229 protein-coding genes, 4 tRNA genes and 1 riboswitch (2 of these 234 cut by a window edge) are annotated in these 227,762 nt (G+C 66.0%); of the genes, 140 read left to right on the top strand and 93 right to left on the bottom strand.

What is annotated here, in order from left to right:
- Positions 1–127 carry the end of an adenylate/guanylate cyclase domain-containing protein gene (locus JQT59_RS30595; RefSeq protein WP_213573200.1) on the top strand. It extends 725 nt beyond the left edge of the window, so the window shows 127 of its 852 coding nt (coding positions 726–852); the start codon falls outside the window, past its left edge; it ends in the stop codon at positions 125–127.
- Between the two features lie 32 nt (positions 128–159).
- On the opposite strand, the gene thiD is transcribed toward JQT59_RS30595, so the two are convergent.
- A complete protein-coding gene (thiD, locus tag JQT59_RS30590; protein WP_213573199.1) occupies positions 160–1,005 on the bottom strand; it encodes a bifunctional hydroxymethylpyrimidine kinase/phosphomethylpyrimidine kinase in 846 nt (281 codons plus the stop codon).
- A gap of 10 nt (positions 1,006–1,015) precedes the next feature.
- The gene (gene thiC, locus JQT59_RS30585; protein WP_213573198.1) at positions 1,016–2,662 is read right to left on the bottom strand and encodes a phosphomethylpyrimidine synthase ThiC; all 1,647 of its coding nucleotides are present in this window, start codon (positions 2,660–2,662) and stop codon (positions 1,016–1,018) included.
- Positions 2,654–2,761: riboswitch (TPP riboswitch) on the bottom strand. Its footprint overlaps the gene before it by 9 nt.
- Before the next feature lie 132 nt (positions 2,762–2,893).
- Between thiC and JQT59_RS30580 the strand changes: the two genes are divergently transcribed.
- A complete protein-coding gene (locus tag JQT59_RS30580) occupies positions 2,894–3,268 on the top strand; it encodes a GNAT family N-acetyltransferase (RefSeq protein WP_213573197.1) in 375 nt (124 codons plus the stop codon).
- An 89-nt stretch (positions 3,269–3,357) separates the two neighbouring features.
- Positions 3,358–3,735, top strand: coding sequence for a GNAT family N-acetyltransferase (locus JQT59_RS30575; RefSeq protein WP_213573196.1), 378 nt, complete (start codon positions 3,358–3,360; stop codon positions 3,733–3,735).
- Positions 3,736–3,768: 33 nt separating this feature from the next.
- Here JQT59_RS30575 and JQT59_RS30570 read toward each other — a convergent pair whose 3' ends face one another.
- The 3 genes from JQT59_RS30570 to JQT59_RS30560 are packed head-to-tail and all read right to left on the bottom strand — an operon-like array spanning position 3,769 to position 6,136.
- Positions 3,769–4,572, bottom strand: a complete 804-nt coding sequence (locus tag JQT59_RS30570) for an exodeoxyribonuclease III (RefSeq protein WP_213573195.1) — start codon at positions 4,570–4,572, stop codon at positions 3,769–3,771.
- A 9-nt stretch (positions 4,573–4,581) separates the two neighbouring features.
- Positions 4,582–5,556: an N-acetylglutamate synthase, CG3035 family gene (locus JQT59_RS30565; protein ID WP_213573194.1), complete on the bottom strand. Its 975-nt coding sequence runs from the start codon at positions 5,554–5,556 to the stop codon at positions 4,582–4,584.
- Entirely contained in the window at positions 5,546–6,136 is a 591-nt protein-coding gene (locus tag JQT59_RS30560) for a peptide deformylase (RefSeq protein WP_109327654.1), read from the bottom strand. Before JQT59_RS30560 ends, JQT59_RS30565 begins: the two co-directional genes overlap by 11 nt.
- A gap of 179 nt (positions 6,137–6,315) precedes the next feature.
- Between JQT59_RS30560 and napA the strand changes: the two genes are divergently transcribed.
- The 5 genes from napA (at position 6,316) to JQT59_RS30535 (ending at position 10,654) form a co-directional block, all read left to right on the top strand.
- Positions 6,316–6,654: a nucleoid-associated protein NapA gene (napA, locus tag JQT59_RS30555; protein WP_109327656.1), complete on the top strand. Its 339-nt coding sequence runs from the start codon at positions 6,316–6,318 to the stop codon at positions 6,652–6,654.
- A 76-nt stretch (positions 6,655–6,730) separates the two neighbouring features.
- The gene (locus JQT59_RS30550; RefSeq protein WP_397517673.1) at positions 6,731–7,240 is read left to right on the top strand and encodes a LytR C-terminal domain-containing protein; all 510 of its coding nucleotides are present in this window, start codon (positions 6,731–6,733) and stop codon (positions 7,238–7,240) included.
- Positions 7,241–7,336: 96 nt separating this feature from the next.
- Complete coding sequence (gene sodC, locus JQT59_RS30545; protein WP_213573192.1) at positions 7,337–8,047, top strand: superoxide dismutase[Cu-Zn]; 711 nt, start codon at positions 7,337–7,339, stop codon at positions 8,045–8,047.
- A 75-nt stretch (positions 8,048–8,122) separates the two neighbouring features.
- A complete protein-coding gene (locus JQT59_RS30540; RefSeq protein ID WP_213573191.1) occupies positions 8,123–9,247 on the top strand; it encodes a glutamate--cysteine ligase in 1,125 nt (374 codons plus the stop codon).
- Positions 9,248–9,316: 69 nt separating this feature from the next.
- Positions 9,317–10,654, top strand: coding sequence for a phosphatase PAP2 family protein (locus JQT59_RS30535; protein ID WP_249354684.1), 1,338 nt, complete (start codon positions 9,317–9,319; stop codon positions 10,652–10,654).
- On the opposite strand, the gene mnhG is transcribed toward JQT59_RS30535, so the two are convergent.
- The 6 genes from mnhG to JQT59_RS30505 are packed head-to-tail and all read right to left on the bottom strand — an operon-like array spanning position 10,623 to position 16,800.
- Complete coding sequence (mnhG, locus tag JQT59_RS30530) at positions 10,623–10,961, bottom strand: monovalent cation/H(+) antiporter subunit G (protein ID WP_109327665.1); 339 nt, start codon at positions 10,959–10,961, stop codon at positions 10,623–10,625. The two genes, JQT59_RS30535 and mnhG, sit on opposite strands and share 32 nt — an antisense overlap.
- Positions 10,961–11,218 (bottom strand): monovalent cation/H+ antiporter complex subunit F, encoded by a 258-nt coding sequence (locus JQT59_RS30525; protein WP_109327667.1) that lies wholly within the window; start codon positions 11,216–11,218, stop codon positions 10,961–10,963. The genes mnhG and JQT59_RS30525 overlap by 1 nt, the downstream gene beginning before the upstream one ends.
- Positions 11,215–11,787, bottom strand: coding sequence for a Na+/H+ antiporter subunit E (locus JQT59_RS30520; RefSeq protein WP_213573189.1), 573 nt, complete (start codon positions 11,785–11,787; stop codon positions 11,215–11,217). Before JQT59_RS30520 ends, JQT59_RS30525 begins: the two co-directional genes overlap by 4 nt.
- Positions 11,784–13,406, bottom strand: coding sequence for a Na+/H+ antiporter subunit D (locus tag JQT59_RS30515; RefSeq protein ID WP_213573188.1), 1,623 nt, complete (start codon positions 13,404–13,406; stop codon positions 11,784–11,786). The genes JQT59_RS30520 and JQT59_RS30515 overlap by 4 nt, the downstream gene beginning before the upstream one ends.
- Positions 13,403–13,969, bottom strand: coding sequence for a Na(+)/H(+) antiporter subunit C (locus JQT59_RS30510; RefSeq protein WP_109327673.1), 567 nt, complete (start codon positions 13,967–13,969; stop codon positions 13,403–13,405). The genes JQT59_RS30515 and JQT59_RS30510 overlap by 4 nt, the downstream gene beginning before the upstream one ends.
- Entirely contained in the window at positions 13,966–16,800 is a 2,835-nt protein-coding gene (locus JQT59_RS30505; RefSeq protein WP_213573187.1) for a Na+/H+ antiporter subunit A, read from the bottom strand. The genes JQT59_RS30510 and JQT59_RS30505 overlap by 4 nt, the downstream gene beginning before the upstream one ends.
- A 214-nt stretch (positions 16,801–17,014) precedes the next feature.
- On the opposite strand from JQT59_RS30505, the gene JQT59_RS30500 reads away from it, so the two are divergent.
- Positions 17,015–17,425, top strand: a complete 411-nt coding sequence (locus JQT59_RS30500) for an NUDIX hydrolase (RefSeq protein WP_208962406.1) — start codon at positions 17,015–17,017, stop codon at positions 17,423–17,425.
- On the opposite strand, the gene JQT59_RS30495 is transcribed toward JQT59_RS30500, so the two are convergent.
- Positions 17,422–18,798, bottom strand: coding sequence for a hypothetical protein (locus JQT59_RS30495; RefSeq protein ID WP_213573186.1), 1,377 nt, complete (start codon positions 18,796–18,798; stop codon positions 17,422–17,424). The genes JQT59_RS30500 and JQT59_RS30495 overlap by 4 nt on opposite strands.
- 111 nt (positions 18,799–18,909) lie before the next feature.
- Here JQT59_RS30495 and JQT59_RS30490 point away from each other — a divergent pair, with 111 nt between their 5' ends.
- Positions 18,910–19,662 (top strand): isocitrate lyase/PEP mutase family protein, encoded by a 753-nt coding sequence (locus JQT59_RS30490; protein ID WP_213573185.1) that lies wholly within the window; start codon positions 18,910–18,912, stop codon positions 19,660–19,662.
- A gap of 39 nt (positions 19,663–19,701) precedes the next feature.
- Here the strand turns inward: JQT59_RS30490 and JQT59_RS30485 are convergent, their stop codons facing one another.
- The 5 genes from JQT59_RS30485 to JQT59_RS30465 form a co-directional block, all read right to left on the bottom strand.
- Complete coding sequence (locus JQT59_RS30485) at positions 19,702–21,882, bottom strand: AAA family ATPase (protein WP_213573184.1); 2,181 nt, start codon at positions 21,880–21,882, stop codon at positions 19,702–19,704.
- A 26-nt stretch (positions 21,883–21,908) separates the two neighbouring features.
- Entirely contained in the window at positions 21,909–22,769 is an 861-nt protein-coding gene (gene pssA, locus JQT59_RS30480; RefSeq protein WP_109327683.1) for a CDP-diacylglycerol--serine O-phosphatidyltransferase, read from the bottom strand.
- Positions 22,766–23,479 carry a phosphatidylserine decarboxylase gene (locus tag JQT59_RS30475; protein ID WP_213573183.1) on the bottom strand — a complete coding sequence of 238 codons (714 nt, stop codon included), beginning with the start codon at positions 23,477–23,479 and terminating at the stop codon, positions 22,766–22,768. The genes pssA and JQT59_RS30475 overlap by 4 nt, the downstream gene beginning before the upstream one ends.
- Positions 23,480–23,730: 251 nt before the next feature.
- The gene (locus JQT59_RS30470) at positions 23,731–23,973 is read right to left on the bottom strand and encodes a hypothetical protein (RefSeq protein WP_213573182.1); all 243 of its coding nucleotides are present in this window, start codon (positions 23,971–23,973) and stop codon (positions 23,731–23,733) included.
- A 43-nt stretch (positions 23,974–24,016) separates the two neighbouring features.
- On the bottom strand, positions 24,017–24,472 hold the full coding sequence (locus tag JQT59_RS30465; RefSeq protein ID WP_213573181.1) for an SRPBCC family protein: 456 nt from the start codon (positions 24,470–24,472) through the stop codon (positions 24,017–24,019).
- A gap of 488 nt (positions 24,473–24,960) precedes the next feature.
- Here JQT59_RS30465 and hutH point away from each other — a divergent pair, with 488 nt between their 5' ends.
- The gene (gene hutH / locus JQT59_RS30460; RefSeq protein WP_213573180.1) at positions 24,961–26,508 is read left to right on the top strand and encodes a histidine ammonia-lyase; all 1,548 of its coding nucleotides are present in this window, start codon (positions 24,961–24,963) and stop codon (positions 26,506–26,508) included.
- A 14-nt stretch (positions 26,509–26,522) separates the two neighbouring features.
- Here hutH and JQT59_RS30455 read toward each other — a convergent pair whose 3' ends face one another.
- Both JQT59_RS30455 and JQT59_RS30450 read right to left on the bottom strand, forming a co-directional pair.
- Positions 26,523–27,779 carry an NAD(P)/FAD-dependent oxidoreductase gene (locus JQT59_RS30455; protein WP_213573179.1) on the bottom strand — a complete coding sequence of 419 codons (1,257 nt, stop codon included), beginning with the start codon at positions 27,777–27,779 and terminating at the stop codon, positions 26,523–26,525.
- Positions 27,780–27,875: 96 nt separating this feature from the next.
- Positions 27,876–29,039: a PucR family transcriptional regulator gene (locus JQT59_RS30450; RefSeq protein WP_213573178.1), complete on the bottom strand. Its 1,164-nt coding sequence runs from the start codon at positions 29,037–29,039 to the stop codon at positions 27,876–27,878.
- A 182-nt stretch (positions 29,040–29,221) separates the two neighbouring features.
- On the opposite strand from JQT59_RS30450, the gene JQT59_RS30445 reads away from it, so the two are divergent.
- The 6 genes from JQT59_RS30445 to groL all read left to right on the top strand — a co-directional run bounded on the left by JQT59_RS30445 (position 29,222) and on the right by groL (position 34,947).
- Positions 29,222–29,620, top strand: coding sequence for a YtxH domain-containing protein (locus tag JQT59_RS30445; protein ID WP_213573177.1), 399 nt, complete (start codon positions 29,222–29,224; stop codon positions 29,618–29,620).
- 131 nt (positions 29,621–29,751) lie between these two features.
- Positions 29,752–30,753, top strand: coding sequence for a zinc-binding alcohol dehydrogenase family protein (locus JQT59_RS30440; protein ID WP_213578234.1), 1,002 nt, complete (start codon positions 29,752–29,754; stop codon positions 30,751–30,753).
- A gap of 12 nt (positions 30,754–30,765) precedes the next feature.
- On the top strand, positions 30,766–31,668 hold the full coding sequence (locus JQT59_RS30435; RefSeq protein ID WP_213573176.1) for a universal stress protein: 903 nt from the start codon (positions 30,766–30,768) through the stop codon (positions 31,666–31,668).
- 10 nt (positions 31,669–31,678) lie between these two features.
- Positions 31,679–32,458 carry an HAD-IIA family hydrolase gene (locus tag JQT59_RS30430; RefSeq protein WP_213573175.1) on the top strand — a complete coding sequence of 260 codons (780 nt, stop codon included), beginning with the start codon at positions 31,679–31,681 and terminating at the stop codon, positions 32,456–32,458.
- An 80-nt stretch (positions 32,459–32,538) separates the two neighbouring features.
- Positions 32,539–33,093, top strand: coding sequence for a DUF6764 family protein (locus JQT59_RS30425; protein WP_213573174.1), 555 nt, complete (start codon positions 32,539–32,541; stop codon positions 33,091–33,093).
- A gap of 228 nt (positions 33,094–33,321) precedes the next feature.
- A complete protein-coding gene (gene groL, locus JQT59_RS30420; protein WP_109327707.1) occupies positions 33,322–34,947 on the top strand; it encodes a chaperonin GroEL in 1,626 nt (541 codons plus the stop codon).
- A gap of 88 nt (positions 34,948–35,035) precedes the next feature.
- On the opposite strand, the gene JQT59_RS30415 is transcribed toward groL, so the two are convergent.
- Positions 35,036–35,239, bottom strand: a complete 204-nt coding sequence (locus JQT59_RS30415) for a PspC domain-containing protein (protein WP_213573173.1) — start codon at positions 35,237–35,239, stop codon at positions 35,036–35,038.
- A gap of 150 nt (positions 35,240–35,389) precedes the next feature.
- On the opposite strand from JQT59_RS30415, the gene ppk2 reads away from it, so the two are divergent.
- From ppk2 to JQT59_RS30400, 3 genes are all read left to right on the top strand, one after another.
- Positions 35,390–36,319, top strand: a complete 930-nt coding sequence (gene ppk2 / locus JQT59_RS30410) for a polyphosphate kinase 2 (RefSeq protein WP_213573172.1) — start codon at positions 35,390–35,392, stop codon at positions 36,317–36,319.
- Positions 36,320–36,659: 340 nt separating this feature from the next.
- A complete protein-coding gene (locus tag JQT59_RS30405) occupies positions 36,660–37,700 on the top strand; it encodes an alpha/beta hydrolase (protein ID WP_213573171.1) in 1,041 nt (346 codons plus the stop codon).
- A gap of 96 nt (positions 37,701–37,796) precedes the next feature.
- Entirely contained in the window at positions 37,797–38,630 is an 834-nt protein-coding gene (locus JQT59_RS30400; RefSeq protein WP_249353955.1) for an alpha/beta hydrolase family protein, read from the top strand.
- Between the two features lie 38 nt (positions 38,631–38,668).
- Here the strand turns inward: JQT59_RS30400 and JQT59_RS30395 are convergent, their stop codons facing one another.
- Positions 38,669–40,687: a prolyl oligopeptidase family serine peptidase gene (locus JQT59_RS30395; RefSeq protein ID WP_213573170.1), complete on the bottom strand. Its 2,019-nt coding sequence runs from the start codon at positions 40,685–40,687 to the stop codon at positions 38,669–38,671.
- Positions 40,688–40,729: 42 nt separating this feature from the next.
- Between JQT59_RS30395 and JQT59_RS30390 the strand changes: the two genes are divergently transcribed.
- Both JQT59_RS30390 and lpdA read left to right on the top strand, forming a co-directional pair.
- Positions 40,730–41,713 carry a dipeptidase gene (locus JQT59_RS30390; RefSeq protein WP_213573169.1) on the top strand — a complete coding sequence of 328 codons (984 nt, stop codon included), beginning with the start codon at positions 40,730–40,732 and terminating at the stop codon, positions 41,711–41,713.
- A gap of 49 nt (positions 41,714–41,762) precedes the next feature.
- On the top strand, positions 41,763–43,166 hold the full coding sequence (lpdA, locus tag JQT59_RS30385; RefSeq protein ID WP_213573168.1) for a dihydrolipoyl dehydrogenase: 1,404 nt from the start codon (positions 41,763–41,765) through the stop codon (positions 43,164–43,166).
- Positions 43,167–43,227: 61 nt separating this feature from the next.
- Here the strand turns inward: lpdA and JQT59_RS30380 are convergent, their stop codons facing one another.
- On the bottom strand, positions 43,228–43,641 hold the full coding sequence (locus JQT59_RS30380) for a winged helix-turn-helix transcriptional regulator (protein ID WP_213573167.1): 414 nt from the start codon (positions 43,639–43,641) through the stop codon (positions 43,228–43,230).
- 117 nt (positions 43,642–43,758) lie between these two features.
- On the opposite strand from JQT59_RS30380, the gene JQT59_RS30375 reads away from it, so the two are divergent.
- Positions 43,759–44,616, top strand: coding sequence for an SDR family oxidoreductase (locus tag JQT59_RS30375; protein WP_213573166.1), 858 nt, complete (start codon positions 43,759–43,761; stop codon positions 44,614–44,616).
- On the opposite strand, the gene JQT59_RS30370 is transcribed toward JQT59_RS30375, so the two are convergent.
- The 5 genes from JQT59_RS30370 to JQT59_RS30350 all read right to left on the bottom strand — a co-directional run bounded on the left by JQT59_RS30370 (position 44,611) and on the right by JQT59_RS30350 (position 54,223).
- Positions 44,611–45,675 (bottom strand): IS110 family RNA-guided transposase, encoded by a 1,065-nt coding sequence (locus JQT59_RS30370; RefSeq protein WP_213573165.1) that lies wholly within the window; start codon positions 45,673–45,675, stop codon positions 44,611–44,613. The genes JQT59_RS30375 and JQT59_RS30370 overlap by 6 nt on opposite strands.
- A gap of 326 nt (positions 45,676–46,001) precedes the next feature.
- The gene (locus JQT59_RS30365; protein ID WP_249353954.1) at positions 46,002–47,201 is read right to left on the bottom strand and encodes a DDE-type integrase/transposase/recombinase; all 1,200 of its coding nucleotides are present in this window, start codon (positions 47,199–47,201) and stop codon (positions 46,002–46,004) included.
- 115 nt (positions 47,202–47,316) lie between these two features.
- Positions 47,317–49,074, bottom strand: coding sequence for an allophanate hydrolase (gene atzF / locus JQT59_RS30360; protein ID WP_213573164.1), 1,758 nt, complete (start codon positions 49,072–49,074; stop codon positions 47,317–47,319).
- Positions 49,074–52,706: an urea carboxylase gene (gene uca, locus JQT59_RS30355; protein ID WP_213573163.1), complete on the bottom strand. Its 3,633-nt coding sequence runs from the start codon at positions 52,704–52,706 to the stop codon at positions 49,074–49,076. Before uca ends, atzF begins: the two co-directional genes overlap by 1 nt.
- A gap of 80 nt (positions 52,707–52,786) precedes the next feature.
- Positions 52,787–54,223 (bottom strand): short-chain fatty acid transporter, encoded by a 1,437-nt coding sequence (locus JQT59_RS30350; RefSeq protein WP_213573162.1) that lies wholly within the window; start codon positions 54,221–54,223, stop codon positions 52,787–52,789.
- A 155-nt stretch (positions 54,224–54,378) separates the two neighbouring features.
- On the opposite strand from JQT59_RS30350, the gene JQT59_RS30345 reads away from it, so the two are divergent.
- Positions 54,379–54,996: a GyrI-like domain-containing protein gene (locus tag JQT59_RS30345; RefSeq protein WP_213578228.1), complete on the top strand. Its 618-nt coding sequence runs from the start codon at positions 54,379–54,381 to the stop codon at positions 54,994–54,996.
- Positions 54,997–55,024: 28 nt separating this feature from the next.
- Here the strand turns inward: JQT59_RS30345 and JQT59_RS30340 are convergent, their stop codons facing one another.
- The 8 genes from JQT59_RS30340 to ramB form a co-directional block, all read right to left on the bottom strand.
- Complete coding sequence (locus JQT59_RS30340; protein WP_213573161.1) at positions 55,025–55,558, bottom strand: carboxymuconolactone decarboxylase family protein; 534 nt, start codon at positions 55,556–55,558, stop codon at positions 55,025–55,027.
- A gap of 104 nt (positions 55,559–55,662) precedes the next feature.
- Positions 55,663–56,361: a GntR family transcriptional regulator gene (locus JQT59_RS30335; RefSeq protein WP_213573160.1), complete on the bottom strand. Its 699-nt coding sequence runs from the start codon at positions 56,359–56,361 to the stop codon at positions 55,663–55,665.
- The gene (gene urtE / locus JQT59_RS30330; protein ID WP_208962389.1) at positions 56,361–57,074 is read right to left on the bottom strand and encodes an urea ABC transporter ATP-binding subunit UrtE; all 714 of its coding nucleotides are present in this window, start codon (positions 57,072–57,074) and stop codon (positions 56,361–56,363) included. Before urtE ends, JQT59_RS30335 begins: the two co-directional genes overlap by 1 nt.
- Positions 57,061–57,906 (bottom strand): urea ABC transporter ATP-binding protein UrtD, encoded by an 846-nt coding sequence (gene urtD / locus JQT59_RS30325; protein WP_213573159.1) that lies wholly within the window; start codon positions 57,904–57,906, stop codon positions 57,061–57,063. Before urtD ends, urtE begins: the two co-directional genes overlap by 14 nt.
- Positions 57,903–59,021 carry an urea ABC transporter permease subunit UrtC gene (gene urtC, locus JQT59_RS30320; protein ID WP_213573158.1) on the bottom strand — a complete coding sequence of 373 codons (1,119 nt, stop codon included), beginning with the start codon at positions 59,019–59,021 and terminating at the stop codon, positions 57,903–57,905. Before urtC ends, urtD begins: the two co-directional genes overlap by 4 nt.
- Positions 59,018–59,902 (bottom strand): urea ABC transporter permease subunit UrtB, encoded by an 885-nt coding sequence (gene urtB, locus JQT59_RS30315; protein WP_109327729.1) that lies wholly within the window; start codon positions 59,900–59,902, stop codon positions 59,018–59,020. Before urtB ends, urtC begins: the two co-directional genes overlap by 4 nt.
- Positions 59,903–59,942: 40 nt before the next feature.
- Positions 59,943–61,196, bottom strand: coding sequence for an urea ABC transporter substrate-binding protein (gene urtA / locus JQT59_RS30310; protein ID WP_109327731.1), 1,254 nt, complete (start codon positions 61,194–61,196; stop codon positions 59,943–59,945).
- Between the two features lie 209 nt (positions 61,197–61,405).
- The gene (gene ramB, locus JQT59_RS30305) at positions 61,406–62,818 is read right to left on the bottom strand and encodes an acetate metabolism transcriptional regulator RamB (protein ID WP_109327734.1); all 1,413 of its coding nucleotides are present in this window, start codon (positions 62,816–62,818) and stop codon (positions 61,406–61,408) included.
- 538 nt (positions 62,819–63,356) lie between these two features.
- Here ramB and aceA point away from each other — a divergent pair.
- From aceA to JQT59_RS30285, 4 genes are all read left to right on the top strand, one after another.
- Positions 63,357–64,646 (top strand): isocitrate lyase, encoded by a 1,290-nt coding sequence (aceA, locus tag JQT59_RS30300; protein ID WP_109327738.1) that lies wholly within the window; start codon positions 63,357–63,359, stop codon positions 64,644–64,646.
- 126 nt (positions 64,647–64,772) lie between these two features.
- Positions 64,773–65,669: a 3-hydroxybutyryl-CoA dehydrogenase gene (locus tag JQT59_RS30295; protein WP_213573157.1), complete on the top strand. Its 897-nt coding sequence runs from the start codon at positions 64,773–64,775 to the stop codon at positions 65,667–65,669.
- A gap of 117 nt (positions 65,670–65,786) precedes the next feature.
- Positions 65,787–68,081, top strand: a complete 2,295-nt coding sequence (gene metE, locus JQT59_RS30290) for a 5-methyltetrahydropteroyltriglutamate--homocysteine S-methyltransferase (protein ID WP_213573156.1) — start codon at positions 65,787–65,789, stop codon at positions 68,079–68,081.
- An 81-nt stretch (positions 68,082–68,162) separates the two neighbouring features.
- The gene (locus tag JQT59_RS30285) at positions 68,163–69,203 is read left to right on the top strand and encodes an NAD(P)-dependent alcohol dehydrogenase (RefSeq protein ID WP_213573155.1); all 1,041 of its coding nucleotides are present in this window, start codon (positions 68,163–68,165) and stop codon (positions 69,201–69,203) included.
- Position 69,204: 1 nt separating this feature from the next.
- On the opposite strand, the gene JQT59_RS30280 is transcribed toward JQT59_RS30285, so the two are convergent.
- Both JQT59_RS30280 and JQT59_RS30275 read right to left on the bottom strand, forming a co-directional pair.
- A complete protein-coding gene (locus JQT59_RS30280) occupies positions 69,205–70,002 on the bottom strand; it encodes a SigB/SigF/SigG family RNA polymerase sigma factor (protein WP_213573154.1) in 798 nt (265 codons plus the stop codon).
- Positions 69,999–70,433: an ATP-binding protein gene (locus JQT59_RS30275; protein ID WP_213573153.1), complete on the bottom strand. Its 435-nt coding sequence runs from the start codon at positions 70,431–70,433 to the stop codon at positions 69,999–70,001. The genes JQT59_RS30280 and JQT59_RS30275 overlap by 4 nt, the downstream gene beginning before the upstream one ends.
- A gap of 222 nt (positions 70,434–70,655) precedes the next feature.
- On the opposite strand from JQT59_RS30275, the gene JQT59_RS30270 reads away from it, so the two are divergent.
- Complete coding sequence (locus JQT59_RS30270) at positions 70,656–71,345, top strand: ANTAR domain-containing protein (protein WP_213573152.1); 690 nt, start codon at positions 70,656–70,658, stop codon at positions 71,343–71,345.
- Positions 71,346–71,703: 358 nt separating this feature from the next.
- Positions 71,704–72,012, top strand: a complete 309-nt coding sequence (locus JQT59_RS30265; RefSeq protein ID WP_249353953.1) for an STAS domain-containing protein — start codon at positions 71,704–71,706, stop codon at positions 72,010–72,012.
- Between the two features lie 32 nt (positions 72,013–72,044).
- On the opposite strand, the gene JQT59_RS30260 is transcribed toward JQT59_RS30265, so the two are convergent.
- The 3 genes from JQT59_RS30260 to JQT59_RS30250 form a co-directional block, all read right to left on the bottom strand.
- Complete coding sequence (locus JQT59_RS30260) at positions 72,045–73,241, bottom strand: glycosyltransferase (protein ID WP_213578224.1); 1,197 nt, start codon at positions 73,239–73,241, stop codon at positions 72,045–72,047.
- A 186-nt stretch (positions 73,242–73,427) separates the two neighbouring features.
- Entirely contained in the window at positions 73,428–73,583 is a 156-nt protein-coding gene (locus tag JQT59_RS30255; RefSeq protein WP_201453523.1) for a DUF6131 family protein, read from the bottom strand.
- Positions 73,584–73,602: 19 nt separating this feature from the next.
- Entirely contained in the window at positions 73,603–74,160 is a 558-nt protein-coding gene (locus JQT59_RS30250; protein WP_213573151.1) for a DUF2231 domain-containing protein, read from the bottom strand.
- Positions 74,161–74,281: 121 nt separating this feature from the next.
- On the opposite strand from JQT59_RS30250, the gene JQT59_RS30245 reads away from it, so the two are divergent.
- Entirely contained in the window at positions 74,282–74,503 is a 222-nt protein-coding gene (locus JQT59_RS30245) for a hypothetical protein (protein WP_109327758.1), read from the top strand.
- A gap of 15 nt (positions 74,504–74,518) precedes the next feature.
- Here JQT59_RS30245 and JQT59_RS30240 read toward each other — a convergent pair whose 3' ends face one another.
- The 3 genes from JQT59_RS30240 to JQT59_RS30230 are packed head-to-tail and all read right to left on the bottom strand — an operon-like array spanning position 74,519 to position 76,471.
- Positions 74,519–75,379, bottom strand: a complete 861-nt coding sequence (locus JQT59_RS30240) for a polyphosphate kinase 2 family protein (protein WP_213573150.1) — start codon at positions 75,377–75,379, stop codon at positions 74,519–74,521.
- A 47-nt stretch (positions 75,380–75,426) separates the two neighbouring features.
- Positions 75,427–75,732: a DUF4873 domain-containing protein gene (locus tag JQT59_RS30235; protein ID WP_159920200.1), complete on the bottom strand. Its 306-nt coding sequence runs from the start codon at positions 75,730–75,732 to the stop codon at positions 75,427–75,429.
- Positions 75,733–75,781: 49 nt separating this feature from the next.
- Complete coding sequence (locus JQT59_RS30230) at positions 75,782–76,471, bottom strand: TetR/AcrR family transcriptional regulator (RefSeq protein ID WP_249354681.1); 690 nt, start codon at positions 76,469–76,471, stop codon at positions 75,782–75,784.
- Positions 76,472–76,662: 191 nt separating this feature from the next.
- Between JQT59_RS30230 and JQT59_RS30225 the strand changes: the two genes are divergently transcribed.
- From JQT59_RS30225 to JQT59_RS30205, 5 genes are all read left to right on the top strand, one after another.
- Positions 76,663–77,934: a DUF445 domain-containing protein gene (locus tag JQT59_RS30225; RefSeq protein WP_213578222.1), complete on the top strand. Its 1,272-nt coding sequence runs from the start codon at positions 76,663–76,665 to the stop codon at positions 77,932–77,934.
- Positions 77,935–78,065: 131 nt separating this feature from the next.
- Positions 78,066–78,572: a helix-turn-helix domain-containing protein gene (locus JQT59_RS30220; RefSeq protein WP_213573148.1), complete on the top strand. Its 507-nt coding sequence runs from the start codon at positions 78,066–78,068 to the stop codon at positions 78,570–78,572.
- The gene (gene tadA / locus JQT59_RS30215; RefSeq protein WP_213573147.1) at positions 78,565–79,422 is read left to right on the top strand and encodes a major lipid droplet protein TadA; all 858 of its coding nucleotides are present in this window, start codon (positions 78,565–78,567) and stop codon (positions 79,420–79,422) included. The genes JQT59_RS30220 and tadA overlap by 8 nt, the downstream gene beginning before the upstream one ends.
- A gap of 73 nt (positions 79,423–79,495) precedes the next feature.
- Complete coding sequence (locus tag JQT59_RS30210) at positions 79,496–79,789, top strand: DUF2516 family protein (protein ID WP_213573146.1); 294 nt, start codon at positions 79,496–79,498, stop codon at positions 79,787–79,789.
- 34 nt (positions 79,790–79,823) lie between these two features.
- Positions 79,824–80,321: an SRPBCC family protein gene (locus JQT59_RS30205; protein WP_213573145.1), complete on the top strand. Its 498-nt coding sequence runs from the start codon at positions 79,824–79,826 to the stop codon at positions 80,319–80,321.
- Positions 80,322–80,442: 121 nt separating this feature from the next.
- Here the strand turns inward: JQT59_RS30205 and JQT59_RS30200 are convergent, their stop codons facing one another.
- From JQT59_RS30200 to JQT59_RS30180, 5 genes are all read right to left on the bottom strand, one after another.
- Entirely contained in the window at positions 80,443–81,915 is a 1,473-nt protein-coding gene (locus JQT59_RS30200) for an FAD-dependent oxidoreductase (protein ID WP_213573144.1), read from the bottom strand.
- A 69-nt stretch (positions 81,916–81,984) separates the two neighbouring features.
- Positions 81,985–82,857: a hypothetical protein gene (locus JQT59_RS30195; protein ID WP_213573143.1), complete on the bottom strand. Its 873-nt coding sequence runs from the start codon at positions 82,855–82,857 to the stop codon at positions 81,985–81,987.
- 161 nt (positions 82,858–83,018) lie between these two features.
- A complete protein-coding gene (locus JQT59_RS30190; protein WP_213573142.1) occupies positions 83,019–85,028 on the bottom strand; it encodes a fatty acid desaturase in 2,010 nt (669 codons plus the stop codon).
- 125 nt (positions 85,029–85,153) lie between these two features.
- Positions 85,154–86,404, bottom strand: a complete 1,251-nt coding sequence (locus JQT59_RS30185; RefSeq protein WP_213573141.1) for a PucR family transcriptional regulator — start codon at positions 86,402–86,404, stop codon at positions 85,154–85,156.
- A 48-nt stretch (positions 86,405–86,452) separates the two neighbouring features.
- Positions 86,453–86,893: a VOC family protein gene (locus JQT59_RS30180; RefSeq protein ID WP_213573140.1), complete on the bottom strand. Its 441-nt coding sequence runs from the start codon at positions 86,891–86,893 to the stop codon at positions 86,453–86,455.
- 234 nt (positions 86,894–87,127) lie between these two features.
- Between JQT59_RS30180 and JQT59_RS30175 the strand changes: the two genes are divergently transcribed.
- From JQT59_RS30175 to JQT59_RS30165, 3 genes are read left to right on the top strand one after another with little or no spacing between them, the layout of a single operon-like run.
- Complete coding sequence (locus JQT59_RS30175) at positions 87,128–88,012, top strand: AurF N-oxygenase family protein (RefSeq protein ID WP_249354680.1); 885 nt, start codon at positions 87,128–87,130, stop codon at positions 88,010–88,012.
- Positions 88,012–88,782, top strand: a complete 771-nt coding sequence (locus JQT59_RS30170) for a MerR family transcriptional regulator (RefSeq protein WP_213573138.1) — start codon at positions 88,012–88,014, stop codon at positions 88,780–88,782. The genes JQT59_RS30175 and JQT59_RS30170 overlap by 1 nt, the downstream gene beginning before the upstream one ends.
- Before the next feature lie 52 nt (positions 88,783–88,834).
- A complete protein-coding gene (locus JQT59_RS30165) occupies positions 88,835–89,866 on the top strand; it encodes an alpha/beta fold hydrolase (protein ID WP_213573137.1) in 1,032 nt (343 codons plus the stop codon).
- 13 nt (positions 89,867–89,879) lie between these two features.
- Here JQT59_RS30165 and purU read toward each other — a convergent pair whose 3' ends face one another.
- Entirely contained in the window at positions 89,880–90,764 is an 885-nt protein-coding gene (gene purU / locus JQT59_RS30160) for a formyltetrahydrofolate deformylase (RefSeq protein WP_213573136.1), read from the bottom strand.
- Positions 90,765–90,777: 13 nt separating this feature from the next.
- Positions 90,778–91,611: a class I SAM-dependent methyltransferase gene (locus tag JQT59_RS30155; protein ID WP_213573135.1), complete on the bottom strand. Its 834-nt coding sequence runs from the start codon at positions 91,609–91,611 to the stop codon at positions 90,778–90,780.
- 57 nt (positions 91,612–91,668) lie between these two features.
- Here JQT59_RS30155 and deoC point away from each other — a divergent pair, with 57 nt between their 5' ends.
- Positions 91,669–92,334 (top strand): deoxyribose-phosphate aldolase, encoded by a 666-nt coding sequence (gene deoC / locus JQT59_RS30150; protein ID WP_213573134.1) that lies wholly within the window; start codon positions 91,669–91,671, stop codon positions 92,332–92,334.
- Positions 92,335–92,347: 13 nt separating this feature from the next.
- Here deoC and JQT59_RS30145 read toward each other — a convergent pair whose 3' ends face one another.
- The gene (locus JQT59_RS30145) at positions 92,348–93,115 is read right to left on the bottom strand and encodes an LmeA family phospholipid-binding protein (RefSeq protein ID WP_213573133.1); all 768 of its coding nucleotides are present in this window, start codon (positions 93,113–93,115) and stop codon (positions 92,348–92,350) included.
- A 113-nt stretch (positions 93,116–93,228) separates the two neighbouring features.
- Between JQT59_RS30145 and JQT59_RS30140 the strand changes: the two genes are divergently transcribed.
- Positions 93,229–93,846, top strand: a complete 618-nt coding sequence (locus JQT59_RS30140; RefSeq protein ID WP_213573132.1) for a type IV toxin-antitoxin system AbiEi family antitoxin domain-containing protein — start codon at positions 93,229–93,231, stop codon at positions 93,844–93,846.
- 82 nt (positions 93,847–93,928) lie between these two features.
- Here JQT59_RS30140 and JQT59_RS30135 read toward each other — a convergent pair whose 3' ends face one another.
- The 3 genes from JQT59_RS30135 to JQT59_RS30125 all read right to left on the bottom strand — a co-directional run bounded on the left by JQT59_RS30135 (position 93,929) and on the right by JQT59_RS30125 (position 95,857).
- Entirely contained in the window at positions 93,929–94,753 is an 825-nt protein-coding gene (locus JQT59_RS30135) for a class I SAM-dependent methyltransferase (RefSeq protein WP_213573131.1), read from the bottom strand.
- A gap of 21 nt (positions 94,754–94,774) precedes the next feature.
- The gene (locus JQT59_RS30130; protein ID WP_213573130.1) at positions 94,775–95,275 is read right to left on the bottom strand and encodes a DUF2505 domain-containing protein; all 501 of its coding nucleotides are present in this window, start codon (positions 95,273–95,275) and stop codon (positions 94,775–94,777) included.
- 84 nt (positions 95,276–95,359) lie between these two features.
- Positions 95,360–95,857, bottom strand: coding sequence for a DUF2505 domain-containing protein (locus JQT59_RS30125; RefSeq protein WP_204164888.1), 498 nt, complete (start codon positions 95,855–95,857; stop codon positions 95,360–95,362).
- A gap of 25 nt (positions 95,858–95,882) precedes the next feature.
- On the opposite strand from JQT59_RS30125, the gene JQT59_RS30120 reads away from it, so the two are divergent.
- Both JQT59_RS30120 and JQT59_RS30115 read left to right on the top strand, forming a co-directional pair.
- Positions 95,883–96,974, top strand: coding sequence for a UDP-N-acetylmuramate dehydrogenase (locus JQT59_RS30120; protein WP_249354679.1), 1,092 nt, complete (start codon positions 95,883–95,885; stop codon positions 96,972–96,974).
- Between the two features lie 34 nt (positions 96,975–97,008).
- Complete coding sequence (locus JQT59_RS30115; protein ID WP_213573128.1) at positions 97,009–98,193, top strand: L,D-transpeptidase; 1,185 nt, start codon at positions 97,009–97,011, stop codon at positions 98,191–98,193.
- Between the two features lie 212 nt (positions 98,194–98,405).
- Here the strand turns inward: JQT59_RS30115 and JQT59_RS30110 are convergent, their stop codons facing one another.
- Complete coding sequence (locus JQT59_RS30110) at positions 98,406–99,167, bottom strand: SDR family NAD(P)-dependent oxidoreductase (protein WP_213573127.1); 762 nt, start codon at positions 99,165–99,167, stop codon at positions 98,406–98,408.
- Positions 99,168–99,190: 23 nt separating this feature from the next.
- Positions 99,191–100,153 carry a TauD/TfdA dioxygenase family protein gene (locus JQT59_RS30105; RefSeq protein ID WP_213573126.1) on the bottom strand — a complete coding sequence of 321 codons (963 nt, stop codon included), beginning with the start codon at positions 100,151–100,153 and terminating at the stop codon, positions 99,191–99,193.
- Positions 100,154–100,526: 373 nt separating this feature from the next.
- On the opposite strand from JQT59_RS30105, the gene JQT59_RS30100 reads away from it, so the two are divergent.
- On the top strand, positions 100,527–101,801 hold the full coding sequence (locus tag JQT59_RS30100; RefSeq protein WP_213573125.1) for an ROK family transcriptional regulator: 1,275 nt from the start codon (positions 100,527–100,529) through the stop codon (positions 101,799–101,801).
- 80 nt (positions 101,802–101,881) lie between these two features.
- Here the strand turns inward: JQT59_RS30100 and JQT59_RS30095 are convergent, their stop codons facing one another.
- Both JQT59_RS30095 and JQT59_RS30090 read right to left on the bottom strand, forming a co-directional pair.
- Complete coding sequence (locus JQT59_RS30095) at positions 101,882–102,913, bottom strand: tocopherol cyclase family protein (RefSeq protein ID WP_213573124.1); 1,032 nt, start codon at positions 102,911–102,913, stop codon at positions 101,882–101,884.
- Positions 102,914–103,031: 118 nt separating this feature from the next.
- Positions 103,032–103,805 (bottom strand): PIG-L family deacetylase, encoded by a 774-nt coding sequence (locus JQT59_RS30090; protein WP_213573123.1) that lies wholly within the window; start codon positions 103,803–103,805, stop codon positions 103,032–103,034.
- A 54-nt stretch (positions 103,806–103,859) separates the two neighbouring features.
- Between JQT59_RS30090 and JQT59_RS30085 the strand changes: the two genes are divergently transcribed.
- The 7 genes from JQT59_RS30085 (at position 103,860) to JQT59_RS30055 (ending at position 111,182) form a co-directional block, all read left to right on the top strand.
- Complete coding sequence (locus JQT59_RS30085; protein WP_213573122.1) at positions 103,860–104,687, top strand: alpha/beta fold hydrolase; 828 nt, start codon at positions 103,860–103,862, stop codon at positions 104,685–104,687.
- A 25-nt stretch (positions 104,688–104,712) separates the two neighbouring features.
- Positions 104,713–106,083: a D-inositol-3-phosphate glycosyltransferase gene (gene mshA, locus JQT59_RS30080; protein ID WP_397517667.1), complete on the top strand. Its 1,371-nt coding sequence runs from the start codon at positions 104,713–104,715 to the stop codon at positions 106,081–106,083.
- Entirely contained in the window at positions 106,080–106,571 is a 492-nt protein-coding gene (locus tag JQT59_RS30075) for a type III secretion system chaperone family protein (RefSeq protein WP_109327811.1), read from the top strand. Before mshA ends, JQT59_RS30075 begins: the two co-directional genes overlap by 4 nt.
- Before the next feature lie 149 nt (positions 106,572–106,720).
- The gene (locus JQT59_RS30070) at positions 106,721–108,310 is read left to right on the top strand and encodes an AMP-binding protein (protein WP_213573121.1); all 1,590 of its coding nucleotides are present in this window, start codon (positions 106,721–106,723) and stop codon (positions 108,308–108,310) included.
- Between the two features lie 71 nt (positions 108,311–108,381).
- Entirely contained in the window at positions 108,382–109,137 is a 756-nt protein-coding gene (locus tag JQT59_RS30065; RefSeq protein WP_213573120.1) for a phosphoglyceromutase, read from the top strand.
- Positions 109,138–109,287: 150 nt separating this feature from the next.
- Complete coding sequence (locus JQT59_RS30060) at positions 109,288–110,496, top strand: sensor histidine kinase (protein ID WP_213573119.1); 1,209 nt, start codon at positions 109,288–109,290, stop codon at positions 110,494–110,496.
- On the top strand, positions 110,493–111,182 hold the full coding sequence (locus tag JQT59_RS30055; protein WP_109327819.1) for a winged helix-turn-helix domain-containing protein: 690 nt from the start codon (positions 110,493–110,495) through the stop codon (positions 111,180–111,182). The genes JQT59_RS30060 and JQT59_RS30055 overlap by 4 nt, the downstream gene beginning before the upstream one ends.
- A gap of 7 nt (positions 111,183–111,189) precedes the next feature.
- Here the strand turns inward: JQT59_RS30055 and JQT59_RS30050 are convergent, their stop codons facing one another.
- Positions 111,190–111,534 (bottom strand): hypothetical protein, encoded by a 345-nt coding sequence (locus tag JQT59_RS30050; RefSeq protein ID WP_213573118.1) that lies wholly within the window; start codon positions 111,532–111,534, stop codon positions 111,190–111,192.
- A gap of 97 nt (positions 111,535–111,631) precedes the next feature.
- Positions 111,632–112,417, bottom strand: a complete 786-nt coding sequence (locus JQT59_RS30045; protein WP_109327823.1) for a DUF3109 family protein — start codon at positions 112,415–112,417, stop codon at positions 111,632–111,634.
- Between the two features lie 66 nt (positions 112,418–112,483).
- On the opposite strand from JQT59_RS30045, the gene JQT59_RS30040 reads away from it, so the two are divergent.
- From JQT59_RS30040 to JQT59_RS29995, 10 genes are all read left to right on the top strand, one after another.
- Complete coding sequence (locus tag JQT59_RS30040) at positions 112,484–113,437, top strand: Ppx/GppA family phosphatase (RefSeq protein WP_213573117.1); 954 nt, start codon at positions 112,484–112,486, stop codon at positions 113,435–113,437.
- Complete coding sequence (locus JQT59_RS30035; protein ID WP_213573116.1) at positions 113,434–114,759, top strand: Rv0497 family membrane protein; 1,326 nt, start codon at positions 113,434–113,436, stop codon at positions 114,757–114,759. Before JQT59_RS30040 ends, JQT59_RS30035 begins: the two co-directional genes overlap by 4 nt.
- A 7-nt stretch (positions 114,760–114,766) precedes the next feature.
- The gene (locus JQT59_RS30030; protein ID WP_213573115.1) at positions 114,767–115,708 is read left to right on the top strand and encodes a sugar phosphate isomerase/epimerase family protein; all 942 of its coding nucleotides are present in this window, start codon (positions 114,767–114,769) and stop codon (positions 115,706–115,708) included.
- A gap of 111 nt (positions 115,709–115,819) precedes the next feature.
- Positions 115,820–116,452 carry a MerR family transcriptional regulator gene (locus JQT59_RS30025; protein WP_213573114.1) on the top strand — a complete coding sequence of 211 codons (633 nt, stop codon included), beginning with the start codon at positions 115,820–115,822 and terminating at the stop codon, positions 116,450–116,452.
- Positions 116,449–117,291, top strand: a complete 843-nt coding sequence (locus JQT59_RS30020; RefSeq protein ID WP_213573113.1) for a thioesterase family protein — start codon at positions 116,449–116,451, stop codon at positions 117,289–117,291. The genes JQT59_RS30025 and JQT59_RS30020 overlap by 4 nt, the downstream gene beginning before the upstream one ends.
- 36 nt (positions 117,292–117,327) lie before the next feature.
- Complete coding sequence (proC, locus tag JQT59_RS30015; RefSeq protein WP_213573112.1) at positions 117,328–118,143, top strand: pyrroline-5-carboxylate reductase; 816 nt, start codon at positions 117,328–117,330, stop codon at positions 118,141–118,143.
- A 124-nt stretch (positions 118,144–118,267) separates the two neighbouring features.
- Positions 118,268–118,504, top strand: a complete 237-nt coding sequence (locus tag JQT59_RS30010) for a helix-turn-helix domain-containing protein (RefSeq protein ID WP_109327837.1) — start codon at positions 118,268–118,270, stop codon at positions 118,502–118,504.
- A 194-nt stretch (positions 118,505–118,698) separates the two neighbouring features.
- A complete protein-coding gene (locus JQT59_RS30005; RefSeq protein ID WP_003402602.1) occupies positions 118,699–118,800 on the top strand; it encodes a 30S ribosomal protein bS22 in 102 nt (33 codons plus the stop codon).
- A 162-nt stretch (positions 118,801–118,962) separates the two neighbouring features.
- Positions 118,963–120,039 carry an NAD-dependent epimerase/dehydratase family protein gene (locus JQT59_RS30000; protein ID WP_201453527.1) on the top strand — a complete coding sequence of 359 codons (1,077 nt, stop codon included), beginning with the start codon at positions 118,963–118,965 and terminating at the stop codon, positions 120,037–120,039.
- Positions 120,036–121,061: a lysophospholipid acyltransferase family protein gene (locus JQT59_RS29995; RefSeq protein ID WP_213573111.1), complete on the top strand. Its 1,026-nt coding sequence runs from the start codon at positions 120,036–120,038 to the stop codon at positions 121,059–121,061. The genes JQT59_RS30000 and JQT59_RS29995 overlap by 4 nt, the downstream gene beginning before the upstream one ends.
- Positions 121,062–121,105: 44 nt before the next feature.
- On the opposite strand, the gene JQT59_RS29990 is transcribed toward JQT59_RS29995, so the two are convergent.
- Positions 121,106–122,083 carry an HAD family hydrolase gene (locus JQT59_RS29990; RefSeq protein ID WP_213573110.1) on the bottom strand — a complete coding sequence of 326 codons (978 nt, stop codon included), beginning with the start codon at positions 122,081–122,083 and terminating at the stop codon, positions 121,106–121,108.
- A gap of 179 nt (positions 122,084–122,262) precedes the next feature.
- Between JQT59_RS29990 and JQT59_RS29985 the strand changes: the two genes are divergently transcribed.
- From JQT59_RS29985 to JQT59_RS29945, 9 genes are all read left to right on the top strand, one after another.
- The gene (locus JQT59_RS29985) at positions 122,263–122,523 is read left to right on the top strand and encodes a glutaredoxin family protein (protein ID WP_159920287.1); all 261 of its coding nucleotides are present in this window, start codon (positions 122,263–122,265) and stop codon (positions 122,521–122,523) included.
- Between the two features lie 140 nt (positions 122,524–122,663).
- Complete coding sequence (locus JQT59_RS29980; RefSeq protein WP_213573109.1) at positions 122,664–123,533, top strand: redox-sensing transcriptional repressor Rex; 870 nt, start codon at positions 122,664–122,666, stop codon at positions 123,531–123,533.
- On the top strand, positions 123,530–124,951 hold the full coding sequence (locus JQT59_RS29975; RefSeq protein WP_213573108.1) for a glutamyl-tRNA reductase: 1,422 nt from the start codon (positions 123,530–123,532) through the stop codon (positions 124,949–124,951). Before JQT59_RS29980 ends, JQT59_RS29975 begins: the two co-directional genes overlap by 4 nt.
- Positions 124,948–125,913, top strand: a complete 966-nt coding sequence (hemC, locus tag JQT59_RS29970) for a hydroxymethylbilane synthase (protein WP_109327851.1) — start codon at positions 124,948–124,950, stop codon at positions 125,911–125,913. Before JQT59_RS29975 ends, hemC begins: the two co-directional genes overlap by 4 nt.
- A 75-nt stretch (positions 125,914–125,988) precedes the next feature.
- Positions 125,989–127,554, top strand: coding sequence for a bifunctional uroporphyrinogen-III C-methyltransferase/uroporphyrinogen-III synthase (locus tag JQT59_RS29965; RefSeq protein ID WP_109327853.1), 1,566 nt, complete (start codon positions 125,989–125,991; stop codon positions 127,552–127,554).
- Positions 127,555–127,632: 78 nt separating this feature from the next.
- On the top strand, positions 127,633–128,610 hold the full coding sequence (gene hemB, locus JQT59_RS29960; protein WP_213573107.1) for a porphobilinogen synthase: 978 nt from the start codon (positions 127,633–127,635) through the stop codon (positions 128,608–128,610).
- Positions 128,611–128,647: 37 nt separating this feature from the next.
- Positions 128,648–129,286, top strand: a complete 639-nt coding sequence (locus tag JQT59_RS29955; protein ID WP_213573106.1) for a hypothetical protein — start codon at positions 128,648–128,650, stop codon at positions 129,284–129,286.
- A gap of 259 nt (positions 129,287–129,545) precedes the next feature.
- On the top strand, positions 129,546–130,025 hold the full coding sequence (gene mce1N, locus JQT59_RS29950; protein ID WP_213573105.1) for a transport-regulating membrane protein Mce1N: 480 nt from the start codon (positions 129,546–129,548) through the stop codon (positions 130,023–130,025).
- Positions 130,022–130,357: a hypothetical protein gene (locus tag JQT59_RS29945; RefSeq protein WP_213573104.1), complete on the top strand. Its 336-nt coding sequence runs from the start codon at positions 130,022–130,024 to the stop codon at positions 130,355–130,357. The genes mce1N and JQT59_RS29945 overlap by 4 nt, the downstream gene beginning before the upstream one ends.
- Here JQT59_RS29945 and JQT59_RS29940 read toward each other — a convergent pair.
- Positions 130,289–132,235, bottom strand: a complete 1,947-nt coding sequence (locus JQT59_RS29940) for an acyl-CoA dehydrogenase family protein (protein ID WP_213573103.1) — start codon at positions 132,233–132,235, stop codon at positions 130,289–130,291. The two genes, JQT59_RS29945 and JQT59_RS29940, sit on opposite strands and share 69 nt — an antisense overlap.
- A gap of 35 nt (positions 132,236–132,270) precedes the next feature.
- Between JQT59_RS29940 and JQT59_RS29935 the strand changes: the two genes are divergently transcribed.
- Positions 132,271–132,492 carry a hypothetical protein gene (locus JQT59_RS29935; protein ID WP_213578372.1) on the top strand — a complete coding sequence of 74 codons (222 nt, stop codon included), beginning with the start codon at positions 132,271–132,273 and terminating at the stop codon, positions 132,490–132,492.
- Here the strand turns inward: JQT59_RS29935 and JQT59_RS29930 are convergent.
- Entirely contained in the window at positions 132,447–132,929 is a 483-nt protein-coding gene (locus JQT59_RS29930; RefSeq protein WP_213578218.1) for an Lrp/AsnC family transcriptional regulator, read from the bottom strand. The genes JQT59_RS29935 and JQT59_RS29930 overlap by 46 nt on opposite strands.
- 118 nt (positions 132,930–133,047) lie before the next feature.
- Here JQT59_RS29930 and hppD point away from each other — a divergent pair, with 118 nt between their 5' ends.
- The 9 genes from hppD to JQT59_RS29885 all read left to right on the top strand — a co-directional run bounded on the left by hppD (position 133,048) and on the right by JQT59_RS29885 (position 142,449).
- The gene (gene hppD / locus JQT59_RS29925; RefSeq protein WP_213573102.1) at positions 133,048–134,256 is read left to right on the top strand and encodes a 4-hydroxyphenylpyruvate dioxygenase; all 1,209 of its coding nucleotides are present in this window, start codon (positions 133,048–133,050) and stop codon (positions 134,254–134,256) included.
- Between the two features lie 81 nt (positions 134,257–134,337).
- Positions 134,338–134,823, top strand: coding sequence for a VOC family protein (locus JQT59_RS29920; RefSeq protein ID WP_213573101.1), 486 nt, complete (start codon positions 134,338–134,340; stop codon positions 134,821–134,823).
- Positions 134,824–134,898: 75 nt separating this feature from the next.
- Entirely contained in the window at positions 134,899–136,224 is a 1,326-nt protein-coding gene (gene hemL, locus JQT59_RS29915; RefSeq protein ID WP_213573100.1) for a glutamate-1-semialdehyde 2,1-aminomutase, read from the top strand.
- Positions 136,225–136,297: 73 nt separating this feature from the next.
- Positions 136,298–136,957, top strand: coding sequence for a histidine phosphatase family protein (locus JQT59_RS29910; RefSeq protein ID WP_109327872.1), 660 nt, complete (start codon positions 136,298–136,300; stop codon positions 136,955–136,957).
- Positions 136,954–137,553 carry a TlpA disulfide reductase family protein gene (locus JQT59_RS29905; protein ID WP_213573099.1) on the top strand — a complete coding sequence of 200 codons (600 nt, stop codon included), beginning with the start codon at positions 136,954–136,956 and terminating at the stop codon, positions 137,551–137,553. The genes JQT59_RS29910 and JQT59_RS29905 overlap by 4 nt, the downstream gene beginning before the upstream one ends.
- Positions 137,550–138,380 (top strand): cytochrome c biogenesis CcdA family protein, encoded by an 831-nt coding sequence (locus tag JQT59_RS29900; protein ID WP_213573098.1) that lies wholly within the window; start codon positions 137,550–137,552, stop codon positions 138,378–138,380. Before JQT59_RS29905 ends, JQT59_RS29900 begins: the two co-directional genes overlap by 4 nt.
- Positions 138,377–140,041, top strand: a complete 1,665-nt coding sequence (gene resB, locus JQT59_RS29895; RefSeq protein ID WP_213573097.1) for a cytochrome c biogenesis protein ResB — start codon at positions 138,377–138,379, stop codon at positions 140,039–140,041. Before JQT59_RS29900 ends, resB begins: the two co-directional genes overlap by 4 nt.
- A complete protein-coding gene (gene ccsB / locus JQT59_RS29890) occupies positions 140,038–141,009 on the top strand; it encodes a c-type cytochrome biogenesis protein CcsB (protein ID WP_213573096.1) in 972 nt (323 codons plus the stop codon). The genes resB and ccsB overlap by 4 nt, the downstream gene beginning before the upstream one ends.
- A 96-nt stretch (positions 141,010–141,105) precedes the next feature.
- Entirely contained in the window at positions 141,106–142,449 is a 1,344-nt protein-coding gene (locus JQT59_RS29885) for a MinD/ParA family ATP-binding protein (RefSeq protein WP_213573095.1), read from the top strand.
- A 25-nt stretch (positions 142,450–142,474) separates the two neighbouring features.
- Here JQT59_RS29885 and JQT59_RS37335 read toward each other — a convergent pair whose 3' ends face one another.
- The gene (locus JQT59_RS37335) at positions 142,475–142,678 is read right to left on the bottom strand and encodes a hypothetical protein (protein ID WP_249353950.1); all 204 of its coding nucleotides are present in this window, start codon (positions 142,676–142,678) and stop codon (positions 142,475–142,477) included.
- A 194-nt stretch (positions 142,679–142,872) separates the two neighbouring features.
- Positions 142,873–143,100, bottom strand: coding sequence for a BldC family transcriptional regulator (locus JQT59_RS29880; protein ID WP_109327888.1), 228 nt, complete (start codon positions 143,098–143,100; stop codon positions 142,873–142,875).
- A 187-nt stretch (positions 143,101–143,287) separates the two neighbouring features.
- Here JQT59_RS29880 and JQT59_RS29875 point away from each other — a divergent pair, with 187 nt between their 5' ends.
- Entirely contained in the window at positions 143,288–143,671 is a 384-nt protein-coding gene (locus JQT59_RS29875) for a DUF4229 domain-containing protein (RefSeq protein ID WP_208962352.1), read from the top strand.
- Complete coding sequence (cds1, locus tag JQT59_RS29870) at positions 143,668–144,777, top strand: L-cysteine desulfhydrase Cds1 (protein WP_213573094.1); 1,110 nt, start codon at positions 143,668–143,670, stop codon at positions 144,775–144,777. The genes JQT59_RS29875 and cds1 overlap by 4 nt, the downstream gene beginning before the upstream one ends.
- A 31-nt stretch (positions 144,778–144,808) precedes the next feature.
- Here the strand turns inward: cds1 and JQT59_RS29865 are convergent, their stop codons facing one another.
- The gene (locus JQT59_RS29865) at positions 144,809–145,354 is read right to left on the bottom strand and encodes a GNAT family N-acetyltransferase (RefSeq protein WP_213573093.1); all 546 of its coding nucleotides are present in this window, start codon (positions 145,352–145,354) and stop codon (positions 144,809–144,811) included.
- A 129-nt stretch (positions 145,355–145,483) separates the two neighbouring features.
- Between JQT59_RS29865 and JQT59_RS29860 the strand changes: the two genes are divergently transcribed.
- The 4 genes from JQT59_RS29860 to JQT59_RS29845 all read left to right on the top strand — a co-directional run bounded on the left by JQT59_RS29860 (position 145,484) and on the right by JQT59_RS29845 (position 147,527).
- Entirely contained in the window at positions 145,484–146,236 is a 753-nt protein-coding gene (locus JQT59_RS29860; protein WP_213573092.1) for a lysophospholipid acyltransferase family protein, read from the top strand.
- Between the two features lie 62 nt (positions 146,237–146,298).
- Positions 146,299–146,514 carry a helix-turn-helix domain-containing protein gene (locus JQT59_RS29855; RefSeq protein ID WP_109327895.1) on the top strand — a complete coding sequence of 72 codons (216 nt, stop codon included), beginning with the start codon at positions 146,299–146,301 and terminating at the stop codon, positions 146,512–146,514.
- 6 nt (positions 146,515–146,520) lie between these two features.
- Positions 146,521–147,084 carry a Clp protease N-terminal domain-containing protein gene (locus JQT59_RS29850; protein WP_213573091.1) on the top strand — a complete coding sequence of 188 codons (564 nt, stop codon included), beginning with the start codon at positions 146,521–146,523 and terminating at the stop codon, positions 147,082–147,084.
- A 62-nt stretch (positions 147,085–147,146) separates the two neighbouring features.
- Positions 147,147–147,527, top strand: coding sequence for a phage holin family protein (locus tag JQT59_RS29845; protein ID WP_213573090.1), 381 nt, complete (start codon positions 147,147–147,149; stop codon positions 147,525–147,527).
- 6 nt (positions 147,528–147,533) lie between these two features.
- Here JQT59_RS29845 and JQT59_RS29840 read toward each other — a convergent pair whose 3' ends face one another.
- The 3 genes from JQT59_RS29840 to JQT59_RS29830 all read right to left on the bottom strand — a co-directional run bounded on the left by JQT59_RS29840 (position 147,534) and on the right by JQT59_RS29830 (position 150,752).
- Positions 147,534–148,403: a 1,4-dihydroxy-2-naphthoate polyprenyltransferase gene (locus tag JQT59_RS29840; RefSeq protein WP_213573089.1), complete on the bottom strand. Its 870-nt coding sequence runs from the start codon at positions 148,401–148,403 to the stop codon at positions 147,534–147,536.
- Between the two features lie 94 nt (positions 148,404–148,497).
- Positions 148,498–149,238, bottom strand: a complete 741-nt coding sequence (locus tag JQT59_RS29835) for an IclR family transcriptional regulator (protein WP_213573088.1) — start codon at positions 149,236–149,238, stop codon at positions 148,498–148,500.
- Entirely contained in the window at positions 149,238–150,752 is a 1,515-nt protein-coding gene (locus tag JQT59_RS29830) for an APC family permease (protein WP_213573087.1), read from the bottom strand. The genes JQT59_RS29835 and JQT59_RS29830 overlap by 1 nt, the downstream gene beginning before the upstream one ends.
- 201 nt (positions 150,753–150,953) lie before the next feature.
- Here JQT59_RS29830 and JQT59_RS29825 point away from each other — a divergent pair, with 201 nt between their 5' ends.
- From JQT59_RS29825 to tatA, 3 genes are read left to right on the top strand one after another with little or no spacing between them, the layout of a single operon-like run.
- Positions 150,954–152,558, top strand: coding sequence for a flavin monoamine oxidase family protein (locus tag JQT59_RS29825; RefSeq protein ID WP_283254096.1), 1,605 nt, complete (start codon positions 150,954–150,956; stop codon positions 152,556–152,558).
- A 29-nt stretch (positions 152,559–152,587) separates the two neighbouring features.
- Positions 152,588–153,262 carry a Rid family hydrolase gene (locus JQT59_RS29820; RefSeq protein ID WP_213573086.1) on the top strand — a complete coding sequence of 225 codons (675 nt, stop codon included), beginning with the start codon at positions 152,588–152,590 and terminating at the stop codon, positions 153,260–153,262.
- A complete protein-coding gene (tatA, locus tag JQT59_RS29815) occupies positions 153,262–153,429 on the top strand; it encodes a Sec-independent protein translocase subunit TatA (RefSeq protein WP_213573085.1) in 168 nt (55 codons plus the stop codon). The genes JQT59_RS29820 and tatA overlap by 1 nt, the downstream gene beginning before the upstream one ends.
- A gap of 262 nt (positions 153,430–153,691) precedes the next feature.
- On the opposite strand, the gene menE is transcribed toward tatA, so the two are convergent.
- The 8 genes from menE to JQT59_RS29775 form a co-directional block, all read right to left on the bottom strand.
- Positions 153,692–154,837 carry an o-succinylbenzoate--CoA ligase gene (gene menE / locus JQT59_RS29810; RefSeq protein WP_213573084.1) on the bottom strand — a complete coding sequence of 382 codons (1,146 nt, stop codon included), beginning with the start codon at positions 154,835–154,837 and terminating at the stop codon, positions 153,692–153,694.
- Entirely contained in the window at positions 154,834–155,133 is a 300-nt protein-coding gene (locus tag JQT59_RS29805; protein WP_208962346.1) for a DUF3349 domain-containing protein, read from the bottom strand. Before JQT59_RS29805 ends, menE begins: the two co-directional genes overlap by 4 nt.
- A 3-nt stretch (positions 155,134–155,136) precedes the next feature.
- Entirely contained in the window at positions 155,137–155,484 is a 348-nt protein-coding gene (locus JQT59_RS29800; protein ID WP_213573083.1) for a DUF3349 domain-containing protein, read from the bottom strand.
- 47 nt (positions 155,485–155,531) lie between these two features.
- The gene (locus tag JQT59_RS29795) at positions 155,532–155,801 is read right to left on the bottom strand and encodes a hypothetical protein (RefSeq protein WP_213573082.1); all 270 of its coding nucleotides are present in this window, start codon (positions 155,799–155,801) and stop codon (positions 155,532–155,534) included.
- A gap of 12 nt (positions 155,802–155,813) precedes the next feature.
- Positions 155,814–157,028 (bottom strand): inorganic phosphate transporter, encoded by a 1,215-nt coding sequence (locus tag JQT59_RS29790; RefSeq protein WP_213573081.1) that lies wholly within the window; start codon positions 157,026–157,028, stop codon positions 155,814–155,816.
- Positions 157,029–157,107: 79 nt separating this feature from the next.
- Positions 157,108–157,503 carry a VOC family protein gene (locus JQT59_RS29785; RefSeq protein WP_208962342.1) on the bottom strand — a complete coding sequence of 132 codons (396 nt, stop codon included), beginning with the start codon at positions 157,501–157,503 and terminating at the stop codon, positions 157,108–157,110.
- 3 nt (positions 157,504–157,506) lie between these two features.
- Positions 157,507–157,956, bottom strand: a complete 450-nt coding sequence (locus tag JQT59_RS29780) for a hypothetical protein (protein ID WP_109327920.1) — start codon at positions 157,954–157,956, stop codon at positions 157,507–157,509.
- A 75-nt stretch (positions 157,957–158,031) separates the two neighbouring features.
- Entirely contained in the window at positions 158,032–158,925 is an 894-nt protein-coding gene (locus JQT59_RS29775) for a 1,4-dihydroxy-2-naphthoyl-CoA synthase (RefSeq protein ID WP_213573080.1), read from the bottom strand.
- A 72-nt stretch (positions 158,926–158,997) separates the two neighbouring features.
- Here JQT59_RS29775 and JQT59_RS29770 point away from each other — a divergent pair, with 72 nt between their 5' ends.
- Genes JQT59_RS29770 through JQT59_RS29760 form a run of 3 tightly spaced genes read left to right on the top strand, consistent with a single transcriptional unit; the run spans position 158,998 to position 161,149 of the window.
- On the top strand, positions 158,998–159,651 hold the full coding sequence (locus tag JQT59_RS29770) for a PaaI family thioesterase (RefSeq protein ID WP_159920355.1): 654 nt from the start codon (positions 158,998–159,000) through the stop codon (positions 159,649–159,651).
- A gap of 4 nt (positions 159,652–159,655) precedes the next feature.
- Positions 159,656–160,657, top strand: a complete 1,002-nt coding sequence (locus JQT59_RS29765; protein WP_213573079.1) for an o-succinylbenzoate synthase — start codon at positions 159,656–159,658, stop codon at positions 160,655–160,657.
- A 45-nt stretch (positions 160,658–160,702) separates the two neighbouring features.
- A complete protein-coding gene (locus JQT59_RS29760) occupies positions 160,703–161,149 on the top strand; it encodes a DUF6918 family protein (protein ID WP_109327928.1) in 447 nt (148 codons plus the stop codon).
- Between the two features lie 56 nt (positions 161,150–161,205).
- Here the strand turns inward: JQT59_RS29760 and JQT59_RS29755 are convergent, their stop codons facing one another.
- A complete protein-coding gene (locus tag JQT59_RS29755) occupies positions 161,206–162,033 on the bottom strand; it encodes a siderophore-interacting protein (RefSeq protein ID WP_213573078.1) in 828 nt (275 codons plus the stop codon).
- Between the two features lie 60 nt (positions 162,034–162,093).
- On the bottom strand, positions 162,094–162,690 hold the full coding sequence (locus tag JQT59_RS29750; RefSeq protein WP_213573077.1) for a flavin reductase family protein: 597 nt from the start codon (positions 162,688–162,690) through the stop codon (positions 162,094–162,096).
- 92 nt (positions 162,691–162,782) lie between these two features.
- Here JQT59_RS29750 and menD point away from each other — a divergent pair, with 92 nt between their 5' ends.
- From menD to JQT59_RS29730, 4 genes are all read left to right on the top strand, one after another.
- Positions 162,783–164,408: a 2-succinyl-5-enolpyruvyl-6-hydroxy-3-cyclohexene-1-carboxylic-acid synthase gene (gene menD, locus JQT59_RS29745; RefSeq protein ID WP_213573076.1), complete on the top strand. Its 1,626-nt coding sequence runs from the start codon at positions 162,783–162,785 to the stop codon at positions 164,406–164,408.
- Entirely contained in the window at positions 164,405–164,842 is a 438-nt protein-coding gene (locus tag JQT59_RS29740) for a DUF3592 domain-containing protein (RefSeq protein WP_213573075.1), read from the top strand. The genes menD and JQT59_RS29740 overlap by 4 nt, the downstream gene beginning before the upstream one ends.
- Before the next feature lie 73 nt (positions 164,843–164,915).
- The gene (locus JQT59_RS29735; protein WP_213573074.1) at positions 164,916–166,061 is read left to right on the top strand and encodes a glycosyltransferase family 4 protein; all 1,146 of its coding nucleotides are present in this window, start codon (positions 164,916–164,918) and stop codon (positions 166,059–166,061) included.
- Between the two features lie 111 nt (positions 166,062–166,172).
- Positions 166,173–166,871 carry a demethylmenaquinone methyltransferase gene (locus JQT59_RS29730; protein WP_109327939.1) on the top strand — a complete coding sequence of 233 codons (699 nt, stop codon included), beginning with the start codon at positions 166,173–166,175 and terminating at the stop codon, positions 166,869–166,871.
- 6 nt (positions 166,872–166,877) lie between these two features.
- Here the strand turns inward: JQT59_RS29730 and JQT59_RS29725 are convergent, their stop codons facing one another.
- The gene (locus tag JQT59_RS29725) at positions 166,878–168,140 is read right to left on the bottom strand and encodes a geranylgeranyl reductase family protein (protein ID WP_213573073.1); all 1,263 of its coding nucleotides are present in this window, start codon (positions 168,138–168,140) and stop codon (positions 166,878–166,880) included.
- 129 nt (positions 168,141–168,269) lie between these two features.
- Here JQT59_RS29725 and JQT59_RS29720 point away from each other — a divergent pair, with 129 nt between their 5' ends.
- On the top strand, positions 168,270–169,325 hold the full coding sequence (locus tag JQT59_RS29720) for a polyprenyl synthetase family protein (RefSeq protein WP_249353948.1): 1,056 nt from the start codon (positions 168,270–168,272) through the stop codon (positions 169,323–169,325).
- 141 nt (positions 169,326–169,466) lie between these two features.
- On the top strand, positions 169,467–170,330 hold the full coding sequence (gene htpX / locus JQT59_RS29715; protein ID WP_159920373.1) for a zinc metalloprotease HtpX: 864 nt from the start codon (positions 169,467–169,469) through the stop codon (positions 170,328–170,330).
- A 68-nt stretch (positions 170,331–170,398) separates the two neighbouring features.
- Here htpX and JQT59_RS29710 read toward each other — a convergent pair whose 3' ends face one another.
- Entirely contained in the window at positions 170,399–170,890 is a 492-nt protein-coding gene (locus tag JQT59_RS29710; protein WP_109327953.1) for a YajQ family cyclic di-GMP-binding protein, read from the bottom strand.
- Positions 170,891–171,088: 198 nt separating this feature from the next.
- Between JQT59_RS29710 and JQT59_RS29705 the strand changes: the two genes are divergently transcribed.
- The 24 genes from JQT59_RS29705 (at position 171,089) to JQT59_RS29590 (ending at position 189,341) form a co-directional block, all read left to right on the top strand.
- Positions 171,089–171,171, top strand: a tRNA-Tyr gene (locus tag JQT59_RS29705).
- Between the two features lie 204 nt (positions 171,172–171,375).
- A tRNA-Thr gene (locus tag JQT59_RS29700) sits at positions 171,376–171,448 on the top strand.
- Between the two features lie 45 nt (positions 171,449–171,493).
- Positions 171,494–171,566: transfer RNA gene (locus JQT59_RS29695), tRNA-Met, on the top strand.
- 61 nt (positions 171,567–171,627) lie between these two features.
- Complete coding sequence (gene rpmG / locus JQT59_RS29690; protein ID WP_005252089.1) at positions 171,628–171,795, top strand: 50S ribosomal protein L33; 168 nt, start codon at positions 171,628–171,630, stop codon at positions 171,793–171,795.
- Between the two features lie 88 nt (positions 171,796–171,883).
- Positions 171,884–172,447, top strand: a complete 564-nt coding sequence (gene hadA / locus JQT59_RS29685; RefSeq protein ID WP_109327955.1) for a (3R)-hydroxyacyl-ACP dehydratase subunit HadA — start codon at positions 171,884–171,886, stop codon at positions 172,445–172,447.
- Entirely contained in the window at positions 172,434–172,859 is a 426-nt protein-coding gene (hadB, locus tag JQT59_RS29680) for a (3R)-hydroxyacyl-ACP dehydratase subunit HadB (protein WP_109327957.1), read from the top strand. The genes hadA and hadB overlap by 14 nt, the downstream gene beginning before the upstream one ends.
- A 185-nt stretch (positions 172,860–173,044) precedes the next feature.
- Positions 173,045–173,117: transfer RNA gene (locus tag JQT59_RS29675), tRNA-Trp, on the top strand.
- Positions 173,118–173,149: 32 nt separating this feature from the next.
- Positions 173,150–173,599: a preprotein translocase subunit SecE gene (gene secE, locus JQT59_RS29670; RefSeq protein ID WP_162603194.1), complete on the top strand. Its 450-nt coding sequence runs from the start codon at positions 173,150–173,152 to the stop codon at positions 173,597–173,599.
- A 58-nt stretch (positions 173,600–173,657) separates the two neighbouring features.
- A complete protein-coding gene (gene nusG / locus JQT59_RS29665) occupies positions 173,658–174,488 on the top strand; it encodes a transcription termination/antitermination protein NusG (protein WP_213573072.1) in 831 nt (276 codons plus the stop codon).
- Positions 174,489–174,549: 61 nt separating this feature from the next.
- A complete protein-coding gene (gene rplK, locus JQT59_RS29660) occupies positions 174,550–174,984 on the top strand; it encodes a 50S ribosomal protein L11 (RefSeq protein ID WP_109327963.1) in 435 nt (144 codons plus the stop codon).
- A 128-nt stretch (positions 174,985–175,112) separates the two neighbouring features.
- Positions 175,113–175,829, top strand: a complete 717-nt coding sequence (rplA, locus tag JQT59_RS29655) for a 50S ribosomal protein L1 (RefSeq protein ID WP_005252097.1) — start codon at positions 175,113–175,115, stop codon at positions 175,827–175,829.
- A 429-nt stretch (positions 175,830–176,258) separates the two neighbouring features.
- A complete protein-coding gene (gene rplJ / locus JQT59_RS29650) occupies positions 176,259–176,816 on the top strand; it encodes a 50S ribosomal protein L10 (protein WP_109327965.1) in 558 nt (185 codons plus the stop codon).
- Positions 176,817–176,894: 78 nt separating this feature from the next.
- Positions 176,895–177,284, top strand: coding sequence for a 50S ribosomal protein L7/L12 (rplL, locus tag JQT59_RS29645; RefSeq protein WP_012688867.1), 390 nt, complete (start codon positions 176,895–176,897; stop codon positions 177,282–177,284).
- Between the two features lie 301 nt (positions 177,285–177,585).
- On the top strand, positions 177,586–178,674 hold the full coding sequence (locus JQT59_RS29640; RefSeq protein WP_109327967.1) for an ABC transporter ATP-binding protein: 1,089 nt from the start codon (positions 177,586–177,588) through the stop codon (positions 178,672–178,674).
- A 9-nt stretch (positions 178,675–178,683) separates the two neighbouring features.
- On the top strand, positions 178,684–179,478 hold the full coding sequence (locus JQT59_RS29635; RefSeq protein ID WP_109327969.1) for an MlaE family ABC transporter permease: 795 nt from the start codon (positions 178,684–178,686) through the stop codon (positions 179,476–179,478).
- A 4-nt stretch (positions 179,479–179,482) separates the two neighbouring features.
- On the top strand, positions 179,483–180,343 hold the full coding sequence (locus JQT59_RS29630; protein WP_159920377.1) for an MlaE family ABC transporter permease: 861 nt from the start codon (positions 179,483–179,485) through the stop codon (positions 180,341–180,343).
- Positions 180,340–181,698, top strand: coding sequence for an MCE family protein (locus JQT59_RS29625; RefSeq protein WP_213573071.1), 1,359 nt, complete (start codon positions 180,340–180,342; stop codon positions 181,696–181,698). Before JQT59_RS29630 ends, JQT59_RS29625 begins: the two co-directional genes overlap by 4 nt.
- The gene (locus tag JQT59_RS29620; protein ID WP_213573070.1) at positions 181,695–182,774 is read left to right on the top strand and encodes an MCE family protein; all 1,080 of its coding nucleotides are present in this window, start codon (positions 181,695–181,697) and stop codon (positions 182,772–182,774) included. Before JQT59_RS29625 ends, JQT59_RS29620 begins: the two co-directional genes overlap by 4 nt.
- Positions 182,771–183,766, top strand: coding sequence for an MCE family protein (locus JQT59_RS29615; protein WP_109327977.1), 996 nt, complete (start codon positions 182,771–182,773; stop codon positions 183,764–183,766). Before JQT59_RS29620 ends, JQT59_RS29615 begins: the two co-directional genes overlap by 4 nt.
- On the top strand, positions 183,766–185,025 hold the full coding sequence (locus JQT59_RS29610) for an MCE family protein (RefSeq protein WP_213573069.1): 1,260 nt from the start codon (positions 183,766–183,768) through the stop codon (positions 185,023–185,025). Before JQT59_RS29615 ends, JQT59_RS29610 begins: the two co-directional genes overlap by 1 nt.
- On the top strand, positions 185,022–186,305 hold the full coding sequence (locus tag JQT59_RS29605) for an MCE family protein (RefSeq protein WP_213573068.1): 1,284 nt from the start codon (positions 185,022–185,024) through the stop codon (positions 186,303–186,305). The genes JQT59_RS29610 and JQT59_RS29605 overlap by 4 nt, the downstream gene beginning before the upstream one ends.
- Positions 186,302–187,549 (top strand): MCE family protein, encoded by a 1,248-nt coding sequence (locus JQT59_RS29600; protein ID WP_213573067.1) that lies wholly within the window; start codon positions 186,302–186,304, stop codon positions 187,547–187,549. The genes JQT59_RS29605 and JQT59_RS29600 overlap by 4 nt, the downstream gene beginning before the upstream one ends.
- Positions 187,550–187,683: 134 nt before the next feature.
- On the top strand, positions 187,684–188,319 hold the full coding sequence (locus tag JQT59_RS29595; protein ID WP_213578212.1) for a hypothetical protein: 636 nt from the start codon (positions 187,684–187,686) through the stop codon (positions 188,317–188,319).
- 80 nt (positions 188,320–188,399) lie between these two features.
- Positions 188,400–189,341: a hypothetical protein gene (locus tag JQT59_RS29590; protein ID WP_213573066.1), complete on the top strand. Its 942-nt coding sequence runs from the start codon at positions 188,400–188,402 to the stop codon at positions 189,339–189,341.
- A 96-nt stretch (positions 189,342–189,437) separates the two neighbouring features.
- On the opposite strand, the gene JQT59_RS29585 is transcribed toward JQT59_RS29590, so the two are convergent.
- Positions 189,438–191,609 carry an MMPL family transporter gene (locus JQT59_RS29585; protein ID WP_213573065.1) on the bottom strand — a complete coding sequence of 724 codons (2,172 nt, stop codon included), beginning with the start codon at positions 191,607–191,609 and terminating at the stop codon, positions 189,438–189,440.
- A gap of 420 nt (positions 191,610–192,029) precedes the next feature.
- Between JQT59_RS29585 and rpoB the strand changes: the two genes are divergently transcribed.
- Complete coding sequence (rpoB, locus tag JQT59_RS29580) at positions 192,030–195,536, top strand: DNA-directed RNA polymerase subunit beta (protein ID WP_213573064.1); 3,507 nt, start codon at positions 192,030–192,032, stop codon at positions 195,534–195,536.
- Between the two features lie 119 nt (positions 195,537–195,655).
- Positions 195,656–199,612, top strand: coding sequence for a DNA-directed RNA polymerase subunit beta' (locus JQT59_RS29575; protein WP_109327993.1), 3,957 nt, complete (start codon positions 195,656–195,658; stop codon positions 199,610–199,612).
- A 111-nt stretch (positions 199,613–199,723) separates the two neighbouring features.
- Here JQT59_RS29575 and JQT59_RS29570 read toward each other — a convergent pair whose 3' ends face one another.
- Entirely contained in the window at positions 199,724–200,236 is a 513-nt protein-coding gene (locus JQT59_RS29570; RefSeq protein WP_213573063.1) for a SixA phosphatase family protein, read from the bottom strand.
- A gap of 68 nt (positions 200,237–200,304) precedes the next feature.
- On the opposite strand from JQT59_RS29570, the gene JQT59_RS29565 reads away from it, so the two are divergent.
- The gene (locus JQT59_RS29565) at positions 200,305–201,174 is read left to right on the top strand and encodes an alpha/beta fold hydrolase (RefSeq protein WP_213573062.1); all 870 of its coding nucleotides are present in this window, start codon (positions 200,305–200,307) and stop codon (positions 201,172–201,174) included.
- Here JQT59_RS29565 and JQT59_RS29560 read toward each other — a convergent pair.
- Positions 201,171–202,187 carry an aldo/keto reductase gene (locus JQT59_RS29560; protein ID WP_213573061.1) on the bottom strand — a complete coding sequence of 339 codons (1,017 nt, stop codon included), beginning with the start codon at positions 202,185–202,187 and terminating at the stop codon, positions 201,171–201,173. The two genes, JQT59_RS29565 and JQT59_RS29560, sit on opposite strands and share 4 nt — an antisense overlap.
- A gap of 134 nt (positions 202,188–202,321) precedes the next feature.
- Here JQT59_RS29560 and JQT59_RS29555 point away from each other — a divergent pair, with 134 nt between their 5' ends.
- Positions 202,322–203,158, top strand: a complete 837-nt coding sequence (locus JQT59_RS29555) for a helix-turn-helix transcriptional regulator (protein ID WP_213573060.1) — start codon at positions 202,322–202,324, stop codon at positions 203,156–203,158.
- Here JQT59_RS29555 and JQT59_RS29550 read toward each other — a convergent pair whose 3' ends face one another.
- A complete protein-coding gene (locus tag JQT59_RS29550; protein WP_213573059.1) occupies positions 203,159–203,938 on the bottom strand; it encodes an acyl-[acyl-carrier-protein] thioesterase in 780 nt (259 codons plus the stop codon). It abuts the gene before it with no gap.
- 152 nt (positions 203,939–204,090) lie between these two features.
- Here JQT59_RS29550 and JQT59_RS29545 point away from each other — a divergent pair, with 152 nt between their 5' ends.
- The 6 genes from JQT59_RS29545 (at position 204,091) to JQT59_RS29520 (ending at position 211,163) form a co-directional block, all read left to right on the top strand.
- A complete protein-coding gene (locus tag JQT59_RS29545; RefSeq protein WP_213573058.1) occupies positions 204,091–205,752 on the top strand; it encodes an FAD-dependent oxidoreductase in 1,662 nt (553 codons plus the stop codon).
- 36 nt (positions 205,753–205,788) lie between these two features.
- Positions 205,789–206,763, top strand: coding sequence for an NADPH:quinone oxidoreductase family protein (locus JQT59_RS29540; protein WP_213573057.1), 975 nt, complete (start codon positions 205,789–205,791; stop codon positions 206,761–206,763).
- A gap of 81 nt (positions 206,764–206,844) precedes the next feature.
- A complete protein-coding gene (locus tag JQT59_RS29535) occupies positions 206,845–207,315 on the top strand; it encodes a MarR family winged helix-turn-helix transcriptional regulator (protein WP_213573056.1) in 471 nt (156 codons plus the stop codon).
- A complete protein-coding gene (locus JQT59_RS29530) occupies positions 207,312–208,841 on the top strand; it encodes a DHA2 family efflux MFS transporter permease subunit (RefSeq protein WP_213573055.1) in 1,530 nt (509 codons plus the stop codon). Before JQT59_RS29535 ends, JQT59_RS29530 begins: the two co-directional genes overlap by 4 nt.
- 159 nt (positions 208,842–209,000) lie before the next feature.
- Entirely contained in the window at positions 209,001–210,098 is a 1,098-nt protein-coding gene (locus JQT59_RS29525; RefSeq protein WP_159920409.1) for an LLM class flavin-dependent oxidoreductase, read from the top strand.
- 87 nt (positions 210,099–210,185) lie between these two features.
- Positions 210,186–211,163 (top strand): pirin family protein, encoded by a 978-nt coding sequence (locus JQT59_RS29520; RefSeq protein ID WP_213573054.1) that lies wholly within the window; start codon positions 210,186–210,188, stop codon positions 211,161–211,163.
- A gap of 11 nt (positions 211,164–211,174) precedes the next feature.
- Here JQT59_RS29520 and JQT59_RS29515 read toward each other — a convergent pair whose 3' ends face one another.
- The 3 genes from JQT59_RS29515 to JQT59_RS29505 are packed head-to-tail and all read right to left on the bottom strand — an operon-like array spanning position 211,175 to position 213,147.
- Positions 211,175–212,119, bottom strand: a complete 945-nt coding sequence (locus tag JQT59_RS29515) for a serine/threonine dehydratase (protein ID WP_213573053.1) — start codon at positions 212,117–212,119, stop codon at positions 211,175–211,177.
- A 32-nt stretch (positions 212,120–212,151) separates the two neighbouring features.
- Positions 212,152–212,580 (bottom strand): PaaI family thioesterase, encoded by a 429-nt coding sequence (locus tag JQT59_RS29510; protein ID WP_213573052.1) that lies wholly within the window; start codon positions 212,578–212,580, stop codon positions 212,152–212,154.
- Between the two features lie 3 nt (positions 212,581–212,583).
- The gene (locus JQT59_RS29505; protein WP_213573051.1) at positions 212,584–213,147 is read right to left on the bottom strand and encodes a TetR/AcrR family transcriptional regulator; all 564 of its coding nucleotides are present in this window, start codon (positions 213,145–213,147) and stop codon (positions 212,584–212,586) included.
- A gap of 164 nt (positions 213,148–213,311) precedes the next feature.
- On the opposite strand from JQT59_RS29505, the gene JQT59_RS29500 reads away from it, so the two are divergent.
- Complete coding sequence (locus tag JQT59_RS29500; protein WP_159926985.1) at positions 213,312–214,463, top strand: adenylate/guanylate cyclase domain-containing protein; 1,152 nt, start codon at positions 213,312–213,314, stop codon at positions 214,461–214,463.
- Positions 214,464–214,475: 12 nt separating this feature from the next.
- On the opposite strand, the gene JQT59_RS29495 is transcribed toward JQT59_RS29500, so the two are convergent.
- Entirely contained in the window at positions 214,476–214,673 is a 198-nt protein-coding gene (locus JQT59_RS29495) for a hypothetical protein (protein ID WP_213573050.1), read from the bottom strand.
- A 73-nt stretch (positions 214,674–214,746) separates the two neighbouring features.
- Positions 214,747–217,266 (bottom strand): aminopeptidase N, encoded by a 2,520-nt coding sequence (pepN, locus tag JQT59_RS29490; protein ID WP_213573049.1) that lies wholly within the window; start codon positions 217,264–217,266, stop codon positions 214,747–214,749.
- Between the two features lie 91 nt (positions 217,267–217,357).
- On the opposite strand from pepN, the gene JQT59_RS29485 reads away from it, so the two are divergent.
- Together JQT59_RS29485 and JQT59_RS29480 are read left to right on the top strand one after the other, a co-directional pair.
- The gene (locus JQT59_RS29485) at positions 217,358–217,909 is read left to right on the top strand and encodes a TetR/AcrR family transcriptional regulator (protein WP_213573048.1); all 552 of its coding nucleotides are present in this window, start codon (positions 217,358–217,360) and stop codon (positions 217,907–217,909) included.
- 219 nt (positions 217,910–218,128) lie between these two features.
- Positions 218,129–219,724 (top strand): GMC oxidoreductase, encoded by a 1,596-nt coding sequence (locus JQT59_RS29480; RefSeq protein WP_213573047.1) that lies wholly within the window; start codon positions 218,129–218,131, stop codon positions 219,722–219,724.
- Between the two features lie 18 nt (positions 219,725–219,742).
- Here the strand turns inward: JQT59_RS29480 and JQT59_RS29475 are convergent, their stop codons facing one another.
- From JQT59_RS29475 to JQT59_RS29465, 3 genes are all read right to left on the bottom strand, one after another.
- On the bottom strand, positions 219,743–220,594 hold the full coding sequence (locus JQT59_RS29475) for an EamA family transporter (protein ID WP_213573046.1): 852 nt from the start codon (positions 220,592–220,594) through the stop codon (positions 219,743–219,745).
- A 61-nt stretch (positions 220,595–220,655) separates the two neighbouring features.
- Entirely contained in the window at positions 220,656–221,456 is an 801-nt protein-coding gene (locus JQT59_RS29470) for a crotonase/enoyl-CoA hydratase family protein (RefSeq protein ID WP_213573045.1), read from the bottom strand.
- 58 nt (positions 221,457–221,514) lie between these two features.
- A complete protein-coding gene (locus JQT59_RS29465; RefSeq protein WP_213578210.1) occupies positions 221,515–222,357 on the bottom strand; it encodes an SDR family oxidoreductase in 843 nt (280 codons plus the stop codon).
- Positions 222,358–222,476: 119 nt separating this feature from the next.
- Between JQT59_RS29465 and JQT59_RS29460 the strand changes: the two genes are divergently transcribed.
- The 5 genes in view from JQT59_RS29460 to JQT59_RS29440 are tightly spaced (at most 8 nt apart) and all read left to right on the top strand, a layout consistent with a single transcriptional unit that may run on beyond the window.
- Complete coding sequence (locus JQT59_RS29460) at positions 222,477–223,268, top strand: TIGR03084 family metal-binding protein (protein ID WP_213573044.1); 792 nt, start codon at positions 222,477–222,479, stop codon at positions 223,266–223,268.
- The gene (locus JQT59_RS29455) at positions 223,265–224,971 is read left to right on the top strand and encodes an acyclic terpene utilization AtuA family protein (RefSeq protein ID WP_213573043.1); all 1,707 of its coding nucleotides are present in this window, start codon (positions 223,265–223,267) and stop codon (positions 224,969–224,971) included. Before JQT59_RS29460 ends, JQT59_RS29455 begins: the two co-directional genes overlap by 4 nt.
- Positions 224,968–226,116 carry an acyl-CoA dehydrogenase family protein gene (locus tag JQT59_RS29450; RefSeq protein ID WP_109328027.1) on the top strand — a complete coding sequence of 383 codons (1,149 nt, stop codon included), beginning with the start codon at positions 224,968–224,970 and terminating at the stop codon, positions 226,114–226,116. The genes JQT59_RS29455 and JQT59_RS29450 overlap by 4 nt, the downstream gene beginning before the upstream one ends.
- Positions 226,113–227,711, top strand: coding sequence for an acyl-CoA carboxylase subunit beta (locus JQT59_RS29445; RefSeq protein ID WP_213573042.1), 1,599 nt, complete (start codon positions 226,113–226,115; stop codon positions 227,709–227,711). Before JQT59_RS29450 ends, JQT59_RS29445 begins: the two co-directional genes overlap by 4 nt.
- An 8-nt stretch (positions 227,712–227,719) precedes the next feature.
- Positions 227,720–227,762 carry the start of an acetyl/propionyl/methylcrotonyl-CoA carboxylase subunit alpha gene (locus JQT59_RS29440; RefSeq protein ID WP_249353946.1) on the top strand. 1,961 nt of this gene lie beyond the right edge of the window, so the window shows 43 of its 2,004 coding nt (coding positions 1–43); it begins with the start codon at positions 227,720–227,722; its stop codon lies beyond the right edge, outside the window.

The raw sequence follows: 227,762 nt of genomic DNA, 5'->3' as shown, positions 1-227,762 counted from the left end.
TCAGCCGGGGACGCTCGAGGAACTCGGTATCAGCGTCAAACCGTGGCGCCGCGCCTTCTTCGCCCCCGCCCCCAGCGGGGTGCCGTCCGACCTCGGCATCTGGCGGCTGCGGCTCCGCCGCCCGTGAGTACTTCTTAACCGCCGCAGGTTAATAAGTGCTCACGGGGGACGAAGTCGCCAGAGGGGGGAGACGGGGCCATGACCGGCTCCCAGGTCGTACGACGCCTCGAGGCACTTGGTGACCCATTCCTTGCCGAACGCGACGGCGTCGGGCACAGACCACCCGTGGGCGAGTGCGCTGGCGATGGCCGCCGCGAGGGTGTCGCCGCCTCCGTGGTCGTTGCCGGTGTCGATCCGGGGGCTGCTGAACTCCCGGAAGGTGTCCCCGTCGAAGAGCAGGTCGGTACTGACCTCCGACGTACGCAGGTGCCCACCCTTGACGATCGACCACTGGGCCCCGAGCGCGTGCAGAGCCTCGGCTGCGCGGCGCGCGGTGGCGTCGTCCACCACCTCGATCCCGGTGATGAGCCGGACCTCGTCGAGGTTCGGTGTCACCACCGTCGCGATCGGGATCAACGTGTTCCGTACGGCGTCGAGCGCTTCGGCGTGGAGCAACGGATCGCCGTGCATCGACGCGCAGACCGGGTCGACGACGAGCGGGACCGGATGCTCGCGCCCGATCCCCACTTCTGTGCAGACACTCGCGACGGCCTCGATGATGGCGGTGGACGCCAGCATGCCCGTTTTCGCCGCTCCCACGCCGATGTCGCCGACGACGGAGCGGACCTGCGCCGCCACCGTCTCGGGTGGAATTTCGTGGAACCCGCTCACACCGACGGAGTTCTGCACGGTCACGGCGGCCACCGCGACGCATGCGTGGACACCGCACAGAGCCATCGTCCGTGAGTCGGCCTGAATTCCGGCGCCACCACCGGAATCGGTGCCGGCGATGGTGAGGACTCGGACGGGGGTCTGGCCGTCGGGGGCCAGGGGCAGCAGCTTCACGGAGGGGACCTTACCGATTCTCTGAGGTGACGGATTCGACGGGCAGATATACGCGGCCACCTGCGCCGACGAACTCGTCCGACTTCTCGGCCATACCCGCTTCGATGGCCTCCACCGAATCGAGGCCGTTCTTCTCGGCGTACTCCCGGACATCGGCGGAGATCCGCATCGAGCAGAACTTCGGGCCACACATCGAGCAGAAGTGGGCCGTCTTCGCGGGCTCCGCAGGCAGGGTCTCGTCGTGGAATTCGCGGGCGGTGTCCGGGTCGAGGGACAGCGCGAACTGGTCGTGCCAGCGGAATTCGAAGCGCGCCTTGGACAAGGCATCGTCTCGTTCCTGCGCCCGAGGGTGCTGCTTGGCGAGGTCGGCCGCGTGCGCGGCGATCTTGTACGTGATCACGCCGGTTTTGACGTCGTCGCGGTTCGGCAGCCCGAGGTGCTCCTTCGGCGTCACGTAGCAGAGCATGGCGGTGCCCGCCTGCGCGATCATCGCCGCACCGATGGCCGACGTGATGTGGTCGTAGGCCGGGGCGATATCGGTGGCCAATGGGCCCAGGGTATAGAACGGCGCCTCTTCGCACAGTTCCTCCTCCAGGCGTACGTTCTCGACGATCTTGTGCATCGGCACGTGTCCGGGGCCTTCGATCATCACCTGCACGCCATGGGATTTCGCGATCTTCGTGAGCTCACCCAGGGTGCGAAGCTCCGCGAACTGCGCCTCGTCGTTGGCATCCGCGATCGAACCCGGCCGGAGTCCGTCGCCGAGCGAGAATGTGACGTCGTAGCGGTGCAGGATCTCGCACAGCTCCTCGAAGTGCGTGTACAGGAACGACTCCCGGTGATGTGCCAGGCACCAGGCCGCCATGATGGAGCCGCCGCGCGAGACGATGCCGGTGACGCGACGCGCCGTCAGCGGAATGTATCGCAGCAGCACCCCGGCATGAACCGTCATGTAGTCGACGCCCTGCTCGCATTGTTCGAGCACGGTGTCCCGGTAGATCTCCCAGGTGAGGGCGGTCGGATCGCCGTTCACCTTCTCGAGTGCCTGATAGATCGGCACGGTGCCCACCGGGACCGGTGAATTACGCAGGATCCACTCGCGTGTCTCGTGGATGTTCTTGCCGGTCGAGAGGTCCATGATGGTGTCGGCGCCCCAACGGGTGGCCCACACCATCTTTTCCACTTCTTCGGCGATCGAGGACGTGACCGCACTGTTGCCGATGTTCGCATTGATCTTCACTGCAAACGCCTTGCCGATGATCATCGGCTCGAGTTCTGCATGCTTGCGGTTGGCCGGGATCACGGCCCGTCCCGCAGCGACCTCGGCGAGCACGGTGTCCGGTGAGACACCCTCGCGCGCAGCGCAGTACCGCATTTCCGGGGTGAGGACGCCCGCCCGGGCGGCGTCCAGTTGGGTCTGCCCGCGATCCCCGGACCACTGCTCGCGGATGCGGGGCAGTCCGGCGGCAACGTCGATCTGGGCGTTGGGATCGGTGTACGGGCCGGAGGTGTCGTACAGGTCGAGATGCTCACCGTTGGTCAGGTGGACGCGCCGGACCGGTACGCGGATGTCGTCGCTCCACTGCACGTATTCCTTGGTGCTGCCTGCGATCGGCCCCGTCGTGACGGACGTGGCCGTAGATACAGTTCTGCTCATCGAGATGCTCCCTACGCCGGCATTACCCGGACAGGTTCGACGGTCGACGGCCCTAGCCGTCCTCTCAGCCCGCTGGTGCGAGCCCCCGTGGATGTGTAGTTGTCGCACAGACTGTAACCGACATGTCTGTGAGAAATCATTCGGGGGAACCTTGGACAGCAGCCCGGTGAGTCGGTATAAATGGTGACGTACATCACGTTTTGATCACGAAGCAAACACCAGGAGGTCGCAGTGCTGACGGACTCGCAGGTTGTGGACGTGATCGACAATGCCGGCCAGAACCGCTTCGAGCTGCGGCTGAGTGGGGATCTGGTCGGAATCCTCGGATACTACGACCTCTCGGGGCCGCCGACCGGGGCCGGCGCCGGGGTGGGGGTGACGGCCGGTCGGCGCCCGACCGGCGTCCCGGCTCCGATCGTCTCGTTCATGCACACGGTGATCGTCGAGGACTTCGGGCATCGCGGACTCGCGTCGATGATGGTGGGGCGCTCCCTCGACCTGGCCAGGGGATACGGCTGGAAGGTGCGACCGGTGTGTACTTACGTCCAGCGCTTCTTGTCGGCCCATCCGGAGTATCGCGATCTGGTGGTACCGATCGAACGCTGACCGCTGGACGCGAAAAACCCGGCAACGAATCGATCCCGGTTACGGCGTTTGTGCTCCCCCAGTCTGCGACTTACTGGTTCCATGGTGGCATGGATCACATTTCGAAGTCTTCCCTGTCGGGCAGTGTCTCGGCGTCGGGCAATGTCTCGGCCGCCGACGTTCGTGTACTCGACAATCCGGCTCACGAACGCTTCGACTTGTGGCTCGGTGACGAACTCGTCGGGATTCTCGGCTATCGCGACGAGGACGACATTCCCGGCTTCACGGCGAAACCGGGGGAGGTTGTGGCGTTCATGCACACGGTGGTGAAAGAGGAATTCGGCGGACGGGGATTGGCGGAAACACTCGTCCGCGCAGCCTTCGACGAGGCACGCGCTCGCGGGTGGAAAGTGCGCCCGATCTGCACCTACGTCCAGCGCTATCTCTCGCGGCACCCGGAGTCCCTCGACATCCTCGTCGAGGACTGAACGTCTCTACGCCTCCACGCTCGTGCACGTGCGTCAGTCTCCGAGGTCGACGATGACCGGCGCGTGATCGCTCGCGCCCTTGCCCTTACGTTCGTTGCGGTCGATCTCCGCCTTGTCGACCCGGCCGGCGAAAGCGGGCGAGCCGAGGATGAAGTCGATCCGCATTCCCTGTTTCTTCGGGAATCGCAGCTGCGTGTAGTCCCAGTAGGTGTACACGCCCGGACCCGGCGTGTGCGGCCGCACCACATCGGTGAAACCTGACTCGAGAAACGACCGGAACGCCTCCCGCTCGGGTGCGGAGGTGTGCGTCTTGCCTTCGAAGAGGGCAGGATCCCACACGTCGTCGTCGGTGGGCGCGATGTTCCAGTCGCCGACCAAGGCGATCTGCTCCTCGGGATTCTTCTCCAGCCACCGGACCGCATCCGAACGCAGCTTCGACAGCCACTCGAGCTTGTAGGTGTAGTGCGGATCCGCCAGCTCGCGTCCGTTCGGAACATACAGGCTCCACACGCGGACACCGTTGCACGTGGCACCGATCGCGCGGGCTTCCTCGACAGGGGCAACCTCTGGATCCTTGTGGAACCCGGGCTGATCGTCGAAACCGATCCGAACGTCCGTCAGCCCCACGCGGGACGCGATGGCCACCCCGTTCCACTGACTGATACCGACGTGCGCCACCTCGTAACCGAGCTCGCGGAAACGCTCGTACGGAAACTGCTCATCCTTGCACTTGGTCTCCTGCATGGCCAACACGTCGGTGTCGGTCCGCTGAAGCCAGTCGAGGATCCGGTCGGTACGGGCACGAACAGAATTCACGTTCCAAGTAGCGATGCGCACGCCGCCAGCCTAGTCCCCGCCGCCGACAGGTTCCGTCGCGTACCGGTACCGATGGTGTGCAACGAAGCCGAGGCCGCGATACATCGCCTGAGCACCCTCGTTCTCCGCGGCCACCTGCAGGCAGGCATGGGTCGCTCCCTGCTCGCGACCCCACGCGATCATCTCGCCGCAGATCAGGCTGCCGATACCGCGCCTACGGTGGGCCTGCGCCACCTCGACCGCGGTGAGTCCCACCCACAGGCGGCCGCCCGGGGCCGAGGTCACCGAACCGCGTGCGACTGCGAGGAGGGTGGAGTCGGCGGCGCCGATCCGGCCGAAGCCGAGCGTGCCGCCGCGGACGGCGTCGAGCACGTCGACCGCGAAGTCGGGGAGCGCGGACCCGCGGTACCGGTAGAGCGCGAGCCAATCGGAGTCGGGACGATCGGTGATCGTGGTCGTGCGAGGGCCCCGGGGAAGAGTGAGATTCGCGATATCTGCGGCCATCACCACTACCTCGTCGCTGAGATTCCATCCTGGTGGCACCCTTCCCAGCCGATCGGGAAGCAGAAGCCGCAACGGGCGCTCGCGCTCGGCGTACCAGTCGCGCAGACGATCGAGCGTGCTGCCGGGGGAGCTGTCTGCCAGGTCGCCGACCGTGCCCGGGTCACCGAGAGGGGCCGCCGAGTTCGCGCGCCCGGTGAATCCGTGACCGTACCGGGCCAGCCACCCGTCGATCCAGGCGTGTTCGACTCCCGGCCAACCGTCGGCGGAAGCCAGTTCGAGCGCTCGGATCTCGCTGGTGCGGACCGGCCGCGCGGGGACGGCCTTGAGTGCGATGACCCGGTCCGGTTCCACCTCGACGACCGAACCGTCCGCCGCACGGACGGTGACGAACGGCGCGACGCCCTCCAGAATCCCGACGACGTCGGTCATCGGATGGCTGTGGCCGGGAGGCAATGCGTAACGCAGCACCACCCGGCTACCGACAGGAATGTCAGTCGTCATGCCCGAAGGGGTCTTCGACCGTTCCCGGCACCCAGCTCAGGCCCGGGACGCCCCAGCCGGCGCGTTTGATCGTTTTCTTCGCTGCCCGCGCGTTGCGGCCGATCAGCATGTCGACGTAGAGAAAACCGTCGAGGTGTCCCACCTCGTGCTGCAGCATCCGGGCGAAGAATCCGCGCCCCTCGATGTCGACGGGATTGCCGTCGGCGTCCGTGCCGGTGACTCTGGCCCAGTCGGCGCGGCCGGTGGGGAACTGCTCGCCCGGCACGGAGAGGCAGCCTTCGACGTCGTCGTCCGGGTCGGGCATGGTCTCGGGAACCTCGGACGTTTCGAGCACCGGATTGACGACGCAGCCGCGACGGCGGAAGGCTTTGCCGCTGTCGTCGACGTCGGGGCAGTCGTAGACGAACACGCGCAGTGACTCGCCGACCTGGTTGGCGGCGAGCCCGACACCGTTGGCGGCGTCCATCGTGTCGTACATGTCCGCGATGAGTTCGGCGAGCTCTGCGGGTGACTGGGACACCGGCTCGGTCGGCTTGTGCAGTACCGGGTCGCCCACGATCCGGATGGGGAGGATGGCCATGGTTGTCAAGGATAGTGCGGCGCGCCCGCGTCGCCGGCACTGCCTGCGGCCTTCCTCATGGTTGAATAGTCGCTGAAGTACAGCTGTGTAATTCGTTGCTCGGTCGACCCACGCGATCGAGGAGCCGGGGGAACGTGGTTTCGCTGAATTCGAGCGAGAGCTAGTAGTCGAGGAGTGACATGGACGGCGCAACAGCGCGTAGTCGGAACCAGTCCGAGCGCACCGACAACGACAACTCCGCAGGGGTCGACGAGGTCGGGACCGACGGACTGAGCCGTCGGGAACACGACATCCTGTCCTTCGAGCGCCAGTGGTGGAAGTATGCCGGGGCCAAGGAAGAGGCAATCAAGGAGCTCTTCGACATGTCGGCAACCCGGTACTACCAGGTGCTCAACGCCCTGGTCGACCGCCAGGAGGCGCTCGCGGCAGATCCGATGCTCGTAAAGCGGCTGCGGCGTCTGCGCGCCAGCAGGCAGAAGGCTCGCGCCGCCCGTCGCCTCGGGTTCGACGTCACCTAGTAGCCCGGTCGCTAAGGTCGACACCGTGAGCAATCAGAATCCGCAATCGTCCGGCCCGCCGTTACGTGCCCTCGCCATGGTGCTGATTTCTCTCGCGATCCTCTTCGCCGGTCTCGGGTTCGCCTCACTCGGCGATTCGGACTCGGGGAACACTGCGGCCACCGTCACGACCGCCTCCGCGGCTCCGCCGGCTTCGCCCGCGGCGCGCACGACGACTGCGACCGCGTCGGCGTCGGGTGCCACCTCGACGTCCGCGTCGGCGAGCACCACGTCCGGCGCCTCGGGCACATCCGCGTCCGCCGACGCGTCGTCGGTGCCCGTGCGGGTGTTCAACAACAGCAACGTCACCGGACTCGCCGGACAGACGGCCACCGAACTCACCGAGGCCGGCTGGACGGTGGCCGAAACGGGGAACTACAGCGACGGAACGATCTCCGAAACCACCGTCTACTACGGCAATTCGCCTGCCGAGAAGGAAGCGGCGACGCAGATCGCCGCCGAACTGGGGGCTACGGCCAAACCCCGATTCGCCGGTATCGCGAACTCTTCCGCAGGCGTCATCGTCATCGTCACCGCCGCCGGGTAGCGCGACCGCAGGGGCAGGCTGGACCGGAAGGCCGGTCCAGGGGCGTCGTGGTTATGATCAGATGCACTTCTTCGCCACCTCAAAGGAGCGGTATTGATGGCCTCGAGTACTACCCGTCGGATGTCCTGGCGCATTGTCACCCCCGTGGTGGCCATCGCTGCGTTGGGGCTGACCGCCTGCAGTAACAACGAGGAGCCGTCCGACGTCTCGGGTACCACGCCCCCCGTGTGGACCGGAGCCGCCGATCCCAGTGCCGCAGACGTTCCCGGCGATGCAGGCCACGGTTCGGCCGGCGGGCACAGCGAGAGCGGAAGCGACACCCTCACTGCGACGTTCAAGAATGCCGAAGGTAACGACGTCGGCACCGCCACCTTCACGCAGTCCGGCGAGCACGTCGAGGTCACCGTGTCCGTCAAGGACCAGACTCCCGGGTTCCACGGCTTCCACGTGCATTCGGTCGGCAAATGCGAGACGAACTCCGTCGCCCCCACCGGCGGTGCACCCGGCAACTTCCTCTCCGCCGGTGGACACTTCCAGGTCGAGGGACACTCCGGCCACCCGGCCAGCGGAGACCTCACCTCGCTGCAGATCCTCGAAGACGGTACCGGCGAATTGGTCACTACCACTGACGCCTTCACTGTGGAGGACTTGAAGAACAGCGATGCCGGGACCGCGGTCATGATCCACTCCGGCGCCGACAACTTCGCGAACATCCCCACCCGGTACGCACCCGCTCCCGATCAGGAAACCCTGAGCACCGGGGACGCAGGCTCACGTGTGGCCTGCGGTGTCCTGGGCGAAAGCTGAGATCTCCGACATCCCGGTTGACGCCGGGATGTCGGTGTACTGCCGCACCGTGCGGCCTGTGGTTGGATCGGAATCGTGGTAGTTCCCTTTCCCGGTTCGCCGCGGCCGACACTGGGTGTCGAGTGGGAGATCGCGCTGGTCGACAGGGTCACGCGGGATCTCTCCAACACGGCCGCCGAGGTGTTCGATGCGGTGGCGAATCTGGCGGGCCCCGAGGATCCGCGCATCACCAAGGAGTTGCTGCGCAACACCGTCGAACTCGTGACCGGCATCCACTCCACCGTCGGCGAGGCAATGAGCGATCTCGACGAGTCGCTCGATCTGCTGCGGCGGGCTGCCAACCCTCTGGGTGTCGACCTGATCTGCGCCGGCACCCACCCGTTCGCCCAGTGGTCCACTCAGTTGGTCACCCGCACACCTGACTACGACGAGCTGATCGAACGCACGCAGTGGTGGGGGCGGCAGATGCTGATCTGGGGTGTGCACGTTCACGTCGGTGTGTCGTCACCGCAGAAGGTGTTCCCGATTCTCAATGCTCTGCTGCAGCGGTATCCGCATCTACTGGCGTTGTCGGCGTCGTCACCGATGTGGGCGGGCGTCAACACCGGGTACGCCAGTAACCGTGCGCTGATGTTCCAGCAGTTGCCCACGGCCGGGTTGCCCTACCAGTTCGCGAATTGGGCGCAGTACGAGGACTTCATCAGTGATCAGATGAAAACCGGGGTGATCACCAAGATCGGCGGCATGCACTGGGACATCCGCCCGGCTCCGCGCTGGGGCACCATCGAGGTGCGGGTTTTCGACGGCATTTCGACCCGCGCCGAACTCGGTGCGCTCGTGGCGCTCGTGCATTGCCTGATCGTCGATCTGGACCGGCGTTTCGAGGCCGGCGAGAACCTGCCGAACCTGCAGCCGTGGCATGTCAAGGAAAACAAGTGGCGGGCGGCGCGGTACGGGCTCGACGCCGAGATCATCCTCGACTCGGACAGCAACGAGAGGCTCGTCACCGACGACCTGAACGATCTGCTCGAGAAGCTCGCACCCACCGCTGCGCGTCTCGGGTGTGCGGACGAACTGGCGGCTGTGGCCGATATCCCGCGCCGCGGGGCCTCCTATCAGCGCCAACGCCAGGTCGCGGAGGCCACCGGGGGCGATCTGGTGGCCGTGGTCGATGCTCTCGTGAAGGAGCTGGGCACCTGACACCGCGGTGCCGGGGTCGGACGCTTGTCCACCTTCCGTTCATGTGTTGTTTACACTTGCCGGGTGTCGATCGACGAAGTAGCCGTTGCACGGCCGGGGAGGTCCGTCGACCGGTCGCCCACGCTCGTTGCCGGTGGCGTGCTGGGGGTCGTGGCTGCGCTGGTGACGGTGCAGTTGCTCGCGTCGGCGCAGGGATTCCAGGGGCCACTCGAAAGCCTTGTTCGTGACTATGTTTTGACACCGAAGTCGGCGTCCGTCCCCTGGGCGGGGCTCGCGCTCGCGATGGTCGGGCTCACGTCACGGCAGCGGATCGTGGCCCTGTCGGCCGCGGCCGGCATCGATGTGTCCGTTGCGGCTGTGCGGTACGCGGCGGGGGGCCCACTCACCGTGGGAAACGGTGCGACGTGGGTCCTCACCGCGGTCGGTGTCTACGCCGCGGTCCGGTGGACCGGCGAGCAGCGGCACAGCGCGCTGAAGGGGGTGGCGCTCGGTGCCCTGCTCATTCTCGCGACCAAGTTCGGCGATGCGTGGTTGCAGATCACGATCATGGCCGGCCCGATGGTTCTCGATGAATACGCGCAGCTGGCCGACCATGCGCTGGGAAATCCGTCGTGGCACATGGGACAGCTGGTCGATGCTCTCGGTTCGGTCGGCTACGGGGTTCTGCACTGGGTCTACATCGAACTACCGGTCGCCGCGATCGCGGTGGCGATCTATCAGCTGCGAAACGGCTGGCCCACGCACTATCTCGTCCGCACGTTCCTGCTGATCGGCCTGATCGGGCCCATCTTCTACCTTCTCTTCCCCGTGGTCGGGCCGATCTTCGCATTCGGCACCGACGGGCAGGGCTTTCAGGCCGGCAACTTCTGGCCGAATTTCGTTCCGACGCCCGACTTCACCCCTGCGCCGATGGCGTTCGATGCGGTGACACCCCGCAACTGCATGCCCAGTCTGCACACCGCCTGGGCGCTCGCGCTGTTCATCCATTCGCGCGGCGGCACCTGGTGGCTTCGGCTCGGCGGCACGTTCTGGCTGGTATGCACTCTCACCGCGACGCTCGGCTTCGGCTATCACTACGGAGTCGACCTGGTGGCGGGAGCCGTGCTCTGCCTGACCATCGAGTCGGCCCTGCGGGACCCCGAACGCGGGTGGGGCTGGTTCCGGATTCGGCTCGTCGGCGGCGGGACGATCGCACTCGTCGTACTGCTGCTCAGTTACCGCTATCTCGCCGTGCCGATGGGCCGCTTCCCCGAGGTCTCGGGACCGATCGTGATCGGTGTCCTCGCCGCTGTGATTCTCGGGTTCTACGCGACCTTCTTCGCCCGGGAGGACAGCGCGCTGCACCGCTGGGGCACCGTCGGTTCCCGGCCTGCGGTCACGGCCGCTCTGGAGGCTCCAGCTCGTTGATCATCATCAGCCCGTCCTGATCGCGTTGCTCCCGGTACGCGACGCGGCCGACGCTGTGCGCGATGACAGGAGCGGTGAAGAGGGTGAAGACGCCGACGAGGATCAACATCCAGATGTCGACGTTGCCCCGCAGTTCGATCACGGCGCCCACCAGCACCATGTTCAGTCCGACCACCTGCGGTTTGGTGGCGGCGTGCATGCGCCGCAGAGTGTCGGGGAAACGCACGATGGCGATGGCCGCGGTGAGCGCGAGAAGAGAGCCCGCCAACATGAGACCGGCGCCGATGTAGTTCAGGACACTGGTCATTACTTGTCACTCACCCGGAAGCGGGCCACCGACACGGAACCGATGAAGCCGACCAGCGACAGGGCGACGATGGCAGGGACGATCGTGGTGTCGCCGGTGTAGGCGGCCCACACCGCGAGACCACACATGGCGAGCGCGATCAGGGTGTCGAGGGCGACGAGGCGGTCCAGCGAGTTGGGCCCGTCGAGAAGCCGAAAGGTGGTCAGCACGCCGGCGATCACCAGAACGATCCCGGAGATGACGGAGACGACTGTCATGTGGTGCCCTTCTGAGTGGGGTCCTCGTACTGCTCGTCGCCGAAGTGCCAGGCACTCGGCTTCCATTCGGAGTCGCGCTCGAAGGCGGCGATGAACAAGCGTTCCAGTTGCGCCACCGTGCGGTAGAACTGGCCGACCGCCTTCGCCGAACCCATGTCGAGTACATGGACGTACACGATCCGTCGAACCTGATCGATCTCGAGCACCATGGTTCCCGGGATGAGATTCACGACGTCGATGAACAGGGTGAGGACCAGATCCGATTTGATTCCGAGCTGGTACCGCAGAACGCCGGTGACCGGTGGCGGACCGGGGCGTACCGCCAGCCAGGCGATTTGCAGGCTCGATTCGAGCGAGTAGTACACGAATTTCCATGCCAGTCGGAGGAGCGACAGGACGTGCACGCGCCCCTGGACAGGCACCCCCGGCAGGGGCATGAGCACCATGATCAGCACACCGACCGCGACTCCGCCGACCACATTGGCGATGCTGAGGTTTCCCCATAGGAGAATCCATACGGCCGTCAACCAGACCAGTGCGCTGAGTTGGAGAAATCTCTCGCGTTTCATCGCGGCGCCTCCTGCGCTTCGGCCCCGCTGCGATCGCCCAGGACGGCGGTGATGTAGATCGAGCGGTCCTGCAGGTCGGTGGCAGCACGGTCGCTGATCGAGATGATCTGCCCGGCGAAGACCGTCATGGCCAGGCCCACCCCGACGAGCGCGACCGTGGGTAGCAACATCATCGCGGGGATGCGCCCCACGTCGGCGCGATCGTCGAACGGGATGTCGGCCTCGGACTCGTCGATCAGAGCCGACGGGCTCACATCGGCGAGGTCACCTTCCGGGGCGTCGGCGCGGGCCCGCCAGAACGCCTTGGTCCAGACGCGGGCCACCACGTACAGGGTGAGCAGGCTGGTGAGGGTGCCGCCACCGACGAGGATCCAGGCCAGTACCCCGGCGTCCGCGGAACCCGCTTGCAGGAGGGCTACTTTGCCGATGAACCCGGAGAACGGCGGGATGCCCCCGAGGTTCAGAGCAGGGACGAGGAAGACGATGGCGAGGACGGGGCTGGCGGCGGCGAGCCCGCCGAGCCGGCGCAGCGACGACGACCCGGCCTGTCGTTCGATGAGACCGACGACGAGGAACAGCGTGGTCTGCACGAGAATGTGGTGCGCCACGTAGTAGATGGCACCCGAGAGTCCCGACTGCGTGGACAGCGCGATACCGAACACCATGTAGCCGATGTGACTGACCAGGGTGAAGGACAGCAGGCGTTTGATGTCGCTCTGCGCGATTGCACCGAAGATGCCGACGAGCATCGTCAGCAGGCCGCACACCATCAGAACGTTGTCGAGTTCGCCCTCCGGAAACAGCAGCGTGTGCGCGCGGATGATCGCGTACACGCCCACCTTGGTGAGCAGACCCGCGAAGACGGCCGTGACCGGTGCCGGCGCGGTCGGGTAGGAGTCGGGGAGCCACGTCGACAGGGGGAAGACCGCGGCCTTGATCCCGAACGCCACGAGCAGGACACCGAAGATGGCGGTGCGCGTGCCCGACGGGATGCCGTCGAGCCGGGTGGCCATGTCGGCGAGGTTGAGGGTGCCGGTGGCCGCGTAGGCGAAGGAAATGCCGGCCAGGAAGATCAGCGACGACACCATCGACACCATCACGTAGGACACGCCGGCGCGGACCCGCTCGGCGCTCGCTCCCAACGTCAGCAGGACGAAGCTGGCCGCGAGCAACACCTCGAAACCGACATACAGGTTGAACAGGTCACCGGCGAGGAAGGCGTTGGATATTCCTGCGGTGAGGGCCAGATACGTGGGCAGGAAGATCGAGACGGGCTGGTCTTCACTTCCGTCGCGGATGCCCTGACCGACCGCGTATGCCATGACGGCCAGCAGCACGATCGAAGAGACGACGAGCATCATCGCGGACAAACGGTCGACGACGAGGGTGATGCCGATGGGGGAGTCCCAGCCGCCCACTTGAATCGCCGTCGTACCGTCGCGGTCCGCGAGGTACAGGAGCAGTGCGGACACGACCAGCACGGCGATCAGTGCGGTGAGGGTGATCACCCGCTGGGCGCGGGGACGCCGGCCGAGTACCAGGGTCGCGGCGGCGGCGAGCATGGGCACGAGAACGGGCAGCGGGGCGAGTGTGGTGACGAGGTGCGGGGACAGGGTCACGGCTTCTTTCCGATCGTGGCCTTGTCGTCTTCGTCGTCGTCGAAATCGCCGGTGTGCAGCTCTTCGTAACCCTCGAGGTCTTCGAGGTTCCGTAGTTCTTCCAAGGGGATGGGATTACCGTTCCGGTCGAAGGCGTCACCGGTGAAACTGGGCTCGCCGGTGACGGGGTCGTCGGAGCGGTCGCGGTCGGGGGCTTCCGAGGGCGAACGCCGCAGCAGGACCCGGGTGTCTTCGGGATCGTTCTCGACGAGGTCGGCGGTGGTGATCTTGAAAGACCGGTACGCGAGAGCCAGGACGAAGGCCGCAATGCCCATGGTGATGACGATCGCGGTGAGCACCATCGCCTGCGCGAGGGGATCGGCCATCGACTCGTGGATGGAGTCGCGGCCCACGATCGGGGGATTTCCGTCCGAGCCACCCGACGTGAGGATCAGAAGATTGATCCCGTTGCCGAACAGCAGCAGTCCCAGGAGCATGCGCGTGATGCTGCGCTCGATGAGCAGGTAGACGCCTGCCGACACCAGGACGCCGATGATGACGAGGAATCCGATGTTTGCGCTCATTTCTGGTTCACCTCGATCTGTGCATCGAGACGTGCGCCGAGGCTGCGGAGCACGTCGAGGACGAGACCGACCACGATGAGGTACACACCCAGGTCGAAGAACAGTGCGGTGACCAGCTTGATGTGTCCCAGCAGCGGGACCGTCACCTCGAACACTGCGGACGACAGCACGGGTGCGCCGAGGAACAACGACACCAGGGCCGTTCCGGCGGCGAGTGTGAGGCCCAGCCCGAGAATTTTGCCGGCGTCGATGGGGACCGTTTCTCCCAGCTCGTACCGGCCGCCCGCGAGATAGCGCAACACAAGGGCGAGCCCCGCGGTCAGACCGCCGGCGAATCCGCCACCGGGTGCGTTGTGCCCGGAGAAGAAGAAGTACACCGACAGCACCATGATCGTCGGGAAGATCAGCCGGGTGGTCACCTCGAGAACCAGCGAACGGTGTCGGGGATCGATGAGATCTCCACCGAGCAGCCACGTCGTCTCCGACTGCGCGGACGCCTGTTCGACGGTGACCGCAGGGGCGTCCGACACGCGGGGCGCACTACCGAAGCGGCGATTGCGGAACACCAGACTCGCGACACCCGTCGCGGCGACGAGCAGAACCGAGATTTCGCCGAGCGTGTCCCAGGCTCGGATGTCGACGAGTAGGACGTTCACGACATTCTTGCCGTTGCCGATGTAGTACGCGGCGTCGGGAAGTAACCCATGAATCGGCACCGTGTTGCGGGCGTTGATCGCGTAGGCACCGATTGTGGTGATGGTGGCGCCGACCGCGACCGCGAGCAGTGCCCGGGGCAGCTTGAAACCGATGGCCCTGCTCTCGTCGACCTCTGCGGGAAGCTTGCGGAACACCAGCACGAAGATCACCAGAGTCAGCGTTTCGACGAGGAACTGGGTCAGTGCCAGGTCCGGGGCGCCGTGCAGCGCGAACAGGACACCGCAGCCGTATCCACTGAGGCCGACGAGGATGACGCTGGCCAGCCGGTTGCGCATCACCGTCGCCGCGAGCGCGGCGGCCACCATCATCAGCCCGATCACGAACTGCACCGGCGAGTCCCACAGTCGGAGGTCGGCGTCGGTGCGGCTGCCGGTGAACAGCAGAACGAGCGGCAGCACGACGAGCGTGGCGAGAATGATCGCCTGGGTCCGGGGGAGCGAACCACGCTGGGTGGCGCCGGTCAACCGCATCGACAGGGCGTCCATGAAGCGGAGTGTCGCGTCGTAGATGCGGTCGGCGTTGCCGAGCGGTGGATGTTCGAACCGCAACCGGATGACCCACCGCTGCGCCACGAACAGGGCGGTGCCGACGGCGAACACGACCACCGTCAACAGCAGGGCGGTGTTGACGCCGTGCCACAGCGCGAGGTGGTAGTCGGAAGCGCCCTCGGCAGGCAGAGTCTGCGAGTACGGAACCAGCAGCTTCTCGAGTTGGGGTGACGCCACACCCGCGGCAAGTCCGAGCACCGAGAGCACCGCGGGCGCGGCCAGGAACATCGGGCCGGGGGCGTGCATTTTCTGCACGGCAACGGTGGGATTCTCGAGCCGCTTGCGCCCGAATGCCCCCCACATGAATCGCACGCTGTAGGCGAAGGTCAGGATCGATCCGACCACCACCACGGCCACGGCCACGAGGCGAGCGGGGTCCGCGAGCGCCGTGGTGCTCAGCAACGAGTCGAAGGCTGCTTCCTTGCCGACGAAACCCAGGAACGGCGGCAGTCCGGCCATGCTGGCCGCGGCAAGGGCCGCGAACACCGTCAGCGCCGGTGCGCGGGCGCCCAGGTGGCCCAGTTTCCGGATGTCCCGGGTGCCGGTGGAGTGGTCGATGATCCCGACCACCATGAACAGCGCCGCCTTGAACATCGCGTGGGCGACCACCATGGTCAGCCCCGCCAGCATGGCGTCCCGCGTACCCAGACCCACGAGCACCATGAGAAATCCGAGCTGACTGACGGTGCCGAACGCGAGGACGAGTTTGAGGTCGAAGGCCCGCAGCGCACGCCACCCGGCCAGCACCATCGTCAGCAGCCCGAGCGTGACGATGGTGAATCGCCACGGGGCGGCGTCGGCGAAGCCGGGGGACAGCCGGGCCACGAGATAGATGCCGGCCTTCACCATGGCCGCGGCATGCAGATAACCGCTGACCGGAGTGGGGGCCGCCATCGCTCCGGGCAGCCAGAAATGCAACGGGACGATCGCGGATTTCGACAGCGCACCGATGAGGACCAACACAACGCCGACACCGGCGAGCCAGCCGCGAGGTGCGACCTCGATCAGTTCCGACAGGTTGTACGTGCCACCGACCTGGCCGAGGATGATGATGCCGACGAGCATGGCCAGCCCACCCGCGGTGGTGACGAGCAGCGCCTGCGTCGCGGCCCGGCGACTGGAGGCGCGCTCGGCATAATGGCCGACCAGCAGGAACGACAGGACCGTCGTCAGCTCCCAGAAGGTGTACAGCAACAACATGTTGTCGCTGGCGACGAGCCCGAACATGGCGCCGGCGAACGCCACCATCTGCGCGGCGAAAATGCCCAGCCGCGGCTCGTCGTCGGTGAAATACCGCGCGCAGTACATCAAGATCAGGGCGCCGATCCCGAGGACGAGCACCGACATGACGGCGGCCAGGGGATCGAACCAGAAGTCGATGTTCATCGACAGGCCGGGGATCCACTCGAGTGAGACGGTCTGCACCGTCCCCCAGTGCGCGATCACCCAGCCGAGTGATACCAGCGGGACGAGCGCGAGCGGATAGAAAGCGTTGCGGCCGAACATGCGCACCACAAGCGGAGCCAGAACGGCGGCGACAGCATGGGCGAGCAGAACAGCGAGCAAAAGGCACTCCGTCGTTGGTCAGCGGGCGGCGGGGTGTCGGAACGCAGCGAACCGAGTCGGTGTAGACCGTTCGCGAAGCTAGCGAGTTGGTCTACGACGTACATCTTACTGGTTCCAGGTTGCGGCCTCGAGTCCCGGCGAACCGGACGAAACGGGCGGGCCTGTCACGCTGCGTCATTTCAGGGCCGCGGCGGGCTGTTCTATCTTGTGAGGCGTGCCCGCCGAGATCCGAACCGCAGCCCTCGCTCACATCCGCCAGAGGCGGCTTCTGCAGACGAGATCGGTCGGAAAGTCGGCGTTCTACATGGCCGGCGGCAAGATTGATCCCGGCGAGAACGCCGAAGAGGCGCTGCACCGGGAAATTCGGGAAGAACTCGACGCCGCGATCGTGGACGGCACCCTCGAGCAACTGGGAGTCTTCGAAGCGCCGGCGTACGGGCATCCCGAAGGCACCGCCCTGCACATGACGTGCTTTCTTGCAGAACTGAGCGCTGAGCCGCGGCCCACGAGCGAGATCGCGGAACTGCGGTACTTCACGGTCGACGAGTACGCGGCGATGCCCGACGTCGCGCCCGGTTCGATGCTGGTGTTTCGCCGGCTGCAGTCGCTGGGTCTGCTCGACTAGGTGAGCGGGGCTGTCTTTTCCAGCGGTGGGCGACGCGACCGTATCGAGTAGGCGCAGTACGCCACGACGGCCAGCATCGCGATCCCCGCGAGATGGTCCGATGCCGCCGAGACGGGCGAGGGGCCGTCGGCCTCGCCGGTGAACGCCGCCACAGCGCCGAGCGGTTCATAGGCTCCGGCGTACACGACCCGGCTGCCCGGGATGGTGGTTGCCGCCACGAAGACGAGCGAGGCGAACGGCAACGCCAGGCCCAGAACTGCGACCGGCGCCGACGCGGGGAGCGCGGCGGCCAGCGCAAACCCCATCCCGGTGCACAGGACGAGGAGCCGGGCGAGAAGGAGGACGCCGTCACTGCCGAAGTCGGGCTGTATGGCGGTGGTCAGGGGAACGAGGGCGGCGAGCCCGAGCCCCCAGTACGGTCGTCGCAACGTCGGAGGAACCCGGACCGCGACCGCGATACCCAATGCCAACGCTGTGACACCGACGATCAGGACGGCGGAGGCGGGGGTTGTCACGCGGGGGGTCCGGAGGTCGTCGAGGACGGGCATGGCCGCGGCGGTGACTGCTGTGGCGGCCAGCAGGAAATGCCCGTCGGCACGGGGGAGCAAGCGTGCGGACACCTCCGTGCACACCAGCACCACCACGAGGCAGAAGCCGATGATGAGCCATACCGTCAGCGGTTCACCGAATTCGTGGTCGTCGATCCACGCACCGAGTAGCCGGTTGAGGAGAGCGAGAGCCAGTGCCGCGGCCAGTGCCGTCTGGAGGATTCGACGTTCGGGACGCTGCACCCGGAACTGCTTCTGGGCGAGGGCGGTGGAAACGAGCGCCAGTACCAGCGTCCCGATCAGCAACCACATCGGTGGTTCCCCGATCGCGGACGTACTCCGGCTTGCCGGTTCGAGATACTCGGTGTCACCGCGCGGTAGTCGCGCGACGCTCGCGAGAACGAACGCTCCCGCCGCGCCGAGCGTCAGCGTCAGCTGCGGACCCCACCGTCCCCACACTGCGGCGACCGCGGCTCCGAGAAGAATCCCCGCGGTTGCGGTCTTCGCGAAGTGCAATGCGATCAGCGTGTCGACACCACCTGCCCCCGCCACCGCCGAGCGGGTTGCGATCAGGACGAGTGCACACGCCGCGGCGACGATCCACGAGGCGCGGCGTGAGCCCGACCGCTGCAGTCCGGCCACAGCGATCACGGCGAGGACGAGGGCAACCACGACACCGGTCGGCTGGCTGCTGAGCCACCGGTCGATCTCACGATCCGACGCATAGATGGCCCACGCGCGATTGCGGGGATTGGTGAGAACGAACCCGGCCAGTGCGCCGGAGGCGAGGGCCGCCGCCGCCGACAGGGGTTCGCGGAAGTCCATCCACTCACGGTACTCGAGCAGCGAGGAATGGACGGCACCCACCTCGCGTTGCCAACGAAGGCGTACCGAGAACGACTCCGTCCAACACTTTCCGAGGCGAGGAGCCCACCCATGACGTCGATCCACGAGAAGGCCACAACGCTGCTGCAGCTGCATCAGCCCGGTAACCCGGTCATCCTGCCGACGGTATGGGACGCGTGGTCCGCGAATTTGGCTGTCTCCGCGGGTTTCCGAGCACTCACGGTCGGTAGCCATCCGGTGTCGGACTCGATCGGCAAGCCCGACAACGAGGGAATCACCTTCGACGAGCTGCTGCATCGGATCGCCCAGATCACCTCCGCCGTGGACCTGCCCATCTCGGTGGACATCGAATCCGGCTACGGGGAGGAACCCGCTCGCCTCATCGACGGCTTGATCGGCGCCGGCGCCGTGGGGCTGAACATCGAGGACACCGTCCACAGTGAAGGCGGCCGGCTGCGTGAGCCGCAGGAGCACGCCGACTTCGTGGGGAAACTACGCCAGGCCGCCGACGCCGCAGGCGTGCACGTCGTGGTCAATGCGCGGACCGACCTGTTCGTCAAGAAGGTCGGCGACGATGCCGATCGCGTCGACCGTGCCATCTCCCGGCTGAAGCTCGCAGCCGACGCCGGCGCCGACGTCCTGTATCCGGTGGGCCGCCACGACGACGCCACCCAGAAACGTCTCACTTCGGAGCTGCCGCTGCCCGTCAACGCGATCGGCCTGCCCGACCAGGACGACCCGGCATCCTTCGGACCGCTCGGCGTCGCACGGGTGAGCTTCGGTCCGTTCTTCCAAGCTGCCCTCGCCGCGCACGCCGCGACGTTGCTCGGCCGCTGGTCCTGACCCGTGAGTACTTGTTAACCGTGGGCGGTTAAGAAGTACTCACGGGCGCGACAGCGCATAGGCCTTGAGGTGCGCCACTTGCTCGGGGTCGAGCGAGGGGCGCACCTTCTCGCGTGCTGCGGCCACGTCGGCGGCGGTGACGTCGGCGGCGTCGATGCTCCGGCGCATCGCGGCGAGCGCAGCTTCACGGAGGAGCGCCGAGCAGTCGGCGGCCGAGTAGCCGTCGAGGTTGTCGGCCAGGTCGTCGAGGGCGACGTCGTCGGCGAGCGGGACCGAACTGCCGGCGGTCCGCAGGATCGCCTTGCGCGCCTCCGCGTCGGGCGGCGGCACGAACACGAGTCGTTCGAGGCGTCCGGGCCGCAGTAACGCGGGGTCGATCAGGTCGGGTCGGTTGGTGGCGCCGAGCACCACGACATCGCGCAGAGGCTCGACGCCGTCGAGTTCGGTCAGCAGCGAGGCCACCACGCGGTCGGAGACACCGGAGTCGGAACTCTGACCGCGGCGCGGGGCCAGCGCGTCGATCTCGTCGAGGAAGATGAGGGACGGCGCAGAGTCGCGGGCCCGCTGGAACAACTCGCGCACCGCCTTCTCGGACGCGCCCACCCACTTGTCCATCAGCTCGGCGCCCTTGACGGCATGCACGCTGAGGTGTCCCGTACTGGCAAGGGCCCGAACAAGATAGGTCTTGCCGCAGCCGGGAGGTCCGTACAGCAGGACTCCGCGCGGAGGGTCGACACCCAGCCGTGCAAACGAATCCGGATGCTGCAACGGCCACAGCACCGCCTCGGTGAGGGCCTGCTTGGTTTCGACCATGTCACCGACGTCGTCCAGAGTGAGGCTGCCGATGGCCAGCTCCTCGCTCCCCGACCTCGACAAGGGGCGGATCACGTCGAGGGCGCCGAGCAGATCCTCCTGGGTCAGAGCTGGGTCGGCCGGTGATCTGGTGGCGCGGGAGGCGGCCCGCAACGCTGCCTCCCGGCACAGTGCTGCGAGATCGGCCACCACGAATCCCGGCGACCTGGCCGCGATGGCATCGAGGGCGATCCCGTCGGTGGGCACCTTCCGCAGCAGCAGTTCGAGCAGGGCGCGTCGGGTGGCGCCGTCGGGCAGTGTCAGGGCGAGTTCGCGGTCGCACAGTTCCTGGCCGCGCAGCCGGGTGTCGGTCGATTCCGGATGCGCGGTGGTCGCGACGAATGCGACACCGGCGGTGTCGACGGCACGGCGGAGTTGGTCGAGGATCAGGGCGGAGACGGGTTCCGGAGTCGCGGGCAGCAGGGTATCGATGTCGGTGACGAGTAGCACCCCGCTGCCGCTGATCGCGTCGACTGCTGCTGTGACCCGTTGCAGTCGTGCACCGGCTTCGAGAGCGCCGACGCTGGGACCGTCGAGTTCGACGACGCGCCGCGACGCCAGCACGGAGCGGGCCAAGGTGGCTTTACCGACGCCACCAGGCCCGGTCACGAGGACTCCCAGGTGAGGCGACGCCCCGAGCTTGCGGAGCAGTTCGGGTTCGTCGAGCGCGAGTCCCAGCCACTCGGTCAGTTTGGCGGCCTGGGTCTGCGCCCCGACGAGGTCCTCGACGGGCAGGGGTGGGACGGCCGCGGATTCGGTCACCGTCGCCGACAGGCGCGCCGGGGCGGACGAGACCGCGGTGCGCGTTCCCGCACCCCACCCGACCGCGGTGTTGGGTTGCACACTCACCGGGCCGCCCGCCGGGTCCACCCCGGTGACGGTGAGAAGTTCCGACGTCCATGCGACGCCGAAGGTCCGGGACAGTGCCTGGGTGGCGGGCGCCGTACTGGTCCCGGGGCCTAGGTCGCGGGGGAGCAGGGACACCGCGTCACCCACGCTGAGGACCTTCCCGAGGAGGGCTTGTCGCAGGGTGACATCCGAGATCGAGGTGACCGCCAGGTTGGAGCCGCTGACCGTGACCGTTCTTCCGCCGTACACGGTCACCGGCGTCACGACGACGGTGGCGTTCTCGGTGAGGCCGGCATTCGACATCGTCACGTCGTCGAGCAGCGCGGTGCCCGTGGGCGTTCCGGTCGGCGCGATACCCGCCACCGCTGCCGTCCGGCGCGCCCCCACCAACGCGATCGCGTCCCACTCGCGGAGACCGAGCGCGGCGAGCGCTTCCGGATGGAGCCGTACGACGCCGCGTCGCGTGTCGGCGGCCGAAGTGTTCAGTCGGACTGTGAGCGCGAGTTCCGGTGAGGTCACGCGTCGAGCCTACGTGCGCGAGTGCACTATCGGGCTCGTGGACGGCGCAACCCGAGCCGCGCCGCGGAGCGCCGTCCGCGGGTGTCGGGCTGTCGCCGGATGGCTCGCCGTTCTGCCGGTTTGATCTCCCAGGTCTCCGGCCGCGCCGCCACCCACCGCTGCGAGCGGACGGCGAACGGAATGTGCGCCAGGTACACGGCGACGAGGGCCATCAGCAGAATGAACGGATAGGTGACCAACGCAGCCGCTGCGAGCGCCACCAGCACCAGCAGACCTGCTGCCATGCGAGGCGGCACGGACACGGTCTTGAGCGCCAGAGTCGGAATGCGACTGACGATCAGGGCCGCGGAGAACACCGTCCACGCCACGACGACCGGATACGACGACCACCAGCCGTCGCCCCACTGCGCTGCCGCCGCCAAGGGCGTGAGCGCTACCAAGGCTCCCGCGGGTGCCGGGACGCCGACGAAGTACTCGCTGGCGTAACCCGGCATATCGTCGTCGTCGAGCAGAGTGTTGAAGCGGGCGAGCCGCAGCACGATGCTCACTGCGTAGATGAGCGCGATGATCCAACCGAAACTCTGCCCGTCCAGCAGGGTGACGTACAGCACGAGGGCCGGGGCGACACCGAACGAGATGGAGTCGGCCAGCGAATCGAGCTCCGCACCCATTTTGCTGGTGGCGTCGAGGAGCCGGGCGATCCGCCCGTCGAGGGAGTCGAGCACCGCGGCGGCACCGATCATCGCCAGCGCGGTCCCGAGATCGCCGTCGAGCGCGAACTTCACCGCGGACAGCCCACCACACAACGCGAGAATTGTGACGACACTCGGCAGCAAGCGCACCGCTTGCCGTGGTCTCCCTCTCCGCTGCTTCGTACTGGCGATCACGGCAGTTGAGCGATGACGGTTTCGGCACCGATCGTCCGCTGGCCACGCTCCACCAGCAAGGTGGTGCCCGCAGGGAAGTAGGTGTCGACGCGGGAGCCGAACCGGATCAGACCGTAGGTGTCACCGATGGGGAGGGTGTCGCCGACCGCGGCGTCACACACGATTCGCCGGGCCAGTAGGCCGGCGATCTGCACCACCGCGACGTCATGGCCGTCCGAGGTGTGCAGCAGCATGCTGTTGCGTTCGTTCACCTCGCTGGCATCGGCAAGGTCGGCGGACAGGAATTGGCCCGACCGGTGCACGACTTTCTGCACCACTCCGCCGACCGGGCTGCGCTGGACGTGGACGTCGAGCACGGACAGGAAGATGCTGACCCGGGGCAGGGGCTCGGAGCCCATGTCGAGTTCGGCCGGCGGCACGGCGGTATCGACGAGTGCGACTTCACCGTCGGCAGGCGCGACCGCTACGCCCACCCGGTTGGGGGGAACACGATGCGGATGCCGGAAGAACGCGGCGCACGCCGCGGCGGAGGTCAGCGCGCCACGCCGGACCCACTTGCGGTTGCGGCCGAGGACCGCCACACCGAGCGGTGCGAGAACGAAGGGCAGTCCGGCCGGATGAAGCGGTGGGACGGCTCCCCGGGCGAGATCGACGAAGTGGCCGATCCCTGAGGTCTGCGCGGTTCCGGGTGGTCTGGGCTTACGGGCCACGGGCTCCTCTAACTGTGTCGGGCGGGACGGCTACCTGCCGTTGCGGCGCCCTCACAGGTTACGTGAGCGCGGCCGGCTGTAACGGCATCAGGAGAGAGTACGCACTCACCGAGGCGGAGGAGGAAACGGACCGCGGACACATGGCGAGCGGTGCGATGGGGCCGCCGAAGCGAAACGTCAGCTGATCGCCGGGGAGGGCGGCGATCGCGTCGAGGAGAAAACCCGCGTTCACCTGTACGTGCGATCATCCGTCAGCGTGTCCGCGGCCTCGGGCGCACGCAGATCCAGCGCAATTCCTCGGTGGGGTCGATCTGAACGTCGGCAATGTAGTGGGCGAGGGTCACGATGTGAAGCGGATCGCGATTGCCCTCAGGAGACGCCTCGAGGGCGCCCCACACCTCGGCGAAGAGATGTCGGGCGCCCTCGGCGTCGCCTGCTATCGCGAGTTCCTGACCTCGACCGATCTGCGCCGTCACGTCATCCGAGTTCTCCATGCGGTTCACGGTGAAGGCTCGACCAGGTCGAGAGTCAAGCGGGTTACCTGGCTTCGGCGGCCGCCTTGATACGGGCCAGGGTGGTGTTCATACCCTCGATCAGTTCGACCTCGAAGTCGTCGTTGCCGCCCAGCACGGTCTTCACCAGGAATTGCGACACCTTGGTCGTTCCGGTCGGCGCCTCCCGGCGTTCGATGACCTTGGTTCCGCCGGCGGTGGGCTGGAGTTCGTACGACCAGATGGTGCGGTTCTCGACGACGCGGAAGGCGATCGACTTGTTCGGCTGGAACTTGACGACCTTCGAGGTGGTCGGCCACACGAGCATGCCCTTGCGGTTGATGTTGATCGTCTTCGTGCCTTCTTCGACCACACCGCCCAGGACGCGCATCGTGCGGCACTGCGGGCTCCACTCACCCATCCGCTTCAGATCAGACACCACCGCCCACACATCCTGCGGGGTGGCGTCGATTTCGATGCTTGCTTCGAGGGTGTTTGCCATCGGCTGTCTCCAGTCAGGGAAGGTGGTACGGGTAGTTACAACTACTTTGCCGTCATCGTAGGCGCTCGGAGAACGAGGATGTGCGGCAGGTCACTTCTTTGTACCCCGATGAGTTCGTTGCGTCCGCTCCGGAACGGGTTTGTCGCTTCGCTCCGCGCGCCTCACCGAAACTGTGTAACTCGCGAGGCACGATGAGCGATAGAAAAATCAGTGCAATGGTTCGGTGCCAGCGCATTGGCACGTCGTCGAGTCGGTGTTCGGAAGTGATCGTCGTGAATGTTCATTCGATCCTGCGGCGGGACCGCAGCCCTCTCCCTCTACTCGAATCTGCCCGATTGCAAGGACGTCCGTCCTCGTGGCCGAGTGAAAAACTCGAACGTCTCATGACGCCACGCGAAATCGAAGAAGTTCTGCGCGGCGACGTGTAATCGCCGTTGGCACCCCGCAATTCCCGACCTACACCCCGCGCCGGGGTGGACACTGAGTCTGTGGGTACCGAAGAGCCTGTCGTCGTCGGTGTCGGCCCGGTGTCTGCCGAAGAAGTGGTTCGGGTGGCCAGGCTCGGCGCCCCGGTGCGGATCTCCGAAGAGGCTCTGTCCACCATGGCGGAAAGTCGTCGGTGGATCGAGGCTCTCGCCGAGGATCCGAAACCGGTGTACGGCGTCTCGACGGGGTTCGGTGCCCTCGCGATCCGTCATATTCCGGTCGACAAGCGTGCGCAGCTGCAGCGCAGCCTGATCCGTTCCCACGCCGCCGGCAACGGGCCGGAGGTAGAACGTGAGGTGGTGCGTGCGCTGATGTTGTTGCGGCTCTCGACTCTCGCCACGGGCCACACCGGCGTTCGGCCGGAGGTCGCGCAGGTGTACGCGAACCTGCTGTCGGCGGGTCTGACTCCGGTGGTGTACGAGTACGGGAGCCTGGGTTGTTCGGGCGATCTGGCGCCGCTGGCACATGTTGCCCTCGCCGTGATCGGTGAGGGCACCGTGCGAAACGCCGAGGGCTGTCCTACCCCCGCCGCCGATGCGCTGCGGGCCGCCGGAATCGCACCGGTGTCGCTGGAGGAGAAGGAGGGCCTTGCCCTCGTCAACGGCACCGACGGCATGCTGGGCATGCTGCTGCTGGCCTGCGAAGACCTGGGTCACCTGCTGCGTCTGGCCGACATCACGGCAGCGATGAGCGTCGAGGGCCTGCTCGGCACGGACCGGGTCTTCGCCGCCGACCTGCAGTCGCTGCGGCCGCATCCCGGGCAGGCCGCAGCGGCCGAGAACATGACTCGGCTGCTGGCCGGCTCCGACATCGTGCGCAGCCACGCGGGGCCCGGGTGCACGGTGGTCCAGGACGCCTACTCGTTGCGCTGCGCGCCTCAGGTCGCCGGCGCCGCGCGCGACACCCTCGCCCACGCCCAGCAGGTCGCGGCGCGCGAACTCGCGAGCGCCGTCGACAACCCCGTGGTGACTGCGGACGGCCGCGTCGAGTCGAACGGCAACTTCCACGGAGCCCCGCTCGGCTACGTCCTGGATTTCCTGGCGATCGTGGTCGCGGACGTGGCGAGCATGAGCGAGCGCCGCACCGACCGATTTCTCGACGTCGCCCGCAACCACGGGCTGCCCCCGTTCCTCGCCGACGACCCCGGCGTCGACAGCGGCCACATGATCGCCCAGTACACGCAGGCCGCGATCGTGTCCGAACTCAAGCGCCTGGCCGCGCCTGCGAGTGTCGACTCGATTCCGTCGTCGGCGATGCAGGAGGACCACGTGTCGATGGGGTGGTCAGCAGCCCGCAAACTTCGCCGCGCCCTCGACGGGCTCACCAGGGTCCTCGCGGTCGAGGCACTGACTGCCGCGCGGGGACTCGACCTCCGTGCGCCGCTCGAGCCTTCGCCTGCAACGGGTGCCGTACGCGACGCGATCCGGGAGCACGTCGCCGGACCCGGAACCGACCGGTACCTGGCCCCCGAGATCGACGCGGTGGTGGCGCTCGCGTCATCGGGCACCCTCCTTGCCTGCGCCGAGGCGGTGGTCGGCGCATTGGCCTGAGACGAAGGACGGGCTCAGCGCAGAGGGTCGAAATGCCGCAACACCGCGGACGGTTCGCCCCCAGTCATCGACTGGGCCACCAGGCGGCCCGTGAGGGCGCCGAGCGCGATACCCCACATTCCGTGGCCGCCGGCAACGTGCACGCGAGGCGAGCGGGTGGCCCCGACGAGGGGCAGCCCGTCCGTGGTGCACGGCCGGGAACCCACCCATTCCTCCTGGCGGGCATTCCAGTCGATACCGGTGAACAGGGGTGTCGCGGCATCGATGATGGCCTGGACCCGTCGGGGATCGAGCGGTGCGTCGGGACTCCGGAATTCCATCATTCCGGCGACACGGAAGCGGTCGTGCAACGGGGTGCACGCCACCCGCTGAGTGGGGAAGTACACGGGATTCTTGGGCATCTGCTGTGGCTGGACGCTGAAACTGTAGCCACGGCCGGCCTGGACCAGTGCCCGGACGCCGAAGGGACGTGCCAGTGTGCCCAGCCGGGCGCCGTTCGCGATCACGACCGCATCGGCCGACACCGAATCTCCGCGGGCAGAGGCGAGCCGAACGTCGGACGCGCCACGGTCCCGGACCGCGGTGACGTCGAATCCGGAGACGATGTTGCCACCCCGTGCGCAGACGGCGTCGGCGAGAGAATGCACAAACCGCGGCGGATCGATGAAGCGCTGGTTCCGCAGGCGGAGACCGCAGTGCACGCCCTCCCCGAGACTCGGTTCCAGGGAGTGGATCTCGTCGGTATCGAGCCGGTCGTACTCGACCTCGCCACCGATCGCCTCCACGTGGCGGAACTCGTCGACGAGCACCTCCCGGTCCGCGTCCGACGTGAACGCAGTGAGGAAGGGGTCGGCGAGATGGGTGTGTTCGGCGACGCCGCCCTCGGCGAGTTGGTCGTATGCGCCCAGGGAAATCCGGTTCACTTCGGCGTAGACCTTCATCGCCTCCGCCCATCGTGCGGGAGTGCAGTGCCGGGCGAAACCGACGAGGAAACGGAGGAGGCGGAGGTCGGTGGTGAACGGAACATACACGGGGGAGGAGGGATTCAGCATCGCGCGGAGGCCGTACTTCAGGACGGCGGGCTCCGGGAGCGGCAGGGTGAGGGCAGGAGCAAGCCACCCCGCATTCCCCCAGGAGGCGTCGGCCGCAACACCTTCCCGGTCGACGACGGTGACGCGGACCCCACGCTCCTGTAGGAACCAGGCAGTGGACAGGCCGACGACACCGGCTCCGACGATTGCGACATGCTCCGGGCGCGCAGTTGTGCTCATGTGTCCATCATCGATCGACGATCACGCGGGGGGAGTAGCCGTTCGGCCAGTGCCGGACCGTCCACGTTGTGCAATCGGCCAGGGTGGGTCCACGGCTCAGTGCTCGCGCAGTCCGCGCAGTTTCAAATGCAGCATCAGGACGAGGCGGGTGTCCGCGTCGGAGAGGTCCACGCCGCACGATTCGACGCAGCGCCGGAGCCGGTTGCGCAGGGTGTTGGGGTGGATGTGCAGGGCTGCGGCGGCGTCGGCCACGTCGCCGCCATGGTCCAGGAACGCGCGTGCCGTGGCCACGAGGTCGGTGCCGTGCTGCTCGTCGTGCGCAAGGAGGGCGGCCAGCGGGGTGAGCGTGCCCAACCCGTCGAAGATGTCGGCCACGCGCAGCGCGAGGACCGACGCCAGCGTGTCCCGCATGGTTCCGACCACACCGCCACGGGAGGCGTGTTGCAGCGCCGCGAGTATCCGGTCGGCGTCACCGCGCGACAGATGCGCCTCTCCTGCCGTGTCGACCCCCCGCCCGACCGCGACGACGAAAGCATGTCCACTGCGCGCACGTCCGAGGAAATTCTCGGAGAGACGGCGAACCTCCTTCTCCCCGGCGGCGATCACCACATAAATGGTGTCGTCGAGTTGGGCTGCGACGGATTCGACGGCCAGCGTGTCCAGGTAGAGACCGAGGGAGGCCAGCAGTCCGGACGGCAGCGACGAGCCGAGCGTGACCGGGGCCGCCGCGGCAACCGTCATCGGACCGCTCCACCGCAGGTCGTCGGCGGCCCGGAAAGCGGGCTCGCCGCCGGTCAGGAGGGCACGGACCCGGTCGACCTGCAATCGCCGTGTGACATCGACCCGTTCGCGTTGCGCGGCGATATGTTCGGCCACGACCGGTACGGCGGACCGGAGGATCGCTTCCTGTTCCGGCGTCGGAAAGGCGGTGACGGCTGCCCAGATGGACCCCACCGGGCGCCCGCCGTCACGCACCGCGATCGCCGCCCGCGGTCGCATGTCGGGAACGTGCAGATCGACATAGATGACGTCGGTGTCGTGGTGAAGGCGTTCGAACACACCGGCCTCGGTGAGCAACTGCCGGTACCGTCCCGGCACCTGCCGGCCAAGGATGGTCCCGATCCGCGCTTCGTCCACCGCCTGCTCACCACTCGAATACGCGAGCACCGTCGAGTTCTCGTCCTCGATCGTGATCGGGGCGCCGATCAGCTCGGCCAGAGACCCCGCAACCGTGAACAGGTCTTCACCGCGCAGGTCCATGCTCGGAGCCTAGTTGGCCGGGACCGACTCGAATGGTTCCGACGAGAGGTGTTTCATCCGGCGCGGCCGAAGGTCGTCCGTCGTGGAGGAAGTTTGGGCTCGGGCGCTGAGGGCATAGCTGTGTAGCAGGGCATTGCGACGGTGATCCGTACACGTTTGTCGCACAACAGTCAGGAGAGGTCATGGAGAGAGCGTTGATTTTTGCAGCGGGGGCAGCCGTGGGTTTCGTCCTGGGCACCCGGTCCGGCAGGCAAACCTACGAGAAGATGAGGGATCAATCCCTCGAAGTCTGGCACAACCCCACCGTGCAGGAGAAGGTGAGCGGCGCGACCGAGGTGGTGAAGGAGAAGGCCCCGCACGTGCAGCACAAGGTAGGTGAGCTGGCGAAGAAGGCCACCCACCGCGACACCGACACCAGCACGGCCACCGCGCCCACCACCGGTGCGCCGCCCGTCGAAGCCACGGCTCCCACTCCCACGCCGGCTCCCACTCCCACGCCGGCTCCCACTCCCACGCCGGCGCCCACGGACTCGCCCGTTTCTCCGCCGGCGGGGGGCAAGCATACGCAGAGCCCGGGCTGACCGGGCCCGATGCGGCAGTAGGTAACCATCCCGGCGCGGCGTGCGGTCGCGACACTGCGGATTTCGTGGCGTCGGCGCCGCGCCGCGGGCATCCTGTGGGTATGGCGGCGACGCGACGCGGAATCCGGACGATGGGTGCGTGGCGCGCCGTCAGCCCCGGACCGATTGCGGGCACTCCGCTGCAGTGGGACATCGAAGCGCTCCCCGAGCCCGAGCCGGGTGAATTGCTGATCAAGGTACTGGCCTGTGGGGTGTGCCGAACCGACCTACATATCGCCGAGGGTGATCTTCCCGCGCACCGACCGCGGGTCGTTCCCGGTCACGAAGTGGTGGGAGAGGTTGTCGCAGTGGGCGACTCCGTCTCCGCGGCCTGTGCCGCCGGAGATCGCGTCGGTGTCGCCTGGCTGCGCCACACCTGTGGTCGGTGCCCGGCGTGCGGTCGCGGCCTCGAGAATCTGTGCCGGCAGTCGCGCTACACGGGGTGGGACGCGGACGGCGGATACGCCGAATTCACGACGGTGCCCGCCGACTACGCGCTGCAACTCCCGGACGGCTATCCGGACGCCGAGCTCGCGCCGCTCCTGTGCGCCGGGATCATCGGTTACCGGGCCCTCATGCGTGCCGAGGTGCCGGACGGCGGCGCCTTGGGTATCTACGGCTTCGGGGGCAGCGCCCATCTCACCGCCCAGGTTGCGCTCGCCCGCGGTGTCCGCGTGCACGTCATGACGCGAGGCGCGCAGGCACGGGCACTTGCCGAGGAACTCGGCGCGGCGTCGGTGCAAGGGGTGCGCGACACCCCACCGGAACCGCTCGACTCGGCGATCCTGTTCGCACCCGCCGGAGACTTGGTGCCCACGGCGTTGGAGGCGCTCGCCGACGGCGGCACGCTCGCCGTCGCGGGCATCCATCTGACAGACATTCCGCGGCTCGACTACCAGAAGCATCTGTTCCGGGAGCGGCAGGTCCGCAGCGTCACCGCCAACACCCGGGCAGATTCCGTCGCGTTCCTCCGATTCGCGGCGGACCATCGATTGAGGGTCGACACCCATCCCTATCCGCTCGACCACGCAGATCGGGCGCTGCGCGATCTGGCCGACGGAAAGTTCAGCGGTGCAGCAGTTCTCGAACCATAGAGGGAGAGGTACATGAGTGAATACGTGGGCCCACCGGTGGTGGTCGGCGTCGACGGATCACGGCCTGCTCTCGACGCGGCACGCTGGGCCGCGGCGACGGCAGTCCGGCTCGGTGCCCCGCTGCTGCTCGCGCATGCCTACCCGGATGGGGCGACGTTCTACAACGGCACCGCAATGATGATCGACGCGCAGTTCATCCAGGAACTTCGGGAAGACGGAAACGCGATGCTGGACACCGCCCGCACGGCCGTGCTGGAAGAGCACCCCGGACTTCCTGTCGAGACAGACCTGCGGACCGGGACCGCAGCCGCCCACCTGATCGAGTTGTCACGCGCCGCCCGGATGGTGGTTCTCGGCGCGCAGGGTGCGGGTGCCATCACGGATTACCTGCTCGGTTCGACGGTACTGCGCACGATCAACTCCGCGCAGTGCCCGGTCGCCGTGTTCCGGGGTGCCCGCGAAGCCCCGTCACCGGACCAGCGCCCGATCGTCGTCGGTGTGGACGGCAGTGACGTCAGCGAACTCGCCGTCCGCCAGGCGTTCGCCCTCGCCTCGGCGTTCGGCGTCGGACTCGAGGTCGTGCACGCCTGGAGCAGCGAGCGGCGGCACGGGCTCGCACACGCGTCGAAATACGTTGACTGGGCGGCGTACGAAGAAGCGGAGCGGGCCGTCGTCTCCGACTGCCTCGCCACCTGGGCCGAGGGCTACCCCGACGTGCAGGTGGCCGGGACAACCACGGAGGGCGCACCTGCCGACGTCCTGATCCGGCACGCCTCTGCCGCGCAATTGCTCGTGGTGGGCAGCCGCGGCCGGGGCAAGGTGCTCGGTGCACTGCTCGGATCGGTCAGCCAGAATCTCGTGCACCACGCTCCCTGCCCCGTTGTGGTCTGTCACGCTCAGCGGTCGCCCGGATAGGCTCGACCCCATGACTGCGGTCGAGGGAATCCTGTTCGATATAGACGGAGTTCTGGTTACTTCTTGGCATCCCATCGACGGCGCGGCCGACGCCGTACGCGAGGTGCGGGATCGGGGACTTGCGTGTGCGTATCTCACGAATACAACGTCGCGGACGTGTGACGAGATAGCGGGTGCGCTGCGGAACGCGGGTATCGACACAGAGCCCGGCGAGATCGTCACCGCCGCTCGCCTCACCGCCGAGTACCTCCGCACCACCTACCCGGGCGCGCGGGCCTGGGTGCTCAACAATGGTGACATCACGCCCGACCTCGCCGGCATCGAACTCGACGAGGACGATCCGCAGGTCGTCGTGCTCGGTGGCGCAGGCCCCGAATTCACCCATCGCGCGCTCAGCCGGGTAGTGGAGTTGATGCTCGACGAGATTCCGGTGGTGGCCATGCATCGGGGGACGACGTGGGCAACCCGCGACGGACTGTGCATCGACACCGGCGCCTACCTTCCGGGCCTGGAAGAAATTGCGGGAACGAACGTCGTCTCGGTCGGCAAGCCCTCGCTGGCCGCCTTCCTCACCGCAACCGAGCTCATGGGCACCGACCCCGAAGCGGCCGTCATGGTCGGTGACGATCTGACGGGTGACGTCCTCGCCGCACAACGGGTAGGCCTGACCGGTGCGCTGGTGCGCACCGGCAAGTTCCGGCAGTCGATTCTCGACCTTGCTGTGCAGCGCCCCGACCACGTCATCGACTCGGTCGCGCAGCTCCCCGAGCTGCTCGACGGACTCGCCTGAACACCCTCTGGGACTAACCGGCCGGGAGCGGGTACTCTCGCGGCGAATCCTCCAAATCGACGTTCCCAGAAGGAGCTTCCATGCTCGCTGTCTCCACGCCCGCCACGTCCACCGCCTCGGCCACTCGTACCCGCATCTCCTCTTTGTTCGGCCGCCGGCTGGCGCGTGCGGGAGCGGCGATGGTCGTCGGGCTGGGTGTCGCGGCGGGACTCTCGGTGGCCGGTGCCGGTGTCGCCGGTGCCGCCCCCGTCACCTGTGTCTCCCCGCCGTCCGTCAACGACATCCAGGTGTCGGACACGGCGAGCTGTGGTGCCAAGGCGACCGAGGCCGGTGTCGCGCGGGCGACGGCCATGGAGAGCGGGACCGCGGTGAGCGTCGCCAACGGGCACGGCTCCACCACCACCTATGCCAACGGGTTTGGAACATCTCTGGGTGCGTCGACGGGTTCGGGTCAGGCGTATGCCGTGTCGCTGGGCGGCGGCATCGCGCGGTCCGGGGCGGCTGACGGCACCACCACCGTGGCGATCGCCGGCTGGGGGTCGGGCGCCAGCTCCGACGCGAACGGCGTCGACTGCGTCGGTGCCCTGTCGCTCGCGTTCAACCTCAACACGGGCCAGGTCTGCGCCATGCGCTGATCCTCTGACCCGGTGGTCTCGTCCCGACCTTGCACTCACCCTGGTCGAGTGCTAGAAATGCACTTGGCACTCGCGACACGTGAGTGCCAGGTCGGGATGGTGAGACCGGGAACCTAGACACCCCTGGTCGTCCGTCGCGGGCACTGACCCCGGCCCAAGGCGTAAATGGGGCGACCCGGCAAGCGGCCGTCCTGTGTGTCACCCCCCAATCCGGAGGATCACTTCGCAATGGCCAAGATCATCGCGTTCGACGAAGAGGCCCGTCGCGGCCTCGAGCGAGGACTCAACGCCCTCGCCGACGCAGTCAAGGTGACGTTGGGCCCCAAGGGTCGCAACGTCGTGCTCGAGAAGAAGTGGGGAGCTCCCACGATCACCAACGACGGTGTTTCCATCGCCAAGGAGATCGAGCTCGAGGACCCCTACGAGAAGATCGGTGCCGAGCTGGTCAAGGAGGTCGCCAAGAAGACGGACGACGTCGCCGGCGACGGAACCACCACCGCAACCGTGCTCGCTCAGGCTCTCGTGCGTGAGGGCCTCCGCAACGTTGCTGCCGGCGCCAACCCGCTCGGCCTCAAGCGCGGCATCGAGAAGGCCGTCGAGGCCGTCACCGCGCGTCTGCTCGAGACCGCCAAGGAGATCGACACCAAGGAGCAGATCGCTGCTACCGCTGGTATCTCCGCCGGCGACCCGTCCATCGGTGAGCTCATCGCCGAGGCCATGGACAAGGTCGGCAAGGAAGGCGTCATCACGGTCGAGGAGTCCAACACCTTCGGCCTGCAGCTCGAGCTCACCGAGGGCATGCGCTTCGACAAGGGCTACATCTCGGCGTACTTCGCCACCGATGCAGAGCGTCAGGAAGCCGTCCTCGAGGACGCGTACATCCTGCTCGTGAGCTCCAAGATCTCCACCGTCAAGGACCTGCTGCCGCTGCTGGAGAAGGTCATCCAGTCGGGCAAGCCGCTGGTCATCATCGCGGAGGACGTCGAGGGCGAAGCCCTGTCCACCCTGGTGGTCAACAAGATTCGTGGCACCTTCAAGTCCGTGGCCGTCAAGGCCCCCGGCTTCGGTGACCGCCGCAAGGCGCAGCTCGCCGACATCGCCATCCTCACCGGTGGCGAGGTCATCAGCGAAGAGGTCGGCCTCTCCCTGGAGACCGCCGGACTCGAGCTGCTCGGCCAGGCTCGCAAGGTCGTCATCACCAAGGACGAGACCACCATCGTCGAGGGTGCCGGCGATTCCGACGCCATCGCCGGTCGCGTGAGCCAGATCCGCGCCGAGATCGAGAACAGCGACAGCGACTACGACCGCGAGAAGCTGCAGGAGCGCCTGGCCAAGCTGGCCGGTGGCGTTGCAGTCATCAAGGCCGGTGCCGCCACCGAGGTCGAGCTCAAGGAGCGCAAGCACCGCATCGAAGATGCCGTGCGTAACGCCAAGGCTGCCGTCGAAGAGGGCATCGTTGCCGGTGGTGGCGTGGCCCTGCTGCAGTCGGCCCCCGCGCTCGACGACCTCAAGCTCGAAGGTGACGAGGCCACCGGTGCGAACATCGTTCGCGTCGCCCTCGAAGCTCCGCTGAAGCAGATCGCCTTCAACGCCGGCCTCGAGCCCGGCGTCGTCGCCGAGAAGGTCCGCAACCTGCCCGCAGGTCACGGCCTCAACGCTGCGAACAACGAGTACGGCGACCTGCTCGAAGCAGGCATCAACGACCCGGTCAAGGTCACCCGCTCCGCGCTGCAGAACGCAGCGTCGATCGCGGCTCTGTTCCTCACTACCGAGGCCGTCGTCGCCGACAAGCCGGAGAAGGCCGGAGCGCCCGCGGGCGACCCGACCGGCGGCATGGGCGGCATGGACTTCTGAGTCCGTACCACCCGCTCCACCCGAACACCCCGAAGGCCCGGGACTCCCGCAAGGGAGTTCCGGGCCTTCGGCCTTTTGCCCCGTGCGCCTACTTGGCGGGCATCAGCATCCACGCTGCCACGTAGACGAGAGCCGCGGTGCCGCCGGTGACGAGCGTGGCGACGACGGCCAGGAGTCGGACGAGGTTGACGTCGGCACCGAAGTATTCGGCGATGCCGCCGCAGACGCCGGCGAGCATTTTCTGGTTGTCGGAGCGGGTGAACTGGCGAGGAGTGTTGCTGTCGAATGTCATGCGTCCAGTCTGCTCAGCCCGCTGGTAGCGCACATCGGGATGTACCCCGATCTCCACCCTGGTCTTTCACCCCGACATCGTGCTGAGAGCGCGTTTCCCGTTCACGCCCGGGTCACTTCGAGGACGCCTCACGCCGCTAGATTCCGCCCCATGACCGACATCGACGAACGCCCCGGCTTCCTCAGCGCGTACGCGGATCTGGCTACTGCCGTCGACCTCCGCGACACCTCCGCGTTCAGGGTCGACGACGAGGACGACGATGATCCCGTGCTCGTCACGCTCACCGACGGTCTGATCGTCGATACCTGGCGGGAGGGCTTTCCGTACGAGGAGCGGATGCCCCGCGACGAATACGAAGTTGCCAAACGGTTGCTCCAGATCGAACTGCTGAAGTTCCAGAACTGGGTGAAGGACACCGGACGCCGTCACGTCATCGTGTTCGAGGGACGCGACGCCGCCGGCAAGGGTGGCACCATCAAACGGTTCATGGAACACCTCAATCCGCGCGGTGCGCGTGTCGTGGCACTCGAGAAGCCGTCGGTGCGCGAGTCGACCCAGTGGTACTTCCAGCGTTACGTGCAGCATCTCCCTGCGGCAGGTGAGATCGTGTTGTTCGACCGGTCGTGGTACAACCGCGCCGGCGTCGAGCGCGTCATGGGATTCTGCAGCGCAGACGAATACGACAGGTTCCTGCATCAGACGCCGCTCTTCGAACGCATGCTCGTCGACGACGGTGTCAGCCTCACCAAGCTGTGGTTCTCTGTCTCACCACTCGAGCAGCGGACCCGTTTTGCCATCCGTCAGGTCGATCCGGTTCGCCAGTGGAAATTGTCCTCGATGGACATTGCCTCACTGGATAAATGGGGCGCCTATACCGCGGCCAAGGAAGATATGTTTCGCTTCACGGACACCGATATTGCTCCGTGGACGGTAGTCAAGAGCAATGACAAGAAAAGAGCGCGCATCAATGCAATGAAGTATGTTCTGTCGCTGTTCGATTACGAGAACAAGGACTTCGAAGTGGTGGGGACGGTAGATCCGCTGGTCGTGGGCCGTGCCAGCCAGGTAATTGGCGAATAACCCGATGATCTTTCTTCCGAACGCCAGGTAACTATTCGAGATATGTCCGCGAAATTTCTTTGGTCTTCGCCTTCGGTCGGGTACAAAGAGTGAAGCGCCGACCCATGGCGCAGATCGAAAACCAACACAGTCGATCGGGAGAGAAAAATATGTCCACTCAAATCCTTGGCCTGCTCGATATACTCACCGGACTTCTCGACTTGCTGACGGGGTCATCAGAGGCGTAGACAGCGCGTCTCCACCAACATCCAGTTGAGAACTGGAGCCCACATGACACACTGTGGGCTCCAGTTCTCGTCTCTTCGGAGTCGGGCAGGCGGCTTCGCAGCAAAGGAGAATAATGGGCAACCGCACGGCAGCGGGTAGGTACGGGGTTCGGCTGGCACTCGCGCTCGCCCTCGCAGCGGCTCTTCCGTGGGCGGGGGCGCAGGCTGTGTCCGCAGACCCGGTGGATGACGCGACCGTCGCCGACGGCAGCTCGCGACTCCTGCGTACCGAGAAGATCGACGATCGGCAGTTGACGATGCACGTCTACTCGGCGTCGATGGACCGCGACATTCCGCTCCGGGTGATCACGCCCGCGGACACCAGTGCCCCAAGGCCCACGCTGTACCTGCTCAACGGCGCGGGTGGCGGCGAGGACTCCGCAACCTGGCAGGCGAAGACCGACGTGGTCGATTTCTTCGCCGACAAGAACGTCAACGTCGTCACACCGATGCAGGGCGCCTTCAGTTACTACACGGACTGGCGGCAGGAAGATCCCGAACTGGGCAACAACAAGTGGACGACGTTCCTCACCCAGGAACTCCCGCCCATCGTCGACGCCGAGCTGGGCACCAACGGTGTCAACTCGATCGCCGGAATCTCCATGGCCGGCAGTTCCGTACTGAGCCTCGCGCAGTCGGCACCCGAGCTGTACGAAAGTGTCGGCGCCTATAGTGGCTGCGCCATGACCAGCACCGACCCTGGTCGCACGTATGTCCGGATGGTCGTCGAATCCCGCGGCGGCGGCGACACCAGCAACATGTGGGGCCCCGTGGACGACCCGGCCTGGACGGCCAACGATCCGTACCTCAATGCGGAGAAGCTGCGCGGCCTCGACATCTACGTCAGCAACGGTTCCGGCATTCCGGGGCCGAACGATCGCCTCGACGGTCCGGGGATCAACGGAAACGTCGAGACGTTCGCCAACCAGATCATCCTCGGCGGGGCCATCGAGGCGGCGACCAACCAGTGCACCCGGGCGCTGGCGGACAAGCTGAACGAGCTGCAGATTCCCGCCACCTTCGACTTCCGTCCCGTCGGCACCCACTCGTGGCCGTACTGGCAGGAGGACCTCCACAAGTCGTGGCCCCTCCTGGCGTCCTCGATCGGCCTGTAGCCACCGGGCCGGACACCACCGTCCTCGTGCACTGACTTGTGTCTCGACCCCTGCGGATCGCGAATCCGCGGGGGTCGAGCCGTCTAGTCTGGCGGAGTGGAGACAGTACCGATCCAGATGCCCGACGGAACGACCACCCCGGTTCGCCTGTTTGCCGGGCGGGACGACGCACCCGTAGTCGTGGTGTTTCCCGGCCTGGGAATTCCTGCCGGCTACTACGAGCCGTTCGCCGAGGAGCTGATGTCCCGCGGATTCAATGCGGCCATCGGCGAACTACGCGGACAGGGTGACAGCCGTCCCCGTCCGAGCAGTGCCAGCAGGTACGGCTACCACGAGCTGGTGTCGGTCGACTTTCCCGCCATCTTCGAGGTGGTGCGCGAACATTTCCCGGCTGCGACGCCGTTCCTGTTGGGGCACAGTATGGGTGGTCAGCTGGGCGTGATGTACGCGGCGCGGATTCGTGGCCGGCTCGGCGGAATCGTGCTCGTCGCGTCGGGGTCGCCATATCACCGGGGATTTCCCGGAATGCACTCGCCGCGAATGCTCGTCGGTGCGGCCGCGATGTCGATGACGGCCAATCTCGCCGGTTTCTGGCCGGGCGGCAGGCTGGACATCGGCGGGTTCGGCAGGCAGTCGAAGGTACTGATTTCCGACTGGTCCCGTTTCGCGCGCACCGGGAAGATCGAACCCGACGGCGCAGACATTGACTACGAGGAACGGATCGGCAGATTGAAGCTGCCCGTCCTGTCGGTGACTATCGAGGGCGACGACCTCGCGCCGGGTCCTTCGGCGAAGAATCTCGTCGCCAAACTCCCACATGCCGACGTCACCATCTGGCACAACCCGCGACCGCAGGGTCACAACGGGTGGATCCGGGAGCCAGTCGACACGGTCGATCGGGTCGTCGACTGGATCCATGACCACACCTAGCCGTGAGTACTTATTAACATGGGGTGGTTAAGAAGTACTCACGGGCGGGTGAGTGTGCGCCACAGGAACATGAACGTCAGCGCCGACTTGAACGCGGCCTGAGCGTTGTCCGCGGCCCCGCCGTGTCCACCTTCGATGTTCTCGTAGTACCAGACTTCGTGGCCCTGCTCCTCGAGGAGCGCGGTCATCTTGCGGGCATGGCCCGGATGGACCCGGTCGTCCCGCGTGGAGGTGGTCACCAGAATCGGTGGGTACTCGGCGGTGGCACTGGTGTTCTGGTACGGCGAGTACTCGCTGATGAACTTCCAGTCCTCGGGATCGTCGGGGTCGCCGTACTCGGCCATCCACGACGCCCCGGCCAGCAGCAGGTGGTACCGCTTCATGTCGAGGAGCGGTACCTGACACACGATCGCCCCGAAGAGTTCGGGGTAGCGGGTCAGCATGACGCCCATCAGGAGACCGCCGTTGCTTCCACCTTGAGCCGCGAGTTGCTTCGTCGTGGTGATGCCGCGCGCGACCAGGTCGCGCGCGACTGCGGCAAAGTCCTCGAACACTTTGTGACGGCCTTCACGGACGGCCTGGGTGTGCCACGACGGGCCGTATTCGCCGCCACCGCGAATGTTGGCGACGACGTACGCACCTCCGCGTTCGAGCCAGGCGAAGCCGACCGACCCGCTGTATCCCGGCACCATCGAGTTCTCGAACCCGCCGTATCCGTACAGGAGTGTGGGGCACGGGCCGTCGGCGTCGTCGCGGCGTACGACGAAGTACGGGATCTCCGTTCCGTCGTCTGATGCGACGAAGTACTGGGACGCCGAGATACCGTCGGCGTCGAAGAAGGAGGGCGCCTGCTTGACAGGTTCCAGCGGTCCGCCGACGGTGCCGTAGAAAAGAGTTGCGGGAGTGGTGAATCCACTGCTGTTGACGAAGAAATTGTCCCCGCTGCGCGCATCCGTGCTGATGACACCACTGGCCGTGAGTTCCGGCACGCCGTCGAGCGGCTTCTCGTCCCAGCCGGTTTCGGTGGGCGTGAGCACCGACAATTTGGTCTGCACGTCCGAGAGGGTGACCAGAAGCAGGTGGTTGCGAGTCCACGTGCCCTGTTCCAGGGACGTGTGCTCGTCGGGTGTGAACAGCGGCGTCAATTCCCGCGAGCCGGCGAGATAGTCGGCGTAGTCGGTGACGAGCAGCGAACCCGCGGGATAGATGGTGCCGTCCACCTCCCAGTCGGTGCGCGGGCGGACCGTCAGCCAGTCGCGGTAGACGGACGTTCCCGCGTCGTCGGGCGTGTCGATGCGCAACAGCGAACCGTCCGGCAACAACTCGTACCGTTCGGAGTTGTAGAAGTCGATCGATCGGCCGACGAAGTGCCGCTCGTATCCTGGAGTGTCGTCATAGGAGGCGCCCACCGACACGTCGGTGCTCTCGCCCTCGAACACGGTGACCGCCTCGGACAACGGGGTACCGCGATGCCAGCGCTTCGCGATCCTCGGATAGCCGGAATCGGTCATCGAGCCTTCACCGAAGTCGGTGCCCACGTAGACGCTGTCCTCGTCGATCCAGCTGATGCTGGTCTTCGCTTCCGGGACGTCGAAAGGATTGTCCGTAACGAATTGCCGTGTGCCCAGGTCGAACTCGCGAACCACGGATGCGTCGGCGCCGCCCCGCGAGAACGACAGCAACGCGCGCGTCTGTGCTGGGCGCAGGACACTCGCCCCTGCCCACACCCAATTCTCACCCTCACGCTCGGCGAGTTCGTCGACGTCGAGCAACACGTCCCACTGCGGATCCTCGGAGCGGTATTCCGCCAGGGATGTGCGCCGCCAGATTCCGCGCTTGTGCTCACCGTCGCGCCAGAAGTTGTACAGATAGTCACCGCGCAGGGAGACGTAGGGAATGCGCGCGTCGGTATCCAGCAACTCCAGGATCCGGCCCTCGAGCTCGGAGAACTCCGAGTTCTCGGTGTACTCGCCGACGGTCCGCGCGTTGCGTTCCCGCACCCAGTCGAGAGACCGGTCAGCGGTGACATCTTCGAGCCAGAGATAAGGGTCCGTCATGACGGCCATTGTTGCAGGAAGCACTCCGATAGCCTCGGCGGCGTGAGTACACCCGGGCAGTACCCGTTGTGGGAGCAGCACTGCTGTCTGCCGCTGACACCGTCGGCAACTATCGACGAGCTCCGCCGTTACCGCCGTCCGGCCGGCAGCTACGTGTCGGTGAACATCGGTTACTCCCCGCAGGACAAGGCGGCGTCGACGGCGATCGCCGAGAGCTTTCGTGCCCAGGCCGGCGGTGACATCGAGTTGGTGACACGACTCGACGACGTCGGCGCAGTACGCGGCGCCGGTGGTATCGCGCTCGCATTCGACCTCGAAGATTCCGCCCCGCTCGACGGCGACCTCGCAAACGTGGCCCATTTTCACCGTCTGGGCACACGATCGCTGCTGCCCACGTACAACCATGCGAATGCAACCGGGTGCGGTTGCCTCGACGCCGACGACACCGGGCTGACCGGCTACGGCCGCGACCTCGTGCGGGAGATGAATCGGGTGGGGATGACCGTGGACGGCTCCCACTGTTCGATACGTACCGGACTCGACCTTGCCGCGGTTACCGAGCGCCCCATGATCTACAGCCACTCCAACCTGCGGCGATTGTGGGATCACCCTCGCAACATCACCGACGATCAGGCTCGCGCCTGCGCGGAGACGGGTGGCGTGATCGGGATCAATGGGGTCGGCATCTTTCTGGGTGTCAATGGGCCGGACGACCATGCCCGCCGGTTGTCGGCGATGGCCGATCACATCGAGGAGGCGGTCGATCTGGTGGGTCCCGCGCACGTCGGCATCGGCTCGGACTACTCGTTCGACGCCGCGGACTTCGTCGCGGAGATCACGAACAATGCGGGCTCGTTCTCGGACGCGTATACGGCGTGGGGTCCGCTGCAGTGGGTACCGCCGGAGGATGTGCTGACTCTCGATCGCGTTCTGCGGAATCGGGGGTTCGACGAGCCGTCCATCGAGGCCGTATACGGGGGAAATTTCGCCCGTGTCGCGGCGGCAGTCTGGGCTACTGGCGGGTAACACGACCGAGGTGAGACACCGAATCCGGACGGGACTACCCTGAACAACCGTGACCTCACACTATGACGTCGTTGTCCTCGGAGCCGGTCCCGGTGGGTACGTCGCTGCTATCCGCGCGGCACAGCTGGGATTGAGTACCGCCATCATCGAGCAGAAGTACTGGGGTGGTGTGTGCCTGAACGTGGGCTGCATCCCCTCGAAGGCTCTTCTCCGTAACGCCGAGCTTGCGCATCTCTTCACGAAAGAGGCCAAGTTGTTCGGCATCACCGGTGAAGCGTCCTTCGACTTCGGCGCAGCCTACGACCGCAGCCGCAAGGTCGCGGAGGGGCGCGTCAAGGGCATTCACTTCTTGATGAAGAAGAACAAGATTCCCGAGTACGACGGCAAGGGCACCTTCACCGACGCCAACACCATCGAGGTCGCACTGACCAAGGGTGGCACCGAGACGGTGACGTTCGACAACGCCATCATCGCGACCGGTTCGACCACCAAGTTGCTGCCGGGTACCTCGCTGAGCGAGAACGTCGTCACCTACGAAGAGCAGATCATGACCCGGGATCTGCCGGGTTCGATCCTCATCGTCGGGGCCGGGGCGATCGGCATGGAGTTCGGGTACGTCCTGAAGAACTACGGCGTGGACGTCACCATCGTCGAGTTCCTCGACCGGGCGCTGCCCAACGAAGACGCGGACATCTCCAAGGAAATCGAGAAGCAGTACAAGAAGCTCGGCGTCAAGGTCAAGACCGGCGCGGCTGTGCAGAGCATCGACGACGACGGCAGCAAGGTCACCGTCTCGATCAAGGACAACAAGAGCGGCGAGATCGAGACCGTCGTGGTCGACAAGGTGATGCAGTCGGTCGGCTTCGCCCCCCGCGTGGAGGGCTTCGGCCTCGAGAAGACCGGTGTCCAGCTCACCGATCGCGGTGCCATCGGGATCACCGAGACGATGCAGACGTCGGTGCCGCACATCTACGCGATCGGTGACGTGACGATGAAGCTGCAGCTCGCCCACGTGGCCGAGGCGCAGGGTGTCGTGGCGGCCGAGACGATCGCCGGCGCCGAGACGCTGCCGATCGACGACTACCGGATGATGCCGCGCGCCACCTTCTGCCAGCCGCAGGTGGCCAGCTTCGGTCTCACCGAGCAGCAGGCGAAGGACGAGGGCTACGACATCAAGGTGGCGAACTTCCCGTTCGCCGCCAACGGCAAGGCACACGGCCTCGGTGACTCCACCGGCTTCGTCAAGCTCATCTCCGACACCAAGTACGGCGAGCTGCTCGGCGGCCACCTCATCGGCCCCGACGTCTCCGAGCTGCTGCCCGAGCTGACCCTCGCGCAGAAGTGGGACCTCACCGTCAACGAGCTGGCCCGCAACGTGCACACCCACCCCACCCTCAGCGAAGCCCTGCAGGAGGCCATCCACGGCCTCGCCGGGCACATGATCAACTTCTGATCCTCGATAGAAAACGAGGCCCGCACAGATACTGTGCGGGCCTCGTTTCGTGTATGCGGGCCTAGTTCTGATCGGTCCGGCGTTCGGCGTACTTCTGCTGCGCCGCCCACACTTCGGGCATTCGCGACTCGACCAGTTCGATCAGGCCGACGAGATGTTCGGCGATCTCGGCACCGAGCGGTGTCAGGCTGTATTCCACCTTCGGGGGTATCGCCTCGAGTACGTCGCGGACCACGAGTCCGTCTCGTTCGAGCGCCTGGAGGGTCTGCGACAGCATGCGTTCGCTGACTCCGTCGACGCGCCGGCGTAGTGCGCTGAAGCGGTAGTTGCCCTCGGCCAACGCCGCGAGCGCGAGCACACCCCATCGGCCGGTGACGGTCTGCAGGGTTTCGCGAGAGGTGCACCCGCGGGCGAAGACGTCGGCTTCCAGGGTGGCGTCTGCGCCCTCGCGCGGTGTCTGTTCGAGCTCGGACATGCTCACCACTCTACCCCTCATCGGAGAAGTGCTTACCGTCAAACTTGAACTTACGAATAGTTAGTGCATAATGGGACGTGCGCGCTTGAAACAACAACCCCCACGCTAGGAGTTCCCATGACCATCGCCGTCACCGGTGCAACAGGACATCTCGGCCGCCTCGCCGTCGAGGCTCTCCTCGACAAGGGCACCCCCGCCGGGGAGATCGTGGCGCTCGTTCGCACACCCGCCAAGGCCACCGACCTGACCGACAAGGGCGTCGACGTCCGGCAAGCCGACTACAGCGACCGTGCCTCGCTGGACAAGGCGCTCGGTGGTGTCGACAAGCTGCTCCTCGTGTCGGGTTCCGACGTCGGGCAACGAGTGATTCAGCACGGCAACGTCATCGACGCGGCGAAGGCAGCCGGTGTCGGGTTCATCGCCTACACCAGCGTCCTCGATGCGCAGAAGAGCCCGCTCGGACTGGCTGCCGAGCACCGCGCCACCGAGGATCTGCTCGACGGGTCCGGAATCGACTTCGCCTTGCTGCGCAACGGCTGGTACTGGGAAAACTACCTGGGCGCTGTGGCGACGGCCCGGGAGACGGGTTCCTTGTTCGGCAGCGCAGGAAACGGCATCATCGCCGGGGCCGCGCGCAAGGACTACGCCGAGGCGGCCGCCGCCGTCCTGGTCGCCGACGGGCAGGCGGGAGCGGTGTACGAGCTCGGTGGTGACGAGCGGCTGACATACGAACAGCTGGCCGAGGTCCTCTCCGCGGTGGTCGGTAGCCAGGTGTCGTACAAGGACCTCCCGCAGGACGAGTACGCCGCCCTGCTCGAAGGCGCCGGCTTGCCGGCACCGGTGGCGCAGATGCTCGCCGATTCCGATGCGGGAGTAGCCACCGGCGCCCTCGACACCAAGAGCGGCGATCTGCAGAAGCTGATCGGCCGCCCGTCGACCCCGGTGGCCGCCGTCCTCGCTGTGATGCTCCTATGAGGAGTCAACTTGGGTGGGGTGTAGGACTCGGTAGATTTCGCGGGCGACGTAGCGTTTGAGGCAGCGGATGATCTCGCGTTTGGTTTTGCCTTCCTCGGTGCGGCGGGCCATGTAGTCGCGGGTGCGGGTGTCGGTTTTGAGGCGGCTGATCACGATGGTGTGCAGGGCCCGGTTCGCCTGCCGGTTCCCGCCACGGTTGAGCCGGTGCCGGCAGATCTTGCCGGAGGAGGCTGGCAGGGGTGCGACACCGCAGCTGGTGGCGAAGGCGGCTTCCGAGCGGAGCCGGTCGGGGTTGTCGCCGACGCAGATCAGCAGTTCGGCGGCGGTGACGATCCCGATGCCGGGCGCGGCGAGCAGTGCGGGTGCCGCGCGTCGGGTCAGCACTGCGAGGTCGGTGTCGAGGGCGTTGATCTCCTCGCTCAACGCGGTGATGCGGCGGGCGGTCGAGCGGAGTGCGGTCTTGGTTGCGGCGAGGATGCCGCCGGCGGCGACCGGGTCGGGACGCAGGCCGGCGCAGGTGCCGATCAGGTCGGTGCGGGTCAGGTGCCGGAGTTGTCCGCGTAGTGGTTCGGGTGCGGCGACGATCATCGAGCGCAGGGCGGTCAACGCCTCGGCACGGGCCTTGACCGCCAATGCGCGGGTCCGGGAGAGGAAGCGCAGGGCCTCGCTGTCGCCGTCACGGGTCTTGGGGATGGTGGTCGCTCGCCCGGACAGGGCTGCGGTGGCGGCGGCGTAGGCGTCGACCGGATCGGACTTGCCGCGGGCGCGTCGGGCGCGGCGGTCGGGTTTGTCGACCTCGACCACCGGCAACCCGGCCTCGGTGAGCACCCGGGTCAGGCCGGCCCCGTAGGTGCCGGTGCCCTCGATCCCGACCGAGGCGATGACTCCGGCATCGGTGATGAAGGACAACAGTTTCCGGTACCCGGCCGGGGTGGCGTCGAACTGGTGATCCGCGACCGGGCGGCCGAGGTGATCGATGATCGCGGCGTGGTGGGTGTCTTTGTGGGTGTCGACCCCGACGAAGATCTCGAGGCTGACAGCGGTGGAAATATCGGTCATGCTGGACACAGGTCATCCCTTCATCGCGGTGGCCACGTGCCGGTCGAGGCTGGGTGGACAACACAGTGATGGGACTTGGTCGCGTCAGGCTCCTATCAGGTCACACCCGCCCGGCCGGCCCGTATCAGGCACGGGGGCTGGTCCGGTCGATACGAGGCCGACACATCACAGCAAAGACAGTCCGCGGTGGACGTCGGAGTACTTGCGAGTCAGATCTCGTACCGGCCGGACTGCTCCAGTATCACTGAGTACTTCTTAACCGCCCGCGGTTTGTGCTGTCTACGTTGATGTGAGACACGGGTGTCTACGTAGATGCGAGACAGATTTTAGACGGGTTGAAGTTGTCCTTGGTAGCGCTTGGTGTGGTCGAGGTGTAGGTGTCCGATCAGGTTGCCGTCGGCGGTGTAGGCGGTGACGTGGTCGTCGTCGCGCAGCAGGGTGATGGTCTGCCCGGCTCTGCGCCGGCCGACGCTCAGGCGGGTGTGGGAGTCGACGCACACGGTGCCGGCGGAGGAGACGATCAGGGCGTGCACGGTGGCGTCGTGTTGGATCGGAAGTGCTTGTGGCCCACCGAGGAGCGGCGCGTTCTGCCAGGCCTGCCGCGGCGGCATCTTGACCGCACTGTGCGGGCGGTCGGTGTTGTAGAACCGCTGGTAGGTGTCGCAGAGCTGCTGCAGTTCGATCAGAGTGGTCGGTTGGGTGGGGTGTGTGGCCAACCATTGCTTGAAGGTGCGGTGGTGGCGTTCGACCTTCCCGCAGGTCTGCGGGTGGTACGGGGTGGAGTGGATCAGCCGGGCCCCGGCCCGCTCCACGACCCGGGTGAAGCCCGAGGTGCCGCCCCTGGTGCGGCGGGAGGTGAACGCGCTGCCGTTGTCGGCGAGCACCAGTGCCGGGACGCCGAAGTCGGTGAACGCGGCGGTGATCGCCGCGATCGCCCCGGCGGCGGTCTCGGCGTCCGCGACCCGGGTGGCGACCAGGGTGCGGGTGCAGTCGTCGAGGACCTCGAAGACGGTGGCCTTGGCCCCGGTCGCCAACCGGAGTTCGGTGGCGTCGATCTGATAGCAGTCGCGGGGTTTGCGGTAGCAGAACCGGCGGTAGGACGATTTCGGGCGTTTCTTCGGCTCGGGGATCACCAGGTGGTAGCGGGAGAGGATCTTGTTGATCGTGGCCCGGGACGGGATGGTCCAGCCCTGCTCGGACCAGTGTTGCTTCTCGGCGACCGCGTTCAGGTGGTAGGCGATGGTGTCGGCGCCGCGCTCGTGATGGGGCAGGTTCAGGCGAAGCCGCACGATCTCGGCCTCCACCTCCCACGCGGTGGCGTGCGGGCAGGAAGAGGGCCGGCGGGACCGGGCGGTCCACCGGCCGTCCTCCTCGATCCGTTTCTTGTGCCGGTAGGCGGTGGCGCGGGAGATCCCGTGGTCGGTGCACCAGCGGGCGAAGTTCCCGTCGAACATGTCGGCGCCGGTGGTCTGGGAGACCACCAGCAAGGCGTGTAGCAGTTCCATGACGGCTTCCGTTCCGGTCATGAACCAAGTCCACGACCAGTCGGGTGCCTCACACCTCAATCGACAGCAGCGTGTCTCACATCTGGGTGGACATCATCTGTCTCACATGTCCCCAGACTCAACAAACCGCCCGCGGTTAAGAAGTACTCACGGGACGCGAAGCGGCAAGGTAGGCCACCCAACTACCGAATTCGGTGATGTCCGTGGCCCCGTCGACCGCGTCGTGGGTGCAGCTGAAGCCCACCACGGCGCGGCCGTCGGACAGTTCGACACTGGTCAGTGCCATCGGCGCCGGAAGTGCCGCCAGGAATCGTCCCAATCCGGCGGGGGAGACTCGGAACAACTCTCCGACGATGGGTGCGCCCGTGTCGGGGCCCCGGCGCACCAGCCCGGGTTTGGGGGGTGTGGTGGCGAGTGCGGTGAGCCGGTACGCGTCGGTGGTGGTGACGGTGTCCACGAAACGGGCACCGAGGTCCTCGAGTTGGAAATGGAGAGGCTGCCCGCGCAGGTGGGCCCCGAATACGGCGAGCTCGACACCGTCCTCGACCAACGCCGGCGCGGGAACACCGGTAAGCCGGGCAGCGAGGTCGACGGCAACCTGATCGGTGAAACCGGGCACCACGAACATCACCCCGAACGGTTCACCCGCCGCCGTGGGCATGCCGGGTACCGCGACGGCCGCCATGTCGAGCAGGTTGCAGAAGTTCGTGTATGTGCCCATTCGCCGGTTGATGTCGATCGGCTCGGCCTGGACCGCGGCGATGGTCGGGTGCTCGGTGGTGGTCGGCAGGAGTAGCCCGTCGAAGCCGGCAAGGAGATCCCGGGTCTGCGCCTTGACACGAACGAGGGTGTCGAGGTCGGCCACCAACTCGTGCCCTGCCGGCCGCCTCGCGGACCCGACGATGGCGGTCACGACCGGATCCGCCCCGGCAGGCGCCGTGTCGAGGAACCGTCCGACGGCGGTGTACCGTTCCGCGACGACCGCTCCGTCGTAGAGTAGCCGGGCAGCGTCGAGCAGCGCGGAGATGTCTACCGTGTCGACGCGAAAGCCTTTGTCGGTCAACGCCTGTACCGTGTCGTCGAATGCCTGCCGGTAGTCGGCGCCGAGCGCGGTGAGGTCCTCGTCGCGCGGGACGGCGACCCGTGGCTGCGCAGGTGCCGCCAACCTCACGTCGGTAGGCCAAGCCCTGCTGCGCGGGTCCCTCGACGCCGGCCCCGCCATGATCCGGGCCGCGGCGGCGGCGGCGTCGAGTTCGGTGGCGAACACCGTGACACAGTCGTAGTCGACACAGGCGGGGACGACGCCGTCCGCGGGGATCACACCCAGCGTGGCCTTGATACCGACGAGACCGTTGAAGGCCGCCGGCACCCGACCCGAACCGGCGGTGTCCGTGCCGATCCCGATGTCGGCGATGCCGAGGGCCACGGCGACGGCCGAGCCGGAGCTCGAACCACCGGACACCCGCTCGGGGTCCCACGAGCAGCGCACCGCCCCATAGGGACTGCGCGTGCCCACCAGGCCGGTGGCGAACTGGTCGAGGTTCGTCTTACCGAGGACGATGGCACCCTGATCTACCAGTCGGCGGACGGCCGTCGCGGTGCGGTCGGGCACGTAGGCGAACTCGGGGCACCCCGCCGTGGTAGTCAGTCCCGCGACATCGATGTTGTCCTTGACTGCCAGGATCTGTCCGGCCAGCGGGAGGTATTCGCCTGCAGCGATTCTCGATTCGATGGCGGCTGCGTCGGCGTAGACGTCCTCGGCGGGCCGAAGTGTGATCCAGATTTCCGGACGGTCCACCGCGGCGATCCGCCGGAAGGCGTCGTCGACGCGTTCGGTGGGCGAGAGGGTAATTCTGGTGGGCTCCAGCTTGCTGGCATCGACACTCACGCTCATCAGTTCTCTGCTCCGATCACGAAGAGGGGGGCGCCGGGCTCGACTATCGATCCCGGTGAAACAAGCACCTGCAGAACCGTTCCGGAGGCGGTTGCAGGCACCGGCATCTCCAGTTTCATGGCCTCGAGCACCACGGCGTTGTCGCCGAGCCGGACACGCTGCCCGACCTCGACCTCGACTCGCCACACGCTGCCCACCAGCGGAGCTTCGACGACGACCGCACCGGGTGGCAGGTCGAGGAGCGGCTGTTCGGGGAGGAGTGGCGGTTCGACACGGTCGTATTCACCGGACGCACGCCACGCAGACTTCTCGGCGTCGAAAGCCGCCGACTGTCTGCTGTTGAACGCTGCGATCGACTCGGCGTTGTCGGTCAGGAACTTCAGATGATCGGCGAGTGCGAAGGTGCCCTCGGAGATCTCGGTATCGAACCGGCCAGCCACGGCTTGCTCGCGGTACTTCTGCAGTTCCTCCGGGGTCGCCGGTTCCCAGACGATGCGGTCGAAGAACCGGAACATCCAGGGTGTGCCCTCGTCGAAGGGGCGGTGCTGCCGGTAACCGGACCAGATGGGTACCGTGCGACCGATCAACTGGTAGCCGCCCGGCGACTCCATGCCGTAGACGCACAGGTACTTTCCGCCGATGCCGACGGCGTCGGACGGCGTCCAGGTGCGTGCCGGGTTGTACTTGGTGGTGACCAGGCGGTGCCGGGGGTCGAGTGGCACGGCCAGCGGGGCACCGAGGTAGACGTCACCGAGCCCGAGTACCAGGTATTCGGCATCGAACACGGTGTCGCGCACGTCGTCCACACTGTCCAACCCATTGATGCGCCGGATGAATTCGGTGTTGGAGGGCAGCCAGGGAGCCTCGTCCCGGACGCCGCTGCGGTAGCGGTCGATCGCCTCCGCGATGGACGGGTCGTCGAAGGACAACGGCAACCGGACAGTTCGGCTCGGCACGACCAGGTCGTGCGTGGCGGGCAGCAGTTCCTCGATGTCCTGCAGGATGTCGAGTAGGCGGCCACCGGGCAGGACGTCCGGGTCGAAATGCAGGTGCAGCGACCGCACCCCGGGCGTGATGTCGATGATGCCGCGCACCCCGCGTCGGATCAACTCTTCCGACAGCGCGTGCACCCGCATCCGGAGTCCGAGGTCGAGTTGTTGTTCACCGTATTCGACGAGGATGTTGTCGTCCCCGCCGCGAAGGTATGCCACCGCGGGGCGGTCCAGTACGGGCCCGGTTCGCCCCAGAACGCCTCCGTCTGCCTGGGCAGGAGTCCGGATTCCTCGCGGAACATCCAGAGCGCGAAAGGAATCGGATCGTCGAAGTTCGTGCGCATCGGATTCGGACACCGCCACGAAGCGCACCCCGTCACCCGGCCGGATCTGCCCCAGTTTCCACCGGTGGGCGCTGACGACCGTGAGCGGGCAGGCGAAGCCACCGAGACTCGGGCCGTCGGGACCGAGGAGGATCGGCGTGTCACCGGAAACATTGAGGGCACCCACGCTGTACGGGTTGTCGTGCAGGTTCGACGGGTGTAGTCCCGCCTCGCCACCATCGGTTCGCGACCAGGTGGGTTTGGGTCCGTCGAGGCGGAGACCGGTGCGATTGGCGTGCGTTTGCACCTTCCAGGTGGTGCCGTAGAACTGCGCCATGTCGGATTCGGTGAAGTACGACGGCGCAGACTGCGGACCCTCGGTGACCGCCAGATGCCACAGGTGAGTGCAGTGGGGACGCGACTCCGTCGGAACGGGGTGTGGAGTGCCCAGGCCGCCGGTGTCGTCGACGATTCCGAGTACGTCCCCGGTGGCAACCGCCTTACCGGTGATGCCGCCGAAACCACCGAGCGGGAAAGTGGCAGCGCTGCCGTGAAAGAGCGGCGCGTCGATGCCGCCGCGGACGGCGAGGTACGTGCGCAGACCGGTGTCGGTGGGACCGCCGATGTCGAGAATGGAACCGGCGGGCACCTCGACCGGCTCCCACAACGGGACGGCATCGCCGTCGATCGTGACCGGTGCATCCGCGCCGCCGACACAGATCAGGGTGGCATCGGAGAACTCGAGTCGCGGACCCTGCAGGGTGCATTCGAGGCCCGGCGCCCCGGCAGGGTTGCCGACGGCGGAGTTCACGAGCTGGAACGAAAGGTCGTCCATCGGTCCGGACGGCGGAATGCCGACGCTCCACAGCCCGGTGCGGCCTGGATAGTCCTGCACGGTGGTCATGGTCCCTGCCCGGAGGACGTCGATACGACGGCCGGTGGAACGGAAGTCGGTGAGAAAGTCGGTGGTATGGACGGCGTCGAGAACGTCTGCGGCAGAACAGATTCGCCGCAGCTGCGGCAGGTTCGTCTGAATTCCGTAGATGTGCGTGTCGGACAGGGCCTCGGCCAACGCGGCGAACGCACCGGTGCGCCGATGCCCTCGAGTGATCACCTTGGCGAGCATCGGGTCGTAGTACGGGCTCACCTCGGTGCCGGTGTCGACCCACGTCTCCACCCGCGTGTGGGCAGGAAACTCGACTCCGGTGAGCCGCCCCGCACTGGGGCGATAGTCGTGGCCCGGGTCCTCGGCGTAGATCCGGGCTTCCACCGCGGTACCGACGATGTCCGGTCCGGTGTCGGGGAGGCTCTCGAGCATCGACGAATCTCCTCGTGCGAGCCGCAGCATCCACTCGACCAGATCGATACCGGTGACTTCCTCGGTGACCGGATGTTCCACCTGCAAGCGGGTATTCATCTCGAGGAACGACGCCTCGCCGCGATCCACGTCGTAGACGAACTCGACCGTCCCTGCGGATCGGTAGTCGACGGACGACGCCAGCATGCGAGACGAACTCAGCAATCGCTCGACGACGTCATCGGGCAGTCCGGGTGCGGGAGCCTCCTCCATCACTTTCTGATGGCGCCGCTGAAGCGAGCAGTCGCGTGTGCCGAGGCTGAGGGTACGTCCGAGGCCGTCACCGAAAACCTGCACTTCGATGTGCCGCGCCCGGGCGACGAAGCGTTCGAGGAACACACCGGAAGACGAAAAGTTCGCCTCGGCCAGCCGCTGGACGCGGTCGTACGCTTCCGTGAGGTCGCCGGCGTCGAAACAGGCCTGCATACCGATTCCGCCGCCGCCACCGACTGCCTTGATGATCACCGGGTATCCGATATCCGAGGCTGCGGACAGCGCCGCATCCACCGAATCGAGGAGGCCGCTGCCCGGAACGAGTGGAACCCCCACGGCCAGAGCCTTTTCCCGGGCGGTGTGCTTGTTCCCGAAAATTCGGAGCTGTTCCGGTGTGGGACCCACGAAGGCAATGCCCGACGACTCGACTGCGGTGGCGAAGGCGTCGTTCTCGGAGAGGAACCCGTACCCGGGATGGATTGCGCCCGCGCCGGTGGCCAGCGCAGCCTCGACGACGGCATCGGCGCGTAGATACGACTCGGCTGCGGGAGCGGGTCCGAGTCGCACTGCCATGTCGGCCATCTCGACGTGCGCAGCCGCCACATCGGCGTCGGAATACACCGCCACCGTCTTGAGTCCCAGAATGTGCGCCGAGCGCATGATGCGACAAGCGATCTCGCCCCGATTCGCTACGAGGAGCGTGTCGAACGAGTACTCGACCGGCGGCGTATTCATCCCTGTGGACATGCTTGTATACGCTAAGGACGGCGTGTTGCGCGGAGATTTCTCGCGGTAAAGGGTGGGTTAGTAGAACCTCTCGCGCGCCGTCATGGCGTGGGTACTACCGGCGGCACGTAGTCGAATGTCATCCCGAGTAGCCACACCAGGAGCAGAACCACCGGCAGGTGGAACATGAACTGCAAGAATGTGAATCCCACCAGGTCGCGCGCGCGCAGCTTCAGCACCGCCAGGAGCGGCAGCATGAAGAACGGATTGACGAGGTTGGGCAGTGCCTCGGCCACGTTGTAGATCTGAACCGTCCAGCCCAGGTTCATCTGGACGTCGGTGGCCGCCTGCATGACATATGGGGCCTCGACCAGCCATTTTCCGCCGCCGGACGGGACGAAGACCCCCAGCACCACGGTGTAGAGGGCGATGACGACCGCGAAACTCCCGCCGCCCCCGATGTTCGTGAAGAACTCCGCAAGGTGTTCCGAGATGGTGAGACCCCCGTTGCCCTCGGCCTCGGTGAGGATCGCGGCCATCGCGGCATAGAGGGGAAACTGGACGAGAATACCGGCCGTGGCCGGTACAGCAAGAGTGACAGCTTGCAGGAACTTGCGGGGTGTCCCGTGCAGCACCAGCCCCAGCATGAGGAATACGAGCAGATATCCATTCAAACTGCTGACAACGGTGAGCACCGGCTTCGTGACGAGCTGAGAGACCAACCATCCCAGCGTCATCAGGGCGGCGAGGACCGGCAGGATACGGCTGTACTCGAGCCACTCTCCCGGCCGTGAGCGCGGCGCCACCTCGGCGGGCTGGTCGTCGACATCGACATCTAATTCTTCGGCAGTCTTGATGGCGGCACCCCTCGGCGCGGAGAAATGCGCAATAGCCACGGTCAGCGCGGTGATAATGGCACACATGAGCAATGACTGCCACGTGAAAATCGTGTCACCGAAGTCGAGGACGCCGGTGATCTTCAGCAGTGCCGGAGGCAGCGAGGTTGCAGTGGCCTGCAGTTGCGCAGCCGAAGAGGACATGCCGAGCGCCCACACGGCCCCCAGTCCCATGAAGGCCGCTGCGCCGAGCGCGCGGTAGTCCACGCGTAGATCGGTCCGGCGGGCGATCGCACGGGCCAGCAGACCACCGAAGACGAGACTCAGTCCCCAGTTCAGGAAGGACACCGACATCGACAGGAATGCAACGACACTCACCGCACTGCTGGCGGTGCGCGGCACGGTGGCCAGCCGGTCGATCAGCCTTGCAACCGGGGGCGAGGTGGCCACGACGTATCCGGTGAGCACCACCATGGCCATCTGCAGGGTGAAAGCCGTGAGATCCCAGAAGCCGTCACCGAAAGCATCGACGACCGCGTGCGGGGACGAGCCGTTGGCCAGAGCGGCGACGGCCACGATGACGACACCGGCCAGCGCGAAAACGTAGGCGTCCGGAAACCACTTCTCGGTCCAGGCGGCGAGTGACTGGGCGACCCGTGCCAGTCCTCTTTCGGAGCTGGTTCTCTGGGCGGTGTCCGTCATTCGTCGATCCCCATCTCTGTGCGATGTCCACTCGGTCGAGCTGTGGCGCGGTGCGTCACGCTCAGTCGGTGAGTATCGATGCAGACTTCAGCGCAGACAAGGCCGACATTCGCAGACACCGACTGCAGAAATGCAGAAACAGGAAAGGCGCCACCGTGGACAAGTACGACTGCAAGAAGGAGCGCAAGGCGCTGTACGCGCCGAGCGCCGGACGGTTCGCTCTTGTCGACGTCCCGGAGCTGACCTATATCGCAGTGGACGGACATGGCGACCCGAACACCTCACCCGAGTACGCCGCCGCCGTCGAGGCGCTGTATGCCACCGCCTACACGATCAAATTCGCCAGCAAGATCACCCACGGTCGCGATTTCGTCGTCGGTCCGCTCGAAGGTCTGTGGCGTGCCGCCGACCCACGCAGCTTCATCACCCGCGACAAGGACAGCTGGGACTGGACCATGATGGTCGTGCAACCCGACTGGATCACCACGACCGACATCGAGGATACACGGTCGGTGGTCGCCGCCAAGAAGGAGCTTCCCGCTCTCGATCTGCTGCGCCCGCTCACGTTCGTCGAAGGCGCAAGCGTGCAGATCCTGCACCTCGGCTCCTACGACGACGAGGCGCCTACCCTCGCCCGACTACACGACGAGTTCATGCCCGAGCACGGACTGGTCTTCAACGGCGATCATCACGAGATCTACCTCAGCGACCCCCGGCGGACGGCACCGGCGAAACTCCGGACGGTTCTCCGGCAGCCCGTCCGCCCGGCGTAGCGAAGGGGAGCGAACCGGACCGGGGCGTCTACGAGTAGTCCCGCTCGATCCGCAATGTGCCGATGGTCGTGGCAAGCGCGTCGTATTGCGTGACCAGAAAACAGAACTCGATCAGCTGGCGGTCGTCGAAGTGGGCGCTGAGCGCCGACCACGCGGCATCGTCGAGATTGTCGGTGGTGACGAGTTGGTCGACGGCCGTGAGGATGGCGCGGCGGCGCACATCCCAGCCCTCGGCGTCCGGACCGTCGAGCACCTGCTGGAGAAGGGCCGGGGTGACGCCGGCGCGGCGTCCGAGACGGACGTGGTGATCCATCTCGTACCCGCACTTCCGCAGATGAGCTACGCGGAGAATGATCAGTTCGGTCTCGTGTCGGGAGATTTTTCCGCCCGGCATCAACTTGCTGGAGTAGCGCAGCCACGCCCGGAACAGGCCCCTCGCGCGGCCGACCGTGCTGAACAGATGCGCGTCGGGAACACCGGCGACAGTCGAAAGGATCCGCAACAACACCCAGTTGACCGGTCCGAGCTCCTTCAGCCGTCCTGGTGGAATGCGTGCGCTCATGCCGCTCCCTTCCGTCGAGACTGTGTTACCGAGCGGTAGCAAGACGCTAGCACTCGCTCGGCTTCTCGGTCGAGAAGAGGGATCCCACGCGAGGGGAACGCGGCTCAATCCCGAACGGCCCACGCCATCCGCGCCAGCGAAAGCGCCTGTTCGGCGCGTTCGATCACCACTTCTCGCGACTCGCTGATGTGCGCCAGCAGCGTGTCGTAGGCGGCATCGAGTTTGCGATCCAGCGTCAGTTCTGCCACCGAGATGTGCTCGTCGATGGTCGCAGTCATGCGGTCGGGGGTGAGGTAGTCGAACATCCGCACCGGTCGTACCTTCGCATTCACGTTGACGAGGGCGTCCGACAATGCTGTGTTGCCCGCAGCCCGCAGCAGAACGGTGTGGAACTGCTCGTCGAGTGCCACGAATCCGGCGTCGGGCTCCGGAGTGTCCTTGCGTAGGGCGTACCACTTGTCGAGTTCGGGTCCCAGGACGTCGGGGTCGTGCTGCCTCGACTCGTCGTCCCTGACCCGTGCGATGCCCTGCAGTTCGAGCGTGATGCGGAGTTCGTAGAGCCCGGCGAGTTCGTCGATGCGCGGACGGTACGGAAAGAGCCCACCCACATCGCGTTGCACGAGCCCGTCCGCCAGCAGACGAGCCAGAGCCTCCCGTACCGGCGTCCGGGACACGCCGTACGTCTCGGCGAGGCGTTCCTCGCCGAGACGCTGTCCGGGCGGAATTCGTCCGCTCATCAGATCCGTCCGCAGCGCAAGGTACACCTGGTCGCTGAGTGGACCGGCTGATTCTCGGCGAGCCATCAGATGGCCATTGCCGCGCGGACGTCGGACACCGCGGTACGCACGTCGGACTCGGGTGCGGCGCCACCGGCACCCGACGACGTGACCCGCCCCGACTCGAGCACGTAGTAGCGCTCCGCCGATTCGAGCGCAAAGCCGATGTGCTGCTCGACGAGCAGGACGCCGAGCCCGCCCCGACGCGTGAGCTCCATGATCGTTCGTTCGATCTCCGCGACCACGGACGGCTGAATGCCCTCGGTCGGTTCGTCGAGAATCAACATCTTCGGCTCGGTGATGAGCGCCCGGGCAATGGCCAGCTGCTGACGCTGACCACCCGAGAGGAGACCGGCACGTCGTTCGAGAAGGCCACGCAATGCGGGAAAGAGATCGAGTGCCTCCCCGATGAGTTCCTTTCCGCGCTTGCGGCCGTCGGCAACCACTTGGAGGTTTTCGGCGGTGGTCAGCTGCCCGAACGACTGCTGGCCCTGCGGGACGTACGCGAGGCCGCGCGCCACGCGGGCGCTCGGGCGCAGCGCCGTCACGTCCTCGCCGTCGAACAGCACCCGCCCGGAATCGACCTTGATCAGTCCGACCGCAGCCCGCAGAAGCGTCGTCTTGCCCGCGCCGTTGTGACCCATCACCGCTGCCACGCCGTCCGACGGCACCGTCAGCGAGACCCCGTGGATTACTTCGGTCCGGCCGTACCCGGCCCGGATGTCGTCAAGCTCGAGCATCGCTGTCCTCCTTCGAAACGTCGGGCTGCAACTCGGGAGCGGCGCCGGCCGCGGCGGTCCCGAGGTACACCTCCTGCACACGTGGGTCGGCCTGCACCTGCTCCACGGTTCCCTCGCTCAGCACCTTCCCGGCGTGCAGCACGGTCACCGACGTCGCGAACGCGCGCATGAAATCCATGTCGTGCTCGACCACGACGACGGTCCGCTCACCGCCGATGCGGCGCAACAGGTTTCCCGTCTCTTCCCGCTCCTCGGAACTCATCCCGGCAACCGGCTCGTCGAGCAGGAGAACCGAGCAATTCTGCACCAGCAGCATGCCGATCTCGAGCCACTGCTTCTGTCCGTGCGCGAGAATCCCGGCAGGGGTGTCGCGGAGGCTGCCGAGACCCGTGACCTCGAAAGCCTCCTCGATGGCGGGGAGCACCGTCTTGCGGCGGCGCAGCAGGGTGAGTGCCGAGCGGCCCGCACCCGCGGCGATGTCCAGATTCTGGAGAACCGTCAACTCCTCGAACACACTCGCAGTCTGGAACGTGCGTCCCACCCCGAGCCGGGCGATGCGGTGCACCTTCTTGCCGATCAGCTCGACACCGGACTTGGTGACCGATCCCGTCGCAGGGACGAGCCCGGTGATGGCGTCGACGAGCGTGGTCTTGCCCGCACCGTTAGGTCCGATGAGAAACCGCAGATCACCCTGCAACAGAGTGAGATCGACGCCGTCGACAGCCTTGAACCCGTCGAAGCTGACGCGTAGATCGCGCACCTCGAGGTACTCGCTGGACATCCCGGCGTTGCCGCCGAGCACAGGTTCCTTGGACGTGGTGGACGTAGTCATCGCGCCATCTCCATTCGTTCCGTCGACTCCGTGTCGTCCTCCGGTCCGGGCGAGGAAGGTTCGTCGGGGGACGCCTTCTGCCTGCGTTTCAGCAGTGCGAACAGGCCGGCCACACCGGCCGGGAAGAATCCGACCACCACGATGAACAGTAGGCCCTGGGCGTAAATCCATCCGGAGGGGAAGGACTCGGAGAAGGCACTCTGCGCCCATGCGACACCGATCGCACCCAGAACCGGGCCGAGCAGGGTGGCGCGGCCACCGATGGCGACCCCGATCAGGAAGGCGATCGAGGGAACGATTCCGACGTCGGCGGGGGAGATGATGCCGACGATCGGCACGAACAGCGCACCCGCGATCCCGGCGAAGAAGGCGGCGGTCACGTAGGCGACGAGCTTGATGTTCGCCGGGTCGTACCCGAGGAAGCGGACACGCTCTTCCTGGTCACGTACGGCGACGAGCAGTTCACCGTAGCGGCTGTTCATCAGTTGCCGCACGATCGCCACCACCGCGAGGAGAACACCGGCGGTGATGAAGAAGAGCATCTGCTTGTTGGCGGGATCGTTCAGGTTGAAACCGAAGAAGGTGCGGAACCGGTTGAGGCCGTTGCTGCCGCCGGTGGTCTGTTGCCCGACGAGCAGGATCGCGAACGCGGCAGCGAGTGCTTGACTGAGGATCGCGAAGTACGCGCCCTTCACCCGGCGTTTGAACACGCCGAGACCCAGCGCGAACGCGACGAGTCCGGGGATCAGCAGAATGCCCAGCACCGTCACGACCGGCGACGTGAACGGCACCCAGTATCCGGGCAGGGCGCGGATGCCGGCAATCTGCATGAAGTCAGGCACGGTGTCGCCGCGGAGTTGGGCGTCGGAAATCTTCAGATGCATGGCCATCATGTAGGCGCCGAGCCCGAAGAACACGCCCTGCCCGAGGGTGAGCATCCCCCCGCGGCCCCACGCGAGGCCGATACCGACCGCGACGATCGCGAAGCACAGGAACTTCCCGAGCAGGCTCAACCGGAAATCACTGAGAACGGCAGGGGCGACAACGAAGAGGAGAAGGGCGGCGATCGCGAAACCCGCCCACGCACGGTAACGGCCACTCGTCAGGATGCTCATACGAGACTCCTCGTCTTGACGGCGAACAGGCCCTGTGGCCGAACCTGGAGGAACACCACGATGACCACGAACACGATGACCTTGGCGATCGACGCCGTGGTCGAGTACTCGATGAACGAGTTCAGCAGGCCGAGCGCGAACGCGGCGATCACCGCACCCTTCATCTGCCCCAGACCGCCGACCACGACCACCAGGAAGGCGTCGATGAGATAGCTCTGACCGATGGTCGGGCTGGTCGAACCGATCAGGGTGAGCGCCACACCCGCGACACCGGCGAGACCGGATCCGATGAAGAACGTCGTCACATCGGTACGGCGACTGGAGATTCCACTCGTTTCGGCCAGATCGCGGTTCTGCACGACCGCCCGAATACGACGACCCATCGACGATCTCTTCAGTGCCAGCGACAGTGCCACCACCGACGCGACGGCGAGCACGAGGATGAACAGACGTGTCTTGGGGACCACAGCTCCCAGAATCTCCACACCGCCCGAGAGCCACCCTGGTGCGACGACGTTGACTGCCGGCGCACCGAAGATGTCCCTCGCGAGCTGCTGCAGGATCAAGCCCACACCGAACGTCACCAGCAGGGTGTCGAGCGGCCGGTGGTACATGCGTTTGACCAGAGTGACCTCGAGGAGGACGCCCATGGCACCACCCACCACGAAGCCGACGAGTAGAGAGACGAACAGGGATCCGGTGGCGCTCGAGATCACCTGCTGCACAACGTAAGCGGTGTACGAGCCCGCCATGATGAACTCGCCGTGGGCCATGTTGATGACGCCCATCTGACCGAACGTCAATGACAGTCCCAGCGCTGCGAGCAACAGGATGGATCCGATACTCAGCCCGGTGAACAACTGCCCGATCACTACATCCATGGATGCATGTCCTCTCTCCCTCTACTCGTCGGACGTGGTGCTAGCTACCGAGCGACTCGGCCCAGGGGTAGGACGTCAGGTACGGGTCCGGCTCGATCGGGGTGCCGGAATCCCACACCGTGTAGATCAGGCCGTCTCCCCGGATCTCACCGATTCGGGCTGTCTTGCTGATGTGGTGGTTGGAACCGTCGATCGTGACCTTCCCCTCGGGGGCGTCGAACGCCACTCCGTCCGCATTTGCCTGAATATCGGCCGTAGCAAACGAATTCGCCTTCTCGACGGTGTTCTTCCACAGATAGACGGAGGTGTAGGCGGCTTCCATCGGGTCCGACGTCGGCTTGGCTGCGCCGTACCGCGCCTTGTAGGCGTCGACGAACGTCTTGTTCTCCGGCGAATCGATGGTCTGGTAGTAGTCCCAGGCCGTGAGCTGACCTTCGATGTTCTGGACCCCGATACCGCCGACTTCCTCCTCCGCGATCGACACCGACACGACGGGCATGTCCTGGGCGGTCAGCCCCACGTTCTTGTACTCCCGGAAGAACGCGACGTTCGAATCTCCGTTGAGCGTGTTGAACACGGCGTCGGCGTCGGCGGAGCGAACCTTGTTGATGATGGTGGAGAAGTCGGTGGAACCGAGCGGCGTGTAGTCCTCGCCCTTGATCTCGATGCCGTTGGCCTCGGCGTAGGCCTTGATGATGCGGTTCGCGGTCTGCGGGAACACGTAGTCGCTACCTACCAGGTACAGCGACGTGACGCCCTTCTCCTTCAAGTAGTCGAGGGCAGGAACGATCTGCTGGTTGGTGGTGGCACCCGTGTAGAAGATGTTCTTCGAATCTTCGAGACCCTCGTACTGGACGGGGTAGTAGAGCAGGGAGTTGTTGTCCTCGAACACCGGAAGCATCGCCTTGCGGCTCGACGAGGTCCAGCCACCGAAAACCGCTGCGACACAGTCGCTGCTGATCAGCTTCTCGGCCTTCTCGGCGAACACGGTGGGTTCCGAGGCGCCGTCCTCGGCCACGATCTGAATCTTCTTGCCGAGCACGCCGCCCGCGCTGTTGATTTCGTCGACCGCGAGCGCGATCGAATCCCGGACGGTCACCTCACTGATGGCCATGGTTCCGGACAGCGAGTTCAACGACCCGACCTTGATCGTGTCCCCGGAGGTGTCCACGCAGGATGCCGCGGTGGACTCCGTGGCCGTGTCGGATGCCTTGCTGCCACAACCGGTCAGCACGAGCCCGATGGCGGCGAGCGCGGTCGGTGCAGCGAGGGCGCGCTTGGAGAAGGTGCGCATGTACGGGCCTTTCCGTCGGAGGAGGTGGGAACCCCGTATTCCGGAACGGATGTATCCGCCCCACGTATACAGAGGTGTATTCGTGGGGCGAACATTAAGCCGCGGTTGTTGCGCCTGAATGTCTGTCGGTGACGTGTTCGTGTCGCGAATTACAGACGTGTGAACAAGCGCTCACAGGGCCGGCGGTGCGCGGCGGAAAGTGCAGTACTTCACCGAATGAGGTAGGGGGACACCGAACTGCGGTGTTCGCTGATGTCGAGTTGCTTGCCCAGGGGCGGGAACGCCCGTTGTGGGCAGTTGACCCGCTCGCACACCCGGCAGCCGGCTCCGATCGGCGTCCCGGGATTCGACTCGTCGAGGTCCAGTCCGTCGCCGTAGACCAGGCGGTGCGCGTGTCTGATCTCGCAGCCGAGCCCGATCGCGAAGATCTTGGCCGGCTGCCCGTAGCGGGCGGCACGACGCTCGACGGTGCGGGCGACCCAGAGGTACCGGCGGCCGTCGGGCATCTGCGCGATCTGGTTCATGATCTTGCCGGGGTATGCGAACGTCTCGTAGACGTTCCACAGCGGGCAGGTGCCGCCGCTCGTGGAGAAGTGGAAGCCGGTGGCGGATTGGCGCTTCGACATGTTCCCGGCGCGGTCGACGCGCACGAACATGAACGGGACCCCGCGCAGCTTCGGCCGCTGCAGGGTGGAGAGGCGGTGGCAGACCGTCTCGTAACTGACCGAGTAGAACGCCGACAGGCGCTCGATGTCGTAACGGAAATCCTCGGCGACGTCGTGGAACTGCCCATAGGGCAGCACCGTCGCGGCGGCGAAGTAGTTGGCGAGTCCGAGCCGGGCCAGCGCCACCGACTCGTCGCTGGTGAAGCCGCCCTCCGCCACCATCTTGTCGAGGAGGTCGCCGTACTCCAGGTAGGCGAGCTCGGTGGCGAACTTGAACACCTGCTGTCCGCCCGAGAGGTGCGGCGAGATCTCCAGCACCCGCGACTCGGGGTCGTACCGGTGCAGCACGTTCTCGCCCAGGTCGATGCGGCGAACGATCTGCACGTCGTGCACCGTTTCCAGTCTGCGGGCGATCTCACCACCCACGTCGCCGCGGTGGAAACGCAGGCGGGCGGTGAGCTCTTCCGCAGCAGTATCGAGCTCGTGCAGGTAGTTCTGACGCTGGTAGAAGTAGTCCCGGACCTCTTCGTGCGGCATCGTGATGGAACCGCTGCCGCTGCCGTCGCTGAACCGGTCCTCCGTGGCCGCCGCCAGCTGCGCGGTGGTGTTGCGGAACCGGCGATGCATGTTGACCATGGCCTTCGCCAGGCCTGGATGCGACGCCACCATGTCCGCGATCTCCTGAGCGTCGGCGTCGATTCCCATCTCCTGATCGAGGGCAACCTCGCGCATCTCGGCGATCAGGCGGGTGTCGTCCTGGGAGGCGAAGAAGGTGGTGTCGACGCCGAACACCTCGCTGATGCGCAGCAGGACCGGCACGGTGAGCGGCCGGACGTCGTGCTCGATCTGGTTGAGGTAACTGGCGGAGATTTCCAGCGTCTTGGCCAGTGCTGCCTGGCTCATGCCTCGTTCGGTGCGGAGCTGACGCAACCGGGTACCGACGAAGGTCTTCGACATTTCCCCAGCCTACGAAGGGTTCGCGGGGTTCGCAAGAGGGGCTTCGCAGCCTTCGCGGGTGCTGTGGTCCGGGGGCGAACGTACCTTCCGGCGCTGTGGACGCGCCGAAAGGTACATTCGCCCCCGACGCCGGGGGCCAGCCATCGGACGCGAGCGCGGTAACGGCCGCGACCGGCGGCATCCGGCCCGATCGGTGATTGCCATCACAACCGGCGCCTCGAGGGGTGTGCCGCGGCGGGGAGGTGCGGGCCGCAGGGGCGTAATTACCTGTGTACGAGGGGTTGCGTGCATTGTGTTCGCGACCTGCACGTTCTTACTACTGGCGGGTATCTTTCCTCGCTGACGGGGCAGGTCGTGACCCATTCCTTCTTCGCAAAGTTTGCAAGGCTCGATGAAAAGCTAGCGAAGATTGGCAGTAGCAACAGGTAGACGGCACTTTTTGTGTGTGTCATTCTCGATGAGTAACTAGGAAGGGCCTGGCAAGGATGTGAAGCAGTACATCCGTACCGGACCAGCAGATCGAAGAGATGGAGTCTTGATGTCGACCACCGGCACCCCGAAGACCGCAGCTGAGATTCAGCAGGATTGGGACACCAACCCGCGCTGGAAGGGAGTAACCCGCAACTACACGGCGGAGCAGGTCACCAAGCTCCAGGGCACCGTTGTCGAAGAGCAGACCCTCGCACGCCGTGGTTCCGAGATCCTCTGGGACCTCGTGAACAACGAGGACTACATCAACTCGCTGGGCGCGCTGACCGGCAACCAGGCCGTTCAGCAGGTTCGTGCAGGCCTCAAGGCCATCTACCTCTCCGGCTGGCAGGTCGCCGGTGACGCGAACCTGTCCGGACACACCTACCCGGACCAGAGCCTCTACCCGGCCAACTCGGTTCCGCAGGTCGTGCGTCGCATCAACAACGCGCTGCTGCGCGCCGACGAGATCGCCAAGGTCGAGGGCGACACGTCCGTCGACAACTGGCTCGCCCCGATCGTCGCCGACGGTGAAGCCGGCTTCGGTGGTGCACTCAACGTCTACGAGCTGCAGAAGGCCATGATCGCGGCCGGTGTCGCCGGTTCGCACTGGGAGGACCAGCTCGCGTCGGAGAAGAAGTGCGGCCACCTCGGTGGCAAGGTGCTCATCCCCACGCAGCAGCACATCCGCACCCTGACCTCGGCTCGCCTCGCGGCCGACGTCGCGGACGTTCCCACCGTGGTCATCGCACGCACCGACGCCGAGGCCGCGACCCTCATCACGTCGGACGTCGACGAGCGCGACCAGCCGTTCCTGGACGGCACCCGCACCGCCGAGGGCTTCTTCGGTGTCAAGAACGGCATCGAGCCCTGCATCGCTCGCGCCAAGGCTTACGCGCCGTACGCCGACCTCATCTGGATGGAGACCGGCGTGCCGGACCTCGAGGTCGCCAAGCGGTTCGCCGAGTCCGTGCGCAGCGAGTTCCCGGACCAGCTCCTCGCCTACAACTGCTCGCCGTCCTTCAACTGGAAGGCGCACCTGGACGACTCGACCATCGCGAAGTTCCAGAAGGAGCTCGGCGCGATGGGCTTCAAGTTCCAGTTCATCACCCTCGCCGGCTTCCACTCGCTCAACTACGGCATGTTCGACCTGGCCCACGGCTACGCCCGCGAGGGCATGACCGCCTTCGTCGACCTGCAGGAGCGCGAGTTCAAGGCCGCCGAGGAGCGTGGCTTCACCGCCATCAAGCACCAGCGTGAGGTGGGTGCCGGCTACTTCGACAGCATCGCCACCACGGTCGACCCCAACACGTCGACGGCTGCTCTGAAGGGTTCCACCGAAGAGGGTCAGTTCCACTGAGCCTTGTCCACAACAAGGATTCGACCGATCACGGTGTGACCTGATCAATCCCGACCCCCGGGAGGGGCCTGTTCCAGGGCCCCTCCCGGGGCGACGACTCCACTAGACGAAAAAGGAGCTGACGACGTGACCAGCGACAAAATTCAGCGCGTCGGCGTTATCGGCGCCGGGATCATGGGCGCCGGAATCGCAGAGGTGTGCGCTCGCGCGCACGTCGATGTTCTGGTGTTCGAGCAGACCCGTGAGCTTGCGGCTGCAGGGCGCTCACGCATCCTGCGTTCGCTCGACCGCGGCGTGAGCAGCGGCAAGATCACCGAACGTGAACGTGAACAGGCGGCCTGGCGGCTGCGGTTCACCTCCGATCTCGGTGATTTCGCGGACCGCCAGCTCGTCGTGGAGGCCGTCGTCGAGGACGAGAAGGTGAAGAGTGACATCTTCGCCGAGCTCGACTCGGTCGTGACGGATCCGAATGCCGTGCTGGCATCCAACACGTCGTCGATCCCGATCATGAAGCTGGGCATCGCCACGAAGTCCCCGGAACGGGTCATCGGGATGCACTTCTTCAACCCTGTTCCGGTGCTTCCCCTCGTCGAGCTCGTGACCACGCTCAAGACGAGCAGGGCGGTGGCCGAGCGGGCCGAGGCCTTCGCGAGCGATGTGCTGGGCAAGCAGGTCGTCCGCTCCGCGGACCGTTCCGGCTTCGTCGTCAACGCCCTGCTGGTGCCGTATCTGCTCTCCGCCATTCGCATGGTGGAGTCGGGGTTCGCCACCAAGGAAGACATCGACAAGGCAACGGTGCTCGGCCTCGCACACCCGATGGGTCCGCTCGCGCTGACCGACCTGGTGGGTCTGGACACGGTCAAGTCCATTGCCGACTCCATGTACGAGGAGTTCAAGGAGCCCCTGTACTCGGCACCGCCGCTGTTGCTTCGCATGGTCGAGGCGGGACTTGTCGGCAAGAAGGCGGGCGCCGGCTTCTACGAGTACGCCGAGAACGGCCGGGCCAGCAAGAAAGCAAGCTAGAAGGTAGGTAGGCGACTACCCTGTGCGCCTTTCACGACCCCGGTTGTGAGAGGCGCACAGGTGCATCGAGTCCGCGGTGCTTTCCGCCCCCGGACTGAGCCCAGAAAGGTCGACCGCATGTCCAGCACCGCAACATACGGATCCAGCATCCTGGGGTATCCCCGCATCGGGCCGCACCGCGAACTCAAGCGCGCCCTCGAGTCCTACTGGCATGGCACCAGCACGAAGGCAGAACTCGTCGCCGTCGGGCGGGACCTGCAGGAAGAGACGTGGAGTGAGCTCGCCGCGACCGGTTTGACCCAGGTCCCGGGCAACACGTTCTCGTACTACGACCACGTACTCGACAACGCGCTGCTGTTCGGTGCGGTGCCCGAGCGGTTCGCCGCGCTCGAAAGCGACCTGGATCCGCTGGACTTCTACTTCACGATGTGTCGCGGCCGGCCCGACTTCCCGCCTCTCGAGCTGGTGCGCTTCTTCGGCACCAACTACCACTACCGCCAGCCCGAACTGGACGAGAACACCACCTTTTCCCTGCGTTCGGACACGCTGATGGACGAGTTCGCACGGGCGAAGGCGCGCGGAATCGAACTGCGTCCCGTCGTGCTCGGCCCGGTGTCGCTGCTGCTCCTGTCGAAGGTGGGGCCGACGTCCCGACGGCACGGCTTCTCGACGCTCGACCTGCTGGACAAAATCCTGCCGGAGTACGAGCTGTTGTTCGAGCAGCTCGCGAAGGCCGGCGCCACGTGCGTCCAGCTCGACGAACCGTCGTTCACCGAAGACCGCACCCCCGAGGAGCTGGCCGCGCTCGCGCGTGCCTACGAAAAGCTGTCGCACGCGCCGCTGCGTCCCCGCATCCTCGTCACCGGGCCGTACGGACACCTGGGTGAAGCACTCGCCCTCCTCGCTGCGACCAAGGTCGAGGCTCTCGGTCTCGACCTGGTCAGCCGCCGGATGAGCGCCGATGACCTCGCGAAGATCCCAGGCATTCGGCGCAAGCGCATCTACGCCGGTGTGGTCGACGGCCGCAACGTGTGGAGGGTCGACCGGTACAACACCCTGACGTACCTGAACACGATCAAGGACGTCGTGCCGGATCTCGTGGTCTCGACGTCCACGTCGTTGCTGCACGTTCCCTACGACGTGCTGTCCGAGTACGACATCCAAGGCGATGTGGCAGACAGGCTGGCGTTCGCCAAGCAGAAGGTCGGTGAGGTCGTGTCGCTCGCGAAGGCTCTCACCGAGGGGCCGTCGGAGAAGTGGCGCAAGCGCCCCACCTCGGTGCACTTCAAGCTCAAGCACGCCGTGCGTGCCCGGGTCAATGCCATCACGCCGTCCGACCGTGTCCGGGTCCCGTACGAGGAGAGGCGCGTCGCGCAGCAGGAGCGGCTGAATCTGCCCCTGGTTCCCGCGACGACTCTCGGCTCGTTCCCTCAGACGACCGAGATCCGTCAGGCTCGCTACGAGCTGGGGGAGGGACGCCTGGAGTGGGACGAGTACTACAAGCGGATCCAGGCCGAAATCGAGAACACCATCCGGTTGCAGGAAGACATCGGTCTGGACGTGCTGGTGCACGGCGAGCACGAGCGCAACGACATGATCCAGTACTTCGCGGAGCTGCTCGAGGGTTACGCGTACACCCACAACGGCTGGGTGCAGGCCTACGGTTCGCGATGCACGCGTCCGCCGATCCTCTACGGGGACGTGTCGCGGCCGAAGCCGATGACGGTCGAGTGGATCTCGTACGCGCAGTCCTTGACGGACAAGCCGGTCAAAGGCATGCTCACCGGTCCGGTCACGATGATCGCGCGGTCGTTCGTCCGCCAAGATCAGCCGTTGTACGAAACGGCGGACCAGCTGGCGTTGGTGATCCGCGACGAGATCGCCGATCTGGAGGCCGCGGGTATCGCGATCATCCAGGTGGACGAGCCGGCCATCCGTGAGCTGCTGCCTCTGCGCGAGGACGGTCGTGAGGCGTATCTCGAGTGGGCTGTCGATGCGTTCCGCCTCGCCACCGGTGGTGCCAAGCCTGAGACGCAGATCCACACTCACCTCACCTACACGAGCCGCGCGTCGGTCGTCGATGCCATCGAGCGCCTCGACGCGGACGTCACTGCCATCGTGGCCACCCGGTCCATTACCTGGGTGCTCGATGCTCTCAAGGAACGGGCGCTGACTCACGGGGTCGGTCCCGGTGTGTACGAGAGCAGGTCGGCCCGGATACCCGATATCGACGAGCTGGACGAACTGCTCACCGAGGCCAGCGAATCCGTCTCTCTCGAGCGGCTGTGGGCCAACCCCGACGGGGGTCTCAAGACCCGTCACTACTGGCAGTTGGAACCCTCGCTGCGCAATCTGGTGGCGGCCGCGCGCAGGCTCCGCCGCCGGGCCGAGAAGGAAGAACTCGAGGACTGAGTCGATTCGTTTGGGCGGGCCGTTGTTCTCGGACACGGCCCGCCTGGACGCCGAGCGACGCGAACAGGTAGGCATGTGTGCATGGTTACCGCCGCCGCATATGCCGTCACGTCCGCTGAGGGCGCCTTCGAAAAGACCACCATCGAACGTCGGGAGCTCGGACCGCTCGACATTCTCATCGAGATCAAGTTCGCGGGCATCTGCCACTCGGACATCCACACCGCCCGCAACGAGTGGGGCGGAACCCACTATCCCGTCGTCCCCGGCCACGAGATCGCCGGTGTGGTGACCGCCGTCGGTTCCGGGGTGACCCGCCACCACGTGGGTGACCGCGTCGGAGTCGGGTGCTTCGTCGACTCCTGCGGTGAGTGCGACGCCTGCCGCGCCGGTGAGGAGCAGTACTGCGCGAATCGCGTCACCGGCACCTACAACGCTCGCGGCCGCGACGGCGAGTGGACGCAGGGCGGATATTCGACGCACATCGTCGTGACGGAACGTTTCGTCGTCTCCATTCCGGACGGGCTGGAACTGGACGTCGCGGCGCCGCTGCTGTGCGCCGGAATCACCTTGTACTCACCACTCGCGCACTGGGGCGCGGGCCCGGGCAAGAAGGTCGCCGTCATCGGCATGGGCGGGCTGGGACACGTCGGGGTGAAGATCGCTCGTGCGATGGGCGCGGAGGTCACGGTTCTGAGCCAGTCCCTCGGCAAGAAGGAGGACGGGCTGAAGTTCGGAGCCGATCACTACTACGCCACCAACGATCCGGAAACGTTCAGATCGTTGCGGAGCCGGTTCGACCTGATCGTCAACACGGTGTCGGTGAACCTGGACATCGACGCGTACCTGTCGATGCTCGCGATCAACGGCACCCTCGTCGAACTCGGCCTGCCGGAAAAGCCGATCGAGGTACGCGCGTTCAGTCTCGCCGCCAATCGGCGCAGTCTCGCCGGTTCGATGGTGGGCGGTATGGCCCAGACTCAGGAAATGTTGGACTTCTGTGCGGAGCACGGCATCGGCGCGGAGATCGAGGTGATTCCGGCGAGCGACATCGATGCCGCCTACGATCGCGTCGTCGCCAGCGATGTGCGGTACCGGTTCGTGATCGACGCGGCAACGATCTGACTCACGCCTCCCCGAGCTGATCCCGCAGCGACGCCAGTGTTTTCGCCAGCAGCCGCGAGACGTGCATCTGCGAGATGCCGACGCGGTCGGCGATCTGGGTCTGCGTCATGTTGCCGAAGAACCGGAGCATCAGGACGGTCCGCTCCCGTTCGGGCAGCGACTCGAGCAGCGGGCGTAGGGTCTCGTGATTCTCGACTTCGTCCATCGCGGCGTCGTAGTCACCGATCGTCTCGACCATGGACAGTTCGCCGGACCGCTCGGACGACGTGTTGTCCACGGACACCGTCTGGTAGGCGTTGCCGGCGAGGAGGCCCTGCGCCACGTCCTCCTGGTCGATGTGGAGATGTTCGGCCAGCTCGCTGACGGTGGGGGCGTGGCCGAGGGTCTGCGACAGCTCGCCCACCGCGAGGCTCAGCGCGAGATGCAGTTCCTTCATGCGGCGCGGTACGCGCACGGCCCACCCGGTATCTCGAAAATGCCGGCGTACCTCGCCCATGATCGTGGGCACCGCGAAGGACACGAAGTCGGAACCACGGGTCACGTCGAACCGATCCACCGAATTGACGAGGCCGAGGCGCGCCACCTGTACCAGGTCGTCGTGCGCCTCGCCTCGCCCGTCGAATCGACGGGCAATGTGCTCCGCGAGGGGGAGGCAACGCGTCACCAGCGCGTCGCGGAGAATTCGTCTTTCGGGATCGTCCTCGTCGAGCGCGGCCTTCCGCTCGAACAGTGCTGCCACATCCTGATACTCGTCCGGCCAGCGTGCCGTCTGCCCCCCACCGCGAGTACCGGACGTCACAGAATCGAGCCGTTCTTCACCCTGGTGAATTCCATGGTGGTGACAAATCCCGACGAGGGCGGGTCCGGCTCGTGGCGCATATCGACCGAATCGGTCAGGGCCTGAAGTACGTGCCAGCCGAACGAGCGCGGCCCGAGCGAATCAATGCTCGTGGTGGTGCTCGACACGGCCACTCGCAGTGTGCCGTCGAGGTACTGCAGCCGGCACACCAGGACAGCATCGGGCGTCGCGCGGACGATCAATTGGGTGCAGATCTCGTCCATGGCCAGTTTGATGTCGGCGATGGAGTCGAGGTCGAAGTCTTCGTGAATGGCAACGGTGGCTGCCAGGGCGCGTAGAACGGACAGCTGATCGGGCGTTGCTCGCACGCGCAGTTCGACGACGGGATGAGTGTGATCCTGGTCGGGTTCGATTGTCTTGGCGATGGCCATGAGACCTCCGGGTCGGGCGTTACCGGGTTGACGGCGGGAGTGTTGCCGGCTCGCGGGTGGTGACAAGTCAGGGTAGCGATCCGGGGACACCGCAGGTGGGATACCGCAGAACAACCCCGATCAAACCAGTCCGCGCGGTACGTATGCGCAGGTAGGGTTGGCGCAAGCGATGAGCGTTCCTCAGGCTCTCGATGGGGCATGTGGTCAGAGGAGACGAGTGGGATGCGGAAGGATCTCCGACGGCAGACTGCGACGAGCGTCGACCCCCCCGCGGACGTCGATCCGGTCACCGTGTCGCTCGAGGCGGTGCTCCGGCTCCTCGAGACCGAAGACAGTGTCATTGCCCTCCTGAACAACTTGTGCAGGCAGGCGGTTCAGGCATTTCCCGGAGCGGAAATGGCCGGAATCACGCTACTGGGCGCAGCCGGACCGGCATTCGTGGCCGCAACATCGGACGAGGTGTTCCACTTGCGCGAGGCCCCGGCGTTCGGTACCGGCGGTAGCTCCCTGTCGGTGCCGTTGACCGACGGGACAGCACGGGCAGACTCCCGGTCAGGGGATATCGAGACGCTGGGTGCCTTGAACCTGTACGGCAGCCGCCCGCACGCCTTCGACGACCTCGATCAGTCGGTGCTCGGGTCGCACGTCGACGCGGCGACGGCCGCACTGCGTCAGGTACGACGATGCGAGGAAGCGAGAAGCCTGCTCGAACAATTGCGGATAGCAAATGATTCGCGGGCTGTCATCGATCAGGCCAAGGGCATCGTCATGGCGTTGCGGGGAGTAGATGCCGGGGCCGCTTTCGGCGTCCTCGTCGCGCGCTCGCAACAGGAGAACGTGAAGCTGCGTGTGGTCGCCGAGCAAGTGGTGCGCGCCGTCGCGAGACGCGCGCCCATAGGTAACGCTTTGTAATAGCTCACCTGCGCAGATGTCGGCAAGGGATCTGTTATTTCCTTGTGACACATCACTGCCGGGAGTAGTCTCGAACCGAGGTTGAACACACAGCCGATGTCGGGAAGCGCTGCCGTAGCAGACGGTGAGAGGTGTCCGAGGTCGGGTTTGTCTGCAGGTGCTCCGCTTCCCCTCTCAAAAGTTCGAGATGGGGTGAGCCATGTCTGTTGTTCCAGGGGTCCCAAAGCCTGAACTGGCCTGTTCGGGCGCGGGTACCGGCGTCGACTACACACCGAAAGTAGTCCTCGCAGCGGTCGATACCGTTCCGACACGCTGTGCGAGTGCGAAATTCTCTTCCGAGCGAATAGGTTCAGGAGTGATGGTTCTCGGAGTGCGCGGTGACATCGATCTGTTCAGTGCGCCCGTGTTCCACGAATACGTCTGCACCCAGATCTCGCCTGAGGGGCAATTCATCCTCGACATGTCCAAGGTCGACTTCATCGGGACGGCAGGACTGTCGGTCCTCGACAGCGTCCACGCATCGAACCTTCGGGACGGGCGGCATTGGGCAATGATCTGCGGGCGCCCGCTCTATCGGCTGTTACGGGCGGCGGGTCAGGAATCGAGTTACCCATGCTTCCCGTCGGTCGACAGCGCGCTCGGGGCGTGGCACGGAAGAACCGCCTGACGGAAGAACCTCGGCCGGAACCGGTGCGGAGATCAGTGCGCACCGGTTCGACTCGTGCGCGGGGGAGCGGAAACGCAACGTCCGTACGCACGAAGTGTGTCGGTGGCGACTCGATCCCAGGAATACCGTGCGCGGGCACGGTCGCAGCCCGCCATGCCGAAACCCGCACGCAGCGCATCATCGTCGAAGATTTGCCGTAGCGCCTCGGCCAGTCGCACCGGATTTCGGGGTGAGATCAGCCGCCCGGTGATTCCGTCGACCACCGTGTCCCGCATGCCGCCGACCGCGGAAGCCACCACCGGGGTGCCGCAGGCCATCGCCTCCAGGGGGACCATGCCGAATGGCTCGTACCACGGGGTACACACCACAGCGTCCGCGGAGCGCAGCAGGGACGGCATGACGTCGTGCCGAACGTGGCCGACGATCCGTACCCTGTTGCTCACCTTGCTCTCACGCGCGAGAGCCTGCAGTCGCATCGCCTCCGGATCGTCGGCGACCCGGTCGGCGGCCGGTCCGCCCGCAATGACCAGTTCGGTATCGGGAAGATGGGTGAGCGCCGCGATGGCGGTGTCGTAACCCTTGCTCGGCGCCAGCCTGCCGACCATCACGATGCGATGACGCATCCCCTTGTCGTCGGCGCGACCGTCCGGAGTGAATTCCGCGACGTCGACACCGGAAGGAACCACCGATGTCCGGGACCGCGGCAGACCGAGATGGGCCAGTTCGAAAACCTCGTCAGTACACGTTGCCACCACCCGGGTGGCTCCGCGGGCGATCAACTGCTCGAGGTGAACTCGGTTGGACTGGCTCGTCATCGGACGTTGGAACCGCTCCTCGACGACGCCCAGGGCGTGGAAGGTCTGCACGGTGGGGATGCCGAGGAGGCGCGCCGCGAGCTGCGTCGCAATACCCGACATCCAATAGTGGGCGTGAACGATGTCGGGCCTTTCGGCCTCCCATTCGTTCTTCAGGAAATTGCCGAAACAACCCATCAGGGGCAGTATTTCGGCTTCCGGCATCGGCCGGGGCGGGCCGAGGGGTACCTGCACGACCGTGTATCCGCCCGGCATGGTGAAGCGGTCCGGGAGGGTCTCGTCGGCGCGGCGCGTGTACACGGTGACGTCGTGGCCCTCGCGGGTGAGGGCAGCGGACAGTTCCGCCAGATGGATGCTCTGCCCACCTCCGTCGCCGTCCGAATCGGTCAGCGGACCCGCGTTGCCGGAGACCATCGATATTCGTAACCGCCGGGCGGTGACGAGAGGCGCGGTTCTGATCGGCTGACCGACGCAGGAGTCGGGTCTCGGCTGGCGATGAGTGGCGGTCATGCCAGGGGATTCCCGAACTGTGGGTTTGTAAACCGACCGGCTCGCACTCTGTCACAGGACAGGGTTCACGGGACCGGTCGGTGTCGCGATCTAGTACCAGTGGCGCCTGCCGCCGACAGCGCGTCCGGTGGAACCGAGAATCCACAGCACCGCGCCGATCACCAGGAGAATGATGCCGAGAACCCAGAGCCAGTTGAGATTGGCCAGCCATCCGATCAGGAGCAAGATCAATCCGAGCACGATCATGACGTTCCTCGTTTCTTCCTCATCCTCTCGACGCGGGAAACGTGTCCGCTGAGGGACTGCGCTCCACGTCGCCGACTCCTGCGCCCATTGCGTAGGTCAGATGTCCGCCCAGCGTTCCGCCGACGCCGACCGCGAGAAACCCGGCGACGCTCAGCGCGACAGCTTGCGCGTCGGTACCGCGGCGGCGGCGCAGGAACGACGCGGTGAAGGCGGCGATTCCCAGTGCGTTCGCACCCGCGTGAATGAGGCCGACACGGCGTTGCGTCGCATCGCGTTCGGCCCAGTCCACCCAGCCGGTCGTGAGGGTGGGCACTGCCGAGAGGAGACCGAATCCGATCAGCCGTCTGGCGGCGACGTGGTCGCGCAGCACGGTGTCCAGGACCAGGGACCCGGACCAGGCGCCGATCGGGACGGTGACGAGCACGGGATGCAGCGGGTGACCCAACCAGGAACCCCGCAGAACTTCACGGGCTCCGGTGCCGCTGAGCGTGCCGGCGATCCTGCGCTGCAACAGTGCGCTGACGTTGTCGAGGAAGTCGGCGGACTCCGTCTTGCGTAACAGACCGGGTACGTTCATTCGGCTCGATTACCCCGGCCGGACGGCGTGAAACCCCCGTTGACGCCACCGAGACATCTTGTCGCCGATTGCAGTGCGGCGTAGCGTCGGGAACAGATTCCACCAGGTGAGGTGAGTACTGATGAAACTCAATCTCTTCGCCGCGTGGACAAGCTTCGCGCTCGTCCTGTTCGCGGTGGTCTGCATCGCCGGGTTCCTCGTCGCTGCCGGATCCGGTGAGGGCGGCTGGGCGGTGATCGCCGGTTCGTTGTGCGTCGTCGCCCTCGCAGCAGCAATGGCGCTGTACGGCGGCACAGTGCGCCACGATCACCGGGTGCATCACGACACGCCGCACCTTTTCTGAAGCGACCGCGTTCGCCTACGACTCCGCGAGTCGGCGCTGCTCCGTGTCGATGTCGAAATCAGGTTTCGGCCATTCGAGGCGGAGGCGTTCGAATGCGTCGATCAGCAGCTCGGTGACCGCAATTCTGCTGTACCACTTCCGGTCACACGGAACCACATACCAGGGCGCGTCCTCGGTGGACGTCTTGTCGAGCATCGCCTGGTAGGCGTCTTGATACGCCGGCCACAACTTGCGCTCGGTCACATCGCCAGGGTTGTACTTCCAGTACTTGTCCGGGCGCTCCAGTCTCTTCTGCAGCCGCGACTTCTGTTCGTCGAGGGAGACGAACATGGCCACCTTCACCAGGGTGGTGCCGGTGCCGAGGAGTTCCTTCTCGAACTGATTGATCTCGTCGTAGCGGCTACGCCACACGGTCTCGGGAACGAAGCCGTGTACGCGCACCACCAGGACGTCCTCGTAATGGGAGCGGTCGAAGACGCCCAGTTGCCCACCCCGGGGCAGCGCCTTCGTGACCCGCCACAGGTAGTGGTGCCGCTTCTCCTCGTCGGTGGGCACCCCGAACGCCACGTGATCGACACCCTGCGGATCGACGTGCCCGATGACGTGACGAACCATTCCGCCCTTGCCCGCGGTGTCCATGCCCTGAAGGACGAGCAGCACCGAGCGGTTGTCGCCGGATCGGCCGTTGGCGTAGAGCTTCTCCTGCAACGAGGAGAGGACCATCCCCCGTTCGTGGAGGGCGCGCTTCCCGTCGGTCTTGCCGCTGACCAATCCGGGTGTGCTCCGACTGTCGAGATCAGCGATCTGCATGCCGGGCCGGAAGCGCAGCACTTCGACGGCCGGTGTCTCCCACAACCCTGCTGCGTTGTCTGCCATCTACGAACAGTGCCACAGTCGGGGGCTTCGGACAGGCGAACTCGGCTTCACACTCGGCTGAAGGGTGGCGGGGTGACCCCGTCGACGAGATGGCTGCCCCACAGATCCACACCCGTGATCCTGGCGGTGGCGGTACCTTGCGGTCCCGTGATCCGTAACTCCGTGCCGGGTGAGAGGTCGGCGTCCTCGCCCAGGGCGTCCGTCAGCGTGCGTACCCGCCCGTGCCAGACGTAGCGACCGCTGATGGGTTCGAAGTTCCCTGCGAGCTGAACCTGGACCGTCACGGCGGGTAGCGCACCCACCACGACCTCGGCCGGCCCGCGGTAACCCTCTTCTTCCTCGGAGTCGTTCATGACCCCGAGTTTACCTGTTACTTCTGGTCACACAATATCGAGTGGGCGTCTACTCGTCGGCTGTGGGAAGCAGCGGATGCGGTGCCGCGTTGAATCGCGCGGGGGAACCGTTGAAGGCAGCGATGCCGGTGATGCCTCCCCAGGTCATCATCGTCAGGTAGTTGATCAGATCCTCCACCGACATCGACCGGTTCGAGATCCACCAGTGGGTAGCCAACTGGACACCGCCGACGATGCCGTACGCCCACGGCACCGCGCCTCCGGAATCCATCTCCATCTGACGCAGTCGCTCGCCGAGCACCGTCGAGAGGACCTCGGCGATCATCCGTTCGGAATCGGCCACCGTGTCCCTGCCCGGCCCTGAACCGTTCGACATGATGTACAGATACACGTCGGGATCGGATGCCACCGTCTCCACGTAGGCGGTGATCGTGGCGCGGGTGAGTTCGAAGTCGTCGAGATCTTCGCCGATGGCCTCGTAGATCCGGGGTGCCAGCGTGGTTTCCACGTAGCGGGCCATGGTGGCATTGGTGAGATCGCTCTTGTCGGCGAAGTACCGGTACAGCACGGTCTTGGAGACGCCGATTTCCGAGGCGATCTCATCCATGCCGATGTCGCGCCCACGCAAGCGGATGGCGGCGATCGTTCCGTCGACGAGCTCCTCCCGGCGCGCGATCTTGTGCTCACGCCAGCGGCGCTTACGCCCGTCGGGCTTGGTCGCCTTCTCCAGCTTCGTCATCGACTCCGTCACCTGCTCGGCATCCTTCAGGTCGTCATTCGCCACTGAGCTTGTTCACATCCGTTTCGTATCGCAATTCTTCTCTCAGCTTAGTGCTCGTGTGTTGTCGGCTCGCACAATGCCGTCTGTGCAGCTCGCTCGTCACTCCTTTGGGAAGCGCCGCGTCATCGACCTTCGGCACAATGGCAACTGTGCATCAATTGAGTCTTTCTGCTTTCGACGACGGGGAGAAGCGGCGCGATCTCCGCAAGATGAAGACCGTGGCGACGGGTTTCCTCGTGTTCGCCACCGTGGTCTACCTCGTCTGCCGGTGGCAGGAATCGCGTGGCGCGGGGGAGTGGGTCGGCTACGTGCGAGCCGCGTCGGAAGCCGGAATGGTGGGCGCGCTCGCCGACTGGTTCGCCGTCACGGCTCTGTTCCGTCATCCCCTCGGCCTGCCCATTCCGCATACGGCGATCATCAAACGGAAGAAGGATCAGCTCGGTGCCAGCCTGAGCAGTTTCGTGGGTCAGAACTTTCTGGCGCCCGAAGTGGTGTCGGCCAAGGTCGAGGCCGCCCAGATCCCGCTACGGCTCGGCACCTGGATGGCGCAGCCGAAACATGCCGCGCGAGTCGCCGCCGAGACAGCGACCGTGCTGCGTGGACTCGTCGAGGTGCTGCGCGACGAGGACGTGCAGCAGATCATCGACAGCACCATCGTGCGCAGGCTGGCCGAGCCGGAGTGGGGGCCGCCGATCGGGCGGGTGCTCGGTGAACTACTCCGTGAGAACCGTCAGCTGCCGATCCTGGACCTGCTTGCCGAGCGCGCCCATCAGTGGGCCCTGGGAAGCCAGGAAACCATCGACCGCATCGTCACCCGCGACTCGCCGTCCTGGTCGCCCAAGTTCGTCGACCTGATGCTCGGCGAGAAGATCCACCGTGAGCTGGTCGAATTCACGTGGAAGGTGCGCTCGAACCCCGAGCACGAGGTCCGTCAGGCGGCCAACCGCTTCCTCGTCGACTTCGCCGACGACCTGCAGAACGACCCCGTCACGATGGAGAAGGCCGAAAAGATCAAGGCCGAGATCATGGGTCGCGAGGAGGTGACCGGGCTCGCCGCCGCCACCTGGAAGGTTGCCAAGCGCCTCATCATGGAGTCCGTGGACGATCCGGGTAGCACGCTGCGGACCAAGGTCGCCGAGAACGTCGTCCGGATCGGCGAACGACTGCGCGACGACGACGAGCTGAGACTCAAGGTCGACGGGTGGGTCATGGCGGGGACGCGATACGTCGTCGACAACTACACCGACGAGGTCACCGGGATCATCTCCGACACCGTCGAACGCTGGGATGCCGAGGAAGCGAGCAAGAAGATCGAACTGCAGGTGGGACGGGACCTTCAGTTCATCAGGATCAACGGTACGGTGGTCGGTTCGATCGCCGGGTTACTGATCTACACGGTCTCCTCATTGATGTTCGGCTGACCGCCGGGTTGATGTTCGGCTGACCGCCCGGCACCCTGTGGCGACGGCCACGTGCCCACTGCTAGCAGAGCGCTTGCAATTGCTAGCACCCTCTCTTACACTCGGAATTGCCCAGCAATTCGGGAGGACTGATGGCCAGCGACGACCGCGAGGCAGCCGGTGCAGGAGATGTGGCCGCTCGCGTAGTCAGTAACGCCGCACACGACATCGGTGGCTTCATTCGTGCACAACGTGAAGCCGCCCAGGTCTCGATGCGACAACTGGCGCAACTCGCAGGCGTCAGTAATCCGTACCTGAGTCAGATCGAGCGCGGGTTGCGCAAGCCTTCGGCCGAAGTGCTGGCGCAGATAGCGAAGGGTCTCCGGGTGTCCTCGGAGGTCCTGTACGTCCAGGCGGGGTACCTCGAGCAACGACCCCACGGTCCTGTTCGCGACGCCCTGCTTGCGGATACGGCCATCACCGAGCGGCAGAAGCAAGTGCTGCTCGAGATCTACGAGTCCTTCTGTCGTGAGAACGACTCGGCAGAGTCCGCCGAATCCAGGATGTCCGAGGTTCGGACCCCCGAACCACATCGGTCCGGACCCGAGACGCCGGAACCCGACCCCCCCAACGTTGAACAGGAGATAGCCGATGACTGACCAGAAAACCATCGACAGCGTCAAGACCTCGCTGTACGCAGCCGTAGGTGCCGGTGACGTCGTGGTGCAGGCCGTGGCCGACGTCGTCGCCCAGGTCCGCTCGCGCGCCGAGACCACCCAGGATGATGTCGAGGAGCGCGTCGGTGGCGCCCGCGAACGCATCGCCGGTCTGCAGGAAGAGGTCACCGAGGGTGTCGAGCACCTCCGCGAGCGCCTCGCGGGCCTGCCGTCCGAGCTGCCCGAGGAGCTCGCCGAGCTCCGCGAGAAGTTCACCGCCGACGAACTGCGCAAGGTCGCCGAGGCTTACCTGAAGGTTGCGTCCGACCTCTACACCTCCCTCGCGGAGCGTGGCGAAGATGCAGTCGAGCGCATCCGCAAGCAGCCGGTCGTCGAGGAGGGTCTCGGCCGCGCCGAGTCGGCCTTCGGTGACGCCGTCGAGCTGACCGAGGAAGCTCTCGGCACCGTGGCACGCCAGACCCGCGCTGTGGGCGAGCAGGCCGCGAAGCTCGCCGGCCGCGCGTCCGTCCGGATCTCCGACACTGCCGAGGGTGTCGGCGAAGCGATTGCCGACGCCGGCGACGAGGCCGCGATTCGCGTTCTCGACCTGGGTGACCAGGCGGAAGAGGTCTCGAAGGAGGCTGCCGATCGGGTGAACGCTACGGCTGCCGACGTCCAGGCCCGCGCCGAGAAGGCAGCGCCGGCCAAGCACGCTGCCCCGGCGAAGAAGGCGACCCCGGCCCCGGCCCCGGCCCCGGCCAAGGCTGCTCCGGCCAAGGCTGCTGCAACTCCGCCCGCGCCCGCCAAGAAGACGGCTCCGGCCAAGAAGACGGCTCCGGCCAAGAAGGTCTGACCTTTTCGCGCTCTCGGCCCCCGCACTTTACGGTGCGGGGGCCGTTTGCGTCTTCAGCTCGTAGTATGAGCGTGTGATTCAAGTTGACGGCATCGTCTCGGTGATCTTGTTGGTGATTCGCATCGTCGCCCTCGGCGGCGCGGCGTTCGCCCTGTTTCACGCTGCTCGCCAGCGCAAAGACGCCTTCACGGCCGTCGACAAGCTGAGCAAACCCATCTGGCTGAGCATTCTCTCAGTGGCCTTCCTTGTGCTGCTGCTGTTCCCCGCCGTGCAGCTGTTCGGCATCGTCGCGGTGGTGGCAGTCTGCGTCTATCTCGTGGATGTCCGGCCGCGAGTGGACGACGTTCAACGCGGACCCCGCTGGTAGTTTGGCAACGGCTCGCCTGCGTTAGGCTCGCGTGATGGCCACGCTCACCACAGTCGAGCAGTCGCGGGCTATCCCGATCACATGCGCGCAAGCATTCGACGGGACCCTGTCGATCCCGCTGGATGCGATCTTCTCCCGCCGCTACGCCCTGCTGCCGCCCATCAAGCAGGTTCGCGGACAGGACGGAATGTGGGGCCGGGTCGGACAGTCCCGCACAGTGGTCACCACGGACGGCGGAACGATGCGCGAGTTGCTGACAAATGTCGATGCCCCACGCTCGTTCAGTTACCGGCTCAGCGACGTCACCGGCCCACTGCGGCCGCTGGTTGACAGCATCGACGGAACCTGGGAGTTCGTCCCATGCGGGACCGGGACCAGAATCACCTGGCGATGGGTCCTGCACCCGAGGGGCCCTGGGACACTCGTCATGCCGCTGATCGCCTCGATGTGGCGTGGCTACGCACGACAGGCACTGGAGGTGCTGTCCGAGCAACTGCTCATGCCGGAGCCCACCGAGCACACGCCGGACTGACACTTCGTTCTGTCATCACCGGCGGGCAGTGTGCGCCTGAACTTCAGCCGGCCCCGGCCGGACGCAACGTCGGTTGCAGAGGTTCGATCGGTGAATTCGCGTGTGGAACTGATGGTTACGACTATCTCAGTGGGCCGCAGCGAACATCGAATCGCTCACGCACAGTGTCCAGGGTGCGGCGGAGGTGATCGCGTCCGCGGCGGTGGGTGAGCAGGAACCGCGTTGTTCCGATCATGCGGCGTGGCCGCGGGTACCAGCGATCGAGATCGAGTCCGCAATCGAGGAACACCTTGTTCGGCACGCTGTCGACGATGAGACTGAGGTTGTGCATGGTGAGCGATCCGAGCGTATAGGGAAATGCCGCCTTCGACTTCTTCCGTAGATCCGGCGCGTCGAGTTCATACAGCGGGAGGTCCTGGATCCTGTCCAAGAACAGTAGGTGGGTCAGGAAGTATCCCACATACGACGTCAGATGTAATGTGGCAGAACGCGGTTGAATCGACAGGACCGCACCGCTGTCGGAAACGTATGGCTCGTAGGGGTTCTCGCCGCGCAGCATGTATCCGGTGCAGTTCACTATCCAGCTGCCCGGTTGAATTGTCTTCGCTGAGCCGCTGCGGAATATCAAGTCGGTGTCGCCGTTGCGGTCGACGGCATCAACGACGTGATCCATGATCACCTCGCTGAGGCCGGCGGCAATCGTCTTGTTCTCCGCCTCGGACAGCAAACCCAGCAGGTAGTTGTCTGCGGTGGGGGTCAGCCAGGTGCCGTAGGTAGTGCGGAACCAGGTCGCGACATCGGTCTCGTTGGTCCCGTCGAAGCGCCGACCCAGTTCCGTGAAGATGCGAGTTACGGGCGTGCCGCCCCACCATCGTCGGCCGCCGGTAGGGAACAACCGGTCGCGGTTCGAAAAGAATGTGCCCGAGCCTGCCACTAGGTTCACTTCCCGACCGGGGTATTCCGTGACCAGCGTGTGAGCGGTGTCCATCGCGGTTTTTCCGCCGCCCACGACCCACACGGGGGCGTTGCTCGCCCGCATGTCGTCCCCTCGCATGTCGCAGAAATCGGGTGATACCGACAGGACGCGCGCGCTGGAGATCTCGAGCGGGTCGTTGGGCACGACTCCAAAACCGCTGGCTTTGATCAGTCGCTTCGCCTCGACGACCATGACGTGGCCGTCCGACGATGTGCAGGTGACGCGCACCATCCCACCTGACTCGTCATGCGACTCGAGCGTCCAGCCGAAGTACTCGTCCACGTGCACTCGTTGCTTGACAACGTCGAGGCAGTGTTCGAAGTGCGTGAGCACCTCGTCCTTTGTTGCCAGGTAGGAGCGATCCCGGCCGAGCGACCACTTGATGTTGCCGGCGGTGAACAGGCCATGCGGCTGGTGCAGTCGCACATACGCATAGGTGTCGACCCACATGCCGCCGGGACGATCGCGGCGGTCGACCAGGATGATCTTCTGCGAGCGAGACAAGTATCGACTGGCGACGAACAGGGCATTGACTCCGGCGATGCCCGCACCGACGATGCAGACGTCGCAGCGCTCTACCCGCACGGACGTCTCAGCCGACGCAGCACTGTATGTCACCGCAACCTCCTGGGGACTCTTCAATGCTAGCGAGCCCGGGCGGTTCCGAGAATTGCTCCGCTGGGTCGTTCACCTCCTGGAAGGTGAACCCAGGTACGTGAACTCTGTTGGCTTCTTGCGTCGTGCGGTGGTCGCAGAGTTCGCGGCGGACACAGTCGTTGATTCGGTCTGGGTCGTCCGCTGCCGGAGCATGTGAGTGAAGGCGACGAAAACCTCGAGTATTTCGGCGGATGTCCATCCGCGGTTGTTCGTGAGGGCTTCGTGCGGGACATCGGTATCCATGCCGGCGGGGGTGAGGCCGTCGATCGTGTGCAGGCTCGGTGGAGTGTCGCTTCTGGGTGAGCTGAGTTCAACTTCCACGGTCGGGATCGGCAGGTAGACGTGGTCGAGGTAGCGGTATGCCGCACCCGGGCGTGCCTCACCGTCGTTGCCGAGGAATTCTGCGATTCCGGACGCCGATACGAGTTGGACGGAGAGAAGCGTGTCGTGCTGGATCGTCCACAGGAGGACGAGTCCGCCTTGGGGTTGGGCGAGGTACGCCACTCCGGACGATGAGGGCAGGTCATCGGGCTCCACGCCCACCTCGGCAGACGTCGCACTGCCCGCGAGGAAGTGGGCTGTCATTTCCTCGGAGGCGTAGTACGCGTGCCGGTCGGCAGTGGCTCCGCTGGTGCACCGATATGCGTCGTACATTCCCAGCATCGTGTGTTCTTCCATGGCGCCGATGGCGGACCCTTCGGGTCCGAAGCAGAAGTAGCGTTCGCTGTGGACCAGCAGTGATTCAGCTGATTGACCGTGGAATTGGGACCACCACGCGAGAGTGGGGCCGATCGTTCGGGTGGCGCGGAACTCTTCGAACTCGGGCACCACCCAGGCGAATGGTTCGAGGTGTTCGACGACGGGTGTGGCGGTGTCGTCGAGTGCATCCAGTAGCAGAGGCATCTGTTCCGGTTTGAAGTCGGCCAAAGCCTGTTGTGCCTGTCGACGGATCGCCAGGCCGTGTCGGAAATGCTCACCCGTCACGAACGGCCCAGCGAAGTCCTGTTCTGTCCTGTTCCGGTGTAATGCGTTACTTATCGTTCGACCCTCGGATTTGTGTTGGCTCAGCTGTCGTAGTCGACTGCGACTGTGGGGGTGGTGGGGTGGGATTGACAGGTCAGGATGAAGCCGGCGTCGGTTTCGGCCTTCTGCATTGCGAAGTTCTGTTCCATCGACACTTTTCCTGTGGTGACTCGGGCTTTGCAGGTGCCGCATGCGCCGCCGAGGCAGGCGTAGGGGGCGTCGATGTTGTTTTTCAGTGCGGATTCGAGGACGGTCTCACCGGGGGCGAGTTTCACGGTGTGCTGTGCGCCGGACAGGGTGATGGTCACTTCGGAGGCGGGAAGGTTGTCGAGGTGGGTGGGTCGGTTCGTGCCGCGGAACAGTTCGAGGTGTATCCGCTCGGTCGGCACTTTTTCGGTTGCGAGGTCATCGCGGATTGTGGTGGTGAGGTCGCTCGGGCCGCACAGGTACCACTGGTCGATCGTGGTGAGGTCGGTGGCGAAAAGGCGTTGAATTGTCGGCAGGTCGATCCGGCCGCGCAGGGCTGCGGGGTGGTGTGCCTGTGCGGAGCGGATGTGGAAGATGCGGAGCCGGTCTGCGTAGCGGGATTCGAGTTCGTCGAGTTCGGCGGCGAACATGGTCGACTCGGCGGTGCGGTTGCCGTAGAAGAGGGTGAAGCGGCTCTCGGTCTCGATTTCGAGGGTGGTGTGCAGGATCGACAGGATGGGGGTGATGCCGCTGCCGGCGGCTACCGCGACATGGTGGTGCCGGGCGAGTGGATCGAGGGGTGCGCCGAAGCTGCCGGTGGGGGTCGTCAGTTCCAGGACGTCGCCGGCTTTGAGGGTGTCGACCGCGAAGCTCGAGAACGTGCCGCCGGGGATGCGGCGGATGCCGATCGCCAGTTCTCCCGAGGTGGCGCTGGTGCAGATCGAGTAGTTGCGTCGCACCTGCTGTCCGTCGATGTGGTGGTGCACGGTCAGATGTTGGCCGGCCTGGAAGGCGAACTGGTCCTGAAGGTGATCGGGAACGTCGAAGGTGACAGTAACGCTGTCGGGGGTGAGGGTTTCGACGCTGGCGACGGGGATCGGGTAGGTGCTGGCGGGGTGTGCCGCGGAGGAACGCTGCATCCGGATTGGGAGCAGGGCGGCGAGGGTGCCGTTGAGGCGTTTCCACTCCTGGTACTGGGTGGCGTCGAGGTGTTGCCCGAAGACGGTGCTGATTTGCGGGTCGCGCTCGAGGTAGGCGGCCTCGTTGCGTCGCCAGGCCGCGACGTAGCGGTAGAAGGGGATGGAGGGGTGTAGGTGGTGGACGAGGTGATAGTTCTGCGCCAGGAGCAGGGGAGTGAGGATCCATTCCGAGCCGACGCGGTTACGGGTCGCGCGGTAGCGGTTCTCGCGTTGGGTGTCTTTAAGGTCGTGGTGCGGTAGCCAGTCGAACCACCAGGCGAGTACGAACATCGCCACCCGTTCGGGAATCAGGTAGATCAGTGCGAGCGTCCACAGATGTCCGGTGACGGCAGCGGAGGCGATGACCGTCACCGACAGGGTCATCAGGGCCGCCGTTTCGGCAATGTCGGTGCGTGGGCGGCGACGCAGGTTGCGCACCAGGAAACTGATGTAGGGCAGGTCCATGGCCGGGAAGCGGATGGGCAGCTGCCACCAGGGTGAGGCGCTGACGAAGTGATCGGGATCGGATTCACCGTCGTTGGTGTTGCGGTGGTGCTCGATATGGATGAACGCGAACGATCGGAAGGAGATCAGCGAGGAGACGAAGAACATGGCCACCCGGCCGAAGGCGACGTTGACCCAGCGATGTGAGCTGATCGAGTAATGCGAGGCGTCGTGCAACACGGTGAACAGGACGAAAATTGCTGTCGAGCTCGCGGCGATGGTAGCGATCGCAGGCAACGTGTCGGTGAGGGCGGCCCAGGTCGATGCGCCGAAGAGCGCGAGGGCGAAGATGCCGATGCTGACGATCGGCCAGGACAGGGTGGGTACCTGCTCGCCGGGATCGGGCAGGGCGTGCTGGGAGGCCGCTGCCGGGGGTTGGGGGTGTCGAGTCGTGGTCGACATCGGACTCCTCTTCACGCATTTGGGATGAGATTGCTCACAACGTACAAACGGCGGGCATCGGTCGACAAGGCCATCCCAGCCCTCTGAGGTGTGCTGTCAACACATCCGGTGCGCTCGGGCTCCGGTCAGCGTGGCTTCGGCTCGGGCAACACCGCGGCCCCCAGCACATTGCAGACGATCAGCGCCGCGTGCAGTTCGGCGATGTTGCTCGTTGCGGGCCTGCCTCTGCGCTCTTCGGCACGACGCATCCTCTGCAGGACCGTGTTCCGATGGATTCCCAAGGTGCTCGCGGCGGTCGCCAGGCTCCCTTGCGCGTCGAGAACAGCCAGGAGCGCGGCGCGCTCGCCGCGCTCTTTCGCGTCGTCCCGTGCGAGCTCGCCGAGCTGAGCGGAGACGAATGCCTTTGCCGCATCCAGGTCACGCGATATGGCGTCTACCAAGGCAACATCGCTGAATTTTGTGATCGATGGCGCCGGACGTCCGGACAGTTCGATGATTCGGCGTGTGCGGAGAGCCTCGAGATGGGAGGTGCGGAAGCCTGCTGCCCCCGGATGGGGTGAGCCGACCGCGATGTGAACGTTCTCGCGTTCGCCGGGAAACTCCGTCGCCATGCCGTTGGGTGAAGTCCGCACGTCCCCCGTGATCGATGCCCATCCCCACACCGCGAGTGGGCCGTCCGCCACGACGAGTGAGTGACCTGCCCCGAGGAACCTACCGACCCGCCTGGCGAATCCCTCGAGGTCGACACCGCGTTCGTCGACCCAGCACACGAAACCGATCTGCCGACCGGTGAGCCGGTGGCTGAGCACACGTTCGGCGCGCGCGATGTCGACCCGTTCTCCAGCGAGCAGTGCCCGCACGACATCGGCGCGTTCGGCGCGTGCCTGGTTCTGGCGTCGGTCGAGCTCGGCGACGTACTCGGCAGCCACCAGACTGGAGATGCGGTCGATGTATCGAAATCCGAAGCGCTCGAGGTCCCCAAACGTCCTCAGTGCAACCGCGGGGTCCTCGATCCAGTCAGTGAGTGAGTCGGAAAGCTTCTCGGTGAAGTACTCATGACCCAACCGATAGAACCGCAGCATCACATCGACGCTGTGCCCTCGTGCTGCCATTGCGCGCGCGTGTTCGAGCGCCGTTACCGGCGCCTCCGCAGCCGCTGCATCGATCCCGTGGCGAACCATAGACAGTACCGCTTCGAGATTCGACGAGCACGACCCCAAAGTCAGGCCGCGAAGCTCGTCATCCCCGCCGACCTCCGGAATTCGCTCGACCAGATACTTCAGCATGTCGTCAGCCAGGCTGGACACATTCGCCAGTAGAGACGCGGCGATGCCGCGTAAGGCGACCGCGCCGTTGTCAGGCTCCAGCGCCTCCATATCTGCACACTAGTGGCCGGCGGCCGCAAATGCGCCAAGCCTGGCGCGTCAGCCGAGCTGCTCGAACAGGGACACGATGATCCCTTCGGGCCCACGCACGTAGGCCATCCGCACGCTGTTCTCGTACTCGCCGATGCCACCGATGAGCCCGTACCCGTCCGCAGCCACCGCGTCGACGGCCGCCTGGAGGTCGCCGACCTCGAACGACACGTTGCGCAGCCCGAGCTCGTTGGCCATCGCTTCGGGCGATCCGGGCACGTGATCGGGCGTGACGAAGGTCGCGAGTTCCAGCCGGGACCCGCCGCCGGGTGGCCGCAGCATCACGATCTCACAGCGCGCGCCGGGGATGCCGCAGACTGTCTCCACGAACTCACCCTCCACGGATCCGGTGCCCTCTACCTCGAGACCCAGTCCGACGAAGAACGCCGTTACCGAGTCGAGGTCCGCGACGGTGATGCCGACGTGGTCGAAACGTTGTACGTGTGCCATGGGATCCATCCTCCAGTGTTGTCTCGCCGATTCGACCGTCTTGCCGATTCCACGCTGGGACGGAGCCGGGTCTGGATTTTCGACATCATGCGTTTCCGCAGGCAATTCCCGCCCGACGATGACAATGGACATTGTGACAATGCTATTGTGGGTGGAGAAGGCGACCGAGGAGTGGTGATGTCCGTCGAGAGTGCACGGGACTTCCTCCGTGATGCCCCTGCGACGACCCGGAAAATGAAAGTAAGTGACCGTCAGGACACGGCTGAGCGGCTACTCGCCTCCGCGGCACGCAAGTCCTACGACCCGCTGATCGAGGTCGACTGGGATGCGCCCATCCCCACGGACCGGTATGGCATGACCCCCGAGTGGTGCAGCCTCTACGGCACCGAACTCTGGGACACCATGACGGAGGAACAACGCGTCACCCTCACCAAGCACGAGGCGGCGAGCATCGCCGGTACCGGAATCTGGTTCGAGCTGATCCTCATGCAGATGCTCGTGCGGGACATCTACTTCGACGACCCGGCCACCCCGCACGTCCAGTTCGCGCTCACCGAGATTGCCGACGAGTGCCGTCACTCCACAATGTTCGCGAGGTCGGCGCAGCGCTTCGGGATTCCGTCGTACCGGCCCAAGTGGTGGATCCGTCAGGCTGCTCGCGCCTTCAAGGCGACCGCCACCGGATCCCTGGCGTACGGCGGGACATTGTTCGCCGAGGAGATCCTCGACATGATGCAGCGCGACTTCATGCGGGACGAGCGAGTTCAGCCGGTGACACGCACGGTCAGCAGAATTCACGTCCTCGAGGAGTCGCGGCACATCAAGTACGCACGCGAGGAAACAATCCGGCGAATCCGATCGGCGTCCTGGTTCGCGAGGGCCCGGGTGCGTTTGGCGCTCGGCGTCATCGCATATTTCATCGTCACCAGTCTGGTGAACCCGCAGGTCTACGCGGCGGCGGGTCTCGACGTGGACGCGGCGAAGAGGGCAGCCAGATCGAATCGCCACTATCACGACAAGATCCGCGAGGGCTGCGCCAAGACCGTCGAATTCCTCGACGAGGTGGGACTCATCGGTGGTCCGTCGAGGCTTCTGCTCGAACGGGCGCACATCGTCTGATGAAGGAATATCGGATCGACGACCTCGCACGCGAGGCGCGGGTGAGCGTGCGCAACGTGCGCGTCTACCAGGACCGCGGACTTCTCCCGCCACCGCGGAAACAGGGGCGGACCGGGTGGTACAACGAGTCGCATCTGGCCCGGCTACACCTCATCGGCCGGATGCTCGACCGCGGATACACTTTCGCCACCATCAGCGAGCTGCTCACGGCCGCCCAATACGGACTGCACGTCACCGATGTGCTCGAGACCGACGATCCCGGCAGCCGGTGGAGGAAACGCAAGCGCGCCGCGCGACTCACCGTGGCGGAACTCCGGCGGATGTTCGGTGCGCAGACCACCGACGAGAATATTGCGCGGGGAACCGAGCTCGGCGTGCTCGTCCCCTCCGGTGACGACTACGCGGTGAACAGTCCTCGACTCGTGGAGGCGGCCCAGGTTCTCGTCGACGCGGGTATCTCACTCGAGGACGTGCTCGAACAGACCGCAGCCGTGCGCAAAGACCTGTCCGACGTCGCAGCTCGATTCGTCGCGGTCGTCGCCGATCGGTACCTCGCACCCGAGGGCGAGCAACTCGAGCTCGACGAGGCGAAGATCTCGGACATCGTGCGGCTCGTCGAGCAGATGCGGCCACTCGCACACGACGCCGTCCAGACACTGTTCACGCAGGCGATGGAAGAGCAGATTTCCCGCGCCCTCGAGAAAGCCGCACAGCAACTCGGAGATCCGCCGAGTTCCGCGCGGACGGCCGACAACGGCCGCGCAAGTTGACAACTCACGGACGTCGCCGCACGGCGGTGTCACCCAGATGACAGGGGTAAGAATGACCAGCAGTTCGCGCACCACCGCCCTGCGGGCACTCGCCGGCGTCGCCGGAGTGGGCGCTGCCTTCGCCGCAGCAGCGGCGATTCGGCACAAGCGCTCCACCCGTGGTCTGACGCTGACGACCGAGGTTGCACCGAACGACCTGCTGCGTACCCCGAGCCTGCGACCCGACGTCAACGAGATCGTCACCGACGACGGCGCCACCCTGTACGTGCGCGCCTATGGTCCGGTGGACGGCGACCCCATCGTGTTCAGCCACGGCTGGGCCTGCTCGACCGAGTACTGGTACCCGCAGGTGAACGCCCTCTCAGGCGAATACCGCGTGATCACCTACGACCAGCGCGGGCACGGTCGGAGCACCGTCGGCTCCCTCGCTCTCGGCCCCGACGTCCTCGCCGACGACCTGTCCGAGGTACTGAGGGCGACTGTCCGCGAGGACAAGAAGGCCGTCCTGGTCGGCCACAGCATGGGCGGCATGAGCATCATGGCCTGGGCCGGCCGTCATCCCGACGAGGTACAGAAGTATGCGTCCGCGGTCCTGCTCGCCAGCACCGCCTGCGACCGGCTCATCGCCGAGACCACGGTGATTCCCCTCCCGAATCGCTTCCCGCGAGTGCCGGTCCCGGTCGGCCGTGCGGTGCTGAGCGCCCCGATGCCGCTGGTGTCTTCACCGGTGATGACCCGGGCGATCCAGTACGTGGCGATGTCGCCGAACGCCAGTCCCGCCGAGGTCAGCTTCTGCGAGAACATCGTGCGCGAGTGCCAGCCCCGCATTCGCGGGGGCTGGGGTGCCGCGCTGAGCGGGCTCGACATCCACGAAGCTCTCGACCACCTCACTGTGCCGACCACCGTGCTCGTCGGGTCCATGGACCGGCTCACACCACCGGTCCACGCACGCAAGCTCGCTCGCGTGCTGGACGAAGCGGGACATCTCGACCGGCTCATCGTGCTCCCCGGTGTCGGGCACATGAGTTCCGTCGAGAACATCGACGAGTTCGACAAGGAGATCGTCCGGCTGCGCAACCTGTAGCCGCAGCGGTTTTTCAGCTGAAGACCACGGTCTTCCGGCCGTGCACGAGGACGCGGTCCTCGAGGTGCCAGCGCAGGCCGCGGGACAGCACGAGCTTTTCGATGTCGCGGCCCTGCCGCACCATGTCCGCGACCTCGTCGGCGTGATCGACGCGAATCACGTCCTGTTCGATGATGGGGCCTGCGTCCAGCTCTGCCGTCACGTAGTGGCAGGTGGCGCCGATCAGTTTCACTCCCCGTGCGAAGGCCTGGTGATACGGGCGGGCGCCGACGAACGACGGCAAGAAGCTGTGGTGGATGTTGAGGGCGCGTCCCGCCCAGTGCTCACACAGTTCCGAGGGCAGCACCTGCATGAACCGGGCGAGGACGACAGCGTGCGGATCGTGCGCGTCGACGAGTTCCCGGACCTGCTCGAAGGCCGGACCACGTTCGGCCGGATCCTTGGGGAAGGGCACATGGTGGAAGTCGATGCCGTGGCGTCGGGTGACGCTCTCGAGGTCGCGGTGATTGCCGATCACCGCGCAAATGTCTGCCGGCAGCTCGCCGCCCGCCGCCCGACCCAACAGGTCGTGCAGACAGTGCGCTTCCTTGCTCACGAGCAGCACCACACGCTTGCGTTCACCCGTGTCGGACACCGTCCATTCCGTGTCCGGGCCCAGCTCGGCCGCGACGGCAGCGAATCGTTCGCGCAGCTCGTCGATCGACATGTGCACCGACGACGCCCGCACGGCCTGCCGGGTGAAGAACCAGCCGGTGTCGGCGTCGGCGTGATACGCGGCCTCGACGATCCACCCGCCCACCTCGGCGAGAAACGTCGAGATCCGGGCGACGATGCCGGTGCGGTCGGGGCAGCCGAGGGACAGAACGTACCGGTGATCGTCGGAAGAAGCAGTGCTCATGGGCAACAGTCTTTCAGGTGGCCCGCCGGCCGGTCACGACTGCGGTACCCACCAGAGTTCCGGCGTCGACGTCATGGATCGCCCGCTCGGTCAGGAGCTGCAGGAAGTCCCGGCGAATCACTTCGACGGTGTTGTCGTCGAAGGGCGAGAGGGCTCCGCGCAGTGCCCCACCCAGCACGAGATCCCAGGCGAACTCCGGTGTCGCGGGGATCAGATTGGACAACTCACGGACCTCCGTGGACTCCGCACCGAGGTCGGCCAGCCACTGACGGAGACCGTCCGGGGTGTCGATGCGATCGAGAACGTCGAACCGAGACGCGCTCTGCTCCGGTGCCGGTTCCTGCTGCCGGGCGACTGCGGCCAGGAACGCGTCGGCGAATTCGCGCAGCGCTCCGCGTCGCCACACGGTGATCCCCACCTTCCCACCGGGTCTGACCAAACCGGCGAGCCGGGTGAAGGCCGCATCCATGTGTGGCAGGAAGAAGACGCCGTACGAGCATGCGAGCGCGTCGTAACCGGCCGAAGGCACCGTGCTCGGCGGCTCCCAGGTGGTGGCGTCCGCACACACGAACTCGATGTTCTTCAAGCCGCGTTCCGCGCTCTTCACCCGGCCCTGTTCGAGCAGTTCGTCTGCGAGGTCGACGGCATGGACCAGCCCGGTGGGCCCTACGGCGGTAGCGGCGGGGATGGCCGAAGCTCCTGCACCACAACACACGTCGAGTACGGCATCGCCGGGGTGCAGTCCGAGCTGGAAGACGAGGGACTGCCCGGCCGGGGACCACACTGCCGTGGTGAGTCGATCGAACTCCTGGCAGGCCTCGTCGAAGATCGCTCCGGGATTGGTCATACCGCGATGCTAGGCCGTGGACGCGGGTCCCCGGCGGCGTTGTGCGAAGCTCGGAGCATGCCGGACGTTGCACTGACCCGTTCCCAGGTGGCCGCCCTCGTCGACCACACACTTCTCAAACCCGAAGCGACCACCGCCGACGTCGACGCGCTCATCACCGAGGCCCGCTCGCTCGGCGTTCTCGCGATCTGCGTGTCACCGTCGATGCTGCCCGTCCGGGCCGCGGGTCTGGTCACGGCGGCAGTGGTCGGGTTCCCGTCGGGAAAACACCACTCACTCGTCAAGGGTGCCGAAGCCCGGCTCGCGGTCGATCAGGGCGCGCAGGAAATCGACATGGTGATCGACATCGGCGCCGCGGTGGCGGGTGATTTCAACGCCGTCCTCGCCGACGTGCTCACCGTGCGCGAGGCCATCGGCGACGGCCCGGTGCTGAAGGTGATCCTCGAAACAGCGGCCCTCACCGACCATGCCATCGTGGAGTCGTGCCGCGCCGCCGAACGCGCAGGTGCCAACTTCGTCAAGACCTCCACCGGATTTCATCCTGCGGGCGGAGCGTCGGTCGACGCCGTACGGCTGATGGCCCAGACCGTCGGAGGACGGATCGGCGTGAAGGCGAGCGGGGGCATCCGCACCGCCCAGGCAGCGATCGACATGATCGACGCCGGAGCGACGCGACTCGGCCTGTCGGGAACCCGCGCCGTCCTCGACGGGCTGCCCGACTGACCCGTCCGCTCGATCAGACGAGGAGCCCGCAGCTGCTCTCCTGCTGTTCCTGCTGCTGCTGGGTACCGGCTGCCGGCATCGTGTACGCGCCGCCCTCGAGGGTGATCTCGATGGCGTCGTCGGTGACCTCCAGCGAGGTCGGCTGCATTCCGAGCGGGTAGGTCTGCAGGCTCGAGGTGAGGGTCTGCACGATTCCGTCGACCAGGTCGGTGGGAAGGCCGAACCCGAGAATCTCGGCGTTCACCGTCTTCACCTGAACGGTTCCGCCGCCGGCCTCGGGCCGGACGGTCAGCTCGGCGAGTCCGGCAGGACCGACCGAGAAGGTCAGGGTCCCGGCGTCCGCATCCGCCTTGACGGCGCTGACGAGGGAGCCGAACGCCTGCTGCTGCAGCGTCGCCAGGATTCCCTCGGTCGACCAGTGAATGTGGGCGTCCGAGCTGCCGATGGTGCCGCTGCTCTCGGGGGTGTCCTCGATGCGGATGTCGTTGATCTGGGCGTTGACCTGCATTCCCACTGCGGGACCGAACTTCGTGTCGTCACTGTCGATGGTGATGTAGGGAACGTTCTTGTCCAGCGATTGCAGCAACACGGGTTTCCAGCTCAGGCCCACGTCCACCTTGGACCCGAGTTGGCTCTCGAACTGATCTGCCATGCAGCTCTTCACGCTGTGGCGGACATAGAGTTCACCGCCGACCAGCACGGCGACGAGCGCGGCGATGACGATCAGCGAGATGACGAGCACACGGTTACTTCGGGATGCGGAGTTCGTTCGGGCTGCCATTGCACGGATTCTTCCCGACAACTCTGAACAATTTCTGTGAATACCGCCGCGGGGCGCACGCGAACTTCGCGAGAAAGTGTGATTCACGACACAAGAGACCGTAATGTGAGGGAATGTCCGGATGGTTGGCTCCACGTCCCGGCGGCCCCGGGCGTGACGGTGTCGGCGAAGAACTGACACGTCTCGCTACGGCGCAAGCCGGATATTTCACCACGGCGCAAGTGCTGCGCCTCGGCTTCACGGCCGATGAGATCGGTGAACACGTCAGCGCAGGGTCTTGGGACAAGATCGAGCGAGACCTGTTCCGACTGAACGGCAGTCCCCACTCCGACCTCGACGAGTTCGCGAAGTGGTGCACGTGGTTCGGTGCCGCCGCGGCCGTCTCGCACCAGAGCGCGGCCGAACTGCACGGTCTCGGGCACTTGTACCCGCGGTTCATCCACCTCTCCACCGTGCTGTCGCCACCCTCGCCCACGCAGCAACTGGCGCTGCACCGCCGTTCGCTTCGCGCGGAGGACTGCGAGCAGGTGGGACCGCTGCGGATCACCACACCGACGTGTACCGCGCTCGACCTCGCCGCCAGCGGCATCTCACAGGAACTGCTCGACGAGGTGGTCTCCGACGGGGTCGCGATCGGTCGCCTGGATGTGCGGACCCTGCACGGCGAGTGTGGGTTGCTGCCCGCGCAGGTAGCTCAGCGCGTCGAGCATGCGCTGGCCACCTGCACCTGACGAAGGCCCCGCCGAACAATCCCGACGCGCAACGTCTTTCGGTGAGGAACGGGACGGGACGGCTCTGTGGGGCAGTAGGGGATTACCTCGGCGACTGCGCCGGCGCCACCAGGTCCCACGGAACGGTGAGCACGTTGTCGCGAATACGCCTGCGCTGCGCTTGCACCGGGACACCCTGCGCACGCAGCAGTTGCAGGGACGCTCGCCACCGCACCCGGGGACCGAACGAGCCGTGCGGTGCGGCGATGGCCCAGGCCCGGTCGACGGCGGCGAGCAGCGCGTGGATCGGTTCGCCGGGAACGTTGCGGTGGATCAGCGCCTTCGGCAGGCGTTCGGCGATGTCCGATGGAGTCTCGACGTCGAAAGGATCCCAGGCCAGCGTCAGCGACAGGGGGCCGGTGGCGTCGAGTAACACCCAGGCGCAGCGTCGGCCGAGTTCGTCACACGTGCCCTCGAGAATCAGCCCGCCCGGCGCAAGGCCGGCCTGCATGAGTGCCCAGGCCGGCCCGACCGACTCCTCCGGATACTGCCGCAGCACATTGAATGCGCGGACGAAGACCGGCCGCAGGCCGGACAATTCGAAACCGCCCCGCGCGAAACTCACTCCGTTGCCGCCCTCGACCACCCGTTCGGGATCGATCTCGAGACCCACCACCCGTCGATCCCGCCGCACCGAGAGGAGTCGGTCGGCGAGTTCGAAGGTGGTGTGCGGGCGATTGCCGTAACCGAGGTCGACGACGAGTGGGTCGGCGCTGTCCCCGAGCGTGCGGCGCACCAACGCGTCGTTCACGAGCCAGCGATCGCTGCGCCGCAGACGGTTGATGCCGGTAGTGCCCCGAGTGATGACACCCCGGGGGGTGAGGCCGGCCTGGGCACCACGGGGCCGCCTCAGCGTCGCTGAAGTCATGGGAGCTGTGTGCTGTGGAAGCTACTGCTGCGACAACCAGTTTTCGGTGATCTCGGCCTCGGCGCGGAAGAGGTCGATGAGGTTGACGAGCATCAGCTGCTCGAGCTTCCCGCCGATGAACGGCAGGTACACCTTCGCCTCGGACGACGTGCGGAACGTGCATCCGGTGTCGGTGGCGAACAGTTTCATGGTGCCCGTCAGGCTGCCGGGTCCGGCGGGGATCGATGCCTCGTACGTTCCGGTGGTCGGGTCACCGAACGGGGTGTACGACTCCTTACGGGTGATGACCATGTCTTTCTTCATCACGGTCTGCGCGATCTCCGGGAGTTCGGAGCGCGGCAGGATGTGGTGAAGGACGATGTCGATTCCGTCGTCGCTGACCTCGAAGTGCTCGATGTGGTTCTCGGAGTACTTCCGCATCTCCTCGATGCGCGCGTCCCAGTAGTCGCGGTTGGTGAACGCGCCGTACACCTCTTTCGGGGTGTGCTTGTAACGGGCTGAGTAGTCGATGCGGCGAGCCATGATCGTCAAGGTTACCGGACTGTGACCGAACACAATCGACGCCCGCCCCAGGTCGGGGACCGTCGAGACGCCGCTCGGCGGGCGTCAGGCGCCGAGCCACCGCTGCGTGAACTCCTGCTCCTTGTCGATCAGGCGCAGCACCTCGTCTCCGATGGCGCCTTCGATCTTGCCGCCGATCAACGGGATTTTGACCTCGGCCTTGCCGGTGACCTGGACTTTCGTGCCGGAGCCCTCGCTGGTGAGGGTTTGCGATCCCGAGATCTCAGCGGGTGCGCCGGTGACCCGAGCAGTGAAGGTGCCGGACGCGCGACCGCCGTCGAGCGCGTTCCAGGTTTCGGTGCGCGCGATCACGAGGTCCCCCGATCGGACCTTCGCGACGATGCTCGGCAGATGCTCGGCGGGAATCGACTGCGACATGGACACCGAGATGGTCCCGGGCCCGGTCGTGACCTCGTCGAGCGTGGCTCCCGGCCCGCCGACCTCGGCGATCCGGTCGCGCCAGTACTGCTCGGTGGTCAGGCCGGCGTGGACCTGTTCGACGGGGAAGGAGTAGGTCGAGGAATGCTCGATGCGGCGGCTCACGGTCCGCAGGCTACCGTTTGCGGATGTGTGGGATGTGAGCATTGTCAGTCAACTCGTCGATTCCGGCGCCTTCGTGTCCGAGAATCTCGACTTCTCGGAAATGACCACCCTGCGGGTGGGCGGGCCGGCGCGCATCGTGGCCGAGTGCCCGACCACCGAGGTGCTGGTCGATGTGATCCGCCTGCTCGACGCGAGTGGCATACCGACGCTGATCCTCGCGGGCGGTTCCAATCTGGTGGTCGGTGACGACGGTTTCGACGGCGTGGTGGTCCGTGTGTCGAACACCACCGTGGAATTCGACGAGGGATTCGTCACTGCCGAGGCCGGTGCCGAGTGGGATCAGGTCGTAGCGCAGACCGTCGCCGCCGAACTCGGCGGGCTCGAATGTCTGTCCGGGATCCCCGGCTCGACGGGTGCCACTCCGGTGCAGAACGTCGGGGCGTACGGCGTCGAGATCGGCACCATGTTGCGGCGCGTGCGGCTCCTCGACCGCCGCACCGGCGAGGTCCGATGGGTGCAGCCCGACGCGCTGGGACTCGGGTACCGCACGAGCGTCCTGAAACACACCGACGCCGCTCTCGTGCTCGCGGTGGAACTGACAGTGCACCGGGACGGTTTGAGCGAGCCGTTGCGCTACCGGGAACTGTTCTCTGCCCTGGACGCGGAGGAAGGGGACCGGCGACCGTCGGTCGAGGTCCGCGACGCCGTCCTCGACCTGCGCAGAAGCAAAGGCATGGTGCTCGACCCCGACGATTACGACACCTGGAGTGCGGGGTCATTCTTCACCAATCCCGTCGTGCCCGACAGCGAACTGGCCGCCGTTCTCGCTGCCGTCGAAGCTCGACTCGGTGACGTCTCGGTGCCGCAGTATCCGGCCGCCACGGGCACCAAGCTCTCCGCCGGATGGCTGATCGAGCGGGCCGGGTTCTCGAAGGGGTATCCCGCCGAAGGCGCTGCAGCCCGCTTGTCCACCAAGCACACCCTGGCACTCACCAATCGCGGCGCGGCGAAGACCGAGGATCTCCTGGCCCTTGCGCGGGACGTGCGGGACGGTGTCCAGTCGGCGTTCGGTGTCCGCCTCGAACCGGAACCCGTCACGGTAGGCTGCGCGGTCTGAAAGGTCGGTCCGTAGCGCAGGTAACGTGTCAGTCGTGCATGAACTGGGTTCTCGGACAAGCCCGAAGCGGGTCGCGTATGTCGCGGCGGCGCTGATCGCTCTCGTCGCCTTGCTCGCCGGTTGCACGGTGGGCCCGCAATCCGGGACGCCCGTCGCCCCTCCCGAACCGGTGGTTCAGGTCACCCAGAATCCGGAGTCGGGTTCGCAGGACGTGAACCCGGTGTCGCCGGTCTCGGCCACCGCCACCGAGGGCACTTTCACCGATATCGCTCTCGTCAATGCGGAGGGCCGTGCCGTACAGGGCGTCCTGTCGCCCGACCGAACCACGTTCACTGTCGGTGAGGCTCTCGGCTACGGAGCCACCTACACGTGGCAGGGCACTGCCGTCGGTACCGACGGCAAGACGGTCACTGTCGACGGCGGCTTCACCACCGTGCAACCCGAGCAGACGATCTCGGCCAACCTGAACATCGGTGACGGTCGAGAGGTCGGTATCGCCGCCCCCATCATCGTGCAGTTTCACGACACCGTCGAAGACAAGGCTGCGGTGGAGAAGGCGATGACGGTGACGACGACGCCGCCCACTCCGGGGTCGTGGGCCTGGCTGCCGGACGACAACGGGTCGCGTGCGCACTGGCGACCGCAGAACTACTGGGCACCGGGCACCACCGTGAATCTGGACGCCAGGCTGTACGGGCTCGACTTCGGTGACGGAGCCTACGGAGCAGAGGACCTGTCGCTCGACTTCACCATCGGTCGCAGTCAGACCGTGATTGCCAACGCGCCCAGCCACCGTATGCAGGTGGTGCGGGACGGCCAGACCATCATGGACATCCCGGTCAGCTACGGCGAGGGCAACGAACCGCGCAACGTCACGCGAAGCGGCATCCACATGGTGACGGAGAAGCACGAGGACTTCCTCATGTCCAACCCGCCGTTCTACGAGAACGTCCGCGAGCGGTGGGCGGTGCGCATCTCGAACAACGGCGAATTCATCCACGCGAATCCCGAGACCCTCGGAGTGCAGGGGTCGTCGAACGTCACCAACGGCTGCATCAATCTGTCGCTGGGCGACGCCCAACAGTATTTCGGCACGGCCATGTACGGCGATCCTGTGGAGGTCACCGGCACCTCCATCGAATTGTCGGCAGCCGACGGCGACATCTACGACTGGGCCGTCGATTGGCCGACCTGGCAGTCGATGTCCGCGCTCGCGTAGGGGAACCGAACCGACTCCCGCTGCGTCTACCTGAACGAGTCTCGATTTTCGGGACAGTTCGAACGGTAGGGGGCTGCGGTGGCGGGATGGATGCTGTTGGGATCGGTGGCGTTGATCGTTGCCGCGGTGTGGACCGTGGTCCTACTGCTCGAATATCAGGATCGCCGCGCCGACGGACGGGACCGGTGACGAGCCGCAGTGAGGCTTGTCGGTCACTGACGTCTCAGGTCACTCGTGCGGTGGAAACGTCCCGAGGAGGCCTGATCTCGGGGCTTGACGACGATCTGATCGATGTTGACGTGCGAGGGGCGCGACGCCACGAACCCGATGATGTCGGCGACGTCGGCGGCCACCAGCGGAGTGATCCCCTCGTACACCTTGTCGGCGCGCTCCTTGTCGCCCTCGAACCGCACCAGCGAGAACTCCGTCTCCACGGCGCCCGGCGCAACCTCGGTGAGGCGAACGGGCTTGCCCAGCAACTCTCCACGCAGCGTCCGATGCAGCACGGCCTGTGCGTGTTTGGCGGAGGTGTAGCCCGCGCCGTTGTCGTAGGCCTCGAGCGCCGCCACCGACGTGATGGTGACGATCAGTCCGTTGCCCGAGTCGACGAGTTTGGGCAGGAGCGCCCTGGTCACCCGCAGGGTTCCCAGGACGTTCGTCTCCCACATCCAGCGCCAGTCGTCGAGGTCGGCGTCGAGGACCGGCGCCAGCCCCTTGGCCCCACCCGCGTTGTTCACCAGCACATCCACCCGGGGCAGGACTGCCGTGAAGGCGTCCACCGAGTCGTCGTCGGTGACGTCGAGCTCGAGCGCCGTACCCCCGATGTCTCCGGCGATCTTTTCCAGTCGATCCACCCGCCTCGCTCCGATGACCACATGAAAACCCTGGTCAGCCAGTGTGCGGGCGGTGGCTTCGCCGATTCCGGAGCTCGCTCCGGTGACAACGGCGACGCGGGTGTCGGGTGAGATGATCATGCGGCCATGGTAGGGCTCGAGCCTTACCCGCGAACGGGCGCGGGCTCGTCGATGACCGAGTAGCTGCTCGCGTCGCCTGCGATGCTGCGGCTGCGTTCGCCGTGGATGTCGACGGGCACGTCCCCGGCCAGGGTGATGCGATTGAGCCGGCGGTACTGATCCCCGTAATCGGCGACGGCGTAGTGCTGCGTTGCGCGGTTGTCCCAGATGGCGACATCGCCCGGCTGCCAGTTCCACCGGGTCGTGTATTCGAGGGAGATGGCGTGATCCTGCAGAATCCGGAACAGCGCCTGCGAGTGCGCAGTGCTCAGGCCGACGAGATTCTTCACGAAATGGCCGAGCAGCAGGGTGCGTTCGCCGGTCTCCGGGTGCACCCGCACCACCGGGTGCACCGTCTCGAAGTAGGTGGACTGGAACTCGGCGCGGTACTCCTGCGTCTTCTCGTTCTGCGCCCGCTCCGCGCTCGTCGCGGCGTAGTCGTAGACGTTGGTGTGGGTGGCCCACAGCTTCTCGGCGAGAATCTTGAGAGGCTCCGGAAGCGCGTTGTAAGCCGCGACCCCGGACGCCCAGGTGGTGGAGCCGCCGTAGGTCGGAAGTTGCACGGCACGCAGAATCGACGCCTTCGGGATGCGGTCGACGAAGGTCACGTCCGTGTGCCAGCTGTTGGCCTTGCCGTAGTCGGAGTCGATGGGCAGCACGGTGGTTCCCCGGGAGGTGACGGTGGGGTGCGCGGTGGTGGGGGAGCCGAGCAGCTGCGCGAACTCGTACTGGGAATCGTCCGTCAGGTGCTGCTGTCCGCGGAAGAAGATCACTTTGTGGGTGAGCAGCGCCCGATGGATCAGCGACACCGTGGCGGGGTCGAGGTCGCCGCCGAGCCGAACACCGTCGATCCGGGCTCCGATGTGTTCGCCCAGTTGTACGACGCCGGCGGCACCCGGAACGGCAGGGGAGTCGGCAACCTGATCGGGCGCGAAATCGATAGACATGATGGGCCTTTCGGGTATCGGAAGCGATGTGCAGTCCTGCAACCGAACCATCGGCGCGCCACCGCCGGAAGGTTTGGCGTCACTCTGATCGCAAGAGTCGCGGGGACCGCCGAATCGGCAGAGATTGGTGAAAGCGACCGAAGGTGCTATTTTTCTTGGCATGTCCTCAGGCCAGCCGACCGCTCCGCGGGTCACCTATGTGACTTCCGCGCTGGGATCGCGGCTGCCGTTGGCGCGGGAACTGTGTTGTCGCTGTTTCAGCGTCTCCAGCTGACCCGCGCAGTCTTCTCCTGATCAGCCGTCCGCGTCCCCGCAGGGACGACGCCGTGTTCGGACGAAGGTGCGCACCGCCTCCGTACGCAAGGACTACTCCGTGTCTACCCCCACTCTTTCCAGTTCGAATCTGAGCGCCTCAACGCGGTTCCAGCGTCCCCTGTCTCGTCCGCGCCTGACCATCGTTCCTCCCGACCTGCGGATCAGCGACGGTCCCGCCGCCGGTGTCCTGCGCGTGGCCCGTGCTCGCGGCCCCCTGTCGCGGGATGTGGCTGCCAAGGCGACCGGCCTCAGTATTGCGACCGTCAATCGTCAGGTGTCGGCGCTTCTCGATCTCGGGTTGCTCCGCGAGCGCGGCGATCTCACGCCCTCCGGTGCGATCGGTCGTCCCCGCGTCCCGTTCGAGGTGAACCACGAGCCGTACCTCACCGTGGGAATCCACATCGGCGCCGTGGTGACCAGCATCCTCGCGAGCGATTTGCGCGGAAAGGTGCTCGGGGCTGTGGAAGTTCCGACGCCGCGCGGTCCGTCCGCCGAGGCCCTGACCGGTATCGCCCGCAGCGCACGGGCTTTCGCATCCCGCTGGCACCGGCGCCGTCCGCTGTGGGCGGGCGTCGCCCTCGGTGGACGCGTCGATGCACAGACGGGTGTGGTCGATCATCCCCGGTTGGGGTGGAAGTCGGCGCAGGTCGGAGCCATCATCGCCGCCGGGCTCGGATTGCCGGTGTCCGTCGCCGCCCACGTCGAAGCGATGGCCGCGTCGGAACTGTTACTGAGCCCGGACAGTGAGGATTTCGTGGCGCAGGGTGAAACGGGGCTGTACTTCTACGCGCGCGAAACCGCGGGAATTGCCATCACCATCGACGGCCGGGTGCACACGCCGTCGAGTGGGCCGGGTTCCATCGCACACCTCCCCACCGGTTCCTCGGCGCAGTGCTCCTGCGGCTCGCGAGGATGCCTCGAAGCGACGATCAGCGATCGTGCAATTCTCGGCGCCGCAGTGTCGGCGGGCATCCTGCCGGAGTCGGCACGGCTGCCGTCGATGAGTGCGCTGTACAAGGTGGCGGCGGCCGGATCGGTTGCTGCGCAGGATCTTCTGGTCGACCGCGCTCAGGTGCTGGGTAGGACGGTGGCCATGCTGCGGGACCTGTTCAATCCGGATCGGGTGATCCTCGGTGGTCAGGCCTTTACCGAGTATCCCGCCGGGATTCCGCACGTGGCCGAGGCGTTCGCTCGAGCGTCGTCGTTGGAGCGCAAGGACATTCGCATCACGGGCTTCGGAAACCGGGTGCAGGAGTATGCGTCGACGGTGGTGTCATTGAGCGCTCTGTACTCGGACCCGGTCGGTGCGATGCGGCGTGTGTCTCTCCAGTAGGTGCGGATGGATTGGTCAGCCGCGCGCGTACAGGCCGCGCAGCTGACCTTTCCGTCGGCAACGGGGCGGTCGGACGGCGGTCAGCTGAGGGGCGGCGCCGAAGTGGCGTCCGGCGCGGCTCCCCGTCGCCGCAGTTCCTCGCGGGCGCGCTCGATGCCCCCGTGTTCGAGCGCTGCCAGAGGAGATTCGTCTGCCCACACGAGACGACCACGGCGACGGACCGTGACGCTCATCGACCCGGCGAGATGTTCGAGGGCGCCCGCGATGTTGCGACGTTCCTCGGGCAGCGGGACCGGCAGCACGTGTGCGGAGCCCAGCGGTGAAGTGCCCTCGATCTCGAGGCTCCAGGTGCGGTTTCGCCCCCGCAGCGACCAGCGATCTTCGGTCACGTGCGCTCGTACCGGGGAGGTGACGGGATTGCCGAGGCGAAACACGGTGCCGTCGGGCAGGGCGACGACCACGGCGGTCACCTCGGTCCGCAGCGGACCTGCGGAGATCTCGCCGCCCGCGAACGCCACGCACGCCTGGCGGTCGGCGAATCCCTGAGCCTGCCCCCACCACCAGGAGTCGGGGAAACCGCCCTTGCCCCAGTTCTTCTCGGCGTACACCTGTGCGCCGCCGAGATCGATTTCGGTGTCGCCGAGCACCGCGGTGCCCTCGGCTCTGCCACCGAGCAACCACGGATGCCAGTACTGGTTGAGCGCCGGAACGCTCTGGAAGACGCTGGATCCGCCGAAGCGGCGATGCGGCCACCCGACCCGATCGGTCACCCGGACGTCGAGTCGCGCATCCGGTCCGAGATCTACCTGGACGCGGTCGGTTGTGCCGCGGAACGCCTTGCCTGCGAACGCTCCCAGCCCAGCGGATTCCGCGTGTCCCTCCGGGTAGGCGTCGGTGCGCAGGAACCGGCTGGGATGGGCGGCCAGGCCGAGCGTCGACCACTGGCCGTCCTCAGCGCGGTTGATGCCGGCCAGCGCGACGACCACTTGGCCCGTGGCCGGCTGGGTGAACCGCCAGAAGTAACCCTCCATTGCGACGCCGTGCGCTGCGAGGAGGTTGCCGAACGGCAGGTCGGCTCCCGTGGCGCGGTAGGCGCGGAGCAACGAAGACATCGGATCAGCGCGCCGGTCGCAGGACCGCCTGAGGCTGGCGAGGAGATCGGCGGGTCCCATACCCGTGGATGCTAGGCGCGGAGTCCGGTCCCCGCAGGCAGTTCACGCGTCGAGTTCCTCAGAGCGGGAGCGACGATTCCGCGAGACCGTCCGGCGCCCCGCGGCGGCGGAACCACTCCTGGCCGAACACCGCACGAAGCTGGTCGTCCGGCATGGCGAGGAAGGGCCCGAAATCGCCGATTTGGGTGGCGTGCGCATGCATCGCCGCCCGCTTGACCTCGAGAACCCCACTGACATCGACGACCGTGGTGATCTCCGACTCGGGTAGGCCGAAGCTGTCGAGGTCCGGCGGCTGCGCGTCCTCGGACCATTGAGGGTTGGCGGCCAGCAGACCCCGGATGTGGTCGCGGCTCACGGCAGCCTCGTACACGTGCGGCACACCGGCCATCTCTGCGGCGCGGACTCCCACGTGGTGCACCTGGACGTGGTCGGGGTGCCCGTACCCGCCGTTGGGGTCGTAGATGGTGACGACGTCGGCGGCTTCCTCGACGAGGACGGCGGCCAGCCGGGCGGCCGCCTCCTCGACGTCGGCGTTGCAGAACGCAGCCGGGTTGTCGTTCTCCGGCGTCCCGGCCATCCCCGAGTCCGCGTAGTGGAGCATCACGACCCGCGCGGCGCCGAGGAGGGCGGTCGAGTGCTCGAGCTCGCGCCTGCGCCGTTCGGCGAGCGATTCGCCTTCGCTCAGGATCCCGTCGGGAACCTCGCCGAGCGCACCGTCCGTGGCGGTGACGACGACCACGCGATGACCGGCATCCGCGGCCTGCCGCATCACACCGCCGGTCGTGAACACTTCGTCGTCGGGATGGGCGTGGAAACACACCAGGACACTCATGAGGGCAATACTTGCACGCGCCCGGCTGAGGCGGCGGCCCCCTAGGGTGGCCGCATGGCTATTCGTGAAACCTTCGGCGTCGACGGAACGCCGCTCGTCTACTCGGTCACCGGCGCCGAGGACGCGCGCCCCCTCGTCCTGCTGCACGGCTGGGCGCAGTCCTCGAAGTGCTGGGGCATCGAGGTGCTGGACGAACTGGCGGCCCGGTACCGGGTGATCGCTCCCGATCTACGCGGGCACGGGTATTCGGGCGTGCCCGCCACCGGATACGACGACTCCGCGGTCTGGGCCGGAGACGTGCGCGCGGTCCTCGCCGCCGAAGACGTCACGTCCGGGGCCGTCCTCCTCGGATGGTCGTACGGTGGGCTCGTCATCTGCGATTATCTCGCCACGCACGGGAGCGCTGCGGTCGACGGGGTGGTGCTCGTCGGTGCGATCACCAGCATCGGTCGGGGCGAGAAGGGCGGCAAAGTCGGCCCCGCGATGCGGGAAGCGGTTCCCGGTGCGATGTCGGAAGAGCCGCGCGTCGCCATTCGCGCGCTCGGCGCGTTCGGGACCGCCCTCACCGGCCCGCCCGAAGGAAAGGGTGCGCAGTCTCAGGCGTTGTTCGGTGCGAGCCTCAGCACCCCGCCGCGGGTACGTGCGGCGCTCTTCGACCGCGCTGCGAGCCACGACGACCTGCTGCGGCGGCTCGACGTCCCTGTTCTGGTGATCCACGGCACAGAGGACTCCGTCGTGGACGTCGCGGCAGGCAGGCACGCCGCCGACCTCGTGCCGAACGCGCAGGCGTCGTTCTGGGACGGTTGCGACCACGGACCGTTCGTCGAGGATCCGGCCCGGTTCGTCAAAGAGATCGGCGAGTTCGTCGGCAACCTCGATTAGAAGCCCCGCCGAGCGAGGGGGCAGTATGGAGTTCGTGACGCCCATGTACAACGACCTCGGCGGGCTCGGCCGGGGTGCGCGCCCCCGCAGGGTGGCCGTGCTTTCGGTCCACACGTCACCGTTGGCGCAGCCGGGTACCGGCGATGCGGGCGGAATGAACGTGTACGTCCTGCAGACCGCCATGCAGATGGCCCGGCGCGGGGTCGAGGTGGAGATCTTCACCAGGGCCACGTCGTCCGCTGATCAGGCGGTGCAGGAGGCGGCACCCGGCGTGCTGGTCCGCAACGTGGTGGCCGGCCCGTTCGAGGGACTGGACAAGCAGGACCTGCCCACGCAGCTCTGCGCGTTCGTTGCGGGTGTGCTCCGCGAGGAGGCGCGCCACGAACCGGGCTACTACGACGTCGTGCACTCGCATTACTGGTTGTCCGGTCAGGTCGGCTGGCTCGCCCGCGACCGGTGGGGCGTGCCGCTCGTCCACACCGCGCACACGCTGGCCGCGGTGAAGAACGCGTCGCTCGCCGAGGGCGACACCCCCGAGCCTGCCGCTCGCCAGATCGGCGAACAGCAGGTCGTTGCCGAGTCGGACCGTCTCGTCGCCAATACCGCCGAAGAGTCCGAGCAACTGGTCCGGCATTACGGCGCCGACCCGAGCCGGATCGATGTCGTTGCCCCCGGCGCCGACCTGACGCGGTACCGGCCCGGCGACAAGGGTGCGGCCCGGCGCGCGCTCGGCATCGACCCCCGCGAGACCGTGGTGACTTTCGTCGGCCGCATCCAGCCACTCAAGGCTCCCGATGTGCTGCTGAGTGCCGCCGCGGAACTCATCGCCCGCGATCCCGAGTCGAGCCTGCGGGTTCTCGTCGTCGGTGGTCCGTCCGGTACCGGGCTGGCCCGACCCCACGCACTGATCGAACTCGCCTCCTCGCTCGGTATCGCGGCCCACGTCACCTTCCTTCCTCCGCAGGCACCCGACCGACTCGCCGACGTCTACCGCGCTTCTGATCTCGTTGCCGTACCCAGTTATTCGGAATCATTCGGTCTGGTCGCCATCGAGGCGCAGGCCTGCGGCACCCCGGTGATCGCCGCGCACGTGGGCGGCCTCGGTGTCGCGGTACGCAACGGCGAGACCGGACTGCTCGTGGACGGGCACCGCACAGGGGACTGGGCGACGGCGTTGCACTCGCTGGTGTCCGATCCGCGGCGGCTGGCTGCCCTGGCCGCCGAGGCGCCGCGACACGCCGAGAATTTCTCGTGGGAGCACACCGCGGAAGGGCTTCTCGAGAGTTACCGGCAAGCGACAGTCAACTACAACTACGGAATCGGGCCGAGCGAGTTCTCCCCGCGCCGCGGACGCGGATTGTGGAAACTGCGCCGGGTCGGGGGAGTGCGCGCATGAGCGATCTTGCCGAAGTCATCGAGTCTGCCCTTACCGAGCGTGAGATGGAGTTCACCAGGAAGGACTCGACGCATTTCATCGTCGAGTTGCCGGGTGAGCGCAAGTTGAAGACCACCACCCTGCTGACCGTCGGCACGCATGGTGTTCGGGTGGAGGCGTTCGTGTGCCGCAAGCCCGACGAGAACTTCGAGGGCGTGTACAAGTTCCTGTTGCGCCGCAATCGGCGGCTGTACTCGGTGGCGTACACGCTGGACAAGATCGGCGACATCTATCTGGTCGGGCAGCTTGCCGGCCACGCCGTGAACGAGGACGAACTGGACCGCGTGCTCGGGCAGGTCCTCGAGGCCGCAGACGGCGATTTCAACACCCTCCTGGAGTTGGGATTCGCCAGCTCCATCAAGCGGGAGTGGGACTGGCGGGTCTCCCGTGGGGAGTCGCTCGCCAACCTCAAACCGTTCGAGCATCTGATCGACGACACGGAGGAATGAGGTCCCGACAACCGCCCGCGGCAAAGAAATACGCGCGGGTAGAGTTGCTGCAGCCTGTGACTGTCATCACAGGATAGGTACATGTTTCTGACTTTCACAGAAACTTGTGTCGACAACTGCTGCTGCAACATTTCGAGGGAGAGGCCCCAGTGAGCTTCAAGAGCCCGTTTCCGGACGTCGAGATTCCGAACCTCAGCGTCTACGACTTCCTCTTCGGCCAGGTCGATGAGGCCGAGGGGGATCGGCCGGCGTTGATCGACGGTGCTTCCGGTGCGGTCACCACCTATCGGTCGTTGATCGGCCAGATCAACGGGGTCGCGGGGGCGCTCGCGGCGCGCGGGCTGGCCGTCGGTGAGGTGGCGGCGTTGCATTCGCCGAACGTGCCGGCGTTCGCGTCGGTGTTCCACGGGATCCTGCGGGCCGGTGGGGTCGCGACCACGATCAACGCGTTGTACACCGCCGAGGACATCGCCAAGCAGCTCACCGACTCGAAGGCGAAGTTCCTGTTCACCGTCTCCCCGCTGCTGCCGCAGGCGAAGGCCGCGGCCGCGCAGGTCGGGATCCCGGCCGCGCATGTGATCGTGTTGGACGGCGCGGACGGGCACCCGTCGCTGAAGGATCTGCTGGCCGAGGGGGCGCCGGCGCCGGAGGTGTCGTTCGACCCGGGCACCCAGTTGGCGGTGCTGCCGTATTCGTCGGGCACCACCGGCCGGCCGAAGGGGGTGATGCTCACTCACCGCAATCTGGTGGCGAATGTGTGTCAGATCGACCGGCCGATCGGGATCCGCGCCGACGACAGAGTCCTCGCGGTGTTGCCGTTCTTCCACATCTACGGGATGACGGTGCTGCTCAACGCCGCCTTGCGTAAGCGGGCCGCGCTGGTGACGATGCCGAAGTTCGACCTGGTCGAGTTCTTGACGATCGTCGCGGAGCAGAGGTGCACGTATGTGTTCATCGCCCCGCCGGTTGCGGTGGCGTTGGCCAAGCATCCGCTGATCGATCAGTACGACCTGTCGAGTGTGCACTCGATCTTCTCCGGGGCCGCCCCGTTGGATCAGGAATTGGGCAAGGCGGTGGCGAACCGGCTCGGGTGCCGGGTGCGGCAGGGGTACGGGATGTCGGAGATGAGCCCGGTCTCGCATGTCATTCCGTTCGACCGGGACGACATTGCGCTGGACTCGGTGGGTCCGACCATCGCGAACATGGAATGCAAGCTGGTCGATCCCGGGACCGGTGCGGAGATCGAGCAGCCGGCCGACGGAGTCAGCGCGGCGGGGGAGTTGTGGTGCAAGGGCCCGAACATCATGGCCGGGTATCTCGGTAACGAGGAGGCGACCGCGGAAACCCTGGATGCGGACGGGTATCTGCATACCGGGGACATCGCGACGGTCGATGCCGAGGGGGTGGTGACGATCGTGGACCGGATGAAGGAGTTGATCAAGTACAAGGGTTATCAGGTGCCGCCCGCCGAGTTGGAGGCGTTGCTGTTGACGCATCCGCAGATCGCCGACGCCGCCGTGATCGGCGTCCTCGACGAGGAGGGTGAGGAAGTGCCCAAGGCGTTCGTGGTCCGCCAGCCCGGTGCCGACCTGGACGAGGACGCGGTGATCGCGTTCGTCGCCGAGAAGGTCTCCCCGCACAAGAAGGTCCGCAAGGTCGAGTTCATCGACCTGGTGCCGAAATCGGCCGCCGGCAAGATCCTCCGCAAGGACCTACGCGCCGCCGAGGCTGCGAAGTAGGCACTCCCGGCCGGCCTGTGGGCGGGCGGTAGAGGGGTTCAGGACGCAAGGGTTCCGGGCCGCATGCCAGGATGAACGGCATGAGTACCGGAACCCTTGTGCTGCTCCGTCACGGCGAGAGCGAATGGAATGCACTCAACTTGTTCACCGGCTGGGTGGACGTTCACCTGACCGATAAGGGCATCGCCGAGGGCAAGCGCGCCGGCGAACTGCTCCGCGAGCACGACCTGCTTCCCGACGTGTCGTACACGTCGCTGCTGCGCCGGGCGATCAGCACGGCCAACATCGCGCTCGACGCAGCCGATCGGCACTGGATTCCGGTGGTCCGCGACTGGCGTCTCAACGAACGCCACTACGGCGCCCTCCAAGGGCGCAACAAGGCTCAGGTGAAGGACAAGTACGGCGACGAGCAGTTCATGCTGTGGCGCCGCAGCTACGACACCCCGCCGCCGCCGATCGACGCGGGTAGCGAATACAGCCAGGACACCGACGCCCGGTACGCGGGACTCGACGAGGTACCCCTCACCGAGTGCCTCCTCGACGTCGTCAAGCGCCTCATCCCGTACTGGGAAGACACGATCTCCGCCGACCTGCTGGCGGGCAAGACCGTCCTCGTCACCGCCCACGGCAACTCGCTCCGAGCCCTGGTCAAGCACCTAGACGGCATCTCCGACGACGCCATCGCCGGGCTCAACATTCCGACAGGGATCCCGCTGCGTTACGACCTGGACGAGAACCTGACACCCCTCAACCCGGGTGGTACCTACCTCGATCCCGAAGCGGCGGCCGCGGGCGCTGCCGCGGTGGCGAATCAGGGCGGTAAGTAGTCCGTGTGGGCCGGCCGGGTGCCCCGTGCGCGGGGCACTCGGCCAACAACGGGTGAACGACGGGCGAAGAGTGCGGTTCCGACGTGTGACGTGCACGGAAATGGCTGAACCCTGCATCACCAGCGGTTCCCGCGAACGTACGATTCAGGCGTGAGCGTTGTTCAAGGCGTACTGCTTGCCGTCATGGGCGGCTTCGTCGGTTACCTGATCGGTGGTGTGCTGATTCCCATGCTGTCGACACGGCACTCGCAGCGGATGGCGGAGCAATCCGGGCTGACCATGTCGCAAGTGCTCGACCTGATCGTTCTGGCGTCGGAAAGCGGGATCGCCGTGGTGGACCAGTTCCACGACGTGGTCCTCTTCAACCCCCGCGCCGAGGAACTCGGCCTGGTCCGAAACCGGCTCGTCGACGACCGCGCCTGGGTGGCGGCTCTGCGCGTCCTCGAGACCGGTGAGCCCGTAGAAGTCGATCTCAGCACGAAGACCCCCCAACGCGGACGTGACCGGATCGCTGTGCGGGGTACCGCACGGCTGCTCAGCAAGGAAGACCACAAATTCGTGGTCCTGTTCGCCGACGACGATTCCGAACAGGTGCGGATGGAGGCGACCCGCCGCGATTTCGTCGCGAACGTCAGCCACGAACTGAAAACCCCGGTCGGGGCAATGGGACTGCTCGCCGAGGCACTTCTCGAGTCGGCGGACGACCCGGAGTCGGTGCGACATTTCGGGGAGCGGGTGCTCCACGAATCGGTCCGCCTCGGCAAAATGGTCACCGAACTGATCGCGCTGTCCCGGCTGCAGGGCGCCGAGAAGCTCCCCGACCTCGAGGCTGTGTCGGTCGACGAGGTGGTGGACGAGGCCCTGCAACGGTGCAAGATCTCTGCGGAGGCGGCCGGCATCTCTGTCACCACCGACCATCCCAGCGGCTTTGAAGTGCTCGGTGACCGCGCACTGCTGGTCACCGCCCTCACCAACCTGGTGCAGAACGCCATCGCCTACTCACCGAAGCGGACACCGGTGTCGGTGAGCCGCTCGATGCGGGGCGCCAACGTTGCGATCTCGGTCACCGACCGCGGCGAAGGGATCGCCAAAGCCGACCAGGAGCGGGTGTTCGAGCGCTTCTTCCGAGTCGACAAGGCCCGCGCGCGGGCGACCGGCGGCACGGGACTCGGACTCGCCATCGTCAAGCACGTCGCCGCCAACCACAACGGATCCATCGAATTGTGGAGCAAGCCCGGAACGGGTTCGACGTTTACCCTGCAAATACCTGCACACATCGAGACAGTAGATCCGAACGGCGGGGACGCCGACGGCGGAAACGTCGGAAAGAGAGAAATCGGTATGGAGGCCAAGCGATGACAAGTGTGCTGATCGTGGAAGACGAGGAATCCCTGGCCGACCCGTTGGCATTCCTGTTACGCAAGGAAGGGTTCGAGACGACCGTCGTCGGCGACGGCCCCTCGGCCCTGGCCGAGTTCGATCGTTCCGGCGCGGACATCGTCCTCCTCGACCTCATGCTCCCGGGTATGAGCGGAACGGACGTGTGCAAGCAGTTGCGTAGCCGATCCGGTGTGCCCGTCATCATGGTGACGGCGCGCGACAGCGAAATCGACAAGGTGGTCGGACTCGAACTCGGAGCTGACGACTACGTGACCAAGCCGTACTCCGCGCGGGAACTGATCGCCCGGATCCGCGCGGTGCTGCGCCGCGGCGTCGACAACGATCTCGACGTGGCGCAGGACTCGGCGGTCCTCGAGGCCGGCCCGGTCCGCATGGACGTCGAACGTCACGTAGTGCAGGTCAACGGCGAGGCGGTCACCCTGCCGCTCAAGGAATTCGACCTACTCGAGTACCTGTTGCGGAACTCGGGCCGGGTGCTCACGCGGGGTCAGCTGATCGACCGCGTGTGGGGTGCCGACTACGTCGGCGACACCAAAACCCTGGACGTCCACGTCAAGCGTCTCCGCTCGAAGATCGAAACGGACCCGGCCAAGCCCGAGCACCTGGTGACCGTGCGCGGCCTCGGCTACAAGCTCGAGGCCTGAGCCGACCTCAGAACGGGTTGTAGACGTAGACGGGCCGGAACGGGGCGAACATCACCTGCGTGATGGCGTGCTCGCGCGCCTGGTCGTCGAACTGACGGCACGACACGGCGACATAGTGTCCGTCGCCCTTGCACTCGATGACGCGGGACGTGCCGTAGGGGCTCAACACGATGGCCTTGTCGCCCCTGTCGCCGAATGCGCCGGGGTCGAGCGGCGCGACGAAGTTCGCGGTCTTGTCGTGATAGGTGTTCCAGCCGTACGGGTCGTCGGCAGGGTTCGCGGCGGCGACCGGGGCGAGGGTCAGTGCGGCGGCGGCGGTCAACAGGGCAGCGGACAGAATTCGAGCAAGCATGTTCTCTCCCATCGTGGCTGTGCCCGCGAACGGGCCGTGCCGTGGCTGTGCCCGCAAGCGGGCCGTGCCTGGGAAATCGACCGCTGGGTCCGATCCGTTACCGGGCCGGGTTCCGTTGCGCGATAGAGGTGGCGGGATGGACGGCGATGAGACCGAGGCCTGCCCTGCGAGCACACAACTTCGCCAATTCGGCGTAGGCGGCCTTACCGAGCAGTTCCGCCAGTTCGGGCGCATACGACTGCCACACCGCCTTGGCGCCGACATGGGCGTCGGGTGAGCCGGAGCAGTACCAGGCGAGGTCCTCGCCACCCTCGCCCCAGCCGCGCCGGTCGTACTCGGTGATCGTCGTCTTGAGTATCTGCTCGCCGTCCGGGCGTTCGACCCATTCCTGGGTGCGGCGGATCGGGAGCTGCCAGCACACGTCCGGCTTCACTTCGAGGGGCTCGATCCCTCGCTTCAACGCCATCGAGTGCAGCGCACACCCGACGCCGCCCGCGAATCCGGGGCGGTTGAGGAAGATGCACGCGCCTTTGTATCGGCGGGTGCGCAGGGCGGGCTCGTCCTCGAGGTCGTCCTCTTCGACGTAGCCCTTCTTGCCGAGACCCTTGTCCATGAACTGCCAGTCTTCGGGTGTGAGCAGCTTCACCGACTCGTTCAGCTTCTCGAGATCCTCATCGTCGGAGAGGAAGGCCCCGTGCGAACAGCAACCGTCATCGGGCCGGTCCTCGAGGATTCCCTGACACGCCGGCGTGCCGAACACGCAGGTCCAGTGGGAGAGCAGCCACGTCATGTCGGCAGCGATGATGTGCTCGGCGTTGTCCGGATCGGGGAATTCGACCCACTCGCGAGCGAAATCGAGGGGAACTTCGGGGCTGGGCGTCATCTTGTGGGAACGCCCTGCTTTACCTGCTGTCACAAAGCCCGACGGTAGACCCAGTACCGTGTCAATGTGCGACTAGGGGTACTCGACGTCGGAAGCAACACCGTCCATCTGCTCGTAGTGGACGCCCACAGGGGCGGCCACCCCACACCGATGAGCTCCACCAAGTCGACATTGCGGCTGGCGGAGAACACGGACGAACTCGGTGACATCACAGCTGCGGGCGCAGACCGCCTGGTGGCGACGGTCGCCGACTTCGCGGCGATCGCGAAGACCTCGGGCTGCGGCGAGCTGATGGCCTTCGCCACCTCGGCCGTGCGTGACGCGAAAAACTCGGATGCCGTTCTCGGCCGCGTACATGCCGAGACCGGGGTGAGGCTCGAAGTCCTGTCCGGCGTCGACGAAGCGCGGCTGACTTTCCTCGCCGTGCGCCGCTGGTACGGATGGAGTGCGGGGCGCATCCTCAACATTGATATCGGTGGCGGATCCCTCGAACTGACGAGCGGGGGCGACGAGGACCCGGACGTCGCGCTGTCGTTACAGCTCGGGGCGGGCCGCCTCACGCGTGACTGGCTCGAGGCCGACCCGCCGGGGAAACGCAGGGTCGCGGTGCTGCGCGACTGGCTCGACGCCGAACTCGCGGTCCCGTCGAAGGAGCTGCGGGCGGCAGGGGAATGGGATCGTGCCGTCGGCACGTCGAAAACCTTCCGGTCCCTGGCCCGTCTCACGGGCGCCGCGCCGTCCGGTGCCGGTCCCCGTGTGAAGCGCACGCTCACCTCGAGCGGTCTCAGGCAACTCATAGCTTTCATTTCGCGGATGACGGCGGCGGACCGTGCAGAATTAGAGGGAGTGAGCTCCGACCGGTCGCAGCAGATCGTCGCCGGAGCACTCGTCGCGGAGGCCAGCATGAGAGCTCTCGGGGTAGAAGAATTGGAAATCTGCCCCTGGGCTCTGCGGGAGGGTCTGATCCTCCGAAAGCTCGACACGGAAATGGGCGGTGAATTGATGGTGGGTGCTCGATGACCGAGGACAGTCAGCAGATCTCTGTTTCAGAACTGCTCAAACGCAATGGGCAGCAAGTGGAGTCCCGTGGGGGAAGACGTCGTCGCGGCGTCAAGGGCGGAATCTCCGTTGCCGAGCTGACCGGTGAGATCCCGGTCGTCCGGGATTCATCCGAGTCGCGGGCACTCGATTCCGAGCCGGAGCCCGAATCTGCGTCCGAGCCCGAACGTAAGCCCGAGCCCGAACGTAAGCCCGAGCCCGAACGTAAGCCCGAGCCCAAACCTGCGGCGACGCCCACGCGGGCCACCCCGCGGTCGGTGACGGCAGATGAGCGCACTGCCGCATTCAAGGCACCGTTCGACGATGACGACGATGACGAGCCCATCGCCAGTCGCCCTGCCGCCCGTCGCCCCGCCGCCGGTCGCAATGGCGCCTCCGCCACGGCGACATCACGTGATCATCAGGGCGCCTGGGTGAGTCGGTCCGTCACGCAGGAGCGCCCGAAGCCGGCCGCCGCACCTGTCGCGCCGGCGGCCGCCGAACCCGCTTCGGTGACGAAAACGCCGGAACCGGCGCCCACCGTCGCCGCACCCCGCGTGCAGGCGGCTCCCGCCGGCAAGCCTGTTCCCGCCGGCAAGCCTGGTCCCGCCGCGAATCAGGCTGCTACCGCCAAGCCGGCCCCGCAGGCGGAGGCAAAGGCCGTCCCGAACGGCACGCCGGCGCCAGCCGGCACCGGCATGCTCGTCAAGACACCGAAGAAGCCCGAGACCGCATCCGAGAACAAGGCGCCCGAGCAGTCGGGAACGAAGCAGTCGGGAGCGAGGCAGTCGGGAACACAGCAGGAGCCCGGGCTGCTGTCCGGCTCGACGCTTGCCGGCGACCTGATGCGGCAGTCGCGCGACGCGGATGCCGCGAAGGCCGGTGAGGACACCGAGTTGATCGCCGCCGCCACCGACGAGGCGCCGGAGGCGGAAACCGAACAGGTCGCCACTCCACGTCGCTCGCGTAAAGAGGCGAAAGTGGAAGCCGCCAGAGCTGCCAAGGCCGCGAAGGACGTCGACGGCACCGAGCAGGAAAGTAGTGCCGCCCGCGAGTGGGCGGTTCTGGCGGGCCAGGGTGTGATCGCGGTGATCGCCGGCGCCCTGTTGTTCAAGGGCTTCGAGAAGCTGTGGGACGTGTTCCCGTGGGTCGCGCTGATCCTCGCCTTGCTCGTCATCGTCGGATTGGTGGCTATGGTGCGCATCCTGCGCCGCACCGACGACATCACCAGCTTCGTGATCGCTGTCGTGGTCGGAATGATCGTCACTCTGGGGCCGCTCGCCTTCATGCTTGCGTCGGGCTGAGTTGCTCATGGTCGGGGACAGTGGGTACGTGCAGACGCGGCAGACACCGCGCGGGCGCAAGGTTCTGGTCGGGCTGTCGACGGCGTCGGTGTATCCGGAGAACACTGAGGCCGCCTTCCGATACGCGGCGGAGCTGGGGTACGACGGCGTCGAGTTGATGGTGTGGGCGGAGTCGGTGAGTCAGGACATCGGTGCCGTCGCCGCACTGGTTCGCAAGTATGCGATGCCGGTTCAGGCGATTCACACCCCATGTCTGCTGATCTCGCAGCGAGTGTGGGGCGCCGACCCGGTCGCGAAGCTCGACCGTTCGGTGCGCACCGCGGAGGCGTTGGGCGCGACGAGCGTCGTGGTGCATCCACCGTTCCGCTGGCAACGCCGGTATGCGGAGGGGTTCAGCGACCAGGTCGCCGCGCTGGAGGAGCGCAGCGACGTGATCGTCGCAGTCGAGAACATGTTCCCGATGCGGGCGGACGGCTTCTTCGGAAGCAAGGAACGGTCGGCCGAGCGGCTTCGTCGTCGCGGCGGCCCCGGGGCCGCGTTGTCGGCGTTCAGTCCCTCCTACGACCCCACCGATTCCGGTCATGCCCACTACACGCTCGATCTCTCGCACACCGCCACTGCGGGTATGGACGCGATGAAGCTGGCGGAGCGGATGGGGTCGGGTCTGGCGCATCTGCACCTCGCCGACGGCCGGGGAGCCTCGATGGACGAACACCTCATTCCTGGGCACGGCGGACAGCCGTGCGCCGAGGTATGCCGTCACCTCGTCGACTCGGGCTTCGAGGGACAGGCTGTGATCGAGATCAACACTCAGAACGCGCGGACCCGGCGCGAGCGGGCGTCGATGCTCGGTCAGGCGCTGGCCTTCGCCAGGGAGCACCTCGGGACAGGCCGCGCCACGTCCGGTTCGGCACAAAGCCGCCCCGGCGGCGATCACGACGACACCTGACCTGAACCCGCGGGCGATGAGGCCATTCCTGCTGCGGTAAGCTGACATCACCATTGGATAGCTGGAGTATCCAACGATGGAGTCCCTGATCGAGTCGCGGTAGGAGGCACCGTGCGCGTGTCGGAACTGGTTGCCTGTACCGGCGTTCCTCTGGCGACCGTGAAGTACTACCTGCGCGAGGGTCTGCTGATGCCGGGCGAGGCGACGAGCGCGACTCAGGCCAGGTACGGCGAAGAACACGTTCGGCGCCTAGGGCTGGTGAAGGCACTCGCCGGGGCCGGACTCCCGATCCCGCGCATCCGGAAGGTCCTCCAGCTCATCGATCACCCCGACGGCTCGCTGTTCGAGGTGCTCGGCCAGGCGATCGGTCAACTACCGCCCTACCTCGACATTCCGGCCGATCCCGGTGACTATCCGCGGGCGCGCGCCGTGCTCGAGAAACTCGGGCAGATCTACGACCCCCGGTACGTGGCGGTCGCGCAACTCGAACGCGCGCTCGAGGCCTTGGAAGATGCGGGTATCCCGATGACCGATGAGCGCCTCGACGCCTACGGGCGGCACATTCGCGGTATCGCCGAGGTGGACATCGGGCTGATGCCCACCGGCTCGGCAGAGGATGCTGTGCGCTGTGCGGTGCTCGGGACTGCGATCTACGAACCGGTGATCGCCGCGATGCGCCGACTCGCCCATCAGGACATTGCCCAGAATTTCTTTCAGAAAACCGATGAACAGGACGTTTCGTGAGCTCTGCACCCTTCCGCGACCTCAACGCCCTCACTCCCGGCGGTGACGGGACGTTCCAGGCGCACATCGACCCCATCTGGACCATCGGGCCGAAGGTGCATGGCGGCTCCATGATGTCGCTGTGCGCGGCGGCCGCACGCGCCCGCCTGGCCGACGACGGCGGTGCAGGCGATCTCGCCCGGGTTCAGCCACTCGCAGTGGGGGCCAACTACCTGGCCGCTCCCGACCCCGGCGAGGTCACCCTCTCGACCACGGTGCGCAAGCGGGGCAAGCAGGTGTCGTTCGTCGACGTCGAGCTCCGGCAGGGCGACCGGGTCGCCGTCCATGCGTCGGTCACGCTGGGTGTTCCCGACGCGGGTGAACCTCACTACAGCGTCGATCATGCGTTGGCCAAGCTTCCGGTGGAGCCGCCCGCCGACGCGGTAATACTCACGCCCGACCACCCGATGGGCCAAATCGTGCACGTGGCTCAGGGATGCGACATGCGCGTCGACGGCACGTCCGCCCACTTCCTCGCCGGCAATCAGGGCGAGCCGGAGGTGCGCATGTGGGTCCGACCGCGTGCCGACGACGAGAACGACCCCGACACCGCCGCACTGTTCGCCATCATGACGGGCGACATCAGTGCACCCGTGACGATGAACCGCGGAATGTTCGGGTGGGCACCCACCGTGCAGCTCACCACCTATCTGCGCAGGCAGCCCGCACCGGGGTGGCTCCGCGTGATGGCCAGCAGCACGGTGCTCGGCAGTGCGTGGTTCGAAGAGGACCACACGGTCCTCGACTCGACCGGTGCAATCGTCGTGCAAAGCCGTCAGCTGGCCATGATCCCCCGCTAGAAACACGCCGCCACGGGTCGTGGCAGGCTGTCCGGCATGACGAGAATTGCGGTTATCGGAGGCGGCCGGATCGGCGAGGCGCTCATCTCGGGCCTCCTGCAATCAGGACACGCGGTGAAGGATCTCGTGGTGGCCGAGCAGCATCCACCGCGGGCTGCCGAACTGGCAGCCGAGTACTCCGTGTGTGTGAGCAGCCCCCAGGACGCCGCGGAGGGAGCCGACGTCATCGTGGTGGCCGTCAAGCCCGGTGACGTCGAGTCCGCGCTCACGGCGGTGTCGAAGGCCGACCTCGACGGTGAGCGTGAACAGATTCTCGTGTCCCTGGCGGCGGGCATTCCCACCTCGTACTACGAGAAGCGCCTGCCTGCCGGGTTCCCCGTCGTCCGGGTCATGCCGAACACGCCGATGCTGGTAGGGGAGGGCGTCAGCGTGCTCGCTCCCGGCCGCCATGTGAAGAAGGACCATCTCGACCTGGTACGTGGGGTGTTGTCTGCCGTGGGCAAGGTCGTGACGGTGCCGGAGTCGCAGATCGACGCGGTCACTGCCGTCTCCGGGTCCGGACCCGCCTACTTCTTCCTCGTCGCCGAGGCGATGATCGACGCCGGTGTGGGTCTCGGGCTGACCCGCGCGACGGCGAACGAGCTGGTCGTGCAGACGATGGTCGGTGCCGCGGCCATGCTCGACCAGTCGGGGGAAAGCACGACGGAACTCCGCGCGGCGGTCACCTCGCCCGGTGGAACGACTGCTGCCGCGATCCGTCAGCTGGAAAAGAACGGTCTCCGATCGGCGTTCTACGACGCGCTGGAGGCGGCGAAATCGAGATCGGCCGAGCTCGGCACTTCTACCGAATGATATTCGATTGCCCACACCCGTCGCAGTAACCCCATCCGTCCCGCTAAGCTCGAAGTAGCACGTGCGTGTCTGTTCCGCCGGAGGGGAAGCCGGCGGCGCGAGACGTGCCGGAGGTAAGTGTTTGATGACGTCTGGAAAAAAGCCGTCGAAGGGCTCAGCCCAAGACGGACAACCGGCCCTGGCCGGAACGCAATTTCTCACCGTCGCCGAGGTAGCGACGCTGATGAGAGTGTCCAAGATGACTGTGTATCGGTTGGTGCACAGCGGCGAACTGCCTGCCGTCCGGGTGGGCCGTTCGTTCAGAGTGCATGCGAAAGCGGTGCACGACTACCTTGAAACCTCGTACTTCGATGCCGGTTGATCGATCGGCACGAAGAGGGTGACCTCGGTTTCTCCCGGGCGAACCTCACCGGTACGATTAGCGACTGTCGTACCAGCCAGCTGGTGTCGTAAGGCGCTGAGCTAGTTAAAACGAGGCCCAGGCGCCAGAGAGGCGCAGGCGTACGTGACCGGCGTGCGCAGGAACGCTAGAGAAGAACGTGAGGGACACCCGCTATGGGTTCAGTGATCAAGAAGCGACGTAAGCGCATGTCGAAGAAGAAGCACCGTAAGCTGCTTCGCCGCACCCGAGTGCAGCGCAGGAAACTCGGTAAGTAAAGAGATACGCCGCGATGCCCGCCACCTCGAGTGGCGGGCATTTCGTCGTTTCGGACGGGTCGACTTCTGGGCGACCGACCAAATGTCGTTGTGCGAAGCGCTATCCGCCCGCTGCACGTATCGTTGACCTCACTCGCTACGTGATCGGGGGTTCTAGTGGTTGTGAGTGACGATGGCAGCTCTGAGCGTACGGCGCCGCCGCGCGTCGCGCTGGTCACCGGCGCGAGCCGGTTCCTCGGGGGATACCTCGTCACCAGGCTGGCACAGAACCCGGATATCGAGCGGGTCATCGCGGTGGACGCGGTGTCGCCGAGCAAAGACATGCTGCGGCGAATGGGCCGCGCCGAGTTCGTGCGCGCCGACATCCGCAATCCGCTGATCGGCAAGGTGATCCGCAACGCCGGGGTCGACACGGTAGTGCATGCCTCCACTCTGGCCCGACCGCCGAAAGCGGGCAGCCGGGCGGCGATGAAAGACATGAACGTGATCGGCGCCATGCAATTGTTCGCGGTCTGCCAGAAGGCGCCCACGGTGCGGAAGGTGGTACTGCGCTCGGCGTCCGTCGTCTACGGCAGCACGGCGCAGGACCCGGCGAAGTTCACCGAGGAGATGAGCGCGCGCCGCCGCCCCGGCGGCGCCTACGCACGGGACTGCATCGAAATCGAGGGCTACCTGCGCGGCATGGGACGCCGGCGTCCCGACATCGCGGTGTCCATCCTGCGCCTCGCCCCGCTGGTCGGTCCTCGCCTCAACGCGACGGTCGCGCGGTACCTGACATCGCCGCTGGTACCGACCATCCTGGGCCGTGACGCACGCCTGCAGGTACTTCACGAAGAGGACGCCCTCGCGGCTCTGGAACGCGCAACCGTGTCGGGTCCTGCCGGAACGTTCAATGTGGCAGGCGACGGCGTCGTCATGTTGTCGCAGGCGATCCGCCGGGCCGGACGTGTCGAGGTGCCGATGCCGTTCAGCCTGTTCCGCAATGTCGGCCGTGCGCTGATGGGGCCGGTCATGCGGTCGTATTCCAACGAGCAGCTCGAGTACTTCCACTTCGGTTGCGGACTGGACACCACGCGCATGCGAACCGAACTATCCTTCGAGCCACGGTGGACCACGATGCAGGCGCTCGACGACTTCGCGCGCGCCGCGGGGGTCACCGCCATCATCAAGAACGAATGGATCGACGCAGCAGAGAACGCACTACTCGCTCTGACCGGTACGGCGAAAGGGGAGAGGTGAACGAAGTGGCGAAGGTCATTCCGTTGCACGGTGCATCAACCGCGCGCGGGGCTGCACTGGGAAATTCGAGGCGCGAGCAGAGCGAGAGCCGACATCCGTCCGCAATGCCCCCACCGGCCGTGATCAGCCCGCCGGATCCCCAGCCCGACACCGGATCGTCGGCGGTCGACGCCGTCCGACGGGTCCTTGCCGATCAGATCGTCAACACCGCGGAGTTTGTGCGCCGACGCCTGTCGGGCGACTATCACGTCGACGACTTCGGTTACGACCCGCACTTCGCCGAGAACGTGTGGCTGCCGATTCTGCGGCCCCTGTTCGACAAGTGGTTCCGCGTCGAGGTCAGTGGTCTGGAGAACATTCCGTCGACCGGTGGCGCCCTGGTGGTGGCCAATCATGCCGGTGTCCTTCCCCTCGACGGCCTGATGACCTCGGTCGCCGTGCACGACCACCACCCCGCTCATCGGCCGCTGCGCATGCTGGCGGCCGATATTGCGTTCGAGATGCCTGTGGTCGGTGACCTCGCCCGTAAGGCCGGGCACACCCTGGCGTGCAACCCCGACGCTGTTCGCCTGCTCCAAACCGGTCAGGTCGCGGCCGTGTTCCCCGAAGGTTTCAAAGGGATCGGCAAACCGTTCAGTGAGCGCTACAAGCTGCAGAGATTTGGTCGCGGTGGTTTCGTGTCCGCCGCCATGCGGACCGGGGCACCGATCATCCCGTGCTCGATCGTCGGTTCCGAGGAGATCTATCCGAAGATCGGTGACCTCGGAACGCTCGCCCGCCTACTCGGCATGCCCTACTTCCCGGTGACACCACTGTTTCCGCATTTCGGGCCGCTCGGGCTGGTTCCCCTGCCGTCCAAGTGGTACATCGAGTTCGGCAAGCCCATCGTCACCGATACCTACGACGCGTCGGCCGCCGACGACCCCATGGAGCTGTTCGAGGTCACCGACCACGTTCGCGAGACCATCCAGCAGACGCTCTACCGGCTCCTCGCGAAGAGGCGCAACGTCTTCCTGGGCTGACACCGACACGTCGTAGCCGGGGTCGAAACCGGCGCAGTGACCGGTCAGACCGCGTGCTCGCGGCGGCGGGCGACCACGGCCGCTAGCGCGCCGCCTGCCGCGCCGAGCAGCAACGCGGTGGGCACGCCGATCTTGGCGGCCTTGCGGCCGGTGCGGAAGTCCCGGATCTCCCACCCCCGGTTCTTGGCCAGCTCGCGCAGGTCGGTGTCCGGGTTGATGGCGACGGCCGTGCCGACGAGCGAGAGCATGGGCACGTCGTTGTGGCTGTCCGAGTAGGCGGTGCAGCGTTTGAGGTTGAGGCCCTCGCGGACGGCCAGCGCGCGCACCGCGTGGGCCTTGCCGAGGCCGTGCAGGATGTCGCCGACCAGACGTCCGGTGAACACGCCGTCCTCGCTTTCGGCGACGGTGCCGAGGGCCCCGGTCAGGCCCAGCCGCTTCGCGATCACCTGGGCCAGTTCCACGGGAGTGGCCGTCACCAGCCACACCTGTTGTCCGGCGTCGAGATGCATCTGCGCGAGTGCCCGGGTGCCTGCCCAGATCTTGTCGGCGATCACCTCGTCGTAGATCTCCTCGCCGAGCCGGGCGAGTTCGGCGGTGGACCGACCGGCCACGAATGAGAGGGCCTTCTCCCGGCCGGAGGCGACGTCGACGCTGCTCTCCTTGCCGGTCACGCGGAACTTGATCTGCTTCCACGCGAAGTCCAGGAGGTCGGCGGACTTCAAGTACTTCCTAGCGGCTAATCCGCGGGCGAAGTGGATGATCGACGCACCCTGGACCATCGTATTGTCGACGTCGAAGAAGGCCGCGGCGGTCAGGTCCAGGGGAACCTGGGGCTCTTCGGTTTCTGTGCCTGCTTCGTGGAGGGCCAGCGCGGCATCGGCGCTGGCCTCGCCCGCAACGTTTGCACGTACCTCGGCCTCGCTCGGGCCCAGCGGATTCCTGAACTGCCGACGGCCCGGAAGGATCATCCCCGCCAGTCCTGAACCGAAACCCGAGCCGTTCGGTAGTGATCGCGCAGGCACTCGCACCTCCCCTATCGCTGAAGCCTCTGGACGCAGCCTATCCCGCGGTTCCGATCCTGGGCGGGCGGATGGCGGCGTGCACCGAATCGTGTGACGTTCATCTCCGAGCCGGGTGGCGTTACCGGTCCCGGAAACGGCACAGTGAGTCCCGCAGAGGTGGCGAAAGGAAAGTATCCGACATGAGTACCAGCGAACACGAGGTGACGCTTCTCACGCGGGCGGGCTGCGGGGCGTGCACGCCGGCACGCGAGCAGTTGCTGATTCTGTGCGAGGAGTTCGGGCTGGAACTGACGTGCATAGACGTCGACGAGGCGGCTTCCACGGACCCGGAACTGCGGGCCGAATTCGGTGACCGATTGCCGGTCGTCCTGCTCGACGGACGTGAGCACAGTTACTGGGAGGTCGATGAAGAGCGCCTCCGATCGGATTTACGCAAGTAAGGCGACCCTAAAACTGCGAACTTCGGATGCTGTGCAGGTAGGAGTGCATGTCGCGCAGTCGCAGCGACTTTGTGCATGGGTTCACAAGCAGTTACCGTGGTGTGAACAATTCCCCGGAGCATCGTGGAGAACGGCAGCGAATGCCGATCGGACGAGGAGCCAACGACGTGACCGAAACGCACCAGACGCATGGGTCTGTGGCCCATGGCGTCACGGGCGCAGTCGGTCCGTCCGCCGTCGAGTCACCAGCCCCCGGATCGCCGCTCCCCGAATCGCGGGACATCCCCCAGGCTACGGTCACGCGGCTGGCGACGTACCTGCGGGTCCTCGGAATGCTGGCGGACCGCGGCACGATCATCGTCTCGAGTGAGGAACTCGCCGCCGCTTCCGGTGTGGGTTCGGCCAAGCTCCGCAAGGACCTGTCTTTCCTCGGCCCCAACGGGGTGCGGGGGGTCGGCTACGACGTGACGCGGCTGCGGGCACGCATCGAACGAGCACTCGGTCTGGACCGCGGGCACAAGGTCGTCCTCGTCGGTGTCGGAAACCTCGGCCAGGCCCTCGCGGGTTACGGCGGTTTCGGACGCCGCGGATTTTCGATGGTGGGTCTGTTCGACAGCGACCCGGCTCGTGTCGGCACCCCGGTAGGCGACCTCGTGGTGCGCCACGTCGACGAACTCGAACAGGCCTGCGCCGAACTCGAAGCCACCATCGGCGTCATCTCGACTCCGGACGAGGCCGCGCAGGACGTATGCGACCGCCTCGTCGGCGCCGGGCTGCGGTGCATCCTCAGCTTCTCGCCGACCGCACTCGACGTCCCGGACCACGTCGAGATGCGCCGCGTCGACCTTGCGGTCGAGATGCAGGTCCTCTCGTTCAACAGCGCACGCAACACCGAGTCGGCTCCTGGCGCTCGGGCCGCGGACGTCGTACCCACGGCCCCGCGCGTGCGCATCGGACATTCGGCTGTCCCGTCCACCGCACCAAGAAACGGATCAGTGATCGCGCCGTGAGTGTTCTGCTTGTCGGGGTCTCGCACCGGACGGCTCCCGTGCCGGTTCTCGAGCGGGTTGCTGTCACCGAGACCGATCGACCGAAGCTGACGGACAAGCTTCTGGCGTCGACGCACATCTCGGAAGCGATGATCGTCTCGACCTGCAACCGGGTGGAGATCTACGCCGTCGTCGACGCGTTCCACGGTGCGCTCACCGAGGTCGGTGAACTTCTGGCGGATCATTCCGGGCTCGACCTCACCGACCTGCACCGCCACGCCTATGTGCGGTACAGCGAGGCGGCCGCGGAGCACCTGTTCGCGGTGGCCAGCGGACTCGATTCGATGGTGATCGGCGAACAGCAGATTCTCGGTCAGATTCGGACCGCCTACGCGTCCTCGGACGCCCAGCAGGCCGCCGGACGCACGTTGCACGAGCTCGCCCAGCAGGCGTTACGCGTCGGCAAGCGGGTTCACGCGGAGACAGGAATCGACTCGGCGGGCGCGTCGGTCGTCTCGGTGGCCCTCGACCGCGCCGCCGGCGTCATCGGCGCCGGTGGGCTCAGTGGCCGGACCGCGGTGGTCGTCGGCGCCGGCTCGATGGGCGGGCTCTCGGTCGCATACCTCACCCGTGCGGGCATCGGCCGGATACTCGTCGTCAACCGCACCGCGGAGCGGGCGGAGCACCTGGCCGACACGGCCCGGTCGGGCGGTGTCGAAGCGGAGGCGTTCGAGCTCGGTCACCTGCCCACTGCGATGGCGCAGGCGGATGTGCTCGTGACCTGTACCGGCGCGGTCGGTGCCGTCGTCACACTCGCGGATACGCACCGTGCGCTGGCTCAGCCCGACCGCGACCCCGAACGTCCACTCGTCATCTGCGACCTCGGTCTGCCCCGCGACGTCGAGCACGCGGTCTCGGGACTGCCCGGGGTCACCGTGCTGGACATGGAGTCGCTGCAGCGCGACCCCGCCGCAGGGGCCGCCGCATCGGACGCCGATGCCGCCCGGGCCATCGTGGCGAGTGAGCTCGCCCAGTATCTCGCCGGCCAGCGGCTGGCCGAGGTGACGCCGACCGTCACCGCCCTGCGTCAGCGCGCCGCGGACGTCGTCGAAGCCGAGTTGCTGAGGCTCGATTCCCGGCTCCCCGGGCTCGACGACCCCGAGCGCGACGAGGTGGCACGCACCGTCCGCCGAGTGGTCGACAAGCTGCTGCACGCTCCTACCGTGCGGGTGAAACAGCTCGCGTCGGCGCCGGGTGGCGACTCGTACGCTGCCGCGCTACGCGAACTGTTCGAGCTGAGCCCCGGATCCGTGGAGGCGGTGGCAAAGCCGACCGACCTCGGTGCCATCGACATCACCGACGGATTCATCGCGGGTCAGGACCCCCGTCTGCGCCGTTTCGTCGCGGGCGACAATCAAGGGAAGGAACCGCAGGCATGAGCGCCGTCGGCACCCGCACCCTGCGGATCGGTACCCGCGGAAGCGAACTCGCCACCACCCAGGCCGGCACCGTGCGCGACGCACTGATCTCCGCCGGACACGAAGCCGAACTCGTCATCATCAAGACCAAGGGCGATCAGTCCATGGAGTCGGTGGAGAAGATCGGGGTCGGTGTCTTCACCGCGGAACTTCGGGAAGCGCTGGTCGACGGCCGCGTCGACGTGGCCGTTCACTCGTACAAAGATCTGCCGACCGCCCGGGACGAACGGTTCACCATTGCCGCGATTCCGCCGCGCGAGGACCCGCGTGATGCGCTGGTCGCCCGCGACGGACTCGTTCTCGGTGAACTTCCGGTCGGGTCGAAGGTCGGTACGTCGGCGCCGCGCCGCACCTCGCAACTGCGGGCACTCGGCCTCGGTCTCGACATCCGCCCCCTGCGCGGCAACCTGCAGCGTCGGCTCGGCAAGGTGGAGTCGGGCGAGCTCGATGCCGTCATCCTGGCGCGGGCGGGGTTGGCGCGTATCGGCCGACTGGACCTGATCACCGAGTCCCTCGAACCCGTCCAGATGCTGCCTGCACCTGCCCAGGGTGCGTTGGCCGTGGAATGCCTGTCCGGCAACACCGCGCTCGTATCGATCCTGGCCGAGCTCGACGACCCGAACAGCCGCGCCGCCGTCACCGCGGAACGTGCTCTCCTCGCCGAACTCGAGGCCGGGTGCACCGCACCGGTCGGGGCAATCGCGGAAGTCGTCGAATCACTCGACGACGACGGCCGCAGCTTCGACGAACTCTCCGTCCGGGGTTGTGCAGCAGCCATCGACGGTTCGGACGTCATACGCACGGGGGCAGTGGGCTCCCCGGACAACGCCGAAGAACTCGGCCGCTCGGTCGCACGGGAACTCCTCGAACTCGGGGCGCGCGAGCTGATGAACGTCACCGAGGCCGGTGATGCCGATGTTTGATGTGCGAAGGCCGACCGATCGGCCGGCCCGCCCCCTGTACCCATCTCGACACATGATCGCACTGGAGAATTACCGATGAGCCGAGTCCGAAAGAACACCCCCGGACGGATCCTGTTCGTGGGATCCGGACCGGGCGATCCGGCCCTGCTCACTGTGCACGCACGGGACGTCCTTGCCGCAGCGACGCTGGCCTTCACCGACCCCGACGTCGACAAGGGCGTCACCGTCCTGGTCGGCACCGACCTGGGCGTCGACGCGGAAACCGGTGAGCCGCTCGCCGAGGTCCGCCCGGCTCTCGGTGAACCGGCCGAGGTCGCGAAGACCCTCGTGCACGAGGCCCGCAACGGCCACGACGTCGTCCGCCTCGTGTCCGGTGACCCGCTGACCACCGATTCGGTGATCGCCGAGGTCGCGGCAGTGGCGCGCACTCAGGTGCAGTTCGAGGTCCTGCCCGGACTCCCTGCCGCGTCCGCTGTGCCGTCGTACGCAGGCATGGCGCTGGGCTCGGGACACACCGAGGCCGACGTCCGCGGTGAGGTCGATTGGGCGGCGCTGGCCGCGGCGCCCGGACCGCTGGTGCTGCACGCCACGTCGGGGCACCTGGCCGAGACGGCGAGCGCGCTCGTCGAACACGGTCTTGCTCCGCAGACCCCGGCCGCGATCACCGTTCGCGGCACCACCCGGCAGCAGCGCACCGTCGAGGCCACCCTCGCCACCCTCAACGAGGCCGGTTCCGAACTGGTCGGCTCCCTCGTGGTGACGGTCGGCAAGGTGGTGGCCCAGCGCAGCAAGATGTCGTGGTGGGAATCGCGTGCCCTGTACGGCTGGAAGGTCCTCGTGCCCCGCACGAAGGATCAGGCCGGGGAGATGAGCGACCGCCTGGTCACCCACGGCGCCATCCCGATCGAGGTGCCGACCATCGCCGTGGAGCCGCCCCGCAGTCCCGCCCAGATGGAACGTTCCGTCAAGGGCCTGGTCGACGGCCGCTACCAGTGGGTGGTGTTCACCTCCACCAACGCGGTGCGTGCGGTGTGGGAGAAGTTCGAGGAGTTCGGGCTCGACGCCCGCGCGTTCTCCGGCGTCAAGATCGCCTGCATCGGCGAGGCCACGGCCGCCAAGGTCCGGTCGTTCGGGATCAACCCCGAACTCGTGCCGTCCGGTGAGCAGTCGAGCGAGGGTCTGCTGGCCGAGTTCGCTCCGTACGACGACGTGTTCGATCCGGTCAACCGGGTTCTGTTGCCCCGCGCCGACATTGCCACCGAAACACTCGCCGAGGGTTTGCGTGAACGCGGCTGGGAAATCGACGATGTCACCGCCTACCGCACCGTCCGGGCTGCGCCGCCGCCGGCCGAGACCCGCGAGATGATCAAGACCGGTGGGTTCGACGCGGTCTGCTTCACCTCGTCGTCGACGGTCCGCAATCTCGTCGGTATCGCGGGAAAGCCGCATGCACGGACCCTCGTGGCCTGCATCGGTCCTAAGACCGCGGAAACCGCAGTGGAGTTCGGACTTCGCGTGGACGTACAGCCGGAGACCGCTCAGGTCGGCCCGCTGGTGGAGGCTCTCGCCGAGCACGCCGCGCGACTGCGCGCCGAGGGTGCACTGCCCCCGCCGCGCAAGAAGTCCCGCGCCCGGCGATAGGCGCTACGCGCCTGTGAGTGGTTGAGGAGTCCAGGCACTCGTCAACCACTCACAGGCCCGACGAAGGAGGGCCCTTCCGTGTTTCCGACCCACCGGCCGCGGCGATTGCGCCGCACTCCGGCGTTGCGCAGACTCGTCGCCGAGACTTCGCTCGAGCCACGACATCTGGTGTTGCCGATGTTCGTGGCGGACGGCATCGACGAGCCGCGGGAGATTTCGTCGATGCCCGGTGTCTTCCAGCACACGCTCGCCTCGCTGCGGTCGGCGGCCATCGAGGCTGTGGAGGCGGGTGTCGGTGGGCTGATGTTGTTCGGCGTGCCGCGTCCCGACGACAAGGACGCCGAGGGTTCCGGCGCCAGCGATCCGGACGGCATCTTGAACCGTGGGTTGCGCTCCCTTGCAGAGGAACTCGGTGACGCGACCGTCATCATGGCGGACACGTGCCTGGACGAATTCACGGAGCACGGTCACTGTGGGGTGCTCGACGACAGCGGCGCGGTCGACAACGATCGGACGCTGCTCAGGTATGTGGACATGGCCGTTTCACAGGCCGATGCCGGTGCCCACCTGCTCGGTCCGAGCGGGATGATGGACGGTCAGGTTGCCGCCATCCGGAAGGCGCTGGACGCCGCGGGTCACACCGAAGTCGGTCAGCTGGCGTACTCCGCGAAATACGCCTCCGCTTTCTATGGGCCGTTCCGTGAGGCTGTGGGCTCGTCCCTGCAGGGTGACCGGAGAACGTATCAGCAGGACTCGGCCAATCGGCGGGAGTCGCTGCGCGAAGTGGATCTCGATATCGAGGAAGGTGCCGACCTCGTCATGGTGAAACCGGCGATGTCGTATCTGGACATTCTGCGCGAAGTGGCGGACAAGTCGCCGGTTCCTGTTGCGGCATACCAGATTTCGGGTGAGTACTCGATGATCACGGCGGCTGCGCAGAACGGCTGGATCGATCGGGACGCCGCCATCCTCGAATCGTTGACGAGCATCCGGCGGGCGGGCGCCGACATCGTTCTCACCTACTGGGCCACCGAAGCGGCGGGCTGGCTGGGATGAATGCGGCGCGGCGTCCGGTGGCGGATACGGTGGTGCCATGACTTCGCAGTGGCCGCACACCCCGCCACACCAGACACCGCCACATCAGACGGCGCAACACCAGATTCCGCCACAACAGGCACCGCCGCAGGGCCCGAACCCGTACGGGGCCTATCCGCCGCCCGCGCCGCAGCCGAAGCCCGAGCGCCCCGCACCGGTCGATGTGGGCACGGCGGCGCAGCTGCTGTGGGTGGTGGCCGTGCTCGGTGTGATCCAGGCGGTGGCGGCGATGGTCCTGGTCGTTCGTGAGAAGTCGACCTTCGTCGACGAACTGATGACCAATCCCAGCGTGAAATCCGGCGAGGTCGCGATGACGCGGGAGAACGTGGAGATGCTCTTCTACGTAGGTATAGCCGTCACTGGTGTCGTCATTGTGCTCCTGACGGGCCTGTTCGTCCTTTTCGTCCATTTCATGCGGAAGGGCAGGAACTGGGCGAGAACCTTGCTGACGGTCGTGAGCGTCACGATGGTGGTCTGGACGGTGCCGGTGCTGTTCGGAATCGGATCGGACGGCAGTAGTATCGCGCTCGCCGTCGGAGGTGTGCAGATCCTGCAGGCTGTGGTGGCGGTGGGTGCCGTCGTGCTGATGCACCGGAAAGACTCGAACAGTTATTTCTCGAAGCTGCCCGCGTCGTAGCTCGAGTTTGATCGTGAAACATAAAGATGTACCGTGAAGTACGTCACAACAGCACACGGCAGACTTCTTCTACCGAAGGGCTTTTCTACATGCGCGCTGAAGATCGGGCACACGGGTCACGCAGGGAAGCACTGATGTTCGCCATTATCGTGGCCTTCGTACTGCTGACCTTGCTGCTCGTCGTCATTCCCGGTGCCGTTTCCTGAGGTGATCCCGCCGGGCGTGGACCACCGCGCGACCGCAAGAAGCCGGGCGGTCCGTGGCTGAGGAGATTTTGTTCAGTGAGCCCGGCGCGCGCTGGCGGTTGGTGGCATTCGGCCCGGTGTTCTGCACTGTCGCGTTGGTAATCGAACTTCTGACAGGTCCGGTGGTGCACTGGTTCGCCCTGCCGTTGTTCGCCGCCCTCCTCAGCGGGTTCCTCTACGTGCAGGTAGTTGCCGCCCGCCGGCACGCGAGCGTGGAACTCACACCTACTCTGCTGCGGCAGGGCACCGAGGAACTACCGATCAGCGAGATCGTGAAGATCCTGCCTCCGCCGGACACCGAGACGTACACACCCCAGCCCTGGGAGACGGCCCGGACGCTCGGTGAGCTGTCCGCGGTGCCCCGGCGACGATCGGGTATCGGGCTTCGACTGCGGGGCGGCGCACTGGTGCAAGCATGGGCGAAGGACGACGAGGGGCTGCGGGCGCAGCTCGAGTCACTGCTCGCAAAGGCCGACGGAGGGGCCGAACAGTGAATCGACGCGCCATGGGGTCGGCGGCGGAGATCGCCTCGGCCGTCGTCGTATCAATTCTGGCGGTGTGGTGCTGGACCTCGGCACGAGTTACCTCCGATTTCGGTCCGGTCGCACCGGGCGCCCCGTCCTACCAGGGAACCGAGTACTCGGGTTCGTGGATCGCCGCCGCCGCCGCCCTCGTCACCGTTGCGGGCCTGCTCGTGATCGACGCGGTCCGCAGGCGGGTTGCCGGCCCGACGGGTCACCCCGCCGAGCCGTCGACGTCACCGGAAGATCTGAGTCTTGCGGATCGCGTCGGTTCCCGGCCCGTCGATCATCGCGGAGCCGAGTAGCGCCTCCGGCACTCCCAGTCCCTCGACGAGCGTCGCCGCGTGGGGGCGCAGCTTGCGGCAACGGTCGTTGATTCCCCGCTGCACCGCTTTGGACCGCTCGACCGACAGGTGGCGGTGTTCCATGAACCACGCCTTGTCTTCCTCGATGATGCTGAGCGCGTAAAGGTCGCAGACGTCGCTCAGAAGGTTGCGTGCTTCCTCGTCCTGACACTCGTCGATACCGGCGACGAATGCTTCGAGCACCACCCGGTCGATATGCGCCTGCGCGGCGTGCATCACGTGATCCTGGACGAAGTTGAACGCGTCGAACGGGTTCTCCTCACGCTTCTGCGCACCCTGGAGCCGGCGAGCCGCGGTCGAGAGCAGGTACTGCTCGCGGTCCTCGAACATGGTGAGCTGTGTCCCGCGGTTGAAGAGGCTGCCGTCCTCTTCGTTGTCCTGACGCGTGTCGAGGATGGTCTGAATGATCTGCTGCGCCGCTGTGCGGGTCTTGACGACGTCCGACACGGTCGTAGCGGCGAAACGCATCCACTCGACGGGACTCATCCCGCGGACCTCGTCGGCGTAGGACGTGAGCAGTTCCTTGGCAACCAGCTGGGTCAGCACGTGGTTGTCGCCCTCGAAAGTAGTGAACACGTCGGTGTCCGCCTTGAGAGCCGTCAGCCGGTTCTCCGCCATGTACCCGGCGCCGCCGCACGCTTCCCGGGCTTCCTGGATGGCGCGGGTGGCGTGCCAGGTGTTCGCTGCCTTGAGGCCGGCCGCCCGACCCTCGAGTTCGCGCTGCTCCTGCGGATCGGCATCCTCGATGCTCTGGAGGTCATGCATCTTCGATACCAGCTCGTTCTGCGCGAACTGCAGCGCGTAGGACCGCGCGATCAACGGGAAGAGCCGTCGCTGGTGCACGAGGTAGTCCATGAGCAGCACTTCGTCTTCGCTCTGCGGCGCACTGAACTGGCGGCGCTGCAACGCGTATCGGGTCGCGATCGACAGTGCGACGCGGGCCGCGGCGCCGGCTGATCCACCGACGGTGACGCGTCCCCGCACGAGAGTTCCCACCATCGTGAAGAAGCGGCGATTGGCGTTGTCGATCGGCGAGGAATAGGTGCCGTCCTCCGCGACGTCGGCGTACCTGTTGAGCAGATTCACCCGCGGAATGCGCACCTGATCAAAGGTGATGCGGCCGTTGTCGACTCCGGGGAGCCCACCCTTGTAGCCGCAGTCGGAGGTGTGAACGCCCGGAAGGTCGTTGCCGTCCTCGTCGCGAATCGGGACGAGGAAACAGTGCACGCCGTGGTGTTCACCCTGCGTCACCAATTGCGCGAAGACGGCCGCCATCGTCGCGTGTTGTGCGGCCCCGCCGATGTAGTCCTTGCGGGACGACGGCGTGGGGGAGTGGACGACGAATTCACCGGTGGCCGCGTCGTAGGTGGCGGTGGTCTCGAGTGCCTGGACATCGCTGCCGTGGCCGGTCTCCGTCATCGCGAAGCAACCCAGCAGGTCCAGGTCGATGAGAGGCTTGACGTATGCCTCGTGGTGGCGAGCGGTGCCCAGATTTTCGATGGCTCCGCCGAAAAGTCCCCACTGCACGCCCGCCTTGACCATCAGCGACAGGTCGGACATCGCCAGCATTTCGATGCTCGTCACCGCGGCCCCGGCGTCCCCGGTTCCGCCGTGGTCCTTCCTGAACCCGTCGGCTGCGTAGCCGTTGCCTGCGAGTAGACGCATCTGCTCGAGCGTCTTGGCTCGCGCCTCTTCCAGATCGGGGGTGTAGTGCGGAGCGAAATCGGGCGTCGCGGACAATTCCGCCCGCACGCGCTCGCGTACTTCCCTCCAGCGCCCGTCGAGTGTGCTTCTCAGGTGGTCAGCTGTGGTGGCCATGAGTCGACCCTAGCGGGAGCCCTACAGTTGCGGGTGTGAGTACCGGCAACGACGGCACGGGCGGACGACGGGTTTTCGACGCACATCTGCACGTCGTGGATCCCCGCTTCCCACTCGTCCCGAACGACGGCTATCTGCCGCCGGAGTTCACCGTGTCCGACTACACGAGACGGGCGCCCGGACTCGGTGTCGTCGGGAACGCGGCCGAGTTCTACCGGGTGGCGGAACCGTTGGCCGCCGCCCGGACGAGTTGCTGATGGCGTAGTGCGATCTGGGTCTGCGTAGCGATCACGGTGGACGAGCGTAAGACGTTGCGGCCGTCGACGATCGAATTGATCACACGTTGCAGATCGGCATTCGTGCGCGCCACCACCCGCACCAGGACGTCACCGGCGCCCGTGATCGTATGCGCTTCCAACACTTCGGGGATGGCGGTCAGATGCTCGACCACGGCGGCGTGTCCGGTGCCCTGGGCGATCTCGAGGGTGGCGAATGCGATGACCGGAAAACCCAGGGCCTCGGGATCGAGGGTCGGCGCCGAGCCGGTAATCACCCCGGAGCGTTCGAGGCGGTCGATCCGCGCCTGGACTGTGCCACGCGCCACCCCGAGTCGGCGGGAGGCCTCGAGGACCCCGACCTTCGGTTCGTCATGGAGAAGATCGAGGAGTGCGGCGTCGAGCCGGTCGAGAGCCATCGTCATCCCTTGGTCACCTTGTACGATGAAAAGCGGATAGTGTCCAACATTGTGTACACATTGACCATCCTAAAATCGCACAGTTGCGCATGGCAGTGATCTGAATCACAGTTCTTGCATGACTACTGCCGACATTCGACTGACTCCGCGTGAAGTGGCCGCCCGGCTCGACACCGCCGGGCTCCGGCAACTGGTCGGCCTCGTCGAACACGACGACGCCTCGGATCCCTTTCCCGTGGTCGCCTTGGACGCCGTGGTGTTCGTGTGCGGCAATGCGACACAGAGCATGCAGTACTACGTGTCGACCTGGGGGATGGCACTCGTCGCGTACGCCGGCCCCGAGACCGGTCAGCGCACGCACAAGTCGTTCGTGCTCGAGTCGGGTTCGGCGCGATTCGTGCTCCACGGTGCGGTGGACCCGAAAAGCTCTCTCGCTGATCATCACCGGACGCACGGCGACGGCGTCACGGATCTCGCGATGGAGGTGCTGGACGTCGACCGGTGCATCGCCCACGCGCGCTCGCAGGGCGCCACGATCCTGGAAGAGCCGCACGACGTCGCCGACGAGTTCGGTACCGTCCGGCTGGCGGCGATCGCCACCTACGGTGACACTCGGCACACCATCGTCGACCGCAGCCGGTACGACGGCCCGTACCTGCCGGGATACGTTTCGCGCAGTAGCGCTTTCGTGCCGAGGCCGGGTAGGCCGAGGCGGTTGTTCGAGGCGCTCGATCATGCGGTGGGCAACGTCGAGATGGGCCGGATGGACCATTGGGTCCGCTTCTACAACCGGGTCATGGGATTCACGAACATGGCCGAATTCGTTGGTGACGACATCGCCACGGAGTACTCGGCGCTGATGTCGAAAGTGGTCGCCAATGGAAACCACCGCGTGAAATTCCCGCTCAACGAGCCGGCCGTCGGCAAGAAGAAGTCGCAGATCGACGAGTATCTCGAGTTCTATGGTGGGCCGGGATGCCAGCACCTCGCACTGGCGACAGGCGACATCCTCGCGGCCGTCGACGCTCTGCGAGCGGAGGGTGTCGAATTTCTGAGTACCCCCGATGCGTACTACGAGGATCCAGAGCTTCGCTCCCGTATCGGCAAGGTCCGAGTGCCGGTGGAGGAATTGCACAAACGCGGAATCCTCGTCGACCGAGACGAGGACGGCTATCTGCTCCAGATCTTCACCAGGCCGCTGGGCGACCGGCCCACCATGTTCTTCGAACTGATCGAGCGGCACGGATCCCTCGGTTTCGGCGCGGGAAACTTCCGGGCGCTGTTCGAGTCCATCGAGCGGGAGCAGGCGGCGCGCGGCAATCTGTGAGTACCCGAACGGCGAACAGGGCATCATCCAAGGAATGGACACGAAAACCGCATCTCCGCGCGGCCTGACGGAGCCCGGGGCATGAGTCTCGTCACCGGACCGATATTTCAGGTCTGCTGGGTGGTCGAGGACCTCGACACGGCGGAGCGCCATTTCACCGACCAGTTCGGAGTCGCGAAATGGCTGCGACTGCCGAATGTGCATTTCGGTCCCGACCACTGCACCTACCGCGGGGAGCCCGCCGACTACGTCGTCCACGTGTCGCTCGGGTACGCCGGAGGGCAGCAGCTCGAACTCATCGAGCCGGTGTCGGGCCGCAACCTCTATGTCGAGCAGTTGGAGAACAGCGGTCCCGGAGTGCACCACGTGGCGTGGGTTCCCGAAGACTTCGAGGCCACGCTGGCGGAGGCGGCGCGCCGCGGGCTGGCCGTCGTCCAGCAGGGGCGGTTCGAGGGAATCGGGATGGAATTCGCCTACCTCGACGGCGGCCCCCTCGGCGGCTACGTCGAGCTGATGAAGCTGTCCGAGGAGATGCGGGCGATGTTCGACTCCCTCGTCCCCGGGTGACCGCACACAAGTGATACTGGCCACCCACTACACCCTGTCGTTGGCAAATTCGACAGAACTGGGACACTGGAGGCCGTGACTGTTTCCTCCGGTGGCCCCGACGTGCACGCTTCCCGTTCCGCTCAGCTCTTCGACCGGGCCGACGTGGTCATTCCCGGCGGCGTCAACTCACCGGTGCGGGCCTTCGGCTCGGTCGGCGGAACCCCGCGCTTCATCGAGAAGGCTGCCGGTTACACACTCACCGACGTCGACGGCAACGACTACGTCGACCTCATCTGTTCCTGGGGTCCGATGATTCTCGGCCACGCCCATCCCGCTGTCGTCGAGGCAGTCCAGAAGGCGGCCGCCACGGGGCTGTCCTTCGGAGCACCCACCGAGGGTGAGATCGAACTGGCCGAGGAGATCGTCGCCCGCGTCGCGCCGGTGGACAAGGTGCGGCTGGTCAATTCCGGCACCGAGGCCACCATGAGCGCGGTCCGACTTGCCAGGGGATTCACCGGCCGGAGCAAGATCGTGAAGTTCTCGGGTTGCTACCACGGCCACGTCGACGCCTTGCTCGCCGACGCCGGTTCCGGCCTGGCCACGTTCGGCCTGCCGACGTCGCCCGGCGTGACCGGCGCCCAGGCGGAGGACACCATCGTCGTGCCCTACAACGACCTCGAGGCTGTCGCGCAGGCGTTCGCCGCCAACGAGGGCCAGATCGCGTGCGTCATCACCGAGGCCGCCGCAGGCAACATGGGTGCCATCGCACCCCAGCCCGGATTCAACGAGGGACTGCGCACCCTCACGCGCGAGCACGGCGCGCTGCTGATCATGGACGAGGTGATGACGGGATTCCGCGTCAGCTCGGCCGGCTGGTACGGATTGGAGGGTGTCGCAGGCGACCTCTACACGTTCGGCAAGGTGATGAGCGGCGGTCTGCCCGCTGCCGCCTTCGGTGGCCGCGCCGACGTCATGGCTCACCTGGCGCCCGCCGGTCCCGTCTACCAGGCGGGCACGCTGTCGGGAAACCCCGTCGCCGTCGCCGCCGGTCTCGCGAGCCTGCGCGCGGCCGATGCGAGTGTCTACGACGCCCTCGAGCGCAACAGCGTCACCCTGCAGAACTTGCTGTCCGAATCGCTGACCGCGGCAGGCGTGCCCCATCGAGTGCAGACCGCAGGAACGATGCTCAGCGTCTTCTTCACCGAAGAACCGGTCACCAACTACGCCGAGGCGAAAGCGGCGCAGACGTGGCGGTTCCCGGCCTTCTTCCATGGCCTGCTCTCGCGCGGGGTGTACCCACCGCCCAGCGCGTTCGAGGCCTGGTTCGTCTCGGCTGCCATGGACGACAAAGCCTTCTCCATCATCGCCGACGCCCTGCCGCATGCAGCGAAGGCCGCCGCGGCGGCCACCCAGCCCTGACCGTCTGTCCAGTCCTGACGCGCCGCGTCGATTCAGCCACCCGACTCCCCGCCCCGACCCGAGGAACCGCACCGTGACCGATGCCGCTCACCCCGACCACACCCAGACCCGCACGATCGTGCACGTGCTCCGGCACGGCGAAGTGCACAACCCGCGAGGAATTCTCTACGGCAGGCTTCCCGGTTTCCGCCTGTCGGTGACGGGTGAGGCACAGGCCCGCGCCGTAGCGTCCGTCCTGGCGACCCACGACATCACCCACGTGGTCGCATCGCCGCTGCAACGGGCGCAGGAAACGGCGGCGCCGATCGCCGAGAAGCACGGACTCGAGATCGCAACCGACGAGAACCTCATCGAGGCGGGTAACGAGTTCGAGGGACTCAAGGTGTCGGTGGGCGACGGCGCGCTCGCACGCCCCCGTCACTGGTGGAAGCTGCGAGATCCGTTCACTCCGTCCTGGGGTGAGCCGTACCTGCAGATCGCGCACCGAATGCTTGCCGCCGTCAACAGCGCGCGCGTGGCCGCCGTCGGTCACGAGGCCGTGGTCGTCAGCCACCAACTTCCCGTCTGGACGCTGCGCCGATTCCTGCAGGGGGAGCGGTTGTGGCACGACCCGCGTCACCGCCAGTGCTCGCTGGCGTCGCTGACGTCGCTCGTCTACGAGGGCGACACCCTCATCGACATCGTGTACTCGGAGCCCGCGGGCGCATCGGATCCGAGGGTGAGCGGGGCATGATTCGGGGGCGCTTCGCCGGGCTTCTCGCGGTGATCTGCATGGCCGCGGTGTCGCTGTCGGCGTGTGCGTCCGGCGACGACGCCGTGGCCCAGGGAGGCACGTTCGACTTCGTCTCCCCAGGCGGTCAGACGGAAATCTTCTACGATCCACCGGCCGATCGCGGCACCATCGGCACCGTGTCCGGACCCGACCTCATGACGGAGGGCAAGACCACCTCCCTCGACGACTACGAGGGCCAGGTAGTGGTCCTCAACGTCTGGGGGCAGTGGTGCGGGCCGTGCCGCGGCGAGGCGAACGACCTCGAGCAGGTCTACGAGGCAACCAAAGACCAAGGTGTCGCGTTTCTCGGGATCAACGTCCGGGACAATCAGCAAGACAAGGCGCAGGACTTCGTGATCAACAACAACGTGTCGTATCCGTCGATCTACGACCCCGCCATGCGGACGATGATCGCCCTGGGAGCGAACTACCCGACGAGCGTCATTCCCACCACGGTCGTGCTCGATCGTGAACACCGTGTCGCCGCGGTGTTCCTGAAGGAATTGCTGGCGGACGACCTGCAGCCGGTAGTCGAACGGGTGGTGCAGGAATCGTGACTACCGGTACCACCCTTCTCGCCGGGGGCGTCGGCGAGGCCTTCCAGTCCACCGCCTCGTCGGGACCTCTGTTCCTTGCGCTCGGCGCCTGCGTTCTCGCCGGCCTGGTCTCGTTTGCCTCGCCGTGCGTAGTTCCCCTCGTCCCCGGTTACCTGTCCTACCTGGCGGGTGTCGTGGGAGCCGACGCTCCAGCCGTCACCGCCGAAGAAGCCGCGACGCGCACGAAGACGGTGACAGACGGACGCCTGCGCGTCGCCGGGGCCGCAACTCTGTTCGTGGCCGGTTTCACGGTCGTGTTCGTCCTGGCCACGGCGTCGGTCTTCGGCGCGATCTCGGTCCTCTCCGTCAACCGCGAAGTACTGATGCGGGTCGGAGGTGTCGTGACGATCGCCATGGGGTTGGTGTTCATCGGCTTGATCCCGGCGTTGCAGCGTGACACCCGGCTCGAGCCGCGGCGCATCTCCAGCCTGGCTGGAGCCCCGCTGCTGGGTGCGGTATTCGCGTTGGGGTGGACACCCTGCCTCGGTCCGACACTGGCCGGCGTCATCTCCCTTGCCGCCGGCACCGACGGCGCCACCGCGGCCCGCGGCGTCGCCCTGATCGTCGCCTACTGCCTCGGCCTGGGCCTGCCCTTCGTCATCCTGGCCCTCGGCTCCTCCCGCGCGCTGCGGGGTGTGGGCTGGCTGCGCCGCAACGCGCGAACCATCCAAATCTTCGGCGGCATCATGCTCGTGGCGGTGGGCATCGCCCTCGTCACCGGCGCGTGGGATCAGTTCGTCGGCTGGATTCGCGACGCCTTCATCTCGGAAGTGACCCTCCCGATATGAGCGACACCCAGACCCCCGAAGCCCCGGAAGCCGCACCGGTACCCCGCCAATCGCTGCCGGGCCGCGCTTTCGCGCTGGTCCGCAACACCTGGCGTGGGCTCACGTCGATGCGGACGGCCCTGGTGTTGCTGTTCCTGCTGGCGCTCGCGGCGATACCCGGGGCCTTGCTGCCCCAGCGCAGCCTCAATGCGGGCAAGGTCGACGAGTACATCGCGAATCGGCCGACCCTCGGTCCCTGGATGGACCGGCTCGAACTCTTCGACGTATTCGGCAGTTTCTGGTTCACCGCGGTCTACGTCCTGCTCTTCATCTCGCTGGTCGGCTGCATCCTTCCGCGTTGTGTCGACCATGCGAAAGCACTGCGCACGCGTCCGGTGGCGGCGCCCCGCAACCTCGCGCGTCTGCCCCACCACGTCGAGCGCCGGGTCGACGAGACGCCCGACGAACTCGCCGCCCGTATCCGTACTTCGCTGAAAGGGTGGCGGGTGGAGACCCGCACCGGCGGCGCACGCCCGGTCCGCGACGGTGAGATCACGCTCTCAGCGGAGAAGGGCTACACGCGCGAACTCGGCAACCTCGTCTTCCACCTCTCGCTCGTCGGTCTGCTGGTGGCGATCGCCGTCGGCAAACTGTTCGGGTACGAGGGCAACGTGATCGTGGTCGCCAACAACGGTCCCGGCTTCTGCACCACGTCCCCCGCCGTGTTCGATTCGTTCAAGGCAGGAAACACGCAGGACGGCACGGGAATGACCCCGCTGTGTCTCAAGGTCAAGGATTTCACCGCCGACTACCTCGACAACGGTCAGGCCGAGATGTTCACGTCGAACATTTCGTACCAGGCCGGTGACGACCTCGAAACCGGTACCTGGCGCGACGATCAGTTGCAGGTCAATCATCCTCTCCGTGTCGAGGGGGACCGTGTCTACCTGCAGGGACACGGATACGCGCCGACATTCACCGTCACGTTCCCTGGCGGTGAGACGCGGACCGAAACGCTGCAGTGGCGACCCGACGATGCGACGACGTTCCTCAGCAGCGGGGCCATGCGATTCGATCCGCCTGGCGGCATGTACCCCGACACGGACGAACGCCGTAAGAATCAGATCGCGATCGAGGGCTTGTTCGCCCCCACCGCGCTGTTCCACGGCAACCTGCTCGCGTCGAGTCATCCGGCGATGAAGGATCCGGCGGTGGCCATCGACATCTACAAGGGCGACACCGGCCTCGACACCGGCAACCCGCAGTCGCTGTTCTCCCTCAATACCGAACTGATCAACCAGGGCCGGCTGGTGAAGCAGGACAGGGTCAACCTCATGCCGGGGGAGAGCGCGACGCTCGCCGACGGCACGCAGGTGCGGTTCGACGGCGCCGTGGACTTCGTCAATGTGCAGGTGTCGCACGATCCGGCGCAACAGTGGGTGCTGGTGTCGGCTCTGATGATGATGGCGGGACTGCTGGTGTCGCTGCTGATCAAGCGGCGCCGCATCTGGGCCCGCATCTATCCCGCGGACCCCGCCGATCTTGACCCACGACGTACTGTAGTAGAGCTTGGCGGACTCGCCCGGACCGATCAGGCCGGCTGGGGTGACGAGTTCGACCGGCTCTGCGCCCGTCTGCTGACGGACGACACGAAGCCTGACGCGCAGGAGAAGCGACGATGACGACCAACGAGACACTGGCGCAGTACAGCGACTGGGCCTTCCGATCAGCGTTCACGGTGCTCGCGCTCGCGCTCGTGCTGCTGATCGTGCAGTACGCGTCGACGAGGGCGCGCGCCGTGCAGGACAAGGAGCTCGTGGCGGCGGGTGCCAGGCCCGCCGGCTCGGCGACGGTTCCCGGACGCGTGGTCGAGCAGCCGAAGAAGCCGATGGCCGAGCGTTTCGGCGGCATGGGGTCTGCGGTGCTCGTGGTGGGCACTGTTCTCATCTTCGCGTCGATCGTGCTCCGGGGATTTGCCACCGAGCGTTTCCCGCTCGGCAACATGTACGAGTTCGTCACCATGGCCTGCGGGGCGGCGCTCGTCGTGGGGCTGGCGCTCCTGTCGAAGCCGGCATACCGGCCGATGTGGGTTTTCCTGCTCGTCCCCATTCTCATCCTGATGTTCCTCGCCGCCACGGTGCTCTACGCGGATGCGGCACCGGTGGTGCCGGCGCTGCGGTCGTACTGGCTTCCCATCCACGTCACCATCGTCAGCGTGGGTTCGGGCGTCTTCCTGGTGTCGGGCATCGCCAGCCTGTTGTTCCTGCTGCGGATGCGCTACCCGCGCGGCGAGGAAGGAACGGGCGTCTTCGCGCGGGTGGCGGAGCGCCTGCCCGACGCGCAGACCTTGGACCGATTGGCGTACAAGACCACGATCATCGGGTTCCCGCTGTTCGGCGCGGGCGTCATCCTCGGCGCCATCTGGGCCGAGGCCGCCTGGGGCCGATTCTGGGGCTGGGACCCCAAGGAAACGATGTCGTTCATCGCCTGGGTGATCTATGCGGCATATCTCCACGCCCGAGCGACCTCCGGATGGCGCGATACCAAAGCCGCATGGATCAACATCGCCGGCTTCGTCGCGATGCTGTTCAATCTGTTCATCATCAACATGGTGGTGTCGGGACTGCATTCGTATGCGGGCCTGACCTGACGGTCACCACCGACTGATATTCTTCCGCCGCGACGTCTCCCAGCGGTGTGAAGCGGTGGGGACTACGGAGACTTCATCTAGGGGGGATGTTCGGCCATGTCCGAAAACAACGCTGGCGTGTGGGAGCCGGTGCGGCCGGCATCGAACCCGCCCGCCGACACCACCGTGGGATCCACACCGCACAACGCCGCGCGGCAGGCGCCGTACGTTCAGCCGCAGGGTCCCAACCCCTTCGCGCAGCCGGGGCGCCAGGCCCCCGCCGCAACGCCGGCGCGTCCTCAGACGCAGCCCCCGGCCGCGGCTCCCACTCAGCCACCGCCGCCCACACTGGCTCCCGTATCTCCGCAGCCCGCCCCGGCTCCGACGTTCACGGCCCCCGCGCAACAGCAGCCGTCGCACACGCAGCAACCTGCTCCCGCCGCGTACACGTCGGCTCCCGAGCAGCATCCGGCGAGCCGTCCGCAACCCGTGCGTCCCGAGCAGCAGCAGTACGCGGTATCCGCGCGAGACCTGTCCACGTCACTTCTGCTCAAGCAGGTCAAGCCTGCCCCCACCACGGGGTGGCGCAGAATGCTCTACCAGGTGTCCGGTCGCTACATCAACCTGGGGAACAGCGCCAAGGAACAGCGCCGCATCGAGCTCACCAAGCAGGTCAACCAGCCGTTGCAGGGCTGCTACAAGATCGCTCTGCTGAGCCTCAAGGGTGGAGTCGGCAAGACCACCACCACGGCCACACTGGGATCGACGTTCGCATCGTTGCGCGGTGATCGAGTGATCGCGGTCGACGCCAACCCGGACCGCGGCACGCTCAGCCAGAAGATCCCCCTGGAAACCCCCGCTACCGTGCGGAACCTGCTCCGCGACGAACACAGCATCGAAAAGTACAGTGACGTCCGCAGTTACACGTCACAGAGTCGGCATCGGCTCGAGGTACTCGCATCGGACAGCGACCCGGCGGTGTCGGAGGCGTTCAGCGCGGACGACTACGCGCGCACGGTCGCAATGCTCGAGAAGTTCTACAGCATCGTCCTCACCGACTGCGGCACCGGGCTGATGCACTCCGCGATGCAGACGATTCTGGAAGAGGCCGACGCACTCGTGGTGGTCAGCTCGGGGTCGGTCGACGGTGCCCGCAGCGCCTCGGCGACGCTCGACTGGCTCGATGCGCACGGCTACCGCGAACTCGTCGCGAAGTCCGTGGCCGTCGTCAACGCCGTCCGCCCGCGCTCCGGCAAAGTTGATCTGCCGAAAGTGGTCGAACACTTCGAACAGCGGTGCCGGCTGGTCCGGCTCATCCCGTTCGATCCACACCTCGAAGAAGGCGCCGAGATCGAACTCGATCGCCTGCGGCCCAAGACGCGCAATGCCCTACTCGAACTCGCTGCAGCGGTGGCGTCCGACTTTCCAGCCTCCACCTTCGCGCTCCAGGATCATCGCTGACGCAGTAACCGAACCGCGGGGGGAATCACCCAGTGGTATCCGGCGAACCCGTGTCGGGCTCGTCCGACTTTCTCCGTCGGGCGTCCCGACTCATGCGCCACAGAAAATCTGGATCGTCGTCGGGTCCGAGAACCCTGTCGCCGAGAACTGGCTTCGTATTCGGGCCGAACGCTTTCCAGAGTAGAAACGCCACGACCACGAGCCCGATGAGCGCCAACAAATACAGCACCGCGCACCTCCTTACACCGCTCGGGTAGCCGGTATCCCTCGAGCGTAGCCGTGTAAGAAGCCGACGGCACCTACCCCCTCAGGGGCGAGCCCGTCCATAGGTTCCAGGTCGCGCAGCCTCCGTGTTCAGGGTCGGGCAGCCAAGGTGTTCAGGGTCGGGCAGCCAAGGTGTTCAGGGTCGGGCAGCCAAGGTGTTCAGGGTCGGGCAGCCTCCGTGGTGAGCGAGCGGAGCAGTTGCATCACTTCGGCCTCACGGAACCGGCGGTGGCCACCGGGTGTCCGGAGCGAGCCGAGCCTGCCCGCGTGCGCCCACCGAGTGACGGTTTTGGGGTCGACGTGGAACAGGGCGGCCACCTGGCCCGGGGTCATGAGGGCTTCGTTCGGTCCGCTGAAACCGGATCCGTTGTAGGTGGGTGCGCTCATCGACGGTCCTCCGCTGTTTTCGTTCTGTCAGTGCTGCAGCTGGTCGCAATCGCGACTGAATACGGTCATCGTGGCATCACAACCCTCAGGTACTCGAACGATCTAATGTTGGTAAAGGGGAGGTAATAGACAAATCGGATAAGTCGGACGTTCGAGCGCGCCCCGGTGGGTGGGTAATCTGGGGGTCGTGAGCGAGCCCAGTGAGAAGCCGAAGAACCCGAAGCCAGCCGATCAGGCCGAGCCCCCCGTGACCGCAGGGTCGGCGGCCCCGCAGCCGGCCGAACGGGTCACGAAGGGTCGTCTGGCTCGCGACGTCGCGCTCTACTCCTTCGCTCGACTGCTCCTCGTCGTCGTCATCGCGGGCATCATCCTCGGAGTCGCGGCGCTGGTCGGGGTGACGATCCCGCTGCTCGTCGCCGCCATCTTCGGGGTCCTGATCGCCCTTCCGCTGTCTCTGCTGTTGTTCGCGACACTTCGGCGCCGGGTGAACGAGGGGATCGCTGCGTTCGACGCGCAGCGCCGCGCGGACCAGGCTGACCTGCGCGCGAAACTCCGCGGCGAGGACCGGTGACGGACGCCGACTGCGTCGTCATCGACCGGAGCCGGTCCCGAGACTGGGTGGACAATGCGGTTCGTCTGATCGAGGCCGACGCGCAGCGCAGTGCCGACACGCATCTGCTCCGATACCCGCTTCCCCCGGCGTGGGGCGTGCAGCTGTACCTGAAGGACGAGTCGACGCACATCACGGGAAGCCTCAAGCACCGGTTGGCCCGTTCACTATTTCTGTACGCGATCTGCAACGGGTGGATCACCGAGGGAACCACGGTCATCGAGGCGTCGTCCGGTTCGACAGCGGTCAGTGAGGCCTACTTCGCCAAGATGCTGGGCCTCGACTTCGTGGCGGTGATGCCGCGCAGCACGAGCGGCGCCAAGGTCGCGCTGATCGAGGCGCAAGGTGGGCGCTGTCACTTCATCGATCGCCCGCCCGAGATCTACAGCGAGGCCCGCAGGCTCGCGGCGGAGACGAACGGCCACTTCATGGATCAGTTCACCCACGCCGAGCGGGCCACCGACTGGCGGGGCAACAACAACATCGCCGAGTCGATCTATCAGCAGATGGCGCGTGAGGAGCACCCGGTGCCGGAGTGGATCGTGATGAGTGCCGGTACCGGAGGCACCAGCGCGACGCTGGGGCGTTATATCCGGTACCGCAGGCACGCCACCCGACTCCTCGTGGTGGACCCCGAGAACTCGGCCTTCTTCGGTGGGTACGACACCAATTCCTGTGACTACGCGACCGGGCTGCCGTCCCGTATCGAGGGCATCGGCAGGCCTCGCGTGGAACCTTCGTTCGTCGGACAGGTCATCGACCGGATGATGCGCGTACCCGACGCCGCTTCCATCGCCACCATGCGCCATGCCAGTTCGGCTCTGGGCCGGCGTGTGGGCGGTTCCACCGGCACGAACCTGTGGGGCGCGTTCTCGGTGGTGGCGGAGATGCTCGCGGCCGGCCGCTCCGGCAGTGTCGTGACCATCCTCTGCGACGGCGGTGAGCGCTACGCGGACACTTATTACGACGACCGGTGGGTCAGCGCCGAGGGCATCGACCTCACCGGGCCGACTGCGTTGCTGGACGAGTTCGCGCATACCGGAGTCTGGCCAGGTCATACCGCCTGAGAGTGGCTGAGTCAGACCGGGAGTGGCTGAGTCAGGCCGGCTGACTCGTCGGCTGCGCCCGGCGTGCGGGCGTGGCGACAGGTCGCGTCATGGTGACGCGCGGCCACGCTGCCAGTCCGTTGCGTGCCTCGTCCGCGCGAATCTGCGACAGCCCGGGGGTGAGTTCGCAATCCTGCAGGGGCCGAAAGCCCAGCCGCTCGTAGTACGGCGCATTCCACGGAACGTCGACGAAGGTGGTCAGTGTGAGGGCCGGAAGGCCGCGTTCCGCCGCCCAGGACGAGATCTCGTCGAGGAGGAGCGCGCCGAGTCCCTGCCGGGCGGCGCTGGGATGGACCGAGACCTGTTCGATGTGCGCGGCGCCGTCCACGAGCGCAACCAGGGCATATGCGACCGGGTCGCCGTCTGCGTCCGCGGCGACCCAAATCCTCCCCGCATCCAGAAACTCCCTCAACTCGTCGAGTGAGGGCGGCGGATCCTCCGCGATCGCGTCCATTCCGATGTCGCGGAACGGAGCTCCTGCGGCAACTTCGATCTGTTGGAGAGTGGGCAGGTCGGTGACGATGGCCGAGCGGATCACAGGTCTGTTTTACCCGAAACCAGTCAATTCATACACCTTTGCAGCACGATCCCAGTACCTACGCCTCCGTAGGCTACGGAACCGTAGGTTGGTAGCCTGAGGTCAGGACGATGCGATCGGGGACTAGGTATGGACAGGCCCGAGGTAACCCTCGAGAACTACCGTGCGGTGTACGACTATTACCGCGATCATCAGCAGAACCGGGTGCTGGCCAAGCTGGCGTACGCGATGTTGAGCATGAAGTACCGGCCGCGGGTTCGATACGCCGACGGCGCCGAGGAGCAGCTGACCGAGCTCGTCAAGTCCGGAGCGGTACTGCTCGTGGCCGCCAATCATGTGACGCACAGCGATCAGTACACGCTTGCCGCGACTGCATGGAAGACGCCTCTGCGCCGAGTGATCGGCAGGACCCGCGTACTGGCCAAGGACGAGTTGTTCACCGACCCCGATCTCCGCAAGAAGGTCGACATGATGGGCGGGATCCCAGTGTTCCGCAGTAAGAACTACGGCTTGCGCGCCGTGGCGGATGCGGGGCGTCTCATGATGGACGTGGCGGCCGAAAGATTGTGCCGGGGAGACAACCTCGCGATCTTCCCGGAGGGCACCTGCAATGAGGGCGACCCGACCCGGCTCCAGCACATCAACAGCGGCATCGGTCACATCGCCAAGCGCGCTGTCGATCGAGGTGTCGCTCCCGCGCTGCTCTCGATCGGCATCAGCTACGGCCCGGACGCGCATGGCGCCGATACCGAGCTGGTGAAGGGCGCGAGTGTGTATGTCGCTCAACCGCTCACTGCTCTCCCCGCCAAGCCGATGGACATTGCCCACACCGCGCAGTGCGAGCTGCAGAAGGCGGTCGACGGGGCGGTCGCCGCGTACTGAGCCGTCGAGAAGGCGTCAAGAAAGGTTGACACCCGACCGGTTGTCAACCTAGATTGACATGCATGACGGAGGCAACGACACTCGCAGCTGCAGCGGGAAGCCCGGATCCCGCCGAGGGGTTACGGGCCGTGCGTGCCCTGCGACGTCTTCTGGAGCGGCTCGAAGCTATTCAGGTCGACAACGCTCGCGCTCAGGGCTGGTCCTGGCAGGCGATTGCCGACTCGCTCGAGGTGAGCAGGCAAGCGGTCCATCAGAAGCACAATCGGAAAGGGAGGTAGCTCCCCATGTTCGAACGATTTTCGACGGATGCCCGTGCCGTGGTGATCGATGCCCAGAAGGAGGCTCGCGCTCTGAAGTCGCCGCGGATCGGTCCCGAACACCTCGTTCTCGGGCTTCTGTCCGTGCCGACCGAACCCGTCCAGGGCATCCTCGCCGATTCCGGCCTTGTCCTTGCGGCCGCGAGACGCACTGTCGCCGAACGGGGTATAGCGCTCAGCGATGCGGATGCGGACGCACTCGGATCGATCGGCATCGATCTCGACGCCGTCCGCCGCAGTCTCGAACAGACCTTCGGTAAGGGCGTCCTCGATCCCGAGCCGCCCAAGGGGCCGCGCGGCTGGTTCGGGCGCAAGTCGGGCCACATCCCGTTCACGAAGGACGCCAAGAAAGCGCTCGAACTGTCCCTACGGGAAGCCCTTGCCCGCAAGGACAATCACATCGGACCCGAGCACGTGCTGCTGGGCGTGCTCCGAGCCGCGGACGGCACGGCCCGCGAGATACTCGAGGTTTCGGTGACTGTGGACGAACTTCGGCGTCGGGTGCACGCCGCGCTCGACCGGGCGGCCTGAACCGGGCTCTCCGCGAATGGGGGCGGTGCCCGTGTGTCGCAGTGATGTGCCAGCATGCACAGATGACCTTCTTGGTACGTCTCGTCGTCAACGCGTTCGCGATCTGGCTCGCGGCCGCCTGGGTGTCGGGCATAGACATCTCGAGTTCGGGCAACGGCACTGCGTGGGACATCGTGGTGCTGCTCGGTATCGCGCTGGTATTCACGGTGGTCAACATCTTCGTCAAACCGCTGGTGAAGCTGTTGTCGTTGCCGCTCCTGGTTCTCACGCTCGGACTTTTCACCCTGGTGATCAACGCGCTGATGTTGATGCTCACCGCTTGGCTGAGTTCACAGACCGACTATGGCATGACGGTCGACGGCTTCTGGACGGCTCTCTGGGGCGGCCTGATCATCTCGGTCGTCAATTTCCTGGTCAACATCGTCGTTCCGGACCGCGACTGAGCTCGGTCAGGCCAGCGACAACGCCACGGCCGTCGCTGCGCCCCAGATGAGCATGGCCAGGCCCGAATCTCGCAACGCCGGTATCAAGGCCAGGCCTGTGGCGCCGGAACGAACCGGCGAGTTCGCCCGGATCGCAAGGGGCACGGCCAATAGTCCGAGAAGCGCCCAGGGGGTGCGCGCAAGGAGGACGAGAGTCGCGATGAACGGGACGGTCAAGGTGACGAGGTGCAGGATGCGGGTGCGGGCATCGCCGAGACGGACAGCGAGTGTGCGTTTGCCCGATTCGGTGTCCGTGGGGATGTCCCGGAGGTTGTTCGCCACGAGCACCGCGCTGGAGAACGATCCGACGGCAACGGCCGTCACGAGGCCCGCCCAGTCCACCCTCTCCGCCTGCACGTATTGGGTCCCGAGCACGGCGACGAGACCGAAGAACACGAAGACGGCAATCTCGCCGAAACCGCTATACCCGTAGGGTTTTTTGCCGCCCGTGTAGAACCAGGCGCCTACGATGCACAGCGCGCCGATCAGAACCAGCCACCACGCCGTGGTGACGGCGAGTACGAGTCCGGCGGCGGCGGCGACGGCGAAGCAGGCGATGGCAGCAGCTTTCACCGCCGACGGCTTCGCCAACTTGGAACCGACGAGCCGCAGCGGTCCGACCCGTTCGTCGTCGGTGCCGCGAATGCCGTCGGAGTAGTCGTTGGCGAAGTTGACCCCGACGATCAACGCGAGAGAGACGACGAGCGCCAGTAACGCCTTCCACCACACTGCGCCGCCGAGCGACGCCGCTGCGCCTGTGCCCGCCAGCACCGGGGCGATCGCGTTCGGGAGGGTGCGCGGACGAGCGCCTTCGATCCATTGAGCAGCCGTTGCCATGTGTCGATCTTTGCACTCCGCACCACCGCCGAATGCGGTGGACCAGTACCTGAGTGTTACCGGGCGGGGCGAACCGGTAACGGCTGCGATCTGTTCAGGCCGACACACCGGCGCCGAGGCGGTGGGCGCAAGCGTGCAGGAGGTCGGTCAACTCCGGATCGCCGACGGCCAGCCGTCCGGTCTTCCCGATCGCGGCGAGGCAGCCCACCACGCCGTGTCGGGCGTCGCGCACGGGGACGGCGACGGAACTGCGGCCGATACGAATCTCGTCCACTTCCTGGGCCGAACCGGTGTGCCGAATGGTCTCCAGCTCGGCGTGCAGCATCGAGATGTCGGTGATCGTGCGGGACGTGACCCGGCGTAGTTGCTGCTGTACGAGTTCGGGGTGCGCCGCGAGGAGGATCTTCCCGATGGCGGACGCATGCGGATGCGCCGTGATGGTGCCTTCACCGCTGAGTTCGTGGTCGGGGTCTTTGTCGACGAGCCGGACCGCGCCCCCCGTGAACGATGCGAGGTAGACACCGAACCGCACCTGAGACCGCAGTCCCTCGACGATCGCGTGCTGATCGACTGGGTCCGGCGTGTCGGCGCCCGCGAGTTGCCGGGTGCGGCGACCGAGTGCGAATCCGGAGAGGTCGGAGATTCGCACCAGATAGCCGTCGGCGGTGAGCAGATTCAGAAGCCGATAGGCCGTCGCCTGGGGGATACCCGCATGGGCGGCGACGTCCTTGGCGGTAGCTCCCGAGCCCAGTTGGGCGACGGCCTCGAGTAGTGCGAGTGCTTTCTGCACGGCGCGGGGTTCGTGTCCCGCGAGCTCCCCGGTCCTCCTCGCCATCAGCGCATCTCGTGGGTTCGCGCACTCGCGGTCAATGCCAGGTTGCCCGTCGCGTCGGTGACGAACACGCCCGCACCCGGCAGTACGTCCTCCGTTTCGGCGCTGTCGAAAACGCCGATCGACATCAGACTCGCGGGATGGTGCCATTGGAGGAAAAGGTGCCAGGCAGAACCGGACAGCAGCAGCGTGAGCATCACCGCGGGCACCATGACGAGGCCGTGTGAGGCAGTGGTGAACAACAGGTAGGTGAGGACGGTTCCACCGGCTGCGCTGCCCGCGACCCCGGCGCACAAGGTCAATGCGGTGTGCTCCTGAATTCGGAGGAGGAATCGAACCGACGCCACCGCGACCAGCACATAGGCGGCGATCACCGCCGTGCGTGCTGCCAGTTGAACGTGACCGAATGCGGTCGACTTGCCGACTATTCCGAAGGTCGCTGCGCCCACGCATACGGTGCAGACAATCAGGGCCAGAGCGGGATACGGAGTGCGGTAGCCGCGCTGCACGCGCGCGAACAGCCGCGGAACCACTGATTCGACGCCCATCGAATACACGAGGCGTGAGGCGGCGTTGGACGACGCCATCGCCGAGGCCAGCCACGACGTTCCGAGCCCGAGATTCAGCGCTATTACGACCGCTGGGGCGACACCGGTCGACGTGCCGTGGAGGTAGGCGTTGACGAGGGTGTCGGCGCGGCCGGACCACGCGGCCCAGCCGGCGAAGATGAACAAGGCACCGCAGATCATCGGGGTGAGGAGGACGGTCCGGGTGACCGTCGCGAGGGGCCGCTTGGCCTCGGGTCCGAAGAAAGTGGCGCTCTCGAAACCGGCGAGAGCGAACACGGCAACGAGCGCCATGGTCAGGAGACCGTGCGACGAGTCTTCGGGCGGCACCACGGCGTGTTGCCCGCCCGCGCCCGTCACCACCATCAGGCCGATGATGAAGAGCAGCGAACATGTTTCGATGGCGAGAATGGCGAGGGCTGCGAACCGCACGCCCCGCACCAGACATCCGAGAATGACGAGTCCGATGCCGGCATAAATCAGTACCCGGTCGGCGGGACCACGCATCTCCAGTCCGAGGAAACCGAGTGTCGTGATCACGGCCTGACCGCCGTGGTACAGGGTCATGACGGCGCTACCGACGTACTTGGTGAGCATGGCCACGCCGGCGGTGAGGGCGGCCCGGGTACCGAGTCCCTGGAATACGAAGCTGTAGATGCCGCCCGCCGCGGCCATCCGCCGCGTGAATTGGGAGACGCACACCGCAATCAGCGTGATCACGACCGTAGCGACGACGATGGTGACCACACCGCTCAGAAGCATCTGATGGGTGAACATGGTGACGGGCAGGACGACCATCGAGACCGCGGGGGCGGTGGTGGCCACCGACTGCGCGAGAACCTCCAGCCCCGACAGTTGCCGTCGCCCCAGGGCTCGCAACGGAGACAGAGCCTGACGCTCGGGCTCGCCGGTGGCGAACGAGCGCACGATTGCGTCGGAAAGGGCTGACATTGGCCGAAAACTAGTCCGCCCGTGTTGCGGGAAAGTTTCGGTTCAGGGTCGAATTACGCCCCGGGAGTGAGAAAGCGGTGTGCCCCTTCTCGCTCGAATGCCCAGAACTGTTTCGCGGCCGACAAGTTCCCGACTCGTAGTGCTCCCAGGATGAGTGCCGACAGATACCCGGGTCACCGGGCGCACGAATGGGAGCGCGAATTGGCATTCACACGTAGATCTTTCATGAAGGGCCTGGGGGCCACCGGAGGCGCAGGCCTTGCGTACGGCGCGATGTCGACGCTCGGGCTGGCACCGTCGACCGCCGCGCCCGCCCGCACCTTCACGCCACTCGCCGCCGGTGACCTGATCGGCAAGGTGAAGGGCAGCCATTCGGTGGTCGTACTCGGCGGCGGTCCCGCCGGTCTGTGTTCTGCGTACGAACTGCAGAAGGCGGGGTACACGGTGACCGTCCTCGAGGCGCGCACCCGCCCCGGCGGACGTGTCTGGACGGCGCGGGCCGGCACCGAGGAAACGGACCTGGGCGGTGAGACGCAGAAGTGCACCTTCTCCGAGGGCCACTTCTACAACGTCGGCGCCACCCGCATCCCGCAGAGTCACATCACCCTCGACTACTGCCGGGAACTCGGCGTCGAGATCCAGGGCTTCGGGAACCAGAACGCCAATACGTATGTGAACTACCAGAGCGACACGTCGTTGTCGGGCCAGTCCGTCACGTACCGGGCCGCGAAGGCCGACACGTTCGGCTACATGTCGGAACTGTTGAAGAAGGCAACCGATCAGGGCGCGTTGGACCAGGTGCTGACCCAAGAGGACAAAGACGCGTTGTCGGAGTTCCTCAGTGACTTCGGCGACCTGTCCGACGACGGCCGATACCTCGGATCCTCGCGTCGCGGCTACGATTCCGAGCCCGGTGCCGGATTGAACTTCGGCAGCGAGAAGAAGCCGTTCGCGATGCAGGAAGTGATCCGCAGCGGCATCGGCCGAAACTTCAGCTTCGACTTCGGCTACGACCAGGCGATGATGATGTTCACCCCGGTCGGCGGCATGGACCGCATCTATTACGCCTTTCAGGACAGGATCGGCACCGACAACATCATCTTCGGCGCCGAGGTGACGTCGATGAAGAACGTGTCCGAGGGCGTCACCGTCGAATACACCGCCGGCGGCTCGAAGAAGTCGATCACCGCCGACTACGCGATCTGCACGATTCCGCCACACCTGATCGGACGTCTGCAGAACAACCTGCCCGCCGACGTGCTCACCGCGCTGAAGGCGGCCAAGCCGTCGTCGTCCGGCAAGCTCGGCATCGAGTACTCGCGCCGGTGGTGGGAGACGGAGGACCGCATCTACGGTGGCGCGTCCAACACCGACAAGGACATCTCGCAGATCATGTTCCCTTACGACCACTACAACTCCGATCGAGGCGTGGTCGTCGCCTACTACAGCAGCGGCAAGAGGCAGGAGGCGTTCGAGTCGCTCACCCACCGGCAGCGGCTCGCCAAGGCGATCGCCGAGGGCTCCGAAATCCACGGTGAGAAGTACACCCGCGACATCTCCTCGTCGTTCTCCGGCAGCTGGCGTCGCACCAAGTACTCCGAGAGCGCGTGGGTCAACTGGGCGGGAAGCGGTGGCTCCCACGGCGGGGCGGCCACCCCCGAGTACGAGAAGTTGCTCGAACCGGTCGAGAAGATCTACTTCGCCGGCGACCACCTGTCCAATGCGATCGCCTGGCAGCACGGCGCTCTGACGTCCGCCCGCGACGTCGTCACCCACATCCACGAGCGCGTGGCCCAGGAAGCCTGACCTTCCCTTCTAACAAGGAGTTCTGAACTGTGAAGTCTTTTCGTACCAAGGCCGTGACCGCCGCGCTCGCAGCGTCCGCTCTGATCGCCGGGGCGACATCATGCTCCTCCGACGAGGCCGCAGCGGAGGCGCCCGGCAGCACCTTCGTCTCGAAATCCATTCTCGAAGCGGGCGAGGCGAATCCGATGATCGCACAAGGGGTGGCGATCGGCGGTGGCACCGCGGTCTACAAGTCGAGCGGGATCGGACCGGGTGCGTCCAACAAAGCTGTGCCCGAGGGCACCCCGGAGTCGTACATCGACACGGACGTGTTCGCAGGCGGCATGCTTCCCGGCGGGGTCACGATCACCGAAGCGCAAGGCATCAATGCCCTGAAGCGAATTCGCGACAATCTCGAGGCGCAGGGACTGACGCTCGAGGATGTCGTGACCATGCGGGTGTTCCTCGACAACGCCCCCGGAACGGACCGCGCCGATTACGCCGGCTGGAATCGCGCCTACCGGCAATTCTTCGCGAACACCAACCTCGACACCGGCGACACCGAACTGGTTCCCCTCGGCACCGCGGAACCGGCCGCCCCGATGGAACGGAACTCCGCGCATCCCAGCCGATTCGCCCTCGAGGTGGCGAGCCTGCCGGCAGCGGGATGGCTCGTCGAAGTCGAGGTGGACGCCGTGTACCCCGACGGTGAGGAACCGCAGTAATGGGAGCGATGAGCCCGTCACACTGGGCGATTGTCGCGGTGGTTCTGGTGGTGCTCTTCGGGTCGAAGAAATTGCCCGACGCTGCGCGCGGTCTCGGCCGGTCTATGCGAATCCTCAAAACCGAGGTGGGCGAGTTGCAAGCGGACGCCTCCGACCTGGAGAAGTAGGCGCCCGAGCGGGACGCGTCGAATGGTGCAGCGTGGACGTGTACTTCAGCAGTTCGGCCGCCGCCGGACGTGTGATTGCGAGTCAGCGTCGGTCATGGCGGGCATCGTGCAGCACGCGCAGACAGGACTGGTGTGCTCACCAGGACTTCAGTGCAACCCTGTAAATGGAGGGCAGCCTGTGGACAACTCCATCTGGAGACATTGGCCAGACGCGCGACCATTGCGACCGCGGCTGGCCAAAATCAGCGCAAACAGGCGAGCCCTACCAGAACCTGGACTCCAGGGCCCGGCGGTCGACCTTGCCGGGACCGCGGAGGGGGAGGGCGTCGACGAGGTGCAGTTCGCGGGGGGCAGCGGTGGGGTCGAGGGTGCGTTCGACGAATTGCCGCAGTTCGTCGAGCGTGGGGAGGGTTCCGGGTTCGGCGACGACGGCGGCGGTGACACGCCGGCCGAGTCGTTCGTCGGGGAGGCCGAAGACGGCGCATTCACGCACGGCCGGGTGCTCGTTGAGTGCGCGCTCGACTACTTGCGGTACGACGGTGAGGCCGCCGGTCGAGATGGCCTCGTCCAGTCGGCCGGTGATGCTGAGGATTCCGTCGGTGAGCGACCCGGAGTCGTCGGTGCGGAACCAGCCGGGTTCGGCGAACGCGGGGTGGTCGGGAATGCCGCGGTAACCGGTCGCCAGCATGGGACCACCGAGCAGGACGCGGCCGTCGTCGTCGATCCGGACCCGCGCGCCGTCGAGAGGGATGCCGTCGTACACGCATCCCCCGCACGTTTCGCTCATGCCGTAGGTGCGCACGACGGTGATCCCAGCCTCCTGGGCACGTTGCAGCACCGGGGCCGGTGTCGCTGCGCCGCCGAGCAGGACGGCGTCGAGGGAGGCCAGTGCCGCCACCGCGCCGGGGTGGTCGAGGGCCTTGACGAGCTGCGTCGGAACCAGCGACGTGTAGCGGCGACGCGAGGTCATGGTCTCGACCGCGGCGGGCAGCGCTGCGGGATCGAAACCTCCCGTCACATCGACCACGACCGGTTCGGTGCCCGCCAGCACACTGCGCAGGAGAACCTGCATCCCCGCGATGTGGTGGGCGGGCAGCACCAGGAGCCAGGAGCCGGGCCCGCCGAGTCTCGCGTGTGTCGCTTCACCGCTCGCGCGCAGCGCAGCCGCTGTGAGCATCGCACCTTTGGGCACGCCCGTCGTACCCGAAGTCGCCACGACGAGTGCGACGCCGTCGTCGATCGGCTCCCCAGGACGCAGGGCGTCGGTCAGTCGCCGGGTCTCCCGCTCGTCCGCGGCGGGGACGGGCAGCGCGGCGGGGGCGGTTCCGTCGAGCATCTCCGACAGCTGCGGCAGGATGCCGACGACCCCGACGCCCGACGGGACGGGAAGGACCTGGAGTTCGCTCACTGGGCGGGCCCGGCCAACGGCCATCCGCCCGCGGCAAGATTGCTGCGAACCCGGTCGACATCCGATTCGAGTGGCAGCTCGTCGGTGACCTTGGTGATCAGGACCTGGATGTCCGTCTTCTCGATGGGGAGGTCACCTTCCTCGACGAGAGCGTCGGCGACGGCATCCACCTCGTCTTCGGACAGGCGGCGAGTGAGCAACGCGAACAGCGGGATGTAGTCCTGCTCGGGCACACCATTGGGATAGCCGGCTCGCAGCCACCCGACGATGGAAGTGAGGAACGGTGGAAGGCTCATCGGCTATCCCGCGTCGCGTGTTTCTTTCGGATCGCCCGCACCCTCGTCGGTGTCACCGGCGACCGGCCACCCTCCCGTGGTGAGGTTCGCGGTGACCCGCGCAACGTCCTCCTCCGACGGCTCTTCGTGGGTGATTTCACTGATGAGGCGCCGGATGCTGTCGTAATCGACGTGGCGATTCGGGTGTTCGTGGGCCGTTTCGATCGACAGCGCCACCACTTGCTCGATTTCCTCATCGGTGAGTCGACGACGCAACACCGCCAGCAACGCGAAATGGTCCTTCGCCGGGATCCCCTCGGGGTATCCGGCGCGGAGCCAATCGAGTACGGAACGAAGTGAATATTTGGGCACGCGTTCGGCCTCTTTCGTCGATGGAGTGGGGACCTCGCGGTCGCCGCTCAGAAGATGTGGATACCGAACGTGCTGGCCAGGAAGTCGCTCATCAACAGCAGTATCCCAGTGATGATCGCGATCAGCACGACGGCGAAGCAGGCCACGGCACCGATCCGGCCTGCGACGGACGCCTGCGGTGCGGAGGTGTCACCTCCGGCTCCGATGCTGAGCGACTTCAGTCCGAGAGCGAAGATGGCGGGGAGTCCCGCACCGAACAGCAGTCCGACGAGGATCACTTGCCAGAGCGAGTTGACGGTGGTGGTCAAGAGGGTCATGAGCAGCTCCCGTCAGTGGTTGGTGGTGGTGGGTCTGGGCGACTCGGAGATCTCCAAGTCGGCCGGGGGTGGTACAGCCGTGGTCGCGGGATGCTCTGCACCCGGCTCCCACTCGGCGTTGACATTGCCGGAGTGCACCGGCTGCTTGCGGGACCGTAGGTACATGAACCCGGCGAGGAGGATGAGTGCCGCGAACACCACCAGCACGCCGGCGAGGCCGCCGATGATGTGCGCGAGGAACCAGCACACGGCGCCCACGAACGCGGCCGAGGGGAGAGTGATCAGCCACGCGACCGCCATACGTCCGGCGATGCCCCAGCGAACCTCGGCGCCCTTGCGGCCGAGTCCGGTGCCGAGGATGGAACCGGTGGCGACGTGTGTGGTGGACAACGGAAGTCCGAGGTGGCTCGACGTCAGGATGATCGCGGCCGACGAGGATTCGGCGGCCATGCCTTGCGGGGCGGCGATCTCGACGAGCCCCTTGCCGAGGGTGCGGATGATCCGCCAGCCGCCGAGATAGGTGCCGAGGGCAATGGCGACGGCGCAGCTGAGCTTGACCCAGAACGGCATCTCGTCGTCGGCGGTGATGCTGCCGTGCGCGACCAGTGCGAGGAAGATCACACCCATTGTCTTCTGGGCGTCGTTGGTTCCGTGCGCGAGCGACACCAGCGAGGCGGAACCGATCTGACCGACGCGGAACCCGTGCTCCTTCGTTCCCTCCGGCACGGCGGAGGTGATGCGGTATACGAGTTTAGTGCCGGCCGTGGCGACCAGTGCTGCGACGACAGGGGCGAGAAGTGCCGGAATGACGACCTTGCCGAGGACCCCGCCCCACTCGACACCACTCATGCCGATGGACGCGATGGCCGCACCGATCAAGCCACCGAACAGCGCGTGCGAGGAGCTCGACGGCAGACCGAGCAGCCAGGTCGCGAGGTTCCAGATGATGCCGCCGACAAGTCCCGCGAACACGATGAGCAGGAGATCTTCACCGCCCACCGTTCCCAGGTTCACGACACCTTTGGCCACTGTCGCGGCCACCTCGACCGACAGGAATGCGCCGACCAGATTCAGCGACGCGGAGAGCACGACCGCGGTCTTGGGTCGCAGAGCTCCCGTTGCGATCGAGGTGGCCATTGCGTTTCCGGTGTCGTGGAAGCCGTTGGTGAAGTCGAAAGCGAGGGCGGTGACGACCACCACCAGAAGAACTACGAGCTCTGCGGTCACACCCAGATTGTGCGGATCGAAGTTCGAAAAGTACAGCTGGGGTCGGACACCTCGAGGCGGCCCGGCGTTTGGCCCCGTGTCACCTGTCGTTCACCGGCCGGGTGTCGCGCCGAAGGGGGTGATCCTCCGGAATCTGCACCAGGACGATCGGAATTCCGTCGGGGTCCGCGATCCACATTTCGTGCAGTCCCCACGGTTCCTGCCGGGCTTCGCGGTTGATCTTGACCCCGGCGAGGACCAGTTCGGTCTGCGCTGCGGTGAGGTCGCGGACCTGCAGCCACAGGGCACCGTCGAACGTCGACGGAGTGTCCGCGGCGCCGTGGGCGGCCACCTCGATGAGTCCCTGCCCCGCGAAGAAGACCGTGCCCCCGGGGTATTCGCGGGCGGTGGCGAGTCCGAGGATGTCGCGGTAAAAACTCAGCGTCGTCGCGTAGTCCCGTGGCCGCAGGATCGTCCTGCTGCTGAGGATTTCCACCCGTCACTCTCCTTTGCTCGGGCGGGCTTCGTGACCTGCCCGGCCGTGTGTGCGTCGCGCTTCCTTCATCTCCGCCTCGAACAGGTGGCGACGACCGTCCAACAGTTCGTCACGGGCGGCGCGCTCGAGTTCACGGAAGGTGGACCAATACCCGTCGTCGAACTCTTCCACGACCTGGAAGGTCCACCGTCCGTCGAGCACGTTGAGGCCGACCAACTCGGTCTCCAGGCGGTCCGCCGTCGCGCCGTGACCGGCCGACCGCAACGCGTCGACGGCGTCACCGAGCTGGAGGTCGGCGTGCCCGATCAGCTGGTGGAACGAGTACAGCAGTCCGCGGGCCCGCTCGACGGTTTCGAGGGATTCGGACAACTTCCCGAGCGCGGCGACGGTGTCGTCGCCGGTTCCGGGCGGACGGCGGTGTTCCGGGGCCGGGAGCTCGCGGTCGGTGCTCATGTGGTCAGTGTGCCGGAATCGGTGAATCCGCGCTGGCGCGTGGCCATTTCCACGATGCCCGGGAAGGGGAGCGGCTCAGAAGTACCAGGGATACGGCTTCCAGTCGGGTTCGCGCTTCTCGAGGAAGGAGTCGCGACCTTCGACGGCCTCGTCCGTCATGTACGCCATGCGGGTTGCCTCTCCCGCGAACAACTGCTGTCCGACGAGCCCGTCGTCCTGCAGGTTGAACGCGTACTTCAGCATGCGCTGCGCCTGCGGGGACTTTCCGTTGATCCTGGCGCCCCACTCGATTCCGACGTCCTCGAGTTCGGCATGGTCGACGACCTTGTTGACGGCGCCCATCCGGTGCATCTCCTCGGCGGTGTACGTCTCGCCGAGGAAGAAGATCTCACGGGCGAACTTCTGCCCGACCATCTTGGCGAGGTAGGCGCTGCCGTAGCCGCCGTCGAAGCTGCCGACGTCGGCGTCGGTCTGCTTGAAGCGGGCGTGCTCGCGGCTGGCGAGTGTCAGATCGCACACCACGTGCAGGCTGTGCCCGCCGCCTGCGGCCCAGCCGTTGACGAGACAGATGACGACCTTCGGCATGAACCGGATCAATCGCTGAACCTCGAGGATGTGCAGGCGCCCGGCGCGTGCCCGATCGACGGTGTCCGCGGTTTCCCCTTCCGCATACTGGTATCCGCTGCGGCCGCGGATGCGCTGATCTCCGCCCGAGCAGAACGCCCAGCCCTGATCCTTCGGGCTCGGCCCGTTGCCGGTGAGGAGGACGGCGCCCACGTCGGAGGTCATCCGGGCATGGTCGAGTGCCTGGTAGAGCTCGTCGACGGTGTGTGGACGGAAGGCATTGCGCACCTCGGGACGGTCGAACGCCACCCGGACGATGCCCTCGCTGATATGCCGGTGATAGGTGATGTCCGTGAGGTTCTCGAAGCCGGGTACGGGTCGCCAGTGCTGCGGGTTGAAGGTCACGGCTCCGAGATTATCGGGTGCCGCCCGTGGGTGTCCGCGCGCGGGAGTCCGGCCCGGGTTTACCGTGCAGGTATGAGCGAACAGGCTGCGGACGTCACCGGTGTCGACGGGAAGCGCGACGACGACTACGAGCACCACGGCGGGTTCCCCAAGTACGAGGCGATCACCCCCGGCCCGGATTGGGCGCGGTTCGTGGAAGGAATGCGCACCCTGCAGGATCTGGCGGTGTCGGTGGACGCCCCCGACGACGTTGTCGCGCAGGCGGCTGACCAGGTGGAGAAGCTGGCCGCAGTGCTCACACCGTACGTGGTTCCCGAGGGACGGTCGCCGGCCGGGCGGACGATCGAGCTGCCGGGCCGGGGGAGCCTGCTGATGCCGCCGTGGCATATCGAGAAGTTCGGACCCGACGGGGTGCGCAGCGCGGGCGAGTTCCGTCGCTACCACCTCGGTGGCAACGGCGCCGCGCACGGCGGCACGCTGCCGCTGCTGTTCGACGACCTGATGGGAATGATCGTCCACGCGTACGGACGGCCCATCAGTCGCACGGCGTACCTGCATGTGAACTATCGGGCGATCACACCGCTCAACACACCGCTCACCGTCGAGGGCAGCGTCGACCGGGTAGAGGGGCGCAAGACGTTCATCACTGCGCAGCTGAAGAAGGGCGACACGTTGCTCGCCGACTGTGAGGCCCTCATGCTCGAGCTTCTGCCCGGACAGCCCTGACCTCGTGTCCACTCTGCCGACCCTCGACGAGGTCCTGGCCGACGCGGTCGTGGTGAGTTTGCCCATGCGGGTCCGCTTCCGCGGCATCACCACCCGAGAAGCCGTGCTCGTGCGTGGTCCCGCGGGATGGGGGGAGTTCGCGCCCTTCCCCGAATACGCGGACGACGAAGCCTCGCACTGGCTGCAGTCGGCGATCGAGGCCGCCTGGCTCGGTCCGCCGCCCGCGCTCCGCGACCGGGTCGCTGTCAACGCGACCGTTCCCGCGGTGGACGCCGCACAGGTTCCCGCCCTGCTCGAGCGATACCCGGGCGCCCGAACCGCGAAAGTGAAAGTAGCCGAGCGCGGTCAGACTCTCGCCGACGACGTCGCACGGGTGAACGCCGTCCGCGCACACATTCCCTGCGTACGCGTCGACGCGAACGGTGGATGGTCGGTCGACGAGGCGGTGACGGCGCTGCACGCACTCACGGCAGACGGGCCGCTCGAGTACGCGGAACAACCGTGCGCGAGTGTGCCGGAGCTGGTAGAGGTGCGTCGACGTGTGCCCGGTGTGCGCGTGGCCGCCGACGAGAGCATTCGACGTGCGGACGATCCGTCGAAGGTGGTTCGCGCAGGCGGCGCCGACATCGCCGTCGTGAAGGTCGCCCCCCTCGGTGGAATGCGCCGCCTCCTCGCGCTCGCGGACGAGTTGTCCGAGTACGGGGTCCCGGTGGTCGTGTCGAGTGCGTTGGACACCGCCGTGGGAATCGCCGCCGGTGTCGCGGCCGCGGCCGCACTACCCGACCTGCATTTCGCGTGTGGACTGGGAACCGGTGGACTCTTCGAGTCGGATGTGGCCGAGCCCAGAGAGCCCGTGGACGGTGAACTGGGCGTCGCATCCGTGACTCCCGACCCCGCCCGGGTCGCCGACCTCGCGGCAACGCCCGAGCGTGCCCGCTGGTGGATCGAGCGGGTGCGCCGGTGTCATGGCCTGCTCGAACAACGCGACCCGCAGCTTTTCGTATAGTGTCTGGCCGGACCTGATCGCTCAGTCAATACGGAGGCATTGAAAGTGGTTGCAGCTCTGAACGAAACCCTGCTCGACGAGGCACGCGTGCCGGCGGTCATCGCCGATGTGCAGGCTCTGATCGACGCGGAGGTTTCGGACAAGTCGGGGGCCTCGGGGCTGGCATTGAAGGGTGGTTACGCCGCGGTCAAGAAGGTGGGACCGTCCATCGTGCCGGATGCTATCGAGGGCTTGCTGCCCGAGTTCGTCACCAAGCTCGAGCCGTACTGGCAGGATTTCACCGCCAGCGGCCAGGATTCGTTCGCCGATTACCTCGTCGCCCGCGGCGACGACGTGTCGGACTCGCTCCTCGGTGTCACCGACGAGCGCATCGAGAACAGTGACCGTGGCGCGGTCAAGAAGGTGTACAACTCGCTGCGCCCGTCCGCGAAGAAGAATGTGATCGAAGCACTTCCGCGTCTGGGCGCACTCGTCCAGAAGCACGCCAACTGAACGAACCTCTGGAAGTGGCGAAGTGCGCGTCCGCGCACTTCGCCACTTCCCTGTGGTCAGTAGGCGGCGTGGCCGTGGCGCCAGTAGCCGGTGAACGAAATGTGTGTCTTAGGAATGTGCCGGTCGTTCACGAGGTGGCGTCGAAGAGCCGTCGGTAAGTCACTTTCCCCGGCGACGAAGGTGTACGACGGCCCGGCCGGAAGATCTGCCTGCCGCACCGTCTCCAACGCAAGCAGCCCCGGACGGGCACCTGCGTTTTCGCGGACCAGCCAGTGCACGTTCACTCCGTCGCCCACCGAAACGTCCTGTGCGTCGGCGGCTTCCGCAATCTCGACGAACACCTCGGCTCGAAGGTTCCGCGGCGCCGATCGCAGAATCCCGACGATCGCCGGCAACGCGCTCTCGTCACCGACCAGAAGCTGCCACTCGGCGCCGGGCGCCGGGTTGTAGATCCGGCCCTCGTCGAGGATCGCAACCTCGTCGCCCGCCGAAGCCGAAGCGGCCCAGGCCGAAGCCGGACCCAAATCGCCGTGCGAGGCGAAGTCGATGTCGATCTCCGTCTCGTCGCCGAACAGTCCGGTGCCGGCGGCACGGTAATCGCGGATCGTGTAGTTGCGCACGACCGGCCGGGTGTCCTTCGACATCAACTTGTACTGCGCGTACCAGAGGTTGCTCGCGCTGGTCGGCAACCGCAAAGTGGTCTGTCCGGGTTGGGGGATGAACATCCGGAACCACTGGTCGAAGCCCATCGGCTTCACGGAGTCCAGTTCGGGTCCCGCCACGGTGACGCGGATGAAGTTGGGACTGATCTGCTTGCCGGCCACCACCCGGGCGGACGCAATTCGGCGAGTCTCGGGTTTGACGAACTTGCTGCGTTGGGCCATGGATGGTTACTTTCCGGCTAGGGAATCGATTTTGTCAGGTAAGCCTAACCAATCGATCGGCTATTCGGGTCGTTGCGGTCGGTCCAGCAACACGACTTCGGGCGGCAACCCCCACTCGTTGCGGCCCAGGCGGCTGAGCGGGGCGAGGGACGCGAAGTCGGGCAGACCGTCCTCCGCAACCGCTTCGTCCCGCACCGCAACCGCCAGCACGTCGCCCATCACCACGAACGAATCACCGACCGGAACGATTTGCGCGAGGCGGCATTCGATCGCCACCGGCGAGGCGGCCACCCGCACGGGACGCACGTGCTCGCTCGCCTCGGTCTCGATCCCCAGCGCCGCGAACTCGTCGACGTCGTGGTCGTAGGTGGCCGAACTGGCGTTCACCACCTTCATAAGGGGTTCGGTCGCCACGTTGATCACGAACTCCCCGGTGGCTTCGATGTTGCGCAGGCTGTCCTTGCGGGTGACGGAGGTGAACTGCACCACCGGTGGGTTGGTGCTCGACACCGAGAAGAAGCTGTACGGGGCCAGATTGGCTACCCCGTCCTCCGAGAGGGTGGACACCCAGGCGATCGGTCGCGGCACCACGGACGCGGTCAGCACCTGGTACATGCGGCGGGGCGGAAGTTCGGCGGGGTCGAAGACTGTGCGCATCTGTTCATCGTGTCAGCGGAGGGGTGTGGCCGCGAACTCACCTGACGAGGTCGCCGACAGAACCGGCCGGTGGATCTGACACTCTGGATGGTGTGAATCCGTCCACTGCACAAGCCACCGCGGTCGTCGACGAACTGGTCCGCGGGGGAGTACGCGAGGTTGTGCTCTGCCCGGGTTCGCGCAACGCACCGCTGGCCTTCGCGCTGCAGAAGGCCGACCTCGAGGGTCGACTGCGCCTGCACATGCGCATCGACGAGCGGACCGCGGGATTCCTCGCGCTGGGATTGGCCGTCGCCGGTCGTCGGCCGGTGCCCGTCGTGATGACCTCGGGTACTGCCGTGGCCAACCTCGGGCCGGCCGTTCTCGAGGCCAACTACGCCCGGGTCCCGCTCGTGGTGCTCAGTGCCAACCGCCCCTACGAAATGCTCGGTACCGGCGCCAACCAGACCATCGAGCAACTCGGACTGTTCGGGAGCCAGGTCCGCGCCACTATCAGCCTGGGGCTGGCGGAGGACGACGCCGGTCAGAACAGCCAGTGGCGTTCGGCCGTGTGCCGGGTCCTCGCCGCCGCGCGCGGCACGAGGTCGGGCAACGCCGGTCCCGTGCACTTCGACATTCCGCTCCGGGAACCGCTCGTTCCCGACGTCCACGCGCAGGGGCCGATCCCACAGGGACGGCCGGGTGGGGCGGCGTGGACCACCACTCAGCACGCGACGCTCGACGTGCCGGTCGAGCTCGACCTCACCCCCGACACCATCGTCATCTCCGGTCACGGGTCGGCTCTACGGCCCGAACTCGCCGGACTCCCGACGGTCGCCGAGCCGACGGCGCCGCTCCACGGCATACCGGTGCATCCGATGGCGCTGCCCCAGCTCAAACCGCGGCAGGCAATCATCACCGGCCGCCCCACCCTGCACCGGCCGGTGTCGAAACTTCTCGCCGATCCGGTCGTGGCCGTGTACGCGCTCACCACCGGCCCGCGCTGGCCCGACGTCTCCGGCAACGTTCTCGCCACGGGCACCCGCGCCGTGGTCTCGGGTGAACCGGACCCGGCCTGGATCGCCCGTTGCCGGACCCTCACCGAGCACACGGACAAAGCGGTGCGCGCCCAGCTGGCGTCCCATCCGAAGGCAACCGGCCTGCACGTCGCCGCCACCGTGATGGACGCATTGTCCGACGGTGACCAACTGCTCCTCGGGGCGTCCAATCCGGTGCGAGATGCCGCGCTCGTCAGTTACCCGTCGCCGCGGATCCGGGTTCTGTCCAATCGGGGAGTCGCCGGGATCGACGGCACCGTGTCGGCCGCGGTGGGGGCGGCCCTTGCCTACGAGGAGGGCCGCACGGTGGCTCTGCTCGGCGATCTGACGTTCCTGCACGACGCCTCCGGGCTGCTCATCGGACCGGGAGAACCGCGTCCCCGTGATCTCACCATCGTGGTGGCCAACGACGACGGCGGCGGCATCTTCGAACTGCTCGAACAGGGCGACCCCCAGTACGCGGGCGTGTTCGAACGGGTCTTCGGCACACCACACGGCATGGACCTCGCCGCGTTGTGCGCCGCCTATCGCGTGGAGCACCACCTCGTCGGGCTCGAAGAATTGTCCGCCGAACTGCACAACCCCGGGACACCCGGTGAACGCGGAATCCGGGTGCTCGAGGTGACCACCGAGCGTTCCGGCCTGCGCGAACTGCATGCAGCGGTCCGGGCGCAGCTGTGAACGCACGGGTGACGGGCCGGGTGCGGCGCGGCATCGTCGTCACGGCCGCCGGCATCTCGATCCTCGCCGTGCTGTTGGTGGTGGCAGCGTGGCGGAACGACCGCACGATCCAATCGGACATGGGTGTCGCGACGGCCGAGGTGCTGTCGGCCGGCTCGCTGCGGTCGGCGATCAGCTTCGTGACGCCCGACGGCGTGACGCACAATCCGGAATTGGGCGTGCTGTATCCGACGCGGTTGACGGCCGGACAACGGATCGACGTCGAGTACGCACGGGCCGACCCGGACGTCGTCCGGGTATCCGGCCGGGATGCGAGTGTCGCCGTGATCCCTGCCGGGTCGCTCATCGTCGTCACCTGGCTCATCGCGGGACCGCTGATCTGGTATCTACGCAGACGAGAGGACGCGGCGGTTTCTCCGGCAATGTCATCGTGAGTTCGCCGGAACTTCGCGCGTCGGTCACATCGTTCTCGCCGCCGTGACCACGGGCACTGCCACGCTGTGCGTCGTGAGAGTAGCGATCGTCGCGGAGTCGTTCCTGCCCAACATGAATGGTGTGACCAATTCGGTGCTCCGGGTTCTCGAGCATTTGCAGCGGGCCGGACACCAGGCGATGGTCGTCGCCCCGGACACCGTCGGTTCACAGCCTCCTGCCTCGACGGAACACGACGGTGTGCCCGTCTATCGGGTGCCCGCGGTCATGGTTCCGAAAGTCAGCTCCCTCCCCGTCGGACTGCCGCAACCGGGACTCACGGCGGAGCTGCGTGCGTTCGAGCCCGACGTGATTCACCTGGCGTCGCCGTTCCTGCTCGGCGCGGGCGGGCTCGGCGCGGCGCACCGGCTGGACGTGCCGACGGTGGCGATCTATCAGACCGACGTCGCGGGTTTCGCCGAAAGCTATGGCCTGGGAATTGCCAGCCGCGCGGCGTGGGCCTGGACCCGCCGAATCCACAAGGGATGCACGCGCACCCTGGCGCCGTCGACGTCTGCGGTCGAGGCCCTTGCCGAGCAGCGCATTCCCCGCGTGCACCGCTGGGCCCGCGGAGTCGAGACCAGCCGATTCGCGCCGTCTCGCCGCAGTACGGACCTGCGCGACTCCTGGTCGCCGGAGCCGGACCGTCTGATCGTGGGGTTCGTGGGCAGGCTCGCTCCGGAAAAGCATGTAGAGCGACTTGCCGCGCTGGCCGGACACCCCGGAATCCAGCTCGTGGTGATCGGCGACGGGCCGGAGCGGGGCCGTTTGCAGAAGCTGATGCCGGATGCCGTCTTCACCGGCCAACTCGGCGGCACGGAACTCGCGGAGGCCTACGCGAGCCTGGACGTGTTCGTGCATCCGGGTGAGCACGAGACGTTCTGCCAGGCCGTCCAGGAAGCGCTGGCCAGCGGCATTCCGGTAATCGGCCCGGACGCCGGAGGGCCACGCGACCTCGTCACACACTGCCGCAACGGTTACCTGCTGCCGGTCGAGCGATTCGCCGAGCTGCTACCCAGTGCTGTCGGGGCGCTGGGTGACCGGCGGATGCGGGCGCGCTTCGGTGAGGCGGCCCGCCGATCGGTGCTGCACCGCACGTGGCCTGCCATCTGCAGCGAGCTGCTCGACCACTACGCCGAGGTCACCGGGTCTGCGGGCTTCCGCGCGTCCCGGGCTGCCTGACGACGGCACGGGGATCGTTCCCCGAGCATGCGCGGCCAACCCGGACATCGGCCGGGCAGGCGTCGACTAGCGCCGATCCCGGCACCCGACGAGGTTGGTAGCGTTCCGGGTGTGGCAACTACACACGGTTCGCGGGCATCGCTCGAAAAAGATCCGCACGAAGTCGCGTCGATGTTCGACGGCGTCGCGAAGCGTTACGACCTCACCAACACCATCCTGTCCTTCGGGCAGGACCGCAGTTGGCGCAAGGCGACTCGGTCGGCCCTCGATCTCAAGCCGGGGGAGCGGGTTCTCGACCTTGCCGCGGGCACCGGTGTGTCGACCGTCGAACTCGGGCGGTCGGGGGCGTGGTGCGTGGCCACCGACTTCTCCAAGGGAATGCTGCAGGCGGGCATCGGCCGGCAGGTTCCCATGGTGGCGGGGGACGCGATGCACCTGCCGTACGCCGACGCGGTGTTCGACGCGGCCACCATCTCGTTCGGCCTCCGCAACGTCTCGGACTTCGATGCCGGGCTGCGGGAGATCGCCCGCGTCACCAAGCCGGGCGGCCGCCTCGTCGTCAGCGAGTTCTCCACGCCGGTGTTCGGGCCGTTCCGGACGATCTACATGGAGTACCTGATGAAGGCGCTGCCGCGGGTCGCCCGCGCGGTCAGCAGCAACCCTGATGCGTACGTGTATCTCGCGGAGTCCATTCGCGCCTGGCCGACACAGTCCGAACTCGCCCAGCGCATCGAGGCGGCAGGGTGGCGACACGTCCAGTGGCGCAACCTCACCGGCGGGGTTGTTGCCCTGCACCGCGCCAGCCGCTGACCGGCCTCAACCGAACAGCGGCCGGGTGTCCGCCTTCTGCGACGCCAGGCCGGACGCACGCCATGCCCGGGCGGTGAGGTCGTTGTCCTCCTCGGTGACGAGGTTGCCCATCACGCGCACGGCGATGGTCATGAGCGCGCGCGAGCGCATTGCCACCGGACCCGACGCCGGGAGAACCCGGGGCACGGTCAGCAGCCCGGCGAGCCGACGTGCCACCGAGAACGCCCGCCCGTAGCGCTCGCGGAGGATGGTGGGCCACAGCTCCGTCAGATCGTCCGCATCGAGGACTTCGGCCACGAGACGTCCACCCTCGAGCCCGTAGTCGATCCCCTCGCCGTTGAGCGGGTTCACACACGCCGCGGCGTCGCCGATGATGGCCCAGTTGCGCCCGGCGACGTGGGACACCGCGCCGCCCATCGGCAGCAACGCGGACGCCACCGCCCGCAGTTCGCCGTCCCAGGCCCACTCCCCGCGCCGCTGTGCCGTGTACAGGTCGAGCAGTGGCCGGAGCGCGCCCGGCGCCGGCCGTTTGGCGGTGGCGAGGGTGCCGACCCCGATGTTCACCTCGCCGGTGCCGAGGGGAAACACCCACCCGTACCCCGACTGCAGAGTGCCGGCGCCGTCACGCAACTCCAAGTGGGAGGTGATCCACGGATCGTCACTGCGCGCCGTGGCGATGTAGGCGCGCGCGGCGACGCCGTACGCGGTGTCGCGGTGCCATTCCCGGCCCAGCTTCTTGCCCAACGTCGACCGGACCCCGTCGGCCACGATCAGGGTGCGGCACTTGATGGTGTGCGTCCCGTCGCCGGTCTGCACCGTCACCGCGCTCACCCGGTCGCCGTTCCGCTCGACGCCGACCGCCTTGGCCCCCTGCACCATCACGGCGCCCGCCTCGACCGCAGTCGTTCGGAGCTTGTCGTCGAATTCGGTCCTGGCCACCGCGCTCCCCACGGCGGGGAACGACCGTCCGGGCCATTCGAGTTCGAGTTCCTGCCCGAATCCACTGAGCCGGAGCCCGCGGTTGGTGCCCTTCGACCGCACCCACTCACCGAGGCCGAGGTGATCGAGTTCGGCGACGGCACGCGGGGTGAGGCCGTCACCACACGTCTTGTCCCGGGGAAACACGGCGGCGTCGACGAGTACCACGTCGCGGCCGGCACGCGCGGCCCAGGTGGCGGCGGAGGAACCGGCGGGACCAGCGCCGATGACCAGGACATCGGCGGCGACGGGAAGCGGGGACCCCGCGGGCGACTGTTCTGCTACGACCACACCTACATCCTGTCAGGCCACGCCCGGGGACCGCGGCGAGGCCGATGGCCGCCGCAACCGCTAGGTTCTCTACCGTGGGTACCAGCCGTCACCGACGGCGCGGGAACCGAGCCGTCACTGACGACAGGAATGGGTACTGAGAACGTGAGCACCGAGGGCGCAGCACACACCGCTGCCGACGCTGTAGAGGGCACTACGGTCGCCGGGATCGATCTCGGCGACACTCAGCTCGCTGCCACGGTCCGCGACAGGCTGAAACAGGTCGAGGAACTGCTGGTCAGCGAACTCTCCGACGGTGAGGACTTTCTCACCGAGGCCGCGCTGCACCTCGCGAAGGCCGGAGGTAAGCGCTTCCGCCCGCTGTTCACGGTGCTCACCGCTCAGCTGGGTCCGAAAGCGTCCGATCCGTCGGTGGTCACCGCCGCCACCGTCGTCGAACTGGTCCATCTGGCCACGCTCTACCACGACGACGTGATGGACGAGGCGTCGATGCGCCGAGGCGCGCCCAGTGCCAACTCGCGGTGGGGTAACAGTGTCGCGATCCTGGCGGGCGACTACCTGTTCGCCCACGCCTCCCGCCTCGTATCCACGTTGGGTCCCTCTGCTGTCCAGATCATCGCCGAGACGTTTGCCGAACTGGTGACCGGGCAGATGCGCGAGACGATCGGCCTGCGCGGCGAGCAGGACCCGATCCAGCACTATCTCAAGGTGGTGTGGGAGAAGACGGGTTCACTGATCGCTGCGTGCGGACGTTTCGGCGGCACCTTCTCCGGCGCGGACGCCGCCGACGTGGAGCGGCTCGAACGTCTCGGCGACGCGGTCGGCACGGCCTTCCAGATCTCCGACGACATCATCGACATCTCCTCGGTGTCGGCTCAGTCCGGCAAGACACCAGGGACCGACCTGCGCGAGGGCGTGCACACCCTTCCTGTGTTGTATGCGCTGCGCGACGAGGGACCGGAGACAGACCGGCTGCGTGTGCTTCTCGACGGCCCCGTCACCGACGATGACGACGTCGCCGAGGCGCTCGAGCTCCTCGCGCGGTCGCCTGGGATGGCGCAGGCCAAGGCGAAGCTGGAGGAGTTCGCCGTGGAGGCGCGTGCGCAGCTCGCCCAGCTACCCCAAGGTCCCGCCAACGACGCGCTCGTCAAGCTGGTCGATTACACGGTCGAACGCGTCGGCTGAGCCGTATCGTCGAACCTGATTGCTCGCGCGATTTCCACGCTGTACACACCGGGAACCGTCTCACCACCCTGCTTCGTTGAATGATCAAGATCCGGTATTCGGGCGATCGTGATCGGGTGACGACGACAAGGAAGGCGAGCCGTGCGCGGGTACGCAAACGGGGCTAAGACCCTGGTTCTGCTGGTCGGCATGTCGGCGCTGATCGTGTTCATCGGCGCGTTGTTCCGCAACACGACCATCCTTCTGCTGGCCATCGTGTTCGCGGTCGGTATGAATGCGTACGCCTACTTCAACAGCGACAAGCTGGCCCTCAAGGCCATGCATGCGCAGCCGATCACCGAGGTGGAAGCGCCTGCCATCTACCGCATCGTGCGGGAGCTGGCCACTACAGCTCATCAGCCGATGCCCCGGCTCTACATCAGCCCCACCAGTGCCCCCAACGCGTTCGCCACGGGTCGCAGCCCTCGGCATGCGGCGGTCTGCTGCACCAGCGGCATCCTGCAGATTCTCAACGAACGCGAACTGCGGGCGGTCCTGGGACACGAGCTGTCGCACGTCTACAACCGCGACATCCTGATCTCGTCGGTGGCTGGGACGATGGCCGCCGTCGTGTCCGGGCTGGCGAACTTCGCCATGTTCGCGAACATGTTCGGCGGACGGGGTGGGGGACAGGGCGCCAACCCGCTCGCGCTGCTGCTGGTGTCGTTGCTCGGCCCCATCGCGGCCACCATCGTCAAGCTGGCGGTGTCGAGGTCCCGGGAATACCAAGCGGACCAGTCGGGCGCAGAACTGACCGGTGACCCTCTCGCCCTGGCCTCCGCGCTACGCAAGCTCGAGCGGGGCACCCAGGCGGCCCCGCTCCCCCCGGAACCTCAGCTCGCCGCGCAGTCGCACCTGATGATTGCCAACCCCTTCCGTACCGGCGAGAAGATGAGCCGCATGTTCTCCACCCACCCGCCGATGGCCGAGCGCATCGAGCGTCTCGAGCGGATGGCCGGCCGGTAGGCGGCTTCACCGCCCGTGCGCCTTTCTGGTTGCTCCAGCTACCAGAAAGGCGCACGAGCGCGGAGCGCCTACCGGTAGTTCACGAACTGCAGCGCGATGCCGAAGTCCTCCCCCTTGAGCAGGGAGATGACTGCCTGTAGGTCGTCGCGCTTCTTACTGCTCACGCGCAGCTCGTCGCCCTGAATCTGCGCCTTGACGCCCTTGGGTCCCTCGTCGCGGATCTTCTTCGTGATCTTCTTGGCGTTCTCGGTGGTGATGCCCTGGACGAGCGTGCCGGTGAGTTTGTAGATCTTCCCCGACTGCGCGGGCTCGCCGGCGTCGAAGGCCTTCAGCGAGATGTCCCGGCGGATCAACTTCTCCTTGAAAACTTCGAGGGCGGCAAGTAGTCGCTCCTCGGTGTCGGCCGTCAGCGTGATGGATTCCTCACCGGACCACTCGATGGACGCGCCCGTGTTGCGGAAGTCGAAACGGGTCGACAGCTCCTTGCCGGCTTGATGCAGGGCGTTGTCCACCTCTTGACGCTCCACCTTGCTCACCACATCGAAGGACGAATCAGCCACTGCACACTCCCGGTTTCCGTCTGTTTCCCCCGCCGCGATCCGGACGGGCGCTCACCTGAATGCTAGTGAGCAGATTCGACGCTATCGGTTCGCAACCGCCCGTATCCACCCGGTTTGCAAAACGGGGGGCCGTTCGTTGTATTCTTCTTTCCGCAGTGGAGAGCGATCTCGCAGAGATTCGCGCTCCTCGTGCAACCCGGCAGATTGCCCGAGCGGCCAATGGGAGCGGACTGTAAATCCGTCGGCTTATGCCTACGTAGGTTCGAATCCTACATCTGCCACACACAGAACCCCGGTGAGCACCAGCTCACCGGGGTTCTGTCGTTGGGTACCTGTGGTTCGGGCTTTCCGCGATCGTTCCCGGGAGCGCGTAACGTCCGGTGGGTGGAGTTTCGGAGAACCGTGACCAGGCAATTTGGTTCTCGGCGCGAACTCTGTGTAATCTCGTCAAGGCTTCAGCGCACAGCGATGTGCGAGTGAAGCACGCCCCCTTAGCTCAGTCGGCAGAGCGTTTCCATGGTAAGGAAAAGGTCAACGGTTCGATTCCGTTAGGGGGCTCGCTGGATTGTGGTGAAGCGCTTCGTGCGCGACACTCGACACCGAGGCGGTGTAGCTCAGTTGGTAGAGCAAACGACTCATAATCGTTGCGTCGCCGGTTCAAGTCCGGTCACCGCTACACAATATGCATGATCCACCCTGATTGCTCGTAATCAGATACACCCGAAAGAAGGCATCCCGTGGCCTCCTCGACTGACGTTCGGCCCAAGATCACTTTGGCCTGCGAGGTATGCAAGCACCGTAACTACATCACCAAGAAGAACCGGCGTAACGACCCCGATCGCCTGGAGATCAAGAAGTTCTGCCCCAACTGCGGAACCCACCAGTCGCATCGCGAGTCGAAGTAGCACGGTTCCGGCCGGGAGTTGAGTTCGCGAGGGAAGCTTCGAGGCTGCCCTCGCGTTCCCACGCCCAGGGTAGAAGAGGTTCTTTCGCGTGACTGACACTGTGACAGAGATCGAGACGAGCGTGTCTCCGGACGTTCCCGAGGATCCGGCTGCGCACGCGCTGGCGATGGTGGGGCACCACTACCGCGTCGACGACTTCTACGAGGTCGGTCGCGAGAAGGTGCGCGAGTACGCGCGGGCCGTGCAGGACTGGCACCCCGCTCACCACGATGAGGACGCCGCCCGCGGCCTCGGCTACGACGGCCTGCTCGCTCCGCTCACGTTCATCTCGCTTGTCGGAATCATCGCTCAGAGCCGCCTCTTCAAGGAGATCGTCACCGGTTACGACCCGAGTCAGATCCTTCAGACGGATCAGCGTCTCGTGTTCCACAAGCCGATCAAGGTCGGGGATCGCTTGTTCTGCGACGTCTATCTGGACGGCTTCCGTCAGATGGGTGGCAGCGACATCATCACCACCAAGAACATCGTCACCGACCAGAACGACGAACTCGTGCAGACCACCTGGACCACGCTTGTCGCGCGGACCGGCGGCGAGGTCGACGAGAACATCGCTCACGCAGTCAAGGACGTGATCATGCATGGCGCTTCGTAAGTTCGAGGACGTCTCGGTGGGTGACGAACTCCCCGAGCGCATTGTGCGTCTCACGCGTGGCGACCTGGTCAACTACGCGGGCGTCTCGGGTGACCCCAATCCGATCCACTGGAGCGACGAAGTCGTCAAGCTCGCCGGCCTGGACAATGTGATTGCCCACGGGATGCTCACCATGGGTCTCGGTGGTGGATTCGTGACCTCATGGCTCGGTGACCCCGGCGCGGTCACCGAATACAATGTACGCTTCACGAGCTCGGTGTACGTCCGCGAGGACGAGGCCGCCGAGGTCGAATACACCGGCAAGGTCAAGTCGGTGGATGAAGAGAGCAAGACTGCAGTAGTCGCTATCGTGGCGCGCTCCGAAGGAAAGAAGATCTTCGGTCGTGCCACGGCAACGGTCCGTCTGGCCTGACCGCCGGGTGGATTGGGTTTGTTCCGGGGCTTTGAAGTACACTGAGATTTCTGGGATTACTCAGCGCTGCGCGCTGCCCTACGGTGCTGTTCGGCCGACACAGGGCGGCGCGCGTGTCATGTAATCACAGAGAGGTCGGGCAAGAATTGGTCCAGAGGTAACTCGGGACCAGGTCACCCGACCAAAGGGGCGTAGCTCAACTGGCAGAGCAGCGGTCTCCAAAACCGCAGGTTGCAGGTTCAAGTCCTGTCGCCCCTGCCCCCGGATTGCCAGCGACTGAGAGGAACGACGTGAGCGAGGAGCGCGCCAAGCGCGACGGCGACACTTCAGGGTCGACGCGCCCGGACGGTGTCGACGACACCGCGGCCGACGCCACCACGCGTTCCGAGAGTCCCTCGGCAAGGCCGAGCGGCAAACGTCAGAGCCGTCGGTCGCAGGCCGGCACCGGCGTCGCTGCCAGTTCCGTGAAGACGCCGGAACGCGCGAGAGCCGAGACGATCACCAAGGCCCGTCCCGCGACGAAGGACCGTGCCGACAAGCCGCACAAGGAGAACATTTTCAAGCGGCTTCGCCGGTTCCTGCGCGAGGTCATCGCGGAGCTGCGCAAGGTCATCTGGCCCAACCGCAAGCAGATGATCACCTACACCAGCGTTGTGCTCGTCTTCGTGGTGTTCATGGTGGCGTTCATCGGTGTGCTCGATCTTGCGGTCATCAAAGGCGTCACCTGGTTGTTCGGTTGACGGAGTCCGCCCCGGTGGATCCGAAGTATGTGAGTGACGAGAGGAAGCGAGTGCCCCAGTGAGCACCCCCGAGAACGACACGAATGAGGCCTTGGCCGAAGAGCGTGTTTCTGCCGAGGCGGCAGCCGAAGTGGATGTCGAGGCTGCCGACGAGGGCATCGATGCTCCGGACAGTGCCGGTGACGAGGTAGCCGAGCCGTCGAACGACGACGCTGCCGTCGCCGAAGAGGCGCCCGCTGACGACGCAGTCGTCGCCGAGGAGCCCGAGGATCCGGTCGCCGAGCTGAAGGCCGCCCTTCGCCGTGCGCCTGGCGACTGGTACGTCATCCACTCCTACGCGGGCTACGAGAACAAGGTGAAGGCCAACCTCGAAACTCGTGTCCAGAACCTCGATGTCGGTGACTACATCTTCCAGGTGGAAGTTCCTACCGAAGAGGTCACCGAGATCAAGAACGGCCAGCGCAAGCAGGTCAACCGGAAGGTTCTGCCCGGTTACATCCTCGTCCGGATGGAGCTCAACGACGAGTCCTGGGGAGCCGTGCGCAATACGCCCGGTGTCACCGGATTCGTCGGTGCCACCTCCAGGCCGTCGCCGCTGACGCTGAACGAGGTCGTCAAGTTCCTGCTGCCGCAGCAGGAGCAGAAGAAGCAGGCTGCCGCCGCGGCAGTGTCCGCCGGTGACACCGGGGGAGAGAGCTTCGCGAAGCCGCTCATCGAGGTCGATTTCGAGGTCGGCGAGTCGGTCACCGTCATGGACGGCCCGTTTGCGACGCTTCCCGCCAGTATCAGCGAGGTCAACGCGGAGCAGCAGAAGCTCAAGGTTCTCGTCTCGATCTTCGGTCGCGAGACGCCCGTCGAGCTGTCCTTCACGCAGGTCGCGAAGATCTAGCGTCACACACACTTGCACTGCAGTAGCAAGAAACACACCCAGCAACAAATAGGAAAACGAGATGCCCCCCAAGAAGAAGAAGCTCGCAGGGCTCATCAAGCTTCAGATCCAGGCCGGTCAGGCTAACCCTGCACCGCCCGTGGGTCCCGCGCTTGGTCAGCACGGCGTGAACATCATGGAATTCTGCAAGGCCTACAACGCGGCGACTGAGTCTCAGCGCGGCAATGTTGTGCCGGTCGAAATCTCGGTCTACGAAGACCGCAGCTTCGATTTCAAGCTGAAGACCCCTCCGGCTGCCAAGCTGCTGCTCAAGGCTGCAGGCGTCCAGAAGGGCTCCGGCGAGCCGCACAAGACCAAGGTTGCCTCGGTGACCATGGACCAGGTGCGCGAGATCGCGAAGACCAAGCAGGAAGACCTCAACGCCAACGACATCGAGCAGGCCGCGAAGATCATCGCCGGTACCGCCCGGTCGATGGGCATCACGGTCGACGGCTGAGCCGTTTCCGTATGACGGCCGAGGCCGTCGAGAGAACGCGTGGGAGGGCCGGCCAGGCCCCGACCACTACTGAACCATTCACCACTGCAGTTGGTCACACACTGTGGTGAGAAGTTAGGACAGAAAACATGGCAAAGCGCAGCAAGGCGTACCTCGCCGCCGCTGAGAAGATCGACTTCGACAAGCTGTACAGCCCGCTGCAGGCTGCGAAGCTGGCGAAGGAAACGTCGTCGAGCAAGATGGACGCGACCGTCGAGGTTGCCGTTCGTCTGGGCGTCGACCCCCGCAAGGCGGACCAGATGGTCCGCGGAACGGTCAACCTGCCGCACGGCACCGGTAAGACCGCCCGCGTCATCGTGTTCGCAGTCGGAGAAAAGGCCGCTGAGGCCGAGGCAGCTGGAGCCGACGCCGTCGGTGCCGAGGACCTCATCGAGCGGATTCAGGGTGGCTGGCTCGACTTCGACGCCGCGATCGCAACCCCCGACCAGATGGCCAAGGTCGGCCGCATCGCCCGCGTCCTCGGACCGCGTGGTTTGATGCCGAACCCCAAGACGGGCACCGTGACCGCAGATGTCACGAAGGCTGTCGCGGACATCAAGGGCGGAAAGATCAACTTCCGCGTCGACAAGCAGGCCAACCTGCACTTCGTGATCGGCAAGGCGTCGTTCGACGACGCCAAGCTGGTGGAGAACTACGGCGCCGCGCTGGACGAGATCCTGCGTGCGAAGCCGTCCTCCGCGAAGGGCCGCTACGTCAAGAAGGTCACCGTTTCGACCACCACCGGCCCGGGCATCCCGGTGGACCCGAACCGCACCCGCAACCTTCTCGAGGATGCCGACGCGTAAAGTTCGTCACCTGTGCACAGCTCGGCCGGTATGGAGATCTCCGTACCGGCCGAGCTGCTTTTGCGCGGCGTCGCCCCTGGTCGTGAAGACTCCGATTTGGTGGCGCGGCCGGTGATGCCGTAGTCTGTGCTGCGGAGTTCATGCAGGATTCGAACTCCACCCCAAATCATGTTCTACCCAAGACCGTTGGTGATCGTCCCCGCGAGGGTGCGATTGAAAGTCCGGGAATGTCCGGCGGCCCACGCAGGAGGACGAGGTAGGGGGATGCGTCTCGGTCGCGGTTTCGTACCCGGCTGAATGCCTCCTTTTCCGCCCCGTGTGCCCTGCACCGGGGCGTTTTGCATGTCGTGGACTGTGCACTGTCCGGATCCTCGGACGTGCGCAGCGGCTCCGAAGTGGGATAACGACTGTCATGAGAGGAGGCGAAGTATGGCAAAGCCTGAGAAGGTTTCCGCAGTTGCGGAGATCACCGAGCAGTTCAAGGGTTCGACCGCTGCTGTGATCACGGAATACCGTGGTCTGACGGTGGGCAACATCACGACACTGCGACGCGCTCTCGGAGAGGGTGCCACCTACTCCGTCGCCAAGAACACCCTGGTCAAGCGTGCCGCTGCTGAAGCGGGCGTCGAAGGCCTTGACGACCTTTTCGTCGGTCCGACCGCCATTGCATTCATCAAGGGCGAGCCGGTCGATGCAGCGAAGGCTATTAAGAACTTCGCGAAGGACAACAAGGCTCTCGTCATCAAGGGCGGCTACATGGACGGCGCTGCGCTGTCCGTGGATCAGGTCAACCGGATTGCGGACCTCGAGTCCCGCGAGGTCCTGTTGGCCAAGCTTGCCGGCGCGATGAAGGGCAACTTGGCAAAGGCCGCAGGCCTGTTCAATGCTCCTGCCTCGCAGGTGGCCCGTCTGGCTGCCGCACTGCAGGAGAAGAGGGCCGCCGAGGGTGGAGCAGAAGCTCCGGCCGAGGCTCCCGCCGAAAGCTGATCCGCACCCGCGCATCACAGCTATAACCCCGCCCGGTCGCGGATCAGCGACATGGGACTTACAGGAAGGACCGCCATCATGGCGAAGCTCAGCACCGAAGAGTTGTTGGACCAGTTCAAGGAGCTCACCCTTCTCGAGCTGTCGGAGTTCGTGAAGGCATTCGAGGAGACCTTCGAGGTCACCGCGGCTGCTCCGGTCGCCGTTGCCGCTGCGGGCGCCCCGGCTGCTGCCGGCGCCGACGCTGCCGAGGAGCAGGACGAGTTCGACGTCGTCCTCGAGTCGGCCGGCGACAAGAAGATCCAGGTCATCAAGGTCGTTCGTGAGGTCGTCTCCGGCCTCGGCCTGAAGGAAGCCAAGGACCTCGTCGAGGGTGCTCCGAAGGCCATCCTGGAGAAGGTTGCCAAGGACGCGGCCGACGCCGCCAAGGAGAAGCTCGAGGCTGCAGGCGCGAAGATCACCGTCAAGTAAGACGGTTTCGCGCTGCTCTACCCGAGCGGACGAACGAGGGCCACTTCCCACTTGTGGGGAGTGGCCCTTTTTCATGTCCGGACGGACTCCGGAGTGTCGAAATTCAGCGCGAGAAACTGAACGTACGACCAGCTCAAAACGCCCTCGTCACCGCAGCTCAGCGGGTATGTTTTGCATTGTGGGACCCGGTGTTGGCATGCTTTCTTACCGGTGAGTAGCATACTCTGTCACAGGTAACACTTCGATGCGATAGAGTGACCCAACCCACACGGGGTGTATGCATCGAACGGTCGCGGAGGTAATGGTGGGTGTCGAGGTAGCCGTCGAGGGACTGACCAAGTCGTTCGGCTCGCAGAGGATCTGGCAGGACGTCACGTTGACCCTTCCGGCAGGTGAGGTCAGTGCGCTGCTGGGCCCGTCGGGTACGGGTAAGTCGGTGTTTCTCAAGTCGTTGATCGGTCTGCTCCGCCCGGAGCAGGGCTCGATCGTGATCGACGGCACCAACATTCTCGAATGCTCCAGCAAAGAACTCTACGAGATCCGGAAGTTGTTCGGTGTGCTGTTCCAGGACGGCGCTCTGTTCGGGTCGATGAACCTGTTCGACAATGTGGCGTTCCCGCTGCGCGAGCACACGAAGAAGTCAGAATCCGACATCCGCAAGATCGTGATGGAGAAGATGGAACTCGTCGGCCTCCTCGGGGCCGAGGAGAAGCTGCCGGGGGAGATTTCCGGTGGTATGCGCAAGCGTGCCGGTTTGGCCCGCGCCCTGGTGCTCGATCCGCAGATCATTTTGGTGGACGAGCCGGACTCGGGTCTGGATCCGGTGCGCACCACCTACATTTCGCAGACGTTGATCGACATCAACGCCGAGATCGACGCGACGATTCTGATCGTCTCGCACAACATCAACCTCGCCCGGACGGTGCCGGACAACATCGGCATGCTGTTCCGTCGGCATTTGGTGATGTTCGGGCCGAGGGAGGTGCTGCTTACCAGTGAGGAGCCGGTGGTCAAGCAGTTCCTGAACGGCACGATGATCGGTCCGATCGGGATGTCGGAGGAGAAGGACGAGGCGCAGATGGCGCAGGAGCAGGCGATGGTCGACGCTGGTCACCATGCCGGTGGTGTCGACGACGTCGAGGGCATCGTCCCGCAGATGAAGGCGACGCCGGGGATGCCGTTCCGGCAGGCCGTGGCCCGCCGGCAGGAACGCGTCCGCCACATCATGCACACCCTGCCGCCGAGCGCGCAGGCCGCAATTCAGGAAAGCCTCGACGAAACATCCGGCAACGGCGGCGACTACGACTACGCCTACAGCCAGGAAGATACGCAGGTCCTCCCGGCATACCGGGGCGAAGGATACGAGAACACCACTCACGGGCAAGGGTAGGCATAACGGATGGGGGTTACCCGCAGCTCCGTCTTGCGGCCGGTCAACGGTGCGCTGACGCAGGCCGGAAACATCGTCGAGCTTTTCGTCGACGTCGCACGAAACACGTTCAAACGACCATTCCAGTTCCGCGAGTTCATCGAACAGGCCTGGTTCATCGCGAGCGTGACGATCCTGCCGACCGCTATGGTGGCGATTCCGTTCGGCGCAGTGGTGTCACTGCAGACGGGGTCGCTGATCAAGCAGCTCGGTGCCGAGTCGTTCACGGGAGCGGCCAGCGTGCTCGCCGTCATTCAGCAGGGTTCCCCGCTGGTGACCGCACTGCTTGTGGCAGGGGCTGCGGGCTCGGCTGTCACGGCGGATCTCGGTGCGCGAACGATTCGCGAAGAGATCGATGCCATGGAGGTTCTGGGTATCAACCCCGTGCAGCGCCTCGTGGTGCCGAGGGTCCTCGCGATGGTTCTCGTCGCGATTCTCCTCAACGGATTGGTGTCCGTGGTCGGTATCGCCGGCGGCTACTTCTTCAATGTGATTCTCCAAGGGGGCAATCCCGGTGCGTACCTGGCATCGTTCTCGGCCTTCGCGCAGCTCCCCGACATCTGGGTGGGTGAACTCAAGGCGGCCGTCTTCGGTGTCATCGCCGGTGTCATTGCGGCGTACAAGGGTTTGCATCCGAAGGGCGGTCCCAAGGGTGTCGGTGACGCCGTGAACCAGTCGGTGGTCATCACGTTCCTGCTGCTGTTCTTTGCCAACCTGATCTTGACCATGGTGTACCTCCAGATCGTTCCGGCGAAGGGATCGTGACCCGATGACAATCGCAAAGGGACGCGGTGACCGGACGCTCATGGCTGCGCGCCGTGTCGGGCGTGCGCCACTCAACGTGCTCGACCGGGCCGGCGAGCAGATGTCGTTCTACGCCAGGGCGATCGCGTGGTCGCCGCACACGCTCGTGCACTACCGCAAGGAAGTTCTGCGGTTGCTCGCCGAAGTGACCTTCGGCAGTGGGGCGCTCGCCGTCATCGGCGGAACCATCGGCGTCATCGCGATGATGTCCGGGTTCACCGGTGTAGTCGTCGGATTGCAAGGTTTCGCAGCCTTGGAGCAGCTGGGCAGCTCCGTGCTCACCGGCTTCCTGTCCGCCTACGTCAACACCCGTGAGATCGCACCCATCGTCGCGGCTCTCGCGCTGTCGGCAACAGTCGGTTGTGGATTCACGGCGCAGCTGGGTGCGATGCGTATCTCCGAGGAGATCGACGCACTGGAAGTCATGGCGGTGCCGAGTGTTCCGTTCCTCGTCACCACGCGCATGGTCGCCGGGTTCGTTGCCGTCATTCCGCTCTACATCGTGGGTCTTCTTGCGGCATACCTTGCGTCCCGGCTCATCAGCACTTTGTTCAATGGTCAATCGACCGGTTCGTACGATCATTACTTCAACTTGTTCCTGCCACCGCAAGACGTCCTCTACTCGTTCGCGAAGGTCCTCATCTTCGCGTTCGTCTTGATCCTGATCCACTGCTACTACGGCTATCACGCCTCGGGCGGCCCCGCCGGCGTTGGCGTGGCCGTGGGCAGGGCGGTCCGCACCGCGATCGTGACGATCGCCGTACTCGACTTCTTCCTGAGCCTCGCCATCTGGGGCACGACGACCACAGTGAGGGTGGCCGGATGAGCAACACATCATCTGTTGTGGGTCGACGGGTGCTGGGGCTGGTGTTCTTCCTTGTCCTGGCTCTGTTCCTGGCCGTCACGATCGGCATGTTCAACAAGACGTTCACGAAGGTGGTCAAGATCGGGCTTGTCACCGACACCGTCGGAAATGCGCTCCCGCCCAATGCGGACGTCAAGGTGCGTGGCCTGATCGTCGGAGAGGTGCGGTCGGCCTCCACCAAGGAGGGTGAGGTCACCTTGGATCTGGCCATTCAGCCGGACAAGGCCGAGCTCATTCCGTCCAACGCGACGGCGCGATTGCTGCCCAAGACCCTGTTCGGCGAACGGTACGTGTCGTTGATCGTGCCGGAGGGGGACACGGCTCCGCCGATCCAGGCTGGTGACGTTCTCGAGCAGGACAAGAGCGGGCACGCCGTCGAGATCGGCGAGGTCCTCGACGGCTTGCTGCCGCTGCTGCAGGCGATCCCGCCGCAGGACCTGGCGAACACGCTCGGCGCACTGTCGCAGGGACTCAGTGGGCGCGGCGCCGAACTCGGTCTGACGCTCGACCGGCTCGAGGAGATCTTCGCCGGACTCAACACGGAACTTCCTGCGATTCAGGCGGACCTGCGGGGTATCGCGGACTTCTCGCAGACGTATTCGGAGGCGGCACCGGACCTGGTCAACGCGCTCGACAACCTGCGGACCACAGGGAACACCGTGGTGGAGAAGCAGAACGAGCTCTCCACACTGCTGGTGTCCCTGACCGGGACGGGTGCGAGCACGGCAGACCTCCTGCAGACCAACGCCGAGTCGATCGTGAACATCGCGGCCGATTCCCGTGAGGCGCTGCAGATTCTCGGCCGGTATTCGCCGAGCTTCGGCTGCACGTTCGCCGGATTCGCGAAGACGGCTCCCATCGCACGTGCACTGCTTGCGCCGGACGACCCGAACCCGGGTGTGCGTGCCAGCGTGCAGTTCGTCAACCCGAAGGGCCGATACTTGCCTAACCAGGACGAGCCGCGCCTGCTCGACAACCGCGGACCCGCCTGCTACGACAACGTCACCGCACCCGGCGGCAAGTTCCCGCAGTATCCGGGTGGGTCGTCGTACAACGACGGTGCCTACCAGGTACCTTCGCGTAACCCGGGACCGTCCACCATCGACTTCTTCCCCGCGCCGGCCGGCGTGCCGGACCAGGTTCCGGGATGGGGAGCCGAGGTCACACCCGCCAGCTATGCGGGTTCGAAGATGGAACAGGACACGCTCGACGTCGTGTACGGCGAAGCAGGAGGCATCGCGCCCGAGGACGTGCCGAGCTGGACGACACTCGTCGGCGCACCGACCATGAGGGGGACTGAGGTGAGTTTCAAGTGAGGGGCCTCCTTGCGCCGCTGATCAAGCTGATCATCTTTGCCGTGGTCACGATCCTGGCCACAGGTCTGCTTGCGGCCACCATCGCCAACCTCGGTGGTGGCGGCGGCACCAAGTTCAACGCGATCTTCTCGGATGTCACCTCCCTCAACGAGGGTGACGAAGTGCGTATCGCAGGAGTGCGAGTCGGCCAGGTCGAGAAGATTTCGATCGTCGACGATCGCGACGCCGAGGTGCAGTTCACCGTGGCTGATCGAGATTGGTTGCCCGCGAGCACCACTGCGACGATTCGATTCCGGAACCTTGTGGGGCAGCGGTACATCTCGCTCCAGCAGGGCGAGGGCCAGCAGGGGAAGAAGATCACCGCCGGTGACACCATTCCGCTCGAGCGGACCAAACCCGCAGTCAATCTCACGACGCTGTTCAACGGATTCCGTCCGCTCTTCCAGACGCTCAGCGCCGAGGACGTCAACAAGTTGTCCTACCAGATCATCCAGGTTTTCCAGGGCGAGTCGGGAACGATCACCGAACTCGTGCGGAACACCGCGAGTCTCACCAACACGGTGGCGGACAAGGACCGGGTGATCGGTGCGGTGATCAACAACCTCAACGATGTGCTTGCCACGGTCAACCAGCGCGACGACCAGCTCGATGCCCTGATCGTGAACACACAGCAGCTCGTCACCGGGTTGTCCGAAGAGCGCGGTACCGTCGGGTCGGCGGTCACGTCCCTCGCCGGTCTCACCGACGCGACCGCAGATCTCCTCGAACCCACGAGGCCGTCCATTCAGGAGTCCATCACTTCGCTCAATACGCTGGCGACGACGTTGAACCGCAACTCCGATACGGTCAACGGCGTTCTGGAGACTCTTCCCATCAAGCTCGAGAAGCTCGGGCGGGCGGCCAGTTACGGCTCGTGGTTCCAGTTCTACCTGTGCGGAATCGACATCGTTGCAGGACCGGGAACGGCACCTCAACTGAACTTGCCCACCGGCCTGCCGACCGTGAACCAGCCGCTGTACACCAACTCGGCGAAACGGTGCTCGCTGGACGGCCTACGGGAGTTGCAAACACGATGAGAAAACGTCGCAGCCCGGCAGTGGCTGGTGCCCTCGGCATCCTCGTGGTGCTCTTGGCGACCCTGTCGGCATTCTTCCTCGACTCGCTGCCCTTGATCGGTGCCGGATCGACCTACACCGCGCAATTCTCCGAGGCTGCAGGCTTGAAGCCGTCCAACGAGGTGCGCATCGCCGGTGTGAAGGTCGGCAAGGTCACCGCTGTCGAACTCGACGGAGACCACGTCAACGTCGACTTCAAGGTCACCGATGCGTGGGTGGGCAACGAAACCTCGGCATCTATTCAGATCAAAACGATTCTGGGCCAGAAGTATTTGGCTCTCGACCCCCGGGGTTCCGACTCGTTGAATCCCAATGACCCGATTCCGCTGGAGCGCACCACCTCTCCCTATGACGTGGTGGAAGCGTTCTCGGCGGCAGCGGAGACGGTGGGCGACATCGACTCCGATCAGCTGGCGGAAAGCATGGTGACCTTGTCGCAGGCCTTCGAGGGCACGCCGTCGGAGATCCGCGCGTCGCTCGACGGCGTCAGCAGGCTGTCGGAGACCATCGCGAGCCGCGACCAGGAACTGCGGAAGTTGTTCGACGCGACCGGTACGACGACGAAAGTACTCGCCGACCGCAACGCCGAATTCAACCGGCTGATCACCGATGCGGGCCTTCTGCTCGCCGAACTCAACAGTCGCCAGCAGTCGATCTCACAGCTGCTGACCGGAACCCAGAGGCTGTCGCAGCAGTTGACAGGTCTCGTACGCGAGAACGAAGCCACGATCGGTCCCGCACTCGAACAACTCAACGGGGTTGTCGAAATTCTCAAGGCCAACAACGAGAACCTGGACAGGGCGATGAAACTGTACGAACCGTTCGTCCGCCTTTACACGAACGTGGTCGGCAACGGGCGCTGGTTCGACCAGGTCGTAGTCAACCTTCTTCCGCCGGGTCTCCCGGACATTCCCAGACCCCGTGATCCCGTCCGTACGTTGGGGGGTAACTGATGGCTGACACCGACAACGGAGAAACCCGGGGAACCAACCGCGGTCAGATCGCAGTAATCGCGGCGATCGTCATTGTCGCGCTGGTGGTCGCGGGGGCGCTGTGGTGGGTGTTCACCCGCGCGGGCACCACCAAGATCACCGCCTACTTCGACAAGTCCGTAGGCATCTACCAGGGTTCCGACGTCCGTGTCCTCGGAGTGAAGGTCGGATCGATCAACTCGGTGGAGCCACAGGGTGATCAAGTGAAGGTCGAGATGCGGGTCGACCGCGGCATCGACATTCCCGCCGACGCGAAGGCCGCACAGGTCACACCGTCCGTGGTCGCCGACCGCTACGTTCAGCTCACGCCCGTCTATACCGGCGGAGAGACGATGGAGAGCGGTGCCGTGATCCCGCGGGATCGCACGGCTACGCCCGTCGAGGTGGACGAGCTGTACGCGAGTATCGAGAAGCTGTCGGCCGCCCTGGGTCCGGAAGGCGCGAACAAGGAAGGTGCACTGACCGAATTCGTCGAGACCGGCGCCGCGAACCTCGATGGCAACGGTGAGGCGTTGGGGCAGAGCATCAATCAGCTCTCGGACGCCGCACGTACGCTCAACGAGAGTCGTGGCGACCTGTTCGACACCGTCAAGAACCTCCAGGTGTTCGTCAGTGCTCTGGCTGCCAACGATCAGCAGGTCCGGGAGTTCAACACGCAGTTGGCCGACCTGTCCGGGTTCCTCGCCGGTGAGCGCGAGAATCTTGGTGCGGCGCTGAACCAGCTGGCCATCGCTCTCGGTGACGTCTCGAGGTTCGTGGCCGACAACCGGGAGCTGCTCGCCGAGAATCTCGACGATCTCGTTCCGGTCACCCAGACGCTGGCAGACAACCGCGACTCGCTGGTGAATTCGCTGACGTTGCTGCCGTTGGCCGTCAGCAACCTGGCCAACTCGTACGACGCGGAGTCCGGGAGCCTGGCGTCCCGCCTGGCCTTACCTGATCTCCAGGACCCTGCCGGCGTGATCTGCAAGTTGATCGACCTCGGCAGGCTCGTGCCCGGTGATCCGCGTTTCGAAGCGCTTGGACGCCAGATGCAGCCGTTGATCGACAACTGCAAGAACATCACGTCGCAAGTCACGGCATCGGTGACCTCGCCGACGCTCGTTCTTCCGTTCGGAATCCTGAGCGGTGACAACATTCAGCGGACGGTCACTCCCGGCACGGTGCCGGGTGTCGTGTCGCCACGGTTCGACGACGCAGTAGGCGGTGAGGGCGAATGAAGCGGTCGGTAATTCTCGGCGCCGGGGCGTGCGCTGTCGCCTTGGCGGTAAGTTCCTGCTCGTCCGAGGGCATTTACGGTGTTCCGCTGCCCGGTGGGCCGGACGTCGGGAGCGACCCCATGCACCTGACGATCCAGTTCGACGACGTGCTCGACCTGGTACCCCAGTCGGCCGTCAAGGTGGACGGTGTTCCGGTGGGTCGGGTGGAGTCGATCAAGGTGGCTCCGGACGGCTGGTCGGCCGATGTCGAGGTCATCCTCGATTCGTCGGTGGACCTGGCTGCGAATGCAGTCGCGGCAATCGAACAAACCAACCTCCTCGGTGAAAAGTTCGTGCAGTTGTCCGAACCGCCGGAAGACAAGGATCCGGACCGGTTGCAGAGCGGCGACACGATCAGCCTCGATCGCACCCGGCACGCCACCGAAATCGAGCAGGTCCTCGGCGCGCTGTCGCTGTTGCTCAACGGCGGTGGTGTCGGGCAGCTCCAGCCGATCGTGCACGAATTGAGCACTGCCCTCGACGGTCGTGAAGGCCGGGTCCGCAGTTTGCTGGAGCAGGCCAACACGCTCATCGACGGTCTCAATCAGCAACGGGACGACATCACGCGGGCGCTCGACGGCCTCGACGCCCTGACGACGCGCGTGAACGAGCAGAACGAGAAGATCGGGCTCATCCTGGATGACCTGCCGATCGCTGCCCAGGTGCTCAACGAGCAACGCCCGCAGCTGACGCAGATGCTGGTGCAGCTCGATCGGCTCGGTGCGGTCGGCACGGATGTCATCACCCGGTCGAAGAACGATCTGATCGCCGACCTCCTGGCGCTTCGTCCGACACTCAAGGCGCTGGCCGATGCCGGCGACGACCTACCCAACTCCCTGGCGTTCATCCCGACGGTTCCGTTCCCGGACGGAGTGGAGCAGATCGCTCTCGGTGGCTCGGTCAACCTTTTCCTGTCGGTCGATCTCCAGATCGGTGACGCGCTGAGCGCACTCGGTGTCGGGCAGGGCAATCCGGTGTACGTGCCGCCGAAATTCGGCGAGCCGAAGCCGATCGTCGACCCGACCAACCCGTACTACAACGGCAACGGTCCGCGACCGGGCTGGCCGACGATCTCACTGCTGCCGGTGCCCCCCATCGTTCCAGTCCCGACTTCGGGCCTGCGGCTCCCGGCGCTGCCCGGTACCGCGCCCGCCGGCGCAACCCCGGGCGCGGAGACACCGTCCCCGCAGAACCCGATGGGGGGACTGCTCGAGCAGTTCGGAATTGGGGGTGGACAGTGAGATCGCGACTGGTCAAAGTTCAGCTCGTCGCTTTTGCCGTGGTCGCGCTGTTGGGCCTTGTCTACGTGGGCGCCAAGTACGTCCGTCTCGACAATCTGCTCGGGTTCGGCGAGTACGACGTGAACGCACAGTTCAGGGATTCCGGTGGCATCTTCACCAATGCCGAGGTGACATACCGGGGAGTGCCGGTCGGACGGGTCGGCGAGCTGTCACTCACGTCGGACGGACTGAACGTCGAACTCAAGCTCAAGAAGGGCGGCCCCGAGATCCCCGCTTCGGCCAAGGCGGTCGTCGCCAACCGTTCCGCGATCGGTGAGCAGTACGTCGACCTCCAGCCGGACAGCAACGAGGGCCCGTACCTCGCCGAGGGCTCGATGATCACCGAGGCCAACACCTCGACCCCCGTGCCGGTGGAGCAGGTGTTGATGAGTGTCAACGGGCTGGTCCGGTCGGTTCCGACGGATGCGCTGCGTACGGTCACCACTGAACTGGGAACGGCATTGAACGGCAAGGGCGAGGATCTCCAGACGCTGGCGGATGCTCTGTCCACGCTGACCGATGACGGGCTCGACGTTCTACCGGAAACCCTGACCCTGATCCGCGACAGCCAGACGGTATTGGCAACGCAGTCGGATCAGTCGTCAGCGATCATGCAGTTCAGCTCGGATCTCGACGCCGTCGCTGCGCAGCTGCGCACCAGTGACCCCGACGTGCGGGCGGTCATCGACAACGGCATCCCTGCCAGCGACGAACTCGGCCTGCTGGTCGATCGGACGGGGCCCAGTCTCACGACCGATCTGACCAACCTGTCGGCGCTGGGTCAGAAGCTGGCGCCTCAGGCGATCGCATTGCGACCGATCCTGATGTTCCTTCCGGCCATCGCCGCTTCCGCGTCGACCGTCGCGCCGAACGACGGAACGGTGCACCAGGGCATCGTGCTCGAGACGAACAACCCGCCGTCGTGCACGATCGGTTACGAGGGGACGCATGAAATCCTCGCCGAAATGCAGCGGCGGGATCCGAACTTCGACGACACCCAGCAGGACTTCCCGTACAACACGGAGGCCAATTGTGACGTGCCTCAGGGGAGCGTGACCGGTGTGCGAAGTGCAGACCGAATCGTGTTCGCCGATCCGGACACGATTCAACCCTGGGATTTCAAACCGAAGGTCATGCCGGACACCCTCAACTTGAATCCCATCGCAACGCAGCTCGCTCCGCTTCTCGGGGTTACTCCCAAGTAGCATCTCGGGTTCCATTCGAGCGAGCCGAAGAAAACAATCAGTAGGGTATTGGTGTGACGCGAACTACCACGCCCCCGGAGTCGAACTCATCGGCTCCGGGGAAGGACAGAACTCTGAAGGCCTCGTTTGCTGCGGTGACCGCACTGGTGGTGGTCGCGGTGATTGCAGCCGGATGGTTTGGCTTCGGGTGGGCGCGAGCGCTCTTCGTGGACAAGCCGATCGCCGACGCACGAGATTCCGCGTTGAACGGTGCGCAGCAGGCGGCGATCAACCTCAATTCGGTCGACTCCGCAAACCTCGAAGGATCCTTCGAGAACATGAAGTCGTCCATCACGGGCGACAAAATGAACCAGGATCTTCAGGCGACCATGGACGGGTTCACCGACCAGATGCGCCAGTCGGGTGCGACGAGCAAGGCCGAACTGATGCAGGGCACTCTGACGGAGCTGAACACGGATGACGGCCTCGCGAAGGCGCTGGTCGTCGTAGCGGTCACCACGACGTGGCCTGACCGTTTCGACAAGTCCAAGGTCACCATGAGGTTGGACGTGCAGGACGTCGACGGTGTCTGGAAGGCGTCTTCCGTCGAGCCGGTGGGTGCGCGTATCCCCCTCGAAAACGGCCCGCTGCCCGCCGACGGCGCCGCACCGGCACCGGCAGAGCAGGCACCGGTACCGGCACCGGGGGAGCAGGCCCCGGCACCGACCGATGGTCCGGCCGCCCCCGCGCCCGAGTTGGTTCCGGCGCCCGGTGACACCGGCGGTCAGTAGTTGTGATGAGCCGCGCCGGATTCGTCGCCGCGGTGCCCACGTCGACGAGAGTTCGTCGTGCAATGAGAAAGTGGTGAACTATGCCCCCCAAGCGCCGTAACAACGTGCCGGACAGCGCTGCAAAGGGCAGGCGTCCCCGGGTAGCGGGAACCCGCAACCGTGTCGACGACCCGGCATCGCGAGTAACTCCGCCGCCTTCGCCCACGACGAAACTTCCGAAGAAGTCGTCGACTGATCCCGAGCAGGACCCGACCGCGAAAAGCCCTGTCGGGCAGGAGAATGTGGCGGCAGCGGCTGCCGTCGACACGCCCGCGACGCCGGACGCGAAGACTGCTGACACGAAGACCGCTGGCACGGGTGAGCCGGTATCGATGGCGAAGTCGACGCCGGTGAAGAAGGCGGCGCCGGGCGCCAAGACCGTGTCCACGGCCAAGGCAAGTGCGGCAGGGAAGGCGAAGGTTCCCAACCTGCAGCCGCGTATCAGTACCCAGTCGGCTCCGAAGGCGACACCGGAGAGCAGCGGTAGCCGTATCACGTGGAAGCTGGTGGGGATACTGGGTGCTGTCGCAGCGGTGCTGGGCATCTTCGCGGTCGTGGCGGCATTTCAGCCGGGCGGGCACATCAGCAACACCGCGTGGGTGGACGAGAGTGGCACCGCGGAGGTGACCAAGGCCGGAACCGAGGCGATCGAGTCGCTGTACACCTACAGCTACGAGACGATCGACCAGGACTTCGAGAAGGCCCGTGGTTACTTGAACGAGGCCAAGCGTGCCGAGTTCGATCAGACTGCGGCGACGACGAAAGACGCGGCCATCCAGACCAAGACGGCCACCGAGGCGTCGGTCACCGACATCGGTGTCACCTTCCTCGAAGGAGACAGGGCGGAACTTCTGGCGCACATGAACGTGAGCGCCACGGGAGACGCTGTGGCGCAGGGTAGTGCGGCAACACCGTTGTCGGTCAAGCTGGAGAAGGTCGACGGCAAGTGGGTGCTGTCCGACATCTCGGACAGCGAAGGCTGAGCTGATCTACGCTCCCCGGACGACCGGCCTCGGAACTGTGTAGTCAGCTGAACAACCAATTCGTCAGGGCGGCAAGGATCGTGCGGTTCGGTGTGCCTATCGGCGTGACGTGTCGACCGGCAAAGTCTGTGCGGCAGTGGTTTTCGAGTGTCCGTTCGCGTCGGGCGGTACCCGTCGCGGCGTGAGGAATCCGGGCGCCCACCAGTTCGCCTCACCCATCAGTGCGACGAGGGCGGGGACGAGCATCATCCGGACCACGGTGGCGTCGATGATCAAGGCCACGATCATGCCCAGGCCGATGAACCGCATCATCGTCAGGTCCGAGAGGGTGAAGGCTCCCGTGACAACGATGAGAAGTGCGGCCGCGGCCGTGACGATGCGGCCGGTGTGCGCGGTGCCGATCCGCACGGCATCTTCCGTTGACGCGCCCTGCTCGTGGGCCTCGACCATCCGCGACATCAGGAAGATCTCGTAGTCGGTGGAGAGTCCGAACACGACGGCGATGATGAGGACGACCATCGTCGCGGGCAGTGGGCCCGGCGTCACGCCGAGTAGTTCGGCTCCATGACCGTCCTCGAAGATCCACGTCAGAACCCCAAACGAGGCGGCGAGGCTGAGGGCGGCCATCGCGATCGCCTTCAACGGCAGGACCACGGAGCCGAAGGCCGGGACCATCAGGGCGAAGGTGACGGCCACCATGATCCCGATCATCCACGGCAGTGTGGCGCCCATCGAGTCCAGCCCGTCGGCGGTGAGGGCGTTGAGTCCGCCGATGTGTTTCTCGGTGCCTGCCGGCGCCGGGAGATCGCGGAGAGTGGCTGCCGTCGTCATCGCCCCTTCCGTTCTGTCGGCGTCGTCGAAGATGGCCCGGATTGCGGTGAAGCTTTCCGTGGTGCCGACCGGAACCACGCGGCGAACGCCCTCCACCTCCGCCGTCGCCTGAAAGAACTGCGCCGTCGCCGAAGCCGGCGGAGCCTTGCCGTCGGTGCCGAACAGGACGAGAGTCGCACCGTTGTTGGCGAGCGGGAAGTCGGTGGCCAGGTCGTCGACGGCGAGGCGGGCCGGATGACCCGCGGGCAGCCCGGTGTGATCCAGGTCGCCCAGCGAGGCGCCGACGAGCGGGGCGGAGAGGACCAGCAGCCCGGCGACGATGCCGACGGCAACAGAGACGGGCCGCCGCATCACCCGGGCGGCGACACCGCCCCAGAATCGGTGCGCCCGGTCCTCGCTACGTTCGACCACTCCCGGGCGCCAGGTGAGCGAGTTGATTCGGGGGCCGAGGACGGTGAGTGCGGCGGGTAGCGCCGAGAGGGACAGGACAGCGGCGATACCGATGGCTGCCATGCCCCCGTAAGCGAACGACCGGACCAGCGCCTGCGGGAAGACGAGCATACCCACGAAGCCGCAGACGAGGAGAAGTGCGGAGAATCCCACGGTCCGACCAGCGGTGGCCATGGTGCGCTGAACAGCGTCCGAGGTCTCGGCCCCGGACCGCAGTTCCTCACGGAAGCGGGTTACAACGAACAACCCGTAGTCGACGGACATCCCCAGTCCGACCAGGCTGGCGATATTGATCGAGAACGCGCTGACCTCGGTGGCGTAGGAGATTCCTCGCAGTGCACCGAGTGCGCCCAGGATCGCGAGGCCGCCGATGCACAGGGGGACGGCGGCCCCCACGAGTCCGCCGAAAATGACAAGGAGCAAGACCAGGAGGATCGGGAAGGAAATGGCTTCGGCCGTGATCAGGTCGCTCTCCGACTCCTCGTTGTATGCATTGGCGATCACGCTGAATCCGCTGAACTCGGTATTCACACCGTCGATGAGGAGAAGGGGTGCGAGATCGTGGTACGCGGCGATCCGGGTGTTCTCGCTGCCGCGTAGAGACAGGACGACGAGTCCCTCGGCGCCGTCGGTGGAGCGCAGAAACTCCCGGGCCTGCGCCGGCGCCGTCCAGTACGAGAGGGGAGTGTTGGCAAGCGCAGCCGGATCGATCTGCGCCAGCCGCGCGGACACCTCGGGACCCAGGGCGTCGATCGACTCTCCGGGACGTGCCGTGTAGGTCACCGCGAGGTCGGGCGTCTGGCGGCCGAACTCCTCCTCGATCAGGCTCTCGACGCCCGCCGATTCGCTGCCGGGGTCGGTGTACCCACCCAGGCTCAGCCGGTCGAACACACCCGAACCCCAGGCGCCGCTCGCCAGCACGATAAGAATCACCGCCGTCAGGACCAGCTTCGGGCGGGCAACGACGAGAGCACTCCAGCGCGTCACGGCCCTCCTTCCCCCGAGGTCTCGGCGATCGCGTGGGCATATTGTTCACCGCCCCCGGGCTGCGGGGAAGGGGTGGTGAACAGGCGCGGCGGGCGGTTCTCGACGACGCGGAGACGACGCGACACGCACGCTGACTCTTGACGCCGGGGTGATCACGCGTCACTCTGATGCGTGAACATGCGCTTCCGGCGCATGGCCGAGCGCCCGGCTGGGTGCTCCTTCGGCTGCCCGACTCGACATCTGCTGAGTTTGGGTGTACTTTTGGACGTTGCGCTGGCTGCCTCCTGTCCACCTCTCGTCTCAACTGCTGTGAAGTGTTTCCACTTCTCGCCTCTGTGACGGGTTTCGTTCGGGTTGTAACCAGCGAAATTCAAAGCAGATACAGCGGCGGTCGCAACAGCACAGAGCGGCCCGCGTGAGGTGCTGGAAGGACGCATCTTGGCAGTCTCTAGCCAGACCAAGGCAGTTTCCGGAATCCCCGGAGCCCCGAAGAGGGTTTCGTTCGCGAAAATTCGCGAACCCCTCGAAGTTCCCGGGCTTCTTGATGTACAAACCGATTCGTTCGAGTGGTTGATCGGTGCGCAGAGCTGGCGCGAGCGCGCCGCCGCTCGTGGCGACAGCGCAATCTCCGGCGGTCTCGAGGACATCCTCGCGGAGCTTTCTCCGATCGAGGACTTCTCGGGCTCGATGTCTCTGTCCTTCTCGGACCCACGCTTCGACGAGGTCAAGGCCTCGACGGACGAGTGCAAAGACAAAGACATGACCTACGCGGCGCCGTTGTTCGTCACCGCGGAGTTCATCAACAACAACACCGGTGAGATCAAGAGCCAGACGGTCTTCATGGGTGACTTCCCGATGATGACCGACAAGGGCACGTTCATCATCAACGGCACCGAGCGCGTCGTCGTCTCGCAGCTGGTGCGTTCCCCTGGCGTGTACTTCGACCATTCGGTCGACAAGGGCACCGAGAAGGACCTGCACAGCGTCAAGGTCATCCCCGGCCGCGGTGCATGGCTCGAGTTCGACGTCGACAAGCGCGACACCGTTGGTGTCCGCATCGACCGCAAGCGTCGTCAGCCCGTCACCGTGCTGCTGAAGGCCCTCGGCTGGACCACCGAGCAGATCACCGAGCGTTTCGGCTTCTCGGAGATCCTCATGGCCACGCTGGAGAAGGACAACACCGCGGGCACCGACGAGGCGCTGCTCGACATCTACCGCAAGCTGCGCCCGGGCGAGCCGCCTACCAAGGAGAGCGCGCAGACGCTGCTGGAGAACCTGTTCTTCAAGGACAAGCGGTACGACCTGGCACGTGTGGGTCGCTACAAGATCAACAAGAAGCTGGGCCTGAACATCGGGCAGCCGATCGTGGCGTCGACCCTCACCGAAGAAGACATCGTCGCCACCATCGAGTACCTGGTGCGCCTGCACGCCGGTGACACCGAGATGACCGCCCCCGGCGGCGTCACGGTCCCCGTCGAGGTCGACGACATCGACCACTTCGGTAACCGTCGCCTGCGCACGGTCGGTGAGCTCATCCAGAACCAGATCCGCGTGGGCCTGTCCCGCATGGAGCGTGTGGTTCGTGAGCGCATGACCACCCAGGACGTCGAGGCGATCACGCCGCAGACACTGATCAACATCCGGCCCGTCGTCGCTGCGATCAAGGAGTTCTTCGGAACCTCCCAGCTGTCGCAGTTCATGGACCAGAACAACCCGCTGTCGGGGCTGACGCACAAGCGTCGTCTGTCCGCCCTCGGCCCGGGTGGTCTGTCGCGCGAAAGAGCTGGTCTGGAGGTGCGAGACGTTCACCCGTCGCACTACGGCCGCATGTGCCCGATCGAGACCCCTGAGGGTCCGAACATCGGTCTGATCGGTTCGTTGTCGGTGTACGCACGGGTCAACCCGTTCGGCTTCATCGAGACGCCGTACCGCAAGGTCGTCGACGGCCAGGTCACGGACCAGGTCGACTACCTGACCGCGGACGAAGAGGACCGCCACGTCGTCGCCCAGGCCAACTCGGCCATCGACGCCAACGGTCACTTCACCGACGACCGCATTCTGGTTCGTCGTAAGGGCGGCGAGGTCGAGTTCGTGTCGTCCGCCGACATCGACTACATGGACGTCTCGCCGCGACAGATGGTGTCCGTCGCAACCGCGATGATCCCGTTCCTCGAGCACGACGACGCCAACCGTGCCCTCATGGGCGCGAACATGCAGCGTCAGGCGGTGCCGCTCGTTCGCAGTGAGGCTCCGCTGGTCGGCACCGGCATGGAGCTGCGGGCTGCAGTCGACGCCGGCGACGTCATCATCACCGAGAAGACCGGTGTCGTGGAAGAGGTCTCCGCGGACTACGTCACGGTCATGGCCGACGACGGAACCCGCAAGACCTACCGGATGCGCAAGTTCGCGCGTTCGAACCAGGGCACCTGCGCCAACCAGCGTCCGATCGTGGACGAGGGACAGCGTGTCGAGACCGGACAGGTCCTCGCCGACGGCCCCTGCACCGAAAACGGTGAGATGGCCCTCGGAAAGAACCTGCTCGTCGCGATCATGCCGTGGGAAGGCCACAACTACGAGGACGCGATCATTCTGTCGCAGCGCCTCGTGGAGGAGGACGTTCTCACCTCGATCCACATCGAGGAGCACGAGATCGATGCCCGCGACACCAAGCTCGGTGCCGAGGAGATCACTCGGGACATCCCGAACGTCTCCGACGAGGTCCTCGCCGACCTCGACGAGCGCGGCATCATCCGTATCGGTGCCGAGGTTCGTGACGGTGACGTGCTGGTCGGGAAGGTCACGCCCAAGGGCGAGACCGAGCTGACCCCCGAGGAGCGCCTGCTGCGCGCCATCTTCGGTGAGAAGGCTCGTGAGGTCCGCGACACGTCGCTCAAGGTTCCGCACGGTGAGACCGGCAAGGTCATCGGCATTCGCGTGTTCTCGCGCGACGACGACGACGATCTGCCCCCCGGTGTCAACGAGCTGGTCCGCGTCTACGTGGCACAGAAGCGCAAAATCCAGGACGGCGACAAGCTCGCCGGCCGCCACGGCAACAAGGGCGTCATCGGCAAGATCCTCCCCCAGGAGGACATGCCGTTCCTGCCCGACGGCACCCCGGTGGACATCATCCTGAACACCCACGGTGTTCCGCGTCGTATGAACATCGGTCAGATCTTGGAGACCCACCTCGGGTGGATCGGCAAGACGGGCTGGAACGTGCAGGTCGCCGGCGACGGCTCGCGTCCCGATTGGGCCGAGCAGCTGCCGGAGGAGATGCTGTCCGCTCCCGCGGACTCCAACATCGCCACCCCCGTGTTCGACGGTGCCAAGGAAGACGAGCTCACCGGTCTTCTCGGTTCGACACTGCCGAACCGTGACGGCGAAGTGATGGTCGCGTCCGACGGAAAGGCCACTTTGTTCGACGGCCGTTCCGGCGAGCCGTTCCCGTACCCGGTGTCGGTCGGCTACATGTACATCATCAAGCTGCACCACCTGGTCGACGACAAGATCCACGCTCGCTCGACCGGTCCGTACTCGATGATCACCCAGCAGCCGCTCGGCGGTAAGGCCCAGTTCGGTGGCCAGCGCTTCGGTGAGATGGAGTGCTGGGCGATGCAGGCCTACGGCGCGGCTTACACGCTGCAGGAACTGCTCACCATCAAGTCGGACGACGTGGTGGGTCGAGTCAAGGTGTACGAGGCCATCGTCAAGGGCGAGAACATCCCCGAGCCGGGTATCCCGGAGTCGTTCAAGGTGCTCCTCAAGGAGCTTCAGTCGCTCTGCTTGAACGTGGAGGTGCTGTCCTCGGACGGTGCGGCCATCGCGATGGCGGACGGCGACGACGAGGACCTCGAGCGCGCCGCAGCGAACCTGGGCATCAACTTGTCCCGGAACGAAGCGGCCACGGTCGACGACCTCGCGAACTAGGTTTCGGTCCCCGGGCCCGTGAGAAATCAGGGGCCCGGGGGCGTAGTTCACATTTGAATTGGCAGTCAGGTATCGGCGGCCACCGCTGATCCACAATCCCTCTGGGGAAAGGAAGTTACGTGCTCGACGTCAACTTCTTCGATGAACTCCGCATTGGCCTCGCCAGTGCAGAGGACATCCGCAATTGGTCCTACGGCGAGGTCAAGAAGCCGGAGACCATCAACTACCGCACGCTCAAGCCCGAGAAAGACGGCCTCTTCTGCGAGAAGATCTTCGGCCCCACCCGGGACTGGGAGTGCTACTGCGGTAAGTACAAGCGTGTCCGCTTCAAGGGCATCATCTGTGAGCGTTGCGGCGTCGAGGTGACTCGCGCCAAGGTTCGCCGTGAGCGCATGGGCCACATCGAACTGGCTGCCCCGGTCACCCACATCTGGTACTTCAAGGGCGTGCCCAGCCGGCTCGGCTACCTGCTCGACCTTGCGCCGAAGGATCTCGAAAAGATCATCTACTTCGCCGCATACGTCATCGTCGGTGTCGACGAGGAGCTGCGTCACAACGAGCTCTCCACGCTCGAAGCCGAGATGCAGGTCGAGAAGAAGGCTGTCGCGGATCAGCGTGACGCCGACCTCGAGGCTCGCGCGCAGAAGCTCGAGGCCGACATCGCCGAACTCGAGGCCGAGGGCGCAAAGTCCGACGTCCGCCGCAAGGTCAAGGACGGCGGCGAGCGCGAGATGCGTCAGCTCCGCGATCGCGCCCAGCGGGAGCTGGATCGTCTCGACGAGATCTGGACCACGTTCACGAAGCTGAGCGTCAAGCAGCTCATCGTCGACGAGCTGCTGTACCGCGAGCTGGTCGACCGCTACGGCGAGTACTTCACCGGTGCCATGGGCGCCGAGTCGATCCAGAAGTTGATGGAGAACTTCGACATCGACGCCGAAGCGGAGAACCTGCGTGAGACCATCCGCAGCGGCAAGGGGCAGAAGAAGCTCCGCGCACTGAAGCGTCTCAAGGTCGTCGCAGCTTTCCAGACGAACCAGAACTCGCCGATGGGCATGGTTCTCAACGCTGTTCCGGTGATCCCGCCGGAGCTGCGGCCGATGGTGCAGCTCGACGGTGGACGTTTCGCCACGTCCGACCTGAACGACCTGTACCGCCGCGTCATCAACCGCAACAACCGCCTCAAGCGACTGATCGATCTCGGTGCCCCCGAGATCATCGTCAACAACGAGAAGCGGATGCTGCAGGAGTCGGTGGACGCACTCTTCGACAACGGCCGTCGCGGCCGTCCGGTCACCGGTCCCGGTAACCGCCCGCTGAAGTCCCTGAGCGACCTGCTCAAGGGCAAGCAGGGTCGATTCCGTCAGAACCTGCTCGGTAAGCGCGTCGACTACTCGGGTCGTTCCGTCATCGTCGTCGGTCCCCAGCTGAAGCTGCACCAGTGTGGTCTGCCCAAGCTGATGGCTCTCGAGCTGTTCAAGCCGTTCGTGATGAAGCGTCTGGTCGACCTGAACCACGCGCAGAACATCAAGTCCGCCAAGCGCATGGTGGAACGTCAGCGCGCACAGGTGTGGGACGTCCTCGAAGAGGTCATCGCCGAGCACCCCGTGCTGCTGAACCGTGCACCGACGCTGCACCGCCTGGGCATCCAGGCCTTCGAGCCGCAGCTGGTCGAGGGCAAGGCCATCCAGCTCCACCCGCTGGTGTGTGAGGCGTTCAACGCCGACTTCGACGGTGACCAGATGGCCGTGCACCTTCCGCTGTCCGCGGAGGCGCAGGCCGAGGCGCGCATCCTGATGCTGTCGTCGAACAACATCCTCTCGCCCGCGTCGGGTCGACCGCTCGCCATGCCGCGTCTGGACATGGTCACCGGTCTGTACCACCTGACCCGGTTGGACGAGGGTGCCACCGGCGAGCTGAAGGCTTCCGACGGAGAGGGCGCCGAACAGGGCGTGTACTCCTCGCCTGCCGAGGCTCAGATGGCCGTCGATCGTGGTGCGCTGGTTGTGCAGGCGAAGATCAAGGTGCGGCTCACGCAGCAGCGCCCGCCTCGTGACCTCGAGTCGGAGCTGTTCCCCGAGGGCTGGAACTACGGTGACGGCTGGACCGCGGAGACGACTTTGGGTCGGGTGCTCTTCAACGAGCTGCTCCCGGCGGACTACCCGTTCGTCAACGAGCAGATGCCGAAGAAGCGTCAGGCGACGATCATCAACGACCTCGCCGAGCGTTACCCCATGATCGTGGTCGCGCAGACCGTCGACAAGTTGAAGGACGCCGGCTTCTACTGGGCCACGCGTTCCGGTGTCACGGTCTCCATCTCCGACGTCCTCGTGCCGCCGGAGAAGGCTCAGATCATGGAGTCCTTCGAGGCTCAGGCCGATCAGATCGAGAAGAAGTACCAGCGTGGTGCCCTGAACAAGACCGAGCGCAACAGCGCCCTGGTCAAGATCTGGTCCGAGGCCACCGACGAGGTCGGTAAGGCCATGGAGGCCCACTTCCCCGACGACAACCCGATCCCGATGATCGTGAAGTCCGGCGCCGCCGGCAACATGACTCAGGTTCGTTCGCTCGCCGGTATGAAGGGTCTGGTGACCAACCCGAAGGGTGAGTTCATCCCGCGTCCGATCAAGTCCTCCTTCAAGGAAGGCCTGACCGTTCTCGAGTACTTCATCAACACGCACGGTGCCCGTAAGGGTCTGGCCGACACCGCGCTGCGTACCGCCGACTCGGGTTACCTGACCCGTCGTCTGGTGGACGTGTCGCAGGACGTCATCGTTCGTGAGGTCGACTGTGGAACCGAGCGTGGCATCGTCACCACCATCGCGGAGAAGCAGCCCGATGGCACGATGATCCGCGATGCTCACGTGGAGACCAGCACGTACGCCCGTACGCTGGCCGCCGACGCGGTCGACGCGAACGGCAACGTCATCGTCGAGCGTGGTCACGACCTGGGCGACCCGGCTATCGATGCGTTGCTCGAAGCGGGCATCACGCAGGTCAAGGTCCGTTCGGTGCTCACCTGCACCACCGGCACCGGCGTCTGCGCCACCTGCTACGGCCGCAGCATGGCCACCGGCAAGCTGGTCGACATCGGTGAGGCCGTCGGTATCGTCGCCGCACAGTCCATCGGTGAGCCCGGCACCCAGCTGACCATGCGTACGTTCCACCAGGGTGGTGTCGCCGGAGACGACATCACCGGTGGTCTGCCGCGTGTTCAGGAACTGTTCGAGGCCCGCGTCCCCAAGGGCAAGGCCCCGATCGCCGACGTCACCGGCCGTGTCCAGCTCGAGGACGGCGACCGCTTCTACAAGATCACCATCGTCCCGGACGACGGTGGCGAAGAGGTTGTCTACGACAAGCTCTCGAAGCGTCAGCGTCTGCGTGTCTTCAAGCACGAGGACGGCACCGAACGCCTTCTGGCCGACGGTGACCACGTCGAGGTCGGTCAGCAGCTCATGGAAGGTGCTGCCGATCCCCACGAGGTGCTGCGTGTCATGGGCCCCCGCCAGGTGCAGATCCACCTCGTCAACGAGGTCCAGGAGGTGTACCGGAGCCAGGGTGTGTCGATCCACGACAAGCACATCGAGGTCATCGTGCGCCAGATGCTGCGTCGCGTGACGATCATCGACTCGGGTGCCACGGAGTTCCTGCCCGGTTCGTTGACCGAGCGGGCCGACTTCGAGGCGGCCAACCGTCGGGTCGTGTCCGAAGGTGGCGAGCCTGCGGCCGGTCGTCCGGTGCTCATGGGTATCACCAAGGCATCGCTGGCCACCGACTCGTGGCTGTCTGCGGCGTCGTTCCAGGAGACCACTCGCGTGCTGACCGATGCGGCAATCAACTGCCGCTCGGACAAGCTGATCGGTCTGAAGGAAAACGTGATCATCGGAAAGCTGATCCCCGCCGGTACCGGTATCAACCGCTACCGCAACATCCAGGTTCAGCCCACCGAAGAGGCACGTGCGGCGGCGTACGCGGTTCCGTCCTACGACGACCAGTACTACAGCCCGGACGGCTTCGGCCAGAACACCGGTGCTGCGGTGCCGCTGGACGATTACGGGTTCAGCAACGATTACCGGTAGGGGCGCAGCCCCTGTGAGTGGTTGACGAGTCTCAGGACTCGTCGGCCGTTCACCCAGACCAGGCCCCACCCCTTTCTCTTCGGGGGTGGGGCCTTCTGTGTCGGGCCTGTTCTACCGCGGAACGTGGAACGTGGTCAGCGACGCCGAGCTCGAGGTGAGTTCGGCCCAGCTGCACGGGACGGTGAGCACGGCGAGTGCGGACGTCGGGAACTTCTCGCGTATCGCCACCGCATCCCCGGTGTCGGGGTTGCCCGCCAGATCGAGTGCGGTTGTGGGCATTCCGGGGTCGTGTCCGACGACCAGCAGAGTGCGCACCGATGCGTCGGTCGCTGCGATCTCGGCGACCACCTGCGCGGGGTACGCACCATAGAGCGCCTCGCTGAAGGTAGTTGGTGCAGTGACCCCTGCGGCGGCGAGGGTGTCGCGGGTGCGCACGGAGGTCGAGCACAGCACCGCATCGACGGGTGGCTGCATCGCCCTGAGCCAGTCTCCGGCGATCGCGGCCTGGCGTCGGCCCCGAGGGGCGAGCGGGCGGTCGTGGTCGGCGACTCCTGCCGGGTATGCCGACTTCCCGTGCCGCATGAGGATCAGCGTGCGGCTGTGCGGGGTGTTGTGCGTGGCCATGGCTAGACGCTAAGGCATGGTTTCGGATTGTCGAGACGGGCCTCGCAACGGCCGGTAGCGTCGCAGCCGTGGCCTCCCTCCAGCTAGCCGACGGTCGGACACTCGCGTACGAAGAGTGGGGCGACGTCGACGGCATACCCGTGGTCTTCGCCCACGGCACCGGGGACTCCCGTCTCGCCCGGTACCCCGACGACACCCTCACCCGGTCTCTCGGATTGCGGCTGATCACCGCTGATCGCCCCGGCGTCGGGGGCTCCACCCAGCTGCGGGGCCGGAGTCTGCTGGACTGGCCGCAGGATGTCGCCGCTCTCGCGGACGAGCTGGAGATCGAGCGATTCGCAATCGCCGGCTGGTCCGGCGGTGGACCGCACGCGTTGGCCGCAGCGCACCTGCTCGGTGACAGGGTCACCCGGTTGGTGCTGGCCTCCCCGCTCGGCCCGTTCGATGAGCAAGGCTCCCGGGACCTCGTGCTCAACCGCGACCTGCGTATGATCTGGCGACTCAACCATGCTCGTTTCGTCGCCACCGCTGCAGCGCGACACGAGTCGAAAGCGTCCCGCCGCGATCTGCGGAAGTTCGTCACACACCTCGCCGAGGAGGCCCCCGCGGACCGGGACGTGCTGCTCGACCCGATGCTGGAGCCGATGTTCGAGGAAGAAATGGGAGAGGCGCTGGTCCAGGGAGGCGTCGGAATTCTCGACGACATGTGGGCGTTCCTGGATTGGGGGTTCGTGCCCGAGGACATCACCCAGCCGGTCGACGTGTTCTACGGCGACGCCGACGACATCCTGGCCCCGGAGATGTATCGGCGCCTCGTTCAGCGACTCGGCGCCGCCGACACCCATGTCTGGGTGGGCGGCGGCCACTACCAGGTGTTCGCCCACTGGGCCGAGTTCCTGCAGCCGTTGGTCGCCGGCCGCCGCGACGCTGTGAACTAGCTTTGCCCGACCGTGGTCCGTTCACTGTCGAGCTGGGCCATCTGCGCGGGTGCGTAGCGGTCTCCGGCGACCGCGGAATCGGGAACCGCTGCTGCGATGCCGGCCAGGTCCGCGGCGCTCAGGTGCACGTCGAGCGCGCCGAGCGTTTCGGTGAGGCGGGTGACCTTGCGGGCGCCGACGACCGGGACGATGTCGCCGCCCTGCGCGAGCACCCAGGCGATCGCGAGTTGTGCGACGGTCACCCCGTGTTGCGCGGCGAGTTCGGCCATCGTGTCGACGAGCCGCAGATTCTGTCGGAGGTTCTCGCCCTGGAAGCGCGGGCTGTAGGCGCGGAAATCGTCGGGCGCCAGCGCGGAATTCGACCGCAGCGAGTCACTGAGCAGACCGCGGGACAGCACCCCGTACGCGGTGACGCCGATGCCGAGTTCGCGGCACAGGGGGAGGATCTCGTTCTCGATGCCGCGCGAAATCAGCGAGTACTCGATCTGCAGGTCGGCAATGGGATGCACGGCGGCCGCTCGGCGGATCGTCTCGGGGCCCACCTCCGACAGTCCGATGTGCCGCACGTAGCCGGCCTCGACCAGTTCACCGATCGCGCCGACGGTGTCCTCGATCGGCACGCTGGGGTCGAGGCGGGCGGGACGGTAGATGTCGATGTAATCGACGCCGAGTCGCTGCAGCGAGTAGGCGAGGAAGTTGCGGATCGAGTCGGGCCGGTTGTCGACTCCGCCCCACGTGCCTCCCGGTCCGCGCATTGCGCCGAACTTCACGCTCAATGTGACGTCCTCGCGCCTGCGGCCGGACAGCGCTGCCCCGATCAGGGTCTCGTTGTGACCGGACCCGTAGAAGTCGCCGGTGTCGATGAGGTCGATCCCCGCATCGAGGGCGGAGTGGATCGTTGCGGTCGACTCCGCGTCTTCCGACCGGCCGTACATCCCCGACATGCCCATGGCGCCGAGTCCGATCCGGCTGACGGTGGGACCTGTGGTTCCGAGTGAGGTTGTGGGGACCATGATGTGCTCCTGACGGTCGTCGTGGTGTGGGACCGACACCAGCGTGATCCGCTCGGGACACGACAACCAGAGACCCTTCATCGGGGGACCGGCGATCCCTGGCAGGGTATCCGCGGGTGGGGCACAGTTGGTCCATGGACCGCACCGAGCTGGCCGACTTCCTCCGCCGTCGCAGAGAGCAGTTGGTCCCCGCGGATGTGGGCTTGCCGCCCGGTGTCCGGCGCCGGACACCCGGACTGCGACGCGATGAGGTCGCGCTGCTCGCAGGTATGTCCACCGATTACTACACCCGGCTCGAGCAGGCTCGCGGCCCGCACCCGTCGACCTCGGTGCTGGGCTCCCTTGCCCGGGCACTGCGGCTGACCGATGACCAGCGTGACCATCTGTACCTGTTGTCGGGACAGGTGCCACCGCTGCGTGCGGTAGGAGACAAGCACGTCGGGCCGGGACTGCTGCACCTACTGGACAAGCTTGACGACACCCCGTCCTGCGTCATCTCCGACCTCGGTGAGGTGCTGCTGCAGAACCGCATGCACGTCGCCCTGTTCGGGGACCTGTCCACGTTCTCCGGTCTCGACCGCTACCTTCCGTGGCGGTATTTCGTGCACCCGGGGGAACGCTCGATGTTCCCCGAGGAAGAACACGAGCGGCTCGCCGCGAACCAGATCGCGGATCTGCGGGCCACCGCGGCGCGCCGGGCGGGCGACGCCGACGTGACGGAACTGGTGACTCGACTCCGCGAGCGGAGCCCCGAGTTCGCAGCGCTGTGGGACCGCCATGACGTGGCGGTACGCCGCTCCGACACCAAGAGCGTGCTCCACGCGGAGGTCGGACGGATCGACCTCGTGTGCGAGACGCTTCTGACACCGAGCGCCTACCAACACCTGCTGGTGTACCTGCCGCAACCGGGTTCCGACGCCCGGGCGAGGCTCGATGTGCTGCGGGTGATCGGTACCCAGCAGATGGTCTGATCACACGGAGAGGGGACCCACTTTGGCGACTGCCCGCATGGTGTCGTCGACCAGGAACCACACCGTCAACGACGTGTCGTCGCGGCGGGAGCGAAGAATGATCTTGTCCGTCGACACGATCGGCGACAGGTACTCGAGCACGGCGCGGTGCGGGTTGTCGACGAGGCGGCCGCCACCCGGGTGCTCGTGATCGGCCAACAACTCTTCCACCGCTTGCCAGTAGACGGCGTTGTTGACGTGGTCGAACGGGTCGATGTCGGTGCGGCGCAGCCCGAACGGCGTCTCCTCGACGCCTTCCTCGTCGGTCGACGGAGCGTCCTCGACCAGCCAGCGCTTCCACTTCAAGCGCGTTTCGTTGGCGGACTCACCGAGTGCATCGATGAACCCGTCCTCGATGCGCGTCGGCATCCCGGTTTCGGCGCTGATGTGAATCCAGAATCCTTCGGTCTCGATCAGGGCGCCCTTTTCGCCTTCGATCTGTACCCGCATGTTCGTCCATCGGGTGGACAACCCCGAACACCACCGGCGAAGGTGCACGCGTTCAGGCCACACCGCCGGACGGATGATGTCGATGACCGTCCGGCGGACTATCCACAGGGGGTGGCTCTCGGCGGCGTCGACGGCCTCGAGGTTGTCCAGCCCGGCGTCTTGCAGGTAGCGGGCGATTCCGTCGAGGCGCAGTCGCTTGGCCGCGTCGATGTCCCCGGTGCGTACGGGCCAGGAAGTCTCGAAAACTCGGCCGCGATCGGGGAGCACGGCCAGTGGCTGATCGAGTGACAAGGTGAGTTTCCTTCGCTCGTGGACAGTCTCCTGATTCTCGCATTCGGCGGCGAGGGTTGTTCGGAGACGCGTTTCTCAGTACAGTTTCCATAACTGTTACTTCGTGTAACACACACGAACACATGGTCCGAACAGGTGTGAGGAATCCGCAAATGGCATATGTCATCACGCAGGCGTGCTGCAACGACGCGAGCTGTGTCTCCGCTTGCCCCGTGAACTGCATCCATCCGACGCCGGAGGAGCGGGAGTTCGCTCAGACCGAGATGCTCCACATCGACCCCGAGACCTGCATCGACTGCGGGGCGTGCGTCGACGCCTGTCCCGTGGACGCGATCTTCCCGGAAGACAAGCTCCTGGGATCGCTCACCCGCTACAAGGACATCAACGCCGACTACTACACGACCAATCCCATGCCGACGGGGTGGCTTCCGCTCACTCCCGCCACCCCGCCGCGACGGGATCTGGGGAAGCTGCGGGTCGCCGTCGTCGGTGCCGGGCCTGCTGCCTGCTACGCCGCCGGTGAGCTGCTCGAGCGCTCCGACGTCGAGGTCGACATGTTCGAGAAGCTGCCGACGCCGTGGGGCCTCGTCCGCGCCGGGGTCGCGCCGGACCATCCCGGCACCAAGGAGGTGACGCGGATGTTCGAGTGGAGCCTCGACCGCCCGAACTTCGAATTTCACCTCAACGTCGAGGTCGGCAAGCACATCACCCACGACGAACTCCTCCGCAACCATCACGCGGTCGTCTACGCGGTGGGCGCGTCGAGCGACCGACGGTTGAACATCCCCGGCGAGGACCTACCCGGAGTGCACGCTGCCACGGAGTTCGTTGCCTGGTACAACGGCCACCCGGACTATGCCGATCGCACGTTCGACCTCTCGGGGAAGCGGGCCGTGATCGTCGGAAACGGCAATGTGGCGCTGGATGTCGCCCGCATCCTCACGATGAACGTGGCGGAGCTGGAACGTACGGACATCGCCGACCACGCACTTGCTGCATTGCGCAACAGCAACATCGAGGAGGTTGTTCTCCTGGGTCGCCGAGGTCCCGCTCAAGCGGCATACAGCAACCCCGAGTTCCTTGCGCTCGGCGATCTCGAGAACGTGGACGTCGTTATCGACGACGCCGATCTCGACCTCGATGACGGCAGCCGCGCACTGCTCGACGACCCGGCCACTGCGATGAAGGTCCGGCTGGCGCAGGAGTTCGCCGCACGCACTCCGCGGCCCGGACACAAGCGGATCGTGTTCCGGTACCTGACGTCCCCGCTCGACATCACGGGATCCGGTAAGGCCGAGGCGCTGCGCTTCGGACGCAACGAACTCGTCGTCGACGAGTCCGGCGCCGTCGTCGCCCGGCCCGTCGACGACAACGGCTCGCTCGACACCTCTCTCGTGCTCCGCTCCATCGGCTACCGCGGCAATCCCGTGGGTGGCGTCGCGTTCGACGAGAAACGTGGCGTCATCCCCAACGAACGCGGCCGCGTATCCGACCGCGTGTACGTCACGGGGTGGATCAAGCGCGGTCCCAGCGGTGTCATCGGAACCAACAAGGCGTGCGCCAAGGAGACGGTCGCCGCCCTGCTCGAGGACTTCGAGGCGGGCAAACTTCGCGGCGACGTCGGAACCCGCAAGGACGTCAAGAAGCTCGTCGAGCGCCGGCAGCCGGAGCAGATCGGTTTCACCGGCTGGCGGGCGATCGACAAGGCCGAGACTGCGCGCGCGGAAGGGTCCGGCCGACCCCGGGTGAAGATGACGGACAAGGTCGAAATGGTGGCTGTCGCCCGCAAGCGGAGACGTCTCTTCGCTCGTTGATCACTTCCGGTCCCGGTACGCGTCTAGCATTCGGGAATGCGCGCAGTGGTGGTGACGGAACTGTCCGGGCCGGATGGCATGACGGTGCAGGAGGTGCCCGAACCGCAGGCTGATGGTGCGGTGCTGATCGATGTCCGGGCGAGTGGGGTGTGTTTCCCCGACCTGCTCATCAGCTACGGCAAGTATCAGCTTCGGCCCGAGCCGCCGTTCGTTCCCGGGGCGGAAGTGGCCGGGGTTGTCGTGTCGGCGCCGCCGGACAGCGGGCTCGAACCCGGTCGGCGGGTGCTGGCCGTCTCGCACGTCGGCGGATACGCCGAGCGGGTCGCCGTGCCGCCCGCACAGGTGCTGCCGATCCCCGACTCGCTGAGCTTCGAGGCCGCTGCGTCCCTCATCGTCAACTATCAGACGATGGAGTTCGCGTTGCAACGGCGCGCGCATGTGCGTTCCGGTGAGACGGTCGTCGTGCTGGGCGCGGCGGGTGGTGTCGGCACGTCGACGATCCAGCTGGCGAAGGCCCACGGCGCGCGGGTGATCGCCGTCGTGCGGCGGGACGGTGCCGGGGAGTTCCTGCGGGAATTGGGCGCCGACGAGGTCGTGCAGCTCAGGGAAGGCTGGGGCGAGCATGTTCGCGCCCTGACCGGTGGTGTCGGCGCACAGGTGGTCGTCGATCCGGTCGGTGGTGACGCATTCGACGAAGCGGTGCGGGTGCTGGCCCCGGAAGGGCGGCTGCTGGTCATCGGGTTCGCCGGCGGAGCGATTCCCGAGGTCAAATTGAATCGTGTGCTCTTTCGCAACATCAGCATCGTCGGGGCGGCGTGGGGTGAATTCCTCCGTACCGAACCGGCCGCGCTGGCCGAGGTGCACGCTGCACTCCTCGGGCACATCGAGCGAGGTCTGACGCCGCTGGTGACGGGCCGATACCCGCTGGCCGACGCCGCGGAGGCGCTGCGCGACCTCGAGGCAGGGCGCGTGCTGGGCAAAGCCGTACTCGTGCAGGATCGCGAGCAGTGACGCTGTGATACCCGACACCGATAATTCGGTTGCGCCATAGTTGCTCTTCAGCAATAGTTGCATGCGCGCTAGCATTTCGGGGTGGCCGACAACTCTCCTGCTCTTCTCTTCGATGTACTCAACGATTTCTTCTCGCAAGTGTTGTGTGTGGGGGAGTCGGAGTCGATGGACGCCCTGATCGAGCTGGACCTCACGTTCTCTCAGGTACGCATGCTTTTCGCGCTCGCGCAGCACGGTGAGCCACTGCCGATCAACGAGGTTGCGGAACGGTTACGGCTCTCGGTGGCGGCAGCCGGTCGGAACGTCGACCAGCTCGTAAAGCTCGGTCTCGTCGTTCGTCGGGAGGACGATCGTGACCGGCGGGTCAAGCGTGTGTCCTTGTCGGAGGCGGGGCACAAGCTGGCCAACCAGCACATCGACTGCAAGCGTGATCAGTTGCGACAGTTCGCATGGCGGATTCCGGAGGCCGAGCGAGCTCGACTGATCGAGGCCCTACAACCGATCCTCGCAGGAAACTTCCTGCGGGAAGACAACCAGGAGACATTCGGATGACATCGCCGAACGCCGCGCCCGCGGTGCCCGACAAGCTCGACGGCACGGTCCTCAAGATCGCGTCGGTGGTGGTGCTCGGCGCCATCATGTCGATCCTCGATGTGACCGTGGTCAGCGTCGCGCTGCCGACATTCGCCACCGAGTTCGACAGCACCTACGCCACCGTTGCGTGGACGATGACCGGGTACACGCTCGCGCTCGCTACCGTCATCCCTCTCACAGGGTGGGCGGCCGACAGGTTCGGCACCAAGCGCCTGTACATGACCGCGCTGATCCTGTTCGTGCTCGGCTCGGTGCTGTGTAGTTTCGCCTGGGACATCACGACGCTGATCGGATTCCGCGTGCTTCAGGGTCTCGGCGGCGGCATGTTGATGCCGCTCGGCATGACGATCATGACAAGGGCGGCCGGTCCGGATCGAGTCGGCCGGGTCATGGCGGTGCTCGGTATCCCGATGCTGCTCGGACCCATCGGCGGTCCGATCCTCGGCGGCTGGCTGATCGAGGCGGCCAGCTGGCACTGGATCTTCCTGATCAACCTGCCCATCGGTGTCGTCGCGCTCGCGGCGGCGTTCATCATCCTGCCGTCGGACAAGCCTTCGCCGTCGGAGTCCTTCGATTTCCTCGGAATGCTGCTGCTCTCGCCCGGCCTGGCGCTGTTCCTGTTCGGGGTGTCGTCCATTCCCGAGGTCGGCACCGTGGCCTCGGCTCGAGTGCTGGTGTCCGGAGCCATCGGACTGGTGCTCATCATCGCGTTCGTCTTCCATGCGCTTCGCAAGGATCACCCGCTGATCGACCTCCGCCTGTTCAGGAACCGGCAGTTGTCGGTCGCGGTCATCACGACCTCGCTGTTCATCGTCGCGTTCATGGGTGCAGGTCTGCTCTTCCCGAGTTACTTCATCCAGGTCGGGGGACACACCACTCTGGCTGCCGGTCTGCTGATGGCTCCGCAGGGAATCGGCGCGATGCTGACCATGCCGGTTGCCGGTCGGCTCGTCGACAAGATCGGTCCGGGCAAGATCGTGCTCACGGGTCTGCCGCTGATTCTGGTCGGCCTCGGAGTGTTCACTCAGGTCGCAGGGGATTCACCGGCGTGGCTGCTGATGGGTGCGCTGTTCGTGATGGGCCTGGGAATGGGTTGCACCATGATGCCGCTGATGACCGCGGCCATCGTCACCCTGTCCAACGAGCAGGTCGCGCGCGGTTCTTCGCTGATGAACATCGTCCAGCAGACCGCGGGTTCGATCGGTACCGCCGTCATGTCGGTCGTTCTGACGAACCAGCTCCTCGATCGGGGTCTCGACAACCAGACTGTGGCGATGCAGCACGTTCCCGAGGTGGCCGCGCAGCAGCCTCCAGGCGCCGTCGACAGCATTCTGAACGCCGCGGCCGAGGCCTTCGGCAACACCTTCATGGTGGCGACCGTGCTCATCGCACTGACTCTGATTCCGGCGTTCCTGTTGCCGCGGAAGAAGACGGTGAATCCGTCGCTCGAAGCAGAGGATGTTCCGCAGATCATGATGCACTGACCGGCTGCGCGGGGGATCCGGCGTAATCGCGTCGAGGGGCGGCAAGCACTTCTGTGCTTGCCGCCCTTCGCGTTCCCAGCTACCCGGAATACTCGCGTATGGTTGAATGTTGTATCAAATTGATGCACGCGTGACTATGCGGTTCCGGAGGAACATCTCATGCAGTTCGGAATATTCACCGTCGGCGACGTGACGACCGACCCCACCACCGGCCGCACTCCGTCCGAGCACGAGCGCATCAAGGCGATGACCACCATTGCCACACACGCCGAAGAGGTCGGGCTCGACGTCTTTGCGACCGGCGAGCATCACAATCCGCCTTTCGTCCCGTCGTCCCCGACGACCATGCTGGGGTATCTCGCCGCCAAGACGAAGAAGATCATCCTCTCGACGTCGACAACGCTGATCACGACCAACGACCCGGTGAAGATCGCCGAGGACTACGCCATGCTGTCGCATCTCGCCGACGGACGCGTCGACCTGATGATGGGCCGCGGCAATACGGCTCCGGTCTATCCGTGGTTCGGTCAGGACATCCGCCAGGGAATTCCGCTGGCGCTCGAGCACTACAGGTTGCTGCGTCGACTCTGGGACGAAGAGGTCGTGGACTGGCAGGGACAGTTCCGTACCCCCTTGCAGGGCTTCACCTCGACGCCGCGGCCGCTCGACGGTATTGCGCCATTCGTGTGGCACGGCTCCATCCGTAGCCCGGAAATCGCGGAGATCGCGGCCTTTCACGGCGACGGATTCTTCGCGAACAACATCTTCTGGCCCAAGGAGCACTACATCGCGCTGATCAATCTGTATCGGGAGCGCTACGAGCATTACGGTCACGGGCGTGCCGATCAGGCGATCGTCGGATTGGGTGGGCAGGTGTTCATGCGAAAGAACGCACGGGACGCCGTCGACGAGTTCCGACCCTACTTCGACAACGCCCCGGTGTACGGGCACGGCCCCAGCCTCGAAGACTTCACCGAGCAGACGCCGTTGACGGTCGGGACGCCCGAGCAGGTGATCGAGAAGACCCTCACGTTCGCCGACTTCTTCGGCGACTATCAGCGTCAGCTGTTCCTCGTCGATCATGCAGGCCTTCCCCTGAAGACGGTGCTCGAACAGCTGGACCTGCTCGGTGGCGAGGTGGTTCCTGTGCTGCGCAAAGAGTTTGCCGCCCGTCGTCCGGCGCACGTGCCGGAGAATCCACCGACGCACGCGTCGATGAAGGCCGATCGGACGTTGACCGAGGCCACCCCTCTGTAGAACTGATGTGGCGTCTGTCGACGAGACGAGACGCCGAGCGTCGCACCCGTGGTACCGCGCAGAGCCGACGAAAGGCACGATGGAATCGTGAGCAATGTGGAAGCGAATTCGGTGGAGAAGCGGTGTGAGTCCCGTCCCGGTGGCGACGGTATCGAGGTGCTGAGCGCGCGCGAGGTTCCGCTGGGCGGTCCTCGCGCCATGCCGGTCCGGCGCACTCTGCCGCAGCGCGAGCGTTCACTGATCGGGGCGTGGTGTTTCGCCGATCACTACGGCCCGGACGATGTCGGACTCACCGGGGGGATGAACGTCCCACCGCACCCGCACACCGGGCTGCAGACAGTGAGCTGGTTGTTCACCGGCGAAATCGAGCACCGCGACAGCATCGGCTCACACGCCATGGTCCGACCCGGCGAACTGAACCTGATGACGGCGGGGCGGGGCATCGCACATTCGGAGGTGTCGACGCCGGAGACGCGCATTCTGCACGGCGCCCAGCTGTGGGTGGCGTTGCCCGCCTCGGCTCAGGACGCGCCGCCCGCCTTCGACACCTATGCGCCGGAACCGGTGGAGTTGGACGGCGCAACGGTCCGGGTGTTTCTCGGTACCACGGCGGGGTCGACATCGCCGGTCCAGACATTCTCGCCGCTGCTGGGGGCGGAGGTCCTGCTCGATCCGGGTGCCGACGTCACCTTCGACATCGAACCCGGTTTCGAAGTCGGGGTTCTGGTCGACGAAGGCGACGTCCGGCTACGCGGAACCCCGTTGAAGTGGGCGGAACTCGGCTATCAGCCGCCGGGGTCCTCGGTAGTGGCGTTGCGAAATACGGGTGAGACCCGCGCCCGGCTGCTGCTGCTCGGCGGCGAGCCACTCGGCGAGCAGGTGATCATGTGGTGGAACTTCCTCGGTCGCAGCCACGACGACATCGTCGGCTACCGCCGGGACTGGCAGTCGGAAATCCGTGGCGCAGGGTCCGCCGACTACCGGTTCGGAACCGTCGAGGGATACGACGGTTCGGCTTTGCCTGCGCCTGAGCTGCCGAACAGCCGGCTGAAACCCCGCGGCTGATCCCTCGCCCTTCAGTAGCTGGTCAGTGCGGTGTTGGCACCGCACAGGACGACACACAGCGGTCGATCCGAGGGTGGTACGAGTTCGCCGGTGAGGATCGCGGCGAGCGCCGCCGCCGTGCCGTGTTCGACGACGATCCGGAACTCCTCCCACAGGAGCGTTCGCGCGTCGAGCAGTGCGCTGTCGTCCACGACGAGGCTGTCGACGGGCCGCCCCGACACGGTGGCCCACGCGATCGAGCCGATCCGGGTGGCCCCGAGGGAGTCGCCGGCAATGCTGTCGATGTCGATGTCTACGGGACGGCGTGCCGCGACGGCCGTGTGCAGGGTGGCCGCGCCGCGCGGTTCCACACCGATGATGGCGTCGTCGTCGCGGCTACCCGCGACGATGCCCGACAGCAGACCGCCGCCGCCCACGGCGACCACGTAGGTGACCGGTTCGGGGACGTCGTCCTGGATCTCGAGGGCGATGGTGCCCGCTCCCGCGACGATGTCCGGAAGGTCGTAGGCGTGCAGCGCCAGAGCGTTCGACGACTCGGCGAGCTCTGCGGCGTACGCGGCGGCCTCCGCATAACGGTCACCCACCGTGCGGACATCCGCCCCCAGCGCCCGCAGTTTCTCGATCTTGATGTCGGGCGCGGTGTTCGGCACCACCACGGTGCACCTCACACCGCGCAGGCGTGACGCCCAGGCTGCGCCGATCGCGGCGTTTCCACCGGAGGCGATGACGACACCCGCGTCGGCGAGCTGCCCCTCCTCCTCTGCGTGAAGCATGGCGTTGAGACTGCCGCGGACCTTGAACGATCCGCCGTACTGGAGGAATTCGAGCTTGAAGATCACCGGAACGTCACCGTGGGCCGTCGGAACGGTGGCCCGGAAGGTGGGAGTGCGCCGGATCAGCCCGTCGATGCGCTCGCGCGCGTGAACGACGGAAGCATGGTCCACTGTGTCTGCCATGACATACATCGTGTCATCTCGTGGCGGCGGTGCTACCGCGTCTGCTTGACCGTCGCGGTTCCCTGCGCGGCGGCACAGAGCACCTCTGAGCCGTCTTCCTGCACTGCGTAGATGTCGCAGCGGCACAGAGCCTGCCGCCGGGTCGCGGCGTCGGCCCGAGCGTCGGCGCGAAGGATCACTCCCAGCGCTGGACGCAAGTAGGTGATGGTGAATCCGGCGGTCATGATGTTCGCGCCGAGCACGGTGCCGGCCGCGAAGGTGAGCGCATTGTCGGCGGCGTAGGACAGGACGCCGCCGTGCACGAAACCACTCTGCTGCCGTAGATCGTCACGGACGGGGATCTCGAGGGTGGTACGGCCGTCGCCGAACTGCGTCATGCGGGCGCCCACGAGCATGCTGAATGGCTGCGCTTCCAGCACGGCCCGGGCAGAGTCCGGAGTCAAGGCGACATCCACGGTCATGGTTCACTCCTGAGTTCGTAGCGACATCCACGCGGCGCGCGCCAATTCCGGGGCCACGGCGGCGGGTTCGGTGGTCATCGAGCCGGCGAGCCAGTGCCGGGAATACTCCTGTGCAGGTCCGAGCCACAGTGCGTACAGAACATCGAAGCCGAGGCGACGGACCGTGCCGTAATGCTCGTGGACACGCCACCAGTGCATTACCTGGCGGAAGAATGCGGCGTTCTTGTCGTGCACACGCTGGTCGACGGCAGGGGGACGAGGCGCAGACAGGATCGCGGCCCTGTCCCTGTGTGTGGACACCCACGCGAGGTGGTGTACGACCGCTCCTTCGATTCCGGTCCGGGCCTCCGCGCACTCGGACAGTGCAGTCCAGAACTGATCCTGATAGTCGGTGAGTGCGCGGAGCCAGACCTGCGCGTACAGCTCGGCCTTGTTGGGGAAGTGGTGGTACACCGCACCCACGCTCGCCCCAACCTCCTGCCGGATGTCGGACAGTCGGGTCTCGAGAACTCCGCGGCGTGCGAAGTGTGCTTCCGCCGCATCCAACAACAGACTTTGAATCGGCATGCACCGAATATAGTTCGGTCTCACCGTCCGCGGGAAGCACTTCCCGTAATCTCCGCGATCAAGGCCGTGATGCCTGCGACGATGAGGACGTGCTCAATTCCCGGGCGAAACGGCGGCTTCCGCGGCGAGTCGGCGTGCGGCTCGTGCCGCGGCCGGGAGGGCTGGTGTCCCCGGCGCCTCGTTTACTGCGCCGTCCGGTTCCGCATCGTGTTCAGATCGAGAACTTCGAACGTGCCGGTCTCCTGGAGGGGCTCTCGGGTTCGGACCGTGCTGCCCGGATCGGCGTGCTCGACACGCTGGTCGCGGAGAACGTGACGATCGACGAACTACGCGCCGCGACTCAGGGCAACCGGCTCGCTCACCTGTTGCTCGAGCATGCCTTGTCGCCGAAAGGCACGTACAGCATCGAGGAAATCTCGCAGTTGGCCGGTCTCACCGTCGAGGATGCCCGCCGTTGGTTTCGTGCCATCGGCAGGGGAGCGTCCGAGGACGGGGCGTACTACAACGACGGTGATGTGAGCCTTGCTCGAGGATTGAAGCAGTACCGAGATCTGGGACTCGACGAAGGTGGAATGTTCGCGGCCGCACGCGTCATGGGCCGCAATATCTGGACGTTGGCCGATGCCGCGGAGGCCCTCCTCCAGGACCGTCTCGCGGCAGCGGGTGATCACCCGGAAGTTGCCCTGCAGTATGCGGTGGAGGTGCGCCGCATCGCAGATTTCCAGGCACAGATACTCGCGCACATTCTTGCGACGAGCCTGCGTGAACAACTGCGTTCGGACGCCGTCGGCATCGCCGGTGACTCGAACCTGCACATCCGGGGTTCTCAGCAGATCGGGGTGTGTTTCGCCGATCTCGTCGGGTTCACGCTGCTCGGCGAGCAGGGCGCGGCGGACGATCTGAGCCGGGTCGCGGAACGGCTCGACCGCCTGGCCACTGACCTGGTGGTCTCGCCTGTGCGTTTGGTGAAGACGATCGGGGACGCGGTCATGCTGGTGTCGTGGGATGCCTCCGCGCTCGCGGGCGCCGCACTCGACCTCGTCGATGCCGCCCGTCTGGAAGGGTTGCCACCACTTCGAGCCGGCATCGACTGGGGAACCGCAGTGCCGAGCGCGGGCGACTGGTTCGGTCGACCGGTCAACATGGCGTCCCGCGTGGTGGCCGTCGCACCCGCCCACGAGGTGGTGGTCACCGGTGAGTTCTACGACGAACTGGACACCGACGACTTCTGGTGTGAACCGGCCGGCAGCCACAGGCTGAAGGGCATCGATTCGCCTCGGGAACTCTTCGCGATCGGCCGACGATCCGTCGCCTGAGTAACAGTTCTGCTAGAGCTTGTAGGACCCGGCGAAAATCGAGATTCCCGGCTTCCGACTCTCGACCTTGGTGCGCACGTGCAGGTCGGCGTAACCATCCTTGCCCTCGCGGAGCATCCGGGGACCGACGATCTCCTGCAGGACGTGTTCCTCTGCCGACTCGAACGACGTATCCGACGGGAGTTCGACCTCGAAGTTGTGCTGGTCCACGAGTGTCCTTTCCTGGTACTTCCGCGGGCGAATGCCGGTCCCGTCTCGATGATATGGGCTCCTCGCCCGTGCGTCAGGGTTCGTCCGAGGGCGTGCGCGTCCAGAATCCGCAGTTGAACTCCTGCGCCCGGAGATCGCGCGCGAGATGGTCGCGTTGCTCGACGATCAGTCTTCGCAGAGCGCCCGGTGCGTCGGCGTTCGCTGCAAGCCAGGCGTCGGCCGCGGCGAGGGTCGTCTCCCGGGGGAACAAGCCGGTCACCACCCGGCGTGCCATCTCGATGCTCCGGTCCCGCCAGATCGGACGCACTGCGGCGAAGTAGTCCGCCGCGAACGGTGCGACGAGGTCACGTCGTGCTCCCGCGAGGAATCCGCTGATGGTGGCGTCGAGGTGATCGTTCGACAGCGAGTGGTCGTGGAAGATGGACGCCCAGGCCTCCGCCTTGACGGCGACTTCCGGACGGGCCGACATCGCACGCAGGTACGCGGTGCGACCGGACCCGGTGTCGTCCCGCTGCCATTCGGCGTGCAGGTCGGTGTCATCGGCATGACCGGTGGCGGCGAGAGCGAGCCAGAACGCCCACCGCAGGTCGGGGTCGAGAGACAGTCCGGACGGCGGCGGTGCACTGCCGTCGAGAATCGATCGAATATCCGCCGCCCGGCCTCCGTCGGTTGCCGCAACAGCGGCGACAGCGCGCGCCCAGGTGAGCTGGTCGCCGGAATCACTGACGAACATTTCGTTCCAGGTGTGCTCGAGCCATCGCCTGCGGGCGTCCGCTCGGGCGGATTCGGGTAGGTAGTGCTCGATCGCGAAGGGCACATTGGACAGCACCGAGGTCAGGAGAGCCGGGTTGGACTCCGTAGGCGAGAACCGCTGCGCCATGGCAAGATAGCGGGCTGCCTCCAGTTCGCTGTCCCGCGTCGCATTCCAGAGGGACGACCAGATCAGCCCGCGTGCCAACGGGTCGCGAACCCGGTCGAGGGAGTTCTCCACCGTGGTCAGCGAGCGAGTGTCGAGACGCACCTTCGCATACGTCAGATCGGCGTCGTTCGGTAGCACCAGCGGGGCATCTGTGAGGTCGACGGGAGTGCGCGAGGTCGTGATGTCGATTTCGGTTCGCTCGGTGCACACCAGGTCGCCGGCTTCATCGAAGTCGTACATGCCGATCGCCAGCCGGTGCGGTCGGGGATCGGTCTGCGAAAGACTCGCACCGCCCCCGTCGTTGCGCTCCAGGGCCAGAGTCGATACTCCGCTGGTCTGCAACCAGGCTTCGGCCCAGCTGGTCAAGTCGCGACCGGATGTGCCGGACAGCTCGGTCAGCAGATCGGCCAAGGTGGTGTTTCCGAAGGCATGGGCGCGGAAGTAGCGGCGAGCGCCCTCGAAGAACGCGTCCCGACCCACGTAGGACGCGAGCTGCTTCAGAACACTGGCGCCCTTGGCGTAGGTGATGCCGTCGAAATTGAGCTTCGCGGCTTCGAGGTCGACGATGTCGGCCACGATGGGATGGGTCGTCGGGAGCTGGTCCTGGAGATAAGCCCAGGCCTTGCGCCGGTTGGCGAACGCCACCCACGCCTGCGTCCACCGCGTCGCCTCGGCACTGGCGAGCGACCCCATGTAGTCGGCAAACGACTCCTTGAGCCACAAATCGTCCCACCACACCATGGTGACGAGGTCGCCGAACCACATGTGCGCCATCTCGTGGAGGATCGTGTTGGCCCGACCCTCGTACTGGGCATCGGTCGCCGACCCACGGAACACGTACGCCTCGGTGAAGGTGACGCAGCCCGGATTCTCCATGGCCCCGAGGTTGTACTCGGGAACGAAGACCTGGTCGTATTTACCCCATGGATACGGGTAGTCGAAGGCGTCGGCGAAGAAGTCCAAACCCTGCTGAGTAATCTCGAAAATGGTGTCGGCGTCCAGATATCGTGCCAGGGATGCCCGGCACAGGACACTCAGCGGAACTGTGAGGTTTCCTCTCTGCCAAGAGGATTCGACCCTGTGGTACGGACCGGCCACGATTGCGGTGATGTAGGTGGACAGGGGCAAGGTAGCTGCGAAGGTGACGACCTGGCCGTCGCTGACGGTGTCGCGACGGTCGACGTGCTGGTTGGAGATCACCTCCCAGCCCCGCGGCGCGGTGACGACGAAGGTGAACGAAGCCTTGAGGTCGGGTTGTTCGAAGCACGGGAAAACCCGGCGGGCGTCGGCCGGCTCGTACTGGGTGTACAGGTACGTCTGTGCGTCGGACGGGTCGACGAACCGGTGCAGACCCTCCCCGCTGCGCGAGTAGTCGCCGTGTGCGACGACGGTCACGACAGAGGATTCCCGTAGTCCGGTCAATGCGATACGTGCACCGTCGTACTGCACGCCCACTGCGGTTCCGTCGACGGTCACCGACTCCACCCGGGTACCGATGAAGTCGAGCCAGGTGTCAGGGGAGCGTGAGGAGAATTCCACCGTTGTGGTGGTGCTGAAGGTATCCCTGCCGGGGTCGACGGCACCGAGTAGGTCGAGCTCCACTCGGTACCGGAGCACCTCGATCGACCGGCTGCGTTCGGCTGTTTCGGCCCGGGACAGGTTCGCGGTACTCACGGCGTCGATACTGCCAGGCGGAGAGGGCTCGCGGAGAGAGACGGTGCGACGGCCGGGCGACCACGTGAGGGCGGTACCCGATAATGGCCCCATGCGGTCGCGGAAGAAGATCCTGGATGCCACGCTCGAGTTGATCAGAAGTGACGGCTTCGACGGGGTCACCATCGCGGCGGTGGCTCAGGCCGCGGGCGTCACGCGGCAAACGGTCTACTCCATCTTCGGGTCACGCGAGGAACTGGTGTCGCAGGCGATCGCCGGTCTTGCGGTGGAGGTGGTGGGCGGCATCCGTTCCCGCTTGGACGCCACTGACACGCCCTTCGAGCTCGTCGTCGAGCTTGTCGTCGCCAGTCGGGCTGCGGTGCACGCGGACCCGGTCCTCGCGGCACTGCTCCAGGCCGTGCAGGGGAACCCTCTTTTCGACGCGGGAATGATGCGTCGCGCCAAACCCGTTGCACGCGAGTTACTCTCACCTCTCGTTGATCGCTACCCCGACACGCAGTCGTACCTGGACGACATCGTCGAAATTCTGGTCCGCCTGGGACTCTCGGTCATCATGTTCGACGACGAAGCCGTTCACGCCGACGACGACCTGCGCAGGTTTCTCACCCGCTGGCTACTGCCGGCGATGCCCTTCGGCTCGTGACGACCCGGAGCGGTGTGCGCCCCAGGTTCCGCCTCTCTGAAGAACGAGATTCTTGACACATCCTCGATCGAGTGTCTAGTTTTGACCTCGCCTGAGGGATTGCTTCGGGCGCTCTGCCCGCAAAGTGCGTCCGGTTGGCCGGCTCACGCGCGATGTGACCACGTCGACCTATCTTGTCATCTCGCCGAGTACGTCTTCATCGAGAGCTGGGGGAAAGCTGTGTCTGCACTCAATCGCCGGTCCTTTCTGACGGGCGCGGCCGCCGCGGGAATTGCGTTGGCGAGCCCGCGTGTTGCCCAGGCCGGCGTCAGTCGCGAGGACCGTGGTGCGCGAACCTCGGTCACCCGCGAAGATCATCGGGTGATCGTCGTCGGATCCGGATTCGGGGGTGGTGTCGCAGCTCTTCGGCTGGCCGAGGCGGGCGTGCCGGTACTCGTGCTCGAACGTGGAATGCGTTGGCCCACAGGTCCCAACGCGGAAACTTTCCCGCGCGCTACAACTCCGGACAAACGGATCCTCTGGTACGAATCCAGCCCACAGCTCTTCGGCGCGCCGGTGGCGATGGAGCCGTACACAGGTCTCCTCGAGACGGTGCTCGGTGAGAACATGACCGCACTGTGCGCTGCGGGAGTCGGCGGCGGGTCCTTGGTATATCAAGGGATGACCCTGCAGCCGGCCGAGGCCGTCTTCAACTCTCATTTTCCGGAGGCGCTCGACTGGGCGACCATGGACAGGATTCACTACCCGCGGGTGGCGCGCATGCTGAAACTCGCGGTCGCTCCCGACGAATTGGTCGCCAGCCCGAATTACCGGGCTGCAAGGGTATTCGAGCAGAATGTCACGCGCGCCGGTCTTCCCGTGGCGAAGATTCCGATGCCGATCGACTGGAACTACGCGCTCGACGAGGTCCACGGGCGCGTGAAAGCGTCGTATACCAATGGCGAGGGCGCTTTCGGCGTGAACAACGGCGGTAAACACTCGGTCGACGTCACGTACATCGCCGCCGCCGAGGCGACCGGGCGCGTGACAGTGGAGATGCTGCACCAGGTCACCGACATCGAGCGGGCCAAGGATGGCCGATGGATCGTGCACGTCGACCGGATCGACTCGTCCGGCAGAGTCCTCGAGAAGAAGATACTCACGACGACCGCTCTGGTGATGGCCGCCGGCAGTGTGAACACCACCAAGCTGCTGGTGCGGGCGTCGGCAAAGGGGCAGATTCCGGACCTACCCGACCAATTGGGCGCCGGTTGGGGTACCAATGCCGACCGAATCTATGTGTGGACAAGCCTCGAAGAGGAATTCGGTGCTCCGCAGGGCGGCCCGGTGGTCTACGGCAGTCTGAACTGGGACGACCCCTCGTCCGCCCACACGGTCATCCAGGCGTCGATTCCACCGCTCTCCTTCGACGCCCGCAGCACGATGCTCGTCGGGTACGGCGTCAGTGAGGGCCGTGGCAGCTTTGCCTACGACTCGGCGAATGACGGCGCTGTATTGCGTTGGCCGAAGGAAGGTGACGCAGTCATTCAGCAGGGTCATATCGATCCGACCGTGCGAAGAATCGCCGGGCCGGGCAGCATACTCACGGACACCAATTCGGTATTCCCCTCCACCTGGCATCCGCTGGGCGGTGCCTGCATGGGCACGGTGTGCGACCTCGAAGGCCGCGTGCAGGGCCAGCGCGGGCTGTACGTGCTCGACGGTGCCCTGATGCCCGGCAACACCGCCGCGTGCAACCCGTCGATGACGATCGCTGCTGTGGCCGAGCGCGCATTGGACCGCATCGTCGCTGCCGACGTCGGGACCCTGATATGAACTGGACGCGGAGATGAACTACCTGTTACTCAGCACCGACCCGATGCCGGCGGCGACGACGAGCGCGATCGCGGCCAGCGTCTGCAGTCCCAGTACCTGCCCGAGGACGAGAACCCCGGCGAGCGTGGCAGCAGCCGGCTCGAGCGCGATGAGGATGGCGAACACCTTCTTACTCATCACCTGCAGCGCCCGCAGTTCGAGAGTGTACGGAATGACCGAAGACAGCAGAGCCACCGCGGCGCCCACCGCCAGAGTGTGGGGATCGAACAGTGCTGTCCCGCCTGAGATCACGCCGAGAGGCAGCGTGAGCACCGCGGCGACGATGCTGGCACCGGCCAGGCCGTCGGCGCTCGGAACCGTCGCCGCCAAGTGGGAACCGGCGATGATGTAGCCCGCCCACGCCGCCCCCGCAGTGAGGGCGAATGCGACACCGACGGCGTCCAGCGCCTCGCTGCCCGTGTCCCGCAATCCGAGCATCAACACTCCCGCGAGAGCCGCCACCACCCACACGCCGTCGCGGAGTCGTCTCGACAAGACGGCGGCCAGGGTGAGCGGCCCCAGGAACTCGATGGTGACGGTGGTGCCCAACGGTAGCCGCGCCAGCGCCTCGTAGAAGGCCGAATTCATCACTGCGAGAGCAAGTCCCAGGGCGATAATGCCCTCTCGTTGCGGTCGCGTCCACCGACGCCATCGTGGACGGACCAGAATGCCGAGAATCAGCGCGGCGACGGTGAGCCGCAGTGCCACGGCGCCCGACGCGCCCACCGTGTCGAACAACGTGCTCCCGAAGGCGGCGCCGAACTGGACGGACAACACCGATCCGAGGACCGACAGGACAGGGACGAGCTGGCTGGGGGACGTTTCGGTCACGGCCGCTGTGTTTCCGGCGCAGCGGTGCGGTGAACCTGTCGTACGGCCGGGCGGAACCGATTCACTGCCCCGTGAAGTTCGGTGTCCGGCGATCGAGCATCGCCCCGACCGCTTCGTGGTGGTCGGCGGTGTGGTGTGCGAGCGCTTGCATCGCCGCCGAGAGTTCGAGCAGGCTTTCGAGGCTGTGTTGACGTCCCTCGCGAAGCAGCTTCTTGGTCATCCGGAGCACCTGGGGTGGGTTGACCGCCACCCGGTCGGCCAGCGCCCGCGCCGCCGGCAGCAACTGGTCGGGCTCGGTCACCTGGGAAACGAGTCCCCACTCGAGGGCTTTGGCGGCGTCGATCGCGTCACCGGTGAACGCCATCTCGCTGGCGCGGGCCATGCCGATGGCCTGCGGAAGGAACCAGGCACCCCCGTCGCCGGGAACGAGGCCGACCTTGACGAAACTCTCCGCGAAGACGGCGGCGGTGGAGGCGATCCGCATGTCACACATCAACGAGAGGTCGCACCCCGCACCGATTGCCGGTCCGTTGACGGCGGCGATGGTCGGTACCTCGCAGTGGTGCAGGGCGAGCGGGATCCGCTGGATACCGTGGCGGTAGCCCTGCCGGATTTCGGCGGGTGAGCCGCCGAACATTCCTTCGCGGTTCTGCATGTGCTTGACGTTGCCGCCGGAAGAGAAGGCCGAACCGGAACCGGTGATGATGGCGGCGCGCACGCTGGGGTCACCGTTGACCTCGGCCACCGCGTTCTCGAGCGCCTCGATCACGTCGGGCTCGGAGATCGGGTTGCGGGCCTCGGGACGGTTGAGCGTCCACGTGATGATGTCGCCATCGCGGGTGGTGAGCACAGCGTCGGTCATGAACGGCTCCCTCTGGGTGTGTGCGGCTTTCGGAACAGAGCCAAGTCTTTCATTCCGGCTAGATGCCGGCCCGCCGCACCAACGCGTCGGTGAGGGTCGGCGCGAAGAGGCCCAGAAGCCGGAACAGCTCCCCATATCCCGGAAGCAACTCCACGGGCCGCGTCCGGACCGCGGTGACGAACCATTCGGCCGCCTGCTCCGGGGACAACGCCGCCATCGAGTCGTAGTCCGTGGTCGGGGCGATCATCGGCGTCCGCACCAGAGGCAGGTCGAGGGTGGTCACGGCGATGCCGCGATCGCGAAGTTCGGCACCGAGACTGCGTCCGAACGCGCCGACCGCCGCCTTCGACGCGTGGTAGGCGGAGAACTTGGGCATCACACCCGCGGGCACACCCCACGTGGCCACGTTGATGATGTGGCCGTCGCGACGCTCGAGCATCGACGGAAGCAGCGCGAGAGTGAGCCGGGTCGAACCGAAGTAGTTGATCGCCATGGTGCGCTCGTAGTCGTGAAAGCGGTCGAGCGAATCTTCCACCGTCCGCCGGATCGAGCGTCCGGCGTTGTTGACGAGGACGTCGACAGGGCCGATATCGCCGAGCACCCGGGACACCATGGCGTCGATCGAGTCGGGGTCGGTCAGATCGCAGGGGACGGCGTGCGCGTCGCACCCTGCACGCAGGATGTCGTCGCGGACGGCTTCGAGGGCTTGGGCGCCTCGGGCGACGAGCACGACCTCCGCGCCGAGATGTGCGAGTCGGCGTGCCGCAGCCTCGCCGACACCCGACGAACCCCCGGTGACCAGGATGCGCTTCCCGGCGACCCGATGTCCCGACTTCGGTACGAGGCGCGTCGCGAGTGTCCGCGGCGAGGGGAGAGGATTCAGTGCCGCCTGGGTGAGCAACTGTCGGATCACGTCCCCAGCGTGGCAGCAGACCGCCCGCAATGCACCCGGCGACACGGCAAGGATAAAAACAATCAATCGTGCTTGCTTTTTTACCGGGCTGGTGTGATGCTGGTCGCATGGCCGAACTGCAGAGGTTCATCGACGACGTGTGTGCCGAGAGTGAGGCGCTGGATGCGCTGGTCGCAGACCTCCCGGACTCCCGATGGGCAGACCCCACACCCGCGGAGGGATGGACGATCGCCCACCAGATCGGGCATCTGCTCTGGACCGATCGAGCCGCCCTGCTGGCGATCACCGACCCCGACGCGTTCACCGTGCAGCTGGCGGTCGCCGCGGCAGACCCGGCAGGTTTCGTCGACGCCGGTGCCCGCGAGTTCGCGAGCCTCCCGCCGGCGCAGCTCCTCGACGACTGGCGGACGACCCGTGCACAGCTCGCCGCTGCTCTGGCCGCGGTGCCGCCCGACCAGAAAATCCTGTGGTACGGCCCGCCGATGAAGGCGGCGTCCATGGCGACGGCCCGCTTGATGGAGACGTGGGCACACGGTCAGGACGTGGCCGACGCACTCGCGGTGCCCCGCAAACCCACCGATCGGCTGAAGAGCATCGCCCACCTGGGCGTCCGCACCCGCGACTTCGCCTTCGCCGTCAACGAACTCGCGCCACCGACCGAGGAATTCCGGGTCGAACTGACTGCCCCCGACGGCGTGTCCGTCTGGACATGGGGACCCGAGGACGCCGCCCAGAGGGTGACCGGACCGGCAGAAGACTTCTGCCTGCTCGTCACTCAGCGTGCGAATCGGGCAGACCTTGCTCTCGTCGCGACCGGGCCCGACGCCGACCAATGGCTGGACATTGCACAGGCTTTCGCGGGACCCGCCGGCGGGGGACGGGAAGCGGGGTCGCGATGACGGTGCGGATCGGCAACTGTTCCGGCTTCTACGGTGACCGCCTGTCGGCGATGCGCGAGATGCTCGAGGACGGCGAACTCGACTACCTGACCGGTGACTATCTCGCCGAACTGACCATGTTGATCCTCGGTCGTGACCGTATGAAGGACCCCGACCGGGGATACGCCAAAACGTTTCTCCGCCAGGCTGAAGACTGCCTCGGACTGGCCCTGGACAAGGGCGTCCGCATCGTCGCCAACGCAGGTGGACTCAATCCCGCAGGTTTGGCCGCGGCGCTGCGCGCAGTGAACGACACGCTGGGGCTGCAGGCAAAGATCGCTCACGTCGAGGGTGACGACTTGATCGGGCGGGCCGCGGAACTCGGACTGGGCAGTCCGCTGACCGCCAATGCCTACCTCGGGGCGTGGGGAATCGTCGAATGCCTGAACGCCGGGGCCGACGTGGTGGTCACCGGCCGTGTCACCGACGCCTCGGTGATCGTGGGACCGGCGGCTGCGCACTTCGGGTGGCAACGGGGCGACTTCGATCAGCTGGCGGGTGCGGTCGTGGCGGGTCACGTCATCGAGTGCGGCACCCAGGCCACCGGGGGCAACTACGCATTCTTCACCGAGATCGCCGACCTCGACCGGCCCGGGTTTCCGATCGCCGAGATCGACGCGGACGGATCCTCGGTCATCACCAAGCACCCTGGAACGGGCGGGGCGGTGACTGCCGGAACAGTGACCGCGCAGCTGCTGTACGAGATCACGGGCGGCCGGTACGCCGGCCCCGACGTGACGGCCCGCATCGACACCGCCGAGCTGTCCGATGACGGCGCCGATCGTGTCCGCATCAGCGGGGTCACGGGCGAGCCGCCGCCGCCCCAGCTGAAAGTCTCGTTGAACACGCTGGCCGGATTCCGGAACGAGGCCGTGTTCGTCCTCACCGGCCTCGACATCGAGGCCAAGGCGGCGCTGGTGCGGAGACAACTCGAGAGTGGGCTGACCACCCGTCCGGCCGAACTGGAGTGGTCGCTCGCTCGCACCGACCACCCGGACGCTGATACCGAGGAAGCCGCGAGCGCGCTGCTGCGGTGTGTGGTTCGCGATTCCGACGCCGCCGCGGTGGGTCGCAGCTTCTCCTCGCTCGCAGTCGAACTCGCACTCGCCAGCTATCCCGGCTTCACGCTCACCGCTCCACCCGGGCAAGGGCAGCCCTATGGGGTTTTCACGCCCGGGTACGTGCACGCCAAGGAAGTTCCGCACGTCGCGGTACTGCCGGACGGCGCCCGCGTCGACATCGAGCCGTCTCCCGAGGTGCGTGAACTCGAGGACGTCGACGATCCGGTGCTTCCGGGGCTACCGGCCGGTGGCCCGACGACGCGTTGTCCCCTCGGCGCCATTGCCGGTGCCCGTAGCGGCGACAAGGGCGGCAACGCCAACGTCGGTGTGTGGGTCCGCACCGACGAACAATGGCGGTGGCTGGTCCACACCCTGACAGTCGACGAAGTGAAACGACTCCTCCCGGAGGCTGCCGACCTCCCCGTTACGCGGTACGTGCTGCCGAAACTGCGCGCGGTCAACTTCGTGATCGAGGGAATTCTCGGGCAGGGCGTGGCGTCCCAGGCCCGATTCGACCCGCAGGCCAAGGGTCTCGGTGAATGGCTGCGATCGAGGCACGTCGATATTCCGAAAGCACTCCTCCCCGAAGGGACAAGTTCGTGAACGTGTGGGACACACCGGAACGGCAGGAGCTGCGCAAGACCGTGCGCGGTTTCGTCGAGCGACAGATACTTCCGCACCTCGCGGACTGGGAGCGTGACGGTGAGATTCCGCGCGCACTGCACCGTGAGGCAGCCGAACTGGGGCTGATGGGCGCTGGTTTTCCGGAGTCCGTCGGTGGCGAGGGTGGGGATCTGGTAGACGCGGTCCTCATCTGCGAGGAGATGCATCAGGCCGGCGCGTCGGGTGGTCTGTTCGCGTCTCTGTTCACCTCAGGCATCGCCCTGCCGCACCTGGCAGCGGCCGGTGACCCGGAGCAGATCGAGAAGTGGGTGCGGCCCACCCTGCGCGGAGACCTCATCGGCTCGCTCGCCATCACGGAACCGGGCGGCGGTTCCGACGTCGGACACCTGCGAACCACCGCGGTGCGCGACGGCGATCACTTCGTCGTCAACGGCTCCAAAACCTTCATCACTTCCGCGTGCCGCGCCGACTTCGTGGTCACCGCGGTCCGCACCGGCGGACCCGGTGCCGCCGGTGTGTCCCTCCTCGTGATCGAGAAGGGAACACCCGGTTTCGAGGTGGCCCGCAAACTCGACAAGATGGGATGGCGCGCGTCCGACACCGCGGAGTTGTCCTTCGTCGACGCGCGTGTGCCGGTCGCCAACCTCGTCGGCGCCGAGAACAGCGGATTCTCACAGATCGCCCAGGCCTTTCTCACCGAACGCATCGCGCTTGCAGCCCAAGCGTATTCGAGTGCGCAGCGGTGCCTCGACCTCACGTTGGCGTGGGTCCGCGACCGCGAAACCTTCGGGCGGCCACTGATCAGCAGGCAGGCAGTGCAGAACACGGTCACGGAAATGGCCCGGAAGATCGATGTGGCCCGGGTGTACACCCGGACTCTGGTCGAGCGGTCGCTCGAATCGAACGAGGACTTCATCGCGGAGGTGTGTTTCGCGAAGAACACCGCGGTGGAGTCGGGCGAATGGGTGGCCAACCAGGCTGTTCAGCTGTTCGGCGGGCTCGGTTACATGCGGGAGAGCGAAGTGGAACGGCAGTACCGGGACATGCGCATCCTCGGGATCGGTGGCGGTACCACCGAGATTCTGACCGGGCTCGCCGCCAAGCGATTGGGGTATCAGGCATGACGACGCTGAAGTCGACTCTCGACACCGGCTCGGACGAGTACGCGGCGGCGGCGAAAGCCATGACCGACAAACTCGCCGAGATCGACACCGAACACGCCAAGGCGCTCGCCGGCGGCGGGGAGAAGTACACCGAACGGCACAAGAAGCGCGGAAAGCTCCTCGCCCGCGAGCGCATCGAATTGCTGCTGGACCCCGACTCGCCCTTCCTCGAGCTGTGCCCGCTGGCGGCGTGGGGCAGCGAGTTCCCGGTCGGTGCCAGCACCGTGGTCGGGATCGGGGTAGTCGAGGGTGTCGAGTGCCTGATCGTGGCCAACGACCCGACGGTCCGCGGCGGCACGAGCAACCCGTGGACTCTGCGGAAAGGTTTCCGCGCCAACGACATCGCACGGCAGAACCGGCTCCCGGTCATTTCACTGGTGGAGTCGGGCGGCGCCGACCTCCCCACGCAGAAGGAAGTGTTCATTCCCGGCGGTCGCATGTTCCGCGACCTCACCCAGCTGTCCGCGGCGGGCATCCCGACCATCGCCCTCGTCTTCGGGAACTCGACCGCCGGGGGCGCGTACATCCCAGGCATGTCCGACCACGTCGTGATGATCAAGGAACGGTCCAAGGTGTTCCTCGCCGGACCTCCGCTCGTGAAAATGGCCACCGGTGAGGAGTCGGACGACGAAACCCTCGGCGGCGCCGAAATGCACGCCCGCAAGTCCGGACTCGCCGACTACTTCGCCGTCGACGAGCAGGACGCGATCCGGATCGGCCGCAGCATCGTCAAGCGACTGAACTGGAAGAAGCAGGGCCCCGCGCCCCGGGCCGAGGTCATCGAACCGCTCGCTGACCCCGAGGAACTGCTCGGCATCGTCCCCGCCGACCTCAAGATCCCGTTCGATCCCCGAGAGGTGATCGCCCGCATCGTCGACGGCTCCGACTTCGACGAGTTCAAGCCGATGTACGGGTCGTCGCTCGTCACCGGCTGGGCCGAACTGCACGGGTATCCGATCGGCATCCTCGCCAACGCGCGCGGTGTTCTCTTCAGCGAGGAGTCGCAGAAGGCCACCCAGTTCATCCAGCTGGCCAACCGCTCGAACACCCCGCTGCTGTTCCTGCACAACACCACCGGATACATGGTGGGTAAGGAGTACGAGGAGGGCGGGATGATCAAGCACGGTTCGATGATGATCAACGCGGTCTCCAACTCCACCGTCCCGCACATCTCGATCCTCCTGGGGGCGTCGTACGGGGCCGGGCACTACGGCATGTGCGGACGCGCATTCGACCCGCGATTCCTCTTCGCCTGGCCCAGTTCCAAGTCGGCCGTCATGGGCGGTGCGCAGTTGGCGGGCGTCATCTCCATTGTCAGCCGGGCCTCGGCCGAAGCGCGCGGCCAGGCCTTCGACGAAGAGGCCGACGCCGGGATGCGGGCCATGATCGAGAACCAGATCGAGGCCGAATCGATCCCTATGTTCCTGTCCGGCCGCCTGTACGACGACGGTGTGATCGATCCCCGCGACACCCGAACCGTGGTGGGAATGTGCCTGTCGGCCATTGCCAACGCCCCGATCGAAGGTGCCGAAAACTTCGGCGTCTTCCGGATGTGAGGCAGCACATGACAACCCTCGACGCCCCACACCTGATCCGGTCCGTCCTCG

The sequence above is a fragment of the Rhodococcus sp. USK13 genome (assembly GCF_018343855.1).
GTDB lineage: Bacteria > Actinomycetota > Actinomycetes > Mycobacteriales > Mycobacteriaceae > Rhodococcus_F > Rhodococcus_F oxybenzonivorans.
Note: the sequence above shows the minus strand (reverse complement) of the source record. Positions and strands in the feature narration are given on the sequence as shown.

Bases quoted from the DNA above. Each gene is read 5' to 3' on its own strand.
- thiC (WP_213573198.1), bottom strand. From the start codon at position 2,662: ATGAGCAGAACTGTATCTACGGCCACGTCCGTCACGACGGGGCCGATC.
- JQT59_RS30575 (WP_213573196.1), top strand. From the start codon at position 3,358: ATGGATCACATTTCGAAGTCTTCCCTGTCGGGCAGTGTCTCGGCGTCG.
- JQT59_RS30565 (WP_213573194.1), bottom strand. From the start codon at position 5,556: ATGACGACTGACATTCCTGTCGGTAGCCGGGTGGTGCTGCGTTACGCA.
- JQT59_RS30560 (WP_109327654.1), bottom strand. From the start codon at position 6,136: ATGGCCATCCTCCCCATCCGGATCGTGGGCGACCCGGTACTGCACAAG.
- napA (WP_109327656.1), top strand. From the start codon at position 6,316: ATGGACGGCGCAACAGCGCGTAGTCGGAACCAGTCCGAGCGCACCGAC.
- JQT59_RS30550 (WP_397517673.1), top strand. From the start codon at position 6,731: ATGGTGCTGATTTCTCTCGCGATCCTCTTCGCCGGTCTCGGGTTCGCC.
- sodC (WP_213573192.1), top strand. From the start codon at position 7,337: ATGGCCTCGAGTACTACCCGTCGGATGTCCTGGCGCATTGTCACCCCC.
- mnhG (WP_109327665.1), bottom strand. From the start codon at position 10,961: ATGACCAGTGTCCTGAACTACATCGGCGCCGGTCTCATGTTGGCGGGC.
- JQT59_RS30525 (WP_109327667.1), bottom strand. From the start codon at position 11,218: ATGACAGTCGTCTCCGTCATCTCCGGGATCGTTCTGGTGATCGCCGGC.
- JQT59_RS30520 (WP_213573189.1), bottom strand. From the start codon at position 11,787: ATGAAACGCGAGAGATTTCTCCAACTCAGCGCACTGGTCTGGTTGACG.
- JQT59_RS30510 (WP_109327673.1), bottom strand. From the start codon at position 13,969: ATGAGCGCAAACATCGGATTCCTCGTCATCATCGGCGTCCTGGTGTCG.
- JQT59_RS30495 (WP_213573186.1), bottom strand. From the start codon at position 18,798: ATGGACTTCCGCGAACCCCTGTCGGCGGCGGCGGCCCTCGCCTCCGGC.
- JQT59_RS30490 (WP_213573185.1), top strand. From the start codon at position 18,910: ATGACGTCGATCCACGAGAAGGCCACAACGCTGCTGCAGCTGCATCAG.
- JQT59_RS30470 (WP_213573182.1), bottom strand. From the start codon at position 23,973: ATGGAGAACTCGGATGACGTGACGGCGCAGATCGGTCGAGGTCAGGAA.
- JQT59_RS30465 (WP_213573181.1), bottom strand. From the start codon at position 24,472: ATGGCAAACACCCTCGAAGCAAGCATCGAAATCGACGCCACCCCGCAG.
- JQT59_RS30455 (WP_213573179.1), bottom strand. From the start codon at position 27,779: ATGAGCACAACTGCGCGCCCGGAGCATGTCGCAATCGTCGGAGCCGGT.
- JQT59_RS30450 (WP_213573178.1), bottom strand. From the start codon at position 29,039: ATGGACCTGCGCGGTGAAGACCTGTTCACGGTTGCGGGGTCTCTGGCC.
- JQT59_RS30445 (WP_213573177.1), top strand. From the start codon at position 29,222: ATGGAGAGAGCGTTGATTTTTGCAGCGGGGGCAGCCGTGGGTTTCGTC.
- JQT59_RS30440 (WP_213578234.1), top strand. From the start codon at position 29,752: ATGGGTGCGTGGCGCGCCGTCAGCCCCGGACCGATTGCGGGCACTCCG.
- JQT59_RS30435 (WP_213573176.1), top strand. From the start codon at position 30,766: ATGAGTGAATACGTGGGCCCACCGGTGGTGGTCGGCGTCGACGGATCA.
- JQT59_RS30430 (WP_213573175.1), top strand. From the start codon at position 31,679: ATGACTGCGGTCGAGGGAATCCTGTTCGATATAGACGGAGTTCTGGTT.
- JQT59_RS30425 (WP_213573174.1), top strand. From the start codon at position 32,539: ATGCTCGCTGTCTCCACGCCCGCCACGTCCACCGCCTCGGCCACTCGT.
- groL (WP_109327707.1), top strand. From the start codon at position 33,322: ATGGCCAAGATCATCGCGTTCGACGAAGAGGCCCGTCGCGGCCTCGAG.
- JQT59_RS30415 (WP_213573173.1), bottom strand. From the start codon at position 35,239: ATGACATTCGACAGCAACACTCCTCGCCAGTTCACCCGCTCCGACAAC.
- ppk2 (WP_213573172.1), top strand. From the start codon at position 35,390: ATGACCGACATCGACGAACGCCCCGGCTTCCTCAGCGCGTACGCGGAT.
- JQT59_RS30405 (WP_213573171.1), top strand. From the start codon at position 36,660: ATGGGCAACCGCACGGCAGCGGGTAGGTACGGGGTTCGGCTGGCACTC.
- JQT59_RS30395 (WP_213573170.1), bottom strand. From the start codon at position 40,687: ATGACGGACCCTTATCTCTGGCTCGAAGATGTCACCGCTGACCGGTCT.
- JQT59_RS30380 (WP_213573167.1), bottom strand. From the start codon at position 43,641: ATGTCCGAGCTCGAACAGACACCGCGCGAGGGCGCAGACGCCACCCTG.
- JQT59_RS30375 (WP_213573166.1), top strand. From the start codon at position 43,759: ATGACCATCGCCGTCACCGGTGCAACAGGACATCTCGGCCGCCTCGCC.
- JQT59_RS30370 (WP_213573165.1), bottom strand. From the start codon at position 45,675: ATGACCGATATTTCCACCGCTGTCAGCCTCGAGATCTTCGTCGGGGTC.
- JQT59_RS30365 (WP_249353954.1), bottom strand. From the start codon at position 47,201: ATGACCGGAACGGAAGCCGTCATGGAACTGCTACACGCCTTGCTGGTG.
- atzF (WP_213573164.1), bottom strand. From the start codon at position 49,074: ATGAGCGTGAGTGTCGATGCCAGCAAGCTGGAGCCCACCAGAATTACC.
- uca (WP_213573163.1), bottom strand. From the start codon at position 52,706: ATGTCCACAGGGATGAATACGCCGCCGGTCGAGTACTCGTTCGACACG.
- JQT59_RS30350 (WP_213573162.1), bottom strand. From the start codon at position 54,223: ATGACGGACACCGCCCAGAGAACCAGCTCCGAAAGAGGACTGGCACGG.
- JQT59_RS30340 (WP_213573161.1), bottom strand. From the start codon at position 55,558: ATGAGCGCACGCATTCCACCAGGACGGCTGAAGGAGCTCGGACCGGTC.
- JQT59_RS30335 (WP_213573160.1), bottom strand. From the start codon at position 56,361: ATGGCTCGCCGAGAATCAGCCGGTCCACTCAGCGACCAGGTGTACCTT.
- urtE (WP_208962389.1), bottom strand. From the start codon at position 57,074: ATGCTCGAGCTTGACGACATCCGGGCCGGGTACGGCCGGACCGAAGTA.
- urtD (WP_213573159.1), bottom strand. From the start codon at position 57,906: ATGACTACGTCCACCACGTCCAAGGAACCTGTGCTCGGCGGCAACGCC.
- urtC (WP_213573158.1), bottom strand. From the start codon at position 59,021: ATGAGCATCCTGACGAGTGGCCGTTACCGTGCGTGGGCGGGTTTCGCG.
- urtB (WP_109327729.1), bottom strand. From the start codon at position 59,902: ATGGATGTAGTGATCGGGCAGTTGTTCACCGGGCTGAGTATCGGATCC.
- urtA (WP_109327731.1), bottom strand. From the start codon at position 61,196: ATGCGCACCTTCTCCAAGCGCGCCCTCGCTGCACCGACCGCGCTCGCC.
- ramB (WP_109327734.1), bottom strand. From the start codon at position 62,818: ATGTCGAAGACCTTCGTCGGTACCCGGTTGCGTCAGCTCCGCACCGAA.
- aceA (WP_109327738.1), top strand. From the start codon at position 63,357: ATGTCGACCACCGGCACCCCGAAGACCGCAGCTGAGATTCAGCAGGAT.
- metE (WP_213573156.1), top strand. From the start codon at position 65,787: ATGTCCAGCACCGCAACATACGGATCCAGCATCCTGGGGTATCCCCGC.
- JQT59_RS30285 (WP_213573155.1), top strand. From the start codon at position 68,163: ATGGTTACCGCCGCCGCATATGCCGTCACGTCCGCTGAGGGCGCCTTC.
- JQT59_RS30275 (WP_213573153.1), bottom strand. From the start codon at position 70,433: ATGGCCATCGCCAAGACAATCGAACCCGACCAGGATCACACTCATCCC.
- JQT59_RS30270 (WP_213573152.1), top strand. From the start codon at position 70,656: ATGCGGAAGGATCTCCGACGGCAGACTGCGACGAGCGTCGACCCCCCC.
- JQT59_RS30265 (WP_249353953.1), top strand. From the start codon at position 71,704: ATGGTTCTCGGAGTGCGCGGTGACATCGATCTGTTCAGTGCGCCCGTG.
- JQT59_RS30260 (WP_213578224.1), bottom strand. From the start codon at position 73,241: ATGGTCTCCGGCAACGCGGGTCCGCTGACCGATTCGGACGGCGACGGA.
- JQT59_RS30255 (WP_201453523.1), bottom strand. From the start codon at position 73,583: ATGATCGTGCTCGGATTGATCTTGCTCCTGATCGGATGGCTGGCCAAT.
- JQT59_RS30250 (WP_213573151.1), bottom strand. From the start codon at position 74,160: ATGAACGTACCCGGTCTGTTACGCAAGACGGAGTCCGCCGACTTCCTC.
- JQT59_RS30245 (WP_109327758.1), top strand. From the start codon at position 74,282: ATGAAACTCAATCTCTTCGCCGCGTGGACAAGCTTCGCGCTCGTCCTG.
- JQT59_RS30240 (WP_213573150.1), bottom strand. From the start codon at position 75,379: ATGGCAGACAACGCAGCAGGGTTGTGGGAGACACCGGCCGTCGAAGTG.
- JQT59_RS30235 (WP_159920200.1), bottom strand. From the start codon at position 75,732: ATGAACGACTCCGAGGAAGAAGAGGGTTACCGCGGGCCGGCCGAGGTC.
- JQT59_RS30230 (WP_249354681.1), bottom strand. From the start codon at position 76,471: ATGACGAAGCTGGAGAAGGCGACCAAGCCCGACGGGCGTAAGCGCCGC.
- JQT59_RS30220 (WP_213573148.1), top strand. From the start codon at position 78,066: ATGGCCAGCGACGACCGCGAGGCAGCCGGTGCAGGAGATGTGGCCGCT.
- tadA (WP_213573147.1), top strand. From the start codon at position 78,565: ATGACTGACCAGAAAACCATCGACAGCGTCAAGACCTCGCTGTACGCA.
- JQT59_RS30205 (WP_213573145.1), top strand. From the start codon at position 79,824: ATGGCCACGCTCACCACAGTCGAGCAGTCGCGGGCTATCCCGATCACA.
- JQT59_RS30195 (WP_213573143.1), bottom strand. From the start codon at position 82,857: ATGCCTCTGCTACTGGATGCACTCGACGACACCGCCACACCCGTCGTC.
- JQT59_RS30190 (WP_213573142.1), bottom strand. From the start codon at position 85,028: ATGTCGACCACGACTCGACACCCCCAACCCCCGGCAGCGGCCTCCCAG.
- JQT59_RS30185 (WP_213573141.1), bottom strand. From the start codon at position 86,404: ATGGAGGCGCTGGAGCCTGACAACGGCGCGGTCGCCTTACGCGGCATC.
- JQT59_RS30180 (WP_213573140.1), bottom strand. From the start codon at position 86,893: ATGGCACACGTACAACGTTTCGACCACGTCGGCATCACCGTCGCGGAC.
- JQT59_RS30175 (WP_249354680.1), top strand. From the start codon at position 87,128: ATGAAAGTAAGTGACCGTCAGGACACGGCTGAGCGGCTACTCGCCTCC.
- JQT59_RS30170 (WP_213573138.1), top strand. From the start codon at position 88,012: ATGAAGGAATATCGGATCGACGACCTCGCACGCGAGGCGCGGGTGAGC.
- JQT59_RS30165 (WP_213573137.1), top strand. From the start codon at position 88,835: ATGACCAGCAGTTCGCGCACCACCGCCCTGCGGGCACTCGCCGGCGTC.
- purU (WP_213573136.1), bottom strand. From the start codon at position 90,764: ATGAGCACTGCTTCTTCCGACGATCACCGGTACGTTCTGTCCCTCGGC.
- JQT59_RS30155 (WP_213573135.1), bottom strand. From the start codon at position 91,611: ATGACCAATCCCGGAGCGATCTTCGACGAGGCCTGCCAGGAGTTCGAT.
- deoC (WP_213573134.1), top strand. From the start codon at position 91,669: ATGCCGGACGTTGCACTGACCCGTTCCCAGGTGGCCGCCCTCGTCGAC.
- JQT59_RS30145 (WP_213573133.1), bottom strand. From the start codon at position 93,115: ATGGCAGCCCGAACGAACTCCGCATCCCGAAGTAACCGTGTGCTCGTC.
- JQT59_RS30140 (WP_213573132.1), top strand. From the start codon at position 93,229: ATGTCCGGATGGTTGGCTCCACGTCCCGGCGGCCCCGGGCGTGACGGT.
- JQT59_RS30135 (WP_213573131.1), bottom strand. From the start codon at position 94,753: ATGACTTCAGCGACGCTGAGGCGGCCCCGTGGTGCCCAGGCCGGCCTC.
- JQT59_RS30130 (WP_213573130.1), bottom strand. From the start codon at position 95,275: ATGGCTCGCCGCATCGACTACTCAGCCCGTTACAAGCACACCCCGAAA.
- JQT59_RS30110 (WP_213573127.1), bottom strand. From the start codon at position 99,167: ATGATCATCTCACCCGACACCCGCGTCGCCGTTGTCACCGGAGCGAGC.
- JQT59_RS30105 (WP_213573126.1), bottom strand. From the start codon at position 100,153: ATGTCTATCGATTTCGCGCCCGATCAGGTTGCCGACTCCCCTGCCGTT.
- JQT59_RS30095 (WP_213573124.1), bottom strand. From the start codon at position 102,913: ATGTCTTCGTTGCTCCGCGCCTACCGCGCCACGGGAGCCGACCTGCCG.
- JQT59_RS30090 (WP_213573123.1), bottom strand. From the start codon at position 103,805: ATGAGTGTCCTGGTGTGTTTCCACGCCCATCCCGACGACGAAGTGTTC.
- JQT59_RS30085 (WP_213573122.1), top strand. From the start codon at position 103,860: ATGGCTATTCGTGAAACCTTCGGCGTCGACGGAACGCCGCTCGTCTAC.
- mshA (WP_397517667.1), top strand. From the start codon at position 104,713: ATGGAGTTCGTGACGCCCATGTACAACGACCTCGGCGGGCTCGGCCGG.
- JQT59_RS30075 (WP_109327811.1), top strand. From the start codon at position 106,080: ATGAGCGATCTTGCCGAAGTCATCGAGTCTGCCCTTACCGAGCGTGAG.
- JQT59_RS30065 (WP_213573120.1), top strand. From the start codon at position 108,382: ATGAACGGCATGAGTACCGGAACCCTTGTGCTGCTCCGTCACGGCGAG.
- JQT59_RS30055 (WP_109327819.1), top strand. From the start codon at position 110,493: ATGACAAGTGTGCTGATCGTGGAAGACGAGGAATCCCTGGCCGACCCG.
- JQT59_RS30050 (WP_213573118.1), bottom strand. From the start codon at position 111,534: ATGCTTGCTCGAATTCTGTCCGCTGCCCTGTTGACCGCCGCCGCCGCA.
- JQT59_RS30045 (WP_109327823.1), bottom strand. From the start codon at position 112,417: ATGACGCCCAGCCCCGAAGTTCCCCTCGATTTCGCTCGCGAGTGGGTC.
- JQT59_RS30035 (WP_213573116.1), top strand. From the start codon at position 113,434: ATGACCGAGGACAGTCAGCAGATCTCTGTTTCAGAACTGCTCAAACGC.
- JQT59_RS30030 (WP_213573115.1), top strand. From the start codon at position 114,767: ATGGTCGGGGACAGTGGGTACGTGCAGACGCGGCAGACACCGCGCGGG.
- proC (WP_213573112.1), top strand. From the start codon at position 117,328: ATGACGAGAATTGCGGTTATCGGAGGCGGCCGGATCGGCGAGGCGCTC.
- JQT59_RS30010 (WP_109327837.1), top strand. From the start codon at position 118,268: ATGACGTCTGGAAAAAAGCCGTCGAAGGGCTCAGCCCAAGACGGACAA.
- JQT59_RS30005 (WP_003402602.1), top strand. From the start codon at position 118,699: ATGGGTTCAGTGATCAAGAAGCGACGTAAGCGCATGTCGAAGAAGAAG.
- JQT59_RS29985 (WP_159920287.1), top strand. From the start codon at position 122,263: ATGAGTACCAGCGAACACGAGGTGACGCTTCTCACGCGGGCGGGCTGC.
- JQT59_RS29980 (WP_213573109.1), top strand. From the start codon at position 122,664: ATGCCGATCGGACGAGGAGCCAACGACGTGACCGAAACGCACCAGACG.
- hemC (WP_109327851.1), top strand. From the start codon at position 124,948: ATGAGCGCCGTCGGCACCCGCACCCTGCGGATCGGTACCCGCGGAAGC.
- JQT59_RS29965 (WP_109327853.1), top strand. From the start codon at position 125,989: ATGAGCCGAGTCCGAAAGAACACCCCCGGACGGATCCTGTTCGTGGGA.
- JQT59_RS29955 (WP_213573106.1), top strand. From the start codon at position 128,648: ATGACTTCGCAGTGGCCGCACACCCCGCCACACCAGACACCGCCACAT.
- JQT59_RS29940 (WP_213573103.1), bottom strand. From the start codon at position 132,235: ATGGCCACCACAGCTGACCACCTGAGAAGCACACTCGACGGGCGCTGG.
- JQT59_RS29930 (WP_213578218.1), bottom strand. From the start codon at position 132,929: ATGGCTCTCGACCGGCTCGACGCCGCACTCCTCGATCTTCTCCATGAC.
- hppD (WP_213573102.1), top strand. From the start codon at position 133,048: ATGACTACTGCCGACATTCGACTGACTCCGCGTGAAGTGGCCGCCCGG.
- JQT59_RS29920 (WP_213573101.1), top strand. From the start codon at position 134,338: ATGAGTCTCGTCACCGGACCGATATTTCAGGTCTGCTGGGTGGTCGAG.
- JQT59_RS29905 (WP_213573099.1), top strand. From the start codon at position 136,954: ATGATTCGGGGGCGCTTCGCCGGGCTTCTCGCGGTGATCTGCATGGCC.
- resB (WP_213573097.1), top strand. From the start codon at position 138,377: ATGAGCGACACCCAGACCCCCGAAGCCCCGGAAGCCGCACCGGTACCC.
- ccsB (WP_213573096.1), top strand. From the start codon at position 140,038: ATGACGACCAACGAGACACTGGCGCAGTACAGCGACTGGGCCTTCCGA.
- JQT59_RS29885 (WP_213573095.1), top strand. From the start codon at position 141,106: ATGTCCGAAAACAACGCTGGCGTGTGGGAGCCGGTGCGGCCGGCATCG.
- JQT59_RS29880 (WP_109327888.1), bottom strand. From the start codon at position 143,100: ATGAGCGCACCCACCTACAACGGATCCGGTTTCAGCGGACCGAACGAA.
- JQT59_RS29860 (WP_213573092.1), top strand. From the start codon at position 145,484: ATGGACAGGCCCGAGGTAACCCTCGAGAACTACCGTGCGGTGTACGAC.
- JQT59_RS29855 (WP_109327895.1), top strand. From the start codon at position 146,299: ATGACGGAGGCAACGACACTCGCAGCTGCAGCGGGAAGCCCGGATCCC.
- JQT59_RS29850 (WP_213573091.1), top strand. From the start codon at position 146,521: ATGTTCGAACGATTTTCGACGGATGCCCGTGCCGTGGTGATCGATGCC.
- JQT59_RS29845 (WP_213573090.1), top strand. From the start codon at position 147,147: ATGACCTTCTTGGTACGTCTCGTCGTCAACGCGTTCGCGATCTGGCTC.
- JQT59_RS29840 (WP_213573089.1), bottom strand. From the start codon at position 148,403: ATGGCAACGGCTGCTCAATGGATCGAAGGCGCTCGTCCGCGCACCCTC.
- JQT59_RS29835 (WP_213573088.1), bottom strand. From the start codon at position 149,238: ATGGCGAGGAGGACCGGGGAGCTCGCGGGACACGAACCCCGCGCCGTG.
- JQT59_RS29830 (WP_213573087.1), bottom strand. From the start codon at position 150,752: ATGTCAGCCCTTTCCGACGCAATCGTGCGCTCGTTCGCCACCGGCGAG.
- tatA (WP_213573085.1), top strand. From the start codon at position 153,262: ATGGGAGCGATGAGCCCGTCACACTGGGCGATTGTCGCGGTGGTTCTG.
- JQT59_RS29805 (WP_208962346.1), bottom strand. From the start codon at position 155,133: ATGAGCCTTCCACCGTTCCTCACTTCCATCGTCGGGTGGCTGCGAGCC.
- JQT59_RS29795 (WP_213573082.1), bottom strand. From the start codon at position 155,801: ATGACCCTCTTGACCACCACCGTCAACTCGCTCTGGCAAGTGATCCTC.
- JQT59_RS29780 (WP_109327920.1), bottom strand. From the start codon at position 157,956: ATGAGCACCGACCGCGAGCTCCCGGCCCCGGAACACCGCCGTCCGCCC.
- JQT59_RS29770 (WP_159920355.1), top strand. From the start codon at position 158,998: ATGAGCGAACAGGCTGCGGACGTCACCGGTGTCGACGGGAAGCGCGAC.
- JQT59_RS29755 (WP_213573078.1), bottom strand. From the start codon at position 162,033: ATGGCCCAACGCAGCAAGTTCGTCAAACCCGAGACTCGCCGAATTGCG.
- JQT59_RS29750 (WP_213573077.1), bottom strand. From the start codon at position 162,690: ATGCGCACAGTCTTCGACCCCGCCGAACTTCCGCCCCGCCGCATGTAC.
- JQT59_RS29720 (WP_249353948.1), top strand. From the start codon at position 168,270: ATGGGTACTGAGAACGTGAGCACCGAGGGCGCAGCACACACCGCTGCC.
- hadB (WP_109327957.1), top strand. From the start codon at position 172,434: ATGGCGCTTCGTAAGTTCGAGGACGTCTCGGTGGGTGACGAACTCCCC.
- rplK (WP_109327963.1), top strand. From the start codon at position 174,550: ATGCCCCCCAAGAAGAAGAAGCTCGCAGGGCTCATCAAGCTTCAGATC.
- rplA (WP_005252097.1), top strand. From the start codon at position 175,113: ATGGCAAAGCGCAGCAAGGCGTACCTCGCCGCCGCTGAGAAGATCGAC.
- rplJ (WP_109327965.1), top strand. From the start codon at position 176,259: ATGGCAAAGCCTGAGAAGGTTTCCGCAGTTGCGGAGATCACCGAGCAG.
- rplL (WP_012688867.1), top strand. From the start codon at position 176,895: ATGGCGAAGCTCAGCACCGAAGAGTTGTTGGACCAGTTCAAGGAGCTC.
- JQT59_RS29640 (WP_109327967.1), top strand. From the start codon at position 177,586: ATGGTGGGTGTCGAGGTAGCCGTCGAGGGACTGACCAAGTCGTTCGGC.
- JQT59_RS29635 (WP_109327969.1), top strand. From the start codon at position 178,684: ATGGGGGTTACCCGCAGCTCCGTCTTGCGGCCGGTCAACGGTGCGCTG.
- JQT59_RS29630 (WP_159920377.1), top strand. From the start codon at position 179,483: ATGACAATCGCAAAGGGACGCGGTGACCGGACGCTCATGGCTGCGCGC.
- JQT59_RS29625 (WP_213573071.1), top strand. From the start codon at position 180,340: ATGAGCAACACATCATCTGTTGTGGGTCGACGGGTGCTGGGGCTGGTG.
- JQT59_RS29615 (WP_109327977.1), top strand. From the start codon at position 182,771: ATGAGAAAACGTCGCAGCCCGGCAGTGGCTGGTGCCCTCGGCATCCTC.
- JQT59_RS29610 (WP_213573069.1), top strand. From the start codon at position 183,766: ATGGCTGACACCGACAACGGAGAAACCCGGGGAACCAACCGCGGTCAG.
- JQT59_RS29605 (WP_213573068.1), top strand. From the start codon at position 185,022: ATGAAGCGGTCGGTAATTCTCGGCGCCGGGGCGTGCGCTGTCGCCTTG.
- JQT59_RS29590 (WP_213573066.1), top strand. From the start codon at position 188,400: ATGCCCCCCAAGCGCCGTAACAACGTGCCGGACAGCGCTGCAAAGGGC.
- JQT59_RS29570 (WP_213573063.1), bottom strand. From the start codon at position 200,236: ATGGCCACGCACAACACCCCGCACAGCCGCACGCTGATCCTCATGCGG.
- JQT59_RS29560 (WP_213573061.1), bottom strand. From the start codon at position 202,187: ATGGTCCCCACAACCTCACTCGGAACCACAGGTCCCACCGTCAGCCGG.
- JQT59_RS29555 (WP_213573060.1), top strand. From the start codon at position 202,322: ATGGACCGCACCGAGCTGGCCGACTTCCTCCGCCGTCGCAGAGAGCAG.
- JQT59_RS29545 (WP_213573058.1), top strand. From the start codon at position 204,091: ATGGCATATGTCATCACGCAGGCGTGCTGCAACGACGCGAGCTGTGTC.
- JQT59_RS29540 (WP_213573057.1), top strand. From the start codon at position 205,789: ATGCGCGCAGTGGTGGTGACGGAACTGTCCGGGCCGGATGGCATGACG.
- JQT59_RS29530 (WP_213573055.1), top strand. From the start codon at position 207,312: ATGACATCGCCGAACGCCGCGCCCGCGGTGCCCGACAAGCTCGACGGC.
- JQT59_RS29525 (WP_159920409.1), top strand. From the start codon at position 209,001: ATGCAGTTCGGAATATTCACCGTCGGCGACGTGACGACCGACCCCACC.
- JQT59_RS29515 (WP_213573053.1), bottom strand. From the start codon at position 212,119: ATGGCAGACACAGTGGACCATGCTTCCGTCGTTCACGCGCGCGAGCGC.
- JQT59_RS29510 (WP_213573052.1), bottom strand. From the start codon at position 212,580: ATGACCGTGGATGTCGCCTTGACTCCGGACTCTGCCCGGGCCGTGCTG.
- JQT59_RS29505 (WP_213573051.1), bottom strand. From the start codon at position 213,147: ATGCCGATTCAAAGTCTGTTGTTGGATGCGGCGGAAGCACACTTCGCA.
- JQT59_RS29485 (WP_213573048.1), top strand. From the start codon at position 217,358: ATGCGGTCGCGGAAGAAGATCCTGGATGCCACGCTCGAGTTGATCAGA.
- JQT59_RS29470 (WP_213573045.1), bottom strand. From the start codon at position 221,456: ATGACCGACGCTGTGCTCACCACCCGCGATGGCGACATCATCACGTGG.
- JQT59_RS29460 (WP_213573044.1), top strand. From the start codon at position 222,477: ATGGCCGAACTGCAGAGGTTCATCGACGACGTGTGTGCCGAGAGTGAG.
- JQT59_RS29455 (WP_213573043.1), top strand. From the start codon at position 223,265: ATGACGGTGCGGATCGGCAACTGTTCCGGCTTCTACGGTGACCGCCTG.
- JQT59_RS29445 (WP_213573042.1), top strand. From the start codon at position 226,113: ATGACGACGCTGAAGTCGACTCTCGACACCGGCTCGGACGAGTACGCG.